Source organism: Geminicoccaceae bacterium (assembly GCA_020638465.1).
Classification (GTDB): Bacteria; Pseudomonadota; Alphaproteobacteria; order Geminicoccales; family Geminicoccaceae; genus JAGREO01.
In genome coordinates this window covers 1,324,914-1,555,599 of the sequence record JACKIM010000002.1, presented here as the reverse complement: position 1 = coordinate 1,555,599, position 230,686 = coordinate 1,324,914, and the positions used below count along the sequence as shown (strand labels likewise).

Genomic DNA, 230,686 nt, shown 5'->3' with positions numbered 1-230,686 from the left:
TTTCGGCGGGGCGTATCTGGCCGAGTTCCTCTTCTGGGGCTACCAGTTCTTCATCGTCATGGCGGCACTCGGCTATGTGATGGGTGTCACCCAGGCCCGCGAATATGCGGAACCCGAATGGTATGTCGACCTGTGGTTGACGATCGTCTGGGTCGTTTACCTGGTGATTTTCCTCGGCACCATCCTCAAGCGCAGTGAACCCCACATCTACGTCGCCAACTGGTTCTACCTGGCGTTTATCATCACCATCGCGATGTTGCACATCGTCAACAACCTTGCCCTGCCCGTGTCATGGACCGGCACGAAAAGCTATTCGCTGTTCGCCGGCGTGCAGGACGCGTTGACCCAGTGGTGGTACGGCCACAATGCGGTGGGCTTTTTCCTGACGGCAGGGTTTCTCGGCATGATGTATTATTTCGTGCCGAAACAGGCCGAGCGGCCGGTCTACAGCTACCGGTTGTCGATCATCCACTTCTGGGCGCTGATCTTCCTCTACATCTGGGCGGGCCCGCATCATCTTCACTACACCGCCCTGCCGGACTGGGCGCAGGTGCTGGGCATGACATTCTCGATCATGCTGTGGATGCCGAGCTGGGGTGGCATGATCAACGGGCTCATGACGCTGTCGGGCGCCTGGGACAAGCTGCGTACCGACCCGGTATTGCGTTTCCTCGTGGTGTCGGTGGCCTTCTACGGCATGAGCACCTTCGAGGGGCCGCTCATGTCGATCCGCCAGGTCAATGCACTGTCGCACTACACTGACTGGACAATCGGGCACGTTCACAGCGGCGCGTTAGGCTGGGTGGCCTTCGTCAGCTTCGGAGCGGTCTATTTCCTCGTGCCGCGGCTATGGAAGGCCAAGCGTCTCTATTCGTTGAAGCTGGTCGAATGGCATTTCTGGGTCGCGACGCTGGGTATCGTCCTCTACATCACGGCGATGTGGGTCTCGGGTATCATGCAGGGCCTGATGTGGCGCACCTACGACGCGATGGGCTTCCTGCAGTTCTCGTTCATCGAAACGGTCGAGGCGATGCATCCCTTCTATGTCATCCGTGCCTTCGGCGGCGTGCTCTTCCTCACCGGCTCGCTGATCATGGTCTACAACCTGGTCCGCACGGCTCGTGGCGAACTGCGGGATGAGGAGGAGTTCGGCAGGGTGACCCGCCGCGGAAACCAGCAGCTCGAAGTTCCGGCGGAGTAGGAGATCAGCCATGTCGTTGATGAACCATCATGAGAAGGTCGAGACCCGGGGTCTCTTGTTGACATTGCTGATCCTGATCACCGTCTCCATCGGCGGTATCGTCGAGATCGCGCCATTGTTCAGCATCGAAAGCACGATCGAGCGGGTGAAGGGGGTACGGCCCTATTCACCGCTCGAACTGGCGGGGCGGAACATCTACATGCGCGAAGGGTGCTATAATTGCCACAGCCAGATGATCCGTCCGTTCCGCGACGAGATCGAGCGCTACGGCCATTACAGCCTCGCGGCCGAGAGCATGTACGATCATCCCTTCCAGTGGGGCAGCAAGCGCACCGGCCCCGATCTGGCGCGGGTCGGCGGCAAGTACTCGAACGAGTGGCAGGCAGCGCATCTCGCCGATCCGAGAAGCGTCGTGCCCGAGAGTATCATGCCCGGCTATCCGTTCCTCGCAAAACGACAGCTGGTCATGGACGACGTTCCCAGCCACCTGCAGGCCCTCGTCGATCTGGGGGTGCCCTATGACGACGACATGATCGAGGCTGCAAAGGTGGATCTGCACGATCAGGCCAATCCTGATGCCGACTACGACGCCCTGCAGACCCGTTATCCGAATGCCGTCACGGGGGACCTGGACGGCAACCCGAACGCGCTCACGGAGATGGATGCGCTTATCGCCTACCTGCAGATTCTCGGACGCATGGTCGATCTCACCGACGTGCGGGCCGAGGATCTGAAACAGTAAGGGGCAATCATGTACGAGGAAATCCGCCCCTTCATGCAATCGTTGTGGCAGGTCTGGCTGTTCGTCCTGTTCCTCGGTATTGTCGTCTGGGCGCTCTGGCCGTCCCGACGCAAGGAAATGCATGACAATGCGATGATTCCGTTTCGTGACGAGGAGAGTGGCCATGGCGGCTAAGGAAAAGGATGCGATTACCGGCGTCGAGACCACGGGTCACGAGTGGGACGGTATCAAGGAGTTGAACAACCCGCTGCCGGCATGGTGGCTCTACACGTTCTATGTCTGCATCGCCTTCTCGGTCCTTTGGTGGGTTCTCTATCCATCCTGGCCGGCGCATACGGGCTATCTCGGCGGAGTGCTCGGCTACGATCAGAGAGAAGACGTCGTCGAGCGGCTGAAGGAGGCGCGGGCCGCCCAGGCTGTCTGGCTCGACCGCATCGAACAGCTCGATCCCCAGGCCATCGCGGCCGATCCTGAATTGCTGGCGTTTGCCGTCGCCGGTGGAGAAGTGGCCTTCAAGGAGAATTGTGCTCCTTGTCATGGTCTTGGCGGTGCCGGCCAGCACAGCTATCCCACACTTGCGGATGATGCATGGATCTGGGGCGGAACGCTGGACGATATCAACTACACCATTCGCCATGGCATTCGAAACAACGATGACGACGATGCGCGGTTCTCCGAGATGCCGGCCTTCGGTGATGTCCTCTCGGCCGAGGATATCTCGAATGTCGCCGATTATGTCCTGTCGCTCGCGGGCGGGCCGGCCAATGAAGCCGGTGCCCAGGTGTTCGCCGACAATTGCGCTTCCTGTCATGGCGAGAATGGTGGTGGCGACCTCACCGTCGGTGCTCCTGCCCTCGACGACGCCATATGGCTCTATGGCGGTGACAAGGATGCGATCGTGGCGCAGATCAGCCATCCGCGCATGGGCGTCATGCCGACATGGCAGGGACGTCTCGATGACGACACCATCAAGATGCTGACCGTCTACGTCCACAGCCTGGGTGGTGGAAAATAGGTCGCGACTGACCCGGACCCATCCCGGAACGGTAAGAAAGGCCGCCCCTCGTGTGGGCGGCCTTTTCTGCATCATGGCGATCGATAGTACTTGTGGTCAGCCTTCGGGTGTGGCGAATCACTCGAGGCCGAAGGCCCGCTTGATCCCGTCAATGATGAACTGGACCGCGAGGGCTGCCAGCATCAGTCCCAGCAACCGGGAGAGAATGGTGACCATCGTGGGGCTCAGCAGGTGGGCTATTCTCGCTGCCAGAAGCAGCATGATCAGCAGGCCAGCCAGTGCGCTGCCCAGAGCGAGGATGACGATGCCCTGGGCGGCGACATCCCCGTTGTGCGAGCTCATCTGGAGGATGACGGCGGCGATGGCTCCGGGGCCGGCAATCAGCGGGACCGCGAGGGGGAAGACCGCGACATCCTCCCCCGGGGATGTGGATTGCTGCCGCTCGTCACGGATCACTTCCGCGGTATGGTTGCGCCGTTGCGAACGTTTTTCGAAGACCATCTCGAATCCGATGGCCAGCAGCATGAGGCCGCCGGCAATCCTGAAGGCCGGCAGCGAGATGCCCAGTGTCAGCAGGACCCTGTCGCCAAGCAGGGCGAAGAGGAGCAGCAGCACCGCGCCGATCATGGTGCCGCGCAAGGCGATGCGCTTGCGGTCGGCGCGGTCGGCCTGCCCCGTCAGTGCCAGAAAGATCGGCACCATTCCCAGCGGGTCGATGGTGACAATGAACGCGGTCAGGGCGAGCAGATAGGATTCCAGCATGTAGTCGCTGATAGCCGAGAGCCCCGGTTCTGGCCAGAGCCGTCTGTGCCCGGAAGGAAGCGCGACGTTGCCGGCCGGCGACGACAAAACCGTTGCGGTAACCTGTTTCCGGATATCGACAATCGAGGATACCCTCTAAAAGGCAGGGGCAGGTCGCCTCGAATCAAGGGAGCTAGTCAGTGAAACGTCGTCATTTTCTGTTTTCGTCGGCGCTGGGTGTGCTGCTGTTGTCGGCATCGGCCATGGCCGAGCCCGTGACCATCACGTTCCTGCATACCAACGATATCTACGAAATTTCGCCCTCGGGCGGGCAGGGTGGACTGGGGCAACTGGCAACACTTCTCGAAAATGAGAGAGCCCGCAATCCGAACACGATCACCACCTTCGGTGGCGATCTGATCTCGCCTTCGGTGATGTCGGGTCTGACCAAGGGCGAGCAGATGATCGAGCTCATGAATGGGCTCGGTACCGATGTGGCCGTTCCGGGGAATCACGAGTTCGATTTCGGTCCCGAAATTGCCGCCGAACGGATCAGCGCGTCGACATTCCCATGGCTGGCGGGCAATGTCGTCGTTGCCTCCGGCGAGCCGGCAGTGGGCCTGAAGGCCACGACCATGATGGAGGTAGCAGGTTACAGGATCGGTTTTCTTGGCGTCATGACCGCCGAGACGCCGACGCTGTCGGCTCCGGGGGCGGACATCACCTTCAAGGACCCGATCGAGACGGCCGCCGAACTTGCCTCGGGCCTGAAGGAGGAAGGGGCCGATCTCATCGTCGCCATGACCCACCTCAACGAGACCGACGACCGGGAGTTGTTGCGCAAGGTCCCGGACATCGACATTTCGCTTGGTGGCCATGATCATGACCCGATCACCTATTTCGACGGCAATGGCCTGCTGATCAAGGCCGGTTATGACGCGCAGTACCTGGCGGCCGTCGATATCACGGTGGACAGGGTGGAAAAACGTGGCGAGCAGGTGGTCGAATGGCGCCCGCAGTGGCGCTATACTTCGACGGCCGGTGTCGAACCCGAACCTCAGGTTCAGGCGATCATCGACATGTGGAACAGCAAGCTCGATGAGGAACTTGCCATTCCGGTCGGCGAGGCCAGGGTGGTGCTCGATACCCGCCGCAGCACGGTCCGCAGCGAGGAAAGCAATTTCGGCGATCTGGTGGCCGAGGCAATGCGCAACGCCACCGGTGCAGATGTGGGCTTCAGCAATGGCGGCGGCATTCGCGGCGACCGGACCTACGACCCGGGCACTGTTCTCACCCGCAAGGATGTCCTCACCGAGTTGCCGTTCGGCAATGTCACCGTACTCATGGAGTTGAGCGGTGCCGATCTGAGAGCTGCGGTGGAAAATGGCGTTTCCCAGGTCGAGGATGGTGCCGGACGTTTCCCGCAGATCGCGGGCATGGCATTCACCTATGATGCCTCGAAGCCGGCTGGCGAGCGGGTGGTCGAATTGACCGTCGGTGGGGAAGCTGTCGATTCGGGGAAAACCTACAAGGTGGCCACCAATGACTACATGGCCAGCGGCGGCGACGGTTTCGAATCGCTTACCCGTGGCAAGATACTCATCGACGCCTCGGGCGCGACACTGATGGCCTCCACCGTGATGAACTATATCACAGCGCTGGGCGGCGAGATCACCCAGCAGGTCGACGGGCGCATCAAGCGGCTCGACTGATCCTGAACGGGGAACGGAACTGGAGAGGGAAAGGGGAGCGGCAGGCACCGTTCCCCTGTCGCGGCTTGTTGGCGAAGGTCGGCAATCGACAACAGCGCAGACCCGAAGCGTGGACCGTCGTGGCCCATCCGACACATTTGCCGCCTTTTTCCAGCAGATGACATTCGTCAATCGATAGCTTGACCGAATCTCCGGCTTCGACCCAGATGACAATGAGGTCTTCCCGATCGGAAGGTCTTCGCATGGTCCCCGCGCGACTGCCGGTTCGGAGTTCTGCCTGTCGGGTCGAGGAGATTTTCGCCACATGGCCAAGGATACCCGTTCGTTCGCGATCATCGGCCTGGGCGCCTTCGGCAGTACCGTGGCGTCCGAACTGGAACGCTTCGGAAACCGGGTGATCGGGATCGATCTCGACGAACGGCGCGTCGCGCAGATGGTATCAGTACTGTCATCGGCCCTGATCCTGGACGCGACCGACGAGGCAGCACTCCGCGAGGCGGGGATCGACCAGTACGACGTGGCGCTGATTGCCATAGGACGGGACATTCAGGCGAGCATCCTGACCACGATGCATGTCAAGATGCTGGGCATCGACACGATCTGGGTCAAGGCGTCGAACCGGACGCATCATCGCATCCTGTCGAAGCTGGGGGCCGATCGGGTGATCCTGCCGGAACAGGAGATGGGGCGGCACATCGCCCAGATGCTGAACAACCCGGTCGTGCAGGACTATGTCAGTCTCGGAAACGGTTTCAGTGTGGTGAATATCGTCATTCCGGAGAACATGGCGGGGCGTGAACTTTCCACCCTGAAGATCGGAGCTGCATTCGACGTGCGGCTTCTCGGCCTGATGCGCGGCACCGAATACCGCTCATGCGACGACGCTGGCCTGGTGCTGGAGGAGGACGACAAGCTGATCCTTCTCGGCAAGCGACCGGAGTTGCGCCGTTTCGGTGACGCGCTTTGAGCCGCAGTCCGCTCGCCCTGGGTTCCGTTCCGGGGACTGCGAAGGCCGTTCTCTCGGCGGTACCTCCACCGCTGATACTGGCCGCGCTCTATGCTGTCCTGATCGTCATGGGTGCCGTGGTCCTGGTACTGCCGGTCTCGTATACCGTTCCGGTTACCTGGTCCGATGCGCTCTTCACCTCGACATCCGCGGTCACCGTGACGGGCCTCGTCGTCCTCGATACCGGCGGCGATCTTACCCTGTTCGGACAGATGACGGTGGCCTTTCTGATTCAGATGGGCGGGCTCGGACTGATGACCTTTGCTGTCCTCATCCTGGGCGCCCTCGGCCTGCCGGTCGGGATCACCGGCAAGATCTACCTGCGCGACGATCTCAACCAGAACTCCGTCAGCCAGCTCTCCAGGCTGGTCGTCACGATCCTGAAGGCGGTCGTCGTCTGCGAACTCGTCGGCGCCCTGCTGCTGGCGCTCACCTTCGTGCCGCAATACGGTTTCGGGAAAGGCATGTGGGAGGCGATCTTTCATTCGATCTCGGCCTTCAACAATGCCGGATTCTCGACATTCCCGGACGGACTCGTCGGGTATGCCACCGATCCCGTGGTGAATGTCGTGATTCCCGCGCTCTTCATCGTGGGCGGCATCGGCTATGTCGTCCTGCACGACGTCTTCCGGCAGAAGAACTGGCGCGCCTGGAGTCTGCACACCAAGATCATGCTGCTGGGAACGGCCGTTCTGATCCCCTGGTCGGTCGGGATGTTCGCCTTTCTGGAATGGAACAATCCGGGCACGCTTGGACAGTTTGAAAGCATCGCGGCGAGGCTCACCGTCAGCTGGTTCCAGGGCGTGACGACACGCACCGCGGGCTTCAACACCACCGACATCGGCGCGATGCATGACAGCACATCGATGATGTTCATCTCGCTGATGCTGATCGGCGGCGGACCGACCTCGACCGCCGGCGGCATCAAGGTGACGACCTTCATCGTGATGATCATCGCCACGGTAGCATTCTTCCGCAGGCAGCAGCAGCTTCACCTGTTCGGACGCAGTATCGCCTTCGAGCAGGTTCTCAAGGTCATGGCCCTGACATCGATCAGCGTCATCCTGGTTTTCGTCGGAATCTTCCTGCTGACCGCCTCGCATGACGGAAACTTTCTCGACATCAGCTTCGAGGTCGCCAGCGCTTTCGGAACCGTCGGCCTGTCCCGCGGTTATACCGGCGAACTGTCCGGTTTCGGGCGGGCCGTGATCGTCGTCATCATGTTCCTCGGCCGCGTCGGCCCGCTGACGCTCGGCTTCTTCCTCGCGACCAAGATGACGCCCCGTGTCCGCTATCCCGAAAGCAATGTCTATCTGGGATGAAAGAGGAATGCGATGCGGCATGGTCCCGGCCGCGCATGATGGTCTGCAGGTCGGTGTCGAACTGGTGGGCAGTGCCTCCTACAGCTTGCCTTCTTCCTCCAGCACCTTGCGTGCCGAACGGAAGCATTCGAGCGCCTGCGGCACGCCGCAATAGATTCCCACGACATGGATGATGGAGCGGATCTCTTCCACACTGACGCCGTTGGTGATGGCACCGCGACAGTGGATTTCCCACTCGGTCATCTTTCCCAATGCGCCGATCATGGCCAGGTTCATCATCGATCGCGTCTTCGGATCGATGGTCTCGTCGCCCCAGCCGAACCCCCAGCACCATTCGGTCATCGCTTCCTGAAACAGAAGGTTGAAGTCATCGGCAGCGGCCATTGTCTTGTCGACGTAACCAGAGCCAAGTGTCGCCTTTCGCTTTTCCATACCCTTGTCGAATCGGGTCTTGTCCATGGTGCTCGATATCCTCCCTCATGAGAAACATGCAACCTGCATGAGGGCATCGCATCCGGAGCTGCCTGTTGGCAAGCCCCGGAAGATGTAAACAGGTCGTGTTCAGGCTGTGCCCAGATCACTGATCACGAGTTGATCGACATTCGTCAACTGGATGTAATCGGTGTTGACGGCTCCCCCCGACGCCTCGCCGAGATCGATGATGAGCGTGTTTTCGTCCATCGTGCAGAACTGGTCGCTGCCATCGATGACATTGTCCGATGTCGTGTCGAGATCGGCGAAGGTCAGGCCGAAATCACTGATGTCGAGAATGTCGTCGCCGGTCGTGAAGTCGCTGATGAGGTCATAACCCGTTCCGGTTTCAATGACGAAGGCATCCTGTCCGCTGCCGCCGGTGAGCTTGTCGGCACCCGACCCGCCATTGAGAATGTCATCGCCGCCGCCGCCGATGATCTGGTCGTTGCCGCCGCCGCCGAAGATGATGTCGTTACCGTCGTCGAATTCACCCGTCCCGAAATCGCCATAGATGGTGGAGGATCCATTGCCATCGGTAATGGTATCGTCCCCACCGGTCAGTGTACCGAAGGCGAGGGCGGCATCGCCATAGACCAGAACCGGACTATCGTGGTCATTCAGCGTGATGACATCGTCGCCACCGCTGGACGTTCCGAACATGGAGACCGAATCGCCATAGACGGTATCGCCGCCGCCATGACCGATGATGATGTCGTCGCCGCCATGCCCGTCGAAGATCGTTTCGGCATCGCCGGCAATGGTCTCGGCCTGTGACGTTCCGATGATCCGGTCATTCCCGCCCGTGTCGAGGGCATCGGTCGCACCATTGATGGTTCCAGCATCGCCGACGAAGATCGTCCGGCCGTCGGTGGTTTCATGATCGAACTGACCGCTGCGCACGCTGCCACTGGTATTGTCATAATGTGTGTCGTTCGCCAGCGATGCGGCCTCATAGCTGAGTTGATCATGCTGGTTTCCAGCCATGGCCGAAGCGGTCGTCGTGGACTGGTGGTCGAAAGGCTTCAATTCGCTCTTTTCGCGCATCGGTGATTTCCCGTTCCTGATACTGAATCGACCGAACGCCTAATGAACGGGATGGCTTGCGTCCTATTTCACACGCAAAGCGTGCGTTATGATATGACCGCCAAGTGGAAAAATTTGCCCGTTCTTGAAATTTTCCAAGAAGATCGGATTGCCGCAATCCGGCAACTGGAATGCGGTCGGTGTTGCAGGGTGACAACCGCCCGCATCCAGGATCCGGATCGTTGGTTGGAGTGTGACGATCGTGGAATATTCCGGATCAGCCTCGACCGATATAGGGCATCGTGGTGGCCATCACCGTCATGAACTGGACATTGGCGTCAAGCGGCAGGCTGGCCATGTGCAGCACCGATGTGGCCACGTGGCGGGAGTCCATGCGGGGCTCCGGCTTCGTCGAGCCATCGGCCTGGAGCACGCCACCGGTCATGCGCTCGGTCATCGGGGTCGCCGCATTGCCGATATCGACCTGGCCGCAGGCAATGTCGAATGGCCGTCCATCGAGGCTGGTAGAACGGGTGAGGCCGGTGATCGCGTGCTTGGTCGCGGTGTAGGGTGCCGAATTCGGCCGGGGCACATAGGCGGAGATCGAGCCGTTGTTGATGATGCGGCCCCCCCGCGGATCCTGGTTCTTCATCATGCGGAACGCCTGCTGGGTACACAGGAAGGGGCCGGTGAGATTGACATTGACCACCTTCTGCCACTGCTCGAACGTCAACTCTTCAAGTGGAATGGCCGGAGCGCCGCTCCCGGCATTGTTGAAAAGAACATCGAGTCGACCGTACTTTTCCTTCACGGCATCGAACAGTCGTTCGACCTCGTCCGGCCTGGTCACGTCCGTCGGCACCACCAGCGCCTCGCCCCTGAAGTTCTTGCCCTCGGCTGCAGTCTCTTCGAGCGGCTCCCTCCGTCTCCCGGCCAGTGCGGTGTTGTATCCGGCTTCGAGAAATGCGAGGGCCACCGCGCGGCCCACACCGCTGCCTGCACCCGTCACGATTGCGATCTTGCTCATCTTTCCTCCCGTCTGCCTGCTGTTCGGCTCCGTGATGCGCCAGGCACCGTCATGCGCGGTTGCGGGACAATGGGCAAGACTTCATCATATCGTACGCGTTCCGGACAACGGCAAAAGGTATGTGAAACATGGACGAGAACAGCATCCGGCTGGTCGAGGCTCTCGATGCGGACAGGAATGACGAGTGGGATCGGGCCCATGCCATTGTTCAGGATATGGATGGGGTCGGAGCAGCCTGGGTGCATGCCTACCTGCACCGCAAGGAGGGCGATCTCGCCAATGCCGGTTACTGGTATCGCCGGGCCGGAAAGGCGCCCGCCTCCGGATCGCTTGAAAGTGAATGGATCGCGATCCGTGCCAGTTTCGCCGGGGAAGGCGCATGAACGCGCCCGTCGACCTGCGCAGCGATATTGTGACACGATGGCCGACGGCGTCCATGCGCAGCAAGTCGACGGGGCGACAAGGTCTGCCGATGCGGTGAAATACGGCCTGTTTCCGCCGCCGGCCATGAATGCTCTCGAAAACACCCGCAATCTCGGCTGTGGAATGCGGTGGTCGCCTCGGGGATTGACGCGGGCAGCATCTCCTCACATTTCGATAGTATCAGTGTATGCTTTTCGAAAGGTCTCGGTGCTCCAGTGGGCACCACTCTGCCTGGCAGACGGACACTGATCGATCGTGCGCGCTGCTTTCGCGAAGTCTTCGGAGGAGCGATGTGCCAGGCGGGGATTGTTGCTGCCGGTACGTTGCATGCGCTCGCGAACCATCTCGACGGGCTTGCCGAGGATCACGCCAAGGCAAGGCTCCTTGCCAGTAATATCGTGGGAATGGAGGGAGTTCGTATTGACCCTGATCGTGTCGAAACGAACATCGTCATGGTCGATCTGGTTGACGAACGGGCCGGTGAGGTCGCCGCCGGATGCCGTCGTGACGACCTGCTGCTGATCGCCATGGGGGATACCCGCTACGTCTGGTGACCCATCGGGATGTCAGTTTCGAGAGGGTGCGAAGGGCAGTGGAAATCCTTTGCGGGAATCTTCAAGCGACTGGACAAGTCCGGGGGCCAAGCCGATAGAGCAGTCGAATCGTGCGCATGGCTCGTCACCCATGTCGGTCGACCCGGCCGACATGGGCCAGCCGGATTGAAATCCATAGCGTCTGGTGCTTATTGAGGGCGCAGACGCGCCTTTCGAGGAGAGTTTAGCTGGCCATCATGAAACCCAGAATACCCGGAAATCGTATGCTCCGGTCAACGTCGAGGCTTGGCCTGACGGCAGCGCTTTTCATAATCCTGACCTGTTTGCCGGCTCGCGCGCAGCTTGCGGCGGGTGACAGCGTGAAGATCGACGCCGTCAGCGGTTCGCGCGTCAATGTCCGTGGCGAACCCGAGATCCGCGATGGCAATGTCGTGGGTATCGCACTGGGGGGTGAGCGTGCCCGCATCCTGGAGAGTACGCGGCAGGGCGAGCATATCTGGTATCGCCTTCTTGGACCGAACGGCCGCTATGAGGGCTGGATTCGCGGCGACCTGATCGCGGAAGTTCCCAGGTCCTCTTTGCCGTCCCCGTCCGTCGGCGGGCCGGCGGACGTTTCGGTGGGCAGCCTGTTGCCGATCACGCCGGACCACGAAACGGGTGTCGAACAGAAGCGCGAGAGCGAGGGGGCATCCGGTTCCCGGGGGGCATCGGCCGATCCGGCGATCGAGGAACTGCAGGGGGTCGATACCGTGTCGGGTGCCAGTGTGGCGCTTCCGGATGACACGGGTGTTGCAGGGTTGCCTGCCCGGCAGTGGCCGCCTTTGGAGTCCCGAACCGACTGGACCCGCAATCTTGCCACCCTGTACGAGCCCGCTGAATTCTGCGCGCGCACCGGCAGCTCGCAGCCCGCACGCGTACTGAAGGCCTATCCCATGGCTCGCGGGCTGGTGAACGTCCTGGTCCAGGATGCCACCGCCAGGGACTGGGATTGCATCGTGCGCGATACTGGCGGTACCCCATTGCGTTATGATCCGCTTTCTGCGACGGGTCTTTTGCGCCCGAACAGGACCGATCCGATCTATGTGCCCGCTGCGTCCGGGCCTCCTGAAGACAATCCCTGTTACGAGATCGAGCTGTTCGAGGCGCCGGGTACGGGAAAGCTGGCTGGCTGGATCCTCCATCCCCGCTGCAACTGAATAACAACACGTGGAGGCGCATCTTGTCTGGTCATGAACTTGTCGACCTTTCCGCAAGGGAGGTGGTCAGAATGTTGGCCTCGGGCGAGATCTCTCCGGTGGAGGCCATCGAAGCCTCGCTGGCGCGTATCGAGGAGGTCGATCCGGTCGTCAATGCCGTGCCCACGATCTGTGCCGAACGGGCTCTGGACCGTGCGCGCCGGATGATGATGGACCATCCGCCAGCGCCGGCGGACGGTCGCGGGTGGCTGGCCGGGTTGCCGGTCCTGATCAAGGATCTGGTCGACGTCGAGGGGGTGCGCACGACCCAGGGATCGCTGATCTTCCGCGATCATGTCCCCACGAGTTCCGCCATCGAGGTGCAGCGGATCGAGCGGCAGGGCGGTATCGTGCTCGGCAAGACGAACACGCCCGAGTTCGGCGCCGGGGCGAATACCTTCAATGAGGTCTTCGGGGCAACGCTCAATCCGTGGAACACGGCACTCAATTGCGGCGGGTCGTCGGGCGGCGCGGCCGTGGCCCTGGCCACCGGGATGGCGTGGCTGGCTGATGGTTCCGACCTCGCCGGATCACTGCGGACGCCTGCCGGATATAACGGAGTAGTTGGCCTGCGCCCGTCGCCGGGGCGTGTCGCGCATGGTCCCTCGCCGTCACCCTTCCAGACCCTGTCCGTCGAAGGACCGATGGCGCGGGACGTTCGCGATGTCGCGTTCTTCCTCGATGTCATGGCGGGCTTCGATCCACGCGATCCGCTCAGCTACGATCCGCCGGTGGAATCCTTCAGCAAGGCGGTACAACGTCCGAGGCGACCGGGCAAGGTGGCCTTCAGTGCCGACCTTGGCGGCGTGACGCCGGTCGATCCGGGCGTCGCGCGTGTCTGTGGCGAGGCCGTGCGCAAGCTCAGTGCCGAGGGAACGGTCGTCATCGAGAGCAGGGCCCCCGACCTGTCGAAGTCGCGCGATGTGTTCGAGATCCTTCGAGCCGAACTCTATGCCGCCAACAAGGCGCCACTGCTGGAAGAACACGGGCATCTGCTCAAGCCGGAGGTGGCCTGGAATATCCGGAGGGGGCTTGATGCGACAGCAGGAGAGATCGGTTGGGCGGAACGCGAACGCGGCCTGATGCAGCGACGCATGGCGGCATTCTTTGACGATCATGATCTGCTGATCTGTCCCACGGCGATCGTTCCGCCCCTGCCCGTGGAAGTGCGGTATGTCGAGATGCTCGGAGAGCATCGTTTTCCGACCTATATCGACTGGCTGGCGATCTGCTATGCCGTCACGTTGACGGGATGTCCGGCACTTTCGATTCCCTGCGGCTTTACCGCAGACGGCCTGCCGGTGGGATTGCAGCTGATCGGACCGCCGCGCGGTGAAGCACGCCTTCTGCAGTGCGCGGCGATGATCGAGGATCTCTTCGGACTTGCCGATCGCTTGCCGATCGATCCGAGAAGACCTGCTCCGGGGCGCAAGACACCACGAGGCGAAAGTTGACAAACGTCGCGCAACGGGTCGGGCAGATCGGGAAACAGGTGGAGTTATCACAATGTTGAAGGTCTACGGTCGCCCGAATTCGATCAACGTGCAGAAGGTCATGTGGACGGTCGGCGAATTGGGCCTTGACCATGAGCGCATCGATGCCGGTGGCGTGTTCGGCGGTCTGGACACGGCGGCCTACGGTGCCATGAATCCCAACCGCAGGATTCCGGTGCTCAAGGACGGAGAGGTGGTGGTCTGGGAAAGCCAGGCCTGCGTTCGCTATCTCGCCGCCCGCTACGGCTCGGGCAGGCTCTGGGACGAGGATCCGGCCCAGCGTTCGCTGGCTGACCGCTGGATGGACTGGAAATCCACAACCCTGCAGCCATTGCTGCATGTCGTCTTCTGGGGACTGGTGCGAACTCCGGAAGAACAGCGTGACCATGCCGCCATCGACAGGGCGGGAGTGGAAATCCGACCGGTGTGGCAAATTCTGGAAGATCATCTGGGCCGGCGAAATTACGTCGCCGGAGACCATTTCACCATGGGCGATATCCCGCTTGGCTGTGCATGGTGGCGATACAGCAATCTCGATCTCGACAAGCCGGAGTTGCCGAACATCCAGTCGTGGTTCGAGCGCCTGCATTCGCGCGAAGCGTTCCGGCAGCATGTCATGGTTCCGGTAACCTGAGGGAGATGGCGCAAATATTGGCACGGTGGTGAAAGCCCATTCCATGCATGGCCGATATGCTCGACTGCGTCGCGTGTTGATGGAACTCTATCGCGGATCGGGTCGACGGTCCGCCGTATTCCAGTATGGGCTTCTGCTGTTCGATTTTCTCACCATCGCATTTTTTCTCGTGGTGTCATTTATCCACGATGCGCCATGGGTCATCATTGTCGATCTTCTCATCGCCATACCGCTGACCCTCGATTTCCTCGCCCGCTTCACGATTGCGCAAACCCGATGGCGCTATCTGTGGAGCGTGACGACCATTGCCGATCTGATCGTCATCGTTTCGCTGATTATTCCTGCTCTCACAGGGAATTTCGCATTTTTGCGTATATTGCGGGCCATTCGCCTGTTGCGTTCCTACCATGTACTCGGACTCCTGCGGCAATCTTCGCCATGGGTGCGGCGCAATGAGGATTTGATCCAGAGTGTCGTCAATCTTGCGGTGTTCATCTTTATCTGCACGGCGATTGTCTATGTCAGTCAGGTTGGCGACAATCCGGCCATAAACGACTATATCGATGCGCTATATTTCACCATCACCACTCTGACAACGACAGGATTCGGTGATATCACCCTTGTGGGGCAGTTCGGCCGCCTGCTCGCCGTGCTCATCATGATTTTCGGCATTTCGCTGTTCCTTCGACTCGTGCAGACCATCTTCAGGCCGGCAAAGGTGCGGTTCCGCTGCGACAATTGCGGATTACTTCGACATGATCCCGATGCGGTGCATTGCAAACATTGTGGTCTTGTTATCAACATCCCCAACGAAGGCGAATGAAGGAGGCTGTTGCCGGACACCCGGAGCAGCGACCTTGGGGAAATCGGGAATGCGCAAGCTCGGACGATGTCTCGTCAGCACAACATTGCTGATGACCGCCTGCGCCGGCAGGGATTCGGAACTGGCGTCCGAGCCCGGGATTGATAGTCTCGTTGCAGAAATACTCTCGCATTCGCAGGAAACTCCGGATGGTCGAGGTTTCCTGCCCATTGCGGTCGCCGAGGGGACCATCGCCAAGCTGCATGCAGGGCTGGCGGTTCAGAATCGCGGTGATCTCGATGCCATGCAGCTACATGCGCTGCATGTCATTCATGCCATTGATCCATCCCAGGTGGAAAGTGGTCCGGGCATGGGGTTCGGGCTCCAGCATGCCATGGACGGTATCGTCACGCGGGTCCGGCTGGCGATGGCCGAACCGCAGGCCGATGCCGAGGTGATCAATCTGGCGAATGGTGTCCTTGCCAATTCGGAAAACGTCAAGGGTTGGGCCGACAAGGCATTGTCGCTTGCCGAAGAAATTCGCTCGACTACGGATGATGCCGACGCTGGAGCACTGGTTGTCGAACTCAAGAGCCAGGCCGACCACATCGTCATCGGCTTCGATGCCGACAATGACGGGGAGATCCGGTCCGTCGAGGGCGAGGGAGGGTTGCGCCAGCTTGAGGGAGACATGGACGAGCTGGCGCTGGCCATCCAGCAGCCTCCCATTTGACCGATGGCAGGCGGGCAGGCTGTGGCTGCACAGGCTTGCCGTTCGGGCCATCGTGCCTCAGCACAGATGGCTCGCGCGGTCAGTCCACCAGTCGGTAATTGACGGTCGAGACGACGCGCAGGATCTTGTCGATCTGGTTGTCGGCACTGAGACCGGGCGCGTTGTCGCGCGGGAGAATCTGGATGATGCCTTGGTTGGCATGGATGATCGGCCCGACCGTACTGCCGGAATCCCCGGCGAACTGAAGGGCCGCCGCCCGTGCATTGGCGGTGGCCTCGGCGATCAGTTCCGGCTTCAAATCGTTCAGCCGGGTGAACAGGTAGATCGGCTGCGAGCTCTGGGGGCCCATGTCGGAGGCAATCACCACGTCTTCGGCCAGGAGTTCCGGCATCGCGGCGGCGGCATCCTCGACCAGCGACACATCCGGGCTGCGGACTGTGAGCGTCATGGCGACGATGAAGCGGCTTTCAATCGGTCCCGACCTGTAGGGATCGGCGCGAAGGTCCCGTACATCGAGAGTCCGGGCGCGGATGGTGCCGTCATTCAGCCCGTGACGGGCAAGGAACTGCCGCACGGAGTGCTCATTTCGGTTGATGCCGGCCCGCACCGTGTCGAGATCGTCGCCACTGGTGACGAACCGCAACGACCAGATGGCCGTGTCGGCAACCACATTGCGTTCAGCCAGCCCCTTGACCGCGACCACCCGGTCACCCCTGCGGCTTTCGATGAACCCATCGCCGATCCACCAGCCGGCAAGGGCGATACCGGCGGCGAGAATGGCGGTGGGGACGATGCCACTCACAGGATTGGCAGCCATGACAGCTCCTGAAGATTTCCGCTGACGAGCAAGTCATCAGCGACCATAGCGTTTTTGCATCCAGAACGCGGAAAAAGCCGTCAGGGAAAGTGTCGTTGTCATCAGGATGAAGGCGACGGCCGCGCCAAAGGGCCAGTTGTTCAACTGGAACTGACCGAACACCAGTGGCGCCATCATCTTGAATTCGGGGCCGCCCAGCAGCACCGGCGTGGCATAGGCGTTCATGCCGAGGATGAAGGTGAGGATGGTGCCGGCGATGATGCCGGGCAGGGCGAGCGGCCAGAGGACAAGGCGGAACATGGTGGCCGGCGGTGCGCCCAGCGAGAAGGCCGCTTCCTCCATTGACCGGTCGATGCCCTCGATGACACTCTGCAGGGTCAGAACCATGAAGGGCAGGTTGACCGCGATGATGCCGACAACCACGGCGGTGGTGGTGAACATGATCTCGGTAGGAGCGGTGGTGATACCCAGATCCATGAGTGAGACACTGAGGAAGCCGCGGCTGCCGAACAGTGTCATCCAGCCTGCCGCACGAACGGCATTGCCGACGAAGAGCGGCATGACCACCAGCATGATCATGACGTTCTTGAAGCGGCTCTGCGTGCGCGCGAGCACATAGGCCAGCGGGAAGCCCATGATCAGGCAGACCAGCGTGCAGAGCATGGCGACGCCGATCGTGGTGAAGAAAACGCCCAGATAATAGGAATCGGTGAAGAACTTGATGTAGTTGTCCGGCGATACCGTTTCGATCATGAACAATTTGGGGTCGTACAGGTCGAAGCTGTAGCGCAGCAGCATCAAGACGGGGAAAACGAGGCCCAGAATGGTCATCAGGGAGGCCGGGCCGATCAGGGCCGCGGCCGTCAGCGGAGTTCCCTTCATGCGTTCATCGATGACCGTGCCTGCCATGCCAATACAGCTCCCGTCTGCCTCCGGATCGGGGAAAACGCCGGAACGATCGTCTGGCCGGTGCAGACAGACCGCTCCGGACTGCCATCCCGCCGGACATCCTCCTGCGAAAACGTTGTCCGGGACGAATGGAAAAAGACCTCAGCCCTTGAAGTCCTTGTCCCACCATTCCTTCAGCGCGACGTCGTTCTCCGCCATATAGGCATAGTCGAGATTGACCAGTGCGTCGCGTTGCTCCGGCGTGAAGCCGATGCGCTCATTGAGGTCGGGAGCGACTTCGGCATTGGTGACCGTCGGATTGTAACCCATGTCGATGGCGAAATTCTCCTGTGCGGAAGGAGACAGCATGGCGTCCAGATAGGCATAGGCGCCGTCGAGATTGGGTGCGTTCGCCGGAATGGAAAAACCTGATACATAGGCGAGCGCCCCCTCGGAAGGAACCGCGGAGCGGACATTGATGCCGGCATTCTGCCATTGCACCGTGCGGGCCTTCCACATGATGCCGATGTCGATCTCCTCGGTCTTCAGCCCCTGAGCAAAGGCCTCGTTCGTGGGATAGACGCGGGCACCGGCCTTGCGGGTATCCATGAGGACCTTGTGCCCCGGTGTGAGGTCCGAAGGCGTGCTGCCGGCTGCCAGTGCTGCCGCGGTCTGGGTGTACTGGTACTGGATGTCGATGAACCCCAGCCGATCGCCCCATTTGGGATCGAAGACTTCCGCATAGCTCTTTGGTGCATCCATCTTGTCGGGGTTGTACACCGCCACCATGCCAGAATAGATATGGGCCACGCCGAAATCATATTTCAGGGCAGGCAGGATATTGGCACCGTTCGACATGCGGTCATAGTCGATGGTCTGGCTCAGGCCCTGGCTGAGGACCTGATACATGTTGACCGCGCTGAGCCCCTGGATGTCGGTGGTGCCGCGCGGCAAACGCCGCTCCGCGGCCATCTTGGCGCGGCGCTCCGGATCGCCCGCCTGATCCTGGATGACCTCCCAGCCCTCGGGGACCAGGATCGGCTCCTCGATGTTCTTGCGCAGCAGCCGCGCATAGTCGCCACCCCAGGTGCCGACAACGATGCGGCCCTTCGACTGGGCGCGAGCGCCGAACGGCATGGCGAGGGAACCCGCTGCGGCCAGCCCGCCCATTCCCTGAAGGATATGGCGGCGCGATGTGGAAATTCTTCGGAACATGGTCTTCTTCTCCTTGATTCCGATACTACTCTTTTGGTCCATTCCCGGTCATGAGGCCTTCTCGGCAGGGAAGACAAAGGCGGCCTTGCTCGACCAGCCGAGACGAATCTCGTCACCCACACCCGGGGTCACCGTGTCCTCCGTGTTGGCGATCTGGGCGATGACCTGTTCCCCGGCGGGCAAGCGGGCATGAACGTCGATGAGTCCGCCCATATAGGAGACAAACTCCACCCGTGCAGAAAAACTGTTGTCGGCATTGACCGGCTGGACCATGACCCGTTCCGGACGCAGTGCCATTACGGCGGGGCCCGTCGTTCCATGGTCGCACCGGATGTCGAGGCCGGCCGTCGTCCTGAACAGACCGGGAGCGGTGACGGTTCCTTCCAGGAAACTGCCGCGGCCGACAAAGCCGGCGACGAACCGGTTGGCGGGGCGTTCGTAGAGATCGCGCTGCGTGCCGATCTGGCGGACGCGCCCTTCGCTCATCACGATGAGCCGGTCGGCCATGGTCAGCGCTTCTTCCTGGTCGTGGGTGACCATCACCGTGGTAATGCCGATATCGCGCTGCAATTCGCGGATTTCGACCCGGACCTCCTGGCGCAGTTTCGCATCGAGATTGGACAGGGGTTCGTCGAGCAGCAGCACATCGGGGTGGAAGACGAGGGCACGGGCCAGGGCCACGCGCTGCTGCTGGCCGCCGGAAAGCTGGCGGGGCAAGCGGTCGCCCAGATGATCGAGGCGCACCAGCTTGAGCGCTTCCGCCACTCTCTGTTCGGTTTCTGCCTGGCCGACCGCGCGCATCTCCAGCGGGAAGGCGACGTTCTGGTTGACGGTAAGATGCGGGAACAGCGCGTAACTCTGGAATACCAGCCCGGTATTGCGTTTCCACGGCGGAAGCCGCGTGATGTCGCGGTCGCCCAGATGCACGCTGCCCGAAGTGGGCTCGATGAAGCCGGCGATCATCCGCAGCGTCGTGGTCTTGCCGCACCCCGAAGGCCCCAGAAGGACGAGAAATTCGCCCTGTGGCACATCGATGGTGACATCGCGTGTCGCCTCGAAATCCCCGTAGCGCTTGGTCAGTTTGTCGAGAACGAGACGTGCCATCAGACCACCCGGCTTATCTTGACGAAACGATCGGTTATCAGCATGGCCGCGGCCACCAGGACGATCTGCACCACGGAGATCGCGGCAATGGTCGGATCGATCTTCCACTGCAGGTATTGCAGGATGGCGATGGGCAGGGTGGTGCGGCCCGGCCCGACGAGGAACAGCGACATCTCCAGATTGCCGAAGGAGGAGACGAAGCCGAACATCGCACCGGCGACGATACCGGGCAGGATGGCCGGCAGCGTGATTCGTCGGAAGGTGATCCAGGGATTGGCGCCGAGGTTCTGTGCCGCCTCCTCCAGCGTGCGGTCGAAGCCGGCAAGGCTGGTCGTGACCAGTCTCACGATCCACGGAATCGTGACCAGCACATGTCCCCATACCAGACCGGCAAACGATCCCAGGATCGGCAATCCCGTGGCGATTTCGGTCTCGACATGGAAGACGTAGATGGCCGTGCCGAGGACCACACCCGGCACCATCAGCGGCAGCAGCAGCAGATTGTTGAGCATCTCGCGGCCGTGAAAACGGAAATGCGAGATGCACAGGGCAGCCGGCACGCCGACGCAAAGACCGATGGCGGTTGCCATCACGCCGAGCTGGATGCTGAGGAGCAATCCGGAAATGAATCGGTCATTGCCGACAATTGCCCCGTACCATTGCAGCGAATAGCCCTCCGGAGGGTAGGAGGGAATTTCCTGGGCATAGAACGACAGCCAGGTGACGAAGATCAGTGGCAGCAGAATGAAGATGAAACTGACGGTCGCCGCGAGATTGAGGGCCCACCGACCCAGACGTCGCTGATCGAGGACGGTCGCCGCCATCTCAACTCAGGCGATTCTTGTGGAACCGCCCGCCCTTCATGATCACTGGCATGTGCCGTCCCTGACCTTCGAGCAGGTGGATGTCGTCGAGTGGATTGCCGTCGACAACGACAAGATCGGCCCAGGCGCCCGGTGCAATCGTGCCGAGCTTGCCCGGACGGCGAATCACTTCCGCGGCAATCGTCGTTGCGGAGCGAATCACTTCGATCGCCGGCTGAACCTCGCGGCGGATGGAGAACTCGCGGCTCTGCTCGTCCAGCAGATCGCCCAGAAGATCGGAGCCATAGGCGACCTTGACGCCGGCATTGCGGCAATATTCGAGCGACTTGTAACCGCCTTCGAGCACCGCCGCGTTCTTTTCCAGCATTTCGTCGGGCATTCCGTAGCCCTTCGCGCGTTCGCTCATGGCGACATAGGCAACGAGATTGGCGACCAGATAGGCTCCTTTCTCCGCCATGAGGTCGGCGCGCTGCTGGTCGATCAGATTGCCGTGCTCAATGGTGCGAACACCATTGGACACCGCGCGGTCGATGGCCTCGGCGCTGTAGGCATGGGCCAGCACATAACGTCCAAATGCCTCGGCTTCCTCGACGGCCGCCTGGATCTCGGGAATGGAATATTGCAGGCTGTCCAGCGGGTCATAGGGCGAAGCCACCCCGCCGGAAACCATGATCTTCACATGGTCGCAGCCTTGCCGCATCTGCTCGCGGACAACCTTGCGCACCTCGTCCACGCCATCGGCCATGATCCGCAGGAACGCCTGGGTCGTGCAGCACAGGCAATTGTAGCCGGGATTGGTTCGTGCCCGTCCATCGGAATGGCCACCGGTGGGACCGATGGAGCGATTGGCGATGAACAGTCTCGGCCCCTCGATGAGACCTTGCTCGATGGCGGATTTCACCCCCCAATCCGTGCCGCCGGTATCGCGTACCGTGGTAAAGCCACGATCGAGCATCGAACGCAGGCGCACCGCTGCCCGGGCGGTGGCCAATGTCAGCGGCACTTCCTCAAGCCGGCGGGTATACACCTCGCTGTGCATGCAATGGACATGGCAGTCGATGAGGCCAGGCATCACCACCCGGCCGCCGCAGTCGAGCACGAGGGCATCAGCCACGCGGACCGGCCGGTCGCTGACTTCCTTGAAGCGGTCGCCCTCGATGACGATCTCGTAGCCACCTTGCAGTTCGTCTGAGGTCGCCGGATCGAGCAATTGCAGATTGGTCAGTCTGATCATCACGGCAACCTCAATGCAGGGTGCATTTGTGCATCTGGCCGCCCTTCATGATCATCGACATATGGCGACCCTGACCCGTGAACAGGTCGAGGTTCCGCAGCGGATCGCCATCGATGAGCAGAAGATCGGCGAAAGCCCCGGCATCCAGGCAGCCGAGCATACCCTCTTGACGCAGCACCTGTGCACCGATCAGCGTGGCCTGGCGGATGATCTCCATCGGGCTCAGCACCTGCGAGCGCAGCCCGAACTCGCCCGACTGCTCTCCCTGGAGTTGGCCCAGCAGGTCGGTGCCGTAGGCGACCGGTACGCCCGCACGCTTGCATATCTCCAGCGAGCGCAGGCCGCCATCGATCACCATGTCGTTCTTCTGCAGGCTTTCCGCCGACATGCCGAATTCCGCCGCCCTGTTCTTCATCTCGTAATAGGTGACGAGATTGGCGATGAGGAACATGTCGTTCTCTGCCATCATTGCGGCACTGGTCTCATCAATGAGATTGCCGTGCTCGATGGTGCGGACACCGCAACGCGCGGCGCGCTGGATGGCCTCGGGCGAATAGGCGTGGGCGCAGACATAGCGGCCGAAAGCGTGGGCTTCCTCCACGGCGGCACGCACTTCCCCCTCGGAGAACTGCATCGAGTCGAGGGGATCATAGGGTGAGGCCACGCCACCCGACATCATGATCTTCACCTGGTCGCAGCCCTGCCGCATCTGCTCGCGCACGGCCCGCTGAACTTCGGCGATGCCGTCGGCGAGGCCCATCGAGAAGACCATCGCATTGCAGCAATGGCAGCGTGTGCCTGCCGTGTCCGTGCGCCGGCGGGGGTCGCTGTGGCCACCAGTCGGGCCGATGGCCTGGCCGGCGATGAACAATCGCGGCCCGGGAAACAGCCCCTGGTCGACAGCAGCCTTGATGCCCCAGTCCGCACCGCCGGTGTCGCGCACGGAGGTGAAACCGCGGTCGATCATGCCACGCATCGACGCCATGGCCTTGGCGGTCATCAGCGTCAGCGGCATGGCCTCCAGCTTGGGAATGGAAACTTCACTGAGGACAACATGCACGTGAGAATCGATCAGCCCCGGCATCAGTGTCCGACCGCCCCCATCGACGACCTGCGCATTTCCCGACCTGATCGGTTTTCCGGAAACCTCGCAAATGCGGTCGCCTTCAACCAGCAATTCGTGTCCCTCGATCAGCTCATCCCGCCTGGGATCAAGCAGATTGACATTCCTGAACAGATATTGCTCCACGTCTGCTCCCCAACATGACGTCCCCAGCCGCAATCGAACAAAACGGAGTTGGAGACCGTCGTCAAGCGGTTGATTGTGTCGTTTTCAAGATCGTCGTGAAAAGGTCTTCCATCCAGCCATCGGGAAGAATGTCCTTGCGGGCAATGGCGACGAACTGGCTTCGATTTGGCGCTTCGCCTTCCTCGAACTGCAGCTCCTTGCGCTTGCCGACCAGCTGGAAGACGGCCCGGCGGCCGTCGAGGTCGAGAATGCCCTTGGCACGCAGGAGAACGGTGGGCAACTGGCGCATGGCTTCGCGGAAATCCGCGGCGGCGATGGGTTGGCTTGTCGTCCATGACCATGAACTGAACGCGGCGTCGTGGTCATGGTGGTGGTGATCCTGGTCGTGTCCGTGATCGCTGTCGCGGCGGCCCAGTCGTGTCGGACCGAACAGGAGGTCGCGGGGAAGGGACGCATGCTCGGTGCGCACGATCCGCATCCGGGGCATGGCCCCGCGCAACGTCTCCTCGATGTGCTCCAGTCCGGTCTCGCCAACAAGGTCGGTCTTGTTGAGAACCACGATATCGGAGCTGAATGCCTGGTCCATGGCGAGTTCGGTATCGGCGAAATCGAGATCGCCGAAGTGGGCGGCATCGATCAGGCCGAAGATTCCATCCAGCCGCAGCCGGTCGGCAAGTCCCGGTTGTTCGAGCGCATCGACGATGGCCAGCGGTCGCGATACGCCGCTGGCCTCGATGAGGATATGATCCGGTGGTTCGGCGGCGTCGAGCAACTGACGGACGGCCTCGATAAGATCATCGCGAATGGAACAGCATACACAGCCATTGGCCAGGGAAATGCGATCCGATGCGGCCTCGGCGACAAGATCGGCATCGATGTTGATCGCACCGAAATCGTTGACCAGCACACCGAAACGTACACCTTGCGGGTCGGCAAGGATCCGGCCGAGCAGGGTCGTCTTTCCGGCGCCGAGAAAGCCTGTGAGAATCGTGACCGGGAGGGCCGGGGCCTGTTGCATGGATCCGCTCTTGATCGTTTCCGGAATATGGCTTTAGCTGATTGGCAGCAAGCGGTGGCAGGGTAAACTCCCTGCGCGGCGCTGAAAAGGGGAGCGTTCGCAAGTCGGCATCGCACGGCCGTTGCGGACCGGTCATGAAGAGGGCGGTTTCTTGGCTGCATTGCTGTCGGCCGATCATGTCGCGAAGAGCTTTGGCGGTGTCCAAGCGGTCGTCGATGCCAGTCTCCACGTCGAGGAGGGAAGCATCACCGGCCTGATTGGCCCCAATGGAGCCGGCAAGACGACGATGTTCAACATCCTGTCGGGGACGTTGCGGCCGGATTCGGGCCGGGTGGCCTTCGATGGTATCGATATCACCCGCCGGCGGCCCGAGGAGATCGCCGGCATCGGCCTGACCCGCACCTTCCAGATCGCCCGCGGCTTTCCCTCGTTGACGGTCCTCGAAAGCCTGATGCTCTATGCGCGCAATCAGTCTGGCGATATCCTGCAGAATGCCCTTTTCCACCCGCAGCGATGGCGAAGCGAGGATCGCCAGATTGCCGCCCGGGCCAGGGCCGTTGCCGAACGGCTGAGGCTCGACCGCCATCTGGACAATCTGACCACGGCTCTCTCGGGTGGCCAGAAGAAGTTGCTTGAAATCGGCCGGGCGCTGATGGCCGAACCGCGGCTGATCCTGCTCGACGAGCCGGTGGCCGGGGTCAATCCCGGACTGGCGCGCGAGATCGCCGAAGTACTGCTCGACCTGCGCAATGGCGGTCTGACCTTCCTCGTGGTCGAGCACGACATGGACACCGTGGCGACCTTGTGCGACCCGGTGGTTGTCATGGCCGAGGGACGCGATCTGATGTGCGGCAGCTTTGCCGAGATTACCTCCAACCGCGAGGTCCAGGACGCCTATCTTGGACAGATGGTATCATGAGCCGGATCGAGGTCAGGGGGCTTGAGGGAGGGTATACTGCGGCCGATCACATTCTCAAGGGCGTGGATCTGACGATCGAGCCGCAGCGCATGGTTGTCATCATCGGCCCCAACGGTGCGGGCAAGTCGACCTTGCTCAAGGCCATTGTCGGTCTGGTGCGGGTGCAGGCCGGTTCGATCACTTTCGACGGCGAGCGGATCGATTCCTGCTCACCCCGCGAGATTGCCGGGAAGGGAATAGGCTTTGTTCCCCAGGAGGCGAATATCTTCGCTTCGATGACCGTCGCCGAGAATCTTGAAATGGGAGGATGGCTGACACCTGCCAGCGTTCGCGAGCGGCAGGCGGAGCTCTGCGAACAGTTCCCGTTACTGGCGCAACGACGTCGTCAGACCGCAGGCAGTCTGTCCGGCGGCCAGCGCCAGGTTCTGGCCATGGCCATGGCCATGATGACCCGCCCCCGCGTTCTCCTGCTTGACGAGCCGACTGCCGGGCTGAGCCCGGTCGCTGCCCAGGAACTGTTTGACACGGTGGATGCCATCAAACGGACGGGCGTTGCGATCGCGATGGTGGAACAGAATGCGATGGCGGCCCTGAAGCGTGCGGATGACGCCTTTCTGCTCGTCGATGGCCGAAACGCGCGCTCGGGAACTGCTTCGAGCATCCGGGAGGATCCCGAGATCAGAAAAATCTTCCTAGGAAAATAAACTTAATATATAGTCTCGGCATCACCCGGAACTGTGGAGTTGGAACATGAAGAGAACATCGGTTGGCCTGACCAGGCGGAGCATGCTCGCGACGGGCACGATGGGACTGGCAGCGGCCTCGATGCCGCGTCTGGCGCTGGCCCAGGACGGCCCCATCAAGGTTGGCAGCCTTACGCCGCTTACCGGTGTCGGCGGTACCTACGGACCGTCGATGCGCGATGCCATTGCGGGCGTCATCGCGAGCGTCAATGAGGCCGGCGGTGTCATCGGCCGGGAAGTCGAGCTGGTATCCGAAGATACCCAGACCAATCCGGAGGCAGCCGTGCGCGCGGCGCGCAAGCTGATCGACCTCGATGGCGTTTCGGCAATCATGGGGACATGGGCCTCGTCGGTGACGACGGCCGTGGCACCGGTCTGCTGGGAAAGCGGGGTGATGCTGTTCACCGTTTCCGGTTCGGATTCGATCACGCTTCTGCCCCATCAAGGATACATCATCAGAACGCAACCCAACAGTCATCTGCAGATTTCCGTCGCGGCCGATTTCATGGTTGCGCAGGGAGGTACGAAGTTCGGATGGGTCGGCCCGCAGACGCCGTTCGCGGCGGAGTCCATCGCCGTGACCCGCGAAACTGGCGAAAAGAACGGTATCGAGACAATCGAACTGATCTACGAGGCCGACAAGACCAGTTACCGTTCCGAGGTTGACCGGGTCCTCGCGGAGAGTCCGGACTTCATCCTTCTGGGGGGCTATGTCGCCGATTCAACGGTGCTGCTGCGCGACCTCTATCAGGCTGGCTACGATGGCAGGATCATCGGTCCGGCCTATGCGGTGAACCAGTCGCTGATTGACGCCCTGCCGCCGGAGGTCATCGAAGGCGTATTCACTTGGGAAGGCACTCCGGACATCGAGTCGGGTGCCTACGCGAGGGTCAAGGCGATCCTTGGCGTCGATACCGTCGATCCCTACTCCGCCCAGACTTACGACCATGCCAGCTTGTGCATGCTCGCCATCCAGTCCGCGGGTTCGGCCAAGGGCCCGGACATTCGCGACAATGTCCGCAAGATCAGCCAGGGCGATGGCGAGACGGTAGACAATGCCGTCGATGGCATCTCCATCCTCGCGGGCGGCGGGTCGGTCAATTATTCGGGAGCCAGCGGACCATGCGATTTCACGGATATCGGTGACATCACCAAGACCAACTTCCTGTTCAAGCGCATCGAGGGCGGCAAGGCCGTCGATTTTGAGCGTATCTGACGAGGCCCCGCAGGTACGGGCCTGGTCCCGTGCCTGCCTTCTTCATTGACCGGGTGGCAACAGGGAACCATGGAACTCGTTCCGCAATACATCGTCAACGGCATCCTGTTCGGCAGCCTGCTTGCGTTGCCGGCGATCGGTTTCACCACCATCTTCGCCGTAATGCGGTTCCCCAACTTCTCCGTTGCCTCAATGGCCACCATCGGTGCGTTCGCGGCCTTCGTCGTCAATGTCCATCTCGGCTTGCCGGTCATTGCATCGGTCTTGGTGGCATTCCTTGTCGCGGGCGCGGTCGGTGTCGCGAGTGACATGCTCGTGCTCCAGCCGATGCGTCCGCATGGTGCGCTTACCACGGCCATTGCGTCGATTGCCCTCACGATCGTCCTTGAGAATATCGTACGCTTCATCTTCGGCAATGACCTGCGCGGCTACGACCTGCCAATTCTCCGCGACTGGCGATTCGGCATGATCCGCGTCGGTCCGCAGCAGGTCGAAAACCTGATCCTCAGCGTTGTCGTCATGGCGGCACTCTTTGCCTTCCTGCGTTTCGGTCGCTGGGGCAAGGCCATGCGTGCGGTCGCGGACAATCCTGATCTGGCGCAGTTGAAGGGTATCCCGTCGCAGACTGTCGTGCGGCTCACGACCTTCATTGCGATGGGGCTCGTCGGCATTGGCGGGGTCCTGCAGGGACTGGGGACCGCGATCGATCCGTTGACCGGCTTTCGTTTCATCCTTTCGATTTTCGCGGCTGCGGTTGTCGGCGGTCTCGGCAGCATTCCCGGAGCCGTGGCCGGTGCCTTTGTCATAGGGATCGGTGAGGAACTGTCGCTGGCCATTCTCGATCCCACCTACAAGAGTTCGATAGGGTTCCTGGCAATCTTGCTGGTTCTTACCCTGAAGCCCGAAGGCCTGTTCGGAGCACGGCGTCCATGAGCAGCTATCTTGCCTCCCTTGCCGTCACGACCGGTATCTATGCCCTGCTTGCGCTGGGGCTCAACCTTGCCTGGGGGCTGACCGGCATGGTCAATCTGGGTCTTGCCGGCTTCTTTGCGCTTGGAGCCTATGCAAGTGCGATTGCGACGACCTCGGGTGGGCTGCCGGTACCCGTCGGGATGGTGCTCGGCTTTGTCTTCGCCGGAGCCTTCGGCCTGCTGCTTGCCGCCGTCACCCTGCGCCTGCGCGGCGACTATCTGGCCATCATTACGCTCGGCTTTGCCGAGTCCGTCCGCCTGGTTGCTACCAATGAGACATGGCTCACCCGGGGAGCCGACGGTATCTCCAACATTCCCATGCCGGGTCGCGGCCTTCTCACCCCGATGGAATTCAACATCGGATTTGCGATCCTTGCACTGATCGTCATGCTCGTCACGGTCCTTTTTCTTCGCCGCCTCGCCCTGAGCCCCATGGGGCGGGCCCTGCGCGCCATCCGCGACGACGACACCATCGCCGCCGTTGCCGGAAAGCCGATCCGTCGCCTGCGGCTTCAGGCATTCACCCTGAGTGCTGCCTTGCTGGGCTTCGCCGGTGCGCTCTTCGGCCACTACAACAGCTACATCGCTCCCGACGTCTTTCGTCCCCTGATCACCATCTACATCTTTCTCGCTCTCACGGTCGGCGGGCCCGGCAACATGATCGGCGCCGTACTCGGCTCGATCGTGGTTGTTGCGGTCCTTGAAGGCAGCCGCCTTCTCGGTGACCTGTTGCCAGACCTCTCCGGTACCCAGGTCGCGGCCCTGCGCGAGATCACCGTGGGCATGCTCCTGATCGTCTCCATGCGCGTCCGGCCCAGGGGATTGTTGCCTGAACGTCCCTTGCGCAGCGCGGATGTCGGGCTTTCCAACAGAGGAACGACTCCATGACACATGACAGTCTTGAACCCTTGCTGCTTCAACTCGGCGATGCTCTCGCGGACGCGAACCAGCCCACCGCGGCCTTCGACGGGCTTGCGGCCATCGTTCGGCAGCGGATCGGCTGCCGCCTGTTTACGGTCCTTTGTCGCGATGTCGACACCAACGAATCTGTGCGCATCTATACCAGCGAGCCGGAAGCCTACCCGGTCGGCGGACGCAAGACCCCAAGCAACCTCAGCGGCTGGGGCGAGCAGGTGCTGGTCAAGGCACAGCCATGGCTGGGGCGGACCCACGAAGACATTGCCTGGGCCTTCTTCGATCATGAACTCATCAAAAGCCTCGGCTGCGGTTCGGCCATCAACCTGCCGGTGCGCTGGAACGGTAACGTGCTGGGCACCATCAACATTCTCGATGCCGAAAACGCCTATTCCGAGTCCTCTGTCAAGGCGGTCCTTCCTTTCGCTCCCCTCATGGTTCCGCCGCTTTTGCTCGCGATTGAACAGGGCAGGGAATAAACGCCGGCCGCGTCTGTCCGGGCATTCGTCAACCTGTTGTTAAGGTGTGCAGGCCATAATCCGTGGATAACCCCAGGACGGGAGCTGCGGATGTGGGGGCATGTCGCGACAGGTATCGCTCTTACCCAGGTTGCCCTGATAGCCGTGGCCAAGGCGGGGCTTCTCCCGGCCATTGTCGCCGTGACCCTGCCATTCTAGGGCATTTCCCGATCAGGTGAGATTGCCTGAGCGGTGAAGACGCGCGCTCAATCGGCGGGGCCATCACGGCTGTGTGGAACATGCGATGAATTTCTCCCGTCCTTGCCGGGGAAGGGTCAATTGTCCATTTTCAATGCAGCGAGGAACGCTTCCTGGGGAATTTCGACATTGCCGATATTGCGCATCCGCTTCTTGCCGGCTTTCTGCTTTTCGAGAAGTTTGCGCTTGCGGGTAATATCGCCTCCGTAACACTTGGCCGTCACGTCCTTGCGGAATGCCGAAATGGTCTCTCGGGCGATCACCTTGCCGCCGATCGCCGCCTGAATGGCGATCTTGAACATCTGGCGTGGAATGAGTTCCTTCAACTTCTCGCACAACGCGCGGCCCCGCTTTTCGGCCATGGAACGGTGGACGATCAGGGCAAGGCTGTCCACGGGATCGTTATTGACAAGGACGGACAACTTGACGAGATCGCTCTCGCCATAGCCGTCCAGCTGGTAGTCGAAGCTGGCATAGCCACGGGTGGCCGATTTGAGCCGGTCGTAGAAATCGTAGACAACCTCGTTCAGCGGCAAACGGTAGACCAGCATGGCTCGCTGGCCGACATAGGTGAGTTCGATCTGTACGCCACGCTTTTCCGTGCAGAGGTCGAGCACCTTCCCCAGATATTCGTCGGGCACGAGGATCGTGGCCTTGATCCACGGTTCCTCCAGCGATTTGATCTGCGTGGGATCGGGATAGTCGGCCGGGTTGTGGAGGTCGACCGTTGTCCCCTTTTGCAAGTGCATCTTGTAGACCACGGAGGGGGCCGTGAGTACGAGGTCGAGATCGAACTCCCGGTCGAGCCGTTCCTGGATGATTTCCAGATGCAGCAAGCCAAGGAAACCGCAGCGGAATCCGAGACCGAGGGCCGACGAGCTCTCGGGCTCGTATTCGAAACTTGCATCGTTGAGACGCAGCTTGCCGAGCGCGTCGCGCAGGGTGTCGTAGTCGGAAGCATCGGCGGGGAACATGCCGCAGAACACCACCGGCTGCGATGGTCTGAAACCCGGCAACGGACTATCGGCGGGGCGCTTCTCCTCGGTGATGGTATCGCCCACGCGGGTATCGGCGATGTCCTTGACCGAGGCGGTTATGAAACCCACTTCGCCCGGGCCGAGCTCGTCGACAAGGAGGGGCTTGGGAGTGAACACGCCGACTCGGTCCACTTGATGATGCGCACGGGTTCCCATCATCATCAGCTTCGAACCCTTGCGGATCCGTCCGTGCCGTACACGGATGAGGGTCACCACACCCAGATAGGCATCGTACCAGCTGTCGACGATGAGGGCCTGCAACGGGGCATCCGCATCGCCTGTCGGTGCCGGCAGCTTGTGGACGATGGCTTCGAGCACCGCCTCGACGCCGAGACCGGTCTTGGCCGAGATTTCAAGCGCATCCGAGGCGTCGAGACCGATGATGTCCTCGATCTGCTGGCGGATGCGCTCCGGTTCGGCTGCCGGGAGATCGACCTTGTTGAGAACGGGGGCGATTTCGAGGTCGGCATCGATGGCCTGATAGGCATTCGCCAAGGTCTGTGCCTCGACACCCTGACTTGCGTCCACCAGCAACAGGGCGCCTTCGCAGGCACGCATCGAGCGGCTGACTTCATAGGAGAAATCGACATGGCCGGGAGTGTCGATAAGGTTGAAGGTATAGCGCTGTCCATCCTTTGCCAAATAGAGCAGCCGGACCGTCTGGGCCTTGATAGTGATGCCGCGCTCGCGCTCGATATCCATCGAATCGAGAATCTGCGACTTCATCTCGCGCGCTTCCAGACCGCCGCACATTTCGATAAGGCGGTCGGCAAGCGTCGATTTGCCATGGTCGATATGGGCGACGATGGCAAAGTTGCGGATATGGGAGAGGTCGGTCATCGAGTGGGGGTGTTCCCTTGGACTGCACTGCCGGTGCAACCGTGCCCTTGGCGGATGTGCACGACAAATGCAAGTGTCTCACGACAATGCCGGGCAAGGGGCGTCACAACCCGGATAATCCCGCAGCTGCGACGATTCACTCGCCTCGCTGGCATCATCATCAGCGCAGGCTGGCTCCGCATTGCTTTTCGGCCGCCTGGACGATCTTTGTGGAAATCGGTTCCACTTCCGCATCGCTCAGTGTGCGGTCCTTCGACTGCAACCGGACCGCCACGGCCAGCGACTTCTTGTCGGCGTCGATGCGGTCGCCCTCATAGACGTCGAACAGGTGGGCATCGCGGATAAGCTGCTTGTCGGCGGCCCGAATCGCCCGCAGGAGTTCGGCAGCCGTCACCCCGCGATCGACAAGGAATGCAAAATCGCGTTCCACGGCCGGATATGGCCACCGCTCCAGCGCCGGACGTGCCTTGCCCGGTTTCGCCTTTGCCCTGGGCAAGGTGTCGATGTCGATCTCGAATGCTGCCACGGGTGCGTCGAGATCGAAGGCGGCGGCCACGCGAGGGTGAAGTTCTCCGAATGTCGCGAGAACATTGGGGCCCAGCGCCAGCACACCTGAACGGCCCGGGTGATACCAGGATGGTGCTTCGGCACGGCATTGGAGTGCATCGACGCGCACGCCGGCAGCCGCAAGGGCCTCGGTGGCGTCCGCCTTGGCATCGAACACATCGGACGGACGGCGCGATTGCGACCATTCCCGGCCTGTCGCATCGCCATAACGGAGACCGGCAACGGACCAGAGCTGATCGCCGGGGCGATTACCGGTAAAGCGCGGGCCCAGCTCGAACAGCGCACCGCTCGAACGCTTGCGTGCCGCATTGCGTGCGGCGGCTGACAGCAGCGCCGGCAGCAGCGACGGGCGCAATACGGAAAGTTCGCTGGCAATGGGATTCTGTAGCCGAATGGGCAGGTCAGAGCCGAACATCCGAGCATGGTCTTCCGAGATGAACGACCAACTCACGGTTTCGTTCAGTCCCTGATTGGCCACCCCGCGGCGCATGTCGCTGCGGCGACGCTGGGCCATGGTGAGCACGCCGACACCCACGGCCTCGGTCCGTCGCACCGGTTCGGGTGGAATGTGATCGAAGCCCAGCATGCGTGCGAGCTCTTCGACGATGCAGGCCTGGGTGTAGACGTCATGGCGCCAGCTCGGTGGCTGCACCTTCCACACCTGGGGACCGCCTTCGAGATCGAACCCCAATGCCGTCAACCGGGATTCGATCTGCTCGCTCGACATGGTGATGCCGGCAAGGCGTTCCAGCTGGTCGGCATGGAAGGTGATCGCCGGCATGGATGGCGGTATCTCGCCGATGATGGTCGGTTCCGCCGGTTCTCCACCGCAGAGGTCGAGGATCAAACGGGTAGCGAATTCGACGGCATCCGGAACGAAGGCCGGATCGAGACCGCGCTCGAAGCGGGTCCGCGCATCGCTGTCGATGCCGAGTTTGCGCCCGGTCATGGCCGTTCGCACGGGATCGAAAAGGGCCACTTCGAGCAAGACGTTGGCCGTCTCTTCGGAACAGCCGCTCTCCTCGCCACCCATGATGCCACCGAGCGCCTGCGGACCGTTCTTGTCGGCGATGACGGTCATGTCCGCGTCGAGTTCGTAGGTCTTCTCGTCGAGCGCCGACAGGGTTTCCCCTTCGCGGGCGAACCGCAGGGTGAGGTCGCCTTCGAGCTTGTCCGCATCGAAAACGTGCAACGGGCGGTTCAACGCAATGGTGACGTAGTTGGTGATGTCGACCAGGGCTGAAATGGGACGCATGCCGACGGCCATCAGCCGTTCCCGCATCCATGCCGGACTGGGACCGTTTTTCACGCCGCGGATCAGCCTTCCGGCGAACAACGGACAGGCGTTCTCCGCCCCTTGCGGGAAATCGAAGCGGATCGAGGGGCCGGGCGCTCCCGATGAGGGGACCTTGTCGATCGGGAGTGGTTTCAGCTTCCCCATGCCGCTTGCCGCCAGGTCGCGGGCGATACCGCGGATACCAAAGCAATCGGCGCGGTCCGGGGTAAGCGCCACATCGATCGCAGGGCCTTCGATGCCGAGGGCTTCGACGGCCGGCGTACCGACCGCAAACGGTTCGACGAGCTCGATGATACCATCGTGCTCGTCGCCAATTCCCAGCTCGCGCGCGGAACAAAGCATGCCCTGGCTTTCGACGCCACGGATATTCGACGGCTTGAGAACATCGCCGGTTGCAGGGATGACAGAGCCGGTGGGAGCATAGATGCCGGTGAGCCCGGTTCGCGCATTGGGAGCGCCACAGACGATCTGCTTGATGCCATCCCTGGTTTCCACCGTACAAAGGCGTAGCCGGTCGGCGTTGGGATGCTGAACCGCTTCCTTGACATGAGCGACCGTGAATGGCGCCAGCGCGCTCGTGCGGTCAACGACATCCTCGACCTCAAGACCGAGACTGGTAAGCTTTTCCGTGATTGTCTCAAGCGAAGCCTCGGTCTCGAGATGCTCCTTGAGCCAGGGCAGGGTGAACTTCATCGCGACAGACCGTTGTAAGTGGTGGGCAGATCGAGCGGGGCGAAGCCGTAATGCTCCAGCCAGCCGATATCGCCGTCGAAGAAGGTGCGCAGATCGGGAATGCCGTATTTCAGCATGGCAACCCGGTCGATCCCCATGCCGAAGGCGAAGCCCTGCCACTCGGCCGGATCCAGCCCGACCGCTTCGAGCACGCGAGGATGAACCATGCCACAACCGAGAATTTCCAGCCAGTCGTCACCTTCGCCGATGATGAGCTCATCCCTGGTTCGCCGGCAGCCGATATCGACTTCCGCCGAGGGCTCGGTAAATGGAAAGAAGCTCGGACGGAAGCGCACGGGCACGTCATCGCGCTCGAAGAACGTTCGCAGGAAGTCGATCAGACAGCCCTTGAGATGCCCCATGTGGGAACGACGATCGATGACCAGACCTTCCACCTGGTGGAACATCGGCGTATGGGTCGCGTCGCTGTCGCAACGATAGGTCCGTCCCGGGGCAATGATGCGGTGGGGCGGCTTGTTGGCCATCATGTGGCGAATTTGCACGGTACTGGTGTGCGTTCGCAACAACAGCGGTGCCTCTCCCTGCGCGTCGGGGCGAAGAAAGAACGTGTCGTGCATGGCTCGCGCGGGATGCTCCGGCGGAAAATTCAGCGCGGTAAAATTGTGAAAATCATCCTCGACATCCGGCCCTTCGGCAACCGCAAAGCCCATGTCCGCGAAAATGGCGATGATCTCATCGGTCACCTGGCTTACGGGGTGGATATGACCATGCGGGCGGGAGCGTGATGGCAATGTAACGTCCACTCGCTCGGCCAGCAGCCTTGCCTCAAGCGCAGCCTCGGCCAGCTGGTCGCGGCGTTGCAGGATCGAGGTTTCGATGGCACGCTTGAACTCGTTGATCGCCTGTCCTGCCCTGGGCCGCTCCGCTGGATCGAGTTGACCCAGCCGCTTGGCCAGTTCGGTGACCCGGCCTTTCTTGCCGATCAGGGCAACGCGGGTATCCTCGAGTTCACGCAGATCGCCTGCGGCTGCGATCCGGATTTCAAGTTCTTCCAGAAGCCTGGGCAGATCCTCGAGCATGGGTTCAGCCTACCTTCGCATTGACATAAATGATTCAAAGAAAAAGGGGCCTGGCAAGGCCCCTTCGATGAGCGGCCTGGCAAGGTCCGCTCCTTTCCACCTGAACGCCGCGAACTGGTCTCGCGACGTTGCAAGATCTCCGGCTCAAGCCTGGAGAGCGGCCTCGGCTTTCTGGACGAAGCCCGCAAAACCCGCTGCATCATGGATGGCGATATCGGCAAGGACCTTTCGATCAAGCTCGATCCCGGCGACCTTCAAGCCATGCATGAACTGGCTGTAAGTCATGCCGCTGATCCGTGCCGCGGCATTGATTCGCTGGATCCACAGGCCGCGAAAATCACGCTTGCGGTTGCGGCGGTCGCGATAAGCGTACTGCCCGGCCTTCTCCACCGCCTGACGTGCCGTCTTGATGCAGTTCTTGCGGCGGCCGGTATAACCCTTTGCCAGTGCAATAACTTTCTTGTGCTTGGCGTGAGAAGTCACGCCGCGCTTCACTCTTGCCATCTCCAACCGTCCTTCACGTCACCGGCCCGGTCACTGGAACCGGGCAGGCTCTAAACCCCGCGGCCGTCACAAGCCACTCATACCAATCAGCAGGCGACGGCTTCAGCCGCCGTAAGGCATCATTACCCGCACGAGCACGGAATCGCCGGGACGCACGATTGCGGACTTGCGTGCCAAAGTCTTGGCCTTCTTCGGCTGCGCGGTCATGTTATGCCTGTGACCGGCACGACGACGCTTGATCTTGCCGGTACCGGTGAAAGAGAACCGCTTGGCGGCGCTCCGCCGGGTCTTCAACTTCGTCATGCCGGAAAACTCCAATAGCAAAAAACACCCGCATGCAGGCATGCGGGGCCGGAGCGGGTTATAGTCAAAGCTGCGGGACTGCGCAACCGATCAAAGCCGGGAAACAGGGCAGTCCCGCGTTCTTTTTTCGACGGGCTGTCAGCGGTTGCGCGGCGAGGTGACCAGCTGGATCGGCCGGGTGCCGCCCTGTGCCTGCATCACGACCGGTTCTTCCTCCCGTGGAGCATAGACGCGACCGGTCTTGCCCAAGGCCCGCAGGGCGCTTGAAATGAAGCGCGCGCCAAGGTCGCCTTGAAGGTTGGGGAAGGGGGCGTAGTGCAGGTCCCACAACACCTGAAGCTTGGTGTAGGCACCATCGACGTCGTCGACCTCGGTATCGGCGATGCGCTCCTCGATATGCATCAGCCGCGAGCCGATGGCATCCATTTTCTGCTCAAGGGCAAAGCGACGGGAGAAATCCTCGTCCTGCATCGCTTCCTCGTATCGACGAGTCACCTTCGAGATCGAAGTGACCGCGCCATTCGGGTCGTTGAAGTCCACGGCCGGGGTCGTGCCCGATATCCGGCGCAGGGACGCGCGCGCATCCTCAAGGGCGTTGACCAGCGCGATCCGTTCGGCCCGCAGTGCGGCCATGCTGCCGGCTGCGTATCCCCCCTGCGGCATGTCCAGCACCCGTCCCACGACCAGCAGCTTGTCGAGCTGGATCGGGCCGCGGCAACGGAAGGTGCCGGCCACGCTGGACAACGTGCCGACCTTGCGGCCGGAGATCACGGTGCCGAGTCCGGCAAAACCTTCGTGGAACAACCAGATCTTCAATTGGTCACCTTCGCGGATGGCGTAGATTCCGCCGTCCACGAGGGTCCGGTCGCTGCAGTCGATCACGACCTGGGATCCCCGTTCGATGACTGGGGTCAGCGCATCGTCTTCCAGCCGGGCAGCAATCTGCCAGGGCGCACCGGATGCCGTCATGTCCTTGCCGTTTCCGTTCTTCATTGTCCTACTCCTCAACAGATCCACGGCCCCGTCGGGGTTCGTTTGCCTCCAGCCGGTCGCGCAACAGGTCACGCGCCGACTTGACCAGATGCAGGCGCAGGCGGCGATACCAGGCTCCGTCGCTTTCGGGGCCTTCCGACTGCTCCAGGTTTTCCATGATGTAGCTTGCGAGATTGAGCGCCTTGAGCGCACCTGCGTAGGTTGCGGGCTTGCGTTCCATGAGCCTGAGTTCGATCGGCCGCTGCAGATGCTCGGTGAGGAAGCTCCAGCCCTCTTCCGTCAGGCGGCAATTGTCATGAAAGACTTCGAGAGCCATCCATACGGCGACATAGTCGATGACCGGGTCGCCGCCGCGGTCCCGATGCGTGCGGGCGAGCTCGAGGACGTTATCGAGGCTCCGGTCGATCTCGTTGTTCGTGCGGTTGGCCTCTTGTGCCGCCGACATACTGCGTTTCCCTTGAACCGTTTGCGGTGTCGATATTTTTTACATTCTTTCGAATGCCGCGAATCGTCAACAATCAATTGCATCGACACTTGATTATTCAATTATAAGTTAACAGTAGGAAGTTAATTTTCGCTCAGTAAGCTCCATATTCTACTTGGAGCTTTTTTGTTTACATTTATGGGAACTCAAAAATCAACAGAGCCTCTCTCTCTAAAAGTGATAGATCTGGCACTGTTTTACATGTGGAGTGAAAATCTCTGGAATGTGGACCGACACTTTCGGAATGCAGATGCGCTCGGGTTTTCAAAGTGTCGGAATTTCGACACCTTGAATCAGCTGGCGAACATCTGGATATGTCGAATGTCGTCAGGTCTGACGACTGGTGACGGGACCGGGGCGACGCAGGATCAGCGTCGTCCATGGGGACAGATCAAGTCTGCCCACCAGTTGAAGCCCCGTCCGCACATGGGCCTCGATCACGGTATCGGCCTGCCGGTCGAGCAGGCCCGCAAGAATGGCGTGTCCGCCACGGGCCAGATGCCGTCGCAGGCCGGGTGCCATGGCGCATAGCGGGTCCGCGAGAATATTGGCGAAGACCAGGTCATAGGGGGCCGAGCGATGGATCAGGGCACTATCGTACCCATCGGCGAGCACGGTTCGGATGCGGTGTCCGACGGCATTCTGGCAAGCATTCTCGGCAGCCACTCGTACGGCGATCGGATCGTTGTCGCTGGCGACGATCGCTTCGCCGCGCCGCGCCGGGAGCGAGCGGGCGGCAGCGATGGCGAGGATCGCCGAGCCGCATCCCATGTCGAGAACGTGCTCCGGTCTGTGTCGGGTGAGCAGGTCTTCAAACGCCAGCAGGCAGCCGGACGTACTGCCATGCTCGCCCGAGCCGAACGCCATGCCGGGTTCGAGCAGGATGCCGGTCTTGTTCCGCGGAACATCTGCCCCACGTCCATGGCCGTGGATGACGAAGCGCCCGAGTTCGAGCGTCGAGCGCGGCATGCTGGCCTTGGCCAGCCAGTCCTCATGGGCGAGAAAGCTGAATTTCAGTTCCGGAACGTCGAGATCGTGCGGCTGGAGGATATCGCCAATTGCAGCAGAAAGCGTGTTTGCGTCCGGCTTGTCCTCGAACAGGAGGTCGACATTCCATGCGATGGTCTGCTCGTTCTCATCGGCTTCAGTCTCCATGATGGAGGCCGACAATGCCAGTTCCTCCAGTGAATCGAGCATGTCGAGTGCCGGAGCGTCGCCGAGCTTGAAAGTCGCCCGCCACAGGCCCTGCGGAGTCCTGCCGTTCTTGCGGTTGGTCGTCATGCTGCCTGCACGAAGCTGTCTATCACCTTTTTCGAACCCGCCTTCTCGAAGGCGATTTCGAGCTTGTTGCCCTCGATGGCCTCGACCTGCCCATAACCGAACTTGTCGTGAAAGATGCGGTCACCGACCTTGAAACGCCCGGCTTTCACGGCAGGGCGTACGGAAAGGGTTTCCGCCCGCCCGTCGATGACTTTCGCCAGTGCGGCCTTGCGGCTGCGATATCGGGCAACCTGCGGCTCGAACATGGCGTCGTCGAAAAGCGCCTCACGGTCCGGTCGCATGGCCGGATTGCGATGGAGATGCTCGACATGCTCGGCCGGTAACTCCTCGACGAACCGGGATGGCGTGCTGGTCGACCACTGATTGTAGACCTGGCGATTGGCGGCAAAGCTGATGGTGCAACGCTGGCGGGCCCGCGTGATGCCGACATAGGCGAGCCGACGTTCCTCCTCGAGCGCGGTACTGCCGCCTTCATCCAGTGAACGCTGGTTGGGGAACAGCCCCTCCTCCCAGCCCGCAAGGAACACATTGGCAAATTCCAGCCCCTTCGCGCCGTGCAGCGTCATGATCGTGACCATGTCGGCGTCGGGATCGCCCACCGTGTCCATCACCAGGCTCACATGTTCGAGGAAGGCGCGCAGGGTATCGAACTCCTCGATGGCCTTCACCAGTTCCTTCAGGTTGTCCAGCCGGCCCGGCGCTTCGGGGGTCTTGTCGGCCTGCCACATGGCGGTATAGCCCGACTCGTCCAGGACCGCTTCCACCAGTTCGCGCGGTTCCAGCCTATCAAGATCGGCCCGCCAGCGGTCGACCGCAGTCAGGAACGATTGCAGCGCGTTCCGGGTGCGGGTCGCCAGGTCATCGGTGGCGGCAAGACTGCGTGCCGCCTCGAACAGCGGGATGTCCGCGGCTCGTGCCGTCGCATGCAGCGTGCGCATGGCGGCCTCGCCGATACCCCGGCGCGGTGTGTTGATGATGCGCTCGAAGGCGAGATCGTCGTCACTCTGGGCTATCAGCCGCATGTAGGCGATGGCGTCACGGATTTCGAGCCGTTCGTAGAATCGCGGACCACCGACGACACGATAGGGCAGGCCCATCTGGTTGAAGCGATCCTCGAACTTGCGGGTCTGGAATCCGGCCCGCACCAGCACCGCCGTATCGGCCAGCCGTCCGCCCTTGCGCTGCCACGCCTCGACCTCCTCGCCGATATAGCGTGCCTCCTCCTCATCGTCCCACAGCCCTGCGATGCGCACGGGCTCGCCCTCGTCGTCCTCCGTCCAAAGGGTCTTGCCATGTCTCGCGCGGTTCTTCGCGATCAGGCCGGAGGCCGCGCCGAGGATATGACCGGTCGAGCGGTAATTGCGCTCGAGGCGGATGATATCGGCACCAGGGAAATCCTGCTCGAAACGCAGGATGTTACCCACTTCCGCACCGCGCCAGCTGTAGATCGACTGGTCGTCATCGCCCACACAGGTGATGTTCCTGTGCTTTTGCGCCAGTAGCCGTAGCCAGAGATACTGGGCGATGTTGGTGTCCTGATATTCGTCGACGAGAATGGCCCTGAAGCGCTTCTGGTAGTCCGCGAGCACGTCGGGATTGTTCTTGAGCAAGGTCAGGCCATGCAGCAGCAGGTCGCCGAAATCACAGGCGTTCAGTGTGAGAAGGCGCTGCTGGTAGGTCTCGTAGAGTTGTACCGAGCGGCCTTGTGCAAAGTCGCCGACCTCGGAGACCGGGACTTCCCCGGGCCGGTAGCCGCGATCCTTCCAACGCTGGATGATGCCGAGAAGCACCCGGGCAGGCCAGCGTTTCTCGTCCAGACTGGCTGCCTGCAACACCTGCTTGACCAGGCGCAGCTGGTCATCGGTATCGAGGATGCTGAACGACGGTTTAAGGCCCAGCAGTTCGGCATGGCGCCGCAGCATGCGCACGCCGATCGCATGGAAGGTCCCGAGCCACAGCCCCTCCACCGAACGGCCCAGCATGTGGCTGACCCGCTCGACCATCTCCCGTGCGGCCTTGTTCGTGAATGTCACCGCCAGCACCTCGTGCGGGCGCACGCGGCCGGTCATCAGGAGGTGCCCGAGCCTTGTCGTCAGCACGCGTGTCTTGCCGGTACCCGCTCCTGCGAGCACGAGAAGCGGCCCGTCATCGGCGGTGACGGCCTGCCGCTGTTCGGCATTCAGGGTCATGAGATAGGCGGCGTCGCCGCTGGACTGGGGTATCATCCCTCGAATTCATTCAGCTGGAACGTTTGGGTCCCTCATGAGTATACGACCGCGACCATCATGACCAGAGACGAGCGTGAGACCGGTGGCGATGACCGGCTGCACCGGCTTCACCCGCGCCCGTGTTCCTGGGCGCGGGCGAGCAGCAGCGCCTGGTTGTAGGCCCGGATGAGATCGGTCAGACGGACCTCGCCGACCACTTCGGGATCATCGCGCGACCGGACGACGGGAATGTTCTGCTCGTGCCGGCTCTGGCAACGGCGCAGGGCAGTCGCGAGATCGTCGTCGGGCGTCAGCACCACATCGCTGCGGCGGACGAGCCGCTCGGCGGTGATCGTCCGGTCGGGATCGTCCATGAAGGCGGCATCGGCGAGGTCCTCGAAGCTGATGGAACCCATCAGCTTGTGCTCGTCGTCGACCACGAAGATTGGCGCATGGCTGGCCCGGAAGCGCGCCTTGAGGATATCCAGGCTGGCCGTCCGGGCGACCAGTTCATGATCGTCGCGCATTACCGCCACGACCCGGCGGGCGCGTAGGAGTCCGAGTTCGTGCTGGCCATCGACCGAGATATCGCGTTGCGCGAGTTGCCAGTGGAAATAACTGTCTCCGTAGAACCGGCGGGTGATGAGAGCGGCCACCGACACCGAAGCCATCAGGGCGAAGGTGACGCCATAGTCGGTGGTCAGCTCGAAGATCATGATGATGGTGGAGATCGGCGCGCCGAGCGTACTGGCGGCGACCGCCCCCATGCCGATGACGGCGTAGACCGAAGGTTGCGAGCCGAGAGAGGGAACGAGTGCCGTTGCGACCGTGCCGAAGGCTCCGCCGGACAGTGCGCCGATGGCCAGGCTCGGCGAGAATATGCCGCCTCCCATGCGACTGCCGTGACAGAGCGAGGTGGCGACGATCTTGGCGATGGCAAAGGCGATGAGCAGGTTGAGCGGCGTTTCGTTGAACAGCGCGTGGTTCGTCATCACGTAGCCGATGCCCAGAACTTCGGGATAGTAGAGGGCGATGAGGCCCAGCAGCAACCCGCCGCAGGCGGGCTGAAGCCAGAAGGGTGTGCCCAGCCGCTGGTGGACGGACTGCACGAAGCCCATGCCGCGCATCAGCACGATTGCGGTGATGGCGCTGAACACGCCCAGGAGAATGAAGGCCGGCACTTCCCAGAAACTCTGGACCTGCTGGGTTCCGAGATCGAAGGCCGGGTTGTCGCCGATGTGCAGGCGGGTCACGATGGTGCCGATCAGACTCGATATCACCACCGGCGAGAATGCCCCCAGCCCGTAATGGCCGACCACGACCTCGAGCGCGAAGAAAACGCCGGCAATCGGAGCGTTGAAGGCGGCGGCCACCGCGGCGGCGACGCCGCATCCCAGCAGCGTGCGGCCGAGCGAAGGGCTTAGATGAAGCCAATGTCCGACCTGCGAGGCGAGGCCGGCACCCAGATGGACGATCGGACCCTCCCGGCCGACCGAGCCGCCGATGCCGATCGTGCACACGCTGTAGGTGGCGGCCGCCCAGATGCTGCGCCAGGTCATCCGTCCATTGCGCAGGGCACTCGCTTCGATGACATCCGCGACACCCTGTGGCCGGCCGTCGACGAACAGGAAACGGCTGGCGATGCCGAGGGCGAGACCGCCCGTTGTCGTGATCGCGATCAGGAGCAGGGGAGCCATTCCGGCGGCCGCGATCGGCATCTGCTCCTCGCGCACGCCGTAGATCGTCAGCGTGACGACATCGATCAGCAGGCGAAAGGCGATCGATCCGTAGCCGGCCGCGGCACCGACCGCGAGAGCGAGCACGGACAGGCGGATCTGGTCGTCGCCCATGCGATCGAGCAGGCGCCGCGCGGCGCTGGAGACCACGTTGACCGGCCTCATGACGGGTCGCGTCCTGTCCGTTCGTTCCGCGTTGGATGCATCGCCCTCAATTCCACTGCCGCGGGGACCATAGGACGCTTGGCGGGCGAGGTGAACCGCGTCAGTCCGGTCATCGGCCTCTCGACACCGTCTTGCGTGCCGTGCGATGCATGCATGCTACAGCCCGCCGCCCCTTGGGACGGTTGTCGTTTGGCGGTATCCGCCCGAAATGGCGGAATCGTGCCGTCTGCCAGGCGGGGCCGCTCCGGCGCCTGTATCCGCTGGAGGTTCATGAAGGCCGTGAAACGGGGAAGGACGCCATGTCGGAGCATGATCGAATTATCAATATCAGTCAGTCGCCGATTACCTTCGGTCGTGGAGCGCTGGTGGAGACCGGCGATATTGCCCGGTCGTTCGGGCTCACGCGTGTGCTGTTGATGACCGATCCGCATATGGCCGCGAGTGCACATGTCGATACGGTCCGGCATTCCCTGTCAGCGGCAGGTCTTCAGGTCGAGATCTATGCCGGTTGCGAAGTCGAACCCACCGACCGGTCGTTGATGGTTGCCAGCCGGGCTTTGGGTGACAGTAGTGCCGAAGGGATTGTCTCCGTTGGTGGCGGATCGGTGATGGATACGGCCAAGGCCGCCAATCTCTATGCGACACACCCGGCGGAGTTCCTCGACTATGTCAATGCGCCCATAGGAAAGGGAATCCAGCCGCCCGGGCCGCTGCGGCCGCATATCGCCTGTCCCACGACTTGCGGTACAGGCAGCGAATGTACCGGGATCGCGGTATTCGACCTTTTGTCGATGAAGGCTAAGACGGGAATAATGTCGCGGCGAATGCTTCCCGATCATGCGATCGTCGACCCCGATGCCACGGTTACCCTGCCGCGCACGGCGCTGACATCCACGGCCCTCGATGCCTTGTGTCATGCGATGGAAGCCTACACCTGCAGACCGGCATCAACCCGGGAAAGACCCGCAACGGCAAGCGCCCGGCCGATGACCCAGGGCGCCAACCGCTGGTCGGACGAGATCGCCGCCATCGCCATCCGCGGCATCGCCTGCCACTTCGGTCGTGCCGCGCTCGATCCCGCCGACGACGAGGCGAGGGAAGCGCTCATGTGGGCATCGACCATGGCCGGGACCGCCTTTGGCAATTCCGGCTGTCATGTACCTCACGCCATGTCCTACAGCGTCTCCGGCCTGGTTCGCGACTACCGGCCCGCGGATTATCCACCCGGTCCGCCGTTGATTCCTCATGGCCTGTCCGTCATCCTCAACGCCCCTGCCGTCTATCGCCTGACCGGCGCGGGCGCTCCGGAGCGGCATGCGCAACTGGCCGACTGGCTGGGGGCGGCGGATGACGGCGCTCCACCCGGCGAACGGGTCGCCCGATGGCTCGTCTCGATGATGAGGCTGGCGGGACTTCCCGGTGGATTGGCGGATATCGGCTACAGTCCGGCCGACATTCCCCAACTGGTGAAGGGTGCCCTGCCACAAAGACGCCTGCTGGACAATGCACCGGCAGCCATCGACCGTGCCCGGCTTGAAGATCTCTATGCCGAGGCGATGGTTCACTCCTGAGGAATTTCTACTCAGATGGGTGCCGTCGCGGCAAATTCCCAGTAGAGTTCGCGGGCTTTGCGGTAGATCGGACCCGCCTGCAGATCGCGATATTCGATACGGGTAATTGGTAGTACTTTTGCATAATTTCCCGTGGTGAAGATCTCATCTGCCGCTTTGATATCGTTGCGGGTGAGGGTGGTCTCCATGGCGGGAATGCCGGCATCCTGGAACAGTTTCAGCACGCGCTGGCGGGTGATGCCGTTGAGGAACGTCCCGTTGCAGACCGGCGTCATGGCGACGCCGTCGCGGGCGATCCACAGATTGGCTGTTGCCAGTTCGGCGACATTCCCCGAAGGATCGAAGGTGATGCAGTTCTGGAACCCGCGGGCGTTGGCGTCTTTCAGGGCGCGCTGCATGTTGGGATAGAGGCATCCCGATTTTGCGTCGGTGGGGGCAGCATCGCGCGCGGGTCGGCGGTAGGGCGAGAAGCACACCGACATCCCTTTTTCCTCGGGCATCGGCAGTTCGTGAATGGCCATGGCAAAGCGCGTGGAATTCGCATCCGGAATGACGAACCCTGTCGTGGCAAAGAACATCGGGCGAATGTAGACAGCCCGGTCAGGCGAAAATCTCCGCACGCCATCTCTTGCGATTTCAAGAATTTCGCCGGCGTCGATATCCGGTTCGAGCAGCAGGCTGCGTGCCGAGCGCACGACCCGTTCGCAATGCAGATCCAGATCCGGAGTCATGCGGTCGAATGCGCGCGCGCCATCGAACACCGAGCTTGCCATCCAGAAGGCGTGATCCATCGGCGAGAGGATGGGCGTGGTCCCGTCCTGCCACGCACCGTTGTAGAAAACCCAGCTCGACATTTCCCGTTCCTCCCTTGCCTGGCCGCCTGCGCTGCGCCTCATTCGGGCCGATTAGCATGGACGGACCCGTGCGGCCAGCCCCGTGCGGCTTCGGGATGGATCTCGGCGGACGCGCCCGCCGTCATTACGCCCGTTGTCAGTACAGTCCCGTGAATGCGCCGGGTACGGCCGCCGTTGTCGGACGTTCGCCGCCATCGTCGATGGCCACCCTGGTGTTGCCACGGGTGATCTGTGCCGGTATGCCGCGCCGCTCCATGAGCTCGGCCTCGACCACGTCCCAGTCGATGCGTGCTGCGGCATCGCCGGCCTTGGCGATGATCCGCTGGCGGATGTCGGGAGGAGGCTTGAGGCTGAAGCTGTAGGTGGCTTCGAGCTCGTCGAGCTGATCGATGTCGGGATGGGCCTCGATGAACAGTTCACCCCTGGACCAGCCGAGCTTGACCGGTTCGTTGATGACCTGGACCCTGGTGTTCGGACCGACCTTCCCGAACAGATCAGCGACGGCTTCGGGATACATGCGGATGCATCCGCGACTGACCCGCCGCCCAACGCCGAAGGGCTTGTTGGTTCCGTGGATCAGGTAGGTGGGCCATCCAAGGTAGATGGCGTGGCGACCCAGCGGGTTGTCCGGGCCGGGAGGAACCACGGCTGGCAGGTCCGGACGGTCCGCACGCGTGTCGGCGGTCGGTCGCCACGTCGGGTCCTTGGTCTTTCGCACGACCTGGGTGGTACCCACAGGCGTCCCGTACCCTTCCCGTCCCACGCCGATCGCGTGGGTTTCCACAACATCCCCGCGGAACAGATACAGCCGCAATTCGGCGAGATTGATGACAATCCCGCGACGATCAACTTCGGGCAGAATGTGCGCGGTCGGGAGAACAATCAACCGCTCCGCGCCGGGAACCCAGATGTCGACACCCGGATTGGCCGCGGAAATCGCGAGGATACCCAGGTCGTTCTTTTGGGCGACCTCGACCAGCACGGTCTTGTCGTCGGTGACCTGATAGGTGATGCTGCCCAGCAGGTCGCCGGATGGCGTTGCAACCGTGGCGAGAACCGGCGGTGAAAACCATAGCGCCAACAGCAGGGAGAGGCCGGTGCGATGGAAAAAGCCCAAGCCGGCATTTCCGGACAGTCGACCGATCATTGTCTTTCCTTCACGGCCAGGAACCGAAAAACCATGTCATCTCCTGATAACACAAAACCGGCGGAAGGCCGCCGGATCCGGATGACATCAAATCTGAGGCTATTTCCGGATATGCATGCCTGCAGGCCATGATCTCCGTCAGGCCAACCGGGCACACCGCCTCCGGCATGTCGCGGACCGTGCCCGAACATGCCGGATAAAGCGGTTGGACGAACCTACTTGCGCAGATTCGCGCGGAAGATGCGGTCGGCCTTTTCGCTGGCTACGTTCGCGTCCTCGGCCGCAGCCGCTGCGGCAGCCGAAGCCTCGGAAGCGGCAGACTGGGCAGCCGTGGCCTTGGCGTCGGCACTCTCGGCGATCGCGCGTACACTGGCGATTTCGGAACGCAACTGGTCGATATCGCTCTGATTGGAGCAACCTCCAAGGGCGAGGACCGAGCCGGCAACGGCAACCATGGCAAGTGATGAAAGTCTCATCGTTCTAAACTCCTTCACGCGGGCAGACCAAAAGCGCCATCCAACGGCAGCCAGGACGGAACGAGACCGCCATTTCGGGCAATCGGCCGTCGAGCGCGCAGTAATTATAGTGACATGTACCGACAGTTGAAGAGTGCATTATGGTGTCAGGGTCGGATCTCGATGGGTGTGCCCGGACGAACACTGTTCCAGATCACGTCCATTTCCTCGTTGGTGACCGCAATGCACCCTTCGGTCCAGTTGAACAGATAGTGTTCGGCACCCCAATGCTGCAGTTCCTCGGGAAGCCCGTGCAGCATGATCGAGCCGCCGGCCGGCCGGCCCAGCGAGCGGGCTTCCTGAATGTCGGCGCGATTGGGATAGGAGATGCGGATGGACTTGTAGAAGCGGCTGTCGCCTTTCCACTCGTCGAGCCAGTAGAGCCCCTCGGGCGTGCGGCCGTCGCCTTCATAGCGCTTGTCACCACGCGGTTGACGGCCAAGCGCCACGCGGAATGTCCGCACGACGGTCCCGCCCTTGAGCAGTTCGAGCAGGCGCTTGCGCTTGTACACCACGATGCGGTCGGCCTGGCCAGTCGGCATCATGGCCGACCGGGCAGGAGAAGCGAAGGGAAGAGGGCAGGCTGTGGCTAGGATCATCCCCTTGAGGAAAGATCGTTTGCGCATGAAAAGACGACTCCGGATCGGGAGAACCCCATGAAAGCACGTGCAGGTTAAGATCTGGTTAGCGCCGCGATGAATGCCGATCAAGCGCGATATCGGCACTCCGTCGCATGACATCGGCGATCGTCAACCGCCGTTGCACCGATCTGACGGCTTCCACGCCGGACGCGAAGGCGCTATCACTTCCGGCATGACCGAAATCGAGATCATCGAGGGCCGGCAGTCATCGCCGGTATTGCTCCTGTGCGACCATGCCGGCCATCGGGTGCCCGGCGGCATCCACTTCCTGGGGATCGGCGAGGAGCAGCTCCGCCGTCATATCGGCTGGGACATCGGCGCTGCCGACGTGACGCGCAGGCTCGCGGCCCGCTTCGGCGCCGCGGCCATCCTCGATCACTGTTCGCGGCTGGTCATCGACCCCAATCGCCGCCCCGGTTCGCCTACCTCGATTCCGCCCGTGAGCGACGGCTGCGTCATTCCCGGCAACGGTAATCTGTCCGCGCCGGAAGTATCCCGGCGGATCCGCGAGTATTTCCTGCCCTATCACCGGACCGTGGCGCGGCGGGTCGGGGCCATGCGCCGGGCGGGCATCGTTCCCGTCGTGATCGCCGTTCACAGCTTCACTCCGCGGATGAACGGTCTCGACAGGCCGTGGCATGTCGGCGTGCTCTGGCGGGGGGACACGAGACTCTCCGCTCCCGTGCTCGAAAGGCTGCACGCCCGCGGGGAGCTGATCGTCGGCGACAACCAGCCTTATTCGGGCCTGCACGAAATGGGTTTCACCATGGCCTTTCATGGTCAGCGGACCGGCTTGCCCCACCTGATGCTGGAAATCCGCAACGACCTGATTGCCGATCCGGGCGGTGCCGGGCATTGGGCAGGGGTCGTGGGCGATGTCCTGCAGCCGAGCCTTGATGACTCGAGCCCGAAGTCGCTCTATTCGGTCAGCAACGATGAAATTACCGGGATGCGAAAATCATGGCGGCACGCCAGCCTCTTCTCACCCTCGGAGTCGAGGAGGAATATCTGATCGTCGATCTCGAGACCAGGGAGCTTGCCACGGAACAGCCGGAGGGCTTCATGGATCGTTGCCGGGAAGCGCTCGGAGATCAGGTCACGCATGAGATGCTGCAGGCGCAGGTTGAAATCGGTACCTCGGTGTGCCGCAATGTCGATCAGGTCCGAAAGGAACTGGCCGGGCTGCGGCGAACCGTCTCCGATTGCGCCCGGGAATATGGTCTCGGTCTGATCGCCGCTTCGACCCACCCGTCCGCAAGCTGGCGCGACCAGAAAAGCGTCGATCTGGACCGCTACCGGCTGATCAGCGAGGACTTCCAGGCCATCGCGCGGCGCCTTGTCATCTGCGGCATGCATATCCACGCCGGCATCGACGACGACGACCTGCGCATCGATCTCATGAATCAGGCTACCTATTTCCTTCCGCACCTGCTGGCCCTCTCCACGTCATCACCGTTCTGGGAGGGTAACGATACCGGCATGAAGGCCTTCCGCCCGACCATCTTCGGCGACCTGCCGCGCACGGGACTGCCGGACGTCTTCGACAGCTACAGCGACTGGACGGAGATGCTGGACATCATGGAGCGCACCGGCGTGGTCAACGATGCGACCAAGATCTGGTGGGACATGCGGCCCAGCGTCAAGCAGCCGACCCTTGAGATGCGGATCTGCGACATGTGCACGAGACTGGAGGATTGCGTCACCATTGTCGCGATCTACCAGTCGTTGCTGTCCTTTCTCTTCGAGCTGCGCGCGGGCAACCGGACATGGCGCCGCTACCGCCAGATCCTGATCGAGGAGAACAAGTGGCGTGCCCAGCGGTACGGCGTGTTCGGCACGCTCGCCGACTATGGGCGACGCGAACTCGTGCCGTTCGGGGACCTGATGGAGGAACTCAAGGACCTGCTGCGTCCTCATGCAAGCCGTCTGGGTTGCCATGGAGAACTCGAACAGGTCGATGCGATCTTGCGCAGCGGAACCAGTGCCGATCATCAGATTGCCGTCTATAATGCGGCGCTGGAACGGGGCGCGGATGAGGCGCGGGCGCGACTGGAGGTGGTCGACTGGCTGCTTGAGGCGTCGCTCGAAGGAGTCCCCGCCTGAGAATTGTCAACAGGAGTGAAATGATGACCGCTCGCAACGATATCGAGACGTTGGACATGGCCACCCGGACCGAACTTGAGGCGGCAGCGTTCCGTCGGCTGGTTGCCCATCTTCGGGAACGTACCGATGTGCAGAACATCGACCTGATGAACCTCGCCGGGTTCTGCCGCAACTGCCTCTCGAAATGGTACAGGGCGGCGGGTGAGGAGCGGGGGGTGGAGCTGGACTACGCTGCCGTTCGTGAGACCATCTACGGAATGCCCTATGATACATGGAAGGAACGCTACCAGACCGAGGCGACCGAGGCGCAGACGCGGGCCTTTGCCGAATCGTCCCGCCCGGCTCACGACTGACCGGCTGCGGCCGGATCGGATGGATTTTCGATAAATTCCCGGCAAATGTCCCGGTCGTTCACCTTTTCTTAATCGATCGCGCCGACAATCCATTGTTGTAGTCAAGAATGTCTACAACTGAGTCGGAATAAAGCGATGCCAGTCCATCATATATCTTCATTCGTATCGAATTTCCGCCGTGACCGCGAGGGTGCCGTCGCGGTCATCGTCGCCCTGGCCTTTCCCGTTCTGGTCGGAGTGCTCGGGCTCGGCACCGAGGTGGGATACTGGTACAAGGTCCAGGCGGACATGCAGCGCGCCGTCGATCTCGCGACGCATGCCGGCGCGGTTGAACTCGCGGAAAGCGGCGATGAGGACAAGGCGATTCAGGCGGCCTATTCGGCGGCCCTGCTCAATGGTGTCGATGCTGGCGAGATCGAGGTATCGTTGGTGGAACTCGCGGACAGCGAAGCGATTTCCGTAACGGCGCACCGGCATGCCTCCCGCTATTTTTCGGGGCTTCTGGTGAGCGATGGCGGCATGGACATCGCCGCCAATGCCACCGGCCGGATATTGCCGGAACGCTTCATCTGCATCCTCGCGCTCGGCCCGGGTGGTGATGGAATCACTGCAGGCGGCAGCGCCTCGGTCGACGCCAATGGATGTTCCATTCACTCCAATTCGACCGGTTCCACATCCGTCACCGCTACCGGCTCGTCGTTCATCCGGGCCGACTGCATTTCCATGGCCGGCAGCTCGCCCTATCTCTCGACCAGTCATTACACACTTGGGGAATGTCCAAACCTGGAGCCCGGTCTCCCGGAAATCGATGATCCCTATGCCGACATCACGCCACCCAATCTCGGTCTGGCACCATTCAACAACCTGCAGAGCTCCCGCCGCGAGTCGCAGATTTCCTCCGGCCGATACGATTCGATGGAATGGAAGGACAATGTCCAGATCGACGATGGTGCGACCATCGTCATCGACGGGGGCCGTCTGTACACGACCGGTAAGACGTCGATCACCGGAACCGGTGTTACCATCTTCCTGATCAATGGCGCCAGGCTCGACATCGGCTCGAACACGACCATGAGCCTGACCGCCAAGAACAGCGGTGATTATGCCGGACTGGTATTCGTCGGCGACCGTACCGCCAACACCGAGAACCACCGTTTTCGCGGTGGTGCCGGGACGTCCCTGCAAGGAGCTGTCTACCTGCCGACCGGGCGCCTCGACATGGCCGGCGGCACGGGTGTCACCAATGGCTGCACGCACCTGATCGCCTACGAGTTCGACTTCATCGGCAATTCCGGGGCCGCGAACAATTGCGACTCGGTCGGTGTCCGCGCCATTCGCCTGAACAAGATGGCCGGTTTCGGCTTCGTCAACTGATGGTGGGCGTGATGACATATCTCGACCGTTTCACGTTCAGGACGAGCCGCTTGCGGAACGGCGTTCCCGACGGCCTCATGGCGGACCGTCGCGGCGTTGCTGCTGTCGAAGCCGCCTTCTTCTTTTCCGGGTTCACCCTGATCGTCCTGATCCTTGCCCAGTTCTACATCGTGATTTCCACGCAGGAGCGCATGCGCGAGGCCCTGAGGGCGGCAGCACAATATGTCATCAATGGCGGCACCAAGCTTGCCAGGGTGCAGACCATCTTCGAGCAGGCTTACGGCACCGATGCGGCCACCTTCGAATCGGAGCTTGTCTGCATCTGTCCGCTGAGCGTCGAGACCTTCGAGAGCGCTTCGGATGACACGTCGGGCGGTGATACGGCCGCCGGCGATACGGACAGCGAAAGCGGGAATGGCGGGGCGACGTCGGATTTCCGGACATCGCAGGGTTATGGTGAACGCGCCACGAGGGTTGCCCTGACCCAGCGGGAGGACGGTAGATGGCCGCAATGCTCCGCGACCTGTGACGATGGCGAGCCCGCCCAGTCGTTTGCGAGCTTCGGCGCGTCCGACCGGCTTGCCGGCGTGCTTATCGATGGCTACAAGGACATCGAGGCCGACATCGCGGTACGTCTTATCCAATGAGGGGGCGCCGGTCTCCGGTGCTCCGCGCGGATGAGCGGGGTGCCACGCTGGTCGAGTTCGCGTTGATCGCTCCCATGTTCATGGCCGTGCTCCTCGGCATTTTCGGCCTCTCTCTCTATCTGTTCCAGACGCATTCGCTGAACAGGGCCATGCGTGAGGCCGTCCGCGAAGTCCTGGTCGAGGAACTCAAGGATCAGAGTTCGATCGAGGGTCATATCGAGCAGAAGCTCGACGATACCGGCTTTTCGACGGCCCGGTGCTCCGTTTCGGTCGACGTGGTCAGCGATGAGGAATCGGTGGCCCATGTCCGGGTGACCTACGATTTCGCCCCGGGACTGCCGTTCGGCGCCGGCACCCTCTTCGAACACGTCTTTGCCACCGAGATACCGATCTTCACGGGTTTCCTGTGACTGCCAGTCGGAGGAAATCCGGTTGTCGGTACATTGCCCGAGTGGGGAGGACACGGCAGCAACCACAGGATTAGAGCGTTTCCCGATTAGGTGAAATCGGAAAACTGGCTCTATCTGTTTGTTTCGACGCATTTCCTGATCGTTCAGGCTATTCCGCCTGAACGGGAAACGCTTGTCTTATGACTTTGCCATCCGTTTGAGCCGGATCGGGCGGAAGGGGACGGATCGCGGAAAAGCCGGTCGTTTGGGGACCGGGTTAGAGTTGGATCGCCCCTTTCTTTTCCATCAGGCCTGAACGGATACCGGGGCTTTGAGGCCCGGATGACAAGCAAAGGACAGCGGAAAAGATGAGCGCATCTCTATCACAGACCCCGGAGCCACAAAATATCGGCATCGACATCTCCAAAGCGACGCTCGATTGCCATGCCCATCCCGCCGGGATCGACCGGCAGTTCACCAATACCGCCAGGGGTCACAAGGCGCTGATCGCATGGGCCGCTCAATGGACCATCGAGCGCATCGCCCATGAAGCGACAGCGACTTGTCATCGCGCGCTCGAGCAGGTACTGGCCGGTCACCCCTGCGTCAGGCTCAACCCCGAACGCGCGCGACGCTTCGCCCAGGCCACCGGCACACTCGCCAAGACCGATCGGATCGATGCCGCCATGCTCGCCCGGATGGCGGCGGTCCTCAAGCCACCGGTCAGGCCAGCCAGAACCGCAACGCAGCTGCAACTGGCCGAGCTCGTCAACGCCCGCAACGGCCTCGTCCGCGCGACAGTGCAGAATTGGGACACGGATTCCCGGTAACACGAAAAGTATTGGTCATGCGTGGCGGAATCTGAGCGGCAGGAAGCCGAGGTCGTCGAGGGGCAGGTTGTCGGACCAGATATAGTCACCGGCGAGGTTGATGTGCTCCCCCCCAAGCGGTGAGAGGCGGACGATGAGTCGAGGGTCGACGTGAAAGCCATCGGCCCGCATGGCAGCGAGTGCGCGTTCGAGATAGCGGCAGTTGAACAGGGCGATGGCGGCGGTCACGAGAGTGAGCGATGCGGCGCGGATCTGCTGGTTTTCATGATTTCTCTCCCGAAACCGGCCGAGGCGATGGAAGGCGACGGCACGCGCCAGACTGTTGCGAGCCTCGCCCTTGTTGAGTTCGGCGTTGACCAGGGAGCGTAGCGCGGGCTCGTTGAACCAGCGTAGCGTGAACAAGGTCCGGCAGACCCGGCCGATTTCCCGAAGAGCCATGGCAAGTCCGTTCTGCAGCCGGAAGCCGGCGAGTTTCCTGAGGATCAGCGATGGCGTCACGATCCGGTTGCGCAAGGCCTCGACGAGTTGTTGCACATTCATCCATTCGGCCTGGATGATCTGGCGATCGAGCCGTTGGCCGAACAATGGTGCCAGCCGCCCATATCGGGATCTTGGCTCGAAAGCATAGAGCTTGCGGTCTGACAGCCTGGGAATGCGAGGCTCGAAGCGGATTCCGAGCAGATGCATGAGAGCGAAGACGATATCGGAAACACCACCGCCATCGACATGGAGGGCCGAGATATCGACATGGGCATCATGGCCGAGAATGCCATCGAGTGTGTGAACGGCCTCGCTGGCGGTGCCGGCGATGACGGTCTGATGCAGGGGCGCGTAACGGTCGGTGATGGTGGTGTAGATCTTGATGATTGGATCCCGGCCGTACAAGCGCAACGGCACGACCACGCTCTTTGCCGCACTGAATGTGCTGACCGGCGAGGTGTTCGGGCAGAACATGGCGCGCCACCGGCACCAGGAGTTCCTCCGCTTCCTGAACACGCTGGAACAGGAAATCCCGACCGGAAAGACCGTGCATGTCGTGCTCGACAATGTCTCGTCGCACAAGACACAAGAAGTCAGGCGCTGGCTCGAACGCCACCCCCGCTGGACCTTTCATTTCACGCCAACATCGGCGTCATGGTTGAACGCCGTCGAGGGCTTCTTCGCCAAGCTGACAAAGCGCAGGCTGAAATACGGGGCCTTCAGTTCCGTCGCCGACCTGCAAGCCGCAATCCAGCGCTTCATAACAGAGCACAACGACACCGAGGCAAAGCCATTCACATGGCGCGCCGACCCAAACGAAATCATCGCTGCTCGAAATCGCGGGTTCCAAATGTTGGAATCATTCCACTAGCGCATCGCCTGCAACGCAGCCGTCATGCCAATGCAATTACCGCACTTCAAACCGCCTTCGATATTGACGCAAGGATTTGAAACTCCTATGAGCAACGCGCGCCGGAGATGTGGGTGAGTGGCTTAAACCAGCGGTTTGCTAAACCGTCATACGGGTAATTCCGTATCGGGGGTTCGAATCCCCCCGTCTCCGCCACCTAGGATAAACACCTGAAAAACAGGGGTTTCTCTGCGGTCCCCGAAAGACCAATGTGTGCCACAATGGCACACGTTTTACAGAGCAACCCACGGTGCCCCACAACCAGTACATCCACCAGCGCCGACAAGGCTGGTACGTCCGTGTCACCGTCCCGCCGACACTCAGGCCCGTCCTCGGGAAAACCCATGTCGTGAAGTCGCTCAAGACACGTGATGTCGAGACGGCGCGGCTACGGCGATGGGGCGTGTTGGCTCAGGTGAACGAGTGGTTTTCCGAAGTGCGAACTGATGGATACCATCCGCTCAGCCCTGAACTTCCCGGATGTGAGCCGGGTGCAAGCGGACCTTGCGCCATAGCGACCCGGAAATCGGAGTTGCAGCCAGAGCCCTCGTGGCGCGTTGTCGGTCCTACTGAACCGGCTCGGGAGGTGATTTCACAATCGCCTGCAACGGACCCGGCCCAAGCTTCGAAGATCTCGGAGCTGATCGAGCTTTGGTTGAACGAGGCTGGCGGAACTTTCACCAAGCAGACCAGTTTTCAACACCGAACCGCCATTGAGCTGTTTATGTCGTCACACGACAGGCAACTTCAGATTGATGCAGTGTCACGCCGGGTCGCGGGCGAATTCGTCTCAACGGTCTTGCTGGCATCGGGTCGGAAGGCAGCGACGATCAACCGTATCATTTCGTCCTTGTCATCCATGTGGCGCTGGGCCGTTCGCCGGGGGCTCGCCGCTGACAATCCCTGGACAAACCAGAGTGTTGTGCCCGCTCGGCAATCTCGCAGTGAAAAGAAGAGGCCCTATCAGGCCAGCGAGTTGAAAAAGCTGCTGTTTTCCAATCCCCGCCCTGTCGTCGGTGGTCGATATGGAGGTGCCCTGCGCGATCTGATCCGTTTGGGATTGCTGACCGGCGCACGCATCAACGAGCTGTGTGAACTGCACAAAGCGGATATCGACCTTGCTGACAGATCCATCACGATCAGGGAAGGCAAGACTAGCAATGCCGAACGGATCATACCTGTGCATCCGAGACTATGCGGCCTGCTGGAGCGACGACTTTGCTCGGGAAGTGATGAATTCCTATTTCCAGAATTGACCCCGGGCGGTCCAGACGGGAAACGGTCATGGTACGCCTCGAAACGCTACACGGCCTTTCGCCGAGCCACCCTTGGTGATGACCGCACCGTGGATTTCCACAGTTACCGGCGGACATTCGCCACCTATCTTGAACACGCTTCCACCATCGATCCAGCGGTCAATGCCAGCGTGATCGCCGAGTTGATGGGCCATTCAGAGCAAAGTTTGGCGCTCAACCTGTACTCGGGAGGTTTGAAAGTGGAACACCTTCGACGGGCCATCGCCTTGCTGGACGAGGTTATCGAGCCCGACATTCTCAGACTTCTGGGCTAAACTGAGGCCAACCGCGCCATCTCGACATCACGTGTCTTGAGCGACCTGACCACATGGGATTTACCGAGGAGTGGTCTCAGTGTCGGCGGGACGGTGACACGGACGTACCAGCCTTGTCTTCTCTGGTGGATGTACTGGTTATGGGGCACCGTGGGTTGCTCTGTAAAACGTGTGCCATCGATTTTTCTCCTTTTGTCGCCACCAGTGTCCGCAACAGGGTGTTTTTATTGCCCTTGATGTAGATCGCGTCGTCGGCGACCTCGACACGCTGGGCGAAGGCTCGGACGTGCTCCCGCCGATAGCCCCCTTTTCCAAGTCGTAATCTGCGGCGTGCTTCAATTGTCAGTTCGCGCACGGCGTCGCCTGTCAGGTGCTGGTGGGTGGAACTGGCCAGCATGGCTTCGATGCGCGTGGCGTCGGCTCGCGCTTGGTCGCGCAGTGCGGTGAGGCCCGCAATACGTTCGTCCAGGGCGGATTCGGTCGGAGCCGCTGTTGCGGCCAGCCTCGAGGCGCAGGCGGCTCTCGGCGTCCCGGAGGAACTGCGGCGCCCCTTGCCGGCGGCGGTGGCCTCGTCACTTGTCGAGCGCGTCAATGGCGAGGGCGGCACGGCAGGTCGCCTGCGGCAGCTGGAGGGCTTCGCCGCCATCGGCGACCAGCGCGTTCGGGATCTGGTCACGGCCGATCTGGAACAGGCCGGCATGGCCGCCGGCTCATCGAGGGTGATCGACGCGCTCGCCGAAGGTGACCGGGCGTCCGCGTCGACGATCCTCGATGCGATCAGCACGAAGGTGGATGTCGACAGGGAAGCGAAGAAGGGAATCGAGGACGAGCTGAACATCGACGATATCTCCGGCGAGCGGGAAATGGCGGCACTCTGGACCGGTGACAGCCGGCTGCTGCAGGATCGCGACACCGACGTCGAGCTGGTGAAGAAAGTGGCGCAGGCGCGTGTCGCCGCCGGCATGTCGCCGGCGGATGCGGTCGAACAGGCGCGCAAGGCCGTGACCCGCGACCGCAAGTCGCTCGTTCGCAGCAATCTCGCGGCTGTGAGCCTGCCGAAGGATGCCGACGCGGACGAAGTGGCCGACGGTCTCGCGGCGATCCGCGACGGACTGCCGCAAACCGTTGGCGCCGATGTGCTGCGGGAACGTCTGGGGCTTGGCGAAGGCGTGTTCGCGGACAAGTTTGCCGAAGCGCTGATCGAGGATTTCAGCGAGAATGCCCGCTGGCTCGATCACCCCGACGGCGGATACGGTCTGATGGTGCGGCTGCCGGACGGACGCGCCCGATGGATGCCCGGGCGCGATGGAGCGCCGATCCGGGTGCTGCCGGAGGAGGCTATCGCTGAGGCGAACAGGCAGCGCACCGATGTCACCGCGCAATCGTCAAAAGGCGTCGTGTTCAATGCAATCGGGGAGATCATCACGCCATGAGAGGTGTCGATCTCGAAGTCGCGTCGCCGGATGAACTCGGTCAGGCGGCTCTCGCCTGGCGGCCGGATCTGTTCGAGGCGCTCGGCGCGTCCACGACCTCCGCCTTTGCCGACACGACGCCCGGTCTGCTGCTCGAGGATCTCGGGCCCGAAGCCTATGTCTCGGCCACGGGTGAGCTGAACCCGGCGCTGCGCCGCCAGGAGGGACGGCAGTCCGCCGAAAAGCGGGCGGCCATCGACGCCTACGCCAGGCGCCAGGGCCCCGCCGCCATGAGCGAGGAAGACTGGAAGGCGAGCCCCTATTTCCGCGAGGATCTGCCGTTCGATCCGTTCATGACGCAGGAGCGCGCGGAGGAGTGCGCGGCCGCGCACGATCTCCGCCGATGGCGGGATTACGTCATCGAGAAACGCGACGCCGGTCTTGCCGAGAGTGTGCTGCATTTTGGCGCCGGGCTCGTCGGCAGCCTGCCCGATCCGGTGAATTTCATTCCGATGGTCGGTCCCGCCTGGCGGGCGGCCTGGGTGGCCAAGGCGGTAACGCGAGGGGCGATGATCGCGCGTACGGCCGCTGTCGGCGCTCTGGAGGGCGCTGTCGGCACGGCGGCCATGGAGCCGTTCATCCTCCAGCGCAAAAGCTATCTCGGCGACGATGCGAGCTTCGCCGAAGTGCTGCTCGATATCGGCATGGGTGCTGCCCTCGGCGGTGCTGTCGGCGCCGGTGGTGCCTGGTGGAGTTCGCGCGGCGGACGCTCCTGGAAGCCGGCTGTCAACGAGCGGACCGGTGACATCGACGTCGAGCGTGTCGACCCGCTGGGCGATCTCGGCGGCCGCCGGCCGGGCATGCCGGACCCGGAGGATGTCGCCGCTGCGGTCGCCGATCTCGACACCGCCATCGCCGATGTCGCCACGGGGCCGTCCGGTCGACATCCCCAAGCCGCGTCCCCTGGGCGGCGAGTGGTCGATCACGCCGGCGCAGAGCCGTGTCATGGGCGAGCAGGCGGCCGCGCGGGTTCTCGACGACAAGGTCGATGTTCCGGAGGCGATGTACCGTCCGGACATTGGCATGATCTCGTTCGGCTATGGCAGCCCTGGCGACCCGGCCAAGGGCTTCAGCCGGGGCTACGGCCTCTCGCATATCCTCGCCAAGCGGGCCTTGGAGGGTGAAGACGCGGAGACGTTCGTCAGGCAGATCCTGCCGAGAGCGCTGGCCGAAGGAAAGCTGACGGGCTTTAAAGTCCCCGATAGGGGATCCGTAAATCCCCCGCCTTTAGGCGGCTTGGGTGATCAGGCGGCGCGTCGTAGAATGCCGGCATGGAAGTTTACAAGCGCGGCAGCCATACGGTCTGGGACTGCAAGTATCATCTGGTCTGGATCACGAAGTACCGCTACCAGGTTCTCGGTGGTGATGTCGGGCACCGTTGTCGGGAGCTGTTACGCGAGACGGCGCGAGCGCACGAAATGGTCATACACGCCGGTTCGATCAATCGGGATCATATCCACATGCTGTTGTCGATACCGCCGGATCTTTCGGTATCGCGAGCGGTTCAGCATCTCAAGGGGCGCAGTTCACACAAGCTTTTGAGCGAGTTTGCTTCGCTCAAGAAGCGATATTGGGGCCAGCATCTTTGGGCGCGCGGTTATTGGGTCGCGTCGAGCGGCAATGTTACGGACGAGGTATGGGCGGAGTACATCAAGAGCCAGGTCCCGCCAGAACCGGATGATGACTTTCACGTCACGTAGTCCGCCGTTCGGCGGACCGATCCGGCTTTGAGCCGTAACCTGAAGCCACCGGCTTTCAGCCGGTGGTCGTTCACACTAAAATAGGAGATCCCCCGGCTATGCCGGGGCGGCAGCCCGAGTTTGACGTTTCCGGCAGTCCATCGCCGGGTTTCTTTCGTTTGCCACCACGCATACGGAAGGAACGTCAGCGATGGACACGTATCAGAGCCTAAGTCACAGCGTTTGGGACTGCAAATATCATGTCGTCTTTATCCCGAAATGCCGACGCAAGACGCTGTATACAGGCCTGCGCCCACATCTCGGCGCGGTTTTTCGACAGCTAGCCAAACAAAAGGAGAGCAAGGTCATAGAAGGTCATCTGCTACCGGATCACGTCCACATGATGCTCGCCATTCCCCCCAAATATGCTGTCTCCAATGTCGTCGGCTTCATCAAAGGGAAGAGCGCCATTCACTTAGCCCGTGTTTATGGCGAACGCCGACGCAATTTCGTTGGCCAACATTTCTGGGCAAGAGGATATTTTGTCAGCACGGTCGGGCGAGACGAAACGGTCATCCGCGACTACATTCGCAATCAGGAGAAGGAAGATCGCCGGCTCGATCAACTCGCGCTGTTACCCTGAACATGCCGCCTTCAGGCGGCGAACAGATTGCGGCCGCGCAGCGCCGCAAACCGCCGCTTTGAGCGGCTCTCAACCAAAGCCCCCGGCTCTGCCGGGGGATATTTACTGCGAACTGAGCCTTCCCTTTCCCGGCCAGTTCCGGCCTCGGGGCCGGGCACGCCGTCGCCCGGCGCGCGCAATCTGTCGAGCATGTCATCGACGGCATCGCGCACGCACTCCGGCATCAGCCTGCGCATGATCTGGGCAACACGGGTGCGGAAGGTGATGCCGCGCCGCTCGGCATAATCCTTGTGCGGGGTCGATCTGCTGTTGCTGTTCATAATTTGTCACCATGTCCTTGGCGCGATCCCGCGACAGGGTATTCACCAATCTGTCCTGACTGGCGAAGTCGTGCCGGCCTTGATCGATGCAGCCTTGTTGGCGCGATTGCCGCCCATGGTGGAGGGCTCATGATCGCCTTTCCTGCCGGCACGAAGGTCTGGATTGCCGGTGGCGTGACTGACATGCATTGTGGGATGTACAGCTTGGCCTTGAAGGTGCAGCAGGGTCTCTGCCCAACAGCACTTCCACCAACACTGCACATAGCCCAACTGTCGCACCCCCTCTGTTCAGTTTGGTGCAACGCCTGTGCAACGGAGTTTGGAGAAATCGCCTAAGTTGTTGAAATATTTTGGTAGCGGAGGAGGGACTTGAACCCCCGACACGCGGATTATGATTCCGCTGCTCTAACCAACTGAGCTACTCCGCCCCACAGGCAACGAGTACCGACAAACAGGCTGCCCTCGTTCCTTCAAGGGTACCCGGTCGAACTCTCAACTGCGGTACATTCAAGCCTGGCTGGGGGACCTGGATTCGAACCAGGAATGCTCGGTCCAGAGCCGAGAGTTATACCGTTTAACTATCCCCCAGAACCATCCTTGATGGCCACGGCCCGGAAATATGGTCGTCCGCAGGAATTGTCAAGCTGATCGTGACCGGCACCACGCCCGACGGCAAGATGAGCCGGCCGGCCTCAAGGCAGGCCAACGCTACCGACAGCACAAACCTGTCAATATTCCCGACATGATGCCGAAACCCAGGCGGTCAATTTCCCGTTTGGCACTTCATCCGCACATCCGCAGCAAGGAAGAAGCAAAGCGGCGATGCGGGGAAGGGGGCCTTTCATTGCCGGAGTTCGGTAGAGGCCTTGGAAGAGAGGGTGAGATTCGAGGCGCAGCCTTCCACGGGCTTTCCGGCCGAGGTGCAGGCGAGCACGTCGTTGATCAGGAGGCTCGACATCGCATCGCACGCGCTGGTCATGTCGAACAGCTTGACCGATGTCTTCGCGGCCGCGATGGGGGCGAGTTCAATGGCCAGGCGCTCGCCGATGATTCCGGAGGAATCGAAGCTCACGAGGTCGAGTTGGAAACTGTCGAGTTCCTGCCCCGTTTCATTGCCGATGACCATGTAGATCCGACAGCCCTGGTCTATCGCCTCAAGCTTGTTGAGTTCAAGGTTGAGGCCGGCGGCACGGGCCTCTCCGGCCGCTGCAAACCCGGCAAGCCCGAGCAGGAGGGCTGTGGTGGCCGGTGACATTGTCTTCATGGTCGGCATCCCTCGAAAAGCGCAATGTTGTCCGATCAATCGTTGCGCGCATCTTGCGCAGGATGCTTGCGTTCTGCAACACCACATATTTCGCCGATAAATGGTGATGGCATATCCATATTCTATCCCGGAGCGTATTCGCATCGATTCGCCAAAGGCGAGAAAGTGTAATCGATTGATCGCTTGGCCACACAAAAAGTAAAAAGATGCCATATGCCACATAGGGATAATTGCGAATGATGCATCCAGGCCACATTGTCTGTGGACGGGTTGTTGTCAATCGTCGCTTTTTCCGGTCGCGGATTATTGGTGGCGCAAAATATTATGCTCGTGGTCGAGCAGCCCTTGTTTTGCCTCAATCGAGAGGCTAGCCTTTTTTCGATGGCCCGAAGTCATGGGCGGGGCCGGTGCGGGACGCCTCAATGTCGAAAAATGAATGCAGGAATTCCATGCGGCATGATCGCGTGGGAGGGTGGAAATGCGGGCACCATCAGGCGTCCGTGACGAAGATCCGGAAGGTATGGGCATGAGCGAGAACCTGGTTGCCGATCGACCCGGTTCCGGTCTGTCCGCAATGGAGGTCTCCGACCGGCATATGGGGCAGGATCATGCGGGCGAGCCGATCGGCGTGTTCGATCTGCGCCTCAAGCGGTGGGTTGATATCGGTCTGGCTTCGGTCCTGCTGTTGCTGGTCCTGCCGTTGCTGGCCATTGTCGCTGCCATGGTGAAGCTCGACTCTCGCGGGCCGATCCTGTTCCGGCAGGAGCGCGTCGGCCTGCACGGGCGGCGGTTCACCATGCTGAAATTCCGCACGCTCTATCACGACAGGACGGATGCCGCCGGCCGGTTGCAGGCCACGTGGCATGACCCGCGTGTGACACGTGTCGGCCGTGTCCTGCGACGCACCAGCATCGATGAGCTTCCCCAACTGGTCAATGTCATCCGGGGAGACATGTCGCTGGTCGGCCCTCGCCCTCACGCGCCGGCAACGGAGGTCGATGGACTCCCTTTCGCCGAAGCGTTGCCGCACTACGAAAGGCGGCACTGCGTCAAGCCGGGACTGACGGGTTGGGCGCAGGTCAATGGCTGGCGCGGCCCGACACCGACGCTGCGCGCGCTGGAGAACCGTTTGAACTGCGATCTGGATTATATCGAGAACTGGTCGCTGACGCTCGATGTCATCATTCTCCTTCGTACGCTGGGTGTGCCGTTCGCCGGTCATCCCGATCACGAGGAGATCGTCCGCATGACGTCGACCGATGACGAGTCATCGCTCGCGGAACAGCGGGAGCATAATTCCGGGTCGACCCCTCAGGCTTCAACGGGCGGGCAGCGGCAGCGGGATTCCCTGCTGACCGTCGTGGAAGTCGACGATCATTGAAGCTTCCCATCATGATTGGCGTCCACGGGTCGGGATATGGTCGACCTGCCGAAAGGCCGGGGATGGAGCCCATTGCCGGCCCGTGGCTATCGTCCCGTGGCTATCGTAATGACTTTATGGTGACCGTCCGGCGAGATAGCCAAGCACGAAGGCGACCGGTCGCAGTGTGGCCCAAATGGAGTACTCGCTCACGGGTACGAATGATGGGAAACCGATATACATTTCGTGGATCGGCCATTCCTGAGGGTAGTTCGGTGTCATCCAAGGTTTTGCGGTGTCGATGGCGCGGTGGCCGCGTCGGGTCCAGTCATACTGGCCGAAGATCGTGATGCCCGAAGGCGGTGTCTTGTCGGCCAGCGCCAGCATGTCGACCACCAGTGGAGCGCGTGGCGAACGGACGCCAAATCCGGTCATGTAGGACATGTTGTCGGGATTGGCGCCGAGCCCGAACAATGTCTCTGCGATGATCGCCTTCAGGTAGCGATCATCGCCAGTGAGGGCATGGGTGTAAACGAAGACATCCGCCGCATCTGCGGGTGTGGTCGATGTGTAGCTGTAACCGTATCTGCGATGAGGATCGACGATCTGGCCAAATCCGCCGGGTTTCGTCTTGAGCAGGTAATCGGCTCTCGCGACGATATCCTCGCGCGCATGGGCGGCGATTGCGGGATCGGCTTCCTTCACCCATTTCGCATAGATGAATCCGGCGTCGATCTGCCTCTCGTTCCAGCGCTTCGGTCCGCCCGTCCGGTAGCTGCTACCCGCTTTGAACAGGTCATGATAGGCGGTCTTGCCGGTCAGCCTGTACAGTTCCAGTGTGGCGAGGTTGCGGGCATCGCCGATGGCATGGTGTCGCGTCTCCAGCGAGCCGCGATGCGCTTCGGCCCATGCGAAGGCCGATCCGGCCCGGGCGGCCAGGTTCTGGCTGCGGGCTTCGTCCATGTCCCGGAGGATGCGCGCGGCACGCCCCGCCGCAGCCGCGAAGAGCCAGCTTGACCAGGGGTCGGGTGCATAGACGAAAAGATCCTGACGTTCAGTCCAGCTACTGTCGCCGAATTGTGGATGATTGGCGGATTCGATCCCGCCGGGAATTCCTCCATCCGGCTTTTGCAGCCTTGCGTAGAAATCGATGCTCCAGAGAGCTTCGTCGACGATATCGGCAATGCCATCGCCACTCTCGGGAATCCCCAGTTCGACGGAGGCCAGTTCGGGGCGCAATTCGACCAGCATGAGCAGATCCAGTGCTGCATGCAGATGCTGGATACGGCGGTCCCAGTCGCCCGCATCATGCCAGCCCCCCCATGCGCCCGGAACGGTCACGTTCGTGGCTTCTTCGCGCAAGGCTTCGAAGCTGTTGCGCTTTTTCAGGTTGAGCCCCATCGACGTGTCCATCAGCGTCGCGCCGGACTGCCGGGCTATGAAACCATCATCGGGATGAAGTGCTCGCGGCCGCTTCCATGCCGTCCAGGGCGGGCCGAGGGCCATGCCACTGCGCTGGTTGAAGAAACCGAGCATCGCCGTTCGAAAGGGTTTCAACCAGACATTATCGCTTATCGGGAATGATATCGAGCAGGCACCAGCAATGCAGACGCGATAGTTCCCCGGTCGGGTGAAGTCTGAAAATTCGAGCCTGTAAACCGGGGAGGCGTTCAGGGCCGGCGGCGTACCGACCGGTGCATCCAGCACGATTGGACCTTCGAGGGCCGTTGCCCCAGTCCGTTCATCAATGAGTTGAAAAGATGTACCGTCGGCGAGGGATAGAACTTCGCTAAGTCCGCCATTCGATGATTGTCCCGGCCAGTAGGAAAAATAGGCTGCCTTGAACGGATCGCCGGGGGCAAAGCCGGCATATGATGCGTGCAGTGCGGCACTTTCCTCAACATGTTCGGCAACAACCCGGCCGGCCGGCGTATCGATGGAAATCGCGAATGCCGTACCCGCAGGCAGGGGTTGGCTCAGTTCCAGAGCCAGTTCGTGGCGGAGAATGAAGTCGAAATCCCAACGCCCCAGCCTCGCGGTATCCACGATTTTTGTCTTGCGCCAGACATGGGAAATTTCAACTTGAGATAGAACTTTCTTGTCTTTCGGATCGATGACATGATAAATTTTCGGATCATCTGCCCGGCCATCCCTGAAAAAGGCCTGCAAGGGGTCATTCCCGGGACAGGCGAAGTCGAGATAGAGATCCCCGTTCCTGCCGGCGATCTGACCGAAATCCCGGCCACCGCGCCTGATCAGGCCGTTCCTTGCGATCCAGTCGTCACTCGCGGGCTGGTAATCGCGTTGGCTGGCCCGTCGGGTGAAGCTGCCGGTTTCCAGGGTCAGGCCAAGGACGCCGGGGACGAGGGCATAGGAGATGGCGCTGCGTATCGATCGGCTCTGGTCCGATTCCGATTGCGCCGTTAACCTTAACGGGTCGCAGAATTCGGCATGTGCGACATGGCTTTGGAGGGCGACAACCGTGAATACGGTCAAGACGAGGGTCCGGATCCACGAGGCGGGGAGCGGCGGAGCAGCAATCGCCGTGGTCATCGCCGCCCGCAATGTCGAAAATTTCATTGGCGCAACCCTCCAGAGCGTGTTCGACCAGTCATGCCGGAATTTCGAGCTGATTGTCGTCCTCGACCGTTCCACCGACCGATCCGGCGAGATCGTCGCTTCCTTTTCCGGCGATCCACGCCTGACCGTCGTCGAGCGCGATTGTCTCGGCGTGAGCCATGCCCGTAACATCGGTCTCGAACTCGTTCATGCACCTCTGGTCGTATTTGTCGATGGCGACGATATCATGGCTGTCGATGCGCTGGAGGCTTTTGTCGAGGCTTGTGAAAGAAAGCCGAACATTGTGGCGGTCGTAGGCGGGCACAACAAGATCGACGAGCAGGGTGCGCTGATACGGGGCGAGGAAGCCCGTGACCGGCCCGGTTTCGGCACCGGCCCGGCTCTGGCGCAGCTTCTCCGCCGCAATACCATTGTCAATGGCGGCACGATCGCGCTGCGCACCGACGTCGTCCGGGAAGTCGGCGGATTTGATGTGGAACTCACCCAGGGCGAGGATTGGGAGCTTTGGTGCCGTGTGGCCTGTCGCGGTGACTTCGCCACCCTCGGGCAAAGGCCCGTACTTGACTATCGTCAGCGCAGGTCGAGTGCCACGGCATCTCTGGTGCGTATCGAAATCCGCCCGGACGATCCGGCCATAGACAAGGTGTTCGCCGCCGGCAGCCGTCACTCGGGCCTGACATCGGGCGAACTGGCGAGGCTCCATCGTACGGCATCCATAAGCAGTTTCTGGGCACGGGCACGCATCGCGCTCTACCAGGGGCAGAATTGGTCGTTCGTGAAGCTCCTTGCTCTGGGTCTGTGGCGCTACCCGGACAGTCTGTATCAGGGCTTTCTCCTGCAGTTCCTGGGGCGCAAGTTTCGCTCGATCCTGTCGGCAGACCGCCGACCGGCGGCTGGTGACGTGCCGGACACGGCCAACATGGCCCGCCGTTGACGACGGATCCCGATCGCACCCGATCAGGATACACCAGTTCGTGCGGGCTCGCTTCAGTCGTCGGTACGTGAACTTGCCAGTTCCTCAATGCTGCCCAAGGACCATGCGACAAGGCAGAGACCGCGAATCGAGCGGACGGAATCTCCGAGCAATCCGGCCGCACAGGTTCCGGTACCTGCAGCAAGCCAGCCAAGCGCCTTGACCGCTCTCGCCGGTGAATGACCGTTCATCGCATCGATGCGGGCAATCGTTCGTCCCATGCGCCGATGCCGCTCGAACAGCCATCTGCGGGATACGCGCTCCAGGGGGATTGTCTCCTCGACGACGGCATCGGCCGAGGTGACGGCGACAAGACCGGCTCGCATGGCCCGCCGGAAGAAATGCTCATCCTCGCCTCCATGCCGGTTGAAGGCGGGATGAAACCGCCAGCCGCGTTCGCGGATGAGGGAGACGAGGACGAGCGCATTGTTCGTCGACACATAGGGAGCCGAAGCCCCTTCCTCGAATGGTCCCAGCTCGAAAAAGCCACCCTGCCTCGCCCATGGCGGTGCATCGGGCGGAAAGATCGGTCGAACCGGCCCGGCGATCAGCGGGGCGGAGCTGCGTTTTGCGGTTGCGAGCAAGGAGTCGAGCCATGCCGGGCCGGGTATCTCGTCGTCGTCGATAAAGGCGAGCCAGGTCGCATCGGCAGGGGCTGCATCGAGCAGCGCGTTGCGGGCGTTGCTGTAACCCCGCTCGGGCTGGTGTGCGTAGATCGTGGGGAACCCGAGGCGCTGGCCGGCATCCTCGACCATGGCCCGGGCCGATCCGTCCTTCGAATTGTCGGCGATCACCAGGGTGAGGCGTGGGCGTTCCACATGGTCAAAGCGCTGGCGGGCAAGGCCGTCGAGCAGGGCGCCCAGTCCCTGCGGCCGGTCCATCGTGCAGGCACAGATCGCGACATGAGCGGGCTTGCCGATCATCGTTGCCGGATTGTGCGCAGCAGGATTCGGCGCACGCCGCACGCATCGCTTGCCAGCAGGGCTGTCGCCATGACCAGCCCGCCGACAGCCGCCAGCACCAGACCGAAAAGAACCGACGGGGCATTGTTCGCCATGAGCAGAACAGGGACCGCGATCGCGCAGGACGCGACCACCTTGACCGTATCGGCCAGTGGCCAGGGCAGGGCGATCCATTGCCGTGTGATGATGATCGACACAAAGAGAACGGCCGCATAGCTGATGATGGTCGCGACCGCGGCACCGACAATCCCCATGGAGGGAATGAAGATGAGGTTCAAGGGCAGATTGAGAAGAGCACCGCTGGCAACGATCATCGCGTTCATGCCTGCACGTTTCGGCAGCGTGAACCCATAGGAGAAATAATAGGATTGAACACCTTGAAGCAGGCTTGCCGCCGTGATCCAGGGCAGCAGTGCACTGGCCGTCTGGCGAAAGGCTTCACCGAAAAGGATTTGTGAAATCAGCGGCGACGTCACCGCGAGCAGGGTCGCCGTCGGCAAGGCCACGACAAGGCTGAGGGACATCTGCGCATGCATGGCCCACCGTGCCTCGTTCAGCTTCCCTTCGCTGAAAAGCCCGAACACGTTGGGCGAGCAGGCGAGGAAGGCCGAGAGCAGCAGCACGCTGAGGCTTCGCTGGGCGAGATCATAGGGGGCGGCATAGGCGCCGGCTGCATCCACGCCGATGAGCCATGCCAGCAGGTAGCGATCGGACAGGGCAATGATCGTTCCCCCGATCCCCACCAGTCCCAGCGGCAGGCCGAAGGCCGCTATCCTGCGCAATTCCTCGCGGTTGACATGGAGTTCCGGCAGTTTCGCATCGTCTATGAAACGAAGTGCTATCAGCGGCAGGAGATTGGCGGTGAGAACGCCCACCAGCAGACCGGTCCCGCCAAAGCCCGCAATGGCGAGAACGGCGCCCACGATCAGGGATCCGAACGAACGGGCGATCGTCAGCAACGCGTAGTAACGCGGGTTTTTCCTCGCCTGGAAGGCCGCCATGATGATTTCCATGGCAGCATAGGCGAGCGTCACGGCAAGGCCGATCAGGGTGAGGCCGGCACCGACCGGCAGAAAACCGCCGGTTGCAAGAATGAGGGTCAGCAGCCCGAGCAGGGCCGAGACGAGCAGATATCCCACGAACACGGCCTGAAGCGTGATTTCGGGTGTCGTATTCTCACCCGGTACGAACCTCAGGACCGAAGCCCTGAGCCACTGGTAGCCTACAGCGAAGATCGCCACGGACGTGCTCATGACCAGCGTATAGACGCCATAGAGTTCCGGTGGCACCAGACGGGTGAATACCGCCACGGCCATCAGGGCCAGTGCCGCTGCCAGCACGCGGACGAGGAAGTAGATGCCTGCCGAACGGAGCACGGGCGCTCAGCCTTCGACCGGTTCGATGGTGCCGGACCCCAGCCGCAGCCGGACATCGCGAGCCAGTGTGGCGATCATGGCGACAAACAGCGCCCAGAAAATGTTGTTACGGTTGAGCAGGGCCGATTCCGTGATGTTTCGGGTGATGAAGACCAGCAGCATGACGATGGGAAAACTGGCAGTGATGACCTCAGGCTCGCCGGCGACCCTGACGAACGCCTTGAACAGGCCGAGCAGATAGACCGACACGGTGACGATCACGAGGATAATTCCGCCGCCGATCCAGGTTTCGATGATGCCGTTGTGGGAATAGAACGGTGCAAAATGCAGCCGTTCTTCCATCTGGTTCATCCATGGCAGGTTTTCCTGCCAGAAAACACCGTAACCGTAGCCGAGCCACCAGCGATCGCCGACATAGGGCCACACCAGTCGCCATATGTCGACACGACTGGAGAGGTTGGAATCCTTGCCGAATGCTTCGAGCACGAGGTCGAAGAGGTCGGCATACCAGGCAAGGAAGGCGAAGAACGGGACGAAGACCACCGACAGCAGCATGAGCAGCCGGGCCAGCCCCGGTGCCTTTGCCCAGATGACGAAAATCGACATCAGCGCGAGACTGATCGCTGTCGTGAGAATGGATGTCGCCGACGATGATCCCGCGAGCAGGAGCACTGACAGCCCGAGATAGGTCCAGAAGACGAAACGCAGGGGACCACCCGTGTCGAAGAGGGCGTATGCGAGCAGCAGGATCACGAGGCTCATGCTGCCGCCGAGTTCGTTCTTGTGGGTGTGGATGCCTATCCACGTACCGCTCCACTGCTGGGAATGATCGATGCCGATTGCCGGTACGGCGACGATGGCAATCAGGCTGAGCGTGACATTGACGATCATGCCCCAGGTCACCAGCCGGATGAGGCGTGCCGTCGTATAGTGCCAGCCGAGGTAGAAGCCGAATATCGACGTGCCGACCAGTCCGATCACCCGCTGGAGTGTCTCGTTCGGATCGAATGACCATGCCATGGAAAGTACCGGAAGCGCGATCATCAACAGCGCGAGGGGACAGGTACGAGCCAGGCCCGACAGGGTGCCCGTGAGAATGGCGACCAGCAGGGACATGGCATAGATGCCCAGGTAGAATACCTGGACCACGGCGCCGAGGCCGATGCCGCGGAAGGTGAGTTCGACAAGGTCGCTGCTGAACACGAGTGTCGTCAGGATGACGAGAAGATCGCCCAGCGAGATCCGTGTCGAGATCGAGAAGTCATCGCTGCCGGTCACGCAGGCTCCGGTGGGAATTGCACTCTAGGTTGTGGTTGCATAAAGGCCAAAACGCCGGATTGAAACCGTAAGGGCTCATAAGGCGCATCTTATTACGACCGGAGTGATTTCCAGTCACCAACGATTCGCACATTTTGCATCATGCGCCGAAAATCCTGTCGCTATCGGGAGAGTTGCCAACGGTCATCCGGCAACCGAAGGCGGCCATTGCCCCGAATGCCACAGACGCTCATCGACCGGGTCGGAATGTGTATTTTGACTCGATGAGGTGATCGCTCTGATTGTACCCTTCTCGGCAATGGGGCATTCTCCAGTTAAAAATTGAATTGAGGGTGGGAACGCGTTTGCTAGTCTATTATCCCAGAGGATTCTCGGAAGTCCGGTGGCGTCGGGCGCATGAACGGGGCGAGCGCCCGGAAGCCAGTCACTGGGGCATGCATCACGCCCGGGAACTCGGCTTCGACGTGACATCTTCCGAAGATGTCGAACCTGGCCCGTTGTTGAATTTCCTTCACCGGCTGGGACATCGGCTTTTGCGTGTCGACCTCGCCCATGTGGTTGCCAATTTCGCCAGGGTGCGCGAAGCGGACGAAATCTGGGCGATGACCGAGCGCGAACTGATCATGCTCGTCCTGGCAACCCGCTTCCTCAAGCGTCGCCCTGTCATTGTGAGCGAAGCGGTATGGATGCTTGATGAATGGCCGCGTTATGGCTGGTTTCGCCGCAATGTCGTGCGATGGTGCCTGAAGCGCACGGATGCCATGATGGTTTGCGTCGAAGGCGGTGCCGAAGCGCTTCGCGGGATCGCTCCCGGGCTTCATGTGGTCGCCTATCGTTTCGGTGTGCCCGTCGAAGCGTATCGGCCCTTGCGCGAGAAGCCCGGCCTGTCGCCCGGGTTCAAGCCCGACAGGCCGTTGCGGGTGCTTTCGGCGGGTAATGACATGCGCCGCGACTGGCCGAGTGTGATCGATGCGGTTGCCGACCGTCTTGAATATGAGACGGTCTTGTTGTCGCGCCGGGATCATGTCCGGCAACTTGCACAAGATCATGCCAATCTCCGCTACGAGCCGGCTGCCACATTCGAGAAACTCTCCGACTGGTATCGTTGGGCGGATGTGTTCGTGGCTCCCAGTGCGGAAAATCTCCACGGTGCGGGGCTGACCATGCTGCTGGAAGCCGCGGCTTCGGGCGTGCCGGTCATCACTGCGCGAACGGGGTTCCTTGAGGAATATTTCGCGGAAGATGCTGCCTGGCTGGTACCGGCAGGCGATGGCGCGGCTATCCGTTCTGCACTGGAGGAAATTCGCCACAATCCGGATGAAGCCGCGCGGCGTGCAGCGCGGTCGCGGTCGCGGATCGAGGAATGCGATTCCGCACAGGCGGTCGCGGCGCGTTGTTCGGTGCTGCAGGAGGCCAGCTATCGGGCTATGGCCCGCCACGATGGCCAGGGCAGCGCGGAACGTTCCATGAGCTGCTGAAGGTCCAGCATGTCGGCTGCCAGCTCGGCAACCAGCCGTCGTCGGGTTGCATCCTCCATGGGCGCTACCGCTTCGCGCATGTCGATGCGCTGGGAGCGATAGAGCCGGGACAGGCCGGGTGCCTGCTTGAGACCGGCGATCACCCGGCCGAGCCCGAGTTTGCGGCCGGTTCTGCCGATGGTCCGGAAGGCAAGCCGTGCCACCGTGCTGCGATAGGCGATGTTCTCGTGTCGTCGTTCAAACAGCGCGTCGGGCCGGGCCAGAGGGTCGACACCGAGGAATTTGAACAGGCGCGTTGCTTCGGCCACCGGATCGGCGGGGATCTCCTCCTGAACGACAATGTGGATGCTTTCGGCCGGGAAGACCGCGAGCCAGCGGCGAAGATGGCGAGCGTAGCGCGATTGCTCGATATACATGGGGTTGTGCTCAAGCGCGACTTCGAAGCGCGTTGCCCTGCCGTCGATGCAGCCCTTGCGGACTTCGTGCAGGTGGGAGGAAAAGGCACGCTCGACCGGATCGCGCAGGGCCAGAATGAGCCTGGTACCGGGAGCTGCCTTGTGGATCCGCGCAGGCGCAAGCGGATCCGTCAGGTAGGATGGTGAAATCTCACCGGTGAGACATTCGCCGGCCGTCTCGAAATACCGGCTGTACCAGATATGGCCGCGCAGATAGTGACAGGAGAAGAAATCCAGTTCCTTGCAGTCCGGAACGAAGATGCCAGGATGACCAGAAAGGACATCGGCGATCCAGGTGGTCGCACATTTCTGTGCACCAATGCCGATGAAATCGGGGCAGAACAGCGGCTCAGGCATAACCTGCCCGCTCCAGCGCGGTTCCTGCCAGATCATGGAACCGCCTCTTGCGCCTCTCGGGCCAGTTTTTCCATCGGCCGATCGGGGAAAAATCGCCGCTGCGCTCGACGGGTTGCCAGCGCTCATCATCGGATCGGTCATTCGTGCTCGATCCGAATACCGGCAGATGTTCCAGTTCGTCGAACGGGAAACGTTCGATGTCGAGATCTATCCTGGGAAGGATCCGCCGGATCTCGTTCGCGGCGGAACGCACGAGATCCTCGAAGCGGACCACCGTGATCCCGTCCGGTCGGGCATTTTCAAGATCCAGGACGGCATCGGTCGCCTGCCGCCATTCGTGAGCGATCTGGGTGAGGTTCTTGCCGAAGATCCCGCCCTTGAACGTTCCTTCGCTGGATGCGGCGATGTCGCGTCCATCGCGGATGCAGACGATGAGGTGGTCATGGGGGAACAGGGAGGAAAACAGGGAGAGGCCGCGGACATGGGGGCTCTTGAACAAAAAGCGGCCCCGCGGATACCGCAATTCGAGCGAATGCAGCCAGCCCGATGCGACATAGGCCAGCGGAGCCAGCGGGGAAAGCCTGGTATCGTTGGCTGGAAACAGCGAGAGTATCTCGTTGCGCAGGGCTCTGCCACCCGGTGCCAGATGCAGCAGTGGAAATTCCCAGATATCGTCGGGAAAGGCGCAGATATCGGGATGGAGAGACAGCGCGTTGGCGACGAAGTTCGTGCCGGAGCGGGGCAGGACTCCATGGACGAACACTGCGGCGCGCGCGGCATCGCCGCGTATTTCCTCTGCAATTCGCGGAAGCTCGCGGCGATCGTCCTCGCTGAGCGAAGGTCGATAGTCCTCGTCCTTCCACACCGGCCTGCCCATGATCCGGCGGAAGATTTCCCCGGTCTGGGCAAGTCGCATGTGCGAGAGGGCGAGTCTCGTTCGCGGATCGGACAGCGGGTTCGCAAGCAATGCGTTCAATTCCGGTAATACTGGCCGTAGCCCGCATCACTGTAGGCGAGATCATATCCCGCCGACCGGCGCATATCGACCTGCGACAGCGCGGCATAGACCGGGGCACCGCCCTGCCTGACCAGCATGCGGACACCGGCAGCACTGGTCGTGCGTCTGGTCGAACCCCAGCGGCAAAGGAAAATGATCTGATCAGCAAGGCCGGTGAGTGCTTGCGCATCTGACAGCGGAACGACGGGTGGCGAATCGAGGATGATGAGATCGTGACTGGTTCCCAGCCAGGTCACGAGCTGCCTGAGCTTGGGTGACTGGAGCAGGAACAGGGAGTTTTCCGAATGCCCGCCGGCACCTATGAAGGTCATGCCCGACGCGGAGTCGCGCTGGACGACTTCATATTCGGCCGCGCGGCCCTCGATCAGCTGCATCAGGCCGAGATTGGGCAGGCATTTCATCGCCTTGGCAAGCTTTGGACGCCTCAGGTCACATTCGATCAGGGCGACCGAATGGCCTGCGCGCTGCATCAGCCGTCCCATTGCGGCTGCCGTTGAACTCTTGCCTTCGCCGGGTATGGCGGAGGTGATGAGAATGCACTTCGTCTCGTCGGAAGCCTTGCTCACGCCGACGGCCGCCATGATGCCGCGGATCGACTCGGCATAGCCTGATGTCGGACGTTCGAGGACGTAGTCGGCTGGCAGATGGTTGCGAAACTTGCCCCCGAGCTTCGGCAAGGTGCCGATGACCGGGACTTGCAGGATGCGCTCGGCCGTGGCCATGCTGCGTATGGTGCGGTCCATGGCCTCCCGGGCAAAGGCCAGAACAACGCCGACCAGACCGAAAAAGACCAGTCCGCCCAGGAGAATCAGCTTGCGGCTCGGCGGGTCGGGGAAGTCGGGCGCGACCGCGGCGGAGATCACGCGGGCATCGGCCCTGATGATCGATTGCTGTTCAAGCGTCTCCTTGTACCGGGTGAGATAGTTGTCCAGAAGATTCTGCATCGTCTGGATCTCGCTATCCAGCGCGGCAACGGTCGTGCGCTTGCTGCCGAGTTCGCGGCCTCGCTCGGTCTGTTCGCTGAGTGCCTGCTGCAGTTCGCTTTCCTCGGCGCTCGCGGTGGCGAGTGCGGTTCGCTTCGAAGCCAGTTCCTTCTCGGCCTCGCCAGTGATGTCCTCGAGCGCGCGATGAAGCTGGGCTTCGGCGTCGAGCCGCAGCGGGTGCTTGGGGCCGTAGATCTGGTTGAGTTCGGCCAACCGCTGATTGGCGGCATTCACATCGAGCCGCAACTGACCAATGATAGGTGAATCGAGCATGCTGGCCAGTTTTTCCGGCCCCTGTTCCCTGATCACCCGGGACAGCGAGTCGATTTCCGACTGGAGGCGGATCCGCTCGGCGCGGGCTTCCAGCAGGCGTTGGTTGATCAGAGTCTGTCCTTGATCAACCAAAGAGGCTACGCCGGTCCCGACATAGCCCGAATTGCTGCGCAGCTGTTCGAGTTCGGCACGCTTGGCGGCCAGCTCCTTCTCCAGTTCGCCGATGCGCGCACTGAGCCAGCTGTTGGCACCCGAGGTGGCCGACCGCTTCCATGCGATCTGGTTGGCCATGTACTCGTTGGCGACGATATTGGCGAGATCGGCGGCATCATTGGGATTGACATCGGTGACCGCTATCGAGATCACGGATGTATTGCCGACCTGTCGCGCTGTCAGGTGATCGTAGAGATACTCCACGGCATCATCGAGGGTCTTGGGTGTCTGTGGTTCGCGCTCCGGCAGCAGGTTTGCAAGCGGCGACGGCAGCCATTGCTGAATCCGCGGGACTCCGAGTTCCCACCACCAGCGCTTGAGCCGGTCGATAACCTGTTCATCCTGGCCGGCGGCCCGGCGTTCGAGCAGCAGGGGCAGATTCGCCCGAATGGCGGCCAGCTCGCGAACGGAGCGCGACAGGATCACCTCGATTTCCGTTTCGACCACCTCGTCGGTCGGTTCCAGCTCGCTCAGCACGGCATTGGAATCGACGACCTGGTTGCGGCGGTTCTCCAGCATGACCCGCGTGCTGCTGGAATAGTGCACCGGCCACAGCATCGCGATGACGAAGGCGATCATGCCCCCGGCAATGGTCGTCATGATCACCGTCCAGCGTCGCCGCCAGATCGAACGGATGATGTCGAGCACATCCACTTCGAGAACCCGGGCATGTGACGCGGCCGGATGGGCCGGCAGGGCCGGGTTGTGGATCTGACCGGGCGTCACCATCTGGCGACCGGAGTTCAGCGCGAGATCTCGCGAGTCAATCGTTGCCATTCACGTTTACGCCCCTGCTGACACGAGCCTGCCGGAAGGAACCGACCTGTCGCGAAACGTGCCCGGACCCCCGCAACGCCGTCAACCGGCGGTTTGCAGTGTCCATGCGCATGTCTCTTAGCGAATTCAATGAGTTCATGCACGGCGAAAGAAGGCCGAAAGTCCGGAACGGACCCCGGGGATCGCATGATGATGTACCGAGAGATGATCGTCTGAATGAAATTTCTATCATTGATAGATATTTGTCACTTGAGCTCGATCTTTTCATGAATGCGTCCGGCGAACAGCTCCACTCCGCCCTGACCGGTGGACATCGGTCTCGGGACCAGCGTGACCTGCAGCGGCAGTCCAGGCTTCAGTACCAGCGCATTGCGTCGATGGGGTCCGAGGACCGCATCGATATCGCCCCATCCCGCGACGCGCACGGGGAGGGGAGCCTGATGATCGAGGATGAGAACGACATCATTGGCTTCCTTTCGTATCTGGGTGATTACTGGCAACTGGTTGGCCCAACCTTCGCGCAACCAGTACCCTTGTGTGATGATCCCGAAGGGAATGGAGACCAGTAACACAAATGCGGAAGCCGAGAGTACCAAAGTTTCAACTTTTTTCCCACCTGTCATGAAGACTGTCGTCTTGCCGGTTCTGGCGAGGCGCCTTTCTCCCCAGGCACGGATGATCCTGCGGGCGGGAATTTCATATATTCCATACAGCCAAGAGGCGACGGCAATGACCGCAAGAAGAACTGTAAGGATGAACAGCAGGCATTCGAGGGGACCTGCCTCCTCGATCATGGTTCCGAAGGCCATGCTGTAGGACGCGCGTGCGACCTGGATCAACGGCCAGTGGATAAGGTAGACACCGAGGGAAATTTCGCCCAGCCAGTGAAGTGTGCGATGGCGGAAGATCGCATGGTTGGTCATGTGCCGGCCGAGGCTGGTTGCCACAAGTGCAATGAGCAGGAACAGGATGAGCACCCGCGGCAGGCCCGCATGCAAGGCGACAAGTGTGGCAGCGCTGGCGCCAAGGAATGTCGTCAGCGTCGACAGGCGTTCGAGACAGCCGAGCCGGGCCAGTCGGTGCAAGGCGAGACCGCACAGGAACATGGAAAGTCCCCGGGTGAGGATGAACCCGCCCTTCATGTTCCAGAACCATTGAGCCTCGGGTGCAAGCAGCGTGTATCCGAACGGGAGGTTGAGGCCGAGAGGATTGTCCACGAACGGTGCCGTTGCCATTCCGTAGAGAATGCCGGGTACCAGCGGTGCCACCGCCAGCGTGGCGAGGCACAATGGAACCGGAGCCCGTCTGAAGGCGAGGATGAGCAAGGGCGCCACCAGATAGACCGCGAACTCGGCTGTCAGCGACCATGATGGCGGGTTGAGCCAGGCCCATGTGAACCATCCTGCCAGGCCGAAGAATTCTGCCAGAAAGCTTGAAAAAGTGCCGCCTGTGCTGGCTACCGTGGTGCCGGCGACGTTCGATATCCATTCGGCCGTGATGGCCAGTGTCGCGGCAAGGATCATCATCGGCCATATGCGCGCGACACGGGCCATGAGAAAGCGGAAATAGGTCGAGCCCCTGACGCATTCATCGAAGGCGGCACCGTAGACCGCGGCCATGACGACACCGCTGAGCACGAAAAAAAGATCGACCGCGAACAACATGTTCGCGACGATGTCCGTGAAGTTCCGGATCGGCAGTCCGGGCGTCGATTCGCTGAGATGCAGGATCACGACGCCAAGCGCAGCGATGCCGCGCAGAGCATGGAGGCTCGCGATGTGTTCGTCTTGGGCGTTTTTCATGGGCGCCACCTTAGGTTGGAAGGCGGCACCTCGATATATGGATTGGTCGCATCGACGTATGTCTTGATGATCGCCGTCGCCGCCGTTGCGGCAGCGCATCAGTTCGATGCGCCCGCATGATCCTCAAGGCGACTTTGCCATCAATCTTGCAACTTGAGAGCGGCATGGCTTGTCACGGAGATTTCGCCAGACCCTCGGCCCGCAAACTGCCCCCGTCACGACCGTGGTCAGGACAGGGAACAGTCTCGGCACGGAGAATTCGATCAGGCGGCGCCCTTCTTCTTGCCTTGCATGGGGTCGATGGTCTCGGGGGCGATGCGGATGATCTGCACGTCGATGATCGGCCGTTTGAACTTCGGCAGGTTCATGGCCTGGCGCAAGGCCGTGCGGATGGCCATTTCGACCCGCTCATCGTCGAGCACATCCCTGTCGTTGAGATCCTCGATGGCGTCGCTCAGGCGCTCGGCGGTATTCTCGGCAATATCGGTGAAGCCCTCCATTTCGACGGCACCCACAGGGGTCACGCGCGGGCTGGCAAGCAGCGAGCCGTAACTGTCGAGAACCAGCACCACCTGGATGGTGCCATGGCTCATGAGCCGCCGGCGGGTTCGATACAGATCGTCACCGGCATCCACGAGTTCGGTGGATTCCAGTACGAGTCGGCCGGTGGGAACCTCGTCGATCACGCCGACCGGTCCCGGCGCCAGGCGCAGCATGTCGCCATTGCGGATGATGGGGGCCGCTTCCACACCCAGCCGTTCGGCCAGTCTCGCATGGGCATAGAGATGGCGGGTTTCACCATGCACCGGAACCGCGATCCTCGGTTTCATCCAGCGATACATCTGTTCCATCTCGTCACGGCAGGGATGGCCGGAGACATGGACGAAATGGTCCTCCTCGGTGATCACCTCGACCCCGCGTTCGACCAGTTGATTGTGCAGGTTGTAGAGCGTGCGCTCGTTGCCGGGAATGATCTTGGATGAGAAGATGGCTGTATCGCCGGCTTCGAGCTTGATGCGCGGATGGTTGCCGAAGGCGATGCGCATCAGCGCGGCGCGCGGTTCGCCCTGGCTCCCGGTGACCAGATAGAGCAGCTTCTCGCGCGGCAACTGGGTCACGTCGCGCTCGTCGAGTACCGGGGGCATGTTGGCAAGGAAACCCGATTCCCTGGCGGCGTCGATCATGCGATGCATCGAGCGACCCACCACCACCACCGAACGACCTGCCTCATGACCGGCGAGCATGGCGGTTTCGAGCCTGGCGATGTTGGAGGCGAAGGTGGTAAGGACCACGCAACCGGTCTGCTTGCGGATCAGGGCTCTGAGGCTGTCGCGGACCTCGGCCTCGGAGCCCGAAGTACCGGGGCTCATGACGTTGGTGCTGTCGGCCACCATGGCCAGGACACCTTCGTCACCGAAGGATTCGAGCCTTTCGACGTCGGTGCGTTCGCCTACCATCGGAGCCGGGTCGAGCTTCCAGTCACCCGTATGCAGGATGCGGCCGTAGGGCGTATCGATGGCCAGCGCATTGGCATCCGGAATCGAATGGGTGACATGCATCAGGCAGCAATGGAAGGGACCGAGATCGAACGGTTGGCCGGGGATCATCTCACGTATGGCCGATGCCGGCTTGACGCTGTTTTCCACCAGCTTGCGGTTGAGCACGGCAGCCGGAAAACGGGTGCAGTAGACCGGTACGCCGAGTTTGGGCCACAAATAGGGAACTGCACCGATGTGATCTTCATGGGCATGGGTGATGACGATGCCCAGAAGCCTGTCCTTCCTCTCCTCGATGAAGGAGAGGTCGGGAAGGACGAGATCGGCGCCGGGAAGGCGGTCATCGGCAAAGGTCAGGCCGAGATCGACCATGATCCATTGATCGTCGAGACCGTAGAGATAGACATTCATGCCGATCTCGCCGACACCGCCCAACGGCACGAAAACGAGGTCGCCGCTCATGCGTCGCGACCTCGCGGCGGTTCGGCGGGAGCGGTGGCTTCTGCGTGAATCCGGTTCTTGTTCATCCAGTATATCTCCAGAAGCCCGGCCATCGTCAGATCCTTGTCGATATGCTGAAGGCGCGGGCAGTGTTTGGCGAAAAGGGGGGCGAGGCCACCCGTGGCGATCACGGTCATCGAGGCGCCGTATTCGGCTTCGATCCGGTCCACCAGTCCCTCGATCATGCCGACATAACCCCAGTAGATGCCCGACTGCATGGCACCTTCGGTGCTGCGGCCGATGGCGCTGGCCGGCGGTTCGATGGCAATCCTCGGCAGCTTGGCGGCAGCCCGGTGGAGCGCCTCGATGGAAAGGTTGATGCCAGGCGCGATGACACCGCCGATGAAGGCGCCGTCATGGTCGACCACATCGAAGGTCGTGGCAGTGCCGAAATCGACGATGATCAGCGGTGGCGTGTACCGGCGTACGGCTGCCACGGCATTGACCAGCCTGTCCGAGCCGGCCTCGCGCGGATTGTTGAGCTTGTTGGGAATGCCATGTTCGACATCCTCGCCGGTGACGAAGGCCCTGCAACCGAAGAAGTCCTCGCTCATCCAGCGCAGCGGCTGAAGGGCCGGCGGCACCACGCTGGAAATGACGACGGCCTCGACGTCGCGATAGTCCAGCCCGGCGATGCCGATGAGCTGGATCAGCAGTGCGCCGTATTCCTCGGCCGTGCGCTGGTGCTGTGTGGACAGCCGCCACTGGCCGAGCGGGCTTCGCTCGCGATAGAGGGCGAAGACCGTGTTGGTATTGCCCACATCGATCAGAAGAAGCATGGGAATGTTCGTTGCATCCGGATTGCGAAGGCTTCCATTTGGCGTGCAGTCTTACCCGCGATCACGAATTTTGGCTATCGCCGATCGTGGCCCCGGTCGAGCGGCCGGACTTGCGGCGAGGTTTGCGCGCGGTTGCCTTCGCCCGCATCGCCGCGGCGATCGCGAGTTCTGCCCAGGGATGCATGGCTTCGGCATCGTCGAGGGCCTCGTCGGGCGCGGTCATGTAGGACGGGATCCGGGTCTGGCCATTCTTCGTCGCATAGGCGAAGGGCTCGCAGCCGGCTTCCTCGAACCGGTCCCGCGTCTGGTCATCCACCTTGAGATACAGTTGCTCATGGGCGATCAGGGCGAACATCCTGTCTTCGACGAAGATGCCGTGACCTCCGAACATGCGTTTGGTGGTGATGCCGCCGATACCGTGCAGGAGCTCCATGGCATGGTCGAGCCCGGGGCTGTGCCGGGGCATGTCACAATCCCTCCCTGATCAGGTTGCGCAGCGTCTCGGCGACGATGGCACGTTCCGCGTCCGTGCCGACGGTAATGCGGATGCAGCGGTCGAGGGGCGGCACGCCCGGCATGCGGATGAAGATGCCGCGCCGGTCGAGGGTCTCCAGCAGCGCCTTCGCGCGTTCGTTCGATCCGGTATCTATGGTCACGAAATTGGTCATCGACGGGTGCGCTTCCATGCCCAGTTCGCTGGCGAGCCGGGCATATTCGCTTCGACCTTTCGCGACTTCGCGGCAGACCGATGCGAGAAAGTCGCTGTCGTCGAGTGATGCGATCGCGGCTGCCTGCGCCAGCCGGTTGACGCCGAAGTGATTGCGGATCCTGTTGATGCCGGCGATGACCTCGCGATGGGCGATGGCGTAACCGATCCGCGCCCCGGCGAGGCCGTGCGCCTTGGAGAAGGTGCGCAGGCGGATGACCCGCGGATTGGAACTGTCGATTGCGGGGATGATCCCCGGTTCGGCAAAATCGGCATAGGCCTCGTCGACAATCAGGAGGGCCCCGTCCGGAACGGCCCCGATCATGGCCTCGATGGTGGAGGCGTCGTGCCAGCTGCCCATGGGATTGTCGGGATTGGAGATGTAGATCAGGGGCGCGCCCGTGCGGCGGGCGGCATCGATCAGGGCCGGCGGGTCCTCGCGGGCATCGCGATAGGGGACGGCCTCGATGAGCCCGCCGAAACCGCGGACGTGGTAGTTGAGGGTCGGATAGGCGCCGGCCGACGTGATCGCAGCCTGTCCCGGTGCCACGGTCATGCGCACGATGTTGCCCAGCAGTTCGTCGATGCCGGCGCCGATGACGATTTCGGCGATGTCGACATTGTGGATGCGGGCGAGCTTCCGGCGCAGTTCGAAACTTTCCGGGTCGCCATACCAGCCTGCCCGCTCGATTTCGGTTGCCATGGCGGCCCGGGCGCGGGGGGATGGGCCGAACGCGCTCTCATTGGCCCCGACCCGCGCCCGAAACGTGTTGCCTGCCTTGCGTTCCAGCGTTTCCGGGCCGGTGAACGGTATGGCCGATGGCAGGTTGGCCACCAGCGATGTGAAGGGAATGCGTGGGATGCCGGTCATTTGTCGTGTTCAGACCCGATGTGCTTTGCCGGAATGATGTGCTTGCCTCGGCAGAGTTTGAGCATCTGTGCCTTCTTCCGGCAAGTCCGCCGCAGCGGGGCTTGCAGGCGGGTGGCGTGGTGTGTGTATATGGACAGGCATGCCGACAGTGAAGCCGGGGAGTGGCGATGGCGCGTATACTCAAGGTTGCCGCGGCCCAGATGGGGCCGATTGCGAGGGATGAACCGCGGTCCAGCGCGGTGGCGCGCATGGTTGCCATGATGCGCGAGGCCAGCGGGCAGGGGGCGGAACTGATTGTCTATCCGGAGCTCGCCCTGACGACATTCTTCCCGCGTTGGTATTTTCAGAACCAGGGCGATATCGATATCTGGTTCGAGCGCGGCCTGCCCAATGACGCGACCTTGCCGTTGTTCGAGACGGCTGCCGAACTCGGTATCGGCTTTTGCCTCGGCTATGCCGAACTTACTCCCGATTCGCACCATTACAACACGTCGATCCTCGTCGACAGGAACGGCGATATCGTCGGCAAGTATCGCAAGGTCCACCTGCCCGGACACACCGAGCATGAACCATGGCGCCCGTTCCAGCACCTCGAAAAACGCTATTTCGAACCGGGGAACTACGGGTTTCGCACGTTCGAGGCGTTCAATGGCCGCATCGGCATGTGCATCTGCAACGATCGTCGCTGGCCCGAGACATGGCGGGTGATGGGCCTCCAGGACGTGGAAATGGTTTTGCTGGGGTACAATACGCCCTGGCATTATCCGCTGGCGCCTGAACACGATCATTTGCAGAACTTCCACAACCACCTGTCCATGCAGGCCGGCGCCTACCAGAACGGCACCTGGGTTGTCGGCGTGGCCAAGTGCGGCGTGGAGGAGGATTGTCTGATGATCGGTCAGAGCTGCATCATCGCTCCCACCGGCGAGATTGTTGCCATGTGCTCGACGCTCGGTGATGAGGTCATCACCGCCCGTTGCGATCTCGACCGCTGCAGGGAGATCAAGACGAACATCTTCAACTTCGCCCTGCATCGCCAGCCGCAGCACTACCAGGCCCTTGTGGCGATGCCTGGAGGCGAGGATGACGAGGATGCCTGATTCCGCCGCCTGAGGCGTTCAGTCTTCGGGGTCGTCTTCCGCGGCCCTTTCGGCGGCGCGGATCCTCGCCCATTGCAGGGCAGTGGCGTTGTCGCCGGGATTGTCCAGCGGTGTGAGGTAGAAACCGACGAGGCGGGAAGCGCGATGGTCGTCCGGGCGGTCGTAGCATTGCACATCGGCAAGGGTGTGATAGCAAAGCACGATGGCCTGATCCGTCGGATAGGGATCGCTCCTGCCGCAGGCGGCGAGCGCCGACAGGGCCATCAACGCCAGAAGGCGACCGATGGTCGTTGCGGCTTGTCGTGGAGGGTGAAAGCGCGGCGGAGTGATCATGCCGCGGAGCCTAACCCCACCTCCTCGGCCCGGGGTGACGAAAATTTTTTTTGCCTACGCCATGGTGCACAAGAATTAAGCAATATGGCGACGGTGCTTGCCAAATAGCCCGACCAGATCGACGGGATCGCCGTCACCGCGGACCAGGTCGACATTCGCCTCGATGGCAGCGAGGTGAGCGGCCATCAGTTGTGCCGCCCTGTCGCCGTCATGGCCTTCGAGTGCATCGACGATCCGGGCGTGCTCCCCCTCGCGGCACGTGCTGGCGCCGGCCGAACCGAACATGCCGATGATGAGGGAGGTCCGGGTCACCAGTTCCTTGATCGTGCGGGTGAGCGTCCCGTTGCGGGCAATATCGGCCAGGTGAACGTGAAAACTCCCGGAAAGGCGGATGATGTCGTGCCGGTTGCCGGTCATGTGGGCGGCGTGTTCCTGATCGAGATGGGCGCGCAGTCGGCGGATATCGCCGCCTTGCGCATGCCCGGCGGCCATGCAGGCGACGTCGGGCTCGATGATCCGTCGCGCCTCGAACACTTCGCGGGCCTGTTCCGGTGTGGGTTTCGAGACGAATGCGCCGCGATTGGAGTGGAGTTCGACGATCTCCCGGCTGGCCAGCAGCAGGAGGCTGCGGCGGATGCGCATGCGACCGACGCCGAACGCCTCGCAAAGCGCCTGTTCGGTGAGCCTCGTTCCGGGCGGCAGGCGCTGGTCGATCACCGCGTCGAAAACGCGTTCGACGATCTCGTTCTCGTCAGGCCCCTCGCCGCGACCCCTGTCCAGCATTTCGGTGCTGTCGTCCGGGTGTCCGGCCGTCTTTCGACCGTCGCAGCCGGCCTCGTCGCCATTGCCGCCGTGGGTGCGTGAATGCTGCATGATTCCCGATCCGGTTGACTGCCTCACTCGTGGGCAGAAAGCCTATTACACAGGCAGATTGCGAACAAGCCACTCCCCGTTCGTTTTCGATCCTCCCCAAATTTGTTGACAATCTTCAGGTTGCTTCATTTGATGAAGGAGATCCTGACCGCGGGGATATCTTCGCGGATCGGCAATGTTAGGGAGAGACGGGATGATGAGGCGTGACATCTTGAAGTCGATGGCTTTGTCCGCGACGGCAATGGCGGTGCTGGCCCTGGGCGGCATGTCCACGGCCCTTGCCGCCAACGAGACCCTGAAGATCGGGTTCGTCGGCGTGACCAGCGGACCTGCCGCCGCCTGGGGCATTTCCAATGTCCGCTCGATGCAGACCCGTGCCGACTGGCTCAACGAGCTTGGCGGCGTGCAGATCGGTGACACGACCTACGATATCGAGATTGTCACCTTCGACGACCAGAAAGATCCCAAGCGCGCCATTGCCGGCATGGAGAAGATGGCCCAGGAGGGAATTCACTACGTTGTCGGACCGAATGTCGACGATGGTGCTGCCGCTGTCCGTCCGGTCGCCGAGCAGAACGGGATCATCTACTTCCCGTATGCCTTCCCCAAGGAGCTCTATACGCCGCCGGCAAGCAATGCCATTTTGGGCATGATCGCCAACTACCAGTCCGGTCCGGCAATCTACAAGTATCTCAAGGAAAACAAGGGCGTGCAGACAGTGGCCTTCGTCGCCGCCAACGAGTCGGACCCGCTCAGCCAGCGTGATGGAGGCATCGCCGCCGCCAGGGAACTCGGTCTCGATGTGGTCTCCGACAATGTCACCTATCAGGTCGACACCACCGACTTCACTCCGGTGATCACGCCGATCGTCCAGCTCCAGCCCGACCTCCTGGTCCTCTCCGGTGTTGCCCCGGCCAACGCTCCACAGCTTATCCGCTCGGCCCGCGAGCTTGGCTTCGAGGGGCTGATCTCCACCGAAACCGCGCAGGATGCGGCCGTGCTGGCGGAGGGAGCGGGCGATCTCGCCAACGGTTTCATCTCGGTCGGCGGTGCGTCGACCCCGGAAATCGCATCCGATGTGATGAACGAATTCGTCGAGCGATACACGAAGATGTTCGGTGAATACAATGACGAGTCGAACACGAAGGTGTACGCGCTCGAATACATCGTCGACACGCTGAAGGCGAACCCGGCGGCCATTGACAATGTCGAGGAGTTCAAGAAGACCGTGGACACGTTCGAGGCCCCCAATCCCTTCATGAAGGGCGATGACAGCCCGCTCAAATATGTCGGGACGACCTCCTTCGGCCAGAAGCGTCAGGTCTTCGTGCCGATGGTCGTGAACGAGTTCAGGGACGGCAAGTTCGAGACGCTGTTCATCGCCTCGGTCGATTAGTCTCCGAATGACGGACGGTGGACCCCGACTGGCCGGGGCAGCCGTCCGTCCCGCGAAGGGCGGGAAATCGGGGGAAAATGAACGTCCGGCAGCCGGGGAATGTCTTGCCCGGGCGACCGGCCTCAAACCGGAATGATCCGGCGATGGAACAGATTATCGCCAACGGGCTTTATCTGGGTGCGCAATACGCCCTCATAGCGCTCGGGCTGACGCTTATTTTCGCCCTTATGAACGTGCTCAATTTCGCTCACGGGCAGATGTACGTTCTTGGTGGGTTCGTCACTTACACGATCTATGGCCAGTTGGGTCTTCCCTACGTCGTGGCCCTTCTCTGCTCGGCACTGACCCTCGCCGGTGTCGGTGCCCTGATCGAGAAATTCCTCTTTCGTCCGGTCATCCGGCGATCGCTGCGCGAGGAAAGCACGATGCTGCTGGCAGCCGGCATCGCCTTCTTTCTCGATGCGGTCATCCTCCTGCTGTTCGGCGAGAAACAGCGCGGCGTTCCCAAGATCGTGAACGGCGTGCTCAACTGGGATTTCCGGCTGATCATGCCCTACGACAGGATCCTGATCGGTGTCCTGGCCATCGTCATCATCGCCGCTTTCATCCTGTTCATGCAGTACAGCAGGACAGGCCGGGCCATGCGCGCCCTGGCACAGAACCGCACGGCAGCGCAGTTGCAGGGTGTCGACGTCGATCGCTATTCCATGATCGGCTTTGCCCTCGGTGCCATGCTCGCCGGCGTCGTCGGCGGACTGCTTGTCACGATCACCGGCATCAATCTCGGCATGGGCGGACCGACTTCGATCAAGGCCTTCATGATGGTCATGATCGGCGGTGCCGGTGTGATCTCGGGAGCGATCGCCGGCGGTTTCATCCTCGGCATGATGGAATCGATCGGCCTGACGGTCCTGTCCCAATATGGCGACATCACCTATCTGGTGATCTTCGCGTCGCTCATGGTTTTCCTCGCCATCCGCCCGCAGGGGCTGATGGGCAAGCCCTGGGGGTGACGTCATGAAGATCGTATTGCGTGTCCTGGGTGTCCTGCTCTTCCTTGCCGTCGTCTATGTCGCGATTCCCTGGGGCATCGAGCGGAGCGGCCGCTGGGATTTCTATTATACGCTTACTTCGGTGGCCCTTCTGTCGATTGCCAGTGCCGGCGTATGGCTTACCTTCTACATCGGCCGCATCAATATCGGACAGGGGGCCTATGCCCTTGTTGGCGGCTACGTGTCGGCCATACTGATCACCGATTATGGAATGTCCTTCTGGCTCACCATTCCACTGGCCGGCATGATCTGCGCCGCGCTCAGCGTTCTCATCGGCCTGCCGATCCTGCGCCTGCGCGGGGTCTATTTCGCCATGGTGACGCTGGTGCTCACCGAAGTGGCGCGGCTGACCGCCCTGGCCCTGCCGATCACCAATGGTGCAAAGGGTATCGTCTCGATACCCCTGCCCGGTGGCATCTCGATCTTAGGGTTCGCCATCATTCCCGATTTCGCCACGCTCGCCAATGTCAAGCTCGGCTTCTACTATGTCGGCGTAACGCTCATGGTGCTGGTCTTTGCCGCGCTGTACCGGATCGTCCACTCGCGCATCGGCCATCTGTGCCGCTCCTTGCAGCAGAACGAGGAGCTTTCGGCGTCGATCGGTGTGAACACGGCGCATCTGCGGATCATTGCCTATTCGATATCCTCCTTTTTCGGCGGTATTGCCGGGGCGGTGTTCGCTGCCATCTCGCAATCGATCTATCCGTCGAGCTTCCAGGTGGCCGATTCGGTCAATTTTATGCTCAACTGCTTCCTCGGCGGTCTGGGCTATGTGTTCGGACCGATGCTCGGCACGCTGGTGCTGTATTTCGGCTGGGATCTGCTGTTCCAGACCGGAAGGTTCCAGTTGCTGATCTATTCGAGCCTGCTCATCGTCCTGATGCTGGTTCTGCCGAACGGCCTGCTCAGTCTGCGCCTGGGCGGTCGGCCGGGGAGTTCGCGATGAGCCATATTCTCGAAGTCAGGAATGTCACCAGGCGTTTCGGTGGCCTGGTCGCGGTCAACAGCGTCAGCTTCGGTGTGGGCGAAAAGGAGATTCTCTCCGTCATCGGTCCCAACGGCGCCGGCAAGTCGACTCTCTTCAAGCTGATCGCCTCCTTCCTGCGCACGACGTCGGGTGAGGTCATCTTCAACGGCGAGAAGATCTCCGACCTGGCGCCGCATGTCGTGGCGCGCAAGGGCGTGGTGCGCACCTTCCAGGAGACCACGATCTTCCGCAGCATGACCGTGCGCGACAATGTCATCATCGCCCATCACCTGCGCTCGCGTTCGAGCCTGTGGGGCTTCTTCCTCGGCTCGGCCGTGGCACGCGAGGACGAGCGGGCGTTCGGCCGGTCGGCCGATGAAATCCTGGGCTTCCTCGGTCTTGGCGATATCGCGGGGGAACTGGCCAGCAATCTGCCGCAGGGTCATCTCCGCGCACTGGGTATCGCCATCGGGCTTGCCACGGACCCGAAGGTGCTTCTGCTGGACGAACCCTTTGCCGGAATGAACCATGACGAGACCATGCGTACGGTCGAACTGGTGCGCGGCGTGCGCGACCGGGGAGTAACCGTGCTCCTTGTCGAGCATGACATGCCGGCGGTGATGAGGATTTCGGACCGCATCGTCGTCATCAATTTCGGCGAGAAGATCGCCGAGGGCACGCCTGCGGAAATCCAGAACAACGAACGGGTCATCGAAGCCTATCTGGGCAGCGAAGACGCTGCGATCGGGATTTGAGTGATGACAGGCATGCTGCGCTTCGACGACGTCGAACTCTATTATGACCACGTCTATGCGCTCAAGGGCGTGTCGGTGGCCCTCGACGAGGGGGAAACCGTCGCGCTGATCGGCGCCAATGGCGCTGGAAAGTCGTCCATCCTTCGCGCAATCACCGGCCTCAACCGCATCAGGACCGGCCAGATCTCGTTCATGGGCGAGCGTATCGATGGCCTCAATCCGGCGGATATTGTCAGGCGTGGAATTGCCATGGTGCCAGAAGGTCGCCAGGTGTTTCCGTTCATGTCCGTGAAGGACAATCTCCTGATGGGGGCCTTCACCCGAACGGACAAGGCCGACATCGCCCGCACGCTCGAAATGGTGCTTGGCCGCTTTCCGCGGCTGAAGGAGCGCTACGGCCAGACCGCGGGTACGCTCAGTGGCGGCGAGCAGCAGATGATGGTGATCGGCCGGGCGCTCATGGCCAAGCCGCGCCTGTTGCTGCTGGACGAGCCATCGCTGGGTATTGCTCCCAAGCTGGTCCAGGACATCGCCCGTTCGATCGTCGCCATCAATCGCGATGAGAAGGTGTCTGTCCTGCTGGTCGAGCAGAATTCGCGCATGGCGCTGTCGATATCCAATCGCACCTATGCCCTGTCGACGGGCTCGGTGGTGCTCAGCGGCCCATCGAGGGAACTCATGCGGGACGAGCGGATCAAGGCTGCCTATCTGGGTGGCGAGGTCTGATGCGCCTGCTGGTCGCCAATCCCAACAGCACGGCCTCGATGACTGCGAAGATCGGGCGCGCCGCCGAGGCGGCGGTCTCGCCGGGCACGGAGGTGGTCGCCCGCAATCCCGCCGGCGGCCCTGCCAGCATCGAGGGATATTACGACGAGGCGCTGAGCCTTGCCGGGCTCATGGACACGGTGGCGGCCCATGCAGACGTGGATGCCGTGGTGCTCGCCTGTTTCGACGATACGGGCCTCGATGCGCTGCGTTGCATGACCCCGGCGCCGGTGGTCGGGATCGGCGAGGCGGCCTTTCACATGGCGACACTGGTCGCCGGAAGGTTCTCGGTCGTCACCACGCTCGCCCGCTCGATCCCCGCCATCGAGCACAATCTCGTTCGCTACGGCCTTGCCACCCGATGCGCCCGTGTCCGCGCTGCTGACGTGCCGGTCCTCGATCTGGAGAGGCGGTCGGAAGCCTCCGTTGCGCGTATCTCGGAAGAGATCGGCCGGGCCATGGTCGAGGATCGGGCGGAAGCCATCGTGCTCGGATGTGCGGGCATGGCCGATCTGGCGGCCGACCTCGCGCGAAGGCACGGCTTGCCCGTTGTGGATGGTGTCGCCGCCGCCGTCACGCTTGCGGAGGGCCTCGTGCGCCTCGGCCTGCGGACGTCGCGTCTCGGCGGCTACGCCCCGCCGCGCATCAAGGACTGACCGTTCCCCGGCGGGTCCGCTTCACCGTCCCGTGCGCCTGATTGCCTGAACCGCCTTGTCCAGCTCCTGCAGGAAGCGCGAGCGGTCCCGCTTGTCCATCGGCCGGCCGCCGCCACGGATCTCCCCCGTCTCGCGCAGGCTGGTCATCAGGTTGCGCAGGGCCAGGTCGGAGCCGATCGAGCTTTCGCTGAAGACCTTGCCGGTACCGGAAATGACCCGCGCGCCGGCCTTCACGCAGCGGTCGGCCAGTGGTACGTCGGAGGTGATGACGATATCGCCGGTGCCGGCGCGTGCGGCAATCCAGTCGTCCGCGCGGTCGAGCCCTTCCTCGACGACGACCTTCTCGATCAGTGGGGATTCGGGTGCGCGCAGCCAGTGATTGGCCACAAGCCACACCTTGAGTCCGTAGCGACCTGCAACGCGATAGGTCTCTTCCTTCACCGGGCAACCGTCGGCATCGATATAGATTTCCAGCATGAAGCCGATCTAGCGGACCGGGTTGCGCAAGGGAAGTCGCGAGTGGCTGCATGCAGCTCCGGTGCGATGCTGCATGGTTCGACTGGACGTCATGTTGCAACCGCCGGTACACAGATGGAACCAAGCCTGATCGCGGGAGGTCCATGATGTTCACGTCTGCCATGAACTTTGCCCTCGGTGACGAGATCGACAGCCTGCGCGACATCCTGCATCGCTTTGCCCAGGAGAAGATCGCGCCGCGGGCGGCGGCGATCGACCGCGACGATGCCTTCCCCCGCGACCTGTGGCCGGAACTGGGGGCGCTGGGTGCTCATGGCATAACCATTGACGAGACCTATGGCGGTGTGAACATGGGTTATCTTGCCCATGTTGTCGCCATGGAGGAAATCTCCCGGGCGTCTGCTTCGGTGGCGCTATCCTACGGTGCGCATTCCAATCTCTGCATCAATCAGATCGCCCGAAACGGAAATCCTTCACAAAGAGAACGTTACCTGCCGAAGCTCGTCAGCGGAGAGCATCTGGGTGCCCTGGCCATGAGCGAGCCCGGGGCGGGATCTGACGTCGTGTCGATGAGGCTGCGTGCCGACAGGCGCAACGACCGGTATGTACTCAATGGTACCAAGATGTGGATCACCAACGGGCCGACCGCCGATGTTCTCGTGGTCTATGCCAGGACCGATCCCGATGCCGGCCCGCGCGGCATCACGGCCTTCATCGTCGAACGCGACATGGCCGGGTTCAGCTGTGCGCAGAAGCTCGACAAGCTCGGCATGCGCGGCTCCGATACCGGCGAACTGGCCTTCGAGAACTGCGAGGTTCCGTTCGGGAATGTCCTTGGCGAGGAGGGACGTGGCGTCAATGTGCTGATGTCCGGGCTCGATTACGAGCGGATCGTGCTTGCCGGCGGGCCTCTGGGCATCATGGCGGCGGCCATGGATATCGTCATGCCCTATGTCCATGACCGCGAGCAGTTCGGCCAGCCGATCGGCGAGTTCCAGATCATGCAGGGCAAGCTTGCCGACATGTATACAGTGATGAATGCTGCCAGGGCCTATGTGTATGCAGTCGCCCGGGCTGCCGATCGCGGCGAGACGACGCGCAAGGATGCTGCCGGCTGCATCCTCTACAGTGCGGAGAAGGCGACCTGGATGGCGCTGGAAGCCATCCAGTGCCTGGGCGGCAACGGCTACATCAACGACTATCCTGCCGGCAGGCTGCTGCGCGATGCCAAGCTCTACGAGATCGGTGCCGGGACCTCGGAGATCCGCCGCATGCTCATCGGCCGGGAGCTGTTCAGGGAGACGGCCTGACATGGCTGTCATTCAATCTTCGCTGTCGACGCAATCGGAGGCCTGCCGGGCCAACAGGAAGGCCCATGAGGCCGCGATCGCGGTGGTTCGTGAAGCCGCCGATGCTGCTCTGGCCGGCGGCGGTGAAGCAGCACGCGAGCGACATCTGGCACGGGGCAAGATTCTCCCGCGCGAACGTGTTGAGCGATTGCTCGACCCGGGCTCGCCGTTTCTGGAGATAGGGCTGTTCGCGGCCCACGGCCTCTACGATGGCAACAGTCCGTCTGCCGGTATCATCACCGGCATCGGTCGGGTGGCCGGTCGCGAGGTGATGGTCGTGTGCAATGACGCCACTGTGAAGGGTGGCACCTACTACCCGATGACGGTGAAAAAACATCTTCGTGCGCAGGAGATCGCGCAAGCCAACCGGTTGCCCTGTGTCTATCTCGTCGATTCGGGTGGGGCCAATCTGCCCAATCAGGACGAAGTCTTTCCCGATCGCGATCATTTCGGCCGGATCTTCTTCAATCAGGCCAACATGTCCGCCAGGGGTATCGCCCAGATCGCGGTGGTCATGGGCTCGTGCACGGCAGGCGGTGCCTATGTGCCGGCGATGTCCGACGAGACGATCATCGTGCGCGATCAGGGGACGATCTTCCTGGCCGGTCCGCCCTTGGTGCGGGCAGCGACCGGCGAGGTGGTGAGCGCGGAGGATCTGGGCGGTGGCGATGTGCATACAAGGCTTTCGGGTGTGGCCGACCACCTCGCCCGTGACGATGCGCATGCTCTTGCTCTCGCGCGCCGTTGCGTGGCCGGCCTGGGGGGGAGCGGGCTGCATGCAGCGGCCTCGCCGAGTGTCGAGGCACCCCGCTACGATCCGCGGGAGATCATCGACGTGGTTCCGGCGGACCCGAAGGTCCCCTACGATAGTCACGAGGTGATCGCCCGCATTGTCGATGGTTCGCGGTTCGACGAATTCAAGGCTCGCTACGGCACGACACTGGTTACCGGCTTCGCGCATGTTCACGGCATGCTGGTCGGGATTGTCGCCAATAATGGCGTGCTGTTCAGCGAAAGCGCGCTCAAGGGTGCGCATTTCGTCGAGCTTTGTTCGCAACGCCGCATACCGATCGTCTTCCTGCAGAACATCACCGGCTTCATGGTCGGTCGCAGGTATGAGGCCGAGGGGATAGCCAAGCACGGCGCCAAGCTGGTGACGGCGGTGGCGACCACCCGGGTGCCCAGGGTGACGGTGCTGGTGGGCGGGTCCTTCGGTGCGGGAAATTATGGTATGTGCGGCCGGGCCTACGACCCGCGCTTCTTGTGGACATGGCCCAATTCGCGGATATCGGTGATGGGTGGCGAGCAGGCCGCGGGCGTGCTCGCCACCGTGCGAAGGGACGCGATAGAGCGCAGGGGAGGTCGCTGGACGGCTGACGAGGAAGCCGAATTCAGGCGGCCGACGCTCGAAATGTTCGAACGGCAGAGCCATCCGCTCTACGCTTCCGCGCGATTGTGGGACGATGGCATCATCGATCCGCGCTCGACGCGGGATGTCCTGGGGCTGAGCCTTTCGGTTTCGCTCCATGCGCCCGTTGAACCGACCAGCTTCGGCATTTTCCGGATGTGAAGCCGTGCAGCTCATCGATCACGTCTCCCTCGTCGTCGACGATATGTCCCGTGCCGCCCCCTTCTATGATGCGATCATGGATGTTCTCGGTGCGGCAAAGGTCGGCCAGAGAGCGGATTGGCTGGGCTATGGCGAGCGCTGCCGGCCGGGCGATGACGGACACAGCTATATCTCGGTCCGGCTCGGGTCGACAGGTGGGGTTCGTCATGGCGTGCATTGTTGCTTCAAGGCGGGAAGTCCGGACATCGTGCGCCGTTTCTGGGAGGCGGGCATCGCCCATGGTGGAGCTTGTGGCGGCCCGCCCGGATTGCGCAGCTATCACAGCGGCTATTACGCGGCGTTCCTGATCGACCCTTCGAGGAATCGTCTCGAAGCTGTTTTTCACGGGGATGGGAAAATCTGATGTTCGCAAAGATTCTCGTCGCCAATCGGGGTGAGATCGCCTGCCGGGTAATGGCCACCGCCCGACGTCTCGGCGTGTCCACCGTCGCTGTATACAGCTCCGTCGACAGCCATTCGAAACATGTGGCCATGGCCGATGAAGCTGTTCTGGTTGGAGATGCGCCGCCGGCACGGAGCTACCTGCTCGGCGACCGCATCATCGAGGCCGCACTGCGCACGAAAGCGCAGGCGATCCATCCGGGTTATGGCTTTCTTTCGGAAAATCCGGACTTTGTCGACGATGTCGAGCGGGCGGGGCTTGTCTTCATCGGCCCTCCCGCGTCGGCCATCCGCGCCATGGGCCTCAAGGACGCGGCCAAGGTGCTCATGGAAAGGGCGGGGGTGCCGGTCGTCCCCGGCTATCATGGCGAGAGCCGCGATCCTGGCGTGCTGGCGGCCGAGGCTGCCCGGATCGGTTATCCGGTGCTGATCAAGGCACGTGCCGGCGGTGGCGGCAAGGGCATGCGGCTGGTCGGGCATCCGGACGAATTCGCGTCGGCCCTCGAAGGTGCGCAGCGCGAGGCCCTGTCGAGTTTCGGTGACCCGGCCTGTCTCGTCGAACGATATGTCACCCGACCGCGACACGTGGAGATCCAGGTTTTCGCCGACAGTCACGGCCAGGTGGTCCACCTGTTCGAACGGGACTGTTCCCTGCAGCGTCGCCACCAGAAGGTCATCGAGGAAGCGCCCGCGCCGGGTATGACGATGGCGGTTCGCGATGCCATGGGCAGGGCCGCGGTGGAAGCCGCGCGGACGATCGGCTATCGCGGTGCGGGTACCGTGGAATTCATCGCCGATGGCAGCGGACCCCTTCGGACCGACGGCTTCTGGTTCATGGAGATGAATACCCGCCTGCAGGTCGAACACCCGGTCACCGAGGCCATTACGGGGCTCGACCTTGTCGAGTTGCAGTTGCGCGTGGCTGCGGGGGAGGCGCTGCCATTCGGACAGGAAGACCTCGCCATCGACGGGCATGCCTTCGAGGCCCGGATCTATGCCGAAGATGTCGGCCGCGGCTTCCTGCCCGCCACCGGACGGCTCGACCATTTCAACCTGCCGGATCATGTCCCGTTCCGGAACGGCCCGGTGAGGATCGATTCCGGAGTGCGTGAGGGCGATGCCATCACGCCTTACTACGACCCGATGATCGCCAAGCTGGTTGTCCACGGCCCGGATCGGGCGGCTGCCCTCCATCGGCTGGAGACCGCGCTGGCGGCAGTCGAGGTGGCGGGTTCGACGACCAATGTCGCCTTTCTCGCGGCGCTGGCGCGACATGAGGGCTTTGCCCGTGGTGAGGTGGATACGGGCCTGATCGCCAGGGATCTGGCCATGCTGGACGTCAAGCCGGTCCCGGACGGGAGGATCGTTGCCGTGGCGGCAATCATGGCACTCGGTCTGGCCAGGGAAGGCGACGGGGATGGCGATCCATGGGTACGATTGAGCGGTTGGCGGTCATGGGCGACGGCACGACCGGTCGCCTTGCTGGGAATGGGTGACGAGGTTGCAGCCTGTCCGGTCCATATTCTGGGGGAAGGATTCTACCGGGTGGATGGGCCTGCTGACGGTATCGAGCTCGAATGCCGCCTGTTGGCCGACGGTCGGGTCGAACTGCGTCATGACGGAATGGTGACCCGGCTGAATACCGCCCTGACAGGGGCCACGCTGACTGTATACAGTGAGGGTGCGGCATTCTCTTTCCACCTGCCCGATCCGCTGGCGCCCGTCGATGAAAACGGTGCGGCAGGCGGCGATGTCGTCCGCGCACCGATGCCGGGGCTGGTGAAGCTCGTCGAAACGGCATCGGGTGACCGGGTCCGCAAGGGACAGCGGTTGTTCGTGCTCGAAGCGATGAAGATGGAACATGTACTCGCCGCTCCGCGCGACGGCGTGGTCCGGGAGGTGACGGTCGCCGTTCACGATCAGGCCGATGACGGCATGGTGCTGTTGCGGCTGGAGGCGGTCGATGAGGTGGGGCCTGCCGATGGCTGATCATGTCACCCTCTTCGAGATGGGGCCGAGAGACGGTCTTCAGAACGAGAAAGTCCCCATTGCCACCGAGGACAAGATCCGGCTGGTCGATCTCCTGACGGCGTGCGGTCTGGCCAAGATCGAGACGGCGAGTTTCGTCAACCCGGAACGGGTGCCGCAGATGGCCGATGGCGCCGAGGTGCTGGCCGGTATACAGCGGGGCAAGGCGCTGTATACAGCGCTGACACCCAACCTGAAGGGCTACGAGCGTGCGCGTTCGGCCAATGTCGACGAGGTGGCGATATTCGCCAGTGCGTCTGAAGGTTTCAGCAGAGCCAACATCAACTGTTCGATTGCCGAAAGCCTCGAACGATTCCTGCCGGTCATGCAGGCTGCTGCGGCTGATCGCCTGCCGGTCAGGGGATATGTGTCCTGTGTCGTCAACTGCCCCTATGATGGTCCGACACCGCCCGCATCGGTCGCGCGGTTGACGGTCTCGCTTCTGGCCATGGGCTGTTACGAGGTCAGTCTGGGCGACACGACCGGCAAGGCGGAACCCGGGGCGATTGCCGCCATGCTTGATGCGGTGCTGGGCGACGTGCCTGCAACCCGGCTCGCCGGCCACTATCACGATACCGGCGGGAGGGCGCTCGACAACATCCTCGTCAGTCTCGAACGCGGCCTGCGGACCTTCGATTCCTCCATTGCCGGGCTTGGCGGCTGTCCGTATGCACCGGGTGCCAGGGGCAATGTCGCCACGGAACGTGTGGTTGAACGGCTGGAAACCCTCGGCCTTGCGACGGGTGTCGACAGGGAACGGCTGGAAGACGCGGCGCATTTTGCGCGAGGCCTGGGGAGCGGGACATGAGCGACAGCACGATCCGGATTGCGGTCGACGGACGCGGCGTCGCGTTCCTGACGCTGGCACGTTCCGACAAGCGCAATGCGCTTTCCGCACGGATGATCGGAGAGATCACCGACGCCGCGGGCATGCTTGGCGACGATGACGGCGTGCGGGCCGTCGTGCTGGCGGCGGATGGCCCCGTATTTTGCGCCGGCGGTGATCTCGGCTGGATGATGCAGCAGGTCAGGGCCGACAGGCCCACGCGGATGCGCGAGGCGCGAAGGCTGGCGCTGATGCTGCAGGCGCTCAACGAATTGCCGAAGCCGCTGATCGGCCGGGTACATGGCGATGCGTTCGGCGGCGGTGTCGGCATGATGGCTGTATGCGATCACGTCATTGCCTGCGGGGACTGCCGCTTCGGTTTCACCGAGACGCGGCTCGGCCTCATTCCCGCCACCATCAGTCCCTATGTCATCGCCCGCATGGGCGAGGGACCGGCAAGGCGGGTCTTCATGTCCTCGGAACTGTTCGATGCCGCCACGGCATGCCGGCTCGATCTGGTGAGCGGGGTTGTCGCCCGTCCGGCACTCGATGCGGCGGTCGACGCGGCCGTGGCCCCTTATCTCAAGGTGGCGACCGGAGCGGTGGGCAGGGCCAAGTCGCTGGCCCGGATGCTGGGTCCACGCATCGACGGGGCGGTGATCGACGCCACGATCGAACGGCTGGCCGACAGCTGGGAGACCGACGAGGCACGCGAGGGCATTGCGGCCTTCCTTGAAAAACGTCCTCCTCGCTGGGCCATATCGGCGAGCCGATGAGGCCGAAGATCGAAACAGGCTATCGAAACGGGAAGGGGAGAATCACGACATGAACCGGATCGACGGAAAATTCGCCATCGTCACCGGCGGCACGCAGGGACTGGGCGCGGCCATCGCCCGCAGGCTGGCGGAAGCCGGGGCCGCCGGGATCGTCACCTGCGGGCGCAAGGTGGAGGAAGGCCGGCAGGTGGCCGATGCGGTCTCGAACGATACCGGTTGCCCGGTCGACTTCGTCAGGGCCGATCTGGCGACGGTCGGGGATTGCCGCAACGTTGTCGAGTTCGCCGACAGTCGTTTCCATCGCGTCGACATTCTCGTGAACGCGGCGGGCCTGACTGATCGGGGCACCATTCTCGATACCTCGGTCGAATTGTTCGACCGGATGTTCGCCATCAATGTACGTGCTCCGTTCTTCCTCATGCAGAAAGTGATCCGCATCATGCTGCGCGAGAAGACGGAAGGTTCGATCGTCAATATCGGTTCGACCTCCGGTTTTGCCGGCCAGCCGTTCATCTCGTCCTATTGCGCCTCGAAGGGGGCTCTGGCCACGCTGACCCGCAACACCGCCTTTGCCGTGATGCGCAACCGTATCCGGGTCAATCAGCTCGATATCGGCTGGATGGCCTCCGATGGCGAGGACCGCATACAGCGCCAGTATCACGGTGCTGCCGATGACTGGCAGGCGAAGGCGGCGGCGGGCCTGCCCTTCGGGCGGCTGCTCGCACCGGCCGAAGTTGCCGGTGCGGTCAATTATCTCGCCTCCGCGGACAGCGGCATGATGACCGGTTCGGTGATCGCCTTCGACCAGTCGGTTCGCGGTGCCTATGCCGGTGGTCCACCGACGCCGCCCGAACCGATGCAACTGGCCTGAAGTCGCTGCGGACACCCCTGCATGCAGTTGGCGTGTTGCATGCAGGGGAGACGTCCAGACTGTTCGGTGGTGCAGGATGCAGGTCAAATTGATAAGGAAAATATTCCTTGATTTTTTGCCGGCTGCCTGTGCCACTTTGGATGGCATGACGAGATTTTTCACGCCTGCCGGTCCGGATTCACGCCAGTCGACGCTGGCGCGGCGCATCTCGCGCTGGGGTTGCGGCCGTCTCCTGCGCTTCTGCTGGCTTCTGGCCGGCGGGCGGCAGGCCGTGCTGGCGCGCTCGGGCTTTCCCGGTCTCGACGATCCTGCCGATATCAGGTTCATGCCGGATATCGTGACCGTCGTGACCGCGGCGCTGACCCGCATCGCCGGCGGAGACGGATTGCGGTCGTTCATCATGGCCTGGGCGCCGGCCTGGTTCGACGACCTGGTGCTGCGCCTGCTGGATGGCCCGGCACATGAAAACCCTCACGCGATCGCCTGGTTGCAGTGGGCAACCGGGCCGCATGGATGCAAGCCCCTGGAAGCTCTTCTGCGCACGGTCCTGCGAAGCCTGGACAAGCCACTGCGCGAACCTGACCCGTCAGCCGCCCATGGCGATGAAACCTTGCCGTCGGGGACGGTGGATCCGGCCGAACGGCCGGCTCGGCGGGTTCGGGAACCGGGAGACGAAGGCCGTCGCCGGGAAGCCTGCCTGCGCCGTCGCGGTCGCCGCCATCTGGTGCGAGCCCTCATGAAAGCGATCATGGACCGGCTGGCCGCCCAGACTGCCGGGGCGACGACGGATGCCCGGATGCGAACGCGGGCCGCCTGGCCTTCGCGGCCCGCCGACAGGCTTCGGATCGACATGGACCGTGATCCGCATCGGCCCTTCCCGCAAGACGGATTCGCCTGAAAGGGGCGAACGCCGCCTCGATGGGTTGCATTTTATTCAAATGCGATGAAACCGATGGAACGGCCCCGGACGGATGCCGTCGATTGAAATGACAGTATTTGCAGTGTCTATTTCCCGGATTGCCAAGTCATTCCAAAATAACGTGATACACATGGAGAATATATGGATATAGTTGAATAAAATGCCATTTGATAATCGTTTACGAGGCAGTGGTACGAATGCTAGACCATTGGAACGTTGTTCGACCGTGGATGGTGAATATGGCTTTGTCGCAATTGAGCACCCTCGATGGAATGAGAACGCTTTCGGTTCGCGATTCCATCGACCGGATCGAGAAATGCTATGAATTCATGCTGGCATACGCCATGGATGGCCGGCACAGGGACCCGTCGCGAACCGAGATCCGCGAGATCCGTTCCTGCCTTCAGGACCTCGACGGGGCGATGAAGGAGATCGGCTATTGTGCGCCCCAGATGTTCCGCGATGGCCTGATGGGGCCTTTCGCCCGCCGCTTCCTTGCCGATCTGTCCGTGGTCCGCTCGGCTCTGGCGATGGCTTTGGAGAGGTCCAGCATCAGCGCCGCCATGGTCGAGAATCTCAACGAGATGATCACGGTGCAGTCCTTCCTGAGCGATCTGTTCTTCATCGACCAGGTCATGCTCAACCCCCGCGAGGGAAGCATCCATTAGGCTGCTCCCCGATCGGACGCAGGCGGAATGCGTGTCTGTTTTTGGGGCATCGGGAACTTTACGCATTGTCGACGGGTTATGGCTCGGTAAGATCCGGCGCGTGGATTTTGCCCGGGCCGTAACGCTGGTCGGATTGCCCGTTCACGGCTTTCGGTGTCGCGCCGCAAAATCAGGTTGACCCATCGAGAAACAACGACCGCATCGCGGCACACGGAGAACCCGAATGAAACAGACGAGACGCTTCTTCGCCGTCACCAGCCTTCTGGCGCTGGCGGCCTGCGCTTCCGGCTCGACCCCCCAGGAGACCGCCGACAAGCGCGCCCAGATCGACCAGGAAGCCACCGTCGCCCTGAACCAGCTCTACACCGAGAACCCCGAGGCCAAGACGCTCAGCGAAAGGGCCAAGGGCATCCTGATCATGCCCGACATCATCAAGGGCGGCCTCGGCATCACCGGCGAAGGCGGCACGGGCGTTCTGCGGGTCAATGGCCAGCCCGCGGGTTACTACAACCTGACCAGCGCCGGTTTCGGCCTGGCCATCGGCGTGCAGAGCTACTCGCAGGTGCTGATGTTCCTCGAAGACCAGGCGCTGGCCGATTTCCAGGCTGGCCAGGGCTGGGAAGCCGGTGTCGATGGCTCGGTCGCGGTGCTCGACACGGGGGCCAGCGGCGAGGTCGATACCAGCAACATCCAGGCGCCGATCGTCGGTTTCGTCTTCGGCGAGACCGGCCTCATGGCCAATGCGAGCATCGAAGGCTCGAAATACACCAGGCTCGACGACTGAGCCTGCGTGCGTTTTCCGGACGGGGCGGGCACGCTCCGTCCGGGGCGGTCAGTTCCGGCGCGTCACCTTCCGTTCGCGGCGGTTGAGGTGGTGTTCGACCTCTTCCAGCGACACTCCCTCGGCTGCAAGCCGGGTCAGGGTGAAGAAGATGAGGTCGGCGGCTTCCCATATCACCTCGTCGCGTGATCCCGCCTCGACCAGTTCATTCGCCTCTTCGAGGATTTTGCCGGCCAGCAATGCCGGATCGTCGATCAGCTTGCGGCTGTAGGACCCTGCCGGAGCGCTTGCCGCACGGCTTTGAAGCCGGCGGGCGAGGCGTCCGAGATCCCGGTCGTCGCCGAAGCAGCTTCGTGTGCCGAGGTGGCAGAACCCCCGGCCGCTCTGGCGGACGATGAATTGCAGGCTGTCGCGGTCGCAGTCCGCGCGAATGGCCAGCAGTTCCTGGATGTTTCCGGAGCTTTCACCCTTGCGCCACAGTCCGCGCGAACGCGACTGGTAGATGCCGCGCCGCTCGTTGACCGCGGCCTTGATGCTCTCGCGGCTGGAATAGACGAGACCCAGCGTCATGCCGCGTTCGTCGCTGACGACGGTGGGGATGAGGCCGTCGGGGCGGTCGCTGGTGATCGGTGCGGCGACGGCCTCGCCCAGGTCCATGCGGCCTGAATACAGCGCCATGCCGACCTGGCAGTCGGCACCGAGGGCATCCAGTGCGGCCACCTCCTCGACCGTGGTGACGCCGCCGGCAATGATGACGGATGCCGGTTTCGCCGCCTCGACGATCTGTCGTGCGAGGTCGAGATTGGTTCCGGCGAGCCGGCCCTCAAGTTCGACGAAGGTGACGAGGAAGCCCGATACGAGGTTCTTGAGGGCCTCGATGCGCTCGAAGATGCCTTCTCCGGTGCCCTGCTTCCAGCCTTCGACGACAACCTCGCCGTGGCGGGCGTCCAGGGCGGCGATGACCCGGTTCTTGGGCAACTGACGCAGGATTTCCGGCTTTGCCATGGTTCCGAGGATGATGCGCCTGGCTCCCTTGTCGAGCCAGCGAATGGCTGTCTGCACATCGCGAATGCCGCCTCCGACATTGCAGTCGAACCGGGCGATGAGCGTCTCGACGAGATCGGCGTTCGACCCCGTCCGCATGGCGGCATCGAGATCGATGACGGCGATGTCGCCGGCGACCGAGAAGCGTTCGGCGATCGGCATCGGATCGCCGGCCTCGATCTCGCGCTTCTCGCCGCCGATGAGCTGCACGGCCTGTCCGTCCTGGAGGTCGATGGATGGAATGATCATGGGCTTGCTTTTTCCGATCGCTTCGAAGTCGCGGCACAGATGGACCCGACCCGCCTCCGCCGTCAACACGAACGCGTCGATGGACGCATGGCCCTGCCGCGTCTAACACTGACAGCGAGTGGCGATATTCAGGGGAGGGTTGAACCATGTCGAAGAAAATCGGCTTTATCGGACTGGGTGTGATGGGGGCGCCCATGTCGCGCAACCTGGTCAGGGGCGGGCATGAGGTGATGGGCTTCGACCTGTCCGCCGATGCCATCCGTGCTGCCGGCAACCGTCCCGCCGCCAGCGCCGCCGGGGCTGCCGACGGTGCGAGCATCGTGATCACCATGTTGCCCAAGGGCGAGCATGTGAAGGCTGCCCTGTTCGGCAGGGACGGTGCCTGCGAGACCCTGCCGAAGGGCAGTCTCGTCATCGACATGAGTACCGTCCAGCCACTGGAAACCGACGAGATCGCCGCCGAGGTGCGGCGGCGCGGCTTCCGCTTCGTCGATGCCCCGGTGGGACGCACCTCGCGCCATGCCGAGGAGGGCAAGCTGCTCGTCATGGTGGGGGCGGATGCCGAGGATCTGGACGAGGCCCGCGAGGTGGTCTCCCTGCTGGGCGACACCATCGTTCACTGCGGCGGGCCGGGCATGGGCAGCCGGGCGAAGATCGTCAACAACTACATGTCGATCGTGTCCAATGTCGTCGTTGCCGAGAGCCTCGTCCTCGCCGAACGCTCGGGCCTTTCTCTCGATGTGGCGATCGATGTCTGCCGTGGAACGACGGCCGGGCAGGGGCATCTGAACACCACCTATCCAGCCAAGGTGCTGCAAGGGGACACGGTTCCGGGCTTCATGCTCGACCTGGCGCTCAAGGATCTCAAGATCGCACTCGAACTGGGCAGTCGTATCGGCTCGCCGACCTATGCCGGTGCCGCGGCCCGTCCGGTCTACGAGATCGGTCAGGCGAGGGGCCGCGGCCGCTCGGACTGGACCGCCATTCTAGAGGTGCTGCGGGAAGTCTGACGGCAGTCGACTGAACACATCGGCCGTTGAATATCCCCTAGTGAAGGGCGCTTTCGGCCAGTCTGGCCTTGCCGTGCTCGACGACATAGATCCGGTCGGCGACGTCGAGGAGTTCGTGGCGGTGGCTGATGGTCAATACCGCAATTTCGCGACTGAGCTTGCGGATTTCGCCGGCGATGGTGATGGCGGTCGCCGGATCGAGGGCGCTGGTGACCTCGTCGAGTATCAGCAGGCGAGGCTCGTGCACGAGCGCACGGGCCAGCGCCAGGCGTTGCCGTTGACCGCCCGAAAGCCGGCCGCCGCGCTCGCCCACCACCGTTTCCAGTCCATCGGGCAGGCTGCGCACGAAGGCGCCTGAACCCGACAGTTCGAGAGCCTTTGTCAAACGGGGCTCGGGGAGCGTGTCGCCGAGCATCAGATTCTCGCGGATCGAATCATGCAGCAGGACGACATCCTGCGGCACGTAGCCGACGAGATGACGCCAGCTCGCGAGATCGATCTTCTCCAGTGGAATATCGTCAATGAGAATATCACCATCGCGGGACTGGTGCAGCCCGAGGAGGAGATCGATGATGGTCGTCTTGCCGCCACCGGACGGTCCGGTAAGCACGGTGAGCTGTCCCGCCTCGACCTCCAGGTCCAGCCCGTGCAGGATCGGGTGGTCGCCATGGGCAAAACGGACGTTCTCGAAGCGGATCCGCCGCTCGAAACGGGCGGGCTGCCTGCCCGGATTCGGTTCGAGATCGGCTTCCGTCTCGTCGATCAGCTCCTGCGCCGACCAGAAGGCGCTTTCGACCAGAAGGGCCTTTTGATACGCCTTCTGCAGCTTGCCGACCGTCTGCACCGTCCGGGCAACGACGATCCCCGACACCAGCAGTTCGGTCATGGGCACGTCGAAATTGTTGTAGAGAACGTAGAATCCGCTTCCCAGGAAGATGGCCATGACCGCGTCCTGCAGGTTGGCCACCGATTCACGGGCGACCACCTGTCGCCGCAGGGCCTTGCGCAGGGCACCTATCTTCTTGTCGAGAAGGTCGGCAAATGGTGCCTGACGGTCCATGGCACGGATGAGCTTGAGGTTGCTCAGCGTGTCCGACAGGAAAATCAGCAGGTCGCGGGTCCGGCGGGTCTGCGCCTGGCCGGAGCGCTTGGCCGCTCGCACGAGGGCATGCAGCGAGCCGAGTGTCACCACCCCCATGGCGAACGCCACCAGCGCCAGTTCCCACGAGACGACGAGGGCCACGACGGCGAACACGACCGACTGGGCGGCGAGTGCCAGGAACGAGGCCGCCAGGACGTAGGCTTCCGCCGCGCGGGTCGCGTCGTTGCTGATGACCGTGGTGATCCGGCCCATGGGCTGACGGATGAAGTATCGCCAGCGAACCCGCATCAGATTGCGGACGACATTGCGCCGCAGGTCGCTTGCGACCTCGGCCGAGGTGAAGCCGACGAAGATCATCGCTCCCAGGGTGATCAGCGCCTTGAGGACGATCGACCCGACCATCAGGACAAGCAACGTGGTCAGATCGGGGGTGAGGCCGAACCAGCCGACAAGGCCCAGCACGATCGTCTGGGCCGGCGAGCTGCCCGTGCTCTGTTCTGTGGCGGCCGCGATCAGCGGCATCATCGTGGCGAGCCCCAGTCCCTCGACGAGGTTGGCCAGGACGAGGGCCGTCAGGACGAGCCAGGCACGTGCGGGATTGGTGGAAAAGAAGATGCCGATGAGACCGCGCATGAAGTCCTCGAATGCGGGCGTGTCCGCCCGGGGGTGGTGGCCGGATACAGGATCACCGCCCGGACGGCAAGCCGGCGACTGTCAGCCGTCCTTGAAGCGGGCCCTCAGCTCCGTCTTGAGAACCTTGCCGTAATTGTTCTTGGGCAGTTCCGGCAAGCGCACATAGACCTTCGGGCGCTTGAACCGGGCGATGTGCGCAAGGCAGTGCGCATCGAGGTCGCGGTCGGCGACCGCTGCCGTCTCGACGATGCAGGCCACCACCCGCTCGCCCCATTCGGCATCGGCGAGCCCGATCACCGAAACCTCGCGGACGGCCGGGTGGAGCAGCAGGACTTCCTCGACCTCGCGCGGATAGATGTTGGTGCCGCCGGAGATGATCAGGTCCTTCGAACGATCCTTGAGCGTCACGAAGCCGTCTTCGTCCATTACCCCGACATCGCCGGTGCGCAGCCAGCCATCGCCCATGGTATGCCGCGTCGCCTCCGGGTCGCGCCAGTAGCCGGGGACCACGCTGGCACCGCGGGCCATGATCTCGCCGCTCTCGCCGGCGGGCAGCGGGCACCCCTCGGCGTCGCCGATCTTCACCTCGACCACGGTCTGGGCGGTGCCCGCGGACTGCAGGCGCTCCCGGTAGCGCGGATGGCCGACATCGGCGTGGGCGGCCTTGTCGAGGGCGGTGATCGTCATCGGGCTCTCGCCCTGGCCGTAGAGCTGGGCGAACCTGAAACCGAACACCTCATGCGCCTCGTCGAGATCGGCGAGATACATGGGCGCTCCACCATAGACGACCGTCTTCAGGTTGCGATGGTCGCCTCCTTCCTGTCTCGCATGGCGCGTCAGCCGCTTGACCATCGTCGGTGCGGCGAACATCGTCGTGCCGGGCCAGCTTCCCAGTGCGTCGAATATCTCCGCCGGATCGAAGCCGCCGCTTGCCGGAACGACCTGCGTGGCACCCATCGCCGCATGCGGGAACATGTAGAGGCCCGAACCGTGCGACAGCGGTGCGGCATGAAGGATGGCGTCTCCGGCGGCAATCCGGTCGATGTCGATGAAATAGGCATAGGTCATGGCCCGGATATTGCCATGGGTGATCATCGCGCCCTTGGGCCTGCCGGTCGTTCCGCTGGTATAGAACAGCCAGGCGAGGTCATCGGGGCCGCGCGGCTCCATGGCAACGGGATCGTGCGCCAGGGCGGTGGCGTAGCCTGGACTGCCCGCCATGAGGACGCGGACCCCGGCATCGATATCTCCGGAGAATTTCTCCTCGCTGATCACAAGGCCCGCCCCGCTGTGCTCGATGGCATGGGCCAGCTCGTTGCGGTGGAGCCTGGCATTGACCGGCACCGCCGCGAGCCCGGCCCACCAGCAGGCCAGCATGCATTCGAGATATTCCACGCGGTTGGCGAGGATGAGCGCGACCCGGTCGCCCGGTACGAGCCCGGCCTTCGAGCGCATCCAGCCGGCAAGGGCGGCCGCCCGTCCGGCCAGCTCCCCATGCGTGCAGAAGGGATTGCCGCCGATGGCAATGGCGGTGCCCTCGCGAGCGCGGCGGGCATTGCGTTCGAAGAGATGGGCGATGTTCAAGAGATCGTACCTCCCCGGGACTGCGAAGCCGAAGGCGGAATCAGTGACAAGGCTGGAAATTCCCCCTCTGGTAGATTATTAATTCTACTTATGGTAGAATTATCGGATCTGCAACCATGCTCACCATCATCATACTCACTCGCGACGAGGAGCAAAACCTCGTCCATGCGCTGCGCAGCCTGCGCGGTCTCGATGCCGATGTGTGGGTCGTCGATTCCGGCAGCACCGACCGTACGGTGGAGATCGCCCTCGGCCATGGCTGCCATGTCCTGCACCGGGAATGGACCACCTATGCCGGCCAGTTCAACTGGGCGCTCGGGCAGATCGAGGCCCGGACGCCCTGGTGCATGCGCCTCGATGCGGACGAGCGCCTGACCCCCGCGCTGGTGGAGGAACTCAGGTCCCGGCTGCCGGAAATCGGCCCCGATGTCACCGGCCTGCAGGTCAGGCGGCGCGTCCATTTCTGGGGCCGCTGGATCCGGCATGGCGGCTTCTATCCCACATGGCTGCTGCGCATATGGCGCACCGGCACCGCGCGCTGCGAGGGCCGGTGGATGGACGAGCACATGATCGTCGATCGCGGCCGCATCCTGTCGCTGGAGGGCGACATCATCGACGAGAACCACAAGGGGCTGGGCTTCTGGACGATCAAGCACGAAGGCTATGCCAGCCGCGAGGTGCGCGACCTGCTGCGCGTGGAACAGGGTGGGCCCGGAGACGGTCCTGCCGCTCAGGCCGGTCGCCGGCGCTGGGCCAAGGAACATGTCTATGTCCGCTCGCCGAGGCTGTGGCGGGCCGGCGCCTACTGGTTCATGCGCTACATCCTCCAGCGGGGCTTCCTCGACGGCCGCGAGGGCCTCGTCTTCCACTTCCTCCAGGCATTCTGGTACCGCTTCCTCGTCGATGCGAAACTGATCGAGGAAGAGCGGCGGTCGTCATCGCAGGACGCCGCCGAAGTCGGTCCCGGTCCTGTCAATCGCCCGGGATGAATTGCGCCTCCCGGTGGCAGCCGGGAGGCGCCGGGCATTATTCGCCCATCACGAGAAATGCGATTTCCGAAATGCGACCGCCATTATCCTCGACTTTCCAGTCGAAATGAATGCGCTGCTCATCGCAATTCGTATTCAATATGAAATCGTCATTTTCACTCTTGGTCAGACCATCCCGCAGGTCGTCCCGCACGATGAATTCCCGGATCGTCGCCACATAGGCGGGAAGCGTCCGGAAGATCCCGGATCCGCCGATGACACGGCGTTGCGAAAACCTCGCATCGCCGACATCCGCATTGTCGGCCGGAACATTCGCGAAATTGACGACGGCCGAGCCGTTGCGGCTATGATCCTGATCAACGACCAGCATGCCCGAGATTGCGCGCATCTGAAATGACTCCTTGATTGAAATCGATGAAATTGTTGAATAATTGATGAATGCCCGTTTTTATCGAATGTCGGACGCAACAATTCAACCTGAAAATCACATGAATGAAATTGTCATCAATTATTCAAATGAAGTGGATTCACTGATGATTTTGCAATGTTATGTCATGACCAATCTCCCATTATTAAATAATTTTTATTTATTCAAAATGTCAATGATGCGATTGACGCCGTAATGAAAAACATGACTTGGGAACGTTGTCGTCATCCAAAAGGATGACAAAATTGTTTTTTTGGAAAATCCCAAGATTGGATCGCCTCTGGATTTATCGAGTTGGCGTCAATTCCATTAATGATTGGTGTGCACATAATTTTGAATTGCCAGGTTTGTTATGCCTGTCGCATCGTGGTCATTCGCCATTTGCATCTTGTCCAATTGATGAGTCCTGTTTCGGGAGCGATGATGATGTCTGAACTTGCGGAATTTTCGGATCTGATAGGAGATATCTACGATTGCGCGCTCGATACGGGCCGGTGGCCTGCGGTCCTTGCCCGGATAAGGCGTGAACTGGATTTCGCGAATGCCGCGATCTATGTCTTCGATCCCGCTGAATCCCGCCTGCTGTTCTATGTGAGCGATGGCATCGCGCGCGAATGGGAAGCGCGCATGCCGGAATATCAGTCGGATGTCGGCGAAATGATGGCGAGCACCGGGGATCTGCTGGCGCAGGATATCGATCGCTATTACATCGCCAGCCGGGATGTTCCGGCCGATGTCCTGAGCACCAACCGGTACATCGTCGAATGGGCACGGCCCCAGGGATTGTGCGATCTGCTTCAGGCAACCTTGATGAAGAACGACAGGCGTCTGGCGTCCCTGGCGATGGGACGCGCGGAGAGTGCCGGCCGGGTCGACGGCGGGGCGATCGCCCGGCTCCGGCTCCTGCTGCCGCATGTCCGTCGGGCGGTGGCCATCTCCGATCTGATCGACAGGCACATGATCGAAACCGGACGTTTTGCCGAGGCGTTGGGCGGACTGTCGGTTCCGATATTCCTGGTTGCCGAAAATGGCGAGGTGCTTTTCAGGAATGCAGCCGGAACCCGACTGGTGGCCCGCAACGACATGATCGCCGAGCGGCACGGATGTCTGGTGGTCAGATCGGCCGATGCGCAATCGCGTTTTTCGCGAGCGTTGGCCGCGGCCTTTCTCGATGATGTCGCGGGGGATGCCACCGGTACGGGAATAGCGCTTCGAAGCGGTGACTCGGCGCCGGCCGTGATGCATCTGCTGCCGCTGATGCATGGTGTGGCCCGCCTCAACATTGCCCCCCGTCCGGCCGTCGCGCTGTTCTTCAGTGGCCCGGATATGGCGCCGGCACCTGATCTGGCAGGTGTGGCGGGAAGTTTCGGTCTTACGAAAGGGGAGGTGCGGTTGCTGGAGGGGCCTGTCAGGAATTTCGTGTACGGGCGATGAATTGATCATGATTTTCAGGCGGCCCGGAGGCGGTCTTCGAAGAGAATGGCGAACTGTGCCTTGGCCATGGCCCATTCGCGTGGCGGCATTCTCCACTCCTTTTCGGCCAGGTTCAAGACCAGGAAGAGCAGCTTCATGGCGCTCTCGTCATTCGGGAAATGACCACGGGTTCGCACCGCGCGTCGCAGTTTGCTGTTCAGGGCTTCGATCGCGTTGGTGGTGTAGATGATCCGGCGAACGTCGTCGGCAAAGGCGAAGAACGGAATGACGGCCTGCCAGTTGCGACGCCAGGACATGGCAATGGCCGGGTATTTTTGCCCCCAAATTCCAGCATCGAACGCCTCCAGCGCCGCCATTCCGGCGTCGGCGTCCTTGGCCCGGTAGACGGTCTTCAGCTCGGCGGCGACGGCCCGGCGGTCCTTGTAGCTGACGAAATCCAATGAGTTGCGGATCAGATGAACGATGCAGGTCTGGACCTGGGTCTGCGGGAACACGGCCGTGATCGCCTCCGGAAACCCCTTCAGGCCATCGACGATCGCGATCAGGATATCCTCGATGCCCCGGTTTTTCAGCTCGTTCATCACCCGCAGCCAGAATTTCGCGCCCTCTGTCTGTTCGATCCAGAGCCCGAGGATCTCCTTCTGGCCGTCGAGCCGAACGCCGAGCGCGACATAGACCGCCTTGTTGCGGACCATCCCCTCGTCGCGGATCTTGACCCTCAAGGCATCGAAAAAGACCAGCGGATAAAGGCTTTCCAGCGGCCGGTTCTGCCATTCGGCAACCTCGTCCAGGATGTCGTCGGTCACGGCACTGATCAGCTCGGGGGAGACGTCAACGCCATAAATCTCGTCCAGATGACCGCGGATCTCCCTGACCGTCATGCCGCGGGCGTACATCGAGATGATCTTTTCGTCGAAGCCCGGCAGTCGCCGGCGATATTTCGCGATGAGCTGCGGATCAAAGGTCGATAACCGGTCACGTGGCACCGCAATCCCGAACTTGCCACTGTCCGTGATCACCGTCTTGGAGCTGTAGCCATTGCGGCTGTTGGATTTCCCCTCGCTCGCTTCGCCAGCCAGGTGATGATCCATCTCGGCGTTCAACGCCCGCTCGGCCAATTGCCGTTTGAGCTCATCAAGCAATCCTCCCTTGTCGAACAGCGTCGAGGGATCTTGCCCAACAAGCAACTGGTCGATCAGTCGCTCACGTTGCGTAGGCTTCTTGCGTGCTGGCATGTGATGGTTCCTCTCTTTCCATCATCATCGCCCGTACACGAAATTCCTGACAGGCCCTTGCTGGAGCGGATCGTCCTGGGTGACGATATCGGCCAGGCGGCTGAAAATCTCGGGATTGCCCGGACCACCGCCAAGACCCATCTGGCACGGATGTTCGACAAGACCGGCACGAACCGGCAATCGGCGCTGGTGGCGCTGGCGCACCGGTTGAGTTCGGCGCCGATCGTGGGAAGCCATCCGCAAGGGTGAGGGGTGGATTGCAAGTGGCAGATTTCGATATAAGAATTTAATCCTTGATTTTGCCATCCGCTCATGTCATGCATGGGAACATGAAGGAGTTCATCGGACATATCGCGGGCCTGCGGTTGCGTGGTGCGCTGCGGCGAACATGCCGGTTGCTTGCTGGCCACCGGGGTCGTTCGCCGGAAGGTGGGCACCCGGCTTTCGCGGTCGTGTCCGACATGGCCCTTCACGCGTTCCGGTTGCTGGCCGGCCGGGTCAGGATCATGGGCGGCCGCCGCGCGCGTCGGCGCTTCGGGCCCGTGCTCGACGCGTTCATCACGGCCCGCTCGGTGGAACTGGCGCTGACCGCCGGGGAGACCCGGCTGCTGCGGCAGGCATGGTTCGACCACGCCGAGGGCCGCGATCCGCGCGAGGCGGTGGGCCTGCTGCTGGCCTCCTTCCGGCAGCGGCGCAACCGGAAGGAGCTATCGCATCCGACCGATGCAGCCGTCGATCCCGATATCGACGCCCTGTGGCACAGGCGCCTGACCGCCGCACTGCTCGACGAGCTGGCCGCGGCGACGATCGCGCCGGTGGGATGGGTGGCGGCGGGTCCGCGCCCGTTCACCGCCGCTGCCACGTGTTGCAGGCAGGCGGTCAGGCGCGCCCGCGGCCCGCCGGCAGCCCGTTTCTCCCGTCATTCCGACAAGCCTGGTGACCGCCGTCACCGGGCCGCTGGTGCTGGCCGGGTGCGGGTTCCGGCGTTCCGGCGCGGTGCGGCCCCGACGGTCTGCGCCGGCAAGCCGGGCGGCAGCAGGGTCACGACCGGCCTGTGAGGAGAGGAGAGCGTCGGGGTGATGCGCGGCTGGTGACGGTGCCGCGCCGACAGGGACAGCAGCAGGGCGGTGACGAGGCCGATGCTGAGCATCTTGAAACCGGCGCTGACGGTGACGTTGACGAGGATCGAGGCCGTGCAGCCGAGCGCCATGGCCCGTTCGGCGACCGGCAGGCCGGGCTGGCGCAGGAGCGTCAAGGCTGCGCGGGCGAGGTGCAGGAGCAGGGGGGCCAGGATCGCGATGCCGGTCAGTCCCACCTTCATCAGCAGGTAGAGCGGGAAGACATGGACGAAGCGCCATTCCTGCCCGGCCAGTCCGAGCGGGTGGACGATGGTGCCGCCCCAGCCCTTGCCGAAGAGGAGAAGGTCCCAGCGGGCGGTCATTTCCGACCATACCGCATGGATCTCCAGCATCCGGCCATTGGCGAGGCCGACCGCGGCCTGCTTGCGCTCGATGAGGTCGAACAGTCCGCTGAGGTGGTCGCCGAACAGCAGGAGGGCGAGGGTGAAGATCGCCATGGCGAGAACGATGCCGATCAGCGAAGCCAGCGAAATGCGCAACGAACGCAGGATGCAGAACAGGCCGATGGCGAGCAGGATGCCGATCTGCGATCGTATCACCGTGGCACCGATGGCCATGATCGGAGCGGTGCACAGCAGGACCCCGAGGAGGATCCGCAGGGGCGTGGGACGGTCGAGCAGGGTGAGGAGGAACAGGGACAGTCCGAACGCGGCGGTGAACAGCACGGCGGGATCGAGGACGAAATAGTCCATCGAACCGTAGAAGGTCTGCGTGCCGAGGCTGGCGAGGGAGAAATCGTCGGAAAGCATGTGGCGGACGGAGAAGGCGCTGCCGGCGACCAGCAGGGACGCCGTCAGCGCGGGAATGATCGGCTGGTGCGGGCAGCCGGCCCGCACGATCAGCAGCGGGATGAGGAAATAGAGGGCCGGGATCAGGTCGCGGGCGATATCGGCGGGATGGTTGCCGCGGCCGATGCCGACGAGCAGCGGGAGGGTGGCGAGCAGGGTGGCGAGCCCGAGGTCGGCCAGCGAGCGGTCTGCGGTGGCCGAGCGGGGTCGTGCAACTTCGGCGAATTTCTTCAGGGACTGAATGCCGACCGTTGCGATCAGGAGCCCGCCGACGACCATCTCTGCAATGCCGATGATGTCCGGCGTAGGCGAACTGAGGCCGCCATAGGTCGCCCCCAGCGCCAGCCATGCCGCGAGTCGGAGGGGTTGGCCCTGTGAGCGGGATCCGGTCTCTGCCACGGGAAGGGTCATGCGGGTGCCGTTTGCGGCCGCCGGAAGCGCAGCCTGTCATAGAGCGCGGGGCAGGACCTGCGGAAAGCGATGGCGGCGAGCTGGGCCGCGGCGATGGCCGCCACCCGCCACAGCGGCAGACCCAGCGCCTCGTGCCGTGCGCGCGCCTGCTCGATCAGGCCGGTGAGCGCGTGGGTGGCCGAGGCTCCGCCACGTTCGAACACGGCAAGCGGGCCGCGGATCCGCTCGAATGCGATGCCGTCGCGCCACATGCGGGCGACGAGCGCGAAATCGGCGGCGATCGAAAAGCGCTGCTGGTACCGGTAACCGGCGATGGCGTTTCGGCCGAACAGCATTCCCTGGTGATGGGCGAACAGTCCGTAGGTCAGCCAGGCGGGATCGCGGGCGGTCTTGAGCAGCAGCGATCCGTCCGTCTCCCGTTCGAGGCAGTCGGCAAACAGCACCCTGTCCGCAAGGTCGGGGGGGCATGTGTCGATGATGGCAGCGAGTGCCGCGGCATCGGCCACCTCGTCGCCGGCATTGACGAACCAGAGGAATTGGCCCCGCGCGCGGTCGATCCCCTTGTTCATGGCGTCATAGAGGCCGGCATCGGCCTCGCTGGTGCTCCGCAGCCAGGGCTCGTCGCGGCTTTCCAGCCACATGCGCGTGCCGTCGCCGGAGGCACCGTCGACGACGATCCACTCCAGATCGAGACGGGCGGCGAGCGGAGCGATGGATCGCGCCGTCCGCAGCAGTGCCGTCCGGGCGTTGCGGGTCACGGTGATGATCGACAATCGGGGAAAGGTGGAAATGGTCATAAATCACCTGCGTCAGATCATGCCGAACTGGCGACCGTGCTCGCGGCCAGCCCAGCGCATGGCCATGCGCTTGAGCGGATATTCTGCATGAAGGCTGTGAAATGTGGCGCTGTAGGCGCGACAGGCGAGATCACCCAGCCACTGCCGTGGCGGGCAGCGGCCGTCGGCAAGGTCGAGGTCGAGGTCGGCTGCATCGTAGCCCATGAACGCGAGACGGCGCGGGCCGAGACCGTCGAGATAGCGTCGGGCCCAGCGACGGCGCAGCGGTCCGGACAACCTTTGGTGCCAGCCGCCGAGCTGGCGGTCCGTGGCAAGGCCGTCCATGCTTCCCGACTTGGCGTCACCCATGAGACCCGGTGCGACGCCGGAACGGTTGGCGTTGAGAACAGTGGGATCGAACGGCAATCCGAGGTGGTCGAAAGTCCGGCGCAGAACCGCATCGCGGTCTTCGAGCAGGTCTTCGTAGCGGACGCACAAGGCCCTCTCACCCAGGCGTTCGGCAGTATCTACCAATCGTGGAATGCCTTCGATAAGATCAATATCAAAGCGTGGCACAAGCCAGCGATCGCCACTCATTTCGATCATGGACGATATGATCGACAGAGGATTCCGCCACAGGAAGATCAGCTTCGCATCGGGAAAGATACGCTCGATATCGTCGACGATCAGTGCATAGCGCGGCGTCTTGTCGAGGAAATACCGCTCGCCACGATGGGCAGCGGCCCTGTGGACCGTCCCGGCGAAGGCGCGCACACCGGCGTCGAAGACCTCCTCACCGCCGTCAAGCCTGTCGATCAGTTCGTTGACGGCCTTGCCGCAGGTGTCCTGCCAGTATTCCGAGGATATGCCGCGCCGCCTGCGCATGTAGATCAGCGGCAGCAGGAACCATGGCTCGTTCAGGGTGCAGACGTCCGGATGGCTGCCGATGAGCCGTTGCAGCCAGGTCGATCCGGCGCGCGGCGCGGAGAAGAGGAAGACGGGGGCGGGGGTCATGCGCTGACGTCCTTGATGGATGCATCCGGATGGAAGATGGCGCGCGGCGCAAGGGCGCGGCAGGCCAAGATGCTGGTGGAGATCGACCGGTTGCGCCGTGCGGCCATGACCAGATGGACGTTCCAGCTCACCATCGAGATGACCGTTGCCGCAGCCGCCCCATCGACGCCAAGGGTGGGGATGAGGATGGCGTTCAGCAGCAGGTTGGCACCCGCGCAGATGGCAAAGGTCCGTGCCACCAGTCCCTGTGAGCCCGTAACCTGCAACAGGACCATGACCGGCCCGCACAGCACGTTGACGAACTGGCCGGCGACGAGGATGCGAAGGGATGTCGACGCACCGACAAAGTCACCGCCGAAGGCCAGGGTCAGTATGGGGCCGGCGCCGATCAGGAGCAGGCCCGCCACCGGCAGCGTGAGCAAGCTCGCCCAGAGCGTGATCGAGCTCGTGAGCACTTGCAGGCCCCGGTCGTCGCGGCGGGCATGGAGACGGGCCATACGCGGTACCGCGGGCTGGAGCAGGGCGGCCAGCGCCATCGGCGTTGCCAGCGCTGCCAGGACCGCGGTGCGGTACAGGCCGGCTTCTTCCGGTCCCAGCAGGGTGGCGACCATCACCAGATCGGCCTGTGTCATGACCGCTCCACCGATGCTGACGGCCATCAGCGGCCAGCAGATGGCGAGCCATTCGGTTGACTGGCCGGATGCACGGCCGCCTGCCGGCAGGATATCCAGTGCATCAAGTGCGAAGACAAAGGCAAGGCCGCAGCCGGCCGCCATGCCCAGGCACTGCAGGGCGAGCGCTGCGTCGAGGTCGGGTGTGAAGCCCAGGGCGATGCAGGCAAGCAGTATGGCCGGCAGCGGTCCGGTACGACCGAGCAGTTCGGGCAACATGGCCAGCACCGGCCGGTCGAGTCCGCGGATGATCCCGCTGCAGGTAAGAGTGACGACTGCCAGCGGCAGGCACAGCGCGATGATCGCCCCATGGGTGAAACTTGCCAGATCGAGCGTCGCCAGAAGGCCGGCGATGGCGATCGCGACAAATCCGCCGGCGAGTCCGGAGAAGGTTGTCATGCGCAGGGCCCATGATGCGGCCGCAGCCGGCGCGGTCGCCGGACCTCCGGTGAGGGCGGCCGGCAGGATCTGCACGATGCCTTGCGGAATGCCCATCGACAGCGGCAGACCCGCAAGTGCGACGATGGCAAGGATCGTCGAATAGCGGCCGAAGCCGGACGGTCCGAGGATCCGCGCTAATAATGTCATTGTGACGAACATTGCCAATGCGAGAACAGCCCGGATCGTGAACACGGCAAGGGCACTGGACAAAAGGGAAGTGAAGGGCGGACGGCCCGCTCGCGGCCAGCTCATGCCGATCCGCTTCCACCGCTTTGCGGGCCATAGCGCAGGCCCGCCATGATGACCGTTCCGGGGGGAACCGATGTGCCGGGAAGGAGAACGGCGAAGGCTCCCACCCACGCCGAACGCCCGACCGTCACCGGCCGGCAGAAGAAGCCGAACGCCTCGTCGTTCCAGTCGTGATTGCCGGTGAACAGGCGGGCTCCCTGACTGATGCAGACATGGTCGCCGATGCGCACCGCGCAGTGATTGTCGATCCATGCGGCTTCGCCCAGCCACACATGATCGCCGATCTCGACAAACCACGGATATTTGATGTTCAATCCCGGCTTGATGACTACCGAACGGCCGACCCTTGCGCCGAACAGGCGCAGGATCGCCGCCTTGTAGCGTGACGGCAGCAGGCCGAGGAGATGTCCGCGGAAGATCGTGGCATTGACCAGATACCAGGCCGCCTGCCAGATCCGCGAGCGATTGCCGGGAATCCGTGGACGTTCGAAGGTGGAAAGATCGTGGGCGCGGATGCGCCTTGCGCGCTGCCGCCCGTCGCCGAGAACAAGGGGCATGCCGGTCGGCCGGCGTCGTTCGCGGTCGATCCGCGGACGGTCCGAAACGGTGGACCCGCTCATGCCGCCTTACTCCTTTTCGAAGCATGTTCGCTGATGCCAAGCTGCGAGCGTGCAGGCGATACGGGTATGGTTGTCATGCCGGAATTCGCTCCCGTGCCAGACGCCGCGGGGTTCCATGGTCGGCGTGATGTTCGAGGAACCAGCGATAGGTCGCAGCGATACCTTCATCGAGGCCGATGAGCGGCTTCCAGCCCGTCCCGGCAAGCGCACCGACGTCGAGACATTTGCGTGGCGTGCCGTCGGGCATGGAGGGGTCGGTGAGGATATCGCCGTGAAAGCCGACAATGGCGGCAACCCGCCGCGCGAGTTCGAGAACGGTCAGATCCTGCCCGCAGCCGACATTCACGGGCCTTGCCGACGAGTGGTGTTTCAGGAGGTGGATGCAGGCATCGGCCAGGTCGTCGACATGAAGGAATTCGCGCCGCGGCGTACCGGTTCCCCAGATCGTCACCGATCCGTCGCCGGCGAGCCTTGCCTCGTGCATCCGGCGGATGAGGGCGGGAAGGACATGGCTGCTACGCAGGTCGAAATTGTCTCCCGGTCCGTAAAGGTTGGTCGGCATGGCCGTGATGAAGTCGGCGGCGTATTGCCGGCGGTAGGCCTCGCACAGCTTCACTCCGGCGATTTTCGCCAGGGCATACCACTGGTTGGTTTCCTCCAGCGGTCCGCCAAGAAGCGCATCCTCGGCGATCGGCTGCGGCGCCATCCGCGGATAGATGCAGGACGAGCCGAGAAAGAGCAGCTTGCTCACCTCGGTTTCGAAGGCCGCACCGATGACGTTGAGCTCGATGCGAAGATTGTCGTCGAGGAAATCCACGGGCCGCGTGGCGTTGGCGAGGATCCCGCCGACCCTCGCCGCCGCGAGGATCACCACATCGGGCAACATGCGCTCCATCCATCGGCGGACATCCGCCTGACGTGTCAGGTCGAGTTCGTGTCGCGCGGCGGTGACAACCTCGACAGGTTCGCTCGCCAGCCGCCGGCAGATGGCGGAACCGACCATGCCCTTGTGGCCGGCAACATAGACGCGTCGGCCATGCAGGGGGAAAAGCTCGAAATCGAACGACATCAACCGATGACCTCCGGAGTCCCGGGCCGCATTGCATGGACGCGTGCATCCGCCTCCCGGACATGGGCGCGCGCGTCCGCCCGGTCGAGGCGCTCCAGATCGGCCATCACCATCTCGGCAACGAGTTCGTGGAAACTGGTGCGGTGCGACCATCCGAGGCGGGTTCGAGCCCTCGTCGCATCGCCCCTCAAGTGGTGAACTTCGAGAGGTCGGAAATATCTCTGATCCACTCGTATCAGCACCGTGTTGCTGCGCCGGTCGATACCGCGCTCCTCCACTCCGGAGCCGCGCCAGATGATCTGGCGGCCGGTGATCGCGAATGCCCGCTCGATGAATTCGCGCACGCTGTGGCACTCGCCGGTGGCCAGCACGAAGTCGTCGGCGCGATCCGCCTGGACCATGCGCCACATGCCTTCGACGAAATCGCGGGCATGGCCCCAGTCGCGCCGTGCCTCCAGATTGCCGATACGCAGGCAGTCCTGCAGACCATGCTCGATGGCGGCGACTGCCCGGGTGATCTTGCGGGTGACGAAGGTCTCGCCGCGCAGCGGGCTTTCATGATTGAACAGGATGCCGTTGCTGGCGTGGATGCCGTAGGCGTCGCGATAATTGCGTGTGATCCAGTAGGCGTAGAGCTTGGCCGTGGCATAGGGCGACTGCGGCAGGAATGGCGTGGATTCGCATTGCGGTGCCGGTGCCGCGCCGAAAAGCTCGGATGTGCTCGCCTGATAGAAGCGGGTCGTTTTCTCGAGTCCCAGGATCCGGATTGCCTCAAGCAGGCGCAGCGTGCCAGTCCCGTCCGCGCTGGCGGTGTATTCAGGCATGTCGAAGCTGACCTGCACATGGCTCTGTGCCGCCAGATTGTAGATCTCGTCAGGCTGCACCTGCTGGACGATGCGGATGAGGTTGGTGGCGTCCGTGAGATCGCCGTGATGCAGCGAGAAGCGTGCCCCGCATTCGCCGTGTTCCTCGTAGAGGTCGTCGATACGGGCGGTATTGAATGAGGAGCTGCGTCGCTTGATCCCGTGGACCTCGTAGCCCCTGGCGAGCAGCAATCGGGCCAGATAGGCGCCATCCTGGCCGGTGACACCGGTGATCAGTGCTGTCTTGCTCATCGTGCCCCGCTTTCGATGGAAAGGATGTCGAAGGGATGGTCGCCCCGGGCGCGGCGGATCGCGTCATGGTCGATCTTCTCGCCGAACAGGACCATCGAGACGGTCCTGGCGAGGATGACGATGTCGAGCCAGGGGCTGTAGTTGCGGATGTAGAAGAGATCGAGGGCGAGCTTTTGCTCGGATGTCAGCTGATGCCCGCCGTGGACCTGCGCCCAGCCGGTCAGACCTGGTCGCAGGCTCGCCCGCTCGTGCAGGTCCGCACCAATGCCCGACAGGTCGCCTGCGAGAAGCGGGCGGGGACCGATGAGGGACATGTCTCCCTTGAGTACATTCCACAGTTGCGGCAGTTCATCGAGGCGGGTGCGGCGCATGAACCGTCCGGGACCCGTGAGGCGCTCGTCATCGGCAGCGAACGAGCCATCGTCGCGATGCGCCTGGGCCAGCGAGCGGAACTTGTAGAGCGTGAATGCCTTGAGGTCCCGGCCGGGGCGCACCTGATGGAAGATCACGGGGCGACCGATGCCAACGAGGATGACGCCGGCGAGAACCGCCATGAACGGCGACGCCAGCAGCAGCCCGGTGGCCGACAGCATGATGTCGACCAGACGCTTGGCGGCGATGAACGAGCGTCGTTCCAGCTCGATCATGACGTCGCCGGGCAACGGTCCATGCCGCTCGGCCGGATCGGTGCGGAGGACGTCGACGAGATCGCGGATGGCGATGTCGTGGCGCCGGGCAGCCGTATACAGGTCCAGCAAACCGGCCTGGTCGTGACGGTTGGCCATGTCGGCCATCACCAGATGCCTTGGCCGTGCTCCGTGCAGGGCGAGGCGGGCGGTAACGCGATCCAGATCGGCGGTCGTCCCGAGGATGGGAATGCCGTCGATGCGACGGCCCGCCAGCTCCGTCCGGTCATCGAGAATGCCGACAATCTCGTAGGTCGTGTCGCGGCGCATGCGGAAGAGCCGGGAGAGCAGGGCGGCGCAATCGCCGGCGCCGACCAGCAGGACCGGCTGCCAGCAGAGGGCATCGAGCGGGCGCCCGCGCGCGCGGCGCTGGGCCAGGGCGATCGTGGCCAGACGTGGCCCGAGCATGAGTGCGACAAGGACCAGCCAGTGCAGCGCCGGCAGCGAGCGCGGTACGGCTTCGAGGCGGCTGAGCACGAAAAGGATGGTATAGGCGAGCACGATGGCGATCGTAGCGACCTTGACCACCTGCAGCAGGTCCGATGTCGACAGATGCTGCCAGACACTCGACGGAAGGCGGCAGGCGGCGATGACCAGGGCGAAGATTGCCAGGAAGGTCGCAAGCGTTTCAGGCGTCCGCAGGACAAACATCAAGGTCGTGTCGGGATCGCCGAAGCGCAGCCATGACGCCAGTGGCAGCGAAAGGGCACCCATCGCCAGATCGAGGAGGAAGCCCGGTCGGACACCCGTGTGCCGGGCACGGAGGCCGGTGATCATGACGGGTGCCGCCCTGGATACATATTGCAACCTGAAGTTGAAAATGACATGGTAGCATCCGTCACGTGAGGATTTCTGCTTTTGTGAGAATATCTTTGCAGAACGTGGTTAATGACGGGTTAAACCTGCATGATTGTATCAACCGGCCAATCTCGATCCCGCAGCCGGCGGCACCGCCGGTATAGCCTGTCGGTTGTGCCAGCCTGGCTGCATGCAGTTCGCGCGAGTCCGGCGGCGCTGACTTGGATGCTGATCGCCGTCCTCGCGGCAGCACCTTTGCCGCTCGGCGCAAACCGACCGTGGCCATGGTCGCTGCTGGCGCTCGTCACCGGGGTCATGCTGCTGGCGAGTCTGCTGATCCGGCGTGAACCGGCGGCCGAGGTGCGTCATGCGGCCTCCATTCCACTGCCGGCGACCATCGGTTTTGTCGGCGTCTGCATCTGGGCGTGGCTACAGTCCGTTCCGCTGGGAATCGGGGCGCTGGCGCATCCGCGCTGGTCCCTGCTCGCCCTGATCGATGCCGAAGGCGAACCCCTGATCGGGCTCGACGGGCAGGCGACCCGTGAAGCCCTGATGCGCCTTTCGACCTATGGCGCGGCGTTCTGGCTGGCTTCGCGGCTCGCAGTGGACCGCGAGCAGGCGAAACGGCTGCTGACGGCTGTCATCGCGATCGGTGCGGCCTATGCCGCCTATGGTCTCGCCAACCACTTCCTGAAGATCGGTTGGGTCGTTCCGGGCGTCCCGCGGATCACGCTCGCACGCCTGCAGTCGGTCTTTGTCAATCCGAACAATTATGCGACCTTTGCCAATATCTCGCTGATGGCAGTTCTCGCGAGCCTGCTATCCCCGCTTCTGGAAGTTCGCGACTGGACACAATACAGGCAGCGCATGGGCGAAATCCTGTCCACGCCCCGAGGCGTATTGTTGCTCCTGGCGCTGATGCTGCTCGGTTTTTCCTCGCTGCTGAGCGGATCGCGCGGGGGCCTGCTCAGCCTGGCCCTGGCACTTGCGACCATGACGGGCATCGTCGTCTGGCTCAGCCGGACCCCGCTGGCCGTTCGCCTGATGCTGCCCGTCATCCTCGCCGCGGTGCTGGTCGGGGCACTGACGCTCAGTGGCGACTATTCGCTGACGCGGATCGGCCGGGCGGTCGGAATGAACGATGCGCGTGTGGCCATTTATGATCTGACCTTGAAGATGATCTCCGATCGGCCATGGCTGGGACAGGGGTATGGCAATTACGAGGCAGCATTCGCCGCGTGGCGGGATGAACGACTGACGGCGGTCGTCGACAAGGCACACAATACCTATCTGGAGCATGTCGCGGAACTGGGAATACCTGCTGCAATCGTGCTGTATGCAGGCATCCTCGCCATCATCCTGCGTATCGCCGGCGGTCTGGTCGGACGCCGGCGCGACAAGGTCTACCCCCTGGCCGCCCTGTCGGCCGCCCTGGTGGCGGGTCTGCACGCCCTGGTCGATTTCAGCCTGCAGATCCCCGCCATCGGCTTCACCCTCGCCGTCGTGCTCGGCATCGGCATCGCCCAGTCGACATCGAGCCGGGTCCGGGTCGAGCTGCGTCCGGACTAGATCGCGTCCCGCTCCGGCGACGGGGGCGGATCAGTTCAGCCGTGGCAGGACCTGTTCGGCGAAGAGTTTGATGGAGTTGCGCCACAGGGGTTTGTCATCCCAGTCGATGCCGCCCAGAATGATGGTGCCGAACGGGCCGATGCGGTCGCGCAGAGCGTTGATCCTGTCGGCAACCGTCGCGGGACTGCCGGCGATGACGACTTCGTTGATGCACCAGTCGGGAGTGAGGTCGGCGTCGCTCATGTCCTTGCGCAGTCCCTTCATGACCTGCGAGAAGCCAGCCTTCTTCATCAGGGACGAGAGGTAGTCGAAATAGTAGCGCGGGGCGCAGCCGGGCTGTTGCAGGTATCGTTCCGCCTCCGCGTCGGTCTCGGTGACGAGGATGGTACGCGCGACCCTCCATTTCGCGCCGTTCGGCTCGATGCCATTTTCCTCGCATCCCTGGACATAGCGCTGCCAGTGGGTGGCGACGCTGTCCTCGGGAATGAAATTGGCACTGATGACCGACCAGTCCCGTCCGGCGGCTTCCCTGGCAAGGAACGGAAACGGGCTCATCGAGGCAATCGCCACCGGAGGAAAGGGCTTCTGGTAGGGTTTCGGAAACACACCCAGGCCGAATTCCGGGACATGCCACTCGGGCTGCTCGATCTGCCAGTATTCTCCCCGGATCGAGTGCGGCGGGTCTTCCGTCCACAACCTGTGAATGATGTCGATCGATTCGAGCATCCTCCGGCCGCGTTCCATGGCATCGTTGAGCTTGAACAGTTCGAAATCCGAGGGCAGGCCGCCGGGGCCGATGCCCATGACGAAGCGGCCCTTGCACAGATGGTCGAACATGGCGGCGAAACCGGCAACCACGGCCGGGTGCTGCTGCGGCAGGTTGAGAACGCCGGAACAGAGCTTGATCCGCCCGGTTTGCGGAATGGCCTGTGCCATGAACATGAGGGGCGAGGTGACGGGTTCCGTCTGGCAGCTGAAGTGCTCGCCGAGCCAGACCTCGTCCAGTCCCACCCTGTCGGCGTGAACGATGGCTTCGAGATCCTCTTCGAGGACCTGATGATAATCCTTGGATGCCGGATGCAGCGGCATCATGAACAGTCCTGAATGCATTGTGGCCTCCCCGTTTCTGCCGGCAGGATCGCTGACGGCACGAAAACAGCCTGCCCCAAGGCCCCGGATTTGTCAGCCCGGTATTCTCACGTCCGCCCGACGCGAAGAAAAACCGCTCCGGGATCTTCCGATCGTCCCGGAGCGGCGGGGGGGGGTGCTGTCCGTTCCGTGTCATTCCCCGGAAAGCTGGCAGCTGCCGGGGAACTTCAGCGGTCTACGCGGCTTCGGCAGCGGCCAGGGGTTCGATGACGATCTGGCCGTCAAGGACGTTGGCCATGGCGGTGTCGCCGTCCTTCAGGCGTCCTTCGAGGATCATGGTCGCCAGCCTGTCCTGAAGCTCCTTCTGGATGACCCTCTTGAGCGGCCTTGCGCCATAGACCGGGTCATAGCCGGCGTTCGCGAGCCAGGTGCGGGCGGTATCGCCCAGGGTGAGCTCGATGCGGCGGTCGGCGAGCAGCTTGCGCAGGTGGCCCAGCTGGATGTCGACGATGGCCCCCATCTGCGCACGGCCCAGCCGGTTGAACAGGATGATCTCGTCCAGCCGGTTGAGGAATTCCGGACGGAAATGACTGCGGACGACATCCATGACCTGTTCCCGGGCCTTGCTCGCAGCGGCTCCATCGGGCAGGGCGGCCAGGTATTCGGCGCCGAGGTTCGATGTCAGTACGATCATCGTGTTGCGGAAATCCACCGTGCGGCCCTGACCGTCGGTAAGGCGGCCGTCGTCGAGGACCTGCAGCAGCACGTTGAACACGTCCTGATGCGCCTTTTCGACCTCGTCGAACAGGATCACCTGATAGGGCCGCCGGCGCACCGCCTCGGTGAGCACGCCACCCTCGTCATAGCCGACATAGCCCGGAGGCGCGCCGATGAGCCGCGAGACCGCATGCTTCTCCATGAACTCCGACATGTCGATACGGACCATCGCCTGGTCGTCGTCGAACAGGAAGGCCGCCAGCGTCTTGCACAGTTCGGTCTTGCCGACACCCGTGGGGCCGAGGAAGAGAAAGCTGCCCATCGGCCGGTTGGGGTCCTGCAGGCCGGCGCGGGCACGGCGGACGGCATGGCTGACCGCCTCCACCGCATCGGGTTGTCCGACCACGCGGCGCGACAGGGCCTCTTCCATCTTCAGCAGCTTCTCGCGCTCGCCTTCCATCATCTTGTCCACCGGCACGCCGGTCCAGCGGGAGACGATCTGGGCCACGTCGTTGTCGGTGACGCGTTCATGGACCATGATCTCGGCCTGCTGCTCATCGGCCGACTGGAGCTTCTTCTCCAGTTCGGGAATGATGGCATAGGTGAGTTCGCCGGCCTTCGTATAGTCGCCGCGCCGCTGCGCATCGGCAAGGTCGAGGCGCGCCCGTTCAAGCTGTTCCTTGACTTTGGTCGCGGACGCCAGCGTCTCCTTTTCCGACTGCCAGCGAGCGGTCAGTTCCGCCGATTCGTCCTCCAGATCGGCCAATTCCCTTTCGAGCTTGCCGAGCCGGTCGCGTGAACCCTGGTCGTTCTCCTTCTTGAGCGCCTCGCGCTCGATCTTGAGTTGAACCACGCGGCGATCGAGTTCGTCGAGTTCCTCGGGCTTGCTGTCGATGGCCATGCGCTTGCGCGCCGCGGCCTCGTCGATGAGGTCGATGGCCTTGTCCGGCAGGAAGCGGTCGGTGATGTAACGGTCCGACAGCGTGGCCGCGCTGACAATGGCCGCATCGGTGATGCGCACGCCATGATGCATCTCGTATTTTTCCTTCAGGCCGCGAAGGATCGAGATGGTGTCGGCAACGTTGGGCTGGGCGACCATGACCGGCTGGAAGCGCCGGGCGAGGGCTGCATCCTTTTCGATGTGCTTGCGATACTCATCCAGCGTCGTCGCGCCGACGCAGTGCAGCTCGCCGCGGGCGAGGGCCGGCTTGAGCATGTTGGAGGCATCCATCGAGCCTTCCGACTTTCCGGCACCGACGAGCGTGTGGAGCTCGTCAATGAACAGCACGATGTCGCCGCCGGAATGGCTCATCTCCTGCAGCAGCGATTTCAGCCGCTCCTCGAACTCGCCGCGATATTTGGCACCGGCCACGAGGGCGCCGAGGTCGAGCGACAGCAGCCGGCGGTCGCGCAGGCTCTCGGGAACGTCACCATTGACGATGCGCAGGGCCAGCCCCTCGGCAATGGCCGTCTTGCCGACACCCGGCTCGCCGATGAGCACCGGATTGTTCTTCGTGCGGCGCGAAAGCACCTGGATCACGCGGCGGATCTCGTCATCGCGGCCGATGACCGGGTCGAGCTTGCCGTCGCGGGCCGCAGCCGTGAGGTCGCGGGTATATTTCTCCAGCGCCCCGTAATTGTCTTCCGCACTGGCCGAATGGGCGGCGCGGCCCTTGCGGACCTCCTCGATGGCGGCATTCAGCGATTGTGCGGTGACACCGGCATTCTTCAGGATGGTTGCCGTGTTTCCGGCCATGATCGCCAGCGCCAGCAGCAGCCTTTCCGCGGTCACGAAGCTGTCGCCCGATTTCTCGGCGAGCTTTTGCGCCTGATCGAACAGCTTCATCGTTTCAGGTGCGAGGTAGAGCTGTCCGGCTCCCGATCCTTCGACCTTCGGTTGCTTCGCGAGAAAGGCATCGACCGCGGCCAGAGCCTGGGCCGGATCACCGCCAGCCGCCTGGATGAGGCTTGCGGCCAGACCCTTGGAATCGTCGAGCAGGGCCTTGAGCAGGTGTTCGGGCAGGAAGCGCTGGTGTCCCTCGCGCACGGCAATCGCCTGCGCGGACTGGACGAAACCGCGGGCGCGTTCTGTATATTTCTCGAAATCCATGAGTATTTTCTCCTTTGTCCCTCATGCGAGCGGATCGGCTCGTCGTGACCCCCTTCGAGGCATCGCGACAGCCACATTCGATATGTGGTGGATCGCTGGAACCACGCAAGGGGAGGGGCGGGCAATCCTGCGGGTTGATCAACCAGTGGGATGGTAATTGCAGGTGTATATAATGTTTCGATTGACAGAATTTCCCGTTTGACGATCATAACTTCTGTTCTACTCTCCTCGCAAAGACCCCTTCGACACGTGATGATGTGTCGCGGACATGCCCTGCCGCTCGTTTGACCGTGGATGTTCAAGTTGAAGTTGATGGCCGGATATTCAACCTCTCTTGTTCTGGCGGGAGTGGTCCTGCTGCCGGCATCGCTCTTGCCCGCCCTGGAGGTTCCCGGTGCAGCCCTCTGGTTCCTGCTGCTGGCCGCCAGCCAGGGGACATCGGTCGTGGCCCGGTTCCTGCGCGGCCGGAAACGATACGACCGGAGCTTCCGGCTGCTCGACTGGCAGGTGCTGGCAGGCGGTGCCCTGTGGGGCGCAGGCGGCGCATTGCTGCACGATGGGCTGCGGTATGAGGGGCATTCGCTGCTGCCGCTCCTGGTCGTGGCGATGCTGGCGGGCGGGTTCCTCGTCCTGCACCGGTCGCCGGGGCGGCAGCTTGCCCTCTTTCTTTCCACCTGCATGGTCTATGCAGGTGGCTATTTCCATCTGCATCCAGACCGGTGGGTACAGGTCGTCCTTCTCGCTGCCATGGGGGCGCTGGTTCTGGTCATGCTCGGCATTCGCGCGCGCCAGCATCGCGCCCTTGTCCATCGCCTCGAAGCGGAGCAGCGCAAGAGCCGCTACGAGTTGCGCACGACCCGAAGCGAACTTTCCGCTTCCGTGCGCGAACGAACTCGCGAATTGCGCGACAGCAATGCGCGGTTGAATTCCGAGATCGAGATAAGGCACCGTTCCGAGGAGCGGATCCGCTTCCTGCTCGAACATGATTCGCTCACGGGCCTGCCGAATCGCATCCTGCTGATGCGCCGCCTCGATGAGGCGCTGGAAGCAGCCCGTAGCGCCGGGCATCCGGTGGCGGTGATGATGATCGATCTCGACGGCTTCAAGCAGGTCAACGACACGCTCGGCCATCACGCCGGTGATGCGTTGCTCAAGCACACGGCATCCAGCCTCTTGGCCGTTACCGCCAGCGAGGATACCGTGGCGCGCATGGGGGGAGACGAGTTCGCGATCGTCTCGACCGGCATTCGCCGCCCGCATGACGCGGCCCAGCTAGCCGAGCGCATCCTGCACGGTTTTCACATGCCCTTCGAGGTCGATGGCAACCGCAGTCATGTCCTCGCCAGTCTCGGGGTCGCCCTGTTTCCGGAAAACGGGACCGACCCCGGGGCACTGCTGTTGCACGCCGATCAGGCCCTGTATGAGGCCAAGTCCTTCGGCCGTGGCCGCTATTCGCTGTATTCCGAGGAACTCGACGCCCATCACCGGAACCGCACGCAGCTCGAACGCGACCTGCGGCAAGCGGTCGAGAGACGTCAGCTCCAGTTGCTGTTCCAGCCCCGCTATACCCTGAAGACCCAGGCGCTCGTCGCGGCCGAGGTCTCGCTGCGCTGGAAGCATCCGCTTCTTGGCAATCTTCAATCCCCGGAGTTTCTTCCACTTGCCGAGACGACCGGCCTGATCGGTCCGATGGGCCGCTGGATCCTCTCCGAAACCTGCAGCCATGCGCGCCGCTGGCAGCATCATGGAGCCGGAACACAGCTGGCCATCAACCTGTCGCAGGCCCAGCTTCGGCAATATGACATCGCCCGCCAGATCCTGCAGGCCCTCGATGCCGCGAAACTGCCGCCCGAACGGCTCGGAATCGAAATTTCGGAGACGGCCCTGGCACGTGGCGATCCCGGCCTTGCCGGGCAGTTGCAGCGTATCAAGAGCCTCGGCGTTCATCTCACCCTCGATCATTTCGGCACGGGTGCAGCATCCTTCGACAGCATCCGCTCGATGCCCTTCGACAAGCTCAAGATCGACCGCCGCTTCATCCGGCACATGCCGGAGAACTCAGCCACATGGGCGGTTGTCAAGGCGGCCATCACCTTCGCGCGCGGCATGGGCTGGACCTCGATAGCCGATGGCGTGGAAGACGAGCGGCAACTTGACGGCCTGCTCGCCCTGGGCTGCGACGAGGCGCAGGGGCCGCTCCTCGGTCAGCCCGCGAGCGGCGAGGCGCTCGAACCGGTGCCCGGCGGGAACTGGTCGTTCGCGAAATGACGATTGTCTCCCATTTGGGTCATTCGCCCGGACAAACCTGGAATGGGGCTTAACAGCGTGTTGACGAAATGCCGACGGCTATCGGCATTTCGTCAACACGCTGTTAACGGCGGCACGAGGCAGATTACGATTGACAGGCGACCGTCAGATGCTCTGGTGATCATCCATGACAAGCTACATCCTGCGACGCCTGTCCGAGACCGCATTTCTCCTTCTGGCACTTTCCTTCCTGATCTACGGACTGATCGGGCTGATGCCGGGCGATCCGATCGACATGATGCTCTCGGCCAATCCCGACATGACCACGGCCGACGCACAGCGGCTCAAGGGCCTTTACGGGCTCGACCAGCCCTTGTGGCATCGTTACGCCCACTGGCTTCGACAGGCGGTGCAGGGCGATTTCGGCTATTCGAGACTTTACAGCCAGCCGACGCTGGATGTTCTCCAGCCGCGCATCGCAAATACCCTGTGGCTGCTCGGTGCAAGCTTCGTCCTGGCGCTCCTCATCGCTGTCCCGGCCGGTGTCGCGGCCGCCCGGCGGCCGGGCGGAATGCTTGACGGAACCATCAACCTGGTCGCCTTTGCCGGCTTTTCCATTCCGTCCTTCTGGCTCGGCCTGCTGCTCATCATCGTTTTTTCTGTCCATCTGGGATGGTTGCCCGCCGGCGGCATTCACGGTCTGGATGATACCGGCCTGCTCGACCGGCTCCGCTACATGGTGCTGCCCGTGCTGACACTCACCGCACTGTCGGCCGGCACATTCCTGCGCTTTGTCCGCGCGGCGATGATCGATGCCCTGCAGGAAGACCATGTGCGCACGGCCCGCGCGAAGGGATGCAGTGAACGACGGGTCGTCTGGATTCACGCCATGGGCAATGCGATGATTCCCATCGTCACGGTGACCACGCTCCAGCTCGGGTCGCTGTTTTCCGGTGCATTGGTCGTGGAAACCATGTTTTCCTATCACGGTATGGGAAAACTCATCTACGATGCGATCCTCGGCAATGACTTCAATCTTGCCCTGGCCGCCCTGATGCTGGCCGCGACCATGACCCTGCTGGCCAACCTCCTGGCCGATCTCGCCTATGCCTGGCTCGACCCGAGGGTGGATTATGGCAGTTGAGATGACGGGTTCCGCCATCGTCCACCGTGGCATTGCGGGGCGTCTTTCCCGCCAGAAACTTGCGATGGCGGCTGCCGTCGTCCTCGGTTTCATGCTGTCATGCGCCGTCCTGGCGCCGCAGATCGAGGCGGCATTCGGGATCGATCCCGATACGGTCAACCTGTTCGCCAGGCTGCAGGCTCCCGATGCCGTCCATCCGCTCGGTACTGACGAACTCGGCCGTGATCTTCTCGCACGACTGCTGGAGGGAGGCAGGGTTTCGCTTGCGGTGGGATTGAGCGGCGCCCTGCTGGCAGCTGTCATCGGTACGTTCATCGGCCTCGTCGCCGGATTCTTCGGCGGTGTTACCGACGCCGTGCTGATGCGCCTGACGGATGCCGTCCTCGCCCTGCCGCTTCTGCCGTTGCTGATCGTGCTGGCAGCCATCGATCCGCGCAAGATCGGACTCGGCGGCGACCTGCTGACCGGCGAGACCGCCAGCGTCTACAGGATCGTCGTCATCGTGGCCCTGTTCGGCTGGACGACTGTCGCCCGCCTGGTCAGGGGGGCGGCGCTGAGCCTCCGGCGACGGGATTTCGTGAGGGCGGCCCGGGCCATGGGGGCGGGGCCGTGGAGGATCATGTTCGTCCATGTCCTGCCCAGCATCGCCTCGCCGATCATCGTTGCCGCCAGCCTTTCCATCGGCAACATCATCCTGACCGAATCGGTGCTGAGCTTTCTCGGCCTCGGGATCCAGCCACCGCTGGCAAGCTGGGGCGGGATGCTGACCAACGCCCAGGAGTTGATCTGGCAGGCACCGCACCTGGCCTGGTATCCGGGGCTGCTGATCTTCGTGGCCGTGATCGCGTTCAACCTGATGGGGGACGGTCTGCAGCGGGCGCTGGATCCCCGCGCCACCCCGGCCGGTTCCTGAATATCCGATTGAATATCGCGTCTGGTCATATTTCCCGAACAAATGATTAAAGTCGCACGGCACCCCGTTATTGCAAATGGTCTATGGAAGGATTGACGGAGAAAAAGGTTAAAAAAGTGCAAGCATCTGAATCTTGAGAATTAATCGAATTTTAACGAATTCATACTACCATGTTTTGTAGTAAATATTAACCATCGGCCAACGAAAGCGTTATTGCCATCATGACGCCAACTTTGATAATCCGCCTTCGACTTGTGGCGCTGGTGCAGCTCGCGCTGCAGCGATCGGATTGACCAGGAGGTTCGACGAGACGATGGCACGACAGATCACACGCATGGCGGCTGGAGTAGAGGAGAGCTTTCCGATGGTCGAGGACCAGCTCAACCCGCGGGCGCTCCTTCGCGCATTGTGGCGCCGCAAGGGGGTTGTCATCGGCATGATAGGGCTGATGACCTCGGTAGCGCTGATCTACTCCCTTACCGCGACCCAGCTTTTCCGGGCCGAGACGCTTGTCCGTATCCAGTCGGGCAAGCCGAACGTCATCGAACTGCCGGAAATCGGCGGGAAGTTCGAGGCCGACGCGTCGACCATCGAGAGCGAGGTCGAGTTGCTGGAATCCGAAGCGTTCGCCAGCAGGATGGTCGACAAGCTGAACCTCATCGAAGATGCCGAATTCAACAATTCGCTCGACCCTGACCGTCAGCCGTTCTGGAAGAAGCACGACTGGCGGACATGGCTGCCCTCGTCGGTAAACGCCTACCTGTTCGGCGGCAAGGGCGGGGCTGTCGACGGCGTGTACACCGGTTCGCTGGCTGACGGTGAGACCGCCCGTTCGCGCACCATCGCCAATTTTCTCGACAAGTTGAGCGTCGAGCAGGTGAGTCGGTCCTATGTCCTGCAGATCCGTTTCAGTGCGGAACAACCCGACAAGGCGGCCATGATCGCCAATGCGATTGCCGATTCCTACATCGTCGGCCAGCTTGAGACGAAATTCAAGGCAGGCCACCAGGCTACGGACTGGTTGCGCGACCGCGTGGACGAGATGAGGCAGAAGCTGGTCGCGGCCGAGCAGCGCATCGTCGATCTCAAGAATGCCAAGGGCATAGCCGGCGAGGGACGCATCGACCCGATCCAGCAGCAGATCGGCCAGATCAACGGTCAGTTGGCCCAGGCCCAGGCGACGCGTGCGGAAGCCGAGGCCCGCTTCAACCAGGTCCAGAGCCTGTTGCGCTCTTCGGGCGGTATCGGAGCGGCGGCCAACGTCCTCACTTCGCCGCTGATGGCCGATCTGCGTCAGCAGGAAACCGAACTCAGCCGCAAGATGTCCGAGCTTTCGACTGTCTACGGCCCACGTCATCCGCAGATGGTCAACCTCAAGGCCGAGGTGCGCAGCGTGCGGGCGAAGATGGTCGAGGAGGTCGAACGCATCGTTCAGGACCTGAGCAACGAGGTCGATGTCGCGCGCGCGCGCGAACAGGAATTGCGCCGCAGCCTTGGCGGGCTTGAGAGCCAGGTGCGTGGCCAGGAAGTCTCATCGGTCGAACTGCGCGATCTGGAGCGTGAAGCATCCAGCGCCCGGGAAATCTACGAGAGCTTTCTGCAGCGCCTGCGCGAGGTGAGCGAGACCCAGGGGCTGCAGCAGGCCGATGCCACGGTCCTGTCACCGGCGGCCGTACCGGTCGATCCGAGTTGGCCCAATCGAAAGTTGATCGTCCTGCTCGGCTTTGCCGGTGGTCTGGTCATCGGATGTGTCCTGGCCTTCGTCGTCGAGCGTTGGGACAGCGATTTCGGCTATCGCAGCGCGGAGGAGGTGCAGGCGTCGCTCGGCATCCGGGCTCTGGCCCTGGTTCCCGACCTTACGCGCCGCGAGACCCGTGACATGAGTGCTGAGGAATACATCCTGAAAAAGCCGCAATCGGCCTTTGCCGAATCGCTGCAGCGCATTCGCACCAGCATCTTCCTCTCCGACCGGTCGCGCGCGACCCGGACCGTGCTCGTGACCTCGTCGGTACCGGTGGAAGGGAAGTCGCTGGTTTCGGCATCGCTTGCCCGCCAGTCGGCGCGATCGGGCCTGAATACGCTGCTGATCGATGCGGATCTGCGCCGTCCGCGCCTGCATGAGGTCGTCCGGGTATCAAACACCAACGGTTTGGCGGACATCCTCTACGGGGATCTCAGCATGGCCGAGGCGATCCGGGTCGATGAGAAATCCGGGATGAAGTTCATCCCGGCCGGCATGGCTCCGGTCAGTCCGCCCGATCTGTTCCGCTCGGACCGGATGCGCCTGCTTCTGGACATGGTCAGTGCCAAGTTCGATCTGATCATCATCGACAGTCCGCCGGTGGGTGCCGTTTCGGACAGCCTCATCCTCTCGCCGCAGGTCGACAAGACGCTCTATGTCGTCCGCTGGCAGGAAACCCCCCGCAATGTCGCCCAGTCGGGCATTCAGCAGGTCGTCGAATCCGGTGGTGATCTCGCGGGCATCGTGCTTTCCAGGGTCAACATCAAGAAGCATGCCCAGTACGGCTATGCCGACAGTGGCAGCTATTCCGGCAGCTACGGCAAATATTACCAGAACTGATCGGCGGTCTGAATTCCCGGGACCAACTCACTATACCCGATCGTGAGATTCTGAGGCAATATCACGGCCGCGATTCCATGCTTAAAGAATGAGGGCAAGGGGAAAATCATTTTCCCTTGTCCTCACCTCGGTTCCCAGGTTTCGAGGCGGGTGCCGAAATTGTTGAGGCTGCGTATGTTCAGGCGGTCGAAGCCCAATTGCCTCATGACGTTGCTGGGGTCGCCGGCGACCTGGCTGACGATCGGCAGGCCAGCACCGAAGACGATGGGTTCGATGGTCAGCGTGATGCGGCGCACGAGGCCGTATTCGAGAAACCAGTCATGGACGCGGGTGGCACCGAGGATGAGGCAGGCGCATGCCGGGTGGCGTTTTTCGATGATGGCGCAGATCTCCGCGATCGACGTCCGGCCGGGGTCGACCCAGAGCTGCTGCGGCGCACGCCACTCAGGGCGGGGAGCCGAGGTCGAGAAAATCACCCTGCGGCGGTCGGTGCGCGGCGCGGTCTCGTGCGTGGTCCGGCCCATGAACGACCAGTCGGCGGCATCGACGGAAGTGAGAAACTGTTCCTGTTCCTCCGCACTGGCCCATTCGCGGGGGTTCTGTCCCGGATAGCGGCCGAGATAGCCATCGGCCGAGGTGACCACGACAATTTCGAAGTGGGGTTGGAAAGGCATGCCATCATCCGTTTGCCGCCAGACCGGCAGCCTGCTATTGCCAATAGCCGTTAACTCGTCAACATCGATGCGACAATGGTCATCGGTCCATTGGAGCGGTGAAAACAGGGGGGAGGAACGGTTTTGGTGCGATTCGGCATGCATTCGAGCCTGTGGACGTCGAGCTGGACACGCGAGGCCGCCGAACACGTAGTGCCGCTGGCGGCAAGGCATGGTCTTGATGTCATCGAGATTGCGCTGCTGGCACCCGAGCAGGTGGATGTGGCGCACAGCCGTGCGCTGTTCGACGAGCATGGCGTGGCCCCGACCTGTTCGCTGGGCCTGCCGCTCGACAAGACGGCGCCGCTGCATCCGGAAAGGGCGGAAGCCTTCCTGATGACGGCCCTCGATGCGGCCCACGGTCTGGGCTCCAATACGCTGACCGGTGTGGTGTACGCGTCGATCGGCTATACCACCGGCGTCCCGCCGACGGAGGCGGAATACGAGACGATTGCCCGTGTCCTCAGGCCGGTGGCGCGCAGGGCCGCCGATCTTGGCATGACGATCGGCCTGGAACCCTGCAACCGGTACGAGACGCACCTGCTCAATACGGCGGCCCAGGCGGTGTCGCTGATCGAACGGATCGGCGAGCCGGCGGTGATGATCCACCTCGATACCTATCACATGAATATCGAGGAAAAGGGCATGGCCGATGGTATCCGTACCGCCGGCAGGCACCTGAAATACATCCACCTGTCCGAATCCGACCGGGGTGTGCCGGGATCGGCGAATGTTCACTGGGAGGATACGCTGGCGGCACTGGCCGGGATCGGTTTCGATGGCGATCTGGTGGGCGAGAGTTTCATCACCCTGCCGCCGGAGATCGCCCGGGCGCTGTCGGTGTGGCGTCCGGTCGCGCGCAGTGCCGAGGAGGTGCTCGATGTCGGCATGCCGTTCCTGCGCGATCTTGCCCGCAAGCACGGGCTGGTGGCTTGATCGACCTTGTCTTGCCGTGCCTCCGGTCGATGCGATGGGTGGCACGGTTATCAACGCAACCGGTCAGTGCTATGATAGCCCGGCCTTCAGCATGAGATGTGGAATGTTCCATCCTGTGGAGGGTGTCGTGTGGCATCTGGCTGCGACGATAATCGTCGTGACGGTGGGGGTGGCGATCGTCGCCGCCAAGCTGCAGTTCCCCGGGCTCTGATCGGCAAAGTCCGGATGGTTGTCCCGAGCGCCCGGTTGCGCTGGCGGACGGGTCTCAGGGGTGGCCGGCGATGTCGACGATGATCTTGATGGCGCCGTCCTCGCAGGCGGCAAGCTTGCGGAAGGCTTCCGGCACGTCATCGAGGTCGATGTGGTGGCTCACAAGGGCTTTCATGTCCACCCGCCCATCGGCGATGAGGCGGATGGCGCGTGGAATGACGTTGCCCATGCGTCGCGAGAACATCATGGTAAGTTGCTTGCGCCGCGGGGCCGAAGCCTCGATCCGGTAGGTGTTGCCGTCGGGTATGCCGACGATGACGCAGCGTCCGCCGATCCTGGCGGCATCTGCCGCGTGTTGCAGGCCCTCGGGGCTGTTGGTGGCCTCGATGACGAGATCCGCACCACGTCCGCCGGTCCATGACGCCGTGTCCTCATGGTGGGCCGATACCTCCTGCGCACCCAGTTCGAGGGCTTTCCGGCGGCGATAGTCGACCGGGTCGACGACCATCACGCGATCCGCGCCGGCGAGCCGGACGAGTTGCAGGATGATGAGGCCGATGGGACCTGCACCGAGGATGACGACGCTCTCGAACCATTGGGGCCGGGCAAGATCGGTGGCATGTATGCCCACACCGAGTGGTTCGGCCATGGCGGCAGCCGTGGCGTTGAAGTTGCGCGGTGCGGCGAAGAGCTGGTCGCGGCGGGCGGCGATGGTTCGGGTCATGGCACCAGCCTTGGGCGGAGCACCGTGCATGACCACCTTCGGGCACAGGTTATGCTCGCCGCGCAAGCACCACTCGCACCGGCCGCAGGGCTGGCAGGGATCGATGACGACGAGATCGCCGGCTTCGATGCCACGCCCGGGAACGCTCTCCCTTACCCTCCCGGCGAATTCGTGACCCGGCACGAACGGTTCGGCGATCACCTGGGCCGCACCGATGGCACCGTCCTTGTAGTAGTGCAGGTCGCTCCCGCAGATGCCGACACATTCGATGTCGACCAGTACCTCACCGTCACCGGGAACCGGCTCGGGCAGTTCGCCCAGACGAACGTCGTAGGCAGCGTGAATGAAGGCCGCGCGCATGGATGGGATCGAACCTGGAGACAGAGTGGGACCGGGGCATTCGTGACGGGACGCAGCCCAAAGGCCAAGGGGAGAGCCCGCTGCGAACTTCACCGGAACATGCTGGCAGAACGGGGGGAACATCTCAAGGCTGAAAGTACGGCGGAAGCCGATGGGACAGGACCGTTCCTTCGCGATGGCGACATTCTGGTCCACGTGGGAATACCAGAATATTTACGTTATTCATGGACCTGTATGCAATGAATGGTCAATGATGATATGATTTCGAATGTATACACGAATTCCATGTAATATATAGTTTCCAGTAAAGTCCATGTATATTGTCTATAGGATTGATAATAGGAAAATTTTTGTATTAATACTTAAATTGTTCTGTGAATGTGTAAAAATATTTCTTGAAATGTATTTTCATTATCAATTATTGGTAGAGTGTCTTTGTAAGATCTTCCCTGTCGAGGTGGAATTTGATGATGCATTCTCGCTCGTGTCGCTGTTCCGGTCGCCGGCGTCTGATGGCGAGTTCTGCCGTGGCGCTTGTCCTTGCCATCATGGCCCATGGCAACTCTGCCAACGCTGCCGGCGACGTTTGCATTGTGGCGAACACGACGATCAGTGGTGCCGCAGCCAGTGACGAGTACTGCGATCTGGGTGCCGGCGAGAGCGTGACGATCCAGAGCGGCGGTGCGCTGGCCGACACCACGCCCGCGACATCATCCCTGCGGGTCACCGGCGCGGCCGGCAGTATCAGCAATGCCGGGACAATCACCAGTACCGGCGATGGAATCAATCTTGCTGTCGGTTCCGGGCTCAGCGGCAATCTGGTGAATTCCGGTACGATCACGGCTCCAGGTGGACTGGGGATATTTGGTTCGAACACCACCATCGCCGGCAACATCATCAATAGCGGCAATATTGAGTCCGGAAATATGGGCTTGGAAATATATACTTCCACTTCCGGTGCCATCATCAATGGCGGGGATATCGATGCGAATTCACATGGCATATACGTGTATTCATCGACTGCAAATGGAAACATAGAAAATCAGGAAGGCGCAACGATCAGTTCACCTGGCTATGGAATTCTCGTTCATGCGACATCGACCGTGAATGGATCGATTATCAATGATGGTGTCATAAGGACGACGGGAGTTCGCGCCATAAGGATCGTCAACAACAGTACGATTACCGGATCAATCATCAATCGCGGGACGATCATCAACACCTACAACAATTCGACCGGATCAGCGATCAATACGTCCGGCGGAGTGATGCTGAACGGTGCCATCGTCAATTCGGGTGATATTTCCGGCTATTCGGGTATCTTTCTGGAAGCCGGTACTTCAGTTGCGGGCGGCATTCAGAACCAGGCTGGCGGCACGATAACCGGCACCCTCAATTCGATCAATGTCGGTGGAGCCAACACCACCACCGTCACCAATGCCGGCGTGCTGGAAGGCGGTGTGGTGCTCGGAACCTCGAGACTGGATATTACCGGCAATGATGCAAGGGTGGTGGGCAATGTGAGCGGCGGCGCAGGTTCGGTCGTGGACGTGCAGGGCGATTTCACCAGCGAGGGGACGTTCACCGTCGATACGATGAGTATCGCATCGGGAGGCAATCTGAAGCTGGGCCATGCTGTGACGGCCACCAGCGGCATGACCAATGCCGGTGTGGTCGATGTTCGCGACGGGACGGTCGCGCTCACCGGCGATTTCACCCAGGCAGCGGGCGGCGTGTTGGCGATGAAGGTAGATTCGACGACCAGCCATGGCATCCTGCAGGTCAGCGGCAATGTCGATCTTTCCGGCTCGGGAGCCATCGCGCTCACCGTGGCCCCGGATTCCACGCTTGTCGGCGGACAGACCATTCCCGGCGTCATCTCCGCCGGTGGTGCGATCAACGCTCCCTCGCTGACGGTCACCGACAACAGTGCGATCCTCAACTTTGCCGGCATTTTGAACGGTCAGGCCATTGATGTGAACGTGACCGCCGATCCGCTCGGTGACGTGCTGGCCGGCACGAGCGCGGCCCATGCCGATGGCGACATGCTCGATGCCATCGACACGATCCTGAACAGCCCGGCCATGGTTGCGTCGAGCCCGGTATTCGGTGCACTCACGTCGCTCGGCAGTGCCGCCGAGGTGGCCGCCGCACTGAACGAGCTTCAGCCCGCCCTGGGCGGCAATGCGGCGCAGAGCCAGGTGATGATGGTGAGCGCCGGATCCAACCGGGTGACGCTCGACCGTCTGGGCGCATTCTCCGGCGTCAGCGGCGGCGATGCAACGTTCACCGCTCCCACGGGTTGGGTGAAACCGTTTGCGGCACGCACGCTGCAGGAATCCGACGGCGACATTTCCGGTTTCACCGCAACTACCGGCGGACTCGCGGTGGGCTTCGATGCGAAATTCACCGAAGATCTGATGCTCGGCGTGTCGGCGGCCTATTCGCGCAGCAATGTCCAGTCCAGGCACGGCGTCGATGCCAAGATCCGTGGGGACAACTGGCAGGGGCAGGTCTATGCGAACTACGACATCACCCCGTCGACCTATGTGAGCCTGATGGCCGGAGGCGGCATCAGCGACAATCACAGCAAGCGCAAGGTAACGTTTGGCGGGTTGAGCGATACGGCGAGTGCGGATTTCGACGGCTGGAATGCCACGGCTGCCCTGGAGGTCGGACATCGCATCGCCCTTTCGGAGGACCTGACCCTGATTCCGCGGGCCCATGCGCAGTACATCTATGCGGAATTCGACGATTACCGCGAGGATGGCCTGGGCGGTGCCGACTTCATCGTGGACGAGAGCGATGCCGACAGCCTGGAGCTGGGCCTGTCGGGCGGGTTTGCCTACCGGCTCTTCGACGGGTTCCATGTGAGCGGCGATCTGGGCTTCACCTACGATGCGCTGGCCGGCGGCAATGACGTCACCAGCCGTTTTGCTGCCAATAACGGCGCGGGTGGCGGAACGTTCACCACGGACGGTCTGGACACAGACGAATTCGCCGTTGTCGGCGGCCTGGGCGTGAGTTTTCTGGACGGCGAGGGCTACGATGTCTCCCTCGACTACGACATCGCCAAGCGCCAGGACTTCACGAACCATCAGGTCCAGGTCAACGTCAAGGTGCCGTTCTGAATTCAAGGTGGGTTTCCCGGTTACCTCGACCTCGCTTCCATTCGGTCCGCAGGACTTTCCACCTGGGGGAAGGAGCCGGCAGCGAGGTCGGTCCTTGATCGCATGGCCGAATTTCTGCATTCATCGGCAAGGGTATTTCTTCAGGCGGAGCCGGAATGCAGATCGGGATTCACGACGATGCGGTTGCTCTCGGCAGGGCGGCCGCGAGCGAAGGTGCCGGGGCGATCAACCGGGCGCTGGAAGGAAAGGGGCAGGCGGCGATCATCGTTGCCACCGGCGCGAGCCAGTTCGAGATGCTCGAAGCGCTCGTTGACTCCGAGGTGGACTGGTCGAGGGTCACGGTTTTCCATCTTGACGAATATATCGGGTTGGATGTGCGACATCCGGCAAGTTTTCGCCGTTACCTCGACGAGCGTTTCGTCGGCCGTGTCGGTCCACTGGCCGAATTCGTCGCGGTGAATGGCGATGCGGACGACATCGGGGCCGAACTTGACCGGCTCAACGCACGCATCGCCCGGGAGACGGTCGACGTCTGCTTTGCCGGCATCGGCGAGAATTGCCATCTCGCCTTCAATGACCCACCGGCGGATTTCGACACCGAGCAACCTTTCATCATGGTCGAACTGGACGAGGGTTGCCGGCGCCAGCAGATGGGCGAGGGGTGGTTCAAGACATTTGAAGATGTTCCCGCAAAAGCGATTTCCATGTCGATCCGCCAGATCATGAAGGCCCGGCACCTGGTGCTGTCCGTTCCCGACGAGCGCAAGGCACGGGCGGTCGCCGACGCGGTCGATGGGCCGGTGACGAACCTGCATCCCGCGTCGATCATCCAGCGTCACGCAAGTTGTAGCTTGCATCTCGACAAGGCGTCGGCGGGTCTGCTCAAGGGGCGTCCCGCAGAGCCGGGGGCGGCCTGATGCGGACGAGCGGGCTTTTCGACCTGCAGGTCAATGGCTTTGCAGGTGTCGATTTCAACGACCCGGCAATCACCCCGAAGGCCCTCGATCATGCGCTCGAGGCCATGTTGACGACAGGTGTCACGGGCTGCCTGCCGACCCTCATCACGGCGCATGAGGCCGAACTCGGGGACCGGTTCCGGGCACTGGACACAGCCGTGCACGGGAGCCGTCTCGGTCCCGTGATGGTCCCCGGTTATCATCTGGAGGGGCCGTTCCTGAACGATGCGCCGGGGTATCGCGGCTGCCATCCTCCGGGTGCGATGATCGACCCCGACGTGGCTCTCGTCGCGCGGCTCGATGCGGTCATCCGCAAGCCCATACTGCTGGTGACGCTGGCTCCCGAGCGGAGCGGCGGGCAGCGCGCCGTGGCCGATCTCGTTCACGCCGGCAAGACGGTCGCCATCGGTCACTCGGCCGCAGGTCACGATGAAGTCCGCATGGCAGCCGATGCGGGTGCGACACTTTCGACACATCTGGGCAATGGCCTTCCGCCACATTTACCCAAACTGGAAAATACTGTTCTGGCACAGCTTGCCGAGCCCCGGCTGCATGCCTGTCTGATCGCCGACGGCCACCACATGTCGCCCGCAGCGCTGTCGGCGCTGATCCGGCTGAAGGGGGCAGGGAGCTGCATCCTGGTCACCGATGCCGTCCTCGCGGCGGCAGCCGCACCCGGACCCTATCGCTTCGCCGGCATGGATGTCGTCCTGGATGAGACGGGCAAGGTCGCGCAGCCGGGCAGCGGCGTACTGGCGGGTTCCGCACTCCGCCTCGACCAGGCGGTGCGCAATGCCGTCGACTGGAACATTGCCGATGCGGACCTCGCGATACGCATGGCTGGCGACCATGCCCTCAAGGCGCTGGGCTTCGCTCTGAAGCACTCGGGGATCTCGTTCGACCGGGGACAGGTCGAATGGAACACCGCACTCGAACCGCACGTCATCCGCCCCTCTGCGGCATGATTCCTTGAGGAGCGGGCAGGGTATCCGACCAGGGGCGATGGTCTCGTCGGCGGAAACGGTAGCGATGGCCAGCGAGTGACCGGTGTCAGGGTAGTTCGCGTCGGAGCTTTTGTTCAAGCTGACTGTGGACGCTCCCGGAAAGGGCAACCTTGACAGTGGTGCCGGTTTCGCCGTCATCACGGCTGATGACGCGGCCCTGCTGGTGCAGCCAGCTCAGGATGGCACCCTGCTCATGGTTCAGGTGGACCTCGATGACGCGGTCGTCTTTTGCAAGCCGCTGATCGACCAGGCCCAGCAACTCATTCAGGCCGCTTCCGGTGACCGCCGAGACGAGGTGGATCTCCGGACGTCGCGCCACCTCGGTCGCGAGCGCCTGACGCTGGCTGTCGTCGAGTCGATCGGATTTGTTCCACAGTTCGATCATGTTGTCCCGCCGCGACTTTTCGTCAACGCCGAGTTCATCCAGCACCATCTCGACATCACGTGCCTGAGCCTCGCTCTCGACATGGGTAATGTCCCGAACATGAATCAGGAGGTCCGCTTCGAGAACTTCCTCAAGCGTGGCACGAAAGGCGGCGATCAGTGCTGTGGGCAGGTCCGTGATGAAGCCGACCGTATCCGACAGGATCACCTGCTTGCCGGACGGCAGGCGGACGGTTCGCATGGTCGGATCCAGCGTGGCGAAAAGCTTGTCCTCGGCATGGACATCCGCGCCGGTGAGACGATTGAACAGCGTCGACTTGCCGGCATTCGTATAGCCGACCAGGGCGACGACCGGATAGGGAACGCGCTTGCGGGCGTTGCGGTGCAGGCCGCGGGTGCGCCTTACATCATCGAGCTCCTGGCGCAGGTTGACCATGCGTTCGTCGATGCGCCTTCTGTCGAGTTCGATCTGGCTTTCGCCCGGCCCACCGATGAAGCCGAGGCCACCGCGTTGCCGTTCGAGATGGGTCCATGAGCGCACGAGCCGCGAGCGCTGGTAGGACAGGGCAGCCAGCTCGACCTGGAGCACACCTTCCCGGGTTGCCGCCCGCTCGCCGAAGATCTCCAGGATGAGGCCGGTACGGTCGATGACCTTGCATGTCCATGCGCGTTCGAGATTGCGCTGCTGTACCGGCGTCAGTGCAGCATCGACGATGACAAGGTCGATTCCCTCGTCAGCCACGACCTGACCGATCTGGTCGACCTTGCCCTGTCCGATCAGGGTTGCCGGCCGCGGCGCACGCACCGGCGCGATTTCACTACCGCGAACATCGAGGTCGATCGCCCGGGTCAGTGCCACGGCCTCTTCAAGGCGCGCAGCACTGTCGCGGCGCAAGCTGTCCGCATCGTACATGGATGGATGCACCACCCATGTACGGGCCTTCGGTTCATCTGTCGGGAAGGGGTCCCGCCCCTGGACCTGACCCAGGATGCTACCCGCGATCCACGTAGCCCGGGCCGCCACCTGCACCGGCTCCGGACTGCTGCTGTTCCTCGGGCGGCGCGTCATAAAGACGAACGGCCGCCGACGGCATCACGGTGGACACGGCATGCTTGTAGACCAGCTGGACATGGCCATCACGACGAAGCAGCAGACAGAAATTGTCAAATGAGCTGATAACGCCCTGGAGCTTTACGCCATTGATCAGGAATATGGTTACTGGCACCTTGTTCTTGCGAACATGATTCAGGAATACGTCCTGCAAGTTCTGTTTTTCGGTCGCCATTCGTACGATCCTTAGTGTGTTTTCAGCTTGCAACCGACGTCAAGACATCACGGTTGAGGCTCTGATCAGGTGTATCCTTGGACTAACGTAGAGCGTGTGCCGGTCCAGTCAATCCGTAGTATGCACCAGCGCTGCTAATCCCTGCGGGCGAGAATCGCAAGAGACATCCGACCGGAGGTCGCGGAATCAGGGCTTTTGTCGTTCATACAGCACGTCCAGTCCCTGATTCGTTTCAAAAGCCTCCTGAAGTCGCCTCGTCAGTGTTCCGGGCATACCGTTGGCAATCGTGCAATCGTCGATCTGGACCACCGGCAGGACCAGGGATGTGGTGCTGGTGAGGAAGGCCTCGCGGGCGGTTCTCGCCTCCTCCAGCGTGAACGGCCGCTCGATCACCTCGATGCCGGCCTTCCTTGCCAGTTCGAGCAGCAGCGAACGGGTGATTCCGCCCAGGATCCGCGGTCCAAGCGGTCGCGTGACCAGCCTGCCGTCGCGATCGATGATGTAGGCATTCGAGGATGTCCCTTCGGTGATCCGGCCGTCGTCATCCAGCATCCACGCCTCACGGGCGCCGGCTTCCCGGGCCTTCTGCCTGGCCAGCAGATTGGGCAGGAGGCCAATGGACTTGATATCGCAGCGCTTCCAGCGCTCGTCCGGCAGGCTGATGACCCGGCAACCCTCGTCGTGCTGCCTTCGGTCGGGGAAGGGGGCCCGGCGGACGGTGACGACGAGGCTGGCGCGCCCGGAGGCCGGGGGCAGGTGGTTGCGCGGGGCTATGCCGCGGGAGATCTGGATGTAGACGATGGCCCGGTGCAGGCGGTTGCGGCGCAGGGTCTCACGGATCACGGCGGCAAGGGCGGCCCGGCTCATGGGCGGGCGAATCGAGAGTTCGGAGAGCGAACGTTCCAGGCGGTCGAGATGGCGGTCCAGCGCGCCGATGGTGCCCTCGACGACCCTGATCACCTCATAGACGCCATCGGCGAACTGGTAGCCCCGGTCCTCGATGGCGACAGCCGGCGTCGCGATGGGCACGTAGCGGCCATTGACATAGGCAATGCGCGACATTTTTCCTTATTTCCCCATGGCCGATCCGTGTTTTCTAGAAATAGTCCGGGCGGACGGCGAACAGCTGCTCCACTTTCTTCGACATGTCGCTGCGCGCCAGCACGACCAGTCGGTCGTGGGCCTGGACGACCGTATCGCCGCGCGGCGTGATCATCTTGCCGTCGCGAACGATGGCGCCGATGATCACGCCGCTCAGTCGCAGCGACCGCAGGGGCTTGTCGACGATCTGGGACGTCTCCAGCGCCTCCGCCTCGAAGATCTCGGCCTCGCCGTCGCGAATGGTGTGCACGGAGCCCAGGCGGCCGCGCTTGACGTGCTGAAGCACGCTGGAAACCGTGATTTCGCGCGGATTGATGGCGACGTCGATGCCTATGGTGTCCATCAGGATATTGTAATTGCTGTTGTTCACCAGTGCCAGACTGCGGGAGCAGCCCAGCCGTCTGGCCAGCAGTCCGGCGATGATGTTGACCTCGTCATCATTGGTGACGGTCACGATGGAATGAGAGGCGCGGACATTCGCCTCCTCGAGCAGGTCCCTTTCCCGTGCGTCGCCGCAAAGCACCACGGTGCGCGTGAGCTGCTCGGCAACGAGCGTGGCCCGGGCCTGGTTGAACTCGATCAGCTTGAGCGAGAGATGCGGATAGCGCTCTTCAAGCTCCTGCGCGAGGAACAGGCCGACATTGCCGCCGCCGACGATGATGATGCGCTCGCCCATCTGGTCCTCGATGCCGAAGGCCGACAGGGTACGGTCAAGATGGGCATTTTCCACCACCACGAGAACATCGTCATCGGGCAGCATCTGGTCATCGCCACCCGGCACGAAGAACTTGCCACCGCGGACGATGCCGACACAGACGAGATGCAGGTCGGGGAAGAGGTAGGAAAGCTGACGAAGCGGAGTGTGGACGACCGGCGTCTCGCCGGTACAACGGAAGCCGAGGAGACGGATGCGCTGGTCGAGGAACGAAACCACGGTCAATGCACCGGGAATTTCCAGCCGCCGGGCGATGGCATGGGCAACCTCGACCTCGGGCGAAATGACGAAATCGATGGGGATGTGGTCGCGGTCGAACAGCGTACCCCAGTTTTCCGTCAGATAGGCCTGCTGCCGGACGCGGGCGATCTTGGTCGGGACGTTGAACAGCGAATGGGCAACCTGGCAGGCCACCATGTTGACCTCGTCCACCTGGGTCACCGCGATCAGCATGTCGGCGTCGGCCGCACCGGCCTTCATCAGGCTTTCCGGATGGGCCGCATGGCCGATCATCGCCTGGATGTCGAGATTGTCCTCAAGCTTGCGGACAAGCTCTCCGCGCTGATCGATGAGCGTGACATCGTTGCCGGCAGCGGCAAGGTAACGCGCGATATTCGAACCTACGAGGCCGGCCCCGGCAACGATCACCTTCATGATTTTTGTCAGTCGTTGTGCTGTGGTTCAGTCGTCGCTGTGCAGTCCCAGGGTCTTGAGTTTCCGGTGCAGTGCCGAACGTTCCATGCCGACGAAGTTCGCTGTCCTGGAAATGTTGCCACCGAAACGCTGAAGCTGCGACTGCAGATAGGCGCGTTCGAAATGCTCGCGGGCCTCGCGCAACGGCATCGATACGAGCTGGCCGTTGGCGCGCGGGTCCATCTGCCTTGCTGCGCTGTCGGTCAGCTCGGGCGGCAACCCCTTGATGCCGATCATGCCGCTGTCGTTGTCGGGCGCCATGATCAGCATCCACTCGACCGCGTTGCGCAACTGGCGGACATCGCCCGGCCAGTCGGCGGTTTGCAGGACCGCCATGGCATCGTCATCGATCTTGCGCGGCGTCAGGCCCGCCTCACGGGCTGCTTCTTCCATGAAGAAGGCCACCAGTTCGGGAATGTCGATACGGTGCTCGGCAAGCGGCGGCATGGGCAGCGGCACGACATTGAGCCGGTAGTACAGGTCCTCGCGGAAACGTCCGGCAGCCATCTCGGCCGTAAGGTCACGATTGGTGGTGGTGATGATGCGGACATCGACTTCCCGCTGGCGATCGCCGCCCGGCCGCACGAAGCCGCGATCCTGCAATGCGCGCAGGATCTTGCCCTGGGTGTCCAGTGGCATGTCGGCGACTTCGTCGAGCACCAGCGTGCCGCCGTCGGCCCTTTCCATCATGCCGACCACCGGTGGCTGGTCGGGGCCGAGAAAGCCCGGCTCGCAACCGAACAATTCGACGTCCATCCGATCCGCTGCGAGCACGGCGGTGTTCAGCACCACGAACGGACCCTCGGCCCGCCGCGAGCACTGATGGATGAGGTGGGCGGCGACTTCCTTGCCGGAGCCCGGCGGGCCGCTGATGAGAATGCGGCTGTTGGTCGGGGCGACCCGTTCGATGGCCTGGCGGACCTTGCCGATGACCGGCGACGAACCGATCAGTTGGGGCTTGGGTGCCTTGCGCTTCAGATCCTCGTTCTCGCGTCGGAGGCGCGTGGCCTCGATGGCCCGCTCGGCGGCCACCAGCAGCCGGTCCGACTTGAACGGCTTCTCGATGAAGTCGTAGGCGCCCTTCCTGATGGCGTCGACGGCCATCTCGATGGTGCCATGCCCGCTGAACATGATGGCCGGAACCTCGGGGAAGCGATTCTTGACGATTTCGAGGATCTGCACGCCGTCAAGATGGCTGCCTTCGAGCCAGATATCGAGGAGGACCAGTGCCGGAGGCCGCTTTGCGATCTCCTGGATGGCCTCGTCGCTGTTGGCTGCCTGCCGTGCAACATAGCCCTCATCTTCGAGGATGGCGGATACCACCTCGCGGATGGCCACTTCGTCATCAACGATCAGGATATCTTTTTTCATCATGGGTCCGATGCAAACCGCAATGCTCGACCGCTGTCGCGATCATCAAAGTCTGACGAGCTCAGGCGCAGCCTTTGTTTGGGAAAGACCAGCCGCACCAGGGCACCGCCGAGATTGCCGGCGTCAAGCTCGATCCTTCCATCATGTTCCTCCATGATCTTGTTGACGATGGCAAGTCCCAAGCCGGTTCCTTTCGCCTTGGTTGTCACGTAGGGTTCCAGGATTCTGTGACGATCCGCGGGCGGCAAGCCGGGTCCGCTGTCCTCGACTTCCACCACGAGACCGTCCATGCGGCTGCACAACCGGGTGATGACAATGGCGGGGCCGTCATCTGCGTTTCGCTCTCCGATGGCCTGAATCGCGTTCAGCAGGAGATTGGTCAAGGCCTGACTGATCTTTTCGCCGTCGCAGTTCAGTGTCGTATCCTGTGGCAGTTCGTCCTGCAACTCAAACGTGATTTTCGGCCATGCCGACCGCTGGAGCAAGACTGCTGAGCGGGCAAGATCCCTGATCTTCTCGTCATGCATGACGGCTGTCGGCATTCTCGCAAAGGCGGAAAACTCGCTGATCAACCGGCCTATCGCATCCACCTGCTTGACGATGGTGTCGATCGAGCCGGCAAAGCTCTCCCGATCCTCCGATGCCACCTGGGCTTTGTACTTGCGGTTGAGTCGTTCGGCGGACAGTCGAATGGGGGTCAGGGGGTTCTTGATCTCATGGGCGATCCGTCGGGCGACTTCCGACCATGCTGCCTGGCGCTGCGCGCTGAGAAGGGCCGTGATGTCGTCGAAAGTGAGCACATAGCCCGTGATCTCGCCCGCGCTGGTCTGGGCGGACAGGCGGACCAGCAGGGTAAACGTCTGATCGTCATGCCGGACTTCCAGGTGCTGCGACACCGAATTCTGCGAGGCGGAATGCAGTTTCTCGAACAATGGCGCGACCTCCGGGAGAACATCCTCCATCGGCAGGTTTTCCAGTTCGAAGGAGTCTCGCTCGAAGAACTCGGCGGCGGAACGGTTGGGCAGCAGAATGCGGCGGTCGGCATCAAGGCCGATGACGCCCGCCGTCAGGCCCGCCAGCACCGCTTCGGTGAAACGGCGGCGCTCGTCGAGTTGCTGGTTGGCCTCGACCAGTTCCCGTCGCTGGCTCGACAACTGGCTGGTCATGCGGTTGAATCCGCGACTGAGGACCGCGATCTCGTCGTCGGCATCACCCTCGGGGACCCGGGCGAGGAGGTCGCCGCTGCGAACCCGGTCAGCCGCCGATATCAACTGGCTGATGGGCCAGACCAGCCGGTCGGCGAGACTGAGGCCGAACCATACCGATGCCAGCAGCAGCAGCAGGGCGACGATCCCGAACAGCAGGGCGGAGGTGAGCTGGATTTCCCAGCGCTCGCTCTGCATCTGCTCATATTCGTGGGCGACCGTCTGGGTCCGCTGCATGAAGGTCAGGACCTCGGCGTCGACAAAGCGGCCGACGAACAGATAGGCATCGACGAAACCGTCCAGCCGGACGAGCGCGCGCACGCGGTCGTCGCTGTCGCCGGTGATGACCGCGACGTTCCCGCCGGTGGCGGTCTCCAGCGCCCCGATGGGAATCTGGCTCATGTCGAAGCTGAGGCTCAACCCGCTGCGTGCGAGGATATTCCCCAGGCTATCGAATACCACGGCTTCGGAAAGAGCGCGGATCTGCGCCTGATCGTCGACCATGCGTTGCAGCCGGTCGGCATTCTGGATGAGCAGCGCGCCTTCGCGGTTGAGGTCAGCGGCCATGGCCAGCGCGTCCGCGCGGATCACCTCCTTGTGTTCGTTGAGATAGGCTTCGGCGACGTTGAGGGAGTTGTCCAGTGCGGTGCGGATGCGGTCGCTGAACCATGCCTCCAGGCCCGAACTCAGGAAGACGACCGAGAACACCGAAACGACGATGGAGGGTGCCACCGCGACGACGGCGAACAGGCCGACCAGCCGGGTGTGCAGTTTCGAGCCGGCGATACCCTTGCGCCGCTCGAGCACCAGCTTGACCAGCCGTCGGCCGACCACGACGCCCAGCAGCAGCAGGAGAACGAGATCGACATTGAGCAGCGCTATGACGGTGCGGATGCTGGAACCGAACGGCGGGGTTCCCGTGATCAGCACATAGGTGGCAATGCCTGATGCCACCGCCAGTACGCTCAGGATGAGCGCCAGACGCCGCTCCAGATCGAAGCGCCGGATATGGTCCCATATCGTGGGTTCGCTCAGCTTCAGGCCGGAAAGCACCGAGAGTTTGTCCCCTTTCAGTTCAACCAATACCGTAAGTCGAGCATATTAGAGCCCGCGTATCAATTGAATGTCGTGTTCCTTGATCTTCTTTCTCAATGTATTTCGGTTGAGACCGAGGATATCTGCCGCCTTGAGCTGGTTGCCACGGGTGGCAAGGAGGATGCGTCGAATGAGCGGCCCTTCCACTTCACTGAGGATGTGCTGGTAAACCCCTGTGGGCATTTCGTCGCCTTCGAAGGCGCGCAGGTAACGGTCGAGATGGCGTTCCACGGCGGTGGCCAGTGGAATGTCGACATCGGCGGTCGTGACGGTTTCCTGCACGGTCTTGGCCTCGACGAGCTGGGCAACGATGCAGGTCTCGTCGATGGTCTCCTCGCTGTAGAGTACCGCTACACGTCGGATGAGATTCTCTAGTTCGCGAACATTGCCCGGCCAGGAATGAGCGCGAAGGCGGCGCAAGGCGCCGGGCGTGAGCGTCTTGAGCGGCAGGCCCTCATCATGCGCCTTGGCGAGGAAATGGTGCGCGAGCGCGGCGATGTCGTCGAACCGCTCGCGCAGCGGTGGAAGGCGCAGGGGCACGACATTGAGGCGGTAGTACAGATCCTCCCGGAACAGTCCCTGCTCGACCATCAGCTTGAGGTCGCGGTGGCTGGCGGCAATGATTCTCACGTTGGTCTTGTGTGGAACATCGCCGCCCACCGGCACGAACTCGCCCTGCTGCAGGACCCGCAGCAGCCGGGTCTGGGCTTCAAGCGGCATGTCACCGATCTCGTCGAGGAACAATGTGCCATCCTGGGCCTGCTCGAAGCGACCGGTCCGGCGACCGGACGCGCCTGTGAACGATCCCTTTTCGTGGCCGAACAGCTCGCTCTCGATCAGTTCGCGCGGGATTGCCGCCATGTTGACCGCGACGAACGGGCCGTCGCGGCGGCGGCCGAAATCGTGCAGCGCACGTGCGACCAACTCCTTGCCGGTACCGCTTTCGCCGGCGATCAGCACGGTCAGATCCGTGCCCGTGAGGCGGGCGATGACCCTGTAGATCTCCTGCATCGCTGCCGAACGGCCGATGATCGGCAGTTGTCCTTCCGGCATTTCCTCGCGGTTCATCTGCGCCGCGGCCCTGTTCCGGCGCGTGAGGGCCCGCTGCACGGTCGCCACGAGCGAATCGATGTCGAACGGCTTGGGCAGGTATTCGAACGCGCCACGTTCTGTCGCGCGTACGGCGGTGAGCAGCGTATTCTGCGCACTCATGACGATCACGGGCAGGTCTGGTCGCCGGGACTTGATCTTGGGCAGCAGATCGAGGCTGTTCTCGTCGGGCAGGCCCACATCCGTGATGACGATGTCGCCCTCGCCATCGGCGACCCAGCGCCACAACGCGCTGGCGACGCTTGTGGCCTGAACGCGATATCCCTGGCGCGACAGCGCCCGCGAGACGACCATGCGCACCGCGGAATCGTCTTCGGCCAGCAGGACGGTTTCATCATTCATGACAGGTCCTCCTGATCCATGCGGGGCTTGGAGCGTTCATCTTCATCCGGCGAAGGTCGTCCACGATGCTCATGGCCGCGGCTTTTCGGGGCGGAAAGCCGGCAGGCGGACGCGGAAGACCGGTCCGTCCTCCTCGCTGGCATAGGCGACGATGCCGCCATGGTCGTTGACGATCTTGGCCACCAGGGACAGGCCGAGTCCGCGCCCCTTGGGCTTGGACGAGATGAAGGGCTCGAACAGGTGGTCGATCATGTCGGCCGTGACGCCCTGACCGTTGTCGCGCACCTCGATGGTGATCGGCAACTCGATGCGTTCCTGCGAGTTGCCGACCTGCACGCGCAGGCCGTGCTGGTAGTGGGTGGTGAGGATGACCTGCCCGCCCTGCCGCGGTGCTGCCTCGGCGGCGTTCTTCACCAGATTGAGAAAGACCTGGATGAGCTGGTCGCGGTCACCGGCAATTTCGGGCAATGACGGGTCATATCCCTCGATGATCTGAATGTGGCGCGCAAAGCCGTTCTCGGCGACCCGGCGGACATGCTCCAGCACCAGGTGGATGTTGACCGGTCTGCGTTCGATCGGGCGCTGTTCGGCGAAGGGGTCCATGCCGTCGATCAGTGCCACAACGCGGTCGGTCTCGTCGCAGATGAGCTGGACCAGCGCCTTGTCCTCGTCGTTGAGGTCGTGATCCAGCAATTGCGCCGCACCGCGAATTCCCGACAATGGATTCTTGATCTCGTGGGCCAGCGTCTGGGCAAGGGCTGCAATCGACCGCGCGCTGCCGCGATGGGCGAGATGGCGGTCGAGACGCTGGGCCACCGAGCAGCGGTGCAGCAGGATCAAAATGGGTCCGCTGTCACTCATCGGCACGATGTGAACATCGACATCGGCGGCCTTGCCGCGGGTCAGCGTCAGGGCGATGCCATATTCCGATACCGAGACCCCGTCCAGGCGGACCTGCTCGATGAGGCCCGCCAATGTCGAATGCGGTGCCAGCAGGTCCCTGAACGGGCGACCGCAGAGCTGGTTGGCGCTGGCCGAGAACATCTGCTCGGCCGCCGGGTTGAGCGTGATGAAACTGCCGTGCTCGTCGAGGGCGACGACAGCTGACGGCAGGGCGTCGATGATGAGGGAGGGGGTGAGCCCGCTTGAGTTCACGTCTGTCGGGTCCTGATAAATGGGTGAAATTTAGGCAAATGATATCGAATGCCTAAATTTATGGCAGATCATGACCACAATTGCCCTTTGCCTGCAAGCGTTTGTCACGCTTGGCAGTCCCCCATCGAGTTCCTAGATTGTCGCCCACCATGTGGTTAACGGGTGTCGCACACACCAGCCTGACGGAAGTTTCATGCAGAATGCGGTTTTGATCGTTGCAGGCGGCAACAGCACGAGATTCGGCGGGGATCGGCCGAAGCAATATGCGCGCCTCGGTGACCGGACCGTGTTGCGCCGCGCCATCGACACGTTCATGGCCGTTCCCCGTATCGACCATGTGCAACTGGTGATCGGCGACGGACACCTTGATGACTATCGATGCGCCACGCGGGGGCTCGACCTGCCGGCACCGGTCATGGGCGGTGACGACCGGCAGGCCAGTACCCTCCATGGGCTTGAGCGGCTTGCCCTCGACGGTCCGCCGGTCAATGTCCTGGTCCATGACGGTGCGCGCCCGCTCGTCTCGACGGCATTGGTCGAACGCGTTCTCGACGGTCTTGCGCGTCATGAGGCCATCCTCCCGGTGGCGGCCGTTCCCGATACGCTCAAGAAGGTGACCGGAGACAGGGTGACGGGTGAAATTCCCCGGGATGACGTCCGCCGTTCGCAGACACCGCAGGGTTTCCGTTTCGATCTGCTGCTCGCTGCCCACAGGAAGTTCGCCGGTACCGGTCGCACGGATGACGCTGCAATCGTCGGGATGTCCGGCGGCGAGGTGGTGACGGTCGAGGGAGAGGAGGACAACATCAAGATCACCCGCAATGACGATCTTGCGCGGGCCGCGCGCCTTTGCGGATTGCCGGCGGTGCGCTGGCGTACGGGTCTGGGTATCGACGTGCACGCGTTCGAAACCGGGCGGCCACTGGTCCTCGGCGGTCTGGTCATCCCCCATGACCGGGGCCTCGCCGGCCATTCGGATGCCGATGTCGCCCTGCATGCCATCACCGATGCACTGTTCGGGGCCATCGCGGATGGCGATATCGGCAGCCACTTCCCGCCCGGCGATCCGAAGTGGCGCGATGCCGATTCGGTGATCTTTCTCGAACATGCGGCCAGCCGGGTCCGTGCGCGTGGCGGATTCATCGAACATGTCGATCTGGTCATTCTCTGCGAACGGCCGAAGATCGGCCCGCACCGAAGTGCGATGCGCGAGCGGATCGCCAGCATCCTTGCCATCGGGATCGATCAGGTGAGCGTGAAGGCATCCACGACGGAGCGGCTCGGTTTCACCGGGCGCGAGGAAGGGATCATGGCGCACGCCACGGTCACGGTGGGCATGGAGCAGCAGACGTGAGCGGAGCAGTCGGAACGATCGATGCGCTGGCCGCCGAACTGGTGGTGTCGTTCGGTCGGCGCGGCGTGGTGGTGGCCACGGCCGAATCCTGCACGGGTGGCCTCATCGCCGCCTCGATCACGGATGTTCCCGGATCCTCGGCCGTGCTCGACCGCGGCTTTGTCACTTATTCGAATGCCGCCAAGATGGAAATGCTGGGTGTCGAAGAGGAAACCCTGATGAAGCATGGTGCCGTCTCGCGAGAGGTGGCGGCGCAGATGGCCGAAGGCGCACTCGCGGCAAGTCATGCCGATGTCGCCGTGGCGGTCACCGGCGTTGCCGGACCTGACGGCGGCAGTGCCGGCAAGCCGGTCGGTCTCGTTCATTTTGCCCGTGCGGGCAGGTCCGGGCCAACCCGGTCCGAGCATCACGTATTTTCCGGAGATCGTGCTGCCATTCGTCGGGCGACGGTGCGTCGGGCTCTGGAACTGCTCATGGAGGTGACGGCCTGATGGACGAGCAAATGGGAGCATTCGGGCGCTGGCTCGGCATGGAAATCCACCGCTGGGAAGAGGGGCTTGCCGTACTCTCTCTCGCCATCCGACCCGAAATGCTCAATCGCAGTGGCATTCTCCATGGCGGCGTGCTGACGACGCTGATGGATACCGCCGGCGGTTATGCCGGCACCTATTGCCCTGTCGATGGCAACATTCGCAAGGCGTTGACCCTCTCGCTCACCACGCAGTTCACCGGTCAGGCACGAAGCGGCATCATCACGGCCACGGCGACGCACCGTGGCGGCGGGCGCAAGTCGTTCTTCGCCGATATTGCCGTCACTGAAGCGGCTGGAGGGGAGATTTCCTTCGGTAGTGGAACATGGCGCTATCGCACCGGTCACGATGATCCGCGCGGCGTGCCACTGGCGAGCATTGAACAATTGTAGATATCTGCCAACTGAGAAGCAGTAGCGTCTCGATGAAATCCTCGCCCGGCGTCCTTGTCTCCGCCTTCCTTGGACAGCGGCGGGACGGACGTCTATGAGGACATTCGGCTTCGTAGAGGGGGGCAGGGAATTGCCGGGTTCGATGGTGGCTTACGCCTATCTTGCGGCGACGATGTTGTGCTGGGGCGGAAATGCCATTGCCGGACAGTTTGCCGTCGACAATGTCTCACCGCTGCTTCTGGTGGCGCTGCGCTGGCTGTTCGTCAGTTCGTTCCTGGTGATGATGTACCGCAACGAGCTGCGCGAAACCTGGCCCATGTTGCGCAAGGCACCGCTGCGGATCGTCCTCATGGCGGTGCTCGGCTTCACCGCGTTCAATTCGCTGTTCTACATCGCCTCGCATCATACCACCGGCATCAACATCGGCATCCTGCAGGGAACCATACCGGTGATCGTTCTCGTCATGTCCGTGTTCGTCTTTTCCACGCGGATCGGCGCGATGCAGGTCGCCGGCGTGATCATGACGCTCGTGGGCGTCATTGCGGTCGCCAGCCGCGGCGATCTCGACCGTCTGCTCAATCTGGAATTCAATCCCGGTGATGCGCTCATGCTGGTCGCATGCCTGTTCTATGGCGGTTATACACTGGGCCTCAAGGTGCGGCCGCCAATGCCGGGGATGGTATTCCTCAGCTGGCTCTCGATCATCGCCGCTGTCTCGTCATTGCCGCTCGCACTGGTCGAATGGCTTGGCGGAGGAACCCAGTGGCCGACCGCGCAAGGCTGGGTCGTCACCGCCTATGTCGCGATCTTCCCGTCATTCCTGTCGCAGATCTTCTTCATTCGCGGAGTGGAACTGATCGGGCCCGAGCGTGCGGGCGTATTCGTCAACCTGGTCCCGATCTTTGCCGCCATTCTCGCCGTATTGCTGCTGAACGAAAGCTTCGAGGTGTATCACGCCATCGCCCTGGCACTCGTTCTGGGCGGGATCGGATTGTCGGAACGGGCCAGGATCCGCTGACGGGCCGAGTAGGCGCGCGTTCGAACGCGCCGGGTCGTCAGGCGACGAGACGCTGGTCGGCATAGAGGAAGGTGCGCTCCTCATCGAAGACCAGATGACCCAGATCGGGCGGGAAGGGGATGCCTTCGGGCACCTTCACCTTGAGCTGGTGGCGACCCATCCCGACCGTGACGATACGATAGGCACCCATATCGTCGATGCGCAAAACCTGAATGGGCACACCTCGCGAACTGGTGTCCGTCTCCAGACGCAGAAATTCGGGTCGAACGCCAAGTTCGAGCCGCTTTCCCGCATGTCCGCGCGCCGCGGCCATCCACCGACCGCCAAGGGCGATGCGCATGTCATCGACCGAAAGACCCTCGTCATCCGGACGACAGGGCAGGAAGTTCATCCCCGGCGAGCCGATGAAATAACCGACAAAACGATGCGCCGGCACTTCGAACAACTCTTGCGGTGTTCCGAACTGGACGACTTCGCCATCCTGCATCACCGCAACCTTGTCGGCGAAGGTCAGGGCCTCGTCCTGATCCCAGGTGGCATAGACCATCGTATGATGGAACCGGGCATGGATCTGCCTGAGCTTCCGGAGGACATGCCCCTTCATGCGGGGGGCGATCATGGCGAGCGGCTCGTCGAACAGGATTGCTGCGACATTGTCGCGGATCAGGCCGCGACCCATCGAGATTTTCTGTTTCCGGTCGGAAGACAGGCTCGATGCCTTCTCGTGCAGGCACTCATCCAGGTCGAGCATCTCGGCAATTTCGGCAACCTTCTCCTGGATGGCAGCAGTCGGAATCCGGCGGTTGCGCAGGGGAAGGCCCAGATTTTGCGCCACGGTCATCGTGTCATAGACCACCGGAACCCGGAAAACCTGTGCGATGTTGCGCCTTGTCGCATCGAGTGGCGTTACGTCCCTGTCGTCAAACAGCACGCTTCCCCGGCTTGGCGAGGTCAGGCCCGAAACCAGATCGAGCAGTGTCGTATTGCCGCAATCCGGCGGACCCAGCAGGGCGTAGGTGCCGCCATCCTCCCAGACGAGATTGGTCGTCTTGAGCGCACAATCCTGCGGTTCCCGCGGTGATACGGCAAAACTGTGGGCGAGGTCGCGCAATTCTATTCGCGCCATGATGCGCCTCCACCCTCCAGCGCCTGTGCATCGATTGCCGGAAATGCCTCAAGCGCGCCGGTCTCGCCGAACACGAAGATCTTCGAGGGATCGAGGTAGATTGTCACCGATGCGCCCGTCGCGTGCTGATGCACGCCGGATAGCTGCACGATCCATGATGTCCGCCCCTGGGCAACATGGACGAAGGTCTCGGAACCCGATATCTCGGACAGTTCCACGGTCCCTTCTATGGGAATGGAATGATTGCCGTCGGGAAGGAGGGAAAGGTGCTCGGCACGCACGCCAACCGTCATGCGCAGTCTGTTGGCCGTGGCGAATTTCTCCGAAAGTGGAATTGCAAGACCGGACTCGCTGACCGCCATGCCGCGGTCGACCTGCACGTCGATCATGTTCATCGGCGGATGGGAGAACACCCGGGCGACGGCGGATGAGCCGGGCCGGTGATGGATCTTCGATGCCGGTCCGACCTGCAGCACGCGGCCGCCGTCCATGATCGCCACGGTGCCGCCCATGGCCAGTGCCTCCAGCGGTTCGGCGGTGCCGTAGACCACGATCGAGTCGCGAGTTTCGAAGATCGCCCGCAGTTCCTCGCGCAATTCCTCGCGTGGCTTGCGGTCGAGATCGGCCAGCGGTTCGTCGAGCAGCAGCAGCGAGCTTTCCCTGGCGAGGGCGCGGGCTATCGCGCAACGCTGTTGCTGTTCCACCGGCAACTCCGCCGGAAGGCGGTGAAGACTGGACTCGATCCGCAACGTGGACGCGATGTGCCGCACCCGGGCATCGATGTCGTCCTTTGGCATCTTCTGCATGCGAAGCGGAGCGGCGATATTGTCGTGGACGGTGAATGCCGGGTAGTTGATGGCTTGCCGGTAGACCATAGCCACGTTCCGCCGGCGCGGGCTGGCACCGGTCATGTCGACGCCGTCGACGAGGATGCGCCCGGCCGTCGGCCGTTCGAGGCCGGCGATGACCCGCAGCAGCGAGGTCTTGCCCGCCGAGGCGGGGCCGAGCACGACGTAGAGCTGTCCGGGCCTCAGTTCGAGTTCTATGTCGTCCAGACGGACTTCTTCCTGGACGGTCAGGCCCACTTCGCTCAGATGAATGGTCAAGGGCGGACCTCGGCCTGCATGAAGGACGGCTCGCCTGTCTGCGCCGTCATTGTACTGCCGCTTTTCATGACACCGACCCGTCGTAGCCTCGTGCTTGCGAACGCAACCGCCCTGTCGACCTTGCAGCCGGGCCGTCCGCATGTCCCCGTTTCAGCCGAATGTGACGCGGCGGATTGTGGATGAACATTTCATGGGGGTAAACATGTGTTCTGTCGGACAATTTACGCGCGGCAGCCTATGTCGAGGCGAGAAGTTCGCGCAGGGCGCGGATCGTTTCGCGAGGGGCCGCGGCATGCACCCAATGGCCCGCGTCGGCAATGGTCTCGATACGGGCACTGGGAAACAGTTCGAGAATGGTGCCGACATCGGCATCGCCGACATAGGTCGATTTTCCACCACGCAGGAACAGGCTGGGGCCGTCGTAGCGGGAGGCATTCAGCTCGTTGGGCCAGTCGAGGATCGTCGGCAGTTCTTCGAGCAGGACCTGCAGGTTCGATTTCCAGTAGAGCCCGTCATCGTTGGACCCCGAATTTTGTGCCAGGAAGGCACGAATTGCCGCTTCGGGAATATTGGCAGACAGAGCCGTTTCCACATCGGAACGCCGCGACATCGAATCGAGGTCGAGGCCAAGCATGGCTTCGAGATAGCCCCGGAAATCCGACCTGTAGGTAACGGGGGCGATATCGACCACGCCGAGCCTTGCAACCCTGCCCGGATGCTGCAGAGCCGTGGTCATGGCAACCTTCCCGCCCATGCTGTGACCGACAAGCGAAGCCTGCTCGATGCCGTGATCGTCGAGCAGGCGGATGATGTCATAGCTCATGGATGGATAGTCCATCGCACCGGTCCACGGCGAATCGCCGTGATTTCGAAGGTCGACGGTCAGGATGCAGTGATCGGCGGCGAGAGCCTTGGCAATGGCCTGCCAGTTGCGGGCGGAGCCAAGCAGGCCATGCATGATGACCACCGCATCTCCCTCCCCGAACTTTCGCCATGACAACTCGACGGGAGCGTTATCGGGCATGTCCTTTCCCCAGATGATGAACCGGCGACGCCTGGCCGGCGCTCTCATGCGCAACGGGTTCTGGGTGGAGGAGATCCAACGGCGGGTCAAGCACCGTCGCGTGTGGAGAGGTTCGCGATGATGGCGGGTTCAACGGGAAAGGATCGGCCCGGGGAATTATCGAAAACGTGGACAGGCTATCGAAGCTGGATAAATCGAATGCGACAATATGCTGATTTAGAGTATTTCTTCATAACAGTGCCGTCCCCGGAACAACACATTCCCCGGGGACGGCAACACGGTGCTATCTAGCGATCAGAAGAGATTCTTGTACATCTTGCTCGACTCGGGATTGTAATGCGTCGGATACAGCATGTAGACCTGTTCCGATTCGCCGCCCCGGCAGTTGAAGTACGATTCGTAGGCGATATTGCCGGAGTTCCTCTTGAAGAACGCGTACATGTTCCTGATGAACAGCGCATTGTCGCCATTGCCCTTCCAGAAGGTGGTATTGCCGCGATTGGTGATACCCCACTCGGCAAGGGCCAGTTTCTTGCCATGCGACTTGGCGAACTTCATCCACGTCTCGATGCCGATCGGGTTCTTCATGTCACCCCGCTGGGCGCTCTCGTTCCACTTGGCCTGCGTGCGGTTGTCCGTATCGCGGTCGTAGTAGCTGACGCCGATGAAATCGACGACGTCATCGCCCGGATACAGGTCCGAGGCATTGCGGTCGAAGTGGGTCCGCTTGCCGTTGTGCCAGTTGAACTTGAGCTTGGGAGCGACGGAATGCATCTTGTGCACGATCCGCCTGAAGCAGCTCTTGTAGTTGGCGACACCGTAATCGGCGATCCACGGATAGGTCCGCAGATTGGCTTCCCAGCCGAGCCGCAACGAAATGTCGGCCAGTCCGCGATCCTTCAGGATCTGGGCAATTTTCGTGAAATAGTTGTCAAATTGCCCATTTGCGCACTGCTTGAGCTGCCCGCGATGGGTCTCGGGGAGCATCGGCAGGCCGATGGAAGGGAAGGAACCGTCCTTCTTGGCGTTGATGAACTTGTTCAGGCTTCCACCCGAGAAATACTTGATGATGGCGTTCCAGTCGTACCGGTAGGGAGCCCAACCGACCGTGGAGGTCATCTTCGAACCCCGCCAAGCGGCTTCCGCGGTCTGGCTTCCGCAGGTCATGCCCGACCGCCAGGAAAGCTTTCCGGAAGGCACATCGGCATAGTCCCAATTCGATGAACCCGAGCTGGAACCCGATGAACTTGCAGAGGAACTGGACGAACTGCCGCTCACCGAACATCCCAGCGCTGCCAGCTCGCTCTCGTATCTGGCTTCCCGCCTCAGGGCCCAGTCGACACCGTTCTTGTAGTCGTTGTGCTTCAACAGGTTGGCAAGAAGCGTCTGCAACGTCTTGGCTTCCGACGTGCTGCAGGAGGATGAACTGGCGGTGGAACCCGTCGTGCAGCCGGCGGACTTCAACTGGCTCTGGTACAGGTTGACGCGCCTCGTGACCCAGTCGGGCGGCGGCGACTTGCTGTAATCGTTATGCTGTTTGAGCTTCTGCAGGTTGGCAGCGATATTGCTGCAAGTACTGGAGGCCACCCGAACGATGTTGCTGCCGGTATTCACCGACACCGGGACTTTTACCGGCGAAAGAGCACTGGCCTCATGGGGAGTAAGGAGAAATACGCCTATCGCGAGCGACAAAACTCCTTGTACAATAGGAGTGTATAGCGGCTTTTGGGCAAATTTCATTGAGCAAACCGTCCGACGTTGTGAAGATTCAGGTTTCAGATCAGTCAGTGACATTGTCACCGGCGAGGTGCTCGAAGCACTGAGTGAACCCCACGGACCGAGGGGACTCACAGTTAACAGACGCCACTGGCTGGCGCCTATTCCGCTTGATTTCATTTTTTTTCGATTCATGCGCAGATTTGTCGGAGGACCACCCCGTTGCTTGCGGGATCGCGGTACGCCGCATTTTCAGCTTTCGATGATCAACCCGTTGATTGAAGGTGGAAAATTCTGACACATCGCAAATGTTTCCATCCCTGTCGAAAACAGGTGGATCCGTCCGGTGATCGAAGGGCGAAAGCCCGCCGTCAGGCGCTGGCGCGCCGGGGCGGGGCTTCGAATGCGGGCGCCTGGCCTTCCTCGATTTCCTCGGGCTGCTTGCCATAGGCGCCGATGCGCTCGATCACCTCGTCCATCTGCTCGTTGGTGAGGATCACCGGCCTTGTGACCTGCAGCGTGCGCCAGTAGACGTTGGCGAGGTTTTCGACCTCGATGGCGAGCCCCAGGGTCTGGTCGAGCGATTTTCCGGTCGCGAGCATGCCGTGATTGCCCATCAGGCAGGCCTTGCGGTCTTCGAGTGCCTTGAGGATATGGTCGCTCAACTGCTGGGTTCCGAATCGCGCATATTCGGAGCAGCGGATGTCATAGCCGCCGGCAACGGCGATCATGTAGTGGAAGGCCGGGATGTCCATGCGCAGGCATGCCAGTGTCGTGCAGGCCGTGGCGTGGGTATGGATGACGGCATTGCAGTCATCGCGTTCGCGCATGATGTCGAGATGGAACCGCCATTCGGATGAGGGCAGGCGTTCTCCCTCGTAGCTTCCATCCCAATAGAGCTTGACGATGTCCGTAGGCTTCATGAGGTGATAGGGCATGCCTGATGGTGTAATCAGTATGCCGTCATCCAGTCTTGCACTGACATTGCCCGAAGAACCTTGGTTGATCCCCACTTCATTCATCGTCAGGCAGATGCGGATGATGTCTTCCCGCAATTTCTTGTCCGTCAAGCGTGCCATTTCCGCATTTTCCCCTGTGGCTATATTTGTTCCAACGCTCGTGTAACGCGGTCGATGAATATCCGGCCGCGGTCCTCGGTCAAGGCATTCACATGGTAAAGGGCGTGATAGTCGATTTTTGCCCGCCCGCCGGAGTGCCAGCCCAGATGCCGCTTGATCAGCTTGCGCGGAGGGTCGCCCATCCACCAGGCCACATGGCGTGGCTGACCGTAGGTGACGATGCCGACGATCCGCTCGACATGGGTCATGAGCGGGCGGGTGCGTGCCGGGTCCGACAGGTCGAAGGCGACACCCGGGAGGAAGACGCGGTCGAGGAAGCCCTTGAGGATGGCCGGCGGGCCGAAATTCCACGTCGGGAACTGGACGATCCACGTGGATGCCGCCATGAGCCGGTCGACATAGGGTCGGACCAGTTCCGCGTTGCGGGTCTCGTCGTGGTAGATCTCGCGGTCGCGCGAGCTGAGGACCGGGTTGAAGCCCTCGGCGTTCAGGTCGAGAAAGTCCACGTCACCCTTGAGAACTTCTCTCGCGCGGTTCTTGATCGCGCCGTGCAGGGACTGTTCCAGCGGGTGGCTGTAGATATGGAGTATGCTCATCGGCCGGCCGCCGTCGCTTCGATCTCCACCCGGAAGGCCGGTCGTGCCAGGGCCTTGACGAACAGCAGCGTGGAGGCCGGTGCAGGGTCGGCGACGAAGGCGTCGCGCTCCGCCATGTAGAGCGGGCGATCCTCCGCGTCTGTCAGATAGGTGCGCAGGTGGACGATATCCCGACGGCACATGCCGGCCTGTGCCAGACAGCGGTCGATCGCGTCGAAGATGATCCGGCACTGTTCCCGGCATCCAGAAGGTATCTCGTTGTCGGCATCGATGCCGAGGAGACCCGACATGATCAGCAAACGACTCCCGGCGGCAACCTCCACCGCCTGGTGATAGCGTCCGAAGCCCGGATGCACCCCTTCGGGCGTAAATGCACGATTCACGTTTCCTGTCGCCTTGTCATGAATTCATGGTCTCGAAATTCACCAAGCTGATGAGCTCATAACAGAGAGATTTCGAATTGCCGATAGCTGTCACATTTGCGGGCAGGCATGAAAACATCGAGATATTCTTTGATCGGGGAAAGTCTCTGGTTGATTGTCTTTGATGTTGACCCAACCCTGACAGGGAGTGTGAGCAATATCACCGCGTCCATAGGTATGTTGAGGCATAGAAGTCAAGCCGACGATCCCGTTTGTCTTGAATGGGTATGGTAAATATGGCACTTCTGCGGAAACGTCGAAAGAGGGGGCTGATGAAACCGGTTGCAACAGGATTCCACGGTATGCGGCCGTGCCGGATCCTGTTCCTCGCACTGATTTTCCTGCTCGCCGGCGGGGAGGTCGACGCAAGGGAGCGCCGGGTGGCGCTTGTCATCGGCAACAGCAACTACCAGCACGCCTCCGAACTCCCCAATCCCGACAACGATGCCCATGCGATCGGCAGTGCGCTCCGGCATGTCGGTTTCGACGAGGTGACGGTGCGAACCGATCTCAACCGTGCCGCGTTCCAGCACGAGTTGCAGACTTTCACCCGCGAAGCCCGGGACGCCGATGTGGCGCTCGTGTTCTATGCCGGCCACGGCATTGAGATGAGCGGACAGAACTTCCTCATTCCCGTCGATGCCGAACTGGCGAGCGACGTCGATATCGACTTCGAGGCCGTGCCACTCGATCTGGTCATGCGATCGGTCGATCCGGCCAGGAAGCTGCGCATCGTCCTTCTGGACGCCTGTCGCAACAATCCCTTCGCCAACCGCATGGTACGCTCGACCGGCAGCAGCCGCAGCGTCGGTCGCGGCCTTGCCCGGATCGAGCCGCCGGGTGACATGCTGGTCGCCTACGCCGCCAAGGACGGTCAGGTTGCCGAGGACGGCTATGGATCCAACAGCCCGTTCACCACGGCACTCCTCGAATATATCGACAAGCCCGGTCTCGAAATCCAGTTCCTGTTCCGCAAGGTTCGCGATGCGGTGCTGCAGAGTACCGGCTACCGCCAGGAACCCCATGTCTACGGGTCGCTCGGGGGCGATCCCTTCTACTTCATTCCGCCGGACGATGCGGACGGTCCGTCCGATGCTTCCGGCGCGCGTGTCGAGCTGGAGCTGGCATTCTGGAAGTCGATCGAATCGAGCCGGTCGACAGCCCCGTTCGAGGAATATCTGAGACAGTTCCCGAATGGGGTCTTTGCCGGGCTTGCACGTATCAGGATCGACGCGATGCGCGTTGCCGACGAGGGGCGTACCGACGGACAGCAGGTGGTCTCCCTGAGCGATACCACCGCCGACGGCCTGCCGCCACCGCGCCCTGTGACGATCCAGCCCGCGCCGGTTCCCTCTTTCGCTGCCATCGCGCAAACTGGCGGTGGCGTAACGCCCACCAAGACATCCGCGCACGCTTTCGCTCAAGTGGCGTCGCTGGCCACCGGCAAGCTGGCCAGGGTGGAAACCGCAACCGGTCCGGTGGAAAGCACGTGGGATGGCCTGCCCGGTACGGCGACATCGTTCCAGGGAACGGGCGAACTGCGGCCGCTGGCCAATGGGCAGGGACAGCTTGCTGCCCATGCCGTCGATGATGCGGGGCGGCCGGTGGCGAACGCGACGTCGGCAGGAACCGCTGCGGTTCCTGCACTGGGGGCAGAGGTCAAGGTGGCGGCACTGTTGCCGAAGGAAGTGCTTCCGGTGGATCGGCCGCCGGCACCCGGCATGGCCAAGCAGGCACTGCCCGGCATGCTCATCCTGCCGACGGCGCGTCCGGCGACGCCACCGCTTGTCGCGCGGAACTGGTTGCAGGAGGTTCCCTGCACGGTCGTCGATGTGACCATGCACGGCGCCAGGCTGGAGGTGAACGGATACAGCCGCGAGCCCGATGCCGTCGTCGAGGCCGTTCGCCGCCTGCCCGAACGCAAGCTGCCGCCGGCCGACGATGTCAGCATCGAGCCCCTCCGGCAGGGCTTCTGTGCGCCTGTCGATACGGTGCGCAAGGTGCTCGCGGGTCGAGAGGATGTGGTCATGTCGACCGTCGATGTCCGCCCGGCCCGACGGGACTGGTTTGCCGGCGACCAGCTGGAACTGGAGCTTCGCGGCTCGCGTCATGGCCATGTCAATCTCGCCCTGTTCAGCGAGGACGGTACCGTCCAGCCGCTCGCGGTCGACGACGTTCGCGACGTCACCCGCAGGATTGCCGATGGCAAATGGCGCCTTCCGGCATCCGTCGGCCAGCACCTGCTCATGGCCGTCGTCACCGATCAGCCATTGGAGCTCACCAGCAAGGGAGAACAGTCCACGTCAACATATCTCTCCTCGCTCGAGGACGCGCTTCAGAACCAGGAACTTTCCGTAAGCATCGGCTTTGCCGTCCTGCGCTCGCGGGAGCGCCCGGCCCCCGTGGCTTCCACGCCCGCACCGGAAAAGGCCAGCCGGCCGGCCGGGAAGCAGGCGGCTGTCGAAAAGACGACAAGTCCGCGAGAGGATCCGCAATGCGCGGACATCCTCATCAAGGCACAATTAGGGGAATATCTCACTCATGATGACAGGACATTCTTGCAGGCGCACTGTCACTGAACCTCGGAAATATCTCCGGATCGGTACCGCATTGGCCCTGGCCGTGACATTGTCATCCTGCGGCTGGTGGAACGACATGATGGGCCTCACCGATGCCCCGGATGAGCCGGCCGCCACGACCGCACAGGCGGCACCGCAGGCTGCGGCCCAGCCCGCCGCTCCGGCCGCAGCCGCCCAGCCGGCGGAGACGCCGCCACCGCCGCTTCCGTTCGACGAGGCGTTCTGGTCCGCCGCCAACAAGCTCTTCGCCGATGCCAATGTCAGCAAGGAAACGACCCATCTTCTGGTCATCGATCCGCTGGTCGACGGCGTTACCGGCGTGCAGTACGACACGACGCGCTCGATGCAGGCCGATCTGATGTCGCTTGCCCGGGACAAGTACCCGTATTTCGATGTGAAGGATTTCTCCCCCGAGACGGTAGCGGAGAATCCGCTGGTGCTGGTCGGCACGTTCACGCCGGTCAACGAGATGCGCAAGACGGCCGGCAAGCGTGACGCGTTCCGTATCTGCCTTGTGCTCGCCGATCTCGCCAAGGGGGTCACCGTCGGCAAGGGAGTGGCCTTTGCCCGCATCGAGGATGTGAACGCGACGCCGACACCGTTCTTCACCGAGAGCCCGACATGGCGTCAGGACAACTGGATCCAGGCCTATATCAACACCTGTCAGAAGACCAAGCCGGGGGACCCGATCGACCCGACCTATCTCGAAGGCGTCCTGACCGCGTCTCTGGTGGCCGATGGCATCGACGCCTACGAGAGCGGCCGCTACCAGGAAGCGCTCGACCTCTATCTGAACGCCCGCAGCACGGCCGCCGGCGATCAGTTGCGGATCTACAACGGCATCTACATGGCCAACTGGAAGCTCGGCCGGCGCGACGATGCCAGTCAGGCCTTCGGCTCGATCATCGACTACGGCCTGCGCAATGGCCAGATTGCGGTCAAGTACCTGTTCAAGCCGGGATCGACGGCATTCTTCCCGGATCCACGGATTACCGAGGCCTATCCGATCTGGACCGAGCAGATCGCCAGGCGTTCCGTGCAGGACAATGCCTGTCTGGAGATCACCGGGCACACCAGTGCCACGGGCCCCGCGGCCCTGAACGATCGATTGTCGCTGTTGCGGGCCGACGTGATCCAGAAGCGTCTCATCGACGTGGACCCGGCGATGGCGAGCAGGACCATAACCAATGGCGTGGGGAGCGCACAGGCCATCATCGGTTCCGGGACCGACGATGCCATGGATGCACTCGACCGTCGTGTCGAGTTCGGCGTCATCGACTGCAATGGCGCCAGGAGCTGAGGACGGGGACGGATTCGGCTGCGGGTTTGCATGGTCCGCGGCCGGGTCCGAATTGCCCCGGTCCGGTGCCGGTCGGGGGATGTCCTGTGGTCCGGACGATCTCGAAATGATGGCTTGACTTGCCGACGTGGCTAAGGCACCCGGCGACTGTCTCATCGGCAAGCAGGACAAACACCATGCAGCGATCGCCGCTCGCACCTTCGACCATGGCCGAACCCGTTCCGGTAGCCGGCGTGCGCTTCGCGACGCTCGCGACGGGGCTGCGCTATCGCAATCGCGACGATCTGACACTGCTGGCGCTCGATGAGGGAACCACGGTAGGAGGCGTGTTCACCCGGTCCACCACGGCCGGACATCCGGTCCTCTGGTGCCGGCGGATCCTGCCGCTTGGCCGCGCGCGAGCTGTCATCGTCAATGCCGGCAATGCGAATGTCTTTCGCGGTGCGGAGGGCGATGCCGCAGTCGTCAGGGAGGCCGAGACGGTTGCCGCGGCGATGAATTGTCCGGTCGATGAAGTCTACGTTGCGTCGACGGGTGTCATCGGCGACCGTCTTCCCGTCGAAGGTATCTGCGCGCGGGTACCCGACCTGATCGGCAGTCTTTCCCCGATGGGTCTCGACAAGGCCGCCGCCGCCATCATGACCACTGACACATTTCCCAAATGGGCGGTGGCCAGGGCGCGGATCGGCGGCGTCACCGTGACGATCGCCGGTGTCGCCAAGGGCTCGGGCATGATCGCCCCGGACATGGCGACCATGCTGTCGTTCATTGTCACCGACGCGGTCCTGCCGGCGCCGGTGGTGCAGGAACTCGTCAGCCGCGGCGCTGATCGTTCGTTCAACGCGATCACTGTCGACAGCGACACATCGACATCGGATACCGTTCTCCTCATGGCGACGGGCAAGGCCGGGCATGCCGCCCCCCCATCGGCCGACGATCCCATTCTGGCAGACTTCCGCGAGGCGCTCGAAGGCCTGATGCGGGAACTGGCGCTGATGGTGGTGCGCGATGGCGAGGGAGCGCAAAAGTTCATCACCATCCGTGTCGCCGGGGCGGTTGACGATGCCGCGGCCCGCCGCATCGGGCTTGTCATCGGCAATTCCCCGCTGGTCAAGACGGCCATAGCCGGCGAGGATGCCAATTGGGGGCGCATCATCATGGCCCTGGGCAAGTCGGGTGAAGTCATCGAGAACGGGAAGATCGCGATTGCCTTCGGCGGTCATGCCGTGGCTCGCGATGGCGGGGGACTAGCGGATCTCGATGAAGCCCCGATTGCCCGGCACCTCAAGGGCAGCGAGATCGGGATCGATGTCTCGGTCGGGGATGGCGGCGGCAAGGCCACGGTCTGGACCTGCGATCTGACCCACGGTTACATCGACATCAATGCCGATTACCGCTCCTGAACCCGCACGGCCGCTGAAGCTGGTTGTCGCCTGTGCGTTGGTGGATGGCGATGGCAGGGTGCTGGTGGCGCAGCGTCCGGCGGGCAAGCCCATGGCCGGATTGTGGGAATTCCCGGGCGGCAAGGTCCATCCCGGCGAAACGCCCGAGGAAAGTCTCATTCGGGAACTGGATGAGGAACTGGGAATTTCGACGCACGAAAGCTGTCTTGCTCCCTTGACCTTCGCGTCGCATGTCTATGCCGATTTCCATCTGCTGATGCCACTCTATGTCTGTCGTAAATGGCAGGGAGACGTGGAAGGTCGAGAAGGGCAGAATGTCCGCTGGGTGAGGCCTGTTGTCCTGTATGATCTGCCGATGCCGGAAGCCGACATTCCGCTCATTCCCTTCATTGTCGAACTTCTCTGATCCGGCGGGGTGCGACCGCACCCACCCGGTTCCCCGCTGTTCGACCGGGGTATCCCGCAAGGGAAAGGACCCGTCATCGCGGCCGATGACGGGTCAGGGTGCCGTTGTCGTCGGGGACGATCAGTTGGGATAGGCGTTCGGCTTGGAAGCCCAGTCATTGTAGGCTTCGCGCTGCTTGTCGACGCCGATGCGTTCGGTGATGGCATCCCACTGCGAGGCGACATCGTCGAGGATGGCCTTCGGATCTTCACCGGCCCAGAGTCGTGAAATGCCCTGGCGCAGGGCCTCCTCGTACTTGTCGGTCTGAAGGATCGAGAGATCGAGCAGACCGGTCCTGGCCCCGGCTTCGAGGGCCGCCAGATATTGCGGCGCTTCCGGCCAGCGCGACTTGTATTCCTCGGAAACAAAGTGGGAATTGCGGAACGGGTCGCGCAGGGCATAGGGGAGCTGCACCCGTTCGAGGCTGATGTCCTCGGAATTCAGCCACTGGATGAAGAGGTAGGCGGCTTCCTTGTTGTGCGAGCTGGACGACAGGGCGAGCGAGAAACCTGCTGCCAGTTCCGGGGCGTCGCCGGGAGGAGTGGCGTAGCCGACCTTGCCGGCGATGGTCGATTTCGGCACCCAGGAAAAGGCGTCCTGATCGAGTCCGTAGCCCGCGGCCCACCGGCCATAGGGTGGCCAGGAGATGGTCATGGCGGTATCGCCCGACAGGAATGCCGCGAGGTTCTCGACAAATCCCCAGGTTTCCACGCCGGGCGGCATGCACTTGTTCTCCTCGCGCATTTCGGTGAACGCCTGCACCCCGATATCGCTGTTGACCGTGGCCTTCATCGTGTCGGCGTCGAAGAAGCGCCCGCCCTCGACGCGGAAGCGCTCCTGGAACATGAACTGGGCATAGGGCGGATCGCGGAAGAACGCGGCACCATAGGGTTTGCCGCCGGTACGCTCGGTTATGAAGCAGGAGACGTCGTTGAACGATTTCCAGTCCCGTGGCGGCACCGGCATGTCGTAGCCGAACTTCTCCTTGAACGCCGCCTGCAGGTCGGGATCGCCCAGGATGTCGGTGCGGTAGTAGAAGACGAACACGTCACCGTCGTCGGGGAAGCCGTAGATGGTATCGCCGACCTTCATCTGGTTGTCGCGATAGACCGGGGCGATCTCCTGCAGTTCCTCGCGATAGCCATACTTGTCGACATAGGCATCGAGCGGTTCGAGAGCCCCCGCGCGGGCAAGATCGGGCATCCACGAGGGAATGACGTTGAGCGCGTCATAGGCGCCCGTGCCTGCCCGATGTTCCTGCAGGATCTTGGTGAACATCTCGGCTGTGGGAACTTCGATCACCTTGACATCGATCCCGGTGAGCTCCTTCCACCGCGGGCCGGAGAAGTTGAGCGGGTCGAGCGATTGCAGGCCCGCTTCCCAGACGATGGTGATCTCGGTTCCCGCATATTGCTTGGCCGCCTCGACCGCCCGTTCGGCAGCGGTCTGGGCCATGACCGGCAGCGCGGCAAGCAGTGCCGTCACGGCTGCCGAGGCGCAGACAAGTCTCCTTATCATCCCTGTTCCTCCCTGATGAAGATGATGTCAGCGATAACTTTCCAGCTTTGCAAGGAAAGTCGCATTCTTCGACACTTCCCTGTTGACGATGCCCCTGGGCATTTCGCCACGCGAGACCGCCAGGACGGCTTCGACATCGGCCGCACCGATGCCGGCGAAGCACTGGTCCGTCCAGCACAGGGCATGCGGCGCAAGCAGGACGTTGTCGAGCCGGGTGATCGGCTCGCCGTCGGCGGTCGGTTCAACCTCGAACACGTCAAGGCCGGCACCGGCGATGACGTCGTTCTTCAGCGCATCGTGCAGCGCCTTCTGGTCCACCGTCGGACCGCGCGAGGTGTTGATGAGGTAGGCGGTCGGCTTCATCAGCGCCAGCCTTTCGGCATTGACGATGCCGCGGGTTTCGTCATTGAGCGGGCAACTGACCGACAGGAAGTCGGATTCGCGGAACAGTGTCTCAAGGTTGACCAGTTCGATCCCCAGCTCCCGTGCCACCGCCTTGTCGGCATACGGGTCATAGGCGATATAGCGCATGCCGAGCGGGGCGGCGACGCGGAAAACCTCCGCCCCTATATTGCCGATGCCAAGCTGGCCGAGCGTGCGGCCGATGAGGCCCGTCCCCATGTGTTCGCTGCGTTGCGCCCAGCCGGACGGTCCCTGGCGGACCAGCGTGTCCTTGGTCTTGAGCTTGCCCGCCAGGGCCAGGATGAAGGTGAGGATCGCGATCGCAACCGGCCGGCGCACGCCGTCGGGAGTGGTGCAAAGGACGATGCCATTGTCGGTGCAGGCCCCGACATCGACCGAATCGAACCCGACGCCGAAACGGGCGACGATGGCGAGCCTTCCGCTCTTGGGCACGCTGCCGCGCGAAAAGCGTGGGACCAGCAGGATCAGCGCATCGACATCTTCGAGTGCGGATGCGGGAATGGCGCCATCGACCGCATCGACATACAGCATTTCGATCCGGGGATCGTCCTCCAGTGGAGAAAGATCGAACATCGGGTAGGCCGGGCTGCCGTCAGCCTTCCTGAAATCCCCGCTCAAGGCCACGCGAAATTTCGACAACGTTCAGTTTCCCTTCTTCTTTTTCTTGCCCGAATCGGCTTTCTTCTTCTTGTGCGGAGCATTGACCTTGCCACCTTTCGGTGGCGCCGCCCCCACGCCTTCGCGGATCGCATCCAGGCCCTGGCGCAACGCGGTCTGGTAGAGCCACACATCGCCGCTGTAGCAGATGAAATCCCATCCCCGGCCAGCCAGCTCGATGCCTTCGTCCGTCGAGCCCACCAGCCGGCCCAGAGCCTTGCCGTGATGCTTCCCTGCCTTGTTCACCGCCGCCATCGCGTCGATGAACCGCTTGTTTCCGAACTCGCCCGGAATGCCCATCGAGCAGGACAGGTCGAAATGCCCGACCCAGAGGCAATCGACGCCTTCGAGGGCCGCGATCTTGTCGATATTGTCGATGCCGGCTTGCGTCTCGATGAGCGGTATGAACACCGTTTGATGGTTGCTGTCCTCGAACATGTCGAGCACCTGCCGCATGCGGTAGAGATCGTTGCCCAGTCCGGGCGCCACGCCACGGGCGCCCTTCGGCGTGTATTTCATCGAGCGGATGACGGCTCTGGCTTCGTCCACCGTGCCCAGCATCGGGATGACGATGCCTTCCGCTCCCAGGTCGAGGGCGCGGGCAATGTGGTCATAGGCGTGGCTCGGCACGCGGACCATGGTCGGCAGGTCGGCCGCCTCCATGAAACGCAGGACCCGGGCCAGCGTGTCGTAGCCCATCGCACTGTGTTCCATGTCGACGAAGGCGTAGCCGCAACCCGCCTCCTTGAGCATGTAGCCGATGCCCGGTGTAACGAACTCGCCGACATAGTGACCCAGCTTGAGATCGCGGGATTGCATGAGAGCCTTGAGCTGGCCTCGTGGCATGGTTCAGTTCCTCCCCCTTTGACAGACATGACGTCATGCCGGATATCCCGCCGAATCATTCGTCGCGATATTGACACTCTCCCGTCATGCATAGCGTGATGATAGTAGACGACGCCTGTCAGGAAAGACAAATGGCATATGTCGAAGGGGCATAGCGGGGGAAGGAACCCATGAGTGCGATATCGGGAGAGCGGTGCGGTGCCGGTCACGGGGTTGCCGCGGTGCTGCTCGCCGGCGGCCAGGCGCGGCGCATGGGCGGTGGCGACAAGGGGTTGCTCGAACTGGGCGGCCGACCGCTCATCGCCCACGCCATCGAGCGCATCGCATCGCAGGTCGAGGCGATTGTCCTCAATGCGCATGGCGATCCCGGCCGCTTCGCCGGCTTCGATCTGCCCGTGGTGGCGGACAGCATCGCGGGACATGCCGGCCCGCTCGCGGGCATTCTTGCCGGCATGCACTGGACGCGCGCGCGGCATCCACAGATCCGCTGGATGCTCAGCGTGCCGTCCGATACGCCCTTCCTGCCTCGCGACCTGGTATTGCGTCTGCAGCAGGTCCGCGAAGCCCTCGATGCGCCGCTCGCCTGTGTATCGTCCGCGGGGCGTACCCATCCCGTGGTGGGTCTGTGGGATGTCACCCTCGCCGACGACCTCGAACACGCCATGCGTGACGAGCAGCTTCGCAAGATCGACCTCTGGACGGCCCGCTATCCGCTGGCGATCGCGGAATTTCCCATCGACCCCGTCGACCCGTTCTTCAATGCCAACCGTCCGCAGGACCTTGACGCAGCGAGGGCGATGCTCGCCCGCACCGACTGACGGTCCCGCTTCCGCCCGGCTCCGACCCGTCAGGTGGCAAGCTGCTTCAGGTCACGATAGAGGTCGAGCGCTTCGGGGTTGGCGAGAGCTTCGGTATTCTTGATGGTGCGGCCATGGATGAGGTCGCGCACGGCGATCTCGCTGATCTTGCCCGAGCGGGTGCGCGGGATGTCCGCGACCGCAATGATCCTCGCGGGTACGTGCCTGGGCGTGCAGTTGGTGCGGATACGGCTGCGGATCGATTTTTCGAGCGCCTCGTCGAGCACCGCACCTTCGGCGAGCCTGACGAACAATATGACGCGGACATCGCCTTCCCAGTCCTGGCCGACGCAGATCGCCTCGACGATCTCGGGCATCTGCTCGACCTGCCGGTAGATCTCCGCGGTACCGATGCGGACCCCGCCCGGATTGAGCACGGCATCCGAGCGGCCATGGATGATGACCCCGCCGCTTTCGGTCAGTTCGGCGAAATCCCCATGACACCACACATCGTCAAAACGTTCGAAATAGGCGGCGTGGTAGCGCTTGCCGTCGGGATCGTTCCAGAACATCACCGGCATGCAGGGGAAGGGGCGAGTACAGACCAGTTCGCCCTTCTCGCCGGTGACCGGCTGGCCGTCGTCGTTCCAGATCTGCACGTCAAGCCCCAGCCCGCGCATCTGGATCTCGCCACGGCGGACCGGGCCCGCCGGATTGCCCAGCACGAAGCAGGAGACGATATCGGTTCCGCCCGAGATCGATGCGAGCTGCACATCCGTGCAAACGGCATCGTAGACGTAGTCGAAACTCTCGGGCACCAGCGGCGAGCCGGTGGAAAGAATGGACCTCAGGGACGACAGATCGTGGCTGTCCTTCGGGCGCAGTCCGGCCTTCTTGCAGGCATCGATGTACTTGGCTGATGTTCCAAAGATGGAGACCTTCTCCTGTTCGGCGATGGTCCACAGCACATCGGGTTCCGGGTGGAAGGGCGAGCCGTCGAAGAGCACCAGCGTCTCCTCGCAGGCGAAGCCGCCCACCAGCCAGTTCCACATCATCCATCCGCAGGTGGTGAAATAGAACACGCGGTCACCGGGTTTTGCGTCGCAATGCAGGCGATGCTCCTTGATGTGCTGGATCAGCGTGCCGCCCGCGCCGTGAACGATGGCCTTCGGTTTGCCCGTGGTACCGCTGGAATAGAGGATGTACAGCGGATGGTCGAAGGGAAGCTGGGCAAACTCCAGCGGTGCCGGGTCCTTGCGCTTGTAGGCGCAGTAGAGCACGGCATCGCGGACCGGGCCGACATCCGCCCCCTCGTCGAGGAACGGGACCAGCACGGTGCGCCTGAGCGACGGGAGTTGGCTCGACACGTCACGGACCTTGTCGCGGATGTCGATCTTCTTGCCGGCATAGCGATATCCGTCCACCGAAATCAGGACCTTGGGCTCGATCTGGCCGAAACGGTCGAGCACGCCGCTGACGCCGAAATCGGGCGAGGCCGAGGACCAGACCGCGCCGATGGCCGCACTGGCCAGCATCGCGATGATGGCTTCGGGCATGTTGGGCAGGTAACCCGCGACACGGTCGCCGACATTGACGCCGTCGGCACGGAGTGCGGCGGCAAGGGCCCGCACCTCGCTGTTCAGCCGCTGCCAGCTGATCTCGCGACGTACGCCATCCTCGGTATAGGCGATGATCGCGGGCGAGGTGTCGTTGCGCCGCAGCAGGTTCTGGGCGAAATTCAGTCGCGAGCCGGAAAACCAGCGCGCGCCCGGCATGCGGTCGCCGTCGCGCAGGACCTGGCACGGTTGCGAACTGGCCCGGATCTGGCCCAGTTCCCAGATTTCCTTCCAGAAATCCTGCGGTTCGTCGACGGACCATTGTCGCAGCCGCTCGATGGCATCGTCACCGTCAAATCCGTGTTTGCGAGCCAGGTCCATGATGGCGCTGGCTTCACGCCGGTCTCGATCCGGTTCCCAGAGTACCGCCTGCATTTTCAATCCCCAGTTTGTCTGGCCTGGTCTTGTTCCTGCAAAAACCTTCGCAGGTTGAATTGAACCGTTACCGCCCGACCGGCTTGCCGATCGTGTACGCCTTGATGTTCCACACGATCGCATGGCCCGATTCTGCAGGTCGCGCTCCCACCGTTGACCCGGAATCGGGAAGCCCCGAACTCAACGATCCCGACATCTCATCTTCATCCCCCTGAGGGGATGTTGGATTGGGGTAACTCTCCTCGCGGGTGTTTGCAAAGAATAAAAGGGAATTCGAATTGAACCCCGCCTTGCCCCTTCGCCTCGTTCCGTCATCCCATCTTCATCGGGATCATGCCGGTTGCGGCGGGGACATTCCCGGACCTGTGAGAACGCCTGCCTGCAGGACCAGGGTGCGGTTCATGCGGTCGGCGAGCTCATGATTGTGTGTGGCGATCACCGCTGCTGCGGAGGTTTCACGGCATACCTCCAGCAACAGTTGCATCACCTCCTCGGCGGTGCCCGGATCGAGGTTGCCGGTGGGTTCGTCGGCGAGCAGCACGGCCGGGCGATTGACCAGCGCGCGGGCAATGGCCACCCGCTGCTGTTCGCCTCCCGAAAGCCGGGCCGGGCGGTGGGTCAGGCGGTGGCCGATGCCGAGCCGTTCGAGCAGGGCGGTCGCATCCCTGCGCGCCTCGCTTCGTCCCTTGCCCTGCAGCAGCCGCGGCATCATCACGTTTTCGAGGGCCGTGAAGTCGGGCAGCAGGTGATGGAACTGGTAGACGAAGCCGATGGTATCCCGGCGCAACCCGGTACGGGCGGAATCAGAAAGCCGGCCGCAGGCTTTCCCGCCAATGGTGATTTCGCCCGATGAGGGACGTTCCAGCAGGCCGGCGCAGTGCAGCAGGGTGGACTTGCCCGAGCCCGAGGGGCCGACAAGCGCTGTCGTGCTGCCGGGCATCAGGTCGAGGTCGATGCCCCTGAGGATATCCAGAATCTCGCCGCCCTGGACGAAGGTGCGGCGCAGGCCGGCCAGGCGCAGGACCGGTTCACTCATAGCGCAGCGCTTCCACCGGATCGAGCCGCGCTGCCCGCCAGGCCGGATAGAGGGTGGCGATGAAGGACAGGGCCAGCCCCATGCCGACGACCCGGATCACGTCGTGCGGATTGACCTCGGCCGGCAGCCTGGAAAGGAAGCGGATTTCGGCGGACCACAGCTGGGCGCCGGTCAATCCCTCAAGCCAGAGGCGGATGGTGTCGATGTTCAGCGCGAAGGCCAGTCCGAGCCCGAAGCCGAGGAGCGTGCCGGCGACACCGATCGACGCACCGGACATGAAGAAGATGCGCATGATCGTGCCGCGGGTGGCACCCATGGTCCGCAGGATGGCGATGTCGCGCCCCTTGCTCTTCACCAGCATGGTGATACCGGTGATGATGTTGAATGCGGCAACGAGGATGATGAGCGTGAGGATGAGGAACATCACGTTGCGCTCGACCTCTAGCGCGTTGAAGAACTGCGAATTGAGGTCCTGCCAGGTGACGATGCGCGCCTTGCTCGCCAGTCGACGGCGGAACTCGGCGACGTAATTGCCGACATTCTCCGGATCGTCGACGATGATCTCGATGGCGGTTACACGGTCGCCGAGCTGGAAATAGGTCTGGGCGTCGGACAGCGAGGTGTAGATGAAACCATTGTCATATTCGAACATTCCCACCTCGAAGATGGCCGCCACCTTGAATGCCTTGATCCGCGGGATGGTGCCGAAGGCGGTGACCGCACCCTTGGGCGAGATCAGGCTGATGGCGGAACCGACGGCGAGACCCATGCGGTTGGCCATGCGGGTGCCGATGGCCACCGTGTCGGGCTCCTCCAGTCCGGCCAGGTCGCCATGGCGGACATTGTCGGCAAATACGGCACGCCGCTGGAGATCGGCCGGTTCCACACCCCGTACCAGCGCGCCCGAGGCGACGCCATTGGCGCTGGCCATGACCTGGCCTTCGACATAGGGCATCATGTCGACGATGCCGGGTGCTCCCTCCAGGTCGGCCATGATGACAGCCGGATCGGACAGTCCCTCGGGGCCGGCGATGGCCGTGGCATGACCGTTCACGCCGAGCACCCGGCCGAGCAGTTCGGAGCGAAAGCCGTTCATCACGGCCAGCACGACGATGAGCGTGCCGACTCCCAGCGTGATGCCCAGCAATGCGAACCCGGCGATGACGGAGACGAAACCTTCGCCGCGGGTCGGGCGCAGGTAGCGCCAGGCGATCATGCGCTCGACGAGGCGCATCAGCCCGCGAGCCGGTCCATGAAGGCGTCGATATCCATCTCGGCGGGCTCCATGCTGCCGTCGCGGCGCTTGACTTCAAGGGTGCCGCTTTTGGCTCCTCGCGGCCCGACCGCGACCTGCCAGGGCAGGCCGATCAGTTCCATCGTGGCGAATTTCGCTCCGGCACGTTCTTCCCGGTCATCATAAAGGACCTCGATGCCGGCCTGCTGCAGGCGCTGGTACAGCGTCTCGCACAGGCCGTCGCAGGCTTCGTCGCCGCTGCGCAAATTGACGATGCCGACGCGGAACGGGGCGACGCTTTCCGGCCAGATGATGCCCTTGTCGTCATGTCCCGCCTCGATCAGGGCGCCCACGAGCCGCGACACGCCGATGCCGTAGGACCCCATGTGCACGTCGATCTCCTTGCCGTCGGCACTGGTGACCGTGGCACCCATGGGGGCGGAGTATTTTGTTCCGAAGTAGAAGATATGCCCCACTTCGATACCGCGTCCTGTGCGCAATTCTATCCCATCGGGGACATTTGCCGGGTTGTGTTCTTCGTCGGCTGCGGCATAGAGGCCCTTGAGACGGGCCACGTCGAGCTCGTCGGCGGTAAAGTCGATCTGCTCGAAGGCGCTGTCGTAGAACACCTCGCTCTCGCCGGTGGAGGCGAGGATCTGGAATTCGTGGCTCAGGTCGCCGCCGATGGGACCGGTGGCCGCCCGCATCGGCACGGCCGTGAGGCCCATGCGCCGGAAGGCCCGCAGATAGGCGACGAACATGGTGTTGTAGGCCCGCTCAGCTCCCTCGCGGTCGAGGTCGAAGGAATAGGCATCCTTCATGAGAAATTCTCGGCCGCGCATGATTCCGAAACGGGGCCGGATCTCGTCGCGGAACTTCCACTGGATATGGTAGAGGTTCAAGGGCAGCTGGCGGTAGCTCTTCACATGCCGGCGGAAGATGTCGGTGACATTCTCCTCGTTGGTGGGGCCGTAGAGCATCTCGCGCTCGTGGCGGTCGGTGATGCGCAGCATCTCCTTGCCATAGGCATCGTAGCGTCCGCTTTCCCGCCAGAGCTCGGCCGACTGGATCGTCGGCATGAGGATGGGAATGGCACCGGCACGCTGCATCTCCTCGTGCACGATGGCCTCGATCTTGCGCAGCACGTTGTAGCCGAGCGGCAGCCAGTTGTAGATGCCCGCCTGGAGCTGCTGGATCATGCCCGCGCGCAGCATCAGCTGGTGGCTGACGATCTCAGCCTCGCCGGGCGTTTCCTTGAGGACGGGAAGGAAGTAACGAGAAAGCCGCATCGTCCGCACCGCTGTTCGCCAAAGACGCGCCGGGTCATGACATGGATCGCCGCAAGGTGCAATCCGAACCGGCACTCGCCGGGCGCAGAATGCCGGTTCGGCAGGAAGCCTGCGGTCCCCAGGCGTCCGGCCGCCATTCCCTGGCGACCGGCACGGAGGCGGGGAATCACCAGCGCATGTTCAGGCGCACCCCTGCAACCGCCTCGTCGTCCGCCCCGGCAATGTGGTCCGGCTGGTGCCGCAGCAGCAGGAACGAGGTCAGGGCCGCATCCTCGCCAACGGGGCGCTCGTAGACGAATTCGGCACGCAGCTCGCGGCCGGTCGGCGACAGCGTCGCCCGATCGGTGCGGTAGGCCAGCGAACCGTCGCTGTTCTGGGCGACCGGCATGGTCACGTCGACGGAACCGCCCTCGACCCGCAGCGGCTGTCCGAAGATGAAGCCGAACCGGTCATCCTCCATGGCAATGCCGGTGCGGCTGGCGTGCAGGGCGAAGGCGGAACTGGTCACCGTCGACCAGTCGGAGAGCCGCGGATCGCTCCCGCTCATGCGCGTCATGCCCAGCGTGACGTCCGCACCGAAGATCCAGCCTGCCGCCTCGCCGCTGGCGCTGAACCCGAGGAACTGGCTGGTGGCTCCGCTGCCGAAGCCGGCAAAGGCGCCGTCGCCGCTGCTGCCGAGCCCGCCCCCTTCCTCGATGAGCAGGCTGTGGGTCAGGTTCAGGCCATCCGCAAGTTCGAGCCGGCCCTGCATGGCGAGGCCCGGTCCACGCTCGTCGCCGTCGGACTGGTGCAGGGCGAAGGCGAGGCGTTTGCCGCTGACCTTGAGGCTGCGCCCGCTTTCGGTGAGCCCGGCCACCGGCTCGACCATGTCGCCGGCAGCGGCGAACAGCCCGCTCTGTCCGGACGAGGGCAGCAACCTCTGCGAAGGCGACAGGTTGAGTCCCGCCTCGATGCGGCCGACAACGGTATCATCGCTGGTCCACGAAAGGCTGACATCGTGCTGTTCCGCCCGGCGCTCGCCCAGATAGGCTTCGTGCCCGGTACCGTCCGGCCTGTCGGCAGCCTGCAGGTTGAATGCTCCGCCGCCGAGCATGCCGCCCACCTTGCGGATTTCCTCTTCGCGGCCGGCAAGACGCTGTTCGAGAAAGCCGGTGAACCGCGCGCGGTCGATCCGATGCGACAGGTTGGCGGCGAAACCGCGGCCGAAACCGTCCAGTGCGATGGCCCGGTTCAGCGAAAGGGTGGACGCCAGCGCATCGCCGAAGGCGTGTCCGAGACTGAGCTGGGTGTTCTCGATCAGGGTCCGGCTACCGTCCCCGGCGGCCAGCGACAGCTTGCCCACCGGCTGCAGCGCCGCCGCCAGGTCGAGCAGGCCGCGGCCATAGGTGAGGTCTGTGCCCGGTTCGCCGAGATCGCGTGCCGTCGTCAGGATGATGTCGATGAGCTGGTCGGGGTCGAGATGGGAGTATTTCGACTTGAGCGCGGCGACGGCGCCGGACACGAAGGGAGCCGCAAACGAGGTGCCGCTCGCGATGACCCACTCGCCATTGGCGTTGACCGTGGGCACGCCTTCGCCCGGAGCGACGATGAAGTAGGCCGCTTCGTTCATGTTCGAGGGACGCGCGGAAAAGTCCGACAGCTTCAGGTCGGCGTCGATCGATCCGACCGCGAGGACGCGCCCGTTCCCGATTTCGCCGGTGGCGTAGGCGGCAGGAAAGCTGAACGAATCGCCGTCATTGCCCGCGGAGGTGACGATGACACTCTGGCCGACATGGGAAGCGTAACGAACCGCATCCCCGATTTCGGGAAAATCCGAACCGCCGATGCTCAGGTTGATGGCCGTGCTGCCGATGTCGGACGCGTAGCGTATGGCCGTGGCGACGTCTTCGGGGGCATAGTGCGGGGCATATCGGCCGTCATCGGCATCGAGCGACAGCAGCAGCGCTTCCGGCGCGACGCCGACGAAGTTCCTGCCGTCGCGGGCCGCCGAAATGATGCTGGCAATGGCGCTCGCGTGATCGTTGCCGTCGCGCCCGGCCGAAGGATCGTCCTCATGGAACGCGGTGATGCGGCCGTTCACGATATCCGCGCTGGCAGGGTGGATGCGGCCGGTGAAATCGATGCCGTTGGCGGTCGACCGCGTGACGCCTCCGTCGACCAGGGCCACGGTGGTGTTCTGACCGCGCGCACCCTGCAGATAGGCTGTCGTTCCGCCGATGAGCGTATAGGCGCGACTGCGGTACAGTTCCAGGCTGTAGGGCGATGCGGTCGTGTTGCCGGTTGCCGGGCCGTTGTAGAAATCCGGTTTCGAAGGCGGTTGCGCCGGAGTCGAACCGGGCGAACCTCCACCCGATCCACCGCCGCAGGCTGAAAGGCTGAAGGTTGCAACCATCATGGAACCGGTTGCGAGAAGTATTTTCTTCATCGATTTTATTTTCCGGATTTGACTTGAGTTCTGTTGATGAAAGATTAGGAAATATGTTTTTCTGTGTGATGGTTAACGAAAATTTATCGTATTACCGGATGATCAGGTATTACCATTCCACTCTTGTATCTGGTCCGACGGTGTGGACGGCACCGCGACAACCCCTGCCTTGCAAGTTTCGTTCGGGTCGTTACATGGTTGCCCTGGAACCCAGGCAGAGCGGCGGCACATGAATTTTGGCTTTTCCGGCAGAAAGCGGTTTTCCGACCTTGGCGAACAGGAGATCCTTGCCCTGGCCATCAGCGGCGAGGAGGATGACGCGCGCATCTATCTGACCTTCGCGGCCCGGCTCGAAGGGGATTTCCCGAACTCCGCGGGGTTGTTCCGCAGCATGGCGGCGGAAGAGGAAACCCATCGCCAGAAACTGATCGAGCGACACAAGGCCCGGTTCGGCGATACCATTCCGCTCATCCGCCGGGAGCATGTGGCCGGATTCTACAGCCGCAAGCCGGTCTGGCTTGCCGCCCAGCTTTCGCCGGCGAAGATGCGCGACGAGGCCGTGGCCATGGAGACGCAGGCACGCGAGTTCTATCTTCGCTCGGCCTCCAAGGCTCAGGACGCCGATACCCGCAAGCTGCTGGGCGAGCTTGCCCAGGCCGAGCAGCATCACGCCTCGCAGTGGCGGACGTTCGAGGAGGAGACGCTCACACCGGAGGTGCGCAGCGAGGAGGACCGGGCCGCTCACAGGGAGTTCGTGCTGACATGGGTGCAGCCGGGGCTCGCCGGGTTGATGGACGGATCGGTTTCCACCCTTGCGCCGATCTTTGCCGCGGCGTTTGCGACCGGCGACACCTTCCAGACCTTTCTTGTGGGTCTTGCCGCATCGATCGGTGCCGGCATCTCGATGGGCTTCACCGAGGCCGCGAGCGACGACGGCGTGCTTTCGGGCCGCGGTTCTCCGGTCAAGCGCGGTTTCGCCTCCGGCATCATGACCGCCATCGGCGGTCTCGGCCACGCGCTGCCCTATCTCATTCCCGACTTCAATACGGCCACGACGATCGCCGTCGTCGTCGTCTTCATCGAACTCTGGGTCATTGCCTGGATCCAGAAACGCTACATGGACACGCCGTTCTTCCGGGCAGCCATCCAGGTGGTGCTGGGCGGGGCACTGGTGTTCGCCGCCGGTATCCTCATCGGCAGCGCCTGAGCCCATGCCCGTGTCCCCCAGGGATCTTCTCAGCCGCAACCGGGACTGGGCCGAAGCGCGCAGGGGGCAGGATCCACAGTTCTTCGAGCGATTGTCCGAGCAGCAGGCACCCCGTTATTTCTGGGTGGGGTGTTCCGACTCGCGGGTGCCGGCGACCCAGATCGTGGACATCGATCCCGGGGAAATCTTCGTTCACCGGAACGTCGCCAACCTGTGCGCCCATACCGATCTGAACTTCCTCGCCTCGCTGCAATTCGCCGTCGAGGTCCTGCGGGTCGAGCATGTGATCGTCTGCGGTCACTATGCCTGCGGTGGTGTCCGTGCGGCCCTTGGCGAGCGTTCCAGCGGGCTGGTCGATCACTGGATCCGCAGCCTGCGCGACCTGCGAGAACACCACCGCGCGATTCTCGACGGGGCGATCGACCGCAGCGAGGCCGCCGATCTGCTGACCGAGCTCAATGTCCGCACCCAGGTCGACAACATCGCCCACAATCCGATCGTTCAGGCGGCCTGGCGACGCGGTCAGAAGATCGAGATTCATGGCTGGGTGTATCGTGTGCACGATGGCATTCTCCACGATCTCGACTACCGTCGCAGCGATCACGCCACCGTCAACGACAGTCATCGAATTTCCTCCTGAATTTCTGTAGATTCTCCGGGGAGCCGATGTTGCGGTGCGGGTCGGGGCACACGGATTGCCGACCGTGCGTCTCTCGGACATGTGGGCGGGACGGATAGCGGGGAGGGCGTCTTGGATCGGCTGGAAGGGATGGGGGTGTTTCTCAAGGTGGTGCAGCTGGGCAGTTTTTCCGCCGCTGCCAGTCAGCTGGGCATGTCCAAGTCCACGGTCAGCAAGCATGTCTCCGTACTTGAGGAGCGCCTGGGCATGCGCCTGCTCAATCGCACCACCCGGCGGCTGTCACTCACCGAGGGGGGGCAGATCTACCGGGACCGGATTGAAGCCGTTCTCGATGCGGTGGAAGATGCCGATCATGCAGTAACTCATCTCAACGAGGCGCCGCGCGGCCTGTTGCGGGTCAACGCGCCCATGTCCTTCGGCCTGCGCCATCTGGGTCCGCTGCTGCCGGCCTTCCTGGAAAGCTATCCGGAGGTGGAGATCGACATCGCCCTCAACGACCGCCGGGTTGATCTGGTCGACGAGGGATTCGATCTGGCGGTGCGCATCGGCGACCTCGAGGACAGTTCGCTGATTGCCCGCAAGCTGGCCCGCTGCCGGATGGTCTGCGTTGCGTCGCCGGCCTATCTCGCACGCCGTCCGGCACCGCAATCGCCCGATGACCTGGCCGGCCATGACTGCCTGCGTTACAATTACAGCAGAAATCCTGGTGAATGGCTGTTCAGGCGGGATGGCAACGCGGTCCGGGTCCGCATCGACGGCCGGCTCTGCGCCAACAACGGCGATATCATCCGCGAGGCCCTGCTGGGCGGTCTGGGTGTTGCCTTCCAGCCGAGCTTCCTCGTTGCCGATGCCATCGACGACGGACGCCTGCGCGTCCTGCTCGACGACTGGCAGACGCCGGAGATCGCGGTGCATGCCGTCTACCCGGAATCGCGTCACGTATCGCCCAAGCTGAGGGTGTTCATCGATTACCTCGCCACTCATCTCAAGGGTATCTCATGACCTCATCCACGCACTCCCGGTCCATCGCCGTGATCGGAGCGGGTATCGTCGGCGTCAGCTGCGGCCTGTTCCTGCAGGATGACGGCCATCAGGTGACCCTGGTTGACCCGCGTGATCCGGGCGAGGGCACCTCGTTCGGCAATGCCGGGGTTCTCAGCGCATCGAGCGTGCTGCCCATTGCCACGCCGGGCACGCTGAAGAAGGTCCCGGCCATGCTGTTCGACCGCGACAGCCCGTTGCGCCTGCGCTGGCGCTATCTGCCTTCGCTGGCGCCGTGGCTTGCGCGCTTCATGCTGGCCAGCCGCTGGTCGCGGGTGGAACGGCACAGCCGCTCGATCCGTGCCCTGGTCGAAAGGGCGGGCGGTGCGCACGATACCCTCATCCAGCGCTGTGGCGCCGGCGAGCTGGTGCGCAGCGGCGGCTGGCTGAAGCTGGCCCGGTCCCGTGCCGCCTTCGATGCCGCCACCGGCCTCGAACGCCAGTTCCTGCAACGCTGCGGCGTGCCCTTCGACGTGCTCGAGGGCGGCGTCATCCGCGAGGTCGAGCCATCGATCGCCGACGATGTGACCCATGCCCTCCACCTCACTGCCAACCGCCGGGTCACCAGCCCGATCGCCTATACCCGGCGATTGGTGGAGACCTTCTTCGAAGGTGGCGGAAGGCACCTCAGGGCGAAGGTCCTGGGACTCGACCTGCTGGGTGGCGCCCACGGCATCGTCACGGAGGACGACCGCCACCCCTTCGATGTCATCGTCATCGCCGCAGGCGCCTTCTCCCGCGGCCTCGCGGCCGATGCCGGCCATCGCGTGCCTCTGGATACCGAGCGCGGCTACCACGTCACCCTGCCCATGCCGGAGATCGCCCCGCAATACACCCTGCAGGCGCTGGAGCGCGGCTTCGTCATGGCCCCCATGCTGGACGGCCTGCGCATCACCTCCGGCGTCGAACTGGCCTCCGTCGACGCCCCGCCGGACTATCGCGCCGTCCGCCGGCTGGTCCCCATCGCCCGCACCTACGTCAAGGGCCTCGACGACGGGATCCTCGGCGAGTGGCAGGGACACCGCCCGTCGCTGCCCGACGGCCTGCCGGTACTCGGACGCTCGAAACGGCATCCCGATGTCCTGTTCGCCTTCGGCCACCAGCATATCGGCCTCACGCTGGGTCCGCTCACCGGACGGATCATCGCCGACATCGTCGCCGGTCGCGATCCGGGCATCGATCTTTCGCCCTACGCCCCCGACCGGCTATTCTTCTGACCCGGGCCAAACCACCACACAACGGAGAAACCCATGCAACCCGGCAAGGAACTGCTCTACCTGTCCAGTGCAGACATCGAGAGCCTCGCCATCCCGCCATCGGACATCGTCGAGGCGGTGGAAGCGATGTTCGAGGCCAAGGCCCGCGGTGCCGCGACCATGAAACCCAAGATGGGCCTGCACTCCGGCAACGGTACCGCCTTCCTCGCTTCCGCCGGTGTCCTGGAACATCCGGCCCAGGCGGGCATCAAATGGGTGGGCGTTGCCGACAACGCCGGTACCGGCCTGCCGCATATCGCCGGCACCATCGTGCTTTCCGACAACCGCACCGGCATGCCGCTGGCCGTCATGGATGCCCGCTGGATCACCGGCGCGCGCACCGCCGCCATCACCGCCGTCGCGGCCAGGCACCTGGCCCGGCCGGACAGCCGCTCCATCGGCTTCATTGCCTGCGGCCTGCAGGCCCGTACCCACCTCGACACCCTGCGCCGGATCTTTCCCATCGGGCGCATCCAGACCTGCAGCCGCCGCCTCGAAACCGCCGAACGCTTCGCCGCGGAAGCCCGCGAACAGGGCCTCGAAGCCGCTGCCTTCGCCGATCCGCACGACGCCATGGCCGGCATGGACATCGTCGTCACCACCACGCCGGTCGTTCCGCGTACTCCTGCCTTCCTCGACTGCGACCGGACCGCCGGCCACGCCTTTCTCGCCATGGTCGATCTCGGCATCTCCTGGAAACCCGGAACCTTCGACGCCCTCGACCTCATCATCACCGACGACAGCTCGCAGGCCGCCACCGAGCAACTGGCAAAGCCCGAGCTCTATCGTGGCGAAATCGCCGATCTCGTTGCCGGCAGGCTCGCCGGCGAGGAGATGCATTCCGGCCGGACCGCGCTCATTTTCGCCGGTATCGGCCTCGCCGATGCCGCTGCCGCCGCCCGCGTCTTCCAGCGCGCGACCGAGCGGGGAGTGGGCATGGTGCTGCCGGTCTAGAGAGGAAGGCCCAACCCCACAATTTCCACTGTAGAATAGACTCGCGCAAAGGCGTCAGGGGATGCCGGAGAGCGATTTTCCGAACACGGGGTGGGGTTTGCACACCGGCAGCGGCCGCCTCGCTGGCACGGGCGGCACGGGCGGTGGCGGCAGGTCGGGGAAATCGCCGGGCGGGAGCGCGCGGATGAGGCGCAGCTCGTCGGGCGCGAAGATGGCAAACGCACCCGCCTGCGGGGTCGTCATCATCGCGTCGAGGATATGCTCGTGGAGACTTTTGAGCAGGCGGGACCGTCCCCTTGCGCGGAGCCTTTCCTCCTCGCTGCGGGATTTCCTCGTTCTTGCGGGTTTCGCCGCCCCGGGAGTGTCCTTCGTGAGCGACCATGGCACCGGGCAGACATCCGGCACGTCGATCCCTCTGGCCACCGACTTCAGCAGCGAGGTGATGACATTCCCCATTCCCCTGCGTCCGGCACGATCCAGCCATGCCCTTTCGGCACCATCCGCCGAGGCGACGGATTGCGCCAGGGAGTTGTCCTGCAACTGGCGGAACCAGTCGCGGGAGTGGAACAGCAGCAGGCGGTGGAGGATCGCCCGGAGGCCATGACCGCCATGTGGGGACAGTCCCGCCCGCATCGCCGACAGGACACCCGCCACATGCGGCAGATGTTCCAGCCCGTCGACCTCCGCCATATCAAGCCGGACCTGCGGCCCGGCCAGCACCCCGCGCCGCCCGGTCACCACCAGCCAGCACACCTTCAGGAAACGAGGCGCGCCCCAGCGAAAGACCCGGCCGGCGAGTTTGCGCGGCAATATGGGGGGTGTGGGAGAAGTGTGGGACATGGGGGGAGGTTATGATGGAAAGGCAGCATGAGAGTCAAGGAATAAAATCATAAAAACAATGTTTCCATCCTTGCTGATCCAAACCCGGACACGATCTCGCGGTTCATGTGACCTTTCGTCACGAACCGCTTGCCACCATCGCCGGGTATCTCATTCGGTCCGATTTGACCGGCCATACTCTTGACAGGGCGCGGATCGGGGATAGGAGAGAGCGCGACGGTCACGATGCGTGCCAGACTGTTTTCGGGGCGCGATCCTGTCTCGAAGGCACGGCCAATCGCCGGTTTCGTCCGTATCAATGTTGCCGGAACGGCCACCTCCTTCATGGGTTCATCGAGCAAGTGTTACCGCCATGACTGCTGAAACCGCCGATATGCCAGCATCCCCGGCAACGCCGCTCGTGGCCTGCCATGATTGCGGAACCCTGCATCGCCTGGGTCCGATGCGGGGCGGCGAGGGCGCCTATTGCCGGCGTTGCGGCGCCAGCCTGGCGGTGGCCCACGACAACAGCATCGAGAGCGCACTGGCGCTGAACATCGCCGCCGGAGCCCTGTTCATCACGGCCAACACGCTGCCGTTCATGACCTTCGAACTGGAAGGCCGGGAACTGACCACGCGGCTCTGGGAAGGCGCGGTCGCGCTGACCCATGCCGGCATGTGGCCCCTCGGGCTCCTGGTCATGATGGTCGGAACGGTCGTGCCGGGCGTCAAGATCGCCATCGCCACCGTGGTGCTGGGCGCCCTCAGGCTGGGCATGCGCGGGCGCTGGCTGGCCACGGGGCTGCGCTGGATGGTGATCCTGCGTCCCTGGTCCATGATCGAGGTCTTCCTGCTGGGAGTGATCGTCGGCTACGTCAAGCTGATCGAGCTCGCGCGGCTGGAGCTGCATGCCGGGCTGTGGTCGCTGGCCATGCTGATCCCGCTGCTTGCGGCGGCCGAATTCGTCTTCAACCGCCAGGAAGCCTGGGACATGCTGGAGCCGCAGCGCCGGGACGGGGCGTCGCCCCGGCATCTCGTGGCCTGCCACGATTGCGGCCAGCTGAACGACGACCGTACCGCCCATGGCCAATGCAGCCGCTGCGGTTCGGCGCTGCATCGCCGCAAGAACGATGCCATGGCCGGTACCCTGGCGCTGGTGATCGCCGCCATCATTCTCTACGTTCCGGCCAACCTGCTGCCGGTGATGCGCGTGGTCTCCTTCGGCCAGAGCGAGCCGGACACGATCATGAGTGGGGTGTTCACGCTCCTGGAGCACGGCATGGTCCCGGTGGCCCTGCTCGTCCTGTTCGCGAGTATCCTGGTGCCGGTGCTCAAGCTGGCGGTGCTGACCTACCTGCTGATAACCGTCCGGTTCGGCGGGCGCCGGTCGGCCCGCGACCGCACGAAGCTCTATCGCATCATCGAGGTGATCGGCCCGTGGTCGATGGTCGACGTGTTCATGATCGCGTTGCTGGCGGCCCTGGTCGATCTCGGGCAGATTGCGACCATCGAGCCCGGGCCGGGAGCGCTTGCCTTCGCCTCGGTCGTCATCCTGACGATGTTTGCCGCGATGCGGTTCGACCCGCGATTGATTTGGGATGCAGAAGATCTGGGAGAAAATGATCGTGTCTGACAAGGATACCGGCACCTCCGACACGGTACCCGAGGCGCATACCCGGCAACGGCATGGCCTGTCGGTGATCTGGCTGGTGCCGCTGGCGGCCATTCTGATCGCCGGCTGGCTCGGCTATCGCCATTTCGCCGACAAGGGGCCGCAGGTGGTCATCACCTTCCCCGATGCGGCGGGCCTCGAAGCCGGGCGCACCAAGGTCAAGTTCAAGGACGTGGTGGTCGGCGACGTGGTCAGGGTCCAGGTCAGCGACGACCTCAAGAGCGTGCTGGTGACCGCCGAGATGGTACCGGGCTTTCACCCCTACATGAACAACGAGACGCGTTTCTGGGTGGTCAAGCCGCGGGTGGGAACCAGCGGCGTGTCGGGTCTCGACACGCTGGTTTCCGGGTCCTACATCTCGGTCGACCCGGGCAAGGGGGGAGAGGAGGCGAGCGCATTCAAGGGTCTCGACGAGCCGCCGCTGCTCCGCTTCGATGTTCCCGGCCGCCGCTTCGTTCTCGAAAGCCAGAACCTCAGCAGCATCAACCGCGGAACGCCCATCTACTACAAGGGGTTCGAGGTCGGGCAGGTGCTCGACTACAAGCTCAATGAGGACAGGGAGCGGTTCGACATCCCGATCTTCATCCATGCGCCCTATGACGAGATGGTGCTGGAGGCGAGCCGGTTCTGGATCGAATCGGCGGTCCAGGTGCAGGCCGGAAGCGGTGGCTTCGGGGTCAAGATCGGCACCTTGCAGAGCTTCCTGACGGGTGGAATCACCTTCGATACGCCCGACTTCAAGACATCCGAACGGGCTGGCGAGAAGTACCAGTTCACCCTCTATCCCGATGAATCCAGCGTCGGCGAGGCGCGCTACACCCGTTCGGTGCCGCTCCTTGCCTATTTCGACGGGTCGGTGCGCGGCCTGCGCCCCGGCGCGCCGGTCGAGATCCGCGGCATGAAGGTCGGCGAGGTGAGCGACATCAGCCTGCATCTCGACGAAGCCAGCAAGCAGATCACCATTCCGGTCGTCATCGAGATCCATCCGCAGCGGATCAACGGCGACAATGCCGTCCGGGATGACGATGCCGCCTACGCCGAACTCGAGACGCTGATCGGGCTGGGGATGCGAGCCCAGCTCAAGACGGCAAGCCTCATCACCGGCGACCTCTATGTCGACCTGGTCTTCGAGCGCAACGCCAGGGAGGCGTCTCTCGACCGTTCCGGCGACATTCCCGTGATGCCGACCATCCCGAGCGATCTCGACGCTCTCGAAGCGACCGTGCAGCAGTTCGTTTCGCGCATCGAGGACCTGCCGCTGGAGAAGATCGCCGAGGACATGCGGCGCACCGTCGAGATGATCGCCTCCAGGGCAGGTTCCCCGGAAATCGACCAGTTGCTCGCCGAGGTCCAGGAGACGGCCCGCAGCATCCGGCGTTTCACCGGCGACCTGGCCGACAACAGCCCGCCGCTGATGGCGGAGCTGCGCGAGACCATGCGGCGGGTCAGCCAGACCGCGAAGAATGCGCAGGATGTGCTCGATAAGGACGGCGGCCTGCCCTATGACGCCGGCGAGCTCATGCGCGAGCTGACCCAGGCGGCGCGGTCGGTGCGCGTCTTCGCCCAGTATCTCGAACGGCATCCGGAAGCGTTGTTGCGCGGCAAGGGAGGAAATTTCAGATGATTCGCCGGACAAGTCTGCTGCTGGTCCTGCTGCTGGCCGCCTGCAGCGAAACTCCGCCAACCCGGTTCTACACGCTGGCGGCTGTCGAACCGGCGCCGGCCGCCACGGAGACGGCCGCCACGGAGACGGCCGAAGGGAGCGTGGTTCTGGCACTGGCGCCCATCGGCCTGCCGGCCTATCTCAACCGGCCGCAACTGGTCGTGCAGATCGACGAGACCCGCATGGAGCTGGCCGACCTGGACAACTGGATCGAACCGCTGGACACGCTGATCCAGCGGACCATGGCGGCCGACCTGCAGCGCGAGCCGCATGTGCAGCTGGTGTTGCGCCTGCCCGAACGCCGCCAGTCCGAGTTCGACTACGGGATCGAGGTCAACTTTACCCGTTTCGATACCGATGCCGGTGGTGTCGCGCATCTCGACGCGGACTGGAGCATCGTCGATTCCCGCGACCGCGAAATTGCCCGGCGTCATGTCAGTGAGCAGGTCGAGGTTGCGAATCCGGAGGACAAGGCGAGCCACGCCCTGGCGCTGAGCCGGTTGCTGGACGAGCTCAACGCGTCGATCCTCGCTGCCCTGCCGGGGACGAGCTGACCGCCGCGGGACCGGCTTCGGCTTCCCTTCAGGTATAGGTTCGCTCTTCCATCGGGGTTGCCTCGATCATGTCGAGGAGGCTGGCCAGGAGAAGTTCCTCGGCGCGGTTCTTCACGGCATGAGTGTTCCAGACGACGTGAACGTCGATGGCCGGCAGCCCGGCATGAGGGGGAAGCTGCCAGAGCAGGCCGTCGCGGACATCCCGTCTGGCGACATGGACCGGCAGGGGACCAATGCCAAGACCGGCAATGATCATGCGGCGGACTTCCTCCAGGTGGCTGGAAAGTCCGGTGATCCGCTGCGCCAGCCTGGCCTGGACGCGCATCATGGTCACCGGCCGCAGCACGTCCTGCAGGTGATCGGTCTCGAAACTGACCGAGCCGTGTCCGGCGAGGTCGCCGGGTTCGAGGTCCTCCCGTCCGAACAGCGGGTGGTGAGGTCCGCAGAACAGGCCGAAATACTCCCGATAGAGCCGCCTGTATTCGAGCCTCGGATTGTGGTCGCGGACCAGGCAGATGGCGAAGGATGCCCGCTTGGCCATGACTTCCGCCACTGCTTCGGCGCTCGAACGCACGTCGATCGAGACGGTGGCATGCGGGTGGGCGGCATGGAACCGCGCCAGGGCCGCATCGAACAGCGGGCAGGTCACGTGGCTGGCGACATTGATCCGCACATGCCCCTGAACGTCGTCGGTCAGGTCCCGCATCAGGGTCGAGAGCCGCAGGACGGAGCCATGGATCTCGACCGCCTCGCGATAGAGCAGCTGCCCGGCATCCGTCAGCTGGTAGCGGCCGGGCGAGCGGTCGAGGAGCTTGCGGCCGATCCGGTCCTCGAGTCGCCTCAGGGCCGCCGAGACCGAAGGCTGCTTCAGCCGCAGGCGCTGTGCCGCCTCGGTGATCGAATGGCTCTCGGCCAGGACGACGAAGGTACGGAGCAAATTCCAGTCCAGCTCGCGCAGGATCCGCTCCGGTTCGCTGCCCCGGCCATGTCTGCCGGCGGGGTCATGGTGCTTCATAGACATTGTCTATAATCGAAATTCTCATTATCTATTTGATCTATGACGTGCCACTTCGCATCCTTTTCGGCAAGAGACCATGAATGGGGAGCGGAATGTCCGTCGAAGCCCGCGAGGCGCGCCAGCCGTGGATCCTGCTGGCTCCGGCCCTGGGGTCGGTAACGCTGCTTCTGTTCGTGCCGCTCATGTTCATCGCGGTCTACAGCTTCTGGCTGCGCACGGCGACCGGCGCGGACGAGATGGGCTTCCATCTGGACAACTGGCACGAAGCGCTGACCGACCCGTTCTATCGCGACATCCTGATCGGCACCCTGCGCATTGCCGCGATCACCACACTGGCCTGTGCCCTGATGGGCTATCCGGCCGCCTACTTCATCGCAAGGTCGCGCGGCAACAAGGCTATTCTCCTGCTGCTCCTGATGCTGCCCTTCTGGATCAGCTACATCATCCGGACCCTGAGCTGGATCAACATCCTCGGCGTGTCGGGGGCGCTCAACACGGCCCTGCTGGCCGTCGGGATCATCAATGAACCCCTCAACATTCTCTACAACGAGACCACCGTCATTCTGGGACTTGTGCACTTCCTGCTTCCGTTCATGATCCTCAATGTCTTTGTCAGCCTCGATGGCATCGATACCAATCTGGAGGATGCCGCCAACTCGCTGGGTGCTACCCGCTGGCAGACTTTTCTGGAGGTCACGCTTCCCCTTTCGTTGCCGGGACTGGCGGCGGGCGGGCTGCTGTGCTTCGTGCTGGGTGCCGGGACCTACATCACGCCGCTGGTCCTGGGCGGCCCGACCGATGCGATGTTCGCGAACCTGGTGTTCGAGGCGATCATCACCCAGCTCAACTGGCCATTGGGTTCGGCGCTCAGCCTGATGCTGCTGGCGGTTCTCGGCGCACTGGTGGCCATCTACAACCGCTACCTCGGAATGGCGCAACTGATGAAGGGACTGGGCTGATGCGCCGGGGATGGCCGCTGATCCGCGGCTGGGCCGTTCTTGTCTATCTCTTCATGTTCCTGCCGGTCGCGGTCGTCGTGCTGCTGAGCTTCAACGCCAACCAGTTCGGCAGTTTTCCGATGACCGGCCTGTCCCTTCGCTGGTTCGTCGAGCTGGCGCAGAACGAGGCCATCCTGCGCGCCTTTCGGACCTCGGTCGTGCTCGGGCTCCTGACGGCGCTGATCTCGACGACCTTCGGGGTACTGGCCAGCCTCGCACTGGTACGTTACCGGGTGCCCGGAGCCAATGCGATATCCACCCTGCTGATCGCGCCGATCCTTGTTCCCGAGGTCGTGCTCGCCGTGGCACTGCTGCTGTTCCTCAATTTCCTCGGCATTCACAAGAGCTTCGCGCTGCTGCTGTTCGGTCATGTCATCTTCACGCTGCCCTTCGTGGTCCTCGTGGTGCAGGCCCGGCTCATCAGCATCCGGCGCGATGTGGAGGAGGCGGCGATGAGTCTCGGCGCGAGCCCCGTCCAGACCTTCTTCGAGATCACCCTGCCCCTCATGCTGCCCGCGGTTCTCGCGGGTGCGCTCTTTGCCTTTACCATCAGTTTCGACGACATCACCGGGACACTGTTCTGGAAGCCCGGCGGCGTCGAGACGGTGCCTACCCAGATCTTTGCCATGCTGCGCAACTCGATCAGTCCGGAGATCAATGCGCTCGGGACCGTGATGATCTTCATGACGGTTGGATTGCCGCTGACCGGAGCGGCGATCGCCCGGCGGTTCTCCCGAAAGTCCGATCCGTGATCCCGATACGCCCATGTCCCACAAGGAGGACCCCATGACTGGAAAACCGAACGATATCGGACGCTGCGAGCGTCTTCGCGAGCGCTACCTGAATGGCGACCTCGAACGCCGGACCTTCCTGGGACTTCTGGGGGCCGCCGGTGCGGCCTGCGGCCTTGTCACGCCCTATCGCGCGCTGGCGCAGGATGTCACCCAGGTCAGGTTCGACGGTTGGGGCGGTGTGGTTTCCGAGGCCCTGCGCGCCAACGCGTTCGATCCCTTTACCGCCGCCACCGGTATCGAGGTGGTGGATGGCACCTTCGGTGGAGGGGATGAATATCTCAGCCGGGTCAAGGCAAGCCAGCCCGGCGAGTACAACATCGCGCACCTGTCGGGTGTCTTCGATTATGCCCGCTATCATGGACTCGGGCTGACGACCGTACTCAACGAAGACAATATCCCCAATCTGGAATATGTCATTCCGAAGCTGGTCGACGTCTTCCGCGCGGTGACCGACGGTACCCTGAGTTGCGTTCCCTACGACTATGGCACGACCGGGCTGGCCTACAATCGCAAGTACATTTCCGACGAGGAGATGCAGGAGAAGGGTGCCCGGATCCTGATCGACGAAGCCTACAAGGGCAAGATCGGCGGATGGGCCGACTGGCGTACCCGCATGTGGTATGCGGCGCTGCAGACAGATCAGGACCCGAACGGCATCACGGACGAGGAAGCGGCCTGGAACGCCGTGCGCCAGCACCGGGATCTTGCCCTGAAGTACTGGACGTCGGGTGCCGAGCTGATGAGCCTGCTTGCCGAAGAGGAAATCTACGTCACCGAGGGCTGGTCGGGGCGGATCTATGCCCTGCAGGAGCAGGGGCATGACATCGGCTATTTCGACCCGCCCAACGGCTTCGGCTGGCAGGAATGCATGTTCGTGATCAAGGGCTCGCCGATGGAGGCCTGCGAGGAGCTCCTGAACTTCATGCTGGCGCCGGAGACCTCGATCGCGGTTGCCGAGGGGCAGAACTATCCGCCGGCGCTCGATCCGCAGAAAGTCGAGCTTGGCGAGAAGATCCCGACACTGCCGGCCTTCGATCCGACCGGCACGCTGTCGGGCCTCACCTTTGCCGATCCGGCCTACTGGAACGGTCATGAGGCCGACTGGTCGAAGACCTTCGGCCGGGTGCAGAAAGGCTATTGAGACCCGAGCCCTCTCCCGCAGGGGAGAGGGCCACCATGCGGAGATTGTCGCTTTGAGTTCCGTATTGCTCAAGGACATCGTGAAGCGCTTCGGCAATTTCACGGCGGTTCACAAGACCACGCTTGAAATTCCCGAAGGCGCGTTCGTCACGTTGCTGGGACCGTCCGGCTGCGGCAAGACCACCAATCTGAGGATGATTGCCGGACTGCTGGATCCGACGGAAGGCGATATCCTGATCGGCGGGAAACGCGTCAATTCGGTTCCGATCCACAAGCGCAATCTCGGCATCGTCTTCCAGAACTACGCGTTGTTCCCGCACAAGACGGTGGCGGACAACATCGCCTTCGGCCTCAAATATCGCGGCGTGCCGAAGCCCGAGATGGCCAGACGGGTGAAGGCCGTCCTCGATCTCGTCCAGTTGCCGCATGTCGGCGATCGCTATCCGAAGGAACTCTCCGGTGGTCAACAGCAGCGCATCGCACTGGCCCGCGCGATCGTCATCGAGCCCGAGGTCCTCCTTCTCGACGAGCCTCTTTCGGCCCTTGACGCCAATCTTCGCGAGGACATGCGCGTGGAGCTCAAGCGCATCCAGAGCCAGATCGGCGTGACCACCGTCTTCGTCACGCATGACCAGTCGGAGGCGCTGGCCATGTCGGATCGGATCGTGGTGATGAGTGCGGGGCGGGTCGAACAGGTCGGCACGCCGGAGGAGGTCTACAACAGCCCGGCCAGCGAGTTCGTCGCCAGTTTTCTCGGTGCGTCGAACATCATCGAGGGGACCTGTTCCAGCATGGGGGCAGGCGGGGTCGTCATGGATGTTCCCGAATTTGGTGCGGTCGAGATTCCATCCCGCAAGGCGCCGAACGTCGCACGCGGCCCGGCAAAGCTGGTGCTCAAGGCCGAAAAGCTGCAACTCCTGCCACATGGTACATCCTCCGCCGGACAGGTCGCGCGTGACGCGATCGTCGAAACAGTGGACTACCAGGGCCAGACCGTGCGCTATTTCATCAAGGTGGGGGAGCGTCAGTTGCAGGCCATCAACATGATCGACGAGCGTCCTTTCCCGAAAGGCAGTACGGTAACCGCCGCCTTCCGTCCGCAGGATTGCGCGGGCCTGCCCGGAGCATGACATGAGCCATCTGTTCTACCAGGGTCGCGGCCGGAAGCCGGTGCTCGAACAGGCGCGCGGGATCTACATGTGGGACAAGGATGGCCGGCGCTATCTCGACGGTTCGTCGGGGGCGATGGTCTGCAATATCGGTCATTCCAACGCCAATGTCCTGGCGGCGATGCAGCGCCAGATGGAAAAGTCGACCTTCGGCTATCGTCTCCATTTTGAAACGGAAGCCTCGGAGGCTCTCGCATCCCGGCTGGCGGGGCTCATGCCCGAAGGGCTGACGCGGGTATTCTTCGTCTCCGGTGGATCGGAGGCCGTGGAGAGTGCCATGAAACTCGCCCGCCAGCACGCGCTGGCAACGGGGCAGGGCGGCCGCTGGAAGGTCATCTCGCGATCGCCATCCTACCACGGATGCACGCTGGGCGCGCTGGCCGTCACCGGCTATGCGACGCTGACCGATCCGTTCGAGCCGATGATGCGGGTGATGCCAAAGGTGCCGGCACCGCGGGCCTATCTGGACGGCCTGGATCCCGACGATCCGGCGACCGGCCATCACTATGCCGACATGCTTGAGGCGCGGATCGAGGCGGAGGGTCCCGGCAGCGTCCTGGCCTTCATCGTCGAGCCCGTGGGCGGGGCGTCCACCGGCGCACTGGTGCCGCCGGAGGGCTACATGGAGCGGATCCGCGAAATCTGCGACCGCCATGGTGTCCTGCTGATCCTTGACGAGGTGATGACCGGTATCGGCCGCACCGGCAGGTTTCTCGGCTGCGAGCATTGGGGAACGAGACCCGATATTGTCGTGTTGTCGAAGGGCCTCGGGGCGGGATATGTGCCGCTTGGAGCCATGGTCGTGGATGAGCGGCTGGTAGAGCCTGTTCTCGATGCAGGCGGATTCGCGCACGGCTTTACCTATGCCGGCAATCCCCTGGCCTGTTCCGCCGGGCTCGCGGTGATCGACGAGGTCGAACGGCAGGACCTCTGCGCCCGTGCCGCCGCGATGGGCGAGACACTGATGGGCCGTCTCGCCGGGTTGATGCAGAAGCACGAGATCATCGGCGATGTCCGTGGGAAGGGCCTTCTCACCGCATTCGAGTTCATGTCCGACCGCGAGACGAAGGCGCCGCTGCCAGGGCATCTGAATGCCCACCAACGCTTTGTCGACATCGCCTATGGACTGGGACTGATCGTCTATTCCCGCAGGACCAGGAATGGCATCGAGGGCGACCATATCCTCGTGTGCCCGCCGCTGATCGTCGAACCGGTCCACCTGGACGAGATCATCGAGGGTCTCGATACGGCCCTGACGCAGTTCGCGAGCGAGATCGCTCCGGTCATGAAGGCGGGCTGAGATGCCGCCGATCCTCATGACGGATATCGCGGTGCGGCTTGCCGGGGCAGGGGATGCGCACAGGCTGGATGCCGGTCTGGCGCGTCTGTCGGAGGATCTGGGCGATGTTCACGCGGCCACCGCCGAGACCCTCGCGCTCGCCGGCTGGCGGCCATCGCCGGTGTTCCGGGCGCAAATGGCGGAGAGCGGCAACGGTGATCTTGTCGGGGTGGCGCTCTATTCCCCATGTTTTTCCACCACGCGAGGCGGTGCGGGCATCTATGTCTCGGACCTCTGGACGGCGGCGGCGGTGCGTGGGCAGGGGCTTGGGCGGCGGTTGCTCGCGGCGGCATTGCAGGATGGCGAGGCGATCTGGGGAGCCGGTTTCATCAAGCTGAGCGTCTACCATTCCAGTCCTGATGCCCTGCGGTTCTACAATCGTATGGGATTTTCCCCTCTCGGCGATCAGCACGACCTGATACTCGATGCCGCAGGATGCGCAGCCATGAAAGGTGGGCGATGAAGGCAGTTCTCGACGACCGGCAACGGGTTCACGACCCGAAGCATTTCATGGCCAATGGCGTGATCCTCCCCAACCCCGAGCAACCCGCGCGGATCGATGTGCTCAAGGCCGGTGCGCAAGCGGCGGGATGTACCCTTGAATCGCCGCGGGACGCCGGGCTTGGACCTCTGGCAGCCCTGCATACGGCCGAATATCTTGCTTTTCTGGAGAATATCTACACGCGTTGGCGGCGTATTCCCAATGCCGGTGCCGAAGTGATCCCCAACATTCATCCCGCGCGCCGGTCCGACAGCTATCCGAAGTCCGCCGTGGGACAGGCGGGATACCATCAGGCCGACACCGCCTGTCCGATTGCCGAAGGCACATGGCAGGCGGCCTACTGGTCGGCCCAGACGGCCATCTCCGGCGCGGATCTGGTCGCCGGCGGCGAGCGTGGCGTGTATGCCCTGTCACGTCCTCCCGGACACCACGCCTTCGGCGATCTCGCCGGCGGGTTCTGCTTCCTGAACAATTCAGGCATCGCCGCCGAGCGGTTGCGTGCGGCCGGCCTGAGGCCCGCCATTGTCGATGTGGACGTCCATCACGGCAATGGCACCCAGGGGATATTCTACAATCGGGACGATGTGCTGACCGTGTCCATTCACGCCGATCCCGCGCGTTTCTATCCCTTCTTCTGGGGGCATGCGCACGAGCGCGGGGAGGGACGGGGACTGGGTTACAACCTCAATTTGCCGCTGGCGCGGGGGACGGCGGACGGGACCTATCTGGAGACGCTGGCCGTCGCCCTCGATCGCGCGGCGAAGTTCGGTGCGGATGTGCTGGTCATCGCACTGGGGCTGGACGCCTCGGTCGACGACCCGTTTCAGGGGCTGGCCGTGACCCGGGACGGCTTTACCCGCATCGGTGCCGCCATCGCCAGAACCCGACTGCCGGTATTATTCGTCCAGGAGGGAGGTTATCTCTCGGACAGTCTTGGCGAAAACCTGACCTGTACCCTGTCGGGATTTCAACAGCACGTGTAGTGGACGGGAACGGGTTTGCCGTTCACGACAATCGGCGTCCCCGGTCTCACGGGTGAAGTCCGGCATCGCACTGCACGATGGGACACGGGAAAAAAGATACCTGCCACGGTCATGTTTTCGGGTTCCTCCGGGGTTTTCCGCCGCCAATATAAGATATATAAGCCATGCAGGTTTAAGCGACCTGCGAAAGCGATCATGCGCCTTACCACATTCACGAACTATGCCTTGCGTACGTTGATGTATGCCGCCATGAAGGGCGATGGCCTCTCGCGGGCGCAGGAGATTGCCGATGCCTATGGCGTTTCTCGCGCGCACATGAACAAGTGCATCCACCATCTCGGCGCCTGGGGCTATCTCAGGAATGTCCGCGGGCGCTCGGGGGGCTTCCACCTTGCCCGACCGGCGCATCAGATCACCGTCGGCGAGATCGTCCGCAGGACCGAGGATTCGCTCGAACTGGTCGAGTGCTTCAACGACCAGACCAATACCTGCCCGCTGATCTCCATGTGCCGTCTCAGCCGGACCTTCAAGCGGGCCATGGCGCGCTTCATGGATGAACTCGACGGGGTCACCATTGCCGACCTCGTCCGCAATCGCGAGGCGTTGTGGCCACTGCTGCATCAGGACGAGAGGATACCGGAGCCAGCCGATTCCTGATCGCCCCGCCTTTTCCACGGGCATCGAAATCCGCGGTACCGGCCGGCATGCGGCGGGCCTGTGGGTTCTGGCAGGGTTGACGGTCATCCCGCAGGCGGCGCTGATGGCCATGGCGTTCGCCGATCTCGCCGCAGGCGGCGAGGGGGGGCGGGTGGTGCCGGCGGCCGCGGGGTTCGTCCTTCTGGCGATCGTCGCCGCACTGCTCGAAGCCGCGGGAGGGCGTCTGGGGACGGCGGCGGCGCTCTCGACCATCGGTCAGGCCCGTGCCGCACTTGCCGAAAAGACTGCCCGGATATCGCCGCTGGATGCCGGGCATTCGCATTCCGGTTCCGTTGCGGCGCTCGGAACGGACAAGCTGGAGGCGGCATTCCCGGCTCTGGCGCGCTTCGAACCGGTGCGCTGGCGTGCTGCCGTGGTCCCATCCGCCATCCTGCTCGCGGTTTTCTGGGTCTCCTGGGTTTCGGCCCTCATCCTGCTCGTTGCCGGCCCCCTGATCCCGCTGTTCATGGCGCTCGTCGGCATGACGGCCCGGCAGGCGAGCGAGCGCCAGCTCGACGAGGTCGGCACGATGAACGGCGCATTGCTCGACCGTCTGCGCGGTCTGGCCGATCTGCGCCTGCTCGGTGCCGTCGGGATCGCGGCCGCCGATTTTCGCGCCGGGGCGGATCGGCTTCGTTCCCGCACCATGGAGGTGCTGCGCATCACGTTTCTCTCCTCGGCCGTCCTGGAGCTGTTCTCGGCCCTCGGCGTGGCCATGGTGGCCGTCCATGCCGGTTTCAGTCTGCTGGGCCTGCTCGATTTCGGCACATGGGCGAACGGGCTCAGTCTCGGCGAGGCGGTATTCGTGCTGATGCTGGCGCCGGAGTTCTTTGCTCCCCTGAGGGAATTCTCCCAAGCGTGGCACAGCCGTGCGGCGGCACAGGCGGCAGCTTCGGCCTTCGACGCCGAAATGGCGGCAGCAGGGCCTCGCATGCTCGGTTCGGGCGGAGCGGGCAGGCCCGGCACGGCTCCGCCAATCATCCGCCTGCGGGGGATCGTCGCCCGCAACAGGCGGTTCCCCGACCTGGTCATCGAACCCGGCGCCTCGCTTGCCATCACCGGTGCAAGCGGTGCCGGCAAGAGCACGTTGCTCGCCCTGCTCGCCGGACTGCTCCCGCCCGATTCCGGCCGGATCGAGGCCGGTGGCCGGCCACTCGACGACGACGCGGCGGACGGCTGGCGGTCGCGGATCGGCTGGGTTGACCAGGCTCCCGGTTTCATCAATGGCTCGTTGCGCGCCAATGTGGCGCTCTCGGGTGATGCTTCGGATCGCCAGCGGGTTCTCGATGCGCTGGAGCTCGCGGCGGCCGGCGATATCCCGATGCGATCGCCCCGCGGACTTGACATGCGGCTGGGCGAGACCGGGCAGGGGGTTTCCGGTGGCGAGGCCCGGCGGCTGGCGGTGGCGAGGGCTGCCTTCCGGGACGTCGATGTCATCCTTGCCGACGAACCGACGGCCAGCCTCGATGCGCCGACCGCCGAAGCCGTGACGCGGGGCCTCCTTGCGCTGAACGCGCGCGGCGCAACGCTGGTCGTGGCGACTCATGACCTGTCACTGGCCGCCCGCATGGCCCGTGCGGTCTCCCTGTGAGACCGCTCCTGCGCATTCTCGGGCTGTTCTGGCGCACCGATCGCAAGGGGTTCGTCATGGGTATCGTGCTGATGGTGACCGTGGCGGTCATGGGAGCGATGCTTCTGGGCCTTTCCGGCTGGTTCATAACGGCCTGCGGGCTCGCGGGTGCGGCGGGTGCGGGCATGACCTTCGACGTCTTTCGTCCCAGTGCCGGCATTCGCTTTCTGGCTCTCGGGCGCACGGCGGCACGGTATGGCGAACGGCTTGCGACCCATGACGCCACGCTCCGGTTCCTCGCCGGCCTTCGGGTCGCATTGTTCCGCGGCCTTGCCGCGCGCCCGTTCCCGGAGATCGAGAGCGTCCGCCGTGCCGTCATGCTGCATCGTCTCACGGCCGATGTGGATGCACTGGATTCCATCTATCTGCGCATGGTGGCGCCGGTCGCCGCCGCACTCGCGACCTTGCTTCTCGCCGCCATTATGCTGGGCTGGCTCGTCGATCCATGGATCGCGTCGTGGGTTTGCGGCGTTCACGCATCGGCGGCCGCGGTCATCGTCCTTTCGGGCGCGCGGGCCGGCGGCAGGCCGGCGAAGCGGCGGGCGATGGCGCTGGAAGCGTTGCGCATCCGCCTCGTCGATCTGGCACGGGGGCGCACCGTTCTGGCGGTTTCGGGGCGGATTCCCGATCAGGAGCGGCTGATCGGGCGTGCCGACCGCGCGGCGGCACAGGCTGCCGTCGCACTCGATGCGGTCGAACAGCGGCTCGGAGGCTTGCAACGCTGCGCCACTGCGCTGGCGGCGGCGGGTGCCCTGCTGTCCGGAGACCTGCTGGGCGTGCCGGTGACGCGGATCGCAATCGCGGTTTTCACGGCACTGGCACTGGGGGAAGCGACGGCACCCCTGCGGCGCGGCGCTCTCGAAGCGGGGCGGGCGATGCTTGCAGCGCGCCGGATTTCCGTTGCGGACGGTGCCGGACCCGGGCGGGCGACGGGCACGGATTTCGATCCCGCCGGACTGCATCTTGACGGGGTCTCCTTCCGGCGGGGGGCGAGACCGGTGCTTTCCGGGCTGACGCTGTCCGTCGCGAAGGGGGAATGGGTCGCGTTGTCGGGTGCCAGCGGCTGCGGCAAGAGCACCGTCCTGGCGCTGGCCGCCGGGTTGCTGGAGCCCGAATCGGGAACGGTGACTGTCGGTCGTGTACCGGTGCGCGAATGGGCCGAGGCGGATCTGCGCGGCAGGGTGGCGTTCCTGTCGCAGCACTCCGCGCTGTTTGCCGGAACGGTCGCCGAAAACCTGCGGCTTGCGGCGCCGGATGCCTGTGACGACCTGTTATGGCGGACTCTGGATGTGGTCGCGCTCTCGAAGGTGGTTGCCGCTCGTGGCGGGCTCGGCCTCCGGCTGGGCGAGGGCGGTGCGGGACTGTCGGGCGGGGAGGCGCGCCGGCTCGCCCTGGCGCGGATCGTGCTGCGACGTCCCGCCATCGCGCTCCTCGACGAGCCGACCGAAGGTCTGGACACCGCGACGGCGGCGGTTGTTCTCGCGCGCTTGCGCAGCGCCTTCGCCGGGGTGGCCGTCCTGGCGGCCAGTCACCGGCAGGAGGAGATCTCCATCGCGGATCGTGTGTATCCCATCGGATGAAAACCTTCATGCACTGCGGCACTTTTCCCGATCTGGAGCATTGAGATATTCCGACCTCAATCTTATAAGAGGGATGTTTTCTATATCTTTTAGCGAACGCCACGTGTCGGAGCCGCCATGGAACTCGATATCGTCACCCTGTCCCGGCTGCAGTTCGCCTCGACGGCGATGTTCCACTTCCTGTTCGTGCCCCTGACGCTCGGCCTGTCCATCCTCGTCGCGACGATGGAGACGGTCTATGTGATGACCGACCGGCCGATCTGGCGGCAGATGACCAAGTTCTGGGGCATGCTGTTCGGCATCAATTTCGCCCTGGGCGTCGGTACCGGCATCACGATGGAATTCCAGTTCGGAATGAACTGGAGCTACTACAGCCACTATGTCGGCGACATATTCGGTGCGCCATTGGCCATCGAAGGGCTGATGGCGTTCTTCCTCGAAGCCACGTTCGTCGGGCTGTTCTTCTTCGGTTGGGACAAGTTGTCGAAGCTGGGACATCTCGCCGCCGCCTGGGCTGTCGCGATCGGTTCGAACTTTTCGGCACTCTGGATCCTGATTGCCAATGGCTGGATGCAAAATCCGGTGGGTGCCACGTTCAATCCGCAGACCATGCGCATGGAGGTCGACAACTTCTTCGACGTCCTGTTCAACGAGGTCGCGCAGGCGAAGTTCGTGCATACGGTGTCGGCGGGATACGTCACGGCCTCGCTGTTCGTGCTGGGCGTCTCCGCCTTCTATCTGCTGCGCGGCCGCCATGTCGCCCTTGCCCGGCGTTCCATCGCAGTCGCCTCGGCGTTCGGTCTGGCCTCGGCGCTTTCCGTGGTGGTGCTCGGCGATGAATCGGGCTACTCGACCAGCCATAACCAGAAGATGAAGCTCGCGGCCATGGAGGCCATGTGGGAGACGGAGCCCGCGCCGGCATCCTTTACGCTGTTCGGGCTTCCCGATCAGGAAACGCATGAAACGAAATACGCCATACACATCCCCTATGTGATGGGCCTGATCGCGACCCGCTCGCTCGACACCGAGATTCCCGGCATCACCAATCTGGTCGAGGTCGCCAGGCAGCGGATCCATTCCGGCCTCAAGGCTTACGAGGCCTTGCAGAAGATCCGCGCCCAGCATGGTGACGCCACTCCCGGTACGCGTGCGGAATTCGAGCTGCATGGCCGCAATCTGGGCTATGCGCTGCTGCTCAAGCGCTATGCCGACGATCCGCTGGCGGCAACCTCGGAACAGATCGAAAAGGCTGCCTGGGATACGGTCCCGCAGGTGGCTCCCATGTTCTGGTCCTTCAGGATCATGGTCGGCCTCGGCTTCTACTTCATCGCATTGACACTGTTCTTCTTCTGGAAGGCATCCTTCCGGAATCTCAAGGTCGGCCGCCTTGCGCTCTGGATTGCCGTGTTGTCGATACCGCTGCCCTGGATCGCCATCGAAATGGGCTGGTTCGTCGCCGAGTTCGGCCGCCAGCCATGGGTCGTGGACGGCATCCTTCCGACCGCCGTCGCCGTCAGCCGCCTGGGTGTGGGGGATGTCGCCCTGACCCTGGTCGGCTTCGTCACCTTCTACAGCATCCTGTTCGTCATCGAGATTTCGCTGATGCTCAGATATATCCGCCAGGGACCGCATCTCGATGTCGAGGAAACCGAACAATGGGAGGCAGCGCGCGAGGAACGCCTGCGCGGCCGGCTTGCCCAGATGCCCGCGAGGTAATGGTCCATGATCCTCTCAAGCCTGATCGATTACGAAACCCTCCGCCTGATCTGGTGGGTCCTGCTCGGGGTCCTGCTGACCGGATTTGCCCTGACCGACGGCTTCGACATGGGGGTTGGCGCACTCCTGCCCTTCGTCGCGAAGACCGATGTCGAACGGCGGGTGGCGATCAATACCGTCGGCCCCGTCTGGGAAGGCAACCAGGTCTGGTTCATCCTGGGCGGCGGTGCGATCTTCGCTGCCTGGCCGCTGCTCTATGCCGTCAGCTTCTCGGGCTTCTATCTCGCCATGTTCGTGGTGCTGGCGACCCTGATCGTGAGACCTGTCGCGTTCAAGTACCGCTCCAAGCGCGAGAGCCCGCGCTGGCGCGAGAACTGGGACCGGGCACTCTTCGTCAGCGGCGCCGTTCCGCCCGTCATCTTCGGCGTCGCTGTCGGCAATGTGCTGCAGGGCGTGCCGTTCCGCCTGACGGACGAACTCGTCTCGCATTATGATGGCTCCTTTTTCGGGCTGCTCGATCCGTTTTCGCTGCTGTGCGGCCTGACCGCCCTTGCCATGATGACCATGCATGGCGGCGCATGGCTGGGGCTGCGGGCCGGGGGAGCGGTGGCGGAGCGCGGCCAGAGATTCGGCGCCTACGGTGCCCTTGCGACCATCGCCCTGTTCGCCATCGCCGGCCTGTGCATTGCCTTCGTCATTCCGGGCTATGCCTTTGTCGCCGAACCGCCGCATGACGGACCGTCGAACCCGCTGTTCTCGCAGGTGGTGCGCGGCGAGAGCTGGATGGTGGCCTATGAAACCCGGCCCTGGATCTGGGCCGGGCCGGCTCTCGGTTTCGGCGGCGCCGCACTCGCCTTCATCGGTCTCCGGGCACGCTGGGAAGTCTTCACCTTCCTTGCCTCCAAATTGGCGATCATCGGTGTCATCTCGACCGTCGGACTGACGATGTTCCCCTTCATCCTTCCCTCGTCGATCCAGCCCGATGCCAGCCTTACCGTCTGGGATACCTCATCCAGCCACCAGACCCTGTTCAACATGCTGGTGGCCACCGCGATCTTCCTGCCGCTGATCCTCGCCTATACCGCGTGGGTCTACACCGTGCTGTGGGGGCGGGTCGACGAGGACGAGGTCAGGTCCGCCAGCGAAACCATCTATTGAAATCCCTCAACAGGAGATCCCGCCATGTGGTATTTCGCCTGGGCCCTAGGGCTTCCCCTTGCCGTCGTTCTCGCCGTGATGAATGCCATCTGGCTGGAAACGAAGGAGGACGAGCGCCGGTTCGAGCGGCTCGATGCAAACGAAGGGAAGGTCGAGGGATAGCCCTCCGGCGACAGGACGGGGCGACCCCTGACCCCGTCCTTCATGCATTGAAATGAAGCCATTTTCCGAAAATTTCATGGACATTGAATGGAATATTTTTGCAACGCGTTCATTGAAAAACATTGAAATCTACTATTGGTAGAATTAAAAATTTTACGATTGGTAATCCGTTTTCATCTGCATTGTCGTGTTTGACACGCAGTCAGGGGTAGGCAAGTGAACAACATTCTTGGATCCTTGGGTCATGATGACATTGTCGGAACAGGAAGGGCGAACATCATCGTTGGCGATCCCTTCGGTGGCCTGTATCCGGCCTTCACGGACGTTCCGGGCAACCTCGGCGATCTGATCGCCGGGATCGGCGGCGATGATGTGATCGCCGGCGAGGCCGGTATCGACCGCCTCTATGGCGACGCGCATACCATCTCCTCGGGTGCCGGGGGCGGAGTGGACCAGCTCTCCGGCGGATCCGGCGACGACCGTCTCTATGGCGACGCGCATGTCCTGGACGCCGGCCGTGGCGGCGATGACAGGCTCGACGGGGGAATCGGTACCGATTCGCTCTATGGCGACGCCTACGCCATGAACGCCGGAGCGCAGGGCGGGAATGACGAGATCTATGGCGGGGCCGGCAACGACCGCGTCATCGGCGATGCGAACGGCCTGTACAGCGATGCCGTCGGCGGTGCCGACGACCTTCACGGCTGGTCCGGCGAGGATGTGCTGTTCGGCGATGCCTCGCGCATGCACGGCACGGCCACTGGCGGAGCCGACAGGCTCGATGGCGGCGAGGGCGACGACCGGGTCTACGGTGACGCCTACGAGATGACCGGTCAGGCCACCGGCGGCGACGACAATGTCTACGGTTCGCAAGGCGATGACCGTGTCGTCGGCGACGCCTTCGAAATGTCGGGCGATGCCGTCGGCGGGGATGACCGCGTTCATGGCGGAGGCGGCAACAACATCCTGTTCGGCGATGCCGTCGAAATGACGGGCAATGCCGTTGGCGGCGACGACACGGTCATGGGCGGCGTGGATGGCGACATCCTCTATGGTGACGCGATGATGATGGATGACCTCGCCCGGGGCGGCAATGACAGCCTCCATGGCGGGGAGGGCGATGATGTCCTCTGGGGCGACGCGCAGGACATGACCCCGGGCGCGCAGGGAGGCGACGACCGGCTGAGCGGCGGTGCGGGAGCGGATTCGTTCTTCTTCGCCGGTCATTTCGGCCAGGACCTGATCCTCGATTTCGCCGGTGCCGGTGGCGACACGCTCACGTTCGTCGGTTTCGGCGAGGGCGATGTTTCCATCAGCCATGACGGGAACGGCAGCTTCGTTTCGGTCATGAACGCCATGGGAGAAGGTGGCGGCGTCGCCATCGACAATGTCGTCATCAGCATCGAGGACCTTTCTTTCGCCTGAGCGCATTTCGTCAACACGCTGCTAAGGGAATGAATCCCGGTATCCGGTCTGCGGATGCCGGGAGCCGCGTTCATGCGTGTCGCGCCATCGAGGTCAATTTGCTGTTTCCCGAAGAGCCCGTCTTCGTTCTAATCTGTTCATGAGCTTGACAAACCGGATGCCGGTTCGACAGGGAACCGGGTATCCTGCGCCATGGAAGAAAGAGGAGGGCTTCATGAGGAAACTGCTACTTGCGACGGCCGCGGGCACGCTCATCGCCGGCACGGCCATGGCCGATGACGTGAAGATCGGCATCATTCTGGGATTCACCGGTCCGATCGAATCGATCGTGCCGAACATGGCCAACGGCGCGAAGCTTGCCATGAACGAGGCCAACGAGTCCGGCAAGTTCACCCTGGGCAATGTCGTTGCCGTGCAGGGCGATACCACCTGCGTCGACTCCGGCGTGGCGACAACGGCCACCGAGCGGCTCGTCACTTCCGAGGGCATCGCCGGCATCATCGGCGGCGACTGTTCGGGCGTCACCGGGGCGATGCTGCAGAACGTGGCCCGGCCCAACGGCATCGTCATGATCTCGCCATCGGCCACCTCGCCGGCACTGTCGGATGCCGAGGATGACGGCCTGTTCTTCCGCACCGCTCCCTCCGATGCCCGGCAGGGCCAGGTGATCGCCGAGATTCTCAAGGATCGCGGCTACGGCTCGATCGCCATCACCTACACCAACAACGACTACGGCAAGGGGCTTGCCGATTCGACCAAGTCGGCCTTCGAGGCGGCCGGCGGCACGGTGACGACCGTTGCCGCACACGAAGACGGAAAGGGCGACTATTCCGCTGAAGTCGGCGCACTGGCAGCGGCTGGCGGCGACGTGCTGGTCGTGGCCGGCTATCTCGATCAGGGCGGCCGCGGGATCATCCGCTCGGCACTCGATCTCGGTGCCTTCGATCTCTTCGAGTTGCCGGACGGCATGGTCGGCGACAGCCTGACCGACGTGTTCGGCGACCAGATCGACGGTTCCTTCGGTCAGGTCGGCGGGAGCGACAGTCCCGGTGCCGCGGCTTACGTGAAGCTCGCCGAGGAGGCCGGTTTCGACGGTACCGGCACCTATTCGCCCGAAAGCTACGATGCCGCGGCCCTGATGCTGCTGGCCATGCAGGCCGCGGGTTCCACGGATCCCAGGGTGTACAAGGACAAGGTGATGGATGTTGCCAACGCGCCGGGAGAGAAGATCAACCCCGGTGAGCTTGGCAAGGCGCTGGAGATCATCGCGGGCGGCGGCGATGTCGATTACGTGGGGGCGTCGTCGGTCGAACTGATCGGCCCGGGCGATTCGGCCGGTACCTATCGCGAGGTCGAGGTCAGGGACGGCAGGTTCGAGACCGTCGGATATCGCTGACGACAGCACCACCGTGCACCGCTTCCGGCTGTCGGCCTGTTCCGGTCGAACGGAAGCGGTGGCGGGCACGCGGCCCGGATCTCGCGTGTCACAAGAAGGCAGGCGGGAAGCAGCCCGGACTGTCCAAGACAGGAGATGCAGCCTGCGATGATTGTCGTCACGGATCTGCACAGGCACTTTGGCGGTTTTCACGCGGTCGACGGAGTGTCGCTGCGGATCGGCACCGGTTCGATCACCGGACTGATCGGCCCGAACGGCGCCGGCAAGACCACACTGTTCAATGTCATCGCCGGACGTCTGTCCCCCACTTCGGGAACGGTGACAATGGATGGCGGAGACATCACCGGCCTGCCGCCGCACGAGCTGTTTCACAAGGGATTGCTGCGTACCTTCCAGATCGCGCATGAATTCCCGTCGATGAGCGTGCGCGAGAACCTCATGATGGTGCCGGGCGGACAATCGGGCGAGCATCTGTGGAACAGCTGGTTCCACCGTCGCCGGATCGCCGCGGAGGAGCGGGAGCTGGCGCGCAAGGCCGATGAGGTCCTCGATTTCCTCACCATCCGCCATCTGGCACACGAGAAGGCGGGCAATCTCTCCGGTGGCCAGAAGAAGCTGCTCGAACTTGGCCGGACGATGATGGTCGATGCGAAGATCGTGTTCCTCGACGAGGTCGGCGCGGGCGTGAACAGGACGCTGCTCAACACCATCGGCGATGCCATCGTCCGTCTCAACCGGGAGCGCGGTTACACCTTTTGCGTGATCGAGCACGACATGGATTTCATCGGTCGTCTGTGCGACCCGGTGATCGTCATGGCCGAGGGCAGGGTGCTGGCCGAAGGACCGGCGGAAACCATCATGGGGAACGAGGCGGTCATCGAGGCCTATCTCGGCACCGGATTGAAGAACAGGATCGGGACGGGAGCATGAGCCGCAACGCGTGGCAGGACGATCGCGGCAACAAGGACCGCTCGATCACCCGGGTGGAGGGCAGGGGCGGGATGGCCCACGATGGGGGGAGCGAGCCGCGATCGCCGGAGGCGGGGCGGGCGGCGTTCCTCATCGGCGACAACATGACCGGTGGATACGGTTCGGGTGCCGATATTCTCCATGGCTGTACCATTGCCGTGGAGCAGGGGCAGATCGCGGTGATCGTCGGACCCAATGGCGCAGGCAAGTCGACGGCGATGAAGGCCATCTTCGGCATGTTGAACCTGCGGGAGGGAGCTGTGCGGCTGGCGGGCGAGACCATCACCGCGCTGACGCCGCAGGACCGTGTGGCGAAGGGAATGGCCTTCGTGCCGCAGACCAGCAACATCTTCTCGACAATGACAGTCGAGGAAAATCTCGAAATGGGAGCATTCCTCCGTCGCGACGATATTCGCGGTACTATCGAACAGGTCTACGAGCTGTTCCCGATCCTCAGGGACAAGCGCCGCCAGGCGGCCGGCGAACTCTCGGGTGGCCAGCGTCAGCAGGTCGCGGTCGGCCGCGCGCTGATGACAAGGCCTCGCGTGCTGATGCTGGACGAACCCACGGCCGGCGTGTCGCCCATCGTCATGGACGAATTGTTCGACCGGATCATCGAGGTGGCCCGCACCGGCATCTCGATCCTGATGGTCGAGCAGAACGCCAGGCAGGCGCTGGAGATCGCCGACAAGGGCTACGTGCTCGTCCAGGGCGCCAATGCCTACACCGACGCGGGACAGGCCCTGCTTGCCGATCCCGAGGTCCGCCGCACGTTCCTCGGAGGCTGAGCGATGGATGAACTCAATGCCGCTGTCGCCCTTCTCAACTACGTGATCATCCCCGCCCTGTCCTATGGCAGCCAGCTGGCGCTGGGGGCGCTGGGCGTGACGCTGGTCTACGGCATCCTGCGCTTTTCCAATTTCGCTCACGGCGACACGATGGCATTCGGCACCATGGCGACGATCCTTGCCACATGGTGGCTCCAGTCGGTCGGCGTCTCGCTGGGGCCGTTGCCGACGGCGTTGCTGGGCCTCGTGGTCGGCATCCCGGTCACCGCCCTGCTGGTGCTGGCAACCGATCGCGTGGTCTATCGTTTCTATCGCCGGGTGAAGGCCGCACCGGTGATCCTCGTGATCGTCTCGATGGGGGTCATGTTCGTCACCAACGGGCTCGTGCGTTTCATCATCGGCGTCGAAGACCAGGTTTTCGCCGACGGCGCGCGCTTCATCATTTCGGCACGCGAGTTCCGCGATGCGACAGGGTTGCAGGAGGGGCTGGCCATCAAGGCGACGTCGGTACTGACGGTGGTGGTGGCAATCCTCGTCATGGCGCTGCTGTTCTGGTTCCTCAACCACACACGAACCGGCAAGTCCATGCGGGCCTTCTCCGACAACGAGGATCTCGCACTGCTTTCGGGCATCAATCCCGAACGGGTGGTCATCATCACCTGGATCATGGTCGCCTCGCTGGCCACCATCGCCGGTGTTCTCTACGGTCTCGACAAGAGCTTCAAGCCATTCACCTATTTCCAGCTTCTCCTGCCCATCTTCGCCAGTGCGATCGTCGGCGGCCTCGGCAGTCCCGTCGGTGCGATCGTCGGCGGCTTCGTCATCGCCTTTTCCGAGGTCACGCTCACCTATGCCTTCAGGAAAGCGGCAGGCTACCTGCTGCCTGAATGGCATCCGGCGGGCCTCCTCCAGCTCCTGTCCACCGACTACAAGTTCGCCGTGTCCTTCGTGATCCTGGTGATCGTCCTGCTCTTCCGGCCCACCGGGCTGTTCAAGGGGAAATCGGTATGACCCTGCGATTGCGAGACAGTCTCCTGTTCGTGGCAGTCTTCGCCCTGATCGGATGGACCGGCCACAGCCAGAGCTGGAACGTGGCGCTGGGCATCGTCAACATGGGGCTGATCTCGGCGATCATGGCGCTGGGCGTGAACCTGCAATGGGGCTATGCCGGCCTTTTCAACATCGGCATCATGGGGTTCGTTGCGCTGGGCGGCCTTGCCACGGTCATCGTCTCGATGCCGCCGGTGGGAGAGGCATGGGCGGCCGGCGGCCTGAGGATGGCCGTTGCCCTTGCCATCGGCGCTGTGGCCATCCTTGCCGCCATCTCCCTGTGGCGCCGCATGGAACCGGGATGGACCCGCAGCATTGCGCTCATCGTGACACTGGTTGGCGGACTGGTCGTTTTCCGCATGGTGTTCGATCCCGCCGTGGAGGCGATCGAGGCGGTCAATCCCGCTTCGACCGGCTATCTGGGCGGTCTCGGCCTGCCCGTGCTGTTCGCCTGGCCTGTCGGGGCCCTGCTGGCCGCCGGAGTTGCCTGGATCGTCGGCAAGACCGCCCTGGGGCTGCGTTCCGACTATCTTGCCATTGCCACCCTTGGCATTGCCGAGATCATCCTCGCGGTGATGAAGAACGAGGACTGGCTGTCACGCGGCGTCAAGAATGTCGCCGGTATCGCCCGTCCGGTTCCCTACGAGATCGAGCTTCAGCGCGACCCGGCCTTTGTCGCCCGCATGGCCGAATGGGGCTTCGACCCGGTCGCCGGCTCGGCGATCGCGGTCAAGCTGGCCTATGCCGGCCTGTTCGTGACCGTGCTGCTCGCGCTGCTGTGGCTGGCGCAGATGGCGCTCAACTCACCCTGGGGGCGGATGATCCGGGCCATCCGCGACAACGAGATCGCGGCCGAGGCCATGGGCAAGGACGTCACCGCCCGGCATTTGCAGATCTTCGTGCTCGGTTCCGCCATCTGCGGTCTTGCCGGGGCGATGATGACCACGCTCGACGGCCAGCTCACGCCCGGCACCTATCAGCCGCTGCGTTTCACCTTCCTCATCTGGGTCATGGTGGTCGTTGGCGGTTCGGGGAACAATTTCGGTGCCATTCTGGGCGGGTTCCTCATCTGGTATCTGTGGGCGATGGCCGAACCGTTCGGAGACTTCCTCCTGCGGATGATGACGGCCGGCATGGATGACGGCTCGGCGCTCAAGGCTCACCTCCTTGGCAGCGCCGCGCACATGCGCCTGCTGACCATGGGCATGATCCTCCTGGTTGTCCTGCGCTTCAGTCCCCGCGGGCTCATTCCCGAACGATGATCGCCGGCGGGTTCATGCGTCGAGCCTGTGCCCTTCGGCTTCGGTCGCGGCATCCTTCATGATGCCTGCCAGCATGACGTAGCCGGCCATCCACGCCTCTTCCATCTCGTCGGTCCAGTATTTCCCCATGAGTTCGCCAACGGTCGTCATGAGGGCATTCCCGGCCGTGTCGTAATGCGCGGGCTTGATGCCGTAATTGGCATGGCGGCGGCCCAGTTCGACGATCGCCGGTTTGAGGTTCTCGATCTTGTCGAGGCTGTCGATCGCCAGCGCCAGCACGCTGATGAAGGCCCTTTTCTGGGCTCGCATGTCCTGCGCGAACAGGCTCCGGAGCGAAGGGTCCATCCGGAAGAGATTGGCATAGAAATCGTCGGCGACATGCCTGGCCTGATCGAGGATCGAGCCGAAGCCACTTTGTACGAGGCGGATCTGTGTAGGGGTCACGAGTATGTCCCTAGAGTTTTTCCGTTCATGTGGAGCGCCAGACCGGTCATGCCGGATCGGAAAAGTGCTCCAAGGCCGGCACCTCCCCCAAATTAGCATGGCGCGGCTAACAGGATGTTAACGATTCGCCCGGAGACCGGGGCAGCCGCAATCCGGCTGGTCCCGTCGCCAATCCTTGTGGCCGGTGTGCATACCGGGTGATTCAAATGGGGTGAGCGGCACCCGGGGAAGCTGTCGGGCAATTGCGCGTGGCGGCCATCCAGTTGTATGCCTTGCACCCACCCGTCCCGATTCGAAGAGAGTCCCCCCTGTCATGAGGTCTTCGTCGACACCGAAAGTGACCATCGGTATCCCCGTGTTCAATGGTGAAACCTTCCTGGAAGATGCCGTCCGTTCTGCCCGTGAGCAGACCTTCGACGATCTCGAGATCGTCATTTCGGACAATGCCTCGACTGATTCCACGGCTGCCATGCTCGATCGGTTCGCGGCGGACGATCCGCGTATCCGCATCTTCCGCAACGAGACCAATCTGGGTGCAGCACCCAACTACAATCGCTGCTTCGAGGAAGCCCGCGGCGAGTATTTCAAGTGGCTCGCCCACGACGACCGCATGAAGCCCGGATATATCGCGGCCATGGTCGAGGTCCTCGACCGCCAGCCCGATGCTGTCCTCGCCAATGCGATTACCGACTACATCGACGAGCATGGCCGCCGGTTTGCCGTCTATGACAGCGAGTTGTTCAAGGCATCGGCCGAGGATCCCGTCGACCGGTTCGCCATCATGGTCCTGCGCTCGCATTCCTGTGTCGATTTCTTCGGCCTCTGCCGTCGCGACGCCATGCGGGGATCGTTGCTGCACGGACCGTTTCACGGCGCGGACCGGGCCTATCTGGCGCAGATGGCCCTGCGCGGGAAGCTGGTGCAGGTTCGCGAACCGCTGATCGAGATGCGCGAGCACAGCCAGCGCTACACACGCGTGCAGCAGAATGTGCGCGGCCGCGAGAGCTGGCACGATGCGCGCAAGAAGCGCGGCTGGAACCTTCCCGTCTGGCATCTCTATGGCGAATATCTCAAGATGGTGATGTCCGAGAGACTTGCACCATCGCAGAGGCTGCGCTGCATGGGCGTCCTTGCCCGATGGTGGGTCTCGAACTGGAATGCGGTGCGCGCCGGCGTCGATGTGGTCTCGCTGGTCTTTCCCGGATTCCCCGGGCTGGCGGAACGTATCAAGATCAGGCTCTTCGGCCTCGCGCCCGGCCATTTCGATTCCACCGACGGCGAGCCGGCCGGCAGCGAAGGCAAGGCTGCGGGATCACGATGACGCAACCGTCCGGAAGCGAAGCCGAGGATCTCTTTGCCGACAACAGTTCCACCGGCCGCAAGCTTGCCGAAAACATGGCCGTCGTCATGCTGGGCAAGGCGATCGCCGTCGTTGTCGGTCTGGCCACCATGGCGGTCATGGCCCGCCATCTCGGACCTGAACAGTTCGGCCAGTATCGGACTGCCCTGACCTTCATGTCCCTGTCGGCCGTCATCGGCGACCTTGGTCTCTACATGGTGACGCTCAAGGAGATCACCAAGCCCGGCGCGGATCGCAAGGCGATCCTTTCGGCCGCCCTGACCCTGCGGCTGGTGTCAAGCACGGTGGTCCTCGCCACCGCCGCCCTGCTGGCGGTGTTCCTGCCCTACGGACCCACGGTCCACATCGCCATCTGGCTGTCGATCGTTCTCTATGTCGCCTACCAGGCGACCGAGTTCCTCGCCGCCGTCTTCCAGGCGCGGCTGATGCAGACGCCCCGTGCCATCGGCGAGGCGCTGGGTGGCGTGGCCACGCTGGCGGCGGTCGTGCTCGTGGCCTGGTTCGGCGGTGGAACGCTCTGGATGGTGATCGCTACGGCGGTCGGAGCGATCGTCGCATTCGGCTGGTGCTGGTGGCGGGCCGAGCAGCTCGAATCCTTCGGTCTCGCCTTCAATCTCCCGGTGTGGAAAAATCTCGTCGTCGTCGGTTTCCCGCTCGCCTGCTCGGAGATCCTCATTCTTGCGGTGGTGCGTGGCGACACCTTCATCCTGTCCCTGTTTCACTCCGCGGGGGATGTCGGCGTCTACGGCATTCCCACCAAGATCTACGAAATCCTGACCACCCTGTCCTTCATCTTCGGCGGCCTGATGATGGGCTTCTTCTCCCGGGCGGTAGCCGAGCGGGACGAGGAGCTCTTCAGGCGCCGGCTGACCTCGGCCGTCGATACCATGCTGGTCTTCGGCATCGGTTCCATGGCCTTCCTCTTTGTCCATGCCGAAGAGGTCCTCAACCTGATCGGCGGGCAGGAGTACGAGCGCGGTGCGCCGGCCCTCCAACTCCTGTCGGGTGCCGTGGCCGCACAGGCCTGCATCCACATGTTCCGCTATGCGCTCATGGCGCGCGACCAGCAGGGCAAGGTCGTCAGGATCGACATGATGGCCTTCGTCACCGGCATGATCCTCTACATGCTGCTGATCCCCGGTCATTCGTTCATCGGGGCGGCGCTGGCGACGACCCTGAATGAATTCATCATCCTGGGGGGGCTTCTCTGGCTGTCGGCAAGGGAAAACCAGCAGCCTTTCGGGTTCGGTCGCCTGGCCATCATGCTGGCCGCGGGCGGAGTGTTCGTCGGCTGCCTGCTCCTGTTCGCGATGGTCGGGCTGCACTGGTTCCTGTCGACATGCATCTCGGGTGTGCTCTATCTGGGTATTTTGCTTGTCCTGAAAGTCATTCCACTGGAGCTGTTCAGGAATTTCTCTTCTAAAGTGTGAGAAGTTATTCTGTAGTAAATAACAGGGTCCGCGTCGCCTTTTTGCTGTTGCGCCCTTTTCACAACAGGTGAGTCCCCTGAGGCGACTGTGCCCACAATGAAGTGGCTGTGTGCAGCCGGGCATGCGAATATATGACCGTCGTCGTGGTCCGGCCATCTGCCGTGAGATGGTTCGGTTGAAAGTCTGCCGGCAAATTGGAATTGTCTATGTCGCTGCGTATTGCCGTTGTTGCCGCATGTCCATATCCCGCGCGTCGTGGGACACCGTTGAGGATCGAACGCCTGACCGAGGCCCTGATAGCACGCGGGCACGAGGTCGAGGTCGTGAGCTATCACCTGTGCGATGCGCCTTCGGCGGGGGGATACCGCCTTCACCGGATCTACAAGCGAACCGAGGTTGAGCCGCTTGCTCCCGGCCCCACCTGGAGCAAGCTGGCCTTCTATGATCCGGCACTCTCCCGGTTGCTGCGCCGCGTCTTGCGCAATGCCCCGTTCGACGTGATCCATGCCCATCACTATGAAGGCCTGCTCGCAGCGTGCTGGGCGCGCCGGGGGACGGGAACGCCGGTGGTCTACGACGCCCATACCATGCTGGCTTCCGAGCTTCCGAGCTATTGGCCCTATCGCGGGTCGGGGATGATTCGCAAGCTGGGCGTATGGCTTGACCGGCGCATTCCGCGCATGGCCGATCACGTCCTGACCGTTACCCGGGACATCCGGGATCGCCTGGTCAACGATCACGACATGTTGCCGTCGCAGGTCGATGTCGCGATGAACGGTGTCGAGGTGGATCATTTCACCTCCTCCGCGAACTGCCGTCCCGCCGATCCGGGCCGTGTGATCTACACGGGCACGCTGGCGGGCTATCAGGGGTTCGACGTGCTGCTCGACGCCTTCGCGATCGCCCGCAAGGCACGGCCGCAGATGCGCCTGATGGTGGCGGCGAGTTCGAGTTTCGGGCCGTTCGAGAAGAAGGTGCGGGATCTGGGCATCCGGGATGCCATCGATCTCGAGGCCGACAATTTCGAGATGCTTCCCAATCGCCTTGCGTCGTCGACCATGGCGGTTCTTCCCCGTGCCGACTGCGACGGCATTCCGCAAAAGCTGCTGAACTACATGGCCGCGGGCAAGGCCATCGTCGCCTGCGCCGGTTCGGCAAAACTGCTCAAGGATGGTGAGAACGGTCTCGTGGTGCCCAACCACGATGCTTCCGCCTTTGCCGAGGCGATGATCCGGCTGCATGATGACCGTGGCCTCGTTCAGCGTCTGGGGCAGGCCGCGCGCGATCTGGTCGTGGCGGATTGCAGCTGGGATCATACGGCTTCCATATGTGAATCGGCCTATCGCAGGCTGATCACTCCGCGTGACAGCCGTGGCAAGGGCGGGGAAAGCGCTCGCGACGGTGACTTCGACGACGATCGCAGTGACAGTCCCGGTTTGTCCAATATTGCCCCTATTCGCCGCCGGCCAGTATCTTCCAGCGGGGAACATTCCCGCCTTTCATCCTGAGGACTGGTACGGGACCACGGATTGTCGGAAACGGACCGGGTGAATACCACAAGCATCCAGCCGGGTGCCTGTGCCGCTTTTCTGGTATTGTCGTGGTCTATGACCGGCAGGCCATAGAGAGTCCGGTCATGCATGCCACTGCGCGACCACTCGACCGGACCGGATCCATACCGGACCTGACCTCCTGCACCATCATGGAAACGGCCCCGACCTGTTACCAAATCGGGGCCGTTTCCATGATGGAATGCCGGATCAACGCGCAGGCCGGGGAACGGGTCAGATGGCCCCAAGCTCGCAGCGTATGCCGAGTTTTTCGAGATCGTGGCCAATCTCCGCGACGTAGATGGGGTTCATGGCCAGTACGACGTCGGGCCGGATGTCTTTCAGGGCTGCCGGCGAGACGATCTCGTTTCCTGCACCTGCGAGGAACTTTCCCCACTTGTGAGGATTAATATCAACAACAGCGGAAATCCTCTCCGCGAGGCCCAGTGTCGTCAGATAGGATACCGCCTTCGATCCCGATCCCCACAGGGCGACCTTCTTGCCTTCGCCGGTCCAGCGCTCGACATCGCCGATCAGCGACGCCTTGCGACCGCCGATGGCAGCCTCGAACCTCTCGACCTTGTGCGCGATCAGGGCCAGATCGTCTTCCGCCTCCAGGTGTTCCCTGGTCGGGGCTTTCGACGGATAGCCTTCAAGCATCAGGTACTGGTCATCGTAAACCCGGTAAAGTTCACGGACATCGAAGCCCGTGCGCCGGAACAGGCGCGAGAGCGAACCCAGCGTGAAATAGCTGCAATGCTCGTAGTAGATGTCCCAGAACGCCTGCTCGTCGAGCACCCGCTCCATGGCCGGAAGCTCGAAGAACACGGGCGTCGCCAGACGGTCGCCGATGCTTTCCCGTACGAGGTGCATGAAGGTCCCGACGGGACCGATATGTTCAAGCGTGTGACGGCAGCAGACGTAATCGGCTGCCAGATGCTTGTAGGCCGGACCGTAGAAATCCTGGATGAATTCGATGCGACCCTTGAGATGGTCGGGCACTCGCTCGGGGCGGAACCCGGGATCGATGCCGATGCCCGTGCAACCGGTGCGTTCGCACAGGGCCATGAGGAACTCGCCCTTGCCGCAACCGATCTCAAGCGCACTCTTGCCGTCGAGATCGTACTTCGCGTTCTGGTCATCGCAGATTTCGGCGACGAGCTTCATGAACCTTGGAGAAAACGCCTGGGTTTCCTCGTAGTCGGGCGAGTAGTTCTGCCGCTCCGGTTCATACAGATTGTTCTGGATGAACCCGCAGGACCGGCAGAACCCCAGTTGCAGATCCCCCCTGGGAAAGGCCAGCGCCTTGTCGCGGCTGTCGACCATGAGGCAGGAATGCACCGGAATGCTGCTGATCTCGTAGAAATTGTGAAGGTCGGTGGAGCCGCAGGCCTTGCAGGAAACCGCGTTCATTTCAGATGAGGTTCCGGGATGGGAATGATGAAACGTCCGCCGCGTTCGGCATGGGCCGATTGCTGGCGGATGATCTCGTCCTTGAAATTCCAGGGAAGGATCAGGAGATAGTCCGGCTTGTGCTGTTCGATGACATCCGGCGAAACGATCGGGAGGCTGACACCGGGAATCCAGCGCCCCTGCTTGTGGACATTGCGGTCGGCGACGAAATCGAGCGTCTCCTGTCCGATGCCGAAATAGTTGAGCAGGATCGTGCCCTTCGCGGCGGCGCCATAGCCGCCGACGGAAGCTCCTTTCGCCTTGATGGCACCGAGCATCTCGTCGAGCCCGGCACGGATGCCGTTGACCCGGTCCGCGAATGACGCGTAGTAGCCGAATCCGTCGATACCGAGTTCGTGTTCCTCGGCCAGCAGGTCGAGAACGGATTGTGTCGGAGCGTCCGTCTTCTCGACGAAAAGGCGCAGCGAGCCGCCATGGATGTCGAGACGCTCCACGCGGTTGAGATAGAGCCCGTGCCGGGCGAACAGCGCCTTGAGAGCGGTCACCGAGAAATAGCACAGGTGTTCGTGGTAAATGGTGTCGAACTCGCCGTGATCGATCAGGTCGCGCACATAGGGCGCCTCGATCACGCCGACACCGCCGGGCTTGAGCAGGGCGGCGATGCCGGCGACGAAACCGTTGGTGTCGGCCACATGCGCCAGCACATTGTTGCCATGGATGACATCCGCGCCGATGCCTTCGGCTGCCAGCGAGCGGGCATAGTCGAGGCCGAAGAAGGCGAGGCGGGTGTCGATGCCGCGGTCGAGTGCCGCCTTGACCGGTCCGGGTGCCGGGTCAATTCCGAGATGGGGAATGCCGGCATCGCGATAATACTGGAGAAGGTAGCCGTCATTGCTGGCCAGTTCGATGACGAAGCTCGAACCGTCGAGCTGCCGCTCGGCGATCCGTGCCTCGACATTGGCCCGCGAGTGCTTCAGCAACGTGTCGGTGAACGACGAGAAATAGGGATAGTCCGAGCCGAAGAGCTCTTCCGGCGGCACGGTATGCAGGATCTGGACAAGGCTGCAATCGTGGCAGAAAGCGACGTCGAGCGGATAGCGGCTGGCCTCGCGCGCCTCCTTCTCGGTCGGGACGAAACCATCCGAGAGCGGCAGGTCGCCCAGACTGAGGAATGTCTCGATATGCGTCGAGCCGCAGGCCCGGCAGGCATCGATGCGCATCGTCAGGCTGCCTTCGCGATTTGCACGAGCCGGTTGTCGATCCTGCCCTCGGCCATGAGTTCGCGCACCCGCTTCACCCGCAGATAGCGCGAGCTGAGAAAGTCCGCTTCCCGCAACGATGCCGCCTTGTAGGCTTCGTAGATCTGGCGAATGCCGGCTTCCAGGGTCCATCTCGGCTCGAAGCCCGGCACCGTCCTGGCGATCTTGTCGCAATTGACGCGGTAGTTGCGCGAATCGGGGCTGGCGTCGCCGGCGAAGGTCACTTCCGAATCCGGCACGATTTTCGCCACCAGGTCGGCAACTTCCCGCACCCGGTAGTTTTCCCTTGTCGCGCCGACATTGAAGGCCTGGTTGTGCACCACGTCGCGCGGAGCCTCGATCACCGACTTGAAGGCCAGGGCGATGTCCTCGATATGCACGAGCGGCCGCCAGGGCTTGCCATCGCTCTTGATCAGCACATGGCCCGTCGTGAAGGCATAGCCGGTGAGATTGTTGACGACGAGGTCGCCGCGCAGCCGGGCCGACATGCCATAGGCCGTGGCACTGCGCAGGAATACCGGCGTGAAGCTGTCGCTGGCCATGGGTGCCACATCGCGCTCGGTCCACACCTTGCTTTCGGCATATGGCGTGACCGGGTTGAATGCCGCCTGTTCGTCCAGGTAATCATCGCCTGCGGCACCGTAATTGCTGCAGGATGACGAGAAGACGAAGCGACCGACACCGGCATCGCGACAGAGCTCGGCCAGCCGCACCGAAGCCTTGTGATTGATCGCATAGGTGGTGTCGGGCTCAAGGTCGCCCAACGGGTCGTTGGACAGCCCTGCCAGATGCAGCACCGCATCGAAGCCCTCGACATCGCTGCGCTCGACGTCGCGGATGTCCTTGATGATGGTCGTCAGTTCCGGCCGCTTCTGCCCGGGGAAATCGCATCCCTTGTACAGTTCGCAGTCGATTCCCGTGACCTCGTGGCCTGCCTCTTGCAGCATCGGCACGAGAACCTGACCGATGTAGCCATCATGCCCGGTGACCAGCACCCGCATGGCATTCACTCCCATGTCTTCCAGGCGGCGTCGCCGCTTTCCCACAACTGTTCGAGACGGACCTTGTCGCGCAACGTGTCCATGCACTGCCAGAAGCCCGTATGGCGGTAGGCCACCAGCTGGCCATCCCTGGCCAGATTCTCCAGCGGCTCACGCTCGAAATGAGTCATATCGTTGTCGATATAGTCGAAGATCTTCGGTTCGAGAACAAAGAAGGCGCCGTTGATCCAGCCTTCACTCATCTGCGGCTTTTCCTCGAAGCTGCGCACGATGTCGCCATCGATGTCGAGGCGCCCGAAGCGGGCAGGGGGTCGCACGGCCGTGACGGTGGCGAGCTTGCCGTGCCGCTTGTGGAAGGCGACGAGGTCGTTGATATCGACGTCGGAAACGCCGTCGCCCCAGGTCAAAAGGAAGGTCTCCTTGCCCAGGTGCGGCGCCAGCCGCTTGATCCGGCCGCCGGTCTGGGTGTTCAGGCCGGTCTCGATCAGATCGACGCGCCAGTCGATGTCGGGCGTGCCATGGCGGCGGATCTCGCCGGCAGCCAGGTCGACAGTCATACTGCCGCTGAGCGAACAGTAGTCGACCATGTATTTCTGGATGATCTCGCCCTTGTAGCCGAGCGCTATCGCAAAATCCTTGTGCCCGAAATGGGCATAGTGCTTCATGATGTGCCAGATGATCGGCTTGCCGCCAATTTCAACCATGGGTTTCGGCCTGATGACGGTCTCTTCGGCGAGCCTGGAGCCCATGCCACCAGCGAGAATGCCGACTTTCATACGATAACTTTCCTCAGCTGAGCGAACAGGATTTCTCGGAACCCGTTTCCCACCGAATGCCGGTCAAGACCAGTGAAATCTGGTGAAGGCGAAAGGGCGGCGGGAAGTCACGGGAAACTGTTGCATGTTTGCGCAAGGGTGTTGCCCGAGCAATAACCTCAAGGCGATCATTTCTCCATCGCTTGTATAGTTCCCCCTTGTCGACATCTATGAGTTGCATTTTTCGACAGATGGGAACCGACGAATACTGGCGACCGCCTCGTCAGTGTGTTGCATGACATATCAGGAAAATCACCGACGTGTTGCCACTGTCATGATTTTCTTGTGTCCTGCCACCCGACCGGGTCATTCTTCGTAACATGATCTTCATGCCACCATTTCCATTCCCCGGCCACGGATCCCCACCGCTTACCATACGATGGGGCAGCACTACCCGTCGTGCCGCTCCGGCGCCTTCGCATCGTCGAGGTTGACGATGCCGGCAGCGCAGCTCTTGCCCGCGCCCTTGCACCGGTAGAGCGCCCGGTCGGCATGGAAAATGAGGTCGTCGAGGGATGTCGATGCGGCCCTGAGCATGGTATAGCCGACGGATGCGCCGATCTGCAGCGTGTGGCCGTCGATGATGAAGGGTTCGCCGGCGCGGGCGACGATCCGCTCGCAGGTGATGCGGACATGGTCCTCGGTGGCGCAGGATTCGAGGAACACGCCAAATTCGTCGCCACCCAGGCGTGCGGGCAGGTCGCGCCGCTTGAGAGTGCCCGACAGGCGTTCGGCGAAGATCTGCAGCACCTTGTCGCCCATCTGGTGGCCGTGACGATCGTTGATCGACTTGAAACCGTCGAGATCGACCAGGGCGATGGCGATGGGAGCGTTGTCGATCGCCCGCGAGATGATGGCGTTCTCGACAATTTCGCTGAATCGGGTGCGATTGGGCAATTGGGTCAGCTGGTCGAAAAATGCCAGATGGCGAACATCGGCCTCGGCCAGCCGGCGGTCCGTCATGTCGTGGAAAATGATGTGCAGGCCCTCGGGCTCGCCGGAGTCCTTGCGGTCGACATTGAAGCTGACCTCGAAATGGATCGCCGCGCCATCGCGACGGATCATGTCGACATCGAAGGACGGTTGCGGGCCGACCTCGATGGCCAGCCTCGTGATATCGTGCAGTCGTACCGCACTCGGCCCCCTGAAGACGGCGAAAATTGCCGACAGGTCGTCAAGTGTTTCGCTTGGCCCCATGTCGAGCAGATTGCGCAGATTGGGCGAGGCGTGAACGCGGTTCCGGACGAGATTGACATAGGCGCTGCCCTGTCGCGCGAGAACTTCCGCCCGGTAGAGTATCGTCGAACTGAGATCGCGCGCACGTGCGGCATTGATGAGATCGGAGGCATTCTCCGAACAGGCGATGATGTACTCGGGTTGACCGTCCTCATCCAGGAGAAGCTGGCGCGTGCTGCAGTAAACCTGACCGTCCTTTTCGACGAGATTTGTCATGGTGGTCCGGCCCGCGGTCAGCAGATGGTCGTCTTCCGCGCGGATCGTGGCCGCGATGTCGGGCGGCAGGAACTCCTCGGGCATCTTGCCGATCGGATCGTTCCGCAGGAGATCCCCGGGCACTACCGAGGACTTGTTGAAGTAGATGTAGCGCCGGGAATAGGCGCATTTGATGGAAATCTCCAGCGGAAGCACATTGAGCGCGCGCGCGAGCATGTCCCGCTGTGAAATGGCTCTGGCGGACGTGACGGGATCGGTATCGGGGCTGAGTATTCCCGCAACCATGCCATTGGGAAATTTACACAGTTCAAGAATGATCGAGCTATCGTCCGCGATGCTTTCGAGGGTGCAGCGGGTGGTGTCCCGGTCGCGAAGCTCCGCCAGGGCGGATCGAAGACGACTGGCATTGTCCGTGCCGAGATGGCCCGCCAGCTCAAGGTCATCGTCCGGTGAGGAGGCTGTCGCGCACAGTGGACCGATCAGCCGGGCGAAGGCGGGACTGAGCGAGACCCGTCCCTCTCCATCGACCAGCAGGACGGGATGACTGGCATCTTCTTCGATCAGGGAGTGGAGCCAGGCGGCCGTCCCGGAATTCTGCATCGAGCCTTCCACGTGATGAGAAGGCTATTTTAGTATAGAATATCAATTAAATGATCCTTAATGGTATATGGGTAAATCTTCATAAAGGGAATGCCAAGTCTTCTCCCTTCACAGGTGAAGACACTGTCAGGCTAATGAAAAGTCCCGTTCGGGTAATGATCGGAAAAGACTTCACCCCGCAGGACACTGTCCTCCGGGGTGAATCTCATCTGGTCAGATACTGACACCCGCCAGCAGGCGACTGTCTGGCGGGATCAGTGGTTGCGGCGCGGCGAGCCGTGCTTCGCGACGATGTCGAGATGCAGCACCGCCGGTTCAAGGCAGGCACCGGTCGAAAGCTGACCGATCAGTGAGCGCTGGATTTCCTGCCAGGGGGTCTGGCTCGGAGGAATTTCCTGTTTCATCGTCTTCTGTCGCTCGGCGATTTCCTCCGGCGAGAGAAGGACTTCCATGCTGCGCTTGTGCACGTCGAGGCGGACCTGATCCCCCGTCTTGAGAATGCGGAGATTTCCGCCGGCGGCGGCTTCGGGCGATGCGTTGAGGATCGACGGACTCTCGGAGGTTCCCGACTGGCGACCGTCGCCGATCGTGGGAAGAGCCTTGATGCCCTTCTTGATGAGAGCCGCCGGCGGCCGCATGTTGACCACCTCGGCCGCACCCGGATAGCCGATCGGACCGCAATTGCGGATGAACAGGAAACAGTCCTCGTCGATGTCGAGCGAGGGATCGTCGATGCGGTGGTGGTAGTCCTCGGGCCCCTCGAAGACGACGGCCCGACCGACAAACCCGCCATCCTGCATGTACTTGTCCTTGAACTCCGGCGTCACCACCGAGGTTTTCATCACAGCACTGTCGAAGATATTCCCCGAAATGATGACAAACCCGGCCTCCGGCATCAGCGGTTCGTCATAGGAACGGATGACCTTGCGGTCGACGTCGATGGTCAGCCCGTCCTGGTTCTCGCCGTAGGTCTTGCCGGTGACGGTCATCGCGTCGTCGTGCCAGCGGCCCTTGCCGCGCAGTTCCTCGACGACTGCGGGAAGTCCACCAGCCCGATAATAGTCCTCGCCGAGGTACTTCCCGGCAGGTTGCATGTCGACAAGAAGCGGAATGTCGTGGCCCATCTCCCAGTCCTTGATGTCGAGTTCGACACCGATGTGACGGGCGATGGCGATGACATGCGGCGGGCAGTTGGTCGAGGCACCGCAGGCGGCGGCCGCGAAAATGGCGTTCTCGAACGCCTTGCGGGTGAGGATCTGCGAAGGCTTGAGATCCTCGTTGACCATCTCGACGCAACGCCTGCCGGTGGCGTAGGCCATCTGTCCGCGCTCGCGATAGGGGGCGGGGATCGCCGCACAGCTGGGCAGGGTCATGCCCAGCGCCTCGGCCATGGCGTTCATCGACGAGGCGGTGCCCATGGTGTTGCAGTGGCCCACCGAGGGGGCGGAGGCGCAGACCATGTCCATGAATTCGTCATAACCGATCTCGCCCTTGGCCATCAGCTGGCGCGCATGCCAGACGATCATGCCGGAGCCGGCATAGTCGCCCTTGTAGTAGCCGTTCAGCATCGGCCCGCCGCTGAGCACGATGGCCGGGATGTTGAGCGTGGCGGCTCCCATGATCATGGCCGGAGTGGTCTTGTCGCAGCCGGTGGTCAGCACCACGCCGTCGATGGGATAGCCGTAAAGGATTTCGACCAGCGAGAGATATTGCAGGTTGCGGTCCAGTGCCGCTGTCGGCCGCTTGAGCGTCTCCTGGATGGGATGAACCGGAAACTCCAGCGGCACACCGCCCGCATCGCGAATGCCGTCGCGCACACGCGTGGCAAGGTCGATATGGTGGCGATTGCAGGGCGAGACATCCGAGCCGGTCTGGGCGATGCCGATGATCGGCCGTCCCGATTGCAGCTCCTCGCGGGTCAGACCGAAATTGAGCTGGCGCTCAAGATGAAGCGCGGTCATGTCCGCTTCGTCAGGATTGTCGAACCAGTCCTGGCTGCGCAGGCGTTTCTTCGTCATTTTTCCGATACCATCCCCGTATGAAAACCGATTGCTATGAACACCCCGCGGCCTTGCCGCGTCAAGCGAAACAGCGGTGTCAACCGGTCCTGTCTCAATCGAAATTGGCTCTATCTTGATAACCAGAATGGGTCTCGATCTGAAGCCATTTTGACGAAAGGTTCGTGTCACGCCAAACAGGAGACCGACGATGAACGACCTTGCCAGGACCGAACGCACCCGGATCAGGAGACTGCACGAGCGCGGCCGCTACGATATCGCGACCGCGAGGGCGATTCTCGATGCCGGCTGGCTCTGCCACATTGCCTATGTCATCGATGGCACGCCCTATGCCACACCGACGATGTACTGGCGCGAGGGGGACCGGGTCTACTGGCACGGCTCCAGCGCATCGAAGATGCTGCGCGGCCAGAAGGGCGGCGGCGAGGTCTGTTTCACCGTGACGCATGTCGATGCGCTGGTGCTGGCCCGTTCGGGATTCCACCATTCGGCCCGTTACCGTTCCCTCATGCTCATCGGCCGGCCGGAGATGGTCGAGGACGAGGCGGAAAAGGACCGGATGCTCGGTACCTTCATCGACCGTCTCTGGCCGGGGCGCAATGCCGCGCTGCGGCCACCGACTCCACAGGAACTCAAGGCGACCGCCATCATGGGGATGGATATCGACGAGGGGGCGGCCAAGATTTCGAGCGGTCCCCCGGCGGATGACGAAGAGGATTATGATCTGCCCGTCTGGGCCGGGCTGCAACCGGTCATCACGAGCTTCGGCGAGCCTGTCCCATGTCCGCGCCTGAAGCCCGGCACAGCGCTGCCGGATTACCTGCGATCCGGCGATTGACCTGTCGGGCTTGTACGCATCCCGATTGTTCTTCACCATGGAGTATGATAGCCGCCAGATAGCGGGTTTGAACAAAATGGAGTAGATTTCTGTGGGACGCATGTCGAAGGAGCGCATGGAAAAGGCGCTCAGCCAGCTTGAAACCATCTCCGCAGAGGATCTTGCCAAGGTCAGGGGGCTGGCGGGTATCGTCAGGCCCCTGCGCAGCGTGATCTTCAAGACCCCGGACGATTACGGCATGACCGGCTGGGAAGAGCTCGTCATCCCGTCCGATGACGGCGTGCCGCTGGAAGCCTGGTACATTCCGGCAAAGGGCGGTGAAAGCGACAGGCTGGTGATCTTCAACCACGCACTGCCGATGTGCCGTGCCGGGTTTCCGGGCCATCTGGGCGAACCATGGAGCGGCTATGACGGTGTCGAGATCGATTTCGTCATCCAGTACAAGCACCTGACGGACGCCGGCTACAATGTGCTGACCTATGATATCCGCAATCACGGCAACAGCGGTGCTGCCAATGGCGGTCTCAGCGGAATCGGCCAGTGGGAATGGCGCGACTGTGTCGGGGTCAAGAACTTCGTCGATAATCATCCACGACTGTCGAAGATGACCGTTGGTCTTTACAGCCAGTGCATGGGAGGAAACTCCCAGTACCATGCTATTCACCGCCGGCCCGAACTGTTCTCCAACGTTCGCTGCATGGTCAGCCCGATGGTGGTGTCGATGGCCGCCATCTACGATGCGTTCTCCGAGCTTCAGGGCGTGCAGCAATATCAGGAACTGATCGATCTCGAACTTCTGAAGATGGGTGCCTTCGTCGCCGCCGAGATGACGCCGCATCTATGGGCACCGAGCGTCGCGATGCCCGTGCTCATGGTGCAGGTGCTCGAAGATGCCTGGACCCGCAATCCGGAAGATGGACAGAAAACCTTCGATCTGCTTGGCAGCAGCGACAAGGAACTGTTCTGGATCGAGAACACCACGCGCCGCTTCCGCGATGGCTACAACCATTTCGGCCGTCACCCTGAAACGGTTCTCTCATTCCTCGAAAAGCACATGAACTGACCGGGTTCCGCTCGTCGCGAGCGGGCATGGGGCGGTGACATGCAGCGGGGTTCGCGCAAGCGGATGGTCATCCGGGGAATTGTCATCCCGCCTTGCGTTCCCGGTAGGCAATGTAGACAACGGACATCAGGATGATGGTTCCACCGATGATCGCGAAGATATCGGGGATCTCGTCGAACAGGACATAGCCGAACAGGCTGGCCCATACGAGCTTGGTGAAGTCCAGCGGCAGCACCAGGCTCGCATCGGCTTCATGGAAGGCCTGCGCCAGCGCCATCTGGGTGATCGAGCCGAAGAAGCCGATGGCACAGAGGATCATCATCGCCTCGAAGCTTGGCCATTGCCAGTGCAGCCACGCGAAGATGAAGGTGATGGGGGTGAGGAAGCAGGCGGCGTAGAGGGTGATGGTGAGGCTGCTGTCCGTTCGGGCGAGGATCTTGATGACGATGAGCGCTCCTGCCCATGCGAGGGATGCCGTCAACAGCAGGAAGGCGCCGAGGGTGATCGTTTCAAGGCCGGGACGGATCACCACGAGTGCGCCGGCGAAGCCGGCGACGAGGCCCGCCCAGCGACGCGGGCCCACCTCCTCCTTCAGCAGCGGAATGGCCAGCAGGGTCGCGAACAGCGGTGCGGTAAATCCCAGAGCCGCGACGGTTGCCAACGGGGTAATGGTGACCGCGTGGAAAAAGCACAGCATGGCCGTGGCATTGAGGACGCCACGCAGTGCGTGCAGGCTGAACCTGCTCGTGGCGAGCGTGTTGCGCAGCCCCACCTTGATCGCCGGGGGTGCCAGCGTGACGATACCGATCAGGTTGCGAAAGAATGCGATCTCGGAGCTGTGCAACTCTGCAGAGGTGATGCGGATGCCGGCATTCATGATCGATGAACCGAAGGCGGAGAGCGCCATCAGCAACATGCCCCGATGAGCGCCCCCGAGGCCCGTCCAAATGGAGGCGAACCGGTTCAGATCACGGCCTCGATGAGGCTGGGGCCAGGTTCGGCTATGCCGCGCCGCAGGGCCTTGTCCAGTTCTTCCACCGTGGTGGCGCGCGAGGCCTGAACGCCGAAGCCTCTGGCCAGCGATACCCAGTCGATGGGCGGCTGGCCGAGATCGGCCAGCGAACGCGTGTGGGGCCCGGCGTTCTGCACGCCGGCACGCCGTACCTCGACGTCGAGGATGTTGTAGCGCCGGTTGGAACAGATGACGGTGGTGATGTCGAGGCCCTCGCGGGCATGGCTGTAGAGTGCCTGCACGATATAGGCGGCGCTGCCGTCCGCCTCCAGGGCGACGACCGGGCGGCCGCCGCCGGCGACCGCAGCACCCAGCGACAGTGCCGATCCTTCGCCGATGGCACCGCCGGTGAGCGCAATCTGGGTGTGCGGTGCGGCGGCCGCCGATCGCGTGTAGAAATCGGCGGCACTGGATACGGCGGTGACCACCGAGATCGCATCCTCGGGCATTGCCATCGTCAGGATATCGGCGAGATTCGCCGTGGTGAGGGCATCGCCGGGCGAAGGCTGCACGATTTCCGGGGCATCGCCGAGCAGGCCCTTGCGCCGCAAGCGCTCTGCCAGGGCCTGCATGGCTCCCACCGCGTCATCGTCCGCACCGGCGATCTGGACGACGTCGTCGCGCCCGTCAAGGTAGCGGCTGGGGTGATCGTCATAGCCGAAGAACGACACCGGCAGCTTCGTGCCGCACACCACGACCGCATCGAAGCGGTCGAGCATGGCCTTGGCCTGATCGGGGAAATAGGGCAGGCGCAGCATGAACGGCCGGCCACGGCCGGTTTCGAGCCGGGCGAAGCTTCCTTCCGCGATCAGTGTCACCCCGGTCCGTCCGGCAGCCGCGAGCCCCGCGCCATGCAGGGCATTGCCGCCGATCAGCATGGCCGGCCGCTGCGCCTTGTCCAGCAGGCGTGCCGCCTGTTCGATGCTGTCGTCATCGAGCTGGGGGTAGGCGGTGCGGGGCAGGCACGGTCCGAGCGTATCTTCGGATGCGGAGGCGAGGAGGTGGTCGTGGGGGAGGATGAGTGTCGATACCGACCCCCGGCGGCTGATGGCCGAGGCGTGGGCCTCCCGCAGGTCGCGGGGTATTCCGCCGGCGCTCATCGAGCGACGGACGAAGGCGGAAACGGGACGCGCGAGGCTTTCGATGTCGCTGTTGAGGGGCGGGTCGGCGGCGATGTGCCAGCTGGCATGTTCACCGACGAAGTTGATCACGGGAGAAAAGGCCCGGCGCGCATTGTGCTGGTTGGCGATCGAATTGGCGAAGCCGGGACCAAGGTGGAGGATGGTCATCGCCGGCTTGCCGGCAATGCGGGCATAGCCGTCGGCTGCACCGCTGCAGACATTCTCGTGCAGGCCGAGCACGCTGCGCAGGCCCGGGCGCGAATCGAGCGCGAGGACCATGGGCAATTCGGTCGTTCCGGGATTGGCAAAGCAGGTGTCGAGGCCAAGCTCGAGTGCCTGGGCGATCAGCAGTTCCGCACCGTTCGTCATCGATCCTCACTGTCTCATGACCAATTGCAGTCGACGCCGGTTAGCCATAACAGGGTGTCGGCACGGCGGCGATTGTTCCGGTGGGTGTGCGGGACATTGTTTCAGCATCCGGAAGCGGCGGGGCGGATGTTCCGGTCCATGCGTTCGTCAGTGATGATACCACGTTGTCGCGGTGGACTTGAGAAGGCAGTGCATGTGGCCTTTATGCTTTTGTCGAAGAGCGGGGCGGGTGAAATGACGAAGAACTCGGCGGTGTTGACAGCGCGTGAGCTTCTTTCGGCATTGTCACGCGTTGATTTCTTTGCCGGTCTCGACGACAAGCGGCTCCGTGCCATTGCCGACAGGGTTCACGTGCGCCGCCACGATGCGGGCCAGTCCCTGTGTCGTTACAACGACGACAGTCGCGATGTGTACATGATCCTTGACGGCACCGCCCGTGCCACGATCTTTTCGCCGAACGGGCGGGAGGTGTCGTTTCGCGACCTCAGGAGCGGCGAGAGCTTCGGCGAGCTGGCTGCCATCGACCGGCAACCCCGGTCCGCCAATGTCATCACCCAGACCGTCACCACCGTCGCCTCCATTTCTTCGGCGGATTTCATGGAGATTGTTCGTTGCCATCCGGAGGTCGCCGAAAACACGCTGCGCAAGCTTACCGGCTGGGTGCGCTCCCTCTCCGAGAGGATCTACGAGTTCAACGCGCCGGTGGCCGTGCGGATCTGCTCGGAATTGTTGCGGCTGACGCGCGAAGGCATGATTTCGGATAACATAGCCATATTGAGACCGCCACCGAAACACGCGGAAATTGCCGCCAGGGTCAACAGTCACCGCGAGGCCGTCACGAGAACGTTCGGCGAACTGAAGCGCGCCGGCATCATCAAGGGCAATCGCGGCGAGATGATTGTCGCGGATGTCGACGGTCTGGTGGCATGGGTGCATGCACAGGAGACGGATGACGACCGATGAAGACCATCGTCCGCGGGAGCGGTGGCTGCCGGAAGCTTTTGGCAGTCCGGCACGGAAGTTTTAACGACCTTGCAATGTTTCGTGTATAGTTTTTCACCGTTCACTTTGCGAGAACGGGAGCGAATTTCGTGATGACCCTGACCAGACCGTTGATCGCTGTGACGTTGGGTGACCCGGGAGGTGTCGGCCCCGAGCTGGCCGTGCGACTGGCCAAACGACCCGAGAGCCACGAACATGCCGACCTGGTCCTGGTCGGTGACCGCTCGGTCATCGCCATGGGCGAGAAGGCTGCGGGCATCAGCCTCTCCCTGCAACCCTTCAATCCGTTGTTGCGTGGCCTGCATGGCGGCAAGGTGCTGCATCTGCAGACCGACACGATCGCACCGGAGGATATTGCGACAGGTGAACAGTCGAGGGCCGGCGGCCTTACCGCCGTGCGAATGCTCGGCAGTGCGCTCGAACTGGTGCAGGGCGGTGACGTTGCCGGTCTGCTGATGATGCCCGTGAGTGAACCTCTGCCCAAGGAAGATGACTTGCCGGGTGGTAGTGTCGCTGGAGTCATCGGCAGTTTCCTTGGTCTTGGTGAACCGGCCTGCGAGATCGCGGCGATGTCGAGCCTCTGGGTGACCAGTGTGACCGGGCCGGCACCGTTTGCCGAGGTGCCGCGACTGTTGAGCGAGGATGCGATCTTCAAGGTCTGCAAGGTCGTGCATGGTGCCCTGCGGTCCGCGGGGTTGCAGACGCCGCGGATCGCCCTCACGGGTCTCAACCCGACCATCACCGATGCCGCAGGGGAGGAGCGCGCGATGGTCATTCCGGCCATTGCCCGCGTGCGCGAGGAGGGGATCGATTGCGAAGGCCCGTTCACCGCCGAAGCGATCTTCAGGCATGCGCTGGACAGCGGCGTGGATGCCGTCATCGCCATGTATCACGATCAGGCCCGCATCGCCACGAGCCTCATGGGCTTCGAACGGGGCCTGACCTTCTATGC

The 230,686-nt window shown here is 62.8% G+C and carries 203 protein-coding genes, 3 tRNA genes and 4 pseudogenes (2 of these 210 only partly in view); 112 read left to right on the top strand and 98 right to left on the bottom strand.

Features of this window, described 5'->3' with window-relative positions:
* The 4 genes in view from ccoN to ccoP are tightly spaced (at most 10 nt apart) and all read left to right on the top strand, a layout consistent with a single transcriptional unit that may run on beyond the window.
* On the top strand, positions 1-1,201 hold the 3' portion of the coding sequence (ccoN, locus tag H6851_17500) for a cytochrome-c oxidase, cbb3-type subunit I (GenBank protein MCB9945401.1). It extends 296 nt beyond the left edge of the window; 1,201 of the gene's 1,497 nt are visible here — the last part of the coding sequence; its start codon lies beyond the left edge, outside the window; it ends in the stop codon at positions 1,199-1,201.
* 10 nt (positions 1,202-1,211) lie between these two features.
* Complete coding sequence (gene ccoO, locus H6851_17495) at positions 1,212-1,943, top strand: cytochrome-c oxidase, cbb3-type subunit II (protein MCB9945400.1); 732 nt, start codon at positions 1,212-1,214, stop codon at positions 1,941-1,943.
* Positions 1,944-1,952: 9 nt separating this feature from the next.
* The gene (locus H6851_17490; GenBank protein MCB9945399.1) at positions 1,953-2,117 is read left to right on the top strand and encodes a cbb3-type cytochrome c oxidase subunit 3; all 165 of its coding nucleotides are present in this window, start codon (positions 1,953-1,955) and stop codon (positions 2,115-2,117) included.
* On the top strand, positions 2,107-2,958 hold the full coding sequence (ccoP, locus tag H6851_17485) for a cytochrome-c oxidase, cbb3-type subunit III (GenBank protein ID MCB9945398.1): 852 nt from the start codon (positions 2,107-2,109) through the stop codon (positions 2,956-2,958). Before H6851_17490 ends, ccoP begins: the two co-directional genes overlap by 11 nt.
* 117 nt (positions 2,959-3,075) lie before the next feature.
* Here the strand turns inward: ccoP and H6851_17480 are convergent, their stop codons facing one another.
* Positions 3,076-3,720, bottom strand: a complete 645-nt coding sequence (locus H6851_17480; GenBank protein MCB9945397.1) for a MarC family protein — start codon at positions 3,718-3,720, stop codon at positions 3,076-3,078.
* A 179-nt stretch (positions 3,721-3,899) separates the two neighbouring features.
* Here H6851_17480 and H6851_17475 point away from each other — a divergent pair, with 179 nt between their 5' ends.
* From H6851_17475 to H6851_17465, 3 genes are all read left to right on the top strand, one after another.
* Positions 3,900-5,411, top strand: a complete 1,512-nt coding sequence (locus H6851_17475; protein ID MCB9945396.1) for a 5'-nucleotidase C-terminal domain-containing protein — start codon at positions 3,900-3,902, stop codon at positions 5,409-5,411.
* Between the two features lie 304 nt (positions 5,412-5,715).
* Entirely contained in the window at positions 5,716-6,378 is a 663-nt protein-coding gene (locus tag H6851_17470; GenBank protein MCB9945395.1) for a TrkA family potassium uptake protein, read from the top strand.
* Positions 6,379-6,485: 107 nt separating this feature from the next.
* The gene (locus H6851_17465; GenBank protein ID MCB9945394.1) at positions 6,486-7,739 is read left to right on the top strand and encodes a Ktr system potassium transporter B; all 1,254 of its coding nucleotides are present in this window, start codon (positions 6,486-6,488) and stop codon (positions 7,737-7,739) included.
* 78 nt (positions 7,740-7,817) lie between these two features.
* Here the strand turns inward: H6851_17465 and H6851_17460 are convergent, their stop codons facing one another.
* The 3 genes from H6851_17460 to H6851_17450 all read right to left on the bottom strand — a co-directional run bounded on the left by H6851_17460 (position 7,818) and on the right by H6851_17450 (position 10,263).
* Positions 7,818-8,198 (bottom strand): carboxymuconolactone decarboxylase family protein, encoded by a 381-nt coding sequence (locus tag H6851_17460; protein MCB9945393.1) that lies wholly within the window; start codon positions 8,196-8,198, stop codon positions 7,818-7,820.
* A 102-nt stretch (positions 8,199-8,300) separates the two neighbouring features.
* A complete protein-coding gene (locus H6851_17455) occupies positions 8,301-9,257 on the bottom strand; it encodes a hypothetical protein (GenBank protein MCB9945392.1) in 957 nt (318 codons plus the stop codon).
* Positions 9,258-9,513: 256 nt separating this feature from the next.
* A complete protein-coding gene (locus H6851_17450) occupies positions 9,514-10,263 on the bottom strand; it encodes an SDR family oxidoreductase (GenBank protein MCB9945391.1) in 750 nt (249 codons plus the stop codon).
* Between the two features lie 128 nt (positions 10,264-10,391).
* On the opposite strand from H6851_17450, the gene H6851_17445 reads away from it, so the two are divergent.
* The 7 genes from H6851_17445 to H6851_17415 all read left to right on the top strand — a co-directional run bounded on the left by H6851_17445 (position 10,392) and on the right by H6851_17415 (position 16,137).
* Entirely contained in the window at positions 10,392-10,646 is a 255-nt protein-coding gene (locus H6851_17445; GenBank protein ID MCB9945390.1) for a hypothetical protein, read from the top strand.
* Between the two features lie 168 nt (positions 10,647-10,814).
* Positions 10,815-11,240, top strand: coding sequence for a hypothetical protein (locus H6851_17440; protein MCB9945389.1), 426 nt, complete (start codon positions 10,815-10,817; stop codon positions 11,238-11,240).
* Positions 11,241-11,503: 263 nt separating this feature from the next.
* Positions 11,504-12,436 carry an SH3 domain-containing protein gene (locus H6851_17435; GenBank protein MCB9945388.1) on the top strand — a complete coding sequence of 311 codons (933 nt, stop codon included), beginning with the start codon at positions 11,504-11,506 and terminating at the stop codon, positions 12,434-12,436.
* 23 nt (positions 12,437-12,459) lie between these two features.
* Positions 12,460-13,929 carry an amidase gene (locus tag H6851_17430; protein ID MCB9945387.1) on the top strand — a complete coding sequence of 490 codons (1,470 nt, stop codon included), beginning with the start codon at positions 12,460-12,462 and terminating at the stop codon, positions 13,927-13,929.
* 52 nt (positions 13,930-13,981) lie between these two features.
* Entirely contained in the window at positions 13,982-14,602 is a 621-nt protein-coding gene (locus H6851_17425; GenBank protein MCB9945386.1) for a glutathione S-transferase family protein, read from the top strand.
* A gap of 43 nt (positions 14,603-14,645) precedes the next feature.
* Positions 14,646-15,425, top strand: a complete 780-nt coding sequence (locus H6851_17420; GenBank protein MCB9945385.1) for a potassium channel family protein — start codon at positions 14,646-14,648, stop codon at positions 15,423-15,425.
* A gap of 49 nt (positions 15,426-15,474) precedes the next feature.
* Positions 15,475-16,137 carry a hypothetical protein gene (locus H6851_17415; protein ID MCB9945384.1) on the top strand — a complete coding sequence of 221 codons (663 nt, stop codon included), beginning with the start codon at positions 15,475-15,477 and terminating at the stop codon, positions 16,135-16,137.
* A gap of 79 nt (positions 16,138-16,216) precedes the next feature.
* On the opposite strand, the gene H6851_17410 is transcribed toward H6851_17415, so the two are convergent.
* From H6851_17410 to H6851_17375, 8 genes are all read right to left on the bottom strand, one after another.
* The gene (locus H6851_17410) at positions 16,217-16,954 is read right to left on the bottom strand and encodes an SIMPL domain-containing protein (protein MCB9945383.1); all 738 of its coding nucleotides are present in this window, start codon (positions 16,952-16,954) and stop codon (positions 16,217-16,219) included.
* A gap of 36 nt (positions 16,955-16,990) precedes the next feature.
* Positions 16,991-17,836 (bottom strand): ABC transporter permease, encoded by an 846-nt coding sequence (locus H6851_17405; GenBank protein MCB9945382.1) that lies wholly within the window; start codon positions 17,834-17,836, stop codon positions 16,991-16,993.
* A 168-nt stretch (positions 17,837-18,004) separates the two neighbouring features.
* On the bottom strand, positions 18,005-19,057 hold the full coding sequence (locus H6851_17400) for an extracellular solute-binding protein (protein MCB9945381.1): 1,053 nt from the start codon (positions 19,055-19,057) through the stop codon (positions 18,005-18,007).
* Between the two features lie 48 nt (positions 19,058-19,105).
* The gene (locus H6851_17395; GenBank protein ID MCB9945380.1) at positions 19,106-20,161 is read right to left on the bottom strand and encodes an ABC transporter ATP-binding protein; all 1,056 of its coding nucleotides are present in this window, start codon (positions 20,159-20,161) and stop codon (positions 19,106-19,108) included.
* Positions 20,161-20,985 (bottom strand): ABC transporter permease, encoded by an 825-nt coding sequence (locus H6851_17390; protein MCB9945379.1) that lies wholly within the window; start codon positions 20,983-20,985, stop codon positions 20,161-20,163. The genes H6851_17395 and H6851_17390 overlap by 1 nt, the downstream gene beginning before the upstream one ends.
* 1 nt (position 20,986) lies before the next feature.
* Entirely contained in the window at positions 20,987-22,219 is a 1,233-nt protein-coding gene (locus H6851_17385; GenBank protein ID MCB9945378.1) for an amidohydrolase family protein, read from the bottom strand.
* A gap of 10 nt (positions 22,220-22,229) precedes the next feature.
* On the bottom strand, positions 22,230-23,468 hold the full coding sequence (locus H6851_17380) for an amidohydrolase family protein (GenBank protein MCB9945377.1): 1,239 nt from the start codon (positions 23,466-23,468) through the stop codon (positions 22,230-22,232).
* 61 nt (positions 23,469-23,529) lie between these two features.
* Positions 23,530-24,486 carry a GTP-binding protein gene (locus H6851_17375; GenBank protein MCB9945376.1) on the bottom strand — a complete coding sequence of 319 codons (957 nt, stop codon included), beginning with the start codon at positions 24,484-24,486 and terminating at the stop codon, positions 23,530-23,532.
* 151 nt (positions 24,487-24,637) lie between these two features.
* Here H6851_17375 and H6851_17370 point away from each other — a divergent pair, with 151 nt between their 5' ends.
* The 6 genes from H6851_17370 to H6851_17345 all read left to right on the top strand — a co-directional run bounded on the left by H6851_17370 (position 24,638) and on the right by H6851_17345 (position 29,729).
* Positions 24,638-25,405: an ABC transporter ATP-binding protein gene (locus H6851_17370; protein MCB9945375.1), complete on the top strand. Its 768-nt coding sequence runs from the start codon at positions 24,638-24,640 to the stop codon at positions 25,403-25,405.
* On the top strand, positions 25,402-26,109 hold the full coding sequence (locus H6851_17365) for an ABC transporter ATP-binding protein (protein ID MCB9945374.1): 708 nt from the start codon (positions 25,402-25,404) through the stop codon (positions 26,107-26,109). The genes H6851_17370 and H6851_17365 overlap by 4 nt, the downstream gene beginning before the upstream one ends.
* An 82-nt stretch (positions 26,110-26,191) precedes the next feature.
* Complete coding sequence (locus H6851_17360; protein MCB9945373.1) at positions 26,192-27,364, top strand: ABC transporter substrate-binding protein; 1,173 nt, start codon at positions 26,192-26,194, stop codon at positions 27,362-27,364.
* A 69-nt stretch (positions 27,365-27,433) separates the two neighbouring features.
* Entirely contained in the window at positions 27,434-28,297 is an 864-nt protein-coding gene (locus H6851_17355) for a branched-chain amino acid ABC transporter permease (GenBank protein MCB9945372.1), read from the top strand.
* Entirely contained in the window at positions 28,294-29,223 is a 930-nt protein-coding gene (locus H6851_17350; protein ID MCB9945371.1) for a branched-chain amino acid ABC transporter permease, read from the top strand. The genes H6851_17355 and H6851_17350 overlap by 4 nt, the downstream gene beginning before the upstream one ends.
* Entirely contained in the window at positions 29,220-29,729 is a 510-nt protein-coding gene (locus H6851_17345) for a GAF domain-containing protein (GenBank protein ID MCB9945370.1), read from the top strand. The genes H6851_17350 and H6851_17345 overlap by 4 nt, the downstream gene beginning before the upstream one ends.
* A 314-nt stretch (positions 29,730-30,043) precedes the next feature.
* Here H6851_17345 and lepA read toward each other — a convergent pair whose 3' ends face one another.
* The 10 genes from lepA to H6851_17295 all read right to left on the bottom strand — a co-directional run bounded on the left by lepA (position 30,044) and on the right by H6851_17295 (position 43,152).
* Complete coding sequence (gene lepA / locus H6851_17340; GenBank protein ID MCB9945369.1) at positions 30,044-31,843, bottom strand: elongation factor 4; 1,800 nt, start codon at positions 31,841-31,843, stop codon at positions 30,044-30,046.
* Positions 31,844-32,003: 160 nt separating this feature from the next.
* Positions 32,004-34,400 (bottom strand): phenylalanine--tRNA ligase subunit beta, encoded by a 2,397-nt coding sequence (locus H6851_17335; protein MCB9945368.1) that lies wholly within the window; start codon positions 34,398-34,400, stop codon positions 32,004-32,006.
* Entirely contained in the window at positions 34,397-35,479 is a 1,083-nt protein-coding gene (pheS, locus tag H6851_17330) for a phenylalanine--tRNA ligase subunit alpha (protein ID MCB9945367.1), read from the bottom strand. Before pheS ends, H6851_17335 begins: the two co-directional genes overlap by 4 nt.
* A gap of 144 nt (positions 35,480-35,623) precedes the next feature.
* Positions 35,624-35,983, bottom strand: coding sequence for a 50S ribosomal protein L20 (gene rplT, locus H6851_17325; GenBank protein MCB9945366.1), 360 nt, complete (start codon positions 35,981-35,983; stop codon positions 35,624-35,626).
* A gap of 102 nt (positions 35,984-36,085) precedes the next feature.
* Positions 36,086-36,286 carry a 50S ribosomal protein L35 gene (rpmI, locus tag H6851_17320; protein MCB9945365.1) on the bottom strand — a complete coding sequence of 67 codons (201 nt, stop codon included), beginning with the start codon at positions 36,284-36,286 and terminating at the stop codon, positions 36,086-36,088.
* A 138-nt stretch (positions 36,287-36,424) separates the two neighbouring features.
* Entirely contained in the window at positions 36,425-37,279 is an 855-nt protein-coding gene (locus H6851_17315; protein ID MCB9945364.1) for a hypothetical protein, read from the bottom strand.
* 4 nt (positions 37,280-37,283) lie between these two features.
* Positions 37,284-37,724 (bottom strand): hypothetical protein, encoded by a 441-nt coding sequence (locus H6851_17310; GenBank protein MCB9945363.1) that lies wholly within the window; start codon positions 37,722-37,724, stop codon positions 37,284-37,286.
* 366 nt (positions 37,725-38,090) lie between these two features.
* Positions 38,091-39,044, bottom strand: a complete 954-nt coding sequence (locus H6851_17305) for a 50S ribosomal protein L11 methyltransferase (protein ID MCB9945362.1) — start codon at positions 39,042-39,044, stop codon at positions 38,091-38,093.
* The gene (locus tag H6851_17300; GenBank protein MCB9945361.1) at positions 39,041-41,269 is read right to left on the bottom strand and encodes a UvrD-helicase domain-containing protein; all 2,229 of its coding nucleotides are present in this window, start codon (positions 41,267-41,269) and stop codon (positions 39,041-39,043) included. Before H6851_17300 ends, H6851_17305 begins: the two co-directional genes overlap by 4 nt.
* Positions 41,270-41,379: 110 nt before the next feature.
* Positions 41,380-43,152: a chloride channel protein gene (locus H6851_17295; protein ID MCB9945360.1), complete on the bottom strand. Its 1,773-nt coding sequence runs from the start codon at positions 43,150-43,152 to the stop codon at positions 41,380-41,382.
* Positions 43,153-43,451: 299 nt separating this feature from the next.
* On the opposite strand from H6851_17295, the gene H6851_17290 reads away from it, so the two are divergent.
* Positions 43,452-44,723, top strand: coding sequence for an iron-containing alcohol dehydrogenase (locus H6851_17290; protein ID MCB9945359.1), 1,272 nt, complete (start codon positions 43,452-43,454; stop codon positions 44,721-44,723).
* Between the two features lie 11 nt (positions 44,724-44,734).
* On the opposite strand, the gene H6851_17285 is transcribed toward H6851_17290, so the two are convergent.
* The 4 genes from H6851_17285 to H6851_17270 all read right to left on the bottom strand — a co-directional run bounded on the left by H6851_17285 (position 44,735) and on the right by H6851_17270 (position 47,865).
* The gene (locus H6851_17285) at positions 44,735-45,577 is read right to left on the bottom strand and encodes a branched-chain amino acid aminotransferase (protein ID MCB9945358.1); all 843 of its coding nucleotides are present in this window, start codon (positions 45,575-45,577) and stop codon (positions 44,735-44,737) included.
* 136 nt (positions 45,578-45,713) lie between these two features.
* Entirely contained in the window at positions 45,714-46,724 is a 1,011-nt protein-coding gene (locus tag H6851_17280; GenBank protein MCB9945357.1) for a L,D-transpeptidase family protein, read from the bottom strand.
* Positions 46,725-46,939: 215 nt separating this feature from the next.
* Positions 46,940-47,200, bottom strand: a complete 261-nt coding sequence (locus tag H6851_17275; protein MCB9945356.1) for a hypothetical protein — start codon at positions 47,198-47,200, stop codon at positions 46,940-46,942.
* A 146-nt stretch (positions 47,201-47,346) separates the two neighbouring features.
* The gene (locus tag H6851_17270) at positions 47,347-47,865 is read right to left on the bottom strand and encodes a L,D-transpeptidase family protein (protein ID MCB9945355.1); all 519 of its coding nucleotides are present in this window, start codon (positions 47,863-47,865) and stop codon (positions 47,347-47,349) included.
* Between the two features lie 73 nt (positions 47,866-47,938).
* Between H6851_17270 and H6851_17265 the strand changes: the two genes are divergently transcribed.
* The 7 genes and pseudogenes from H6851_17265 (at position 47,939) to H6851_17235 (ending at position 53,540) form a co-directional block, all read left to right on the top strand.
* Positions 47,939-48,892 (top strand): N-formylglutamate amidohydrolase, encoded by a 954-nt coding sequence (locus H6851_17265; protein ID MCB9945354.1) that lies wholly within the window; start codon positions 47,939-47,941, stop codon positions 48,890-48,892.
* On the top strand, positions 48,841-49,983 hold the full coding sequence (locus tag H6851_17260) for a carboxylate-amine ligase (GenBank protein MCB9945353.1): 1,143 nt from the start codon (positions 48,841-48,843) through the stop codon (positions 49,981-49,983). Before H6851_17265 ends, H6851_17260 begins: the two co-directional genes overlap by 52 nt.
* Before the next feature lie 23 nt (positions 49,984-50,006).
* Positions 50,007-50,336, top strand: coding sequence for a DUF1244 domain-containing protein (locus tag H6851_17255; protein MCB9945352.1), 330 nt, complete (start codon positions 50,007-50,009; stop codon positions 50,334-50,336).
* Positions 50,337-50,471: 135 nt separating this feature from the next.
* On the top strand, positions 50,472-51,710 hold the full coding sequence (locus H6851_17250; protein ID MCB9945351.1) for a pilus assembly protein: 1,239 nt from the start codon (positions 50,472-50,474) through the stop codon (positions 51,708-51,710).
* An 8-nt stretch (positions 51,711-51,718) separates the two neighbouring features.
* Entirely contained in the window at positions 51,719-52,357 is a 639-nt protein-coding gene (locus H6851_17245) for a pilus assembly protein (protein ID MCB9945350.1), read from the top strand.
* A gap of 17 nt (positions 52,358-52,374) precedes the next feature.
* Positions 52,375-52,767, top strand: a complete 393-nt coding sequence (locus H6851_17240) for a pilus assembly protein (protein ID MCB9945349.1) — start codon at positions 52,375-52,377, stop codon at positions 52,765-52,767.
* A gap of 347 nt (positions 52,768-53,114) precedes the next feature.
* Positions 53,115-53,540, top strand: a pseudogene (locus H6851_17235) (transposase).
* Positions 53,541-53,591: 51 nt separating this feature from the next.
* Here the strand turns inward: H6851_17235 and H6851_17230 are convergent.
* A pseudogene (locus H6851_17230) lies at positions 53,592-54,458 on the bottom strand (Tn3 family transposase).
* On the opposite strand from H6851_17230, the pseudogene H6851_17225 reads away from it, so the two are divergent.
* The 7 genes and pseudogenes from H6851_17225 to tnpA (H6851_17195) all read left to right on the top strand — a co-directional run bounded on the left by H6851_17225 (position 54,457) and on the right by tnpA (H6851_17195) (position 60,330).
* Positions 54,457-54,927, top strand: a pseudogene (locus tag H6851_17225) (IS630 family transposase). The pseudogenes H6851_17230 and H6851_17225 overlap by 2 nt on opposite strands.
* Positions 54,928-55,030: 103 nt before the next feature.
* A tRNA-Ser gene (locus H6851_17220) sits at positions 55,031-55,122 on the top strand.
* A 193-nt stretch (positions 55,123-55,315) separates the two neighbouring features.
* Positions 55,316-56,536: a tyrosine-type recombinase/integrase gene (locus H6851_17215; GenBank protein MCB9945348.1), complete on the top strand. Its 1,221-nt coding sequence runs from the start codon at positions 55,316-55,318 to the stop codon at positions 56,534-56,536.
* A 395-nt stretch (positions 56,537-56,931) separates the two neighbouring features.
* Positions 56,932-57,969, top strand: a complete 1,038-nt coding sequence (locus H6851_17210; protein MCB9945347.1) for a hypothetical protein — start codon at positions 56,932-56,934, stop codon at positions 57,967-57,969.
* On the top strand, positions 57,966-59,132 hold the full coding sequence (locus tag H6851_17205) for a hypothetical protein (GenBank protein MCB9945346.1): 1,167 nt from the start codon (positions 57,966-57,968) through the stop codon (positions 59,130-59,132). The genes H6851_17210 and H6851_17205 overlap by 4 nt, the downstream gene beginning before the upstream one ends.
* Before the next feature lie 147 nt (positions 59,133-59,279).
* Entirely contained in the window at positions 59,280-59,708 is a 429-nt protein-coding gene (gene tnpA / locus H6851_17200; GenBank protein ID MCB9945345.1) for an IS200/IS605 family transposase, read from the top strand.
* Positions 59,709-59,898: 190 nt separating this feature from the next.
* Positions 59,899-60,330 (top strand): IS200/IS605 family transposase, encoded by a 432-nt coding sequence (gene tnpA / locus H6851_17195; GenBank protein MCB9945344.1) that lies wholly within the window; start codon positions 59,899-59,901, stop codon positions 60,328-60,330.
* Positions 60,331-60,506: 176 nt separating this feature from the next.
* On the opposite strand, the pseudogene H6851_17190 reads toward tnpA (H6851_17195), so the two are convergent.
* From H6851_17190 to H6851_17175, 4 genes and pseudogenes are all read right to left on the bottom strand, one after another.
* Positions 60,507-60,720, bottom strand: a pseudogene (locus H6851_17190) (hypothetical protein).
* Between the two features lie 281 nt (positions 60,721-61,001).
* Positions 61,002-61,078 (bottom strand) — tRNA-Met (locus tag H6851_17185).
* Positions 61,079-61,164: 86 nt separating this feature from the next.
* Positions 61,165-61,238, bottom strand: a tRNA-Gln gene (locus H6851_17180).
* A gap of 253 nt (positions 61,239-61,491) precedes the next feature.
* A complete protein-coding gene (locus H6851_17175) occupies positions 61,492-61,914 on the bottom strand; it encodes a hypothetical protein (GenBank protein MCB9945343.1) in 423 nt (140 codons plus the stop codon).
* Positions 61,915-62,392: 478 nt separating this feature from the next.
* Between H6851_17175 and H6851_17170 the strand changes: the two genes are divergently transcribed.
* Positions 62,393-63,295 carry an exopolysaccharide biosynthesis polyprenyl glycosylphosphotransferase gene (locus tag H6851_17170; protein ID MCB9945342.1) on the top strand — a complete coding sequence of 301 codons (903 nt, stop codon included), beginning with the start codon at positions 62,393-62,395 and terminating at the stop codon, positions 63,293-63,295.
* Positions 63,296-63,409: 114 nt separating this feature from the next.
* Here the strand turns inward: H6851_17170 and H6851_17165 are convergent, their stop codons facing one another.
* On the bottom strand, positions 63,410-65,770 hold the full coding sequence (locus H6851_17165) for a glycoside hydrolase family 9 protein (GenBank protein ID MCB9945341.1): 2,361 nt from the start codon (positions 65,768-65,770) through the stop codon (positions 63,410-63,412).
* Here H6851_17165 and H6851_17160 point away from each other — a divergent pair.
* Positions 65,757-66,788: a glycosyltransferase family 2 protein gene (locus H6851_17160; GenBank protein ID MCB9945340.1), complete on the top strand. Its 1,032-nt coding sequence runs from the start codon at positions 65,757-65,759 to the stop codon at positions 66,786-66,788. The two genes, H6851_17165 and H6851_17160, sit on opposite strands and share 14 nt — an antisense overlap.
* 53 nt (positions 66,789-66,841) lie before the next feature.
* On the opposite strand, the gene H6851_17155 is transcribed toward H6851_17160, so the two are convergent.
* Genes H6851_17155 through H6851_17145 form a run of 3 tightly spaced genes read right to left on the bottom strand, consistent with a single transcriptional unit; the run spans position 66,842 to position 70,443 of the window.
* On the bottom strand, positions 66,842-67,750 hold the full coding sequence (locus H6851_17155) for a glycosyltransferase (protein ID MCB9945339.1): 909 nt from the start codon (positions 67,748-67,750) through the stop codon (positions 66,842-66,844).
* On the bottom strand, positions 67,747-69,165 hold the full coding sequence (locus H6851_17150; protein MCB9945338.1) for a polysaccharide biosynthesis protein: 1,419 nt from the start codon (positions 69,163-69,165) through the stop codon (positions 67,747-67,749). The genes H6851_17155 and H6851_17150 overlap by 4 nt, the downstream gene beginning before the upstream one ends.
* Positions 69,166-69,171: 6 nt before the next feature.
* Positions 69,172-70,443, bottom strand: coding sequence for an O-antigen ligase family protein (locus H6851_17145; protein MCB9945337.1), 1,272 nt, complete (start codon positions 70,441-70,443; stop codon positions 69,172-69,174).
* 344 nt (positions 70,444-70,787) lie between these two features.
* Here H6851_17145 and H6851_17140 point away from each other — a divergent pair, with 344 nt between their 5' ends.
* Positions 70,788-71,921, top strand: a complete 1,134-nt coding sequence (locus H6851_17140; protein ID MCB9945336.1) for a glycosyltransferase — start codon at positions 70,788-70,790, stop codon at positions 71,919-71,921.
* Here H6851_17140 and H6851_17135 read toward each other — a convergent pair.
* The 8 genes from H6851_17135 to H6851_17100 all read right to left on the bottom strand — a co-directional run bounded on the left by H6851_17135 (position 71,861) and on the right by H6851_17100 (position 82,152).
* The gene (locus H6851_17135; protein MCB9945335.1) at positions 71,861-72,733 is read right to left on the bottom strand and encodes a sulfotransferase; all 873 of its coding nucleotides are present in this window, start codon (positions 72,731-72,733) and stop codon (positions 71,861-71,863) included. The genes H6851_17140 and H6851_17135 overlap by 61 nt on opposite strands.
* Complete coding sequence (locus tag H6851_17130) at positions 72,726-73,700, bottom strand: sulfotransferase (protein MCB9945334.1); 975 nt, start codon at positions 73,698-73,700, stop codon at positions 72,726-72,728. Before H6851_17130 ends, H6851_17135 begins: the two co-directional genes overlap by 8 nt.
* A gap of 5 nt (positions 73,701-73,705) precedes the next feature.
* Positions 73,706-75,997 (bottom strand): polysaccharide biosynthesis tyrosine autokinase, encoded by a 2,292-nt coding sequence (locus H6851_17125; protein ID MCB9945333.1) that lies wholly within the window; start codon positions 75,995-75,997, stop codon positions 73,706-73,708.
* Between the two features lie 245 nt (positions 75,998-76,242).
* Positions 76,243-77,799, bottom strand: coding sequence for an acyltransferase (locus tag H6851_17120; GenBank protein MCB9945332.1), 1,557 nt, complete (start codon positions 77,797-77,799; stop codon positions 76,243-76,245).
* Between the two features lie 263 nt (positions 77,800-78,062).
* Positions 78,063-79,757, bottom strand: coding sequence for a ribonuclease J (locus H6851_17115; protein ID MCB9945331.1), 1,695 nt, complete (start codon positions 79,755-79,757; stop codon positions 78,063-78,065).
* Positions 79,754-80,575 carry a type III pantothenate kinase gene (locus H6851_17110; protein ID MCB9945330.1) on the bottom strand — a complete coding sequence of 274 codons (822 nt, stop codon included), beginning with the start codon at positions 80,573-80,575 and terminating at the stop codon, positions 79,754-79,756. The genes H6851_17115 and H6851_17110 overlap by 4 nt, the downstream gene beginning before the upstream one ends.
* 61 nt (positions 80,576-80,636) lie before the next feature.
* Positions 80,637-81,041 carry a TfoX/Sxy family protein gene (locus tag H6851_17105; GenBank protein ID MCB9945329.1) on the bottom strand — a complete coding sequence of 135 codons (405 nt, stop codon included), beginning with the start codon at positions 81,039-81,041 and terminating at the stop codon, positions 80,637-80,639.
* Position 81,042: 1 nt separating this feature from the next.
* A complete protein-coding gene (locus tag H6851_17100) occupies positions 81,043-82,152 on the bottom strand; it encodes an aminotransferase class I/II-fold pyridoxal phosphate-dependent enzyme (protein MCB9945328.1) in 1,110 nt (369 codons plus the stop codon).
* A 167-nt stretch (positions 82,153-82,319) separates the two neighbouring features.
* Here H6851_17100 and H6851_17095 point away from each other — a divergent pair, with 167 nt between their 5' ends.
* Positions 82,320-83,252: an N-carbamoyl-D-amino-acid hydrolase gene (locus tag H6851_17095; GenBank protein ID MCB9945327.1), complete on the top strand. Its 933-nt coding sequence runs from the start codon at positions 82,320-82,322 to the stop codon at positions 83,250-83,252.
* 18 nt (positions 83,253-83,270) lie between these two features.
* Here H6851_17095 and H6851_17090 read toward each other — a convergent pair whose 3' ends face one another.
* A complete protein-coding gene (locus tag H6851_17090; protein ID MCB9945326.1) occupies positions 83,271-83,585 on the bottom strand; it encodes a hypothetical protein in 315 nt (104 codons plus the stop codon).
* A 75-nt stretch (positions 83,586-83,660) separates the two neighbouring features.
* Complete coding sequence (locus tag H6851_17085) at positions 83,661-84,458, bottom strand: GntR family transcriptional regulator (protein MCB9945325.1); 798 nt, start codon at positions 84,456-84,458, stop codon at positions 83,661-83,663.
* A 193-nt stretch (positions 84,459-84,651) separates the two neighbouring features.
* Between H6851_17085 and H6851_17080 the strand changes: the two genes are divergently transcribed.
* The 6 genes from H6851_17080 to H6851_17055 all read left to right on the top strand — a co-directional run bounded on the left by H6851_17080 (position 84,652) and on the right by H6851_17055 (position 90,049).
* Positions 84,652-85,854: an ABC transporter substrate-binding protein gene (locus tag H6851_17080; GenBank protein MCB9945324.1), complete on the top strand. Its 1,203-nt coding sequence runs from the start codon at positions 84,652-84,654 to the stop codon at positions 85,852-85,854.
* A 143-nt stretch (positions 85,855-85,997) separates the two neighbouring features.
* The gene (locus tag H6851_17075) at positions 85,998-86,867 is read left to right on the top strand and encodes a branched-chain amino acid ABC transporter permease (GenBank protein MCB9945323.1); all 870 of its coding nucleotides are present in this window, start codon (positions 85,998-86,000) and stop codon (positions 86,865-86,867) included.
* Positions 86,868-86,871: 4 nt separating this feature from the next.
* Entirely contained in the window at positions 86,872-87,852 is a 981-nt protein-coding gene (locus H6851_17070) for a branched-chain amino acid ABC transporter permease (GenBank protein MCB9945322.1), read from the top strand.
* Positions 87,849-88,628, top strand: a complete 780-nt coding sequence (locus tag H6851_17065; protein ID MCB9945321.1) for an ABC transporter ATP-binding protein — start codon at positions 87,849-87,851, stop codon at positions 88,626-88,628. The genes H6851_17070 and H6851_17065 overlap by 4 nt, the downstream gene beginning before the upstream one ends.
* Before the next feature lie 3 nt (positions 88,629-88,631).
* A complete protein-coding gene (locus tag H6851_17060) occupies positions 88,632-89,354 on the top strand; it encodes an ABC transporter ATP-binding protein (protein ID MCB9945320.1) in 723 nt (240 codons plus the stop codon).
* A complete protein-coding gene (locus H6851_17055; protein MCB9945319.1) occupies positions 89,354-90,049 on the top strand; it encodes an aspartate/glutamate racemase family protein in 696 nt (231 codons plus the stop codon). The genes H6851_17060 and H6851_17055 overlap by 1 nt, the downstream gene beginning before the upstream one ends.
* A gap of 21 nt (positions 90,050-90,070) precedes the next feature.
* On the opposite strand, the gene H6851_17050 is transcribed toward H6851_17055, so the two are convergent.
* Positions 90,071-90,526: a YaiI/YqxD family protein gene (locus H6851_17050; protein ID MCB9945318.1), complete on the bottom strand. Its 456-nt coding sequence runs from the start codon at positions 90,524-90,526 to the stop codon at positions 90,071-90,073.
* A gap of 146 nt (positions 90,527-90,672) precedes the next feature.
* Here H6851_17050 and H6851_17045 point away from each other — a divergent pair, with 146 nt between their 5' ends.
* From H6851_17045 to H6851_17000, 10 genes are all read left to right on the top strand, one after another.
* Positions 90,673-91,836 carry an isovaleryl-CoA dehydrogenase gene (locus tag H6851_17045; GenBank protein ID MCB9945317.1) on the top strand — a complete coding sequence of 388 codons (1,164 nt, stop codon included), beginning with the start codon at positions 90,673-90,675 and terminating at the stop codon, positions 91,834-91,836.
* Position 91,837: 1 nt separating this feature from the next.
* Complete coding sequence (locus H6851_17040) at positions 91,838-93,445, top strand: methylcrotonoyl-CoA carboxylase (protein ID MCB9945316.1); 1,608 nt, start codon at positions 91,838-91,840, stop codon at positions 93,443-93,445.
* Positions 93,446-93,449: 4 nt separating this feature from the next.
* The gene (locus H6851_17035) at positions 93,450-93,848 is read left to right on the top strand and encodes a VOC family protein (protein MCB9945315.1); all 399 of its coding nucleotides are present in this window, start codon (positions 93,450-93,452) and stop codon (positions 93,846-93,848) included.
* Entirely contained in the window at positions 93,848-95,875 is a 2,028-nt protein-coding gene (locus tag H6851_17030; GenBank protein MCB9945314.1) for an acetyl/propionyl/methylcrotonyl-CoA carboxylase subunit alpha, read from the top strand. Before H6851_17035 ends, H6851_17030 begins: the two co-directional genes overlap by 1 nt.
* On the top strand, positions 95,868-96,722 hold the full coding sequence (locus H6851_17025; protein ID MCB9945313.1) for a hydroxymethylglutaryl-CoA lyase: 855 nt from the start codon (positions 95,868-95,870) through the stop codon (positions 96,720-96,722). Before H6851_17030 ends, H6851_17025 begins: the two co-directional genes overlap by 8 nt.
* Entirely contained in the window at positions 96,719-97,516 is a 798-nt protein-coding gene (locus tag H6851_17020; protein ID MCB9945312.1) for a crotonase/enoyl-CoA hydratase family protein, read from the top strand. Before H6851_17025 ends, H6851_17020 begins: the two co-directional genes overlap by 4 nt.
* 49 nt (positions 97,517-97,565) lie before the next feature.
* Positions 97,566-98,387: an SDR family oxidoreductase gene (locus H6851_17015; protein MCB9945311.1), complete on the top strand. Its 822-nt coding sequence runs from the start codon at positions 97,566-97,568 to the stop codon at positions 98,385-98,387.
* Positions 98,388-98,532: 145 nt separating this feature from the next.
* A complete protein-coding gene (locus H6851_17010) occupies positions 98,533-99,285 on the top strand; it encodes a hypothetical protein (GenBank protein MCB9945310.1) in 753 nt (250 codons plus the stop codon).
* Between the two features lie 260 nt (positions 99,286-99,545).
* Positions 99,546-99,974 (top strand): hypothetical protein, encoded by a 429-nt coding sequence (locus H6851_17005; GenBank protein ID MCB9945309.1) that lies wholly within the window; start codon positions 99,546-99,548, stop codon positions 99,972-99,974.
* A 223-nt stretch (positions 99,975-100,197) separates the two neighbouring features.
* The gene (locus H6851_17000) at positions 100,198-100,758 is read left to right on the top strand and encodes a hypothetical protein (protein ID MCB9945308.1); all 561 of its coding nucleotides are present in this window, start codon (positions 100,198-100,200) and stop codon (positions 100,756-100,758) included.
* 48 nt (positions 100,759-100,806) lie between these two features.
* Here H6851_17000 and hisE read toward each other — a convergent pair whose 3' ends face one another.
* Positions 100,807-102,048 carry a phosphoribosyl-ATP diphosphatase gene (gene hisE, locus H6851_16995; GenBank protein MCB9945307.1) on the bottom strand — a complete coding sequence of 414 codons (1,242 nt, stop codon included), beginning with the start codon at positions 102,046-102,048 and terminating at the stop codon, positions 100,807-100,809.
* A gap of 146 nt (positions 102,049-102,194) precedes the next feature.
* Between hisE and yihU the strand changes: the two genes are divergently transcribed.
* Positions 102,195-103,058: a sulfolactaldehyde 3-reductase gene (gene yihU / locus H6851_16990; protein MCB9945306.1), complete on the top strand. Its 864-nt coding sequence runs from the start codon at positions 102,195-102,197 to the stop codon at positions 103,056-103,058.
* A 37-nt stretch (positions 103,059-103,095) separates the two neighbouring features.
* Here yihU and H6851_16985 read toward each other — a convergent pair whose 3' ends face one another.
* Both H6851_16985 and H6851_16980 read right to left on the bottom strand, forming a co-directional pair.
* Entirely contained in the window at positions 103,096-104,793 is a 1,698-nt protein-coding gene (locus H6851_16985) for an ABC transporter ATP-binding protein (GenBank protein ID MCB9945305.1), read from the bottom strand.
* Positions 104,794-104,874: 81 nt separating this feature from the next.
* Positions 104,875-106,377, bottom strand: a complete 1,503-nt coding sequence (locus H6851_16980) for an AMP-binding protein (protein MCB9945304.1) — start codon at positions 106,375-106,377, stop codon at positions 104,875-104,877.
* A gap of 116 nt (positions 106,378-106,493) precedes the next feature.
* On the opposite strand from H6851_16980, the gene H6851_16975 reads away from it, so the two are divergent.
* Complete coding sequence (locus H6851_16975; protein ID MCB9945303.1) at positions 106,494-107,366, top strand: glycosyltransferase family 2 protein; 873 nt, start codon at positions 106,494-106,496, stop codon at positions 107,364-107,366.
* Positions 107,367-107,403: 37 nt separating this feature from the next.
* Here the strand turns inward: H6851_16975 and H6851_16970 are convergent, their stop codons facing one another.
* Complete coding sequence (locus H6851_16970; protein ID MCB9945302.1) at positions 107,404-107,754, bottom strand: hypothetical protein; 351 nt, start codon at positions 107,752-107,754, stop codon at positions 107,404-107,406.
* 459 nt (positions 107,755-108,213) lie between these two features.
* On the opposite strand from H6851_16970, the gene H6851_16965 reads away from it, so the two are divergent.
* Positions 108,214-109,227, top strand: a complete 1,014-nt coding sequence (locus H6851_16965) for a hypothetical protein (GenBank protein ID MCB9945301.1) — start codon at positions 108,214-108,216, stop codon at positions 109,225-109,227.
* A gap of 14 nt (positions 109,228-109,241) precedes the next feature.
* Here the strand turns inward: H6851_16965 and H6851_16960 are convergent, their stop codons facing one another.
* On the bottom strand, positions 109,242-110,462 hold the full coding sequence (locus tag H6851_16960; GenBank protein ID MCB9945300.1) for an IS256 family transposase: 1,221 nt from the start codon (positions 110,460-110,462) through the stop codon (positions 109,242-109,244).
* A 57-nt stretch (positions 110,463-110,519) separates the two neighbouring features.
* Here H6851_16960 and H6851_16955 point away from each other — a divergent pair, with 57 nt between their 5' ends.
* Both H6851_16955 and H6851_16950 read left to right on the top strand, forming a co-directional pair.
* Positions 110,520-110,711, top strand: coding sequence for a helix-turn-helix transcriptional regulator (locus H6851_16955; GenBank protein ID MCB9945299.1), 192 nt, complete (start codon positions 110,520-110,522; stop codon positions 110,709-110,711).
* An 80-nt stretch (positions 110,712-110,791) separates the two neighbouring features.
* Positions 110,792-111,520, top strand: a complete 729-nt coding sequence (locus tag H6851_16950; protein ID MCB9945298.1) for a hypothetical protein — start codon at positions 110,792-110,794, stop codon at positions 111,518-111,520.
* On the opposite strand, the gene H6851_16945 is transcribed toward H6851_16950, so the two are convergent.
* From H6851_16945 to H6851_16910, 8 genes are all read right to left on the bottom strand, one after another.
* The gene (locus tag H6851_16945) at positions 111,409-112,800 is read right to left on the bottom strand and encodes a hypothetical protein (protein MCB9945297.1); all 1,392 of its coding nucleotides are present in this window, start codon (positions 112,798-112,800) and stop codon (positions 111,409-111,411) included. The two genes, H6851_16950 and H6851_16945, sit on opposite strands and share 112 nt — an antisense overlap.
* The gene (locus H6851_16940) at positions 112,797-113,597 is read right to left on the bottom strand and encodes a glycosyltransferase (GenBank protein MCB9945296.1); all 801 of its coding nucleotides are present in this window, start codon (positions 113,595-113,597) and stop codon (positions 112,797-112,799) included. The genes H6851_16945 and H6851_16940 overlap by 4 nt, the downstream gene beginning before the upstream one ends.
* A 12-nt stretch (positions 113,598-113,609) precedes the next feature.
* On the bottom strand, positions 113,610-114,590 hold the full coding sequence (locus H6851_16935) for a sulfotransferase (GenBank protein ID MCB9945295.1): 981 nt from the start codon (positions 114,588-114,590) through the stop codon (positions 113,610-113,612).
* Entirely contained in the window at positions 114,587-115,954 is a 1,368-nt protein-coding gene (locus H6851_16930) for a flippase (protein MCB9945294.1), read from the bottom strand. Before H6851_16930 ends, H6851_16935 begins: the two co-directional genes overlap by 4 nt.
* Positions 115,951-116,571 carry a putative colanic acid biosynthesis acetyltransferase gene (locus H6851_16925; protein ID MCB9945293.1) on the bottom strand — a complete coding sequence of 207 codons (621 nt, stop codon included), beginning with the start codon at positions 116,569-116,571 and terminating at the stop codon, positions 115,951-115,953. The genes H6851_16930 and H6851_16925 overlap by 4 nt, the downstream gene beginning before the upstream one ends.
* A gap of 73 nt (positions 116,572-116,644) precedes the next feature.
* Complete coding sequence (locus H6851_16920; protein ID MCB9945292.1) at positions 116,645-117,613, bottom strand: GDP-L-fucose synthase; 969 nt, start codon at positions 117,611-117,613, stop codon at positions 116,645-116,647.
* A 26-nt stretch (positions 117,614-117,639) separates the two neighbouring features.
* Positions 117,640-118,755 carry a GDP-mannose 4,6-dehydratase gene (gene gmd / locus H6851_16915; GenBank protein MCB9945291.1) on the bottom strand — a complete coding sequence of 372 codons (1,116 nt, stop codon included), beginning with the start codon at positions 118,753-118,755 and terminating at the stop codon, positions 117,640-117,642.
* Positions 118,752-120,218, bottom strand: coding sequence for a sugar transferase (locus tag H6851_16910; GenBank protein MCB9945290.1), 1,467 nt, complete (start codon positions 120,216-120,218; stop codon positions 118,752-118,754). The genes gmd and H6851_16910 overlap by 4 nt, the downstream gene beginning before the upstream one ends.
* 246 nt (positions 120,219-120,464) lie before the next feature.
* Here H6851_16910 and H6851_16905 point away from each other — a divergent pair, with 246 nt between their 5' ends.
* Positions 120,465-121,808 (top strand): O-antigen ligase family protein, encoded by a 1,344-nt coding sequence (locus H6851_16905; protein MCB9945289.1) that lies wholly within the window; start codon positions 120,465-120,467, stop codon positions 121,806-121,808.
* 30 nt (positions 121,809-121,838) lie between these two features.
* Here the strand turns inward: H6851_16905 and H6851_16900 are convergent, their stop codons facing one another.
* Together H6851_16900 and clpB are read right to left on the bottom strand one after the other, a co-directional pair.
* Positions 121,839-122,918 carry an LLM class flavin-dependent oxidoreductase gene (locus tag H6851_16900; GenBank protein MCB9945288.1) on the bottom strand — a complete coding sequence of 360 codons (1,080 nt, stop codon included), beginning with the start codon at positions 122,916-122,918 and terminating at the stop codon, positions 121,839-121,841.
* 214 nt (positions 122,919-123,132) lie between these two features.
* Complete coding sequence (gene clpB, locus H6851_16895; GenBank protein ID MCB9945287.1) at positions 123,133-125,724, bottom strand: ATP-dependent chaperone ClpB; 2,592 nt, start codon at positions 125,722-125,724, stop codon at positions 123,133-123,135.
* Positions 125,725-126,027: 303 nt separating this feature from the next.
* Between clpB and H6851_16890 the strand changes: the two genes are divergently transcribed.
* The 4 genes from H6851_16890 to H6851_16875 all read left to right on the top strand — a co-directional run bounded on the left by H6851_16890 (position 126,028) and on the right by H6851_16875 (position 132,609).
* Positions 126,028-127,992 carry an EAL domain-containing protein gene (locus H6851_16890; protein ID MCB9945286.1) on the top strand — a complete coding sequence of 655 codons (1,965 nt, stop codon included), beginning with the start codon at positions 126,028-126,030 and terminating at the stop codon, positions 127,990-127,992.
* Between the two features lie 166 nt (positions 127,993-128,158).
* Positions 128,159-129,115, top strand: coding sequence for an ABC transporter permease (locus tag H6851_16885; protein ID MCB9945285.1), 957 nt, complete (start codon positions 128,159-128,161; stop codon positions 129,113-129,115).
* Between the two features lies 1 nt (position 129,116).
* Positions 129,117-130,028 carry an ABC transporter permease gene (locus tag H6851_16880; GenBank protein ID MCB9945284.1) on the top strand — a complete coding sequence of 304 codons (912 nt, stop codon included), beginning with the start codon at positions 129,117-129,119 and terminating at the stop codon, positions 130,026-130,028.
* A gap of 313 nt (positions 130,029-130,341) precedes the next feature.
* On the top strand, positions 130,342-132,609 hold the full coding sequence (locus tag H6851_16875) for a polysaccharide biosynthesis tyrosine autokinase (protein MCB9945283.1): 2,268 nt from the start codon (positions 130,342-130,344) through the stop codon (positions 132,607-132,609).
* Positions 132,610-132,731: 122 nt separating this feature from the next.
* Here H6851_16875 and H6851_16870 read toward each other — a convergent pair whose 3' ends face one another.
* Positions 132,732-133,283 carry a hypothetical protein gene (locus H6851_16870; protein MCB9945282.1) on the bottom strand — a complete coding sequence of 184 codons (552 nt, stop codon included), beginning with the start codon at positions 133,281-133,283 and terminating at the stop codon, positions 132,732-132,734.
* A gap of 123 nt (positions 133,284-133,406) precedes the next feature.
* On the opposite strand from H6851_16870, the gene H6851_16865 reads away from it, so the two are divergent.
* A complete protein-coding gene (locus tag H6851_16865; protein MCB9945281.1) occupies positions 133,407-134,258 on the top strand; it encodes a sugar phosphate isomerase/epimerase in 852 nt (283 codons plus the stop codon).
* Between the two features lie 265 nt (positions 134,259-134,523).
* On the opposite strand, the gene H6851_16860 is transcribed toward H6851_16865, so the two are convergent.
* Entirely contained in the window at positions 134,524-135,552 is a 1,029-nt protein-coding gene (locus tag H6851_16860) for an alcohol dehydrogenase catalytic domain-containing protein (GenBank protein ID MCB9945280.1), read from the bottom strand.
* A gap of 512 nt (positions 135,553-136,064) precedes the next feature.
* On the opposite strand from H6851_16860, the gene H6851_16855 reads away from it, so the two are divergent.
* From H6851_16855 to H6851_16845, 3 genes are all read left to right on the top strand, one after another.
* Positions 136,065-138,683 carry an autotransporter domain-containing protein gene (locus H6851_16855; GenBank protein MCB9945279.1) on the top strand — a complete coding sequence of 873 codons (2,619 nt, stop codon included), beginning with the start codon at positions 136,065-136,067 and terminating at the stop codon, positions 138,681-138,683.
* A 155-nt stretch (positions 138,684-138,838) separates the two neighbouring features.
* The gene (locus H6851_16850) at positions 138,839-139,600 is read left to right on the top strand and encodes a glucosamine-6-phosphate deaminase (GenBank protein MCB9945278.1); all 762 of its coding nucleotides are present in this window, start codon (positions 138,839-138,841) and stop codon (positions 139,598-139,600) included.
* Positions 139,600-140,604, top strand: coding sequence for an N-acetylglucosamine-6-phosphate deacetylase (locus H6851_16845; GenBank protein MCB9945277.1), 1,005 nt, complete (start codon positions 139,600-139,602; stop codon positions 140,602-140,604). Before H6851_16850 ends, H6851_16845 begins: the two co-directional genes overlap by 1 nt.
* 85 nt (positions 140,605-140,689) lie before the next feature.
* Here H6851_16845 and hflX read toward each other — a convergent pair whose 3' ends face one another.
* From hflX to H6851_16805, 8 genes are all read right to left on the bottom strand, one after another.
* Positions 140,690-141,940: a GTPase HflX gene (gene hflX, locus H6851_16840; protein MCB9945276.1), complete on the bottom strand. Its 1,251-nt coding sequence runs from the start codon at positions 141,938-141,940 to the stop codon at positions 140,690-140,692.
* A gap of 79 nt (positions 141,941-142,019) precedes the next feature.
* A complete protein-coding gene (gene hfq / locus H6851_16835) occupies positions 142,020-142,313 on the bottom strand; it encodes an RNA chaperone Hfq (protein ID MCB9945275.1) in 294 nt (97 codons plus the stop codon).
* A 186-nt stretch (positions 142,314-142,499) separates the two neighbouring features.
* Positions 142,500-143,375: a D-amino-acid transaminase gene (locus H6851_16830; GenBank protein MCB9945274.1), complete on the bottom strand. Its 876-nt coding sequence runs from the start codon at positions 143,373-143,375 to the stop codon at positions 142,500-142,502.
* Between the two features lie 34 nt (positions 143,376-143,409).
* Positions 143,410-144,783 (bottom strand): Trk system potassium transporter TrkA, encoded by a 1,374-nt coding sequence (gene trkA, locus H6851_16825; GenBank protein MCB9945273.1) that lies wholly within the window; start codon positions 144,781-144,783, stop codon positions 143,410-143,412.
* A 27-nt stretch (positions 144,784-144,810) separates the two neighbouring features.
* Positions 144,811-146,193: a sigma-54-dependent Fis family transcriptional regulator gene (locus H6851_16820; GenBank protein ID MCB9945272.1), complete on the bottom strand. Its 1,383-nt coding sequence runs from the start codon at positions 146,191-146,193 to the stop codon at positions 144,811-144,813.
* Positions 146,193-148,379 carry a PAS domain-containing sensor histidine kinase gene (locus H6851_16815; GenBank protein ID MCB9945271.1) on the bottom strand — a complete coding sequence of 729 codons (2,187 nt, stop codon included), beginning with the start codon at positions 148,377-148,379 and terminating at the stop codon, positions 146,193-146,195. Before H6851_16815 ends, H6851_16820 begins: the two co-directional genes overlap by 1 nt.
* A gap of 120 nt (positions 148,380-148,499) precedes the next feature.
* Positions 148,500-149,945 carry a nitrogen regulation protein NR(I) gene (gene ntrC / locus H6851_16810; GenBank protein ID MCB9945270.1) on the bottom strand — a complete coding sequence of 482 codons (1,446 nt, stop codon included), beginning with the start codon at positions 149,943-149,945 and terminating at the stop codon, positions 148,500-148,502.
* A gap of 69 nt (positions 149,946-150,014) precedes the next feature.
* Positions 150,015-151,130: a PAS domain-containing protein gene (locus H6851_16805; protein ID MCB9945269.1), complete on the bottom strand. Its 1,116-nt coding sequence runs from the start codon at positions 151,128-151,130 to the stop codon at positions 150,015-150,017.
* A 163-nt stretch (positions 151,131-151,293) separates the two neighbouring features.
* Between H6851_16805 and H6851_16800 the strand changes: the two genes are divergently transcribed.
* From H6851_16800 to H6851_16785, 4 genes are all read left to right on the top strand, one after another.
* The gene (locus H6851_16800) at positions 151,294-152,454 is read left to right on the top strand and encodes a bifunctional 2-C-methyl-D-erythritol 4-phosphate cytidylyltransferase/2-C-methyl-D-erythritol 2,4-cyclodiphosphate synthase (protein MCB9945268.1); all 1,161 of its coding nucleotides are present in this window, start codon (positions 151,294-151,296) and stop codon (positions 152,452-152,454) included.
* A 17-nt stretch (positions 152,455-152,471) separates the two neighbouring features.
* The gene (locus tag H6851_16795) at positions 152,472-152,945 is read left to right on the top strand and encodes a CinA family protein (protein ID MCB9945267.1); all 474 of its coding nucleotides are present in this window, start codon (positions 152,472-152,474) and stop codon (positions 152,943-152,945) included.
* Positions 152,945-153,376 carry a PaaI family thioesterase gene (locus H6851_16790; protein MCB9945266.1) on the top strand — a complete coding sequence of 144 codons (432 nt, stop codon included), beginning with the start codon at positions 152,945-152,947 and terminating at the stop codon, positions 153,374-153,376. The genes H6851_16795 and H6851_16790 overlap by 1 nt, the downstream gene beginning before the upstream one ends.
* 142 nt (positions 153,377-153,518) lie before the next feature.
* Positions 153,519-154,394, top strand: a complete 876-nt coding sequence (locus H6851_16785; protein ID MCB9945265.1) for a DMT family transporter — start codon at positions 153,519-153,521, stop codon at positions 154,392-154,394.
* Between the two features lie 37 nt (positions 154,395-154,431).
* Here H6851_16785 and H6851_16780 read toward each other — a convergent pair whose 3' ends face one another.
* The 7 genes from H6851_16780 to H6851_16750 form a co-directional block, all read right to left on the bottom strand.
* Positions 154,432-155,520 carry an ABC transporter ATP-binding protein gene (locus tag H6851_16780; protein MCB9945264.1) on the bottom strand — a complete coding sequence of 363 codons (1,089 nt, stop codon included), beginning with the start codon at positions 155,518-155,520 and terminating at the stop codon, positions 154,432-154,434.
* Positions 155,508-156,767 (bottom strand): ABC transporter ATP-binding protein, encoded by a 1,260-nt coding sequence (locus tag H6851_16775; protein ID MCB9945263.1) that lies wholly within the window; start codon positions 156,765-156,767, stop codon positions 155,508-155,510. Before H6851_16775 ends, H6851_16780 begins: the two co-directional genes overlap by 13 nt.
* A gap of 94 nt (positions 156,768-156,861) precedes the next feature.
* Positions 156,862-157,650, bottom strand: a complete 789-nt coding sequence (locus tag H6851_16770; protein MCB9945262.1) for an alpha/beta fold hydrolase — start codon at positions 157,648-157,650, stop codon at positions 156,862-156,864.
* A 294-nt stretch (positions 157,651-157,944) separates the two neighbouring features.
* The gene (locus H6851_16765; protein ID MCB9945261.1) at positions 157,945-159,342 is read right to left on the bottom strand and encodes a hypothetical protein; all 1,398 of its coding nucleotides are present in this window, start codon (positions 159,340-159,342) and stop codon (positions 157,945-157,947) included.
* A gap of 395 nt (positions 159,343-159,737) precedes the next feature.
* Positions 159,738-160,445 carry a class II aldolase/adducin family protein gene (locus H6851_16760; GenBank protein MCB9945260.1) on the bottom strand — a complete coding sequence of 236 codons (708 nt, stop codon included), beginning with the start codon at positions 160,443-160,445 and terminating at the stop codon, positions 159,738-159,740.
* A 20-nt stretch (positions 160,446-160,465) separates the two neighbouring features.
* A complete protein-coding gene (locus H6851_16755) occupies positions 160,466-161,041 on the bottom strand; it encodes an NAD(P)H-dependent oxidoreductase (GenBank protein MCB9945259.1) in 576 nt (191 codons plus the stop codon).
* The gene (locus tag H6851_16750) at positions 161,038-161,424 is read right to left on the bottom strand and encodes a RidA family protein (protein ID MCB9945258.1); all 387 of its coding nucleotides are present in this window, start codon (positions 161,422-161,424) and stop codon (positions 161,038-161,040) included. The genes H6851_16755 and H6851_16750 overlap by 4 nt, the downstream gene beginning before the upstream one ends.
* Positions 161,425-161,735: 311 nt before the next feature.
* Between H6851_16750 and H6851_16745 the strand changes: the two genes are divergently transcribed.
* The 4 genes from H6851_16745 to H6851_16730 all read left to right on the top strand — a co-directional run bounded on the left by H6851_16745 (position 161,736) and on the right by H6851_16730 (position 167,151).
* Positions 161,736-164,042, top strand: coding sequence for a caspase family protein (locus tag H6851_16745; GenBank protein MCB9945257.1), 2,307 nt, complete (start codon positions 161,736-161,738; stop codon positions 164,040-164,042).
* Positions 164,008-165,342 carry an OmpA family protein gene (locus H6851_16740; GenBank protein ID MCB9945256.1) on the top strand — a complete coding sequence of 445 codons (1,335 nt, stop codon included), beginning with the start codon at positions 164,008-164,010 and terminating at the stop codon, positions 165,340-165,342. The genes H6851_16745 and H6851_16740 overlap by 35 nt, the downstream gene beginning before the upstream one ends.
* A gap of 176 nt (positions 165,343-165,518) precedes the next feature.
* Positions 165,519-166,745: a bifunctional glutamate N-acetyltransferase/amino-acid acetyltransferase ArgJ gene (argJ, locus tag H6851_16735; GenBank protein MCB9945255.1), complete on the top strand. Its 1,227-nt coding sequence runs from the start codon at positions 165,519-165,521 to the stop codon at positions 166,743-166,745.
* Entirely contained in the window at positions 166,726-167,151 is a 426-nt protein-coding gene (locus H6851_16730; GenBank protein ID MCB9945254.1) for a (deoxy)nucleoside triphosphate pyrophosphohydrolase, read from the top strand. Before argJ ends, H6851_16730 begins: the two co-directional genes overlap by 20 nt.
* Positions 167,152-167,271: 120 nt before the next feature.
* Here the strand turns inward: H6851_16730 and H6851_16725 are convergent, their stop codons facing one another.
* From H6851_16725 to H6851_16715, 3 genes are all read right to left on the bottom strand, one after another.
* Complete coding sequence (locus H6851_16725; protein ID MCB9945253.1) at positions 167,272-168,708, bottom strand: extracellular solute-binding protein; 1,437 nt, start codon at positions 168,706-168,708, stop codon at positions 167,272-167,274.
* 27 nt (positions 168,709-168,735) lie between these two features.
* Entirely contained in the window at positions 168,736-169,704 is a 969-nt protein-coding gene (locus H6851_16720) for a dehydrogenase (GenBank protein ID MCB9945252.1), read from the bottom strand.
* Between the two features lie 69 nt (positions 169,705-169,773).
* Positions 169,774-170,634 carry a hpch/hpai aldolase gene (locus H6851_16715; GenBank protein ID MCB9945251.1) on the bottom strand — a complete coding sequence of 287 codons (861 nt, stop codon included), beginning with the start codon at positions 170,632-170,634 and terminating at the stop codon, positions 169,774-169,776.
* A 170-nt stretch (positions 170,635-170,804) separates the two neighbouring features.
* Between H6851_16715 and mobA the strand changes: the two genes are divergently transcribed.
* Positions 170,805-171,452 carry a molybdenum cofactor guanylyltransferase MobA gene (mobA, locus tag H6851_16710; protein ID MCB9945250.1) on the top strand — a complete coding sequence of 216 codons (648 nt, stop codon included), beginning with the start codon at positions 170,805-170,807 and terminating at the stop codon, positions 171,450-171,452.
* 29 nt (positions 171,453-171,481) lie between these two features.
* Here the strand turns inward: mobA and H6851_16705 are convergent, their stop codons facing one another.
* From H6851_16705 to H6851_16685, 5 genes are all read right to left on the bottom strand, one after another.
* Entirely contained in the window at positions 171,482-173,422 is a 1,941-nt protein-coding gene (locus tag H6851_16705; protein MCB9945249.1) for an acetoacetate--CoA ligase, read from the bottom strand.
* 331 nt (positions 173,423-173,753) lie between these two features.
* The gene (locus tag H6851_16700; protein ID MCB9945248.1) at positions 173,754-174,458 is read right to left on the bottom strand and encodes an ABC transporter ATP-binding protein; all 705 of its coding nucleotides are present in this window, start codon (positions 174,456-174,458) and stop codon (positions 173,754-173,756) included.
* Complete coding sequence (locus tag H6851_16695; GenBank protein MCB9945247.1) at positions 174,451-175,692, bottom strand: lipoprotein-releasing ABC transporter permease subunit; 1,242 nt, start codon at positions 175,690-175,692, stop codon at positions 174,451-174,453. Before H6851_16695 ends, H6851_16700 begins: the two co-directional genes overlap by 8 nt.
* Positions 175,692-176,981: a proline--tRNA ligase gene (locus H6851_16690; protein MCB9945246.1), complete on the bottom strand. Its 1,290-nt coding sequence runs from the start codon at positions 176,979-176,981 to the stop codon at positions 175,692-175,694. The genes H6851_16695 and H6851_16690 overlap by 1 nt, the downstream gene beginning before the upstream one ends.
* A 166-nt stretch (positions 176,982-177,147) precedes the next feature.
* Positions 177,148-179,406 (bottom strand): S8 family serine peptidase, encoded by a 2,259-nt coding sequence (locus tag H6851_16685; GenBank protein MCB9945245.1) that lies wholly within the window; start codon positions 179,404-179,406, stop codon positions 177,148-177,150.
* A 229-nt stretch (positions 179,407-179,635) separates the two neighbouring features.
* Here H6851_16685 and H6851_16680 point away from each other — a divergent pair, with 229 nt between their 5' ends.
* The 5 genes from H6851_16680 (at position 179,636) to H6851_16660 (ending at position 184,504) form a co-directional block, all read left to right on the top strand.
* A complete protein-coding gene (locus tag H6851_16680; protein MCB9945244.1) occupies positions 179,636-180,613 on the top strand; it encodes a VIT1/CCC1 transporter family protein in 978 nt (325 codons plus the stop codon).
* Between the two features lie 4 nt (positions 180,614-180,617).
* On the top strand, positions 180,618-181,253 hold the full coding sequence (gene can, locus H6851_16675; GenBank protein ID MCB9945243.1) for a carbonate dehydratase: 636 nt from the start codon (positions 180,618-180,620) through the stop codon (positions 181,251-181,253).
* A 111-nt stretch (positions 181,254-181,364) separates the two neighbouring features.
* Positions 181,365-182,255, top strand: coding sequence for a LysR family transcriptional regulator (locus tag H6851_16670; protein MCB9945242.1), 891 nt, complete (start codon positions 181,365-181,367; stop codon positions 182,253-182,255).
* Positions 182,252-183,511: an FAD-dependent oxidoreductase gene (locus H6851_16665; protein MCB9945241.1), complete on the top strand. Its 1,260-nt coding sequence runs from the start codon at positions 182,252-182,254 to the stop codon at positions 183,509-183,511. The genes H6851_16670 and H6851_16665 overlap by 4 nt, the downstream gene beginning before the upstream one ends.
* Before the next feature lie 33 nt (positions 183,512-183,544).
* Positions 183,545-184,504 carry an ornithine cyclodeaminase family protein gene (locus H6851_16660; protein MCB9945240.1) on the top strand — a complete coding sequence of 320 codons (960 nt, stop codon included), beginning with the start codon at positions 183,545-183,547 and terminating at the stop codon, positions 184,502-184,504.
* Between the two features lie 54 nt (positions 184,505-184,558).
* Here the strand turns inward: H6851_16660 and H6851_16655 are convergent, their stop codons facing one another.
* Positions 184,559-185,344 (bottom strand): hypothetical protein, encoded by a 786-nt coding sequence (locus H6851_16655; protein ID MCB9945239.1) that lies wholly within the window; start codon positions 185,342-185,344, stop codon positions 184,559-184,561.
* A 47-nt stretch (positions 185,345-185,391) separates the two neighbouring features.
* A complete protein-coding gene (locus tag H6851_16650) occupies positions 185,392-185,685 on the bottom strand; it encodes a hypothetical protein (GenBank protein MCB9945238.1) in 294 nt (97 codons plus the stop codon).
* Positions 185,686-185,696: 11 nt separating this feature from the next.
* Here H6851_16650 and H6851_16645 point away from each other — a divergent pair, with 11 nt between their 5' ends.
* The 3 genes from H6851_16645 to H6851_16635 are packed head-to-tail and all read left to right on the top strand — an operon-like array spanning position 185,697 to position 189,212.
* A complete protein-coding gene (locus tag H6851_16645; GenBank protein ID MCB9945237.1) occupies positions 185,697-186,956 on the top strand; it encodes a paraquat-inducible protein A in 1,260 nt (419 codons plus the stop codon).
* Positions 186,949-188,619 (top strand): MCE family protein, encoded by a 1,671-nt coding sequence (locus H6851_16640; protein MCB9945236.1) that lies wholly within the window; start codon positions 186,949-186,951, stop codon positions 188,617-188,619. The genes H6851_16645 and H6851_16640 overlap by 8 nt, the downstream gene beginning before the upstream one ends.
* Positions 188,616-189,212, top strand: a complete 597-nt coding sequence (locus H6851_16635) for a membrane integrity-associated transporter subunit PqiC (GenBank protein MCB9945235.1) — start codon at positions 188,616-188,618, stop codon at positions 189,210-189,212. The genes H6851_16640 and H6851_16635 overlap by 4 nt, the downstream gene beginning before the upstream one ends.
* A gap of 28 nt (positions 189,213-189,240) precedes the next feature.
* On the opposite strand, the gene H6851_16630 is transcribed toward H6851_16635, so the two are convergent.
* A complete protein-coding gene (locus H6851_16630) occupies positions 189,241-190,227 on the bottom strand; it encodes a LysR family transcriptional regulator (GenBank protein ID MCB9945234.1) in 987 nt (328 codons plus the stop codon).
* A gap of 95 nt (positions 190,228-190,322) precedes the next feature.
* Here H6851_16630 and H6851_16625 point away from each other — a divergent pair, with 95 nt between their 5' ends.
* The 19 genes from H6851_16625 (at position 190,323) to H6851_16535 (ending at position 210,987) form a co-directional block, all read left to right on the top strand.
* Complete coding sequence (locus H6851_16625; protein MCB9945233.1) at positions 190,323-191,189, top strand: ABC transporter permease; 867 nt, start codon at positions 190,323-190,325, stop codon at positions 191,187-191,189.
* Positions 191,189-191,980 carry an ABC transporter permease gene (locus H6851_16620; protein ID MCB9945232.1) on the top strand — a complete coding sequence of 264 codons (792 nt, stop codon included), beginning with the start codon at positions 191,189-191,191 and terminating at the stop codon, positions 191,978-191,980. Before H6851_16625 ends, H6851_16620 begins: the two co-directional genes overlap by 1 nt.
* Positions 191,981-192,014: 34 nt before the next feature.
* A complete protein-coding gene (locus H6851_16615; protein ID MCB9945231.1) occupies positions 192,015-193,163 on the top strand; it encodes an extracellular solute-binding protein in 1,149 nt (382 codons plus the stop codon).
* Between the two features lie 52 nt (positions 193,164-193,215).
* Positions 193,216-194,292, top strand: coding sequence for an ABC transporter ATP-binding protein (locus H6851_16610; protein MCB9945230.1), 1,077 nt, complete (start codon positions 193,216-193,218; stop codon positions 194,290-194,292).
* Between the two features lies 1 nt (position 194,293).
* A complete protein-coding gene (locus H6851_16605) occupies positions 194,294-195,631 on the top strand; it encodes an aspartate aminotransferase family protein (GenBank protein MCB9945229.1) in 1,338 nt (445 codons plus the stop codon).
* Positions 195,632-195,647: 16 nt separating this feature from the next.
* Positions 195,648-196,133, top strand: coding sequence for a GNAT family N-acetyltransferase (locus H6851_16600; GenBank protein MCB9945228.1), 486 nt, complete (start codon positions 195,648-195,650; stop codon positions 196,131-196,133).
* Positions 196,130-197,155: a histone deacetylase family protein gene (locus H6851_16595; GenBank protein ID MCB9945227.1), complete on the top strand. Its 1,026-nt coding sequence runs from the start codon at positions 196,130-196,132 to the stop codon at positions 197,153-197,155. Before H6851_16600 ends, H6851_16595 begins: the two co-directional genes overlap by 4 nt.
* A gap of 195 nt (positions 197,156-197,350) precedes the next feature.
* Positions 197,351-197,812, top strand: coding sequence for an Rrf2 family transcriptional regulator (locus H6851_16590; protein MCB9945226.1), 462 nt, complete (start codon positions 197,351-197,353; stop codon positions 197,810-197,812).
* Entirely contained in the window at positions 197,709-199,442 is a 1,734-nt protein-coding gene (gene cydD, locus H6851_16585; GenBank protein MCB9945225.1) for a thiol reductant ABC exporter subunit CydD, read from the top strand. Before H6851_16590 ends, cydD begins: the two co-directional genes overlap by 104 nt.
* Entirely contained in the window at positions 199,439-201,061 is a 1,623-nt protein-coding gene (locus H6851_16580) for an ATP-binding cassette domain-containing protein (GenBank protein MCB9945224.1), read from the top strand. The genes cydD and H6851_16580 overlap by 4 nt, the downstream gene beginning before the upstream one ends.
* 117 nt (positions 201,062-201,178) lie before the next feature.
* Positions 201,179-202,777, top strand: coding sequence for a cytochrome ubiquinol oxidase subunit I (locus H6851_16575; protein ID MCB9945223.1), 1,599 nt, complete (start codon positions 201,179-201,181; stop codon positions 202,775-202,777).
* Between the two features lie 6 nt (positions 202,778-202,783).
* On the top strand, positions 202,784-203,935 hold the full coding sequence (gene cydB, locus H6851_16570; GenBank protein MCB9945222.1) for a cytochrome d ubiquinol oxidase subunit II: 1,152 nt from the start codon (positions 202,784-202,786) through the stop codon (positions 203,933-203,935).
* A 24-nt stretch (positions 203,936-203,959) separates the two neighbouring features.
* Positions 203,960-204,097: a cytochrome bd-I oxidase subunit CydX gene (gene cydX / locus H6851_16565; protein ID MCB9945221.1), complete on the top strand. Its 138-nt coding sequence runs from the start codon at positions 203,960-203,962 to the stop codon at positions 204,095-204,097.
* Between the two features lie 237 nt (positions 204,098-204,334).
* Positions 204,335-205,522: a hypothetical protein gene (locus tag H6851_16560; protein ID MCB9945220.1), complete on the top strand. Its 1,188-nt coding sequence runs from the start codon at positions 204,335-204,337 to the stop codon at positions 205,520-205,522.
* A 214-nt stretch (positions 205,523-205,736) separates the two neighbouring features.
* Positions 205,737-206,918, top strand: a complete 1,182-nt coding sequence (locus tag H6851_16555) for an ABC transporter substrate-binding protein (GenBank protein MCB9945219.1) — start codon at positions 205,737-205,739, stop codon at positions 206,916-206,918.
* A gap of 147 nt (positions 206,919-207,065) precedes the next feature.
* On the top strand, positions 207,066-207,848 hold the full coding sequence (locus H6851_16550) for an ABC transporter ATP-binding protein (protein ID MCB9945218.1): 783 nt from the start codon (positions 207,066-207,068) through the stop codon (positions 207,846-207,848).
* A complete protein-coding gene (locus H6851_16545) occupies positions 207,845-208,675 on the top strand; it encodes an ABC transporter ATP-binding protein (GenBank protein ID MCB9945217.1) in 831 nt (276 codons plus the stop codon). Before H6851_16550 ends, H6851_16545 begins: the two co-directional genes overlap by 4 nt.
* A gap of 3 nt (positions 208,676-208,678) precedes the next feature.
* On the top strand, positions 208,679-209,686 hold the full coding sequence (locus tag H6851_16540) for a branched-chain amino acid ABC transporter permease (protein MCB9945216.1): 1,008 nt from the start codon (positions 208,679-208,681) through the stop codon (positions 209,684-209,686).
* Positions 209,683-210,987 (top strand): branched-chain amino acid ABC transporter permease, encoded by a 1,305-nt coding sequence (locus H6851_16535; GenBank protein ID MCB9945215.1) that lies wholly within the window; start codon positions 209,683-209,685, stop codon positions 210,985-210,987. Before H6851_16540 ends, H6851_16535 begins: the two co-directional genes overlap by 4 nt.
* Positions 210,988-210,999: 12 nt before the next feature.
* Here H6851_16535 and H6851_16530 read toward each other — a convergent pair whose 3' ends face one another.
* Complete coding sequence (locus tag H6851_16530; GenBank protein ID MCB9945214.1) at positions 211,000-211,431, bottom strand: hemin receptor; 432 nt, start codon at positions 211,429-211,431, stop codon at positions 211,000-211,002.
* Between the two features lie 313 nt (positions 211,432-211,744).
* Between H6851_16530 and H6851_16525 the strand changes: the two genes are divergently transcribed.
* The 3 genes from H6851_16525 (at position 211,745) to H6851_16515 (ending at position 215,729) form a co-directional block, all read left to right on the top strand.
* A complete protein-coding gene (locus H6851_16525; GenBank protein MCB9945213.1) occupies positions 211,745-212,752 on the top strand; it encodes a glycosyltransferase family 2 protein in 1,008 nt (335 codons plus the stop codon).
* Positions 212,749-214,221: a flippase gene (locus tag H6851_16520; GenBank protein ID MCB9945212.1), complete on the top strand. Its 1,473-nt coding sequence runs from the start codon at positions 212,749-212,751 to the stop codon at positions 214,219-214,221. Before H6851_16525 ends, H6851_16520 begins: the two co-directional genes overlap by 4 nt.
* 266 nt (positions 214,222-214,487) lie before the next feature.
* A complete protein-coding gene (locus H6851_16515; GenBank protein ID MCB9945211.1) occupies positions 214,488-215,729 on the top strand; it encodes a glycosyltransferase family 4 protein in 1,242 nt (413 codons plus the stop codon).
* Positions 215,730-216,005: 276 nt separating this feature from the next.
* Here H6851_16515 and H6851_16510 read toward each other — a convergent pair whose 3' ends face one another.
* The 6 genes from H6851_16510 to H6851_16485 form a co-directional block, all read right to left on the bottom strand.
* A complete protein-coding gene (locus H6851_16510) occupies positions 216,006-217,184 on the bottom strand; it encodes a methyltransferase domain-containing protein (GenBank protein MCB9945210.1) in 1,179 nt (392 codons plus the stop codon).
* Positions 217,181-218,404, bottom strand: a complete 1,224-nt coding sequence (locus tag H6851_16505) for a class I SAM-dependent methyltransferase (GenBank protein ID MCB9945209.1) — start codon at positions 218,402-218,404, stop codon at positions 217,181-217,183. The genes H6851_16510 and H6851_16505 overlap by 4 nt, the downstream gene beginning before the upstream one ends.
* A 2-nt stretch (positions 218,405-218,406) precedes the next feature.
* Entirely contained in the window at positions 218,407-219,444 is a 1,038-nt protein-coding gene (locus H6851_16500) for an NAD(P)-dependent oxidoreductase (protein MCB9945208.1), read from the bottom strand.
* 5 nt (positions 219,445-219,449) lie between these two features.
* Complete coding sequence (rfbF, locus tag H6851_16495) at positions 219,450-220,220, bottom strand: glucose-1-phosphate cytidylyltransferase (GenBank protein MCB9945207.1); 771 nt, start codon at positions 220,218-220,220, stop codon at positions 219,450-219,452.
* A gap of 429 nt (positions 220,221-220,649) precedes the next feature.
* Complete coding sequence (locus H6851_16490) at positions 220,650-222,311, bottom strand: sensor domain-containing diguanylate cyclase (GenBank protein MCB9945206.1); 1,662 nt, start codon at positions 222,309-222,311, stop codon at positions 220,650-220,652.
* Positions 222,312-222,565: 254 nt separating this feature from the next.
* Positions 222,566-224,329 carry a dihydroxy-acid dehydratase family protein gene (locus H6851_16485; GenBank protein MCB9945205.1) on the bottom strand — a complete coding sequence of 588 codons (1,764 nt, stop codon included), beginning with the start codon at positions 224,327-224,329 and terminating at the stop codon, positions 222,566-222,568.
* A gap of 190 nt (positions 224,330-224,519) precedes the next feature.
* On the opposite strand from H6851_16485, the gene H6851_16480 reads away from it, so the two are divergent.
* Both H6851_16480 and H6851_16475 read left to right on the top strand, forming a co-directional pair.
* Positions 224,520-225,167 (top strand): pyridoxamine 5'-phosphate oxidase family protein, encoded by a 648-nt coding sequence (locus tag H6851_16480; GenBank protein MCB9945204.1) that lies wholly within the window; start codon positions 224,520-224,522, stop codon positions 225,165-225,167.
* 115 nt (positions 225,168-225,282) lie between these two features.
* On the top strand, positions 225,283-226,230 hold the full coding sequence (locus H6851_16475; protein MCB9945203.1) for an alpha/beta hydrolase: 948 nt from the start codon (positions 225,283-225,285) through the stop codon (positions 226,228-226,230).
* A gap of 82 nt (positions 226,231-226,312) precedes the next feature.
* On the opposite strand, the gene H6851_16470 is transcribed toward H6851_16475, so the two are convergent.
* Positions 226,313-227,137, bottom strand: a complete 825-nt coding sequence (locus tag H6851_16470) for a DMT family transporter (GenBank protein ID MCB9945202.1) — start codon at positions 227,135-227,137, stop codon at positions 226,313-226,315.
* Positions 227,138-227,193: 56 nt separating this feature from the next.
* Positions 227,194-228,732 carry an acetolactate synthase large subunit gene (locus H6851_16465; protein ID MCB9945201.1) on the bottom strand — a complete coding sequence of 513 codons (1,539 nt, stop codon included), beginning with the start codon at positions 228,730-228,732 and terminating at the stop codon, positions 227,194-227,196.
* A gap of 234 nt (positions 228,733-228,966) precedes the next feature.
* Between H6851_16465 and H6851_16460 the strand changes: the two genes are divergently transcribed.
* Both H6851_16460 and H6851_16455 read left to right on the top strand, forming a co-directional pair.
* A complete protein-coding gene (locus H6851_16460) occupies positions 228,967-229,695 on the top strand; it encodes a Crp/Fnr family transcriptional regulator (protein MCB9945200.1) in 729 nt (242 codons plus the stop codon).
* A gap of 131 nt (positions 229,696-229,826) precedes the next feature.
* Positions 229,827-230,686, top strand: the 5' portion of a protein-coding gene (locus tag H6851_16455; protein MCB9945199.1) for a 4-hydroxythreonine-4-phosphate dehydrogenase PdxA. The gene runs 178 nt beyond the window's last position; 860 of the gene's 1,038 nt are visible here — the first part of the coding sequence; its start codon is at positions 229,827-229,829; its stop codon lies off the right edge, out of view.

Excerpts from the sequence above, each read along its gene's own strand:
- H6851_17470 (MCB9945395.1), top strand. The coding sequence starts at position 5,716 with ATGGCCAAGGATACCCGTTCGTTCGCGATCATCGGCCTGGGCGCCTTC.
- H6851_17375 (MCB9945376.1), bottom strand. The coding sequence starts at position 24,486 with ATGCAACAGGCCCCGGCCCTCCCGGTCACGATTCTCACAGGCTTTCTC.
- rpmI (MCB9945365.1), bottom strand. The coding sequence starts at position 36,286 with ATGACGAAGTTGAAGACCCGGCGGAGCGCCGCCAAGCGGTTCTCTTTC.
- H6851_16770 (MCB9945262.1), bottom strand. The coding sequence starts at position 157,650 with ATGCCCGATAACGCTCCCGTCGAGTTGTCATGGCGAAAGTTCGGGGAG.
- H6851_16740 (MCB9945256.1), top strand. The coding sequence starts at position 164,008 with ATGACAGGACATTCTTGCAGGCGCACTGTCACTGAACCTCGGAAATAT.
- H6851_16755 (MCB9945259.1), bottom strand. The coding sequence starts at position 161,041 with ATGAGCATACTCCATATCTACAGCCACCCGCTGGAACAGTCCCTGCAC.
- H6851_16615 (MCB9945231.1), top strand. The coding sequence starts at position 192,015 with ATGACTGGAAAACCGAACGATATCGGACGCTGCGAGCGTCTTCGCGAG.
- H6851_17025 (MCB9945313.1), top strand. The coding sequence starts at position 95,868 with ATGGCTGATCATGTCACCCTCTTCGAGATGGGGCCGAGAGACGGTCTT.
- H6851_16720 (MCB9945252.1), bottom strand. The coding sequence starts at position 169,704 with ATGTTCGATCTTTCTCCACTGGAGGACGATCCCCGGATCGAAATGCTG.
- rplT (MCB9945366.1), bottom strand. The coding sequence starts at position 35,983 with ATGGCAAGAGTGAAGCGCGGCGTGACTTCTCACGCCAAGCACAAGAAA.
- H6851_17040 (MCB9945316.1), top strand. The coding sequence starts at position 91,838 with ATGGCTGTCATTCAATCTTCGCTGTCGACGCAATCGGAGGCCTGCCGG.
- H6851_17285 (MCB9945358.1), bottom strand. The coding sequence starts at position 45,577 with ATGTCGAGCTGGGTTTTCTACAACGGTGCGTGGCAGGACGGGACCACG.
- H6851_16850 (MCB9945278.1), top strand. The coding sequence starts at position 138,839 with ATGCAGATCGGGATTCACGACGATGCGGTTGCTCTCGGCAGGGCGGCC.
- H6851_16490 (MCB9945206.1), bottom strand. The coding sequence starts at position 222,311 with ATGCAGAATTCCGGGACGGCCGCCTGGCTCCACTCCCTGATCGAAGAA.
- H6851_16535 (MCB9945215.1), top strand. The coding sequence starts at position 209,683 with ATGACCCTGCGATTGCGAGACAGTCTCCTGTTCGTGGCAGTCTTCGCC.
- H6851_17260 (MCB9945353.1), top strand. The coding sequence starts at position 48,841 with ATGGCGGCACGCCAGCCTCTTCTCACCCTCGGAGTCGAGGAGGAATAT.
- H6851_16700 (MCB9945248.1), bottom strand. The coding sequence starts at position 174,458 with ATGAGTGAACCGGTCCTGCGCCTGGCCGGCCTGCGCCGCACCTTCGTC.
- H6851_16965 (MCB9945301.1), top strand. The coding sequence starts at position 108,214 with ATGATGATGTCTGAACTTGCGGAATTTTCGGATCTGATAGGAGATATC.
- H6851_17020 (MCB9945312.1), top strand. The coding sequence starts at position 96,719 with ATGAGCGACAGCACGATCCGGATTGCGGTCGACGGACGCGGCGTCGCG.
- H6851_17350 (MCB9945371.1), top strand. The coding sequence starts at position 28,294 with ATGAGCAGCTATCTTGCCTCCCTTGCCGTCACGACCGGTATCTATGCC.
- H6851_17480 (MCB9945397.1), bottom strand. The coding sequence starts at position 3,720 with ATGCTGGAATCCTATCTGCTCGCCCTGACCGCGTTCATTGTCACCATC.
- cydD (MCB9945225.1), top strand. The coding sequence starts at position 197,709 with ATGAACTCGACGGGGTCACCATTGCCGACCTCGTCCGCAATCGCGAGG.
- H6851_16475 (MCB9945203.1), top strand. The coding sequence starts at position 225,283 with ATGGAAAAGGCGCTCAGCCAGCTTGAAACCATCTCCGCAGAGGATCTT.
- H6851_16545 (MCB9945217.1), top strand. The coding sequence starts at position 207,845 with ATGAGCCGCAACGCGTGGCAGGACGATCGCGGCAACAAGGACCGCTCG.
- H6851_17300 (MCB9945361.1), bottom strand. The coding sequence starts at position 41,269 with ATGATACCCCAGTCCAGCGGCGACGCCGCCTATCTCATGACCCTGAAT.
- H6851_16555 (MCB9945219.1), top strand. The coding sequence starts at position 205,737 with ATGAGGAAACTGCTACTTGCGACGGCCGCGGGCACGCTCATCGCCGGC.
- H6851_17205 (MCB9945346.1), top strand. The coding sequence starts at position 57,966 with ATGAGAGGTGTCGATCTCGAAGTCGCGTCGCCGGATGAACTCGGTCAG.
- H6851_17010 (MCB9945310.1), top strand. The coding sequence starts at position 98,533 with ATGACGAGATTTTTCACGCCTGCCGGTCCGGATTCACGCCAGTCGACG.
- H6851_17405 (MCB9945382.1), bottom strand. The coding sequence starts at position 17,836 with ATGAAGGGAACTCCGCTGACGGCCGCGGCCCTGATCGGCCCGGCCTCC.
- H6851_17105 (MCB9945329.1), bottom strand. The coding sequence starts at position 81,041 with ATGCCCCGGCACAGCCCCGGGCTCGACCATGCCATGGAGCTCCTGCAC.
- hflX (MCB9945276.1), bottom strand. The coding sequence starts at position 141,940 with ATGTACGATGCGGACAGCTTGCGCCGCGACAGTGCTGCGCGCCTTGAA.
- H6851_16665 (MCB9945241.1), top strand. The coding sequence starts at position 182,252 with ATGACCTCATCCACGCACTCCCGGTCCATCGCCGTGATCGGAGCGGGT.
- H6851_16985 (MCB9945305.1), bottom strand. The coding sequence starts at position 104,793 with ATGCGCGGTCTCATCGGCATCTTCTTTTCCACCAATCCCGCACGTGCC.
- H6851_17390 (MCB9945379.1), bottom strand. The coding sequence starts at position 20,985 with ATGGCGGCGACCGTCCTCGATCAGCGACGTCTGGGTCGGTGGGCCCTC.
- H6851_17445 (MCB9945390.1), top strand. The coding sequence starts at position 10,392 with ATGGACGAGAACAGCATCCGGCTGGTCGAGGCTCTCGATGCGGACAGG.
- H6851_16695 (MCB9945247.1), bottom strand. The coding sequence starts at position 175,692 with ATGCGCCTCGTCGAGCGCATGATCGCCTGGCGCTACCTGCGCCCGACC.
- H6851_16790 (MCB9945266.1), top strand. The coding sequence starts at position 152,945 with ATGGACGAGCAAATGGGAGCATTCGGGCGCTGGCTCGGCATGGAAATC.
- H6851_16905 (MCB9945289.1), top strand. The coding sequence starts at position 120,465 with ATGCTGATCGCCGTCCTCGCGGCAGCACCTTTGCCGCTCGGCGCAAAC.
- H6851_16950 (MCB9945298.1), top strand. The coding sequence starts at position 110,792 with ATGAAGGAGTTCATCGGACATATCGCGGGCCTGCGGTTGCGTGGTGCG.
- yihU (MCB9945306.1), top strand. The coding sequence starts at position 102,195 with ATGTCGAAGAAAATCGGCTTTATCGGACTGGGTGTGATGGGGGCGCCC.
- ntrC (MCB9945270.1), bottom strand. The coding sequence starts at position 149,945 with ATGAATGATGAAACCGTCCTGCTGGCCGAAGACGATTCCGCGGTGCGC.
- H6851_16505 (MCB9945209.1), bottom strand. The coding sequence starts at position 218,404 with ATGCGCATCGATGCCTGCCGGGCCTGCGGCTCGACGCATATCGAGACA.
- H6851_17075 (MCB9945323.1), top strand. The coding sequence starts at position 85,998 with ATGGAACAGATTATCGCCAACGGGCTTTATCTGGGTGCGCAATACGCC.
- H6851_16830 (MCB9945274.1), bottom strand. The coding sequence starts at position 143,375 with ATGTCGCGCATTGCCTATGTCAATGGCCGCTACGTGCCCATCGCGACG.
- H6851_16660 (MCB9945240.1), top strand. The coding sequence starts at position 183,545 with ATGCAACCCGGCAAGGAACTGCTCTACCTGTCCAGTGCAGACATCGAG.
- H6851_17385 (MCB9945378.1), bottom strand. The coding sequence starts at position 22,219 with ATGATCAGACTGACCAATCTGCAATTGCTCGATCCGGCGACCTCAGAC.
- H6851_17435 (MCB9945388.1), top strand. The coding sequence starts at position 11,504 with ATGCTCCGGTCAACGTCGAGGCTTGGCCTGACGGCAGCGCTTTTCATA.
- H6851_16935 (MCB9945295.1), bottom strand. The coding sequence starts at position 114,590 with ATGACCCCCGCCCCCGTCTTCCTCTTCTCCGCGCCGCGCGCCGGATCG.
- H6851_16600 (MCB9945228.1), top strand. The coding sequence starts at position 195,648 with ATGACGGATATCGCGGTGCGGCTTGCCGGGGCAGGGGATGCGCACAGG.
- cydX (MCB9945221.1), top strand. The coding sequence starts at position 203,960 with ATGTGGTATTTCGCCTGGGCCCTAGGGCTTCCCCTTGCCGTCGTTCTC.
- H6851_16590 (MCB9945226.1), top strand. The coding sequence starts at position 197,351 with ATGCGCCTTACCACATTCACGAACTATGCCTTGCGTACGTTGATGTAT.
- H6851_16730 (MCB9945254.1), top strand. The coding sequence starts at position 166,726 with ATGCCGATTACCGCTCCTGAACCCGCACGGCCGCTGAAGCTGGTTGTC.
- H6851_17005 (MCB9945309.1), top strand. The coding sequence starts at position 99,546 with ATGGCTTTGTCGCAATTGAGCACCCTCGATGGAATGAGAACGCTTTCG.
- H6851_17045 (MCB9945317.1), top strand. The coding sequence starts at position 90,673 with ATGTTCACGTCTGCCATGAACTTTGCCCTCGGTGACGAGATCGACAGC.
- H6851_17250 (MCB9945351.1), top strand. The coding sequence starts at position 50,472 with ATGCCAGTCCATCATATATCTTCATTCGTATCGAATTTCCGCCGTGAC.
- cydB (MCB9945222.1), top strand. The coding sequence starts at position 202,784 with ATGATCCTCTCAAGCCTGATCGATTACGAAACCCTCCGCCTGATCTGG.
- H6851_17355 (MCB9945372.1), top strand. The coding sequence starts at position 27,434 with ATGGAACTCGTTCCGCAATACATCGTCAACGGCATCCTGTTCGGCAGC.
- H6851_17335 (MCB9945368.1), bottom strand. The coding sequence starts at position 34,400 with ATGAAGTTCACCCTGCCCTGGCTCAAGGAGCATCTCGAGACCGAGGCT.
- H6851_16780 (MCB9945264.1), bottom strand. The coding sequence starts at position 155,520 with ATGGCGCGAATAGAATTGCGCGACCTCGCCCACAGTTTTGCCGTATCA.
- H6851_16820 (MCB9945272.1), bottom strand. The coding sequence starts at position 146,193 with ATGAAAAAAGATATCCTGATCGTTGATGACGAAGTGGCCATCCGCGAG.
- H6851_17110 (MCB9945330.1), bottom strand. The coding sequence starts at position 80,575 with ATGCTTCTTCTGATCGATGTGGGCAATACCAACACGGTCTTCGCCCTC.
- H6851_16775 (MCB9945263.1), bottom strand. The coding sequence starts at position 156,767 with ATGCGGACGGCCCGGCTGCAAGGTCGACAGGGCGGTTGCGTTCGCAAG.
- H6851_17015 (MCB9945311.1), top strand. The coding sequence starts at position 97,566 with ATGAACCGGATCGACGGAAAATTCGCCATCGTCACCGGCGGCACGCAG.
- H6851_16930 (MCB9945294.1), bottom strand. The coding sequence starts at position 115,954 with ATGAGCTGGCCGCGAGCGGGCCGTCCGCCCTTCACTTCCCTTTTGTCC.
- H6851_16575 (MCB9945223.1), top strand. The coding sequence starts at position 201,179 with ATGGAACTCGATATCGTCACCCTGTCCCGGCTGCAGTTCGCCTCGACG.
- pheS (MCB9945367.1), bottom strand. The coding sequence starts at position 35,479 with ATGCTCGAGGATCTGCCCAGGCTTCTGGAAGAACTTGAAATCCGGATC.
- H6851_17305 (MCB9945362.1), bottom strand. The coding sequence starts at position 39,044 with ATGACGACCAACCGCAAGAACGGCAGGACTCCGCAGGGCCTGTGGCGG.
- H6851_16540 (MCB9945216.1), top strand. The coding sequence starts at position 208,679 with ATGGATGAACTCAATGCCGCTGTCGCCCTTCTCAACTACGTGATCATC.
- H6851_17210 (MCB9945347.1), top strand. The coding sequence starts at position 56,932 with ATGGCTTCGATGCGCGTGGCGTCGGCTCGCGCTTGGTCGCGCAGTGCG.
- H6851_16480 (MCB9945204.1), top strand. The coding sequence starts at position 224,520 with ATGAACGACCTTGCCAGGACCGAACGCACCCGGATCAGGAGACTGCAC.
- H6851_16685 (MCB9945245.1), bottom strand. The coding sequence starts at position 179,406 with ATGAAGAAAATACTTCTCGCAACCGGTTCCATGATGGTTGCAACCTTC.
- H6851_16880 (MCB9945284.1), top strand. The coding sequence starts at position 129,117 with ATGACGGGTTCCGCCATCGTCCACCGTGGCATTGCGGGGCGTCTTTCC.
- gmd (MCB9945291.1), bottom strand. The coding sequence starts at position 118,755 with ATGAGCAAGACAGCACTGATCACCGGTGTCACCGGCCAGGATGGCGCC.
- H6851_17270 (MCB9945355.1), bottom strand. The coding sequence starts at position 47,865 with ATGCGCAAACGATCTTTCCTCAAGGGGATGATCCTAGCCACAGCCTGC.
- ccoP (MCB9945398.1), top strand. The coding sequence starts at position 2,107 with ATGGCGGCTAAGGAAAAGGATGCGATTACCGGCGTCGAGACCACGGGT.
- H6851_17115 (MCB9945331.1), bottom strand. The coding sequence starts at position 79,757 with ATGAGCGGCGACCTCGTTTTCGTGCCGTTGGGCGGTGTCGGCGAGATC.
- H6851_17070 (MCB9945322.1), top strand. The coding sequence starts at position 86,872 with ATGAAGATCGTATTGCGTGTCCTGGGTGTCCTGCTCTTCCTTGCCGTC.
- tnpA (MCB9945344.1), top strand. The coding sequence starts at position 59,899 with ATGGACACGTATCAGAGCCTAAGTCACAGCGTTTGGGACTGCAAATAT.
- trkA (MCB9945273.1), bottom strand. The coding sequence starts at position 144,783 with ATGAAGGTGATCGTTGCCGGGGCCGGCCTCGTAGGTTCGAATATCGCG.
- H6851_16910 (MCB9945290.1), bottom strand. The coding sequence starts at position 120,218 with ATGATCACCGGCCTCCGTGCCCGGCACACGGGTGTCCGACCGGGCTTC.
- lepA (MCB9945369.1), bottom strand. The coding sequence starts at position 31,843 with ATGACCGACCTCTCCCATATCCGCAACTTTGCCATCGTCGCCCATATC.
- H6851_17080 (MCB9945324.1), top strand. The coding sequence starts at position 84,652 with ATGATGAGGCGTGACATCTTGAAGTCGATGGCTTTGTCCGCGACGGCA.
- H6851_16760 (MCB9945260.1), bottom strand. The coding sequence starts at position 160,445 with ATGGCACGCTTGACGGACAAGAAATTGCGGGAAGACATCATCCGCATC.
- H6851_16460 (MCB9945200.1), top strand. The coding sequence starts at position 228,967 with ATGACGAAGAACTCGGCGGTGTTGACAGCGCGTGAGCTTCTTTCGGCA.
- H6851_17450 (MCB9945391.1), bottom strand. The coding sequence starts at position 10,263 with ATGAGCAAGATCGCAATCGTGACGGGTGCAGGCAGCGGTGTGGGCCGC.
- H6851_16550 (MCB9945218.1), top strand. The coding sequence starts at position 207,066 with ATGATTGTCGTCACGGATCTGCACAGGCACTTTGGCGGTTTTCACGCG.
- H6851_17175 (MCB9945343.1), bottom strand. The coding sequence starts at position 61,914 with ATGAAGACAATGTCACCGGCCACCACAGCCCTCCTGCTCGGGCTTGCC.
- H6851_17065 (MCB9945321.1), top strand. The coding sequence starts at position 87,849 with ATGAGCCATATTCTCGAAGTCAGGAATGTCACCAGGCGTTTCGGTGGC.
- hisE (MCB9945307.1), bottom strand. The coding sequence starts at position 102,048 with ATGATCATTCCATCCATCGACCTCCAGGACGGACAGGCCGTGCAGCTC.
- H6851_17420 (MCB9945385.1), top strand. The coding sequence starts at position 14,646 with ATGCATGGCCGATATGCTCGACTGCGTCGCGTGTTGATGGAACTCTAT.
- rfbF (MCB9945207.1), bottom strand. The coding sequence starts at position 220,220 with ATGAAAGTCGGCATTCTCGCTGGTGGCATGGGCTCCAGGCTCGCCGAA.
- H6851_16855 (MCB9945279.1), top strand. The coding sequence starts at position 136,065 with ATGGCGAGTTCTGCCGTGGCGCTTGTCCTTGCCATCATGGCCCATGGC.
- H6851_16705 (MCB9945249.1), bottom strand. The coding sequence starts at position 173,422 with ATGCAGGCGGTACTCTGGGAACCGGATCGAGACCGGCGTGAAGCCAGC.
- H6851_16635 (MCB9945235.1), top strand. The coding sequence starts at position 188,616 with ATGATTCGCCGGACAAGTCTGCTGCTGGTCCTGCTGCTGGCCGCCTGC.
- H6851_17050 (MCB9945318.1), bottom strand. The coding sequence starts at position 90,526 with ATGCTGGAAATCTATATCGATGCCGACGGTTGCCCGGTGAAGGAAGAG.
- H6851_16525 (MCB9945213.1), top strand. The coding sequence starts at position 211,745 with ATGAGGTCTTCGTCGACACCGAAAGTGACCATCGGTATCCCCGTGTTC.
- H6851_16625 (MCB9945233.1), top strand. The coding sequence starts at position 190,323 with ATGTCCGTCGAAGCCCGCGAGGCGCGCCAGCCGTGGATCCTGCTGGCT.
- H6851_17275 (MCB9945356.1), bottom strand. The coding sequence starts at position 47,200 with ATGAGACTTTCATCACTTGCCATGGTTGCCGTTGCCGGCTCGGTCCTC.
- H6851_17460 (MCB9945393.1), bottom strand. The coding sequence starts at position 8,198 with ATGGACAAGACCCGATTCGACAAGGGTATGGAAAAGCGAAAGGCGACA.
- H6851_17085 (MCB9945325.1), bottom strand. The coding sequence starts at position 84,458 with ATGCAGCATTCACGCACCCACGGCGGCAATGGCGACGAGGCCGGCTGC.
- H6851_17000 (MCB9945308.1), top strand. The coding sequence starts at position 100,198 with ATGAAACAGACGAGACGCTTCTTCGCCGTCACCAGCCTTCTGGCGCTG.
- H6851_17170 (MCB9945342.1), top strand. The coding sequence starts at position 62,393 with ATGCGGGCACCATCAGGCGTCCGTGACGAAGATCCGGAAGGTATGGGC.
- H6851_16745 (MCB9945257.1), top strand. The coding sequence starts at position 161,736 with ATGAAACCGGTTGCAACAGGATTCCACGGTATGCGGCCGTGCCGGATC.
- H6851_16500 (MCB9945208.1), bottom strand. The coding sequence starts at position 219,444 with ATGCGGGTGCTGGTCACCGGGCATGATGGCTACATCGGTCAGGTTCTC.
- hfq (MCB9945275.1), bottom strand. The coding sequence starts at position 142,313 with ATGGCGACCGAAAAACAGAACTTGCAGGACGTATTCCTGAATCATGTT.
- H6851_16940 (MCB9945296.1), bottom strand. The coding sequence starts at position 113,597 with ATGACCATTTCCACCTTTCCCCGATTGTCGATCATCACCGTGACCCGC.
- H6851_17060 (MCB9945320.1), top strand. The coding sequence starts at position 88,632 with ATGACAGGCATGCTGCGCTTCGACGACGTCGAACTCTATTATGACCAC.
- H6851_16845 (MCB9945277.1), top strand. The coding sequence starts at position 139,600 with ATGCGGACGAGCGGGCTTTTCGACCTGCAGGTCAATGGCTTTGCAGGT.
- H6851_16875 (MCB9945283.1), top strand. The coding sequence starts at position 130,342 with ATGGCACGACAGATCACACGCATGGCGGCTGGAGTAGAGGAGAGCTTT.
- H6851_16800 (MCB9945268.1), top strand. The coding sequence starts at position 151,294 with ATGCAGAATGCGGTTTTGATCGTTGCAGGCGGCAACAGCACGAGATTC.
- H6851_17395 (MCB9945380.1), bottom strand. The coding sequence starts at position 20,161 with ATGGCACGTCTCGTTCTCGACAAACTGACCAAGCGCTACGGGGATTTC.
- H6851_16785 (MCB9945265.1), top strand. The coding sequence starts at position 153,519 with ATGGTGGCTTACGCCTATCTTGCGGCGACGATGTTGTGCTGGGGCGGA.
- H6851_16900 (MCB9945288.1), bottom strand. The coding sequence starts at position 122,918 with ATGCATTCAGGACTGTTCATGATGCCGCTGCATCCGGCATCCAAGGAT.
- H6851_16975 (MCB9945303.1), top strand. The coding sequence starts at position 106,494 with ATGCTCACCATCATCATACTCACTCGCGACGAGGAGCAAAACCTCGTC.
- H6851_17255 (MCB9945352.1), top strand. The coding sequence starts at position 50,007 with ATGACCGCTCGCAACGATATCGAGACGTTGGACATGGCCACCCGGACC.
- H6851_17465 (MCB9945394.1), top strand. The coding sequence starts at position 6,486 with ATGGGTGCCGTGGTCCTGGTACTGCCGGTCTCGTATACCGTTCCGGTT.
- H6851_16605 (MCB9945229.1), top strand. The coding sequence starts at position 194,294 with ATGAGCCATCTGTTCTACCAGGGTCGCGGCCGGAAGCCGGTGCTCGAA.
- H6851_17455 (MCB9945392.1), bottom strand. The coding sequence starts at position 9,257 with ATGCGCGAAAAGAGCGAATTGAAGCCTTTCGACCACCAGTCCACGACG.
- H6851_17280 (MCB9945357.1), bottom strand. The coding sequence starts at position 46,724 with ATGATCGGTCGACTGTCCGGAAATGCCGGCTTGGGCTTTTTCCATCGC.
- H6851_16885 (MCB9945285.1), top strand. The coding sequence starts at position 128,159 with ATGACAAGCTACATCCTGCGACGCCTGTCCGAGACCGCATTTCTCCTT.
- H6851_17120 (MCB9945332.1), bottom strand. The coding sequence starts at position 77,799 with ATGAAAAACGCCCAAGACGAACACATCGCGAGCCTCCATGCTCTGCGC.
- H6851_16860 (MCB9945280.1), bottom strand. The coding sequence starts at position 135,552 with ATGCGCGCGGCCTTCATTCACGCTGCCTACGACGTTCGTCTGGGCGAA.
- H6851_17155 (MCB9945339.1), bottom strand. The coding sequence starts at position 67,750 with ATGATCGGCAAGCCCGCTCATGTCGCGATCTGTGCCTGCACGATGGAC.
- H6851_17415 (MCB9945384.1), top strand. The coding sequence starts at position 15,475 with ATGCGCAAGCTCGGACGATGTCTCGTCAGCACAACATTGCTGATGACC.
- H6851_17345 (MCB9945370.1), top strand. The coding sequence starts at position 29,220 with ATGACACATGACAGTCTTGAACCCTTGCTGCTTCAACTCGGCGATGCT.
- H6851_17295 (MCB9945360.1), bottom strand. The coding sequence starts at position 43,152 with ATGAGGCCGGTCAACGTGGTCTCCAGCGCCGCGCGGCGCCTGCTCGAT.
- H6851_16680 (MCB9945244.1), top strand. The coding sequence starts at position 179,636 with ATGAATTTTGGCTTTTCCGGCAGAAAGCGGTTTTCCGACCTTGGCGAA.
- H6851_16595 (MCB9945227.1), top strand. The coding sequence starts at position 196,130 with ATGAAGGCAGTTCTCGACGACCGGCAACGGGTTCACGACCCGAAGCAT.
- H6851_16465 (MCB9945201.1), bottom strand. The coding sequence starts at position 228,732 with ATGACGAACGGTGCGGAACTGCTGATCGCCCAGGCACTCGAGCTTGGC.
- H6851_16655 (MCB9945239.1), bottom strand. The coding sequence starts at position 185,344 with ATGTCCCACACTTCTCCCACACCCCCCATATTGCCGCGCAAACTCGCC.
- H6851_16510 (MCB9945210.1), bottom strand. The coding sequence starts at position 217,184 with ATGAACGCGGTTTCCTGCAAGGCCTGCGGCTCCACCGACCTTCACAAT.
- H6851_17290 (MCB9945359.1), top strand. The coding sequence starts at position 43,452 with ATGTCGGAGCATGATCGAATTATCAATATCAGTCAGTCGCCGATTACC.
- argJ (MCB9945255.1), top strand. The coding sequence starts at position 165,519 with ATGCAGCGATCGCCGCTCGCACCTTCGACCATGGCCGAACCCGTTCCG.
- H6851_17315 (MCB9945364.1), bottom strand. The coding sequence starts at position 37,279 with ATGAAGAACGGAAACGGCAAGGACATGACGGCATCCGGTGCGCCCTGG.
- H6851_17125 (MCB9945333.1), bottom strand. The coding sequence starts at position 75,997 with ATGGCAACGATTGACTCGCGAGATCTCGCGCTGAACTCCGGTCGCCAG.
- H6851_17100 (MCB9945328.1), bottom strand. The coding sequence starts at position 82,152 with ATGACCGGCATCCCACGCATTCCCTTCACATCGCTGGTGGCCAACCTG.
- mobA (MCB9945250.1), top strand. The coding sequence starts at position 170,805 with ATGAGTGCGATATCGGGAGAGCGGTGCGGTGCCGGTCACGGGGTTGCC.
- H6851_16645 (MCB9945237.1), top strand. The coding sequence starts at position 185,697 with ATGACTGCTGAAACCGCCGATATGCCAGCATCCCCGGCAACGCCGCTC.
- H6851_16960 (MCB9945300.1), bottom strand. The coding sequence starts at position 110,462 with ATGCCAGCACGCAAGAAGCCTACGCAACGTGAGCGACTGATCGACCAG.
- H6851_17135 (MCB9945335.1), bottom strand. The coding sequence starts at position 72,733 with ATGCCTGAGCCGCTGTTCTGCCCCGATTTCATCGGCATTGGTGCACAG.
- ccoO (MCB9945400.1), top strand. The coding sequence starts at position 1,212 with ATGTCGTTGATGAACCATCATGAGAAGGTCGAGACCCGGGGTCTCTTG.
- H6851_17090 (MCB9945326.1), bottom strand. The coding sequence starts at position 83,585 with ATGATCACTCCGCCGCGCTTTCACCCTCCACGACAAGCCGCAACGACC.
- H6851_17410 (MCB9945383.1), bottom strand. The coding sequence starts at position 16,954 with ATGGCTGCCAATCCTGTGAGTGGCATCGTCCCCACCGCCATTCTCGCC.
- H6851_17310 (MCB9945363.1), bottom strand. The coding sequence starts at position 37,724 with ATGTCGGCGGCACAAGAGGCCAACCGCACGAACAACGAGATCGACCGG.
- H6851_16470 (MCB9945202.1), bottom strand. The coding sequence starts at position 227,137 with ATGGCGCTCTCCGCCTTCGGTTCATCGATCATGAATGCCGGCATCCGC.
- H6851_17365 (MCB9945374.1), top strand. The coding sequence starts at position 25,402 with ATGAGCCGGATCGAGGTCAGGGGGCTTGAGGGAGGGTATACTGCGGCC.
- clpB (MCB9945287.1), bottom strand. The coding sequence starts at position 125,724 with ATGGATTTCGAGAAATATACAGAACGCGCCCGCGGTTTCGTCCAGTCC.
- H6851_16630 (MCB9945234.1), bottom strand. The coding sequence starts at position 190,227 with ATGAAGCACCATGACCCCGCCGGCAGACATGGCCGGGGCAGCGAACCG.
- H6851_17030 (MCB9945314.1), top strand. The coding sequence starts at position 93,848 with ATGTTCGCAAAGATTCTCGTCGCCAATCGGGGTGAGATCGCCTGCCGG.
- H6851_16485 (MCB9945205.1), bottom strand. The coding sequence starts at position 224,329 with ATGACGAAGAAACGCCTGCGCAGCCAGGACTGGTTCGACAATCCTGAC.
- H6851_16945 (MCB9945297.1), bottom strand. The coding sequence starts at position 112,800 with ATGACCCTTCCCGTGGCAGAGACCGGATCCCGCTCACAGGGCCAACCC.
- H6851_16925 (MCB9945293.1), bottom strand. The coding sequence starts at position 116,571 with ATGAGCGGGTCCACCGTTTCGGACCGTCCGCGGATCGACCGCGAACGA.
- H6851_17265 (MCB9945354.1), top strand. The coding sequence starts at position 47,939 with ATGCCGATCAAGCGCGATATCGGCACTCCGTCGCATGACATCGGCGAT.
- H6851_16970 (MCB9945302.1), bottom strand. The coding sequence starts at position 107,754 with ATGCGCGCAATCTCGGGCATGCTGGTCGTTGATCAGGATCATAGCCGC.
- H6851_17095 (MCB9945327.1), top strand. The coding sequence starts at position 82,320 with ATGGCGCGTATACTCAAGGTTGCCGCGGCCCAGATGGGGCCGATTGCG.
- H6851_17425 (MCB9945386.1), top strand. The coding sequence starts at position 13,982 with ATGTTGAAGGTCTACGGTCGCCCGAATTCGATCAACGTGCAGAAGGTC.
- H6851_16520 (MCB9945212.1), top strand. The coding sequence starts at position 212,749 with ATGACGCAACCGTCCGGAAGCGAAGCCGAGGATCTCTTTGCCGACAAC.
- tnpA (MCB9945345.1), top strand. The coding sequence starts at position 59,280 with ATGGAAGTTTACAAGCGCGGCAGCCATACGGTCTGGGACTGCAAGTAT.
- H6851_16870 (MCB9945282.1), bottom strand. The coding sequence starts at position 133,283 with ATGCCTTTCCAACCCCACTTCGAAATTGTCGTGGTCACCTCGGCCGAT.
- H6851_16690 (MCB9945246.1), bottom strand. The coding sequence starts at position 176,981 with ATGCGGCTTTCTCGTTACTTCCTTCCCGTCCTCAAGGAAACGCCCGGC.
- H6851_17400 (MCB9945381.1), bottom strand. The coding sequence starts at position 19,057 with ATGTTCCGAAGAATTTCCACATCGCGCCGCCATATCCTTCAGGGAATG.
- H6851_17490 (MCB9945399.1), top strand. The coding sequence starts at position 1,953 with ATGTACGAGGAAATCCGCCCCTTCATGCAATCGTTGTGGCAGGTCTGG.
- H6851_16715 (MCB9945251.1), bottom strand. The coding sequence starts at position 170,634 with ATGCCACGAGGCCAGCTCAAGGCTCTCATGCAATCCCGCGATCTCAAG.
- H6851_16725 (MCB9945253.1), bottom strand. The coding sequence starts at position 168,708 with ATGATAAGGAGACTTGTCTGCGCCTCGGCAGCCGTGACGGCACTGCTT.
- H6851_17055 (MCB9945319.1), top strand. The coding sequence starts at position 89,354 with ATGCGCCTGCTGGTCGCCAATCCCAACAGCACGGCCTCGATGACTGCG.
- H6851_16620 (MCB9945232.1), top strand. The coding sequence starts at position 191,189 with ATGCGCCGGGGATGGCCGCTGATCCGCGGCTGGGCCGTTCTTGTCTAT.
- can (MCB9945243.1), top strand. The coding sequence starts at position 180,618 with ATGCCCGTGTCCCCCAGGGATCTTCTCAGCCGCAACCGGGACTGGGCC.
- H6851_17360 (MCB9945373.1), top strand. The coding sequence starts at position 26,192 with ATGCTCGCGACGGGCACGATGGGACTGGCAGCGGCCTCGATGCCGCGT.